This is a genomic window from Pseudomonas sp. GW821-FHT09H03, from assembly GCF_059415945.1.
In genome coordinates, this window is record NZ_JBWKOF010000004.1 from 168,693 (window position 1) to 385,150 (window position 216,458).

Sequence of the window (216,458 nt, forward strand, 5' to 3'; positions counted from 1 at the left end):
GTGAAAGCGGGCGTTCCAATGGCGCCCAGCATGCGTGCGGCCGTGGCATAGCTGCGTGCGGTCATGGCGAGGTAGTTTGCGGCCGGATGTCCCACGTCGCAGCGATCGATGAAGGATTCCAGGGCGGCGATGTCGGCGCTGTGCTCGCGCGGGTGCAGTTCTACAGCGGGCAACTGTGGTTTGCCGGCGCGCCAATGGGCCAGGAATGCCTGCTCGACACCATCGGGCCAGGAAAGGGCGTCGAGCACGCGAATCTTGCGGGCCAAACCTGGCAGAGCGGCATCGAGTTCGCACAGCGGGGCGGCGCTCATGGCGTTCTCCTTGAGAGACTTTGCCATTGCAAAGCTTAGCCCCTGTGCGTCGCAACAGGGCGATGGCGGCCCTTTTTCTCACTGAAAGACAAGACTTCAGGATGAAAAGCCGGATAATGGCGGCCAATTCGCTTAGCTCGTTATTCTGGTAATCCCGCATGGAAATCAAGGTCAACTTTCTCGACAACCTCCGACTTGAAGCCAAGTTCGATGACTTCACGGTGGTGGCCGATCAACCTATTCGCTATAAGGGCGATGGCTCGGCACCGGGTCCGTTCGACTACTTCCTGGCCTCATCGGCTCTGTGCGCGGCTTATTTTGTGAAGTTGTACTGCGACACCCGCAATATCCCAACGGAAAACATCCGCCTGTCGCAGAACAACATTGTCGACCCGGAAAACCGCTACAACCAGATTTTCAAGATTCAGGTCGAGTTGCCGGCGGATATCTCGGCCAAGGACCGCCAGGGCATTCTGCGTTCCATCGACCGTTGCACGGTAAAAAAGGTCGTGCAGACCGGACCGGAGTTTGTGATCGAGGAAGTGGAAAACCTGGACGCCGATGCCCAGGCATTGCTGATGCCGAACCCGGCTTCGGATGCAGGCACGTACATTATGGGCAAGGATCTGCCGCTGGAGCAGACCATCGCCAATATGTCGGGCATTCTGGCCGACCTGGGCATGAAGATCGAAATCGCTTCATGGCGCAATATCGTGCCCAACGTATGGTCGCTGCATATCCGCGATGCGCACTCGCCGATGTGTTTTACCAATGGCAAGGGCGCGACCAAGGAAGGCGCATTGGCCTCGGCCCTGGGCGAGTTCATCGAACGCCTCAATTGCAACTTCTTCTACAACGATCAGTTCTGGGGCGAAGAGATCGCCAACGCGGCGTTTGTGCATTACCCGGACGAGCGCTGGTTCAAGCCAGGCGCTGGCGATGCGCTGCCGGTTGAAATACTCGACCCGTACTGCCTGGACATCTATAACCGCGATGGCGAGCTGCGAGGCTCCCATCTGTACGACACCAACTCAGGCAATACCCAACGCGGCATCTGTTCGCTGCCCTATGTGCGCCAGTCCGACGGCGAGGTGGTGTATTTCCCCTCCAACCTGATCGAAAACCTGTACCTGAGCAACGGCATGAGTGCCGGTAACACCCTGGCTGAAGCGCAGGTGCAATGTCTGTCGGAGATTTTCGAGCGCGCGGTAAAACGCGAAATTCTCGAAGGTGAAATGGCACTGCCTGATGTGCCTCAGGAAGTATTGGCGAAATATCCGGGCATTCTGGCCGGTATCCAGGGGCTGGAAGAGCAGGGCTTCCCGGTGCTGGTCAAGGATGCGTCACTCGGTGGCGAGTTCCCGGTGATGTGCGTGACCTTGATGAACCCGCGCACCGGCGGTGTATTTGCCTCGTTCGGCGCGCACCCAAGCTTTGAGGTGGCGCTGGAGCGCAGTCTGACCGAGTTGCTCCAGGGCCGCAGTTTCGAAGGCCTGAACGATCTGCCTGCGCCAACCTTTGAGGGGCACGCGGTAACCGAGCCGAATAACTTTGTTGAACACTTCATCGATTCCAGCGGTGTCGTGTCGTGGCGCTTCTTCAGTGCGACTTCCGATTATGAATTCGTCGAGTGGGATTTTTCCGGCAAGGGAGAAAACTCCAATGCCGAGGAAGCCGCGACCTTGTTCGGCATTCTCGAAGACATGGGCAAGGAAGTGTACATGGCCGTGTACGAGCACATCGGTGCAACGGCCTGTCGTATTCTGGTTCCCGATTACTCGGAAATTTATCCGATCGACGATCTGATCTGGGACAACACCAACAAGGCACTGTTGTTCCGCGCCGACATTCTCAACCTGCACAGCTTGAGCAAAGTGGGGCTCAGAACACTGGCCAAGCGTCTGGAAGACAGTGAGCTGGACGACTACACCGACATCACCACCTTGATCGGCATCGAATTTGACGACAATACGCCCTGGGGCAAGTTGACGATTCTGGAACTGAAGCTGCTGATCTACGTTGCCTTGCAGAAGTTTGAAAAGGCCAAAGACCTGGTTGAAGCCTTCTTGCAGTACAACGACAACACGGTGGAGCGCGGGTTGTTCTACCAGGCCTTGAACGTGGTGCTGGAAGTGCAACTGGACGACGATCTGGAACTGGACGATTACGAAGTCAATTTCCGCCGGATGTTTGGCAATGAGCGGATGGACGCTGCGATCGGCTCAGTGGACGGCAGCGTGCGTTTCTACGGCTTGACGCCTACGAGCATGAAGCTGGAAGGGCTCGACAGGCACCTGCGGCTGATCGACAGCTATAAAAAACTGCACAAGGCGCGAGCTGCTGTGGTGGCGTCAGCGAAGTGATCGCGCTGACAAAAAAGCACCTCGGGTGCTTTTTTGTTTTGCTGGCCAGATAATCGTCTAGATTCATACCGGTAGGTCGTGGTCTTGATTGCGCAAAACTATTGAAAAAAACTTCTATTAGCTTTAAATGGGAAGAATGAAGGTATTACGCCATCATTCAATAAGTAAGCATCGCCATTTTGGGCTCAGGGAGCGCTGATGAGTTTTCCTCCATTGACCGACTCCCTGCGACAAACGAACTCCAGCGAAGTTATTTCCTCTCAACCCAATGTAAACCCGGATTCTGTCGGCATGGCCTACGCGGGCAACAGCGGCATGATCGAACAATTGCTGGACTCGGCGCGAAACTGGGTCCCTACCACCGCGTGGGCGGTTTACCGCGCGGGTGAGCTAATGAACCTTGTGGGGCAGGGCGACCCGGGTTTGCCGTGGCCGTCAAGCGTTGCCAATGAAGAGTTCGACGCCTTTTGCCAGAGCCGGTGCTTGCACCGCTGGCCAACCGGCAAGGGCGAAAGTGAGCTCGGTTGGCTACTTGCTCCACTCAAGGATGCTGCAGATCCGGCGCTCGCCGAGTTTTCCCGGCAGTTGGGCATTGAAGTCCAGACCAATACCCTTGCCCGTGCGCAGATCACTCAGCGTGTGTTGTACGAAATTACCTATCTGGCCAGCTCGACCCGCGACCGATCGGTGTTCCTGGTGGGGGTTCACCAGTTGCTCGCCAGCCTGATCGATGCCGAGAACTTCTATCTCGCGCTGTACGACCCCCACACCGGCAAGATTGATTACCCGTACTACGTCGACATCATCGACGTTGATGCCGTTGAGTCCCAGCACTATGAATTCCTTGACCCTTCGCACCTGTCATTGACCGGGCAGGTGTTGACCTCTGGCCAGCCGTTGCTCATCGACTCCGCCGGGATTCTCGAGGCTCAGGCCCAGCAGCGCTTCTACTGCGTGGGTGATCGTCCCGAATTCTGGATGGGCGCACCGTTGAAAAACGCCTCCGATGAGGTGTTTGGCATGTTGGCCATGCAGGTCTACGACGTTTCGCGTACCTACAGTGCCGAAGACCGCGCGCTGTTCCTGGTGGTGGCTCGCCACGTGGCCATGGCGCTGGACCGGATTCTGCACCGCGAAGACCTGGAAGCGACAGTGGTACGTCGCACCCTGGAGCTTTCGGCACTCAACTATGCATTGAGGCAGGAAGTGACAGACCGCGAGCGCGCCGAGCATCTGCAGAGCGCGCTGTTCCAGATTGCTGAACTGTCCAGCCAGCCCGGCGACATGGCCGAGCTGTTTCAAACCTTGCATGGCATCGTTGGTGAGCTGCTGTTCGCGCGCAACTTCTATATCGCACTGTTCGATGACGCGAGCGGTGAAGTGACCTTCCCCTATTATGTCGATGAGCGGCAGACGACATGTCCTGCGGCACGGCGTGGCCGCCGGGGGTTGACCGAGTACGTTATCCGTCAGCGGCGTCCCTGCCTGATTGATAGCGCAAAAGCAGAGCGATTGTCAGCAGACAGTGAAATCGAACTGGCCGATGAGTATGTCCGGTCCAATTCCTGGCTGGGCATTCCATTGTTTGATGGCGATGTGGTGCGGGGGGTGCTGGCGGTGCAAAGCTATACCTCGCAGGTGCGTTATACCCTGCGCGACCAGGAGCTGCTGACGTTCGTGTCCCGGCACATTGACACGGCGCTGTCGCGTCGCACCGCCGCCGAAGCGATTCATGCCGCCAACCTAAAGCTCGAAGCCCGGGTGCAGAGCCGCACCCGCGAACTCGATCACGCCAATGCCAAGTTGCAGCACGAAAACTCCCACGATGCGCTGACCGGGCTGCCCAATCGTACTTACCTGCAACAGCGCCTCAATCACGCCTGGTCTCGATTCGGCAGCGAAGGCGGGCACCTGGCGGTGATGTTCATCGACCTCGACCGTTTCAAGATGGTCAACGACAGCCTTGGTCACCATTTTGGCGACCTGCTGCTGATGCAGGCCGCCCACCGTTTACGCGGTTGCTTGCGCGATACCGACATGCTGGCGCGTCTTGGCGGCGATGAGTTTTCGGTGCTCGCTCCCGAAGCGCCGCTGGAGGTGATGATCGAAATCGCCGAGCGGATCCTGGTGGCGTTCGACCTGCCGTTTTTCATCAATGGCTACGAAGTTTTTTCCTCGTGCAGTATCGGTATCGTCAGCGCCGACACACAGTTTCATCAGGAACCGGCCGACTTGCTGCGCGATGCCGACGCGGCCATGTACCGGGTCAAGAGTGCCGGACGCGACAGCTATGCGGTGTTCAACCAGGAGGTGCGCCGGGAAGTCTCGGATCAGGTCGAGCGGGAAGGGGCCTTGCGCAACGCGCTCAAGCGTACGGACGAACTGCTGCCGTATTTCCAGCCGATTGTCAGCGTCGAAACCGGCGAAGTATTGGCCCTGGAGGCACTGATCCGCTGGCATCAGCCGGGTGGCCGGGTAATAGCGCCGGGCGAGTTTTTGCCGGATGTCGAGGGCTTGCGCCTGATCGGTCGACTGGACCTGTACATGCTTGCCAGCATTGCCGCAATTCTCGCTCGACCCGAGCACGCCAACTGGCCGCCTGTGCACGTCAACTGCTCCAGCTACAGCATGACCCGTCCGGATTTCGCCGGTGATGTGCTTTCACTCCTGGCCCAGCACGGGGTCGAGCCGTCGCGGATTTGCCTGGAATTGACCGAAGGTGCGCTGGTGGCGGAGCCGGCCATTGCCCGATTGACCATGCAGCAATTGGCTGACAACGGCATGTCGGTGGTACTCGATGACTTCGGTACCGGGTTTTCATCCCTGAGCTATGTGCATCAGTACCGTTTCAACGGTCTCAAGATCGACAAGTCATTCATCTTCGAACTGACCAGCAGTTCGCGCAGTCGCGCGATCGTCCGGGCGATTGTGCGCATGGCCCAATCCCTGGACCTCAGCGTGGTGGCCGAAGGTGTCGAGGATGAAGCAACCCTGGTATTGCTGCGTGAAATGGGCGCAGAGCAGGCCCAGGGTTATTATTTTGCCAAGCCGATGGGACTGGAGGCTTTGTTGGCGACGACGCTGGACGTCACCAGGCAGCGTTGAGTTTTCGGAAAATATCGACACGCTGCGCTTGAACCGGGCTTTACTGGAATAAAGTGTGCCTATCAGGTCGAACCCCTTGCCCATGTCCCGGTTCTTCCCCGCCATATTGCTCGCACTGCTGCTCGCCGGTTGTGCCACTGCGCGCTTGCCTCACGACTATAGCGAGGCGCTTCCCGCCACCGATTCGTCGTTCGGGCGCTCGATCCAGGCCCAGGCCGCGCCGCATGAGGGGCGGTCGGGTTTTCGCCTGTTGCCCAACAGCAGTGAAGCGTTCCGCGCGCGCGCCGAGTTGATCCGCAATGCGCAGAAAAGCATCGATCTGCAGTACTACATCGTACATAACGGCCTCAGTACCCGGGCACTGGTGCGTGAGTTGCTGCTGGCGGCCGATCGCGGTGTAAGGATCCGCATGCTGCTCGATGACACGGCCAGCGACGGTCAGGAAGAGGTCATCGCGACGCTGGCCGTGCACCCCAACATCCAGGTGCGTGTCTTCAACCCTTTGCATCTGGGGCGCAGCACCATCGCGACCCGAACCATGGGCCGTCTGCTGAACCTCTCCCAGCAGCACCGGCGCATGCACAACAAGCTGTGGCTGGCGGACAACAGCGCAGCCATCATTGGCGGTCGCAACCTGGGAGACGAATACTTCGACGCCAAGCCCGATCGCAACTTCACCGACATGGACCTGCTGTGCATAGGTCCGGTCGCGCAGCAGTTGGGCCACAGCTTCGATCAGTACTGGAACAGCGCCCTGAGCCAGCAGATCAGTGATTTCGTGCTCAACAAGCCAACCGCCGATGACTTGCAACAGAGCCGCCAGCGCCTGGAGCAATCGCTGCAGTCCACGCGTATCGAGAACCAGGCTCTGTATAACCATCTCATGACCTACCGCACAAAACCCCAGCTCGAGAAGTGGCGCAAGGAATTGATCTGGGCCCACGGCAAGGCGATGTGGGATGCCCCTAGCAAGGTACTGGCCGACGGCGAACCGGCCCGTGCGCTGTTGATGGCTACGCAGCTGCGACCGGAGCTTGATCGCGTCAACAAGGACCTGATCCTGATCTCGGCCTATTTCGTCCCGCAACAGCAGGGTTTGCGTTACCTCACCGGTCGTGCCGATGCCGGCGTCGATGTGCGCCTGTTGACCAACTCGCTGGAAGCCACCGATGTTCCGGCGGTGCATGGTGGCTATGCGCCGTATCGCAAGACCTTGCTCGAACATGGCGTGAAGCTCTATGAGTTGCGCCTGCAGCCGGACGACCCCAGCGGAGGTTCTTCCCGTGGCTTCAGTGGTGGTTCAGACTCCAGCCTGCACACCAAGGCCATGATCCTGGACAAGCAGAAGGTGTTTATCGGCTCCTTCAATTTCGACCCGCGTTCGGTACTGTGGAACACCGAAGTCGGCGTGCTGGTCGACAGCCCTGAACTGGCCGGCTACATGCGCGATCTGGCGCTGGAAGGCATGGACCCGTCCGTGAGTTACCAGGCTCGCCTGGAAAACGGCGAAATCGTCTGGATCGCCGAAGACGATGGGCGCCTGCATACCTTGCACAAGGAGCCCGGCGGCAAATGGCGCAGCTTCAAGGCCTGGCTCAGCGACAAGGTCGGCCTGGAGAAAATGCTCTAGATCCAGGCCTGTGCCTGCAGATCATCGGGCAGTCAGCCAGCACAACGGCCCCCGACCTTGCCGGCCTTGTGGGGAGGCCTACATCGTCTATCGTTAAAGCTCACCCCCAGGATGATCGTTTTGGGTTTCGTGCGATTGAACGGGGACATCGAGTGATTGAGTACACTTGAACAGGAGTAAATCATGATGCGCAGCCTTTACATGACTGCACTGGCGACACTGGCCATCACGGCTGGGGTGTACGGGGTATCGCTGCCGGCCTACGCGACCGACCAGGCCGATCAACGGCAGGAATCGCGCGATACCAAGCAGGAAGGGCGCGATGCCGCCAGGGAGGTCAAGGAAGAATGCAAAGAGGGTGATGAAAAGAGCCGAAACGACTGCCGCCAGGACAAGCGCGACACCAAGCAGGACAACCGCGATACGGCTCGGGATATCAAATACTGACAGTCAGTGATCCCCGGTTGCACCTGGCTGCCGGGGCTCAAGCGCTAGCGATGATTGCCAACGGCTTGCTGCCATCCGGACTCTTGCCCAGGGAGAGAAGAGTCCGGATGCGGTCCGCAAGTGACCTCTGGATCATGCATCTCAGGGCAGGGCATACACCCGGAACAGTCTTCTGAGCGGCTCGCTGATTCCTCCCAGATACTTGTCGTAGCCTTGCTCGACGGCGCCGAGGCGATAAGCCTCGCTCAGTGCCGTATCGACCAGCAGGCGAAAGTCTTCGTCATTGCGATCGACGATCATGGCCACCGGCGAGTACTCGAAGATGCGGTCCAGGACCATCAGGTCATCGTTGGTGCCGCCTTTGGCCACCTGGTTCTTCAGCAGTATGCGTTCGGCGAAGAAGGCATCGGCCTTGTGCTCGGCCACCAGCCTTGCACCTTCTTCAACACTGGGCACAGTCACCAGTGAAGCGATGACGTTGAGCAAGCGCATGTGAACGCGAATCCAGTCTTCGGTCACACCACCCTCGATGGAACTGAAGGTCTTGTTGGCCAGCCCGCGATTGACCGTAGCCCGCCAGGTCGGACCGCTGTAGGCCACCTGCCCGTTGAGCACGTTGAGCAACGGTTCGGCGGCGTCCTTGCGCACCAGGACCGAAAGCCCGGCGGTGTACACCGGGATCGAGTAACTGACCGACTTGCGTCGCTCAAGGGTAGGCGCGGTCGGCGTGCAGAGTATGTCGACCTTGCCCAGTTTAACTGCGCTGGTCTCGTCGGCCACCGTGACGGGCAGGTAGTGCACCTGCAGGTCGGGCAGGTCCAGTTCACTCTTGAGTTTGTCGGCGATCTTCAGGCACAGGTCGATGGCATAACCGCTGGCCTTGTCGCCGTCCTGGACACTGAACGGCGCCAGGTCCGGCACGTAGCCAAGGTTAAAGGTATTGCTGGTGCGTATGCGCTCCAGGGTGTTGGCGCCGGCCACCATCGGTAGCGCGGCGAACATCAGGGTTAGCAACAAGCGGGTGGTTTTTGCAAAAGGTGCGTTCATGTCCTGTTTCCCCGTTTACAGATGTCTGTGCAGTCCCGTCTGGCATGCCTAAACATTGCCGGTCCTGGCTTGGCTAGCGTCTGGTGCGTCAACGAAACGCTTGGCGAGGAAGCCATAGAGCAGGTAGCCGAAGGCGAGCACCAGGGTGCCCCCCATCACCGCATCCTTGCCGCAGGCATACAGGGCGTACAGCGAGTAAGTTACCGCAATCAGCAACACCACCACGTTGCGCGTGTACACCCCGGGCGCGACGCCAGCCTTGTGCATGATCACCAGCAAGCCGGTGAGCGCAGTCAGGTAAGGAATGAGGTTGGTCACGGCCGCCAGGCTCACCAGCTTGCTGAATTGCGCCGCCGCGTCAGGCGAGATGGTCGACAGCGCCATGGCGGTCTGCAACACGCCACACACGATCATGCCGACCACGGGCGCGTTCATGGAGTTGACCTTGCTGAACAGCTTGAGGAACAGGTTCTGGTCAGCGGTCATCTTGGCGGTCTGGGCCAGGGTGAACTGCCAGCCCAGCAACGAGCCGACACAGGCCATGACCGCCAGGGCCATCACGATGTTGCCCACCATGGGGCTGAATATCTTGGCGTAGACCAGCGCAAAAGGCGCCGAGGAGTTGGCCAGTTCTTCGTTGGGGATGATGCCCTGGATGACGGTGGTAGACAGGACGTACACCACCGCCGCACCCAGGGTACCGAACAGGCACGCCAGCGGCACGTTGCGTTTTGGGTTTTCCACGGCATCGGTCGCCTGTGCCGCCGACTCCATGCCCAGGAAGGCCCAAAGGGTCAGGGGGATGGCCTTGGAGATGGCTTCGGAGATTGGCAGGCTGTTCGGGTTCCAGGCGGCAGCCAGGACACTGGAGTCAAACCAGAACCAGCCGATGATGCTCAGGCCCGCTACCGGAATGATCACGCCCCACACCGTGAAAGCGCCAATCTTGCCGGTGATGTTGGGACCACCGAAGTTGGCAAAGGTGGTCACCCAGATCAAACCTATTGTGCCAATGCACAGCGGGATGGCGCCGGTGCCCAACCAGGGTACGAACGCGGTCATGTAGCCCACCGCCGAGATGGCCACGGCCACGTTGGCGATGGCCAGCGAGAGAAAGTACAGGTACGAACAGAGGAAGAACCCCGACTTGGCATGAGCTTCTTCCGTGTAGGCAGACAAGCCACCGGAACGCGAACAGAACACGCCGCATTGAGCGAAGCAGTAGGCAATCGCCATGGAGCCGATTGCCGTGAAAATCCACGACAACAGCGAAACCGCACCCAGTTGCGCCATGTTTGTGGGCAACATGATGATGCCTGAGCCCATCATGTTGACCGTTACCAGCGTCGTGAGCCCCATCAGACCCATTTTCTTGCTTGAATCTGCCATCGCAAACTCCTTGCCCTGTTCAGGTTATTGGCCCTCGGCCTGGCGCGTTGCTACTGATCGCCAGGCCGGGGCTAGCCTTGATGCTTGTTCAGATAGACGTTGTACGTTGGCGGCTACTGGTTTTTTGCCTTCCATCTCGACGCCGTGGTTGAAGCGCATGAATCCGGAACAACGATTCTCCTTTGGGCAGGCTAAGGGTCAGGTCTTGAGTACGTATCCGTAGGCACGAATCCGTCCTCCTTGCTCTTTGAGGTACACGCCTTGAAGTTCCGGGGTAAATCCGGGCAAGGCGTTGATGCCTTCTTCCAGTGCCAGGAAATACTTGAGCACCGCGCCACCCCAGATTTCCCCCGGCACCACGCACAAAACGCCGGGCGGATAAGGCAGCGCCCCTTCGGCGGCGATGCGGCCGTCGGCATCGGCCAGCGCCACCAGCTCGACATTGCCGCGGATAAATTCGATCTGTGCTTGCTGCGGGTTCATGGCTTTTTTCGGGAAGTGTTCCTTGCGGAACATGTCCTTCTGCAATTGCTGCACGTTATGGCTGCGGTAGAGGTCGTGCATTTCCTGGCAGAGCTGGCGGATGGTGTAGTCGCGGTAGCGATCCTCGTAGCGCGCATAGATGGCCGGCAACACACGGCTCATGGGGGCGTTGTCGCTGAGGAACTGTTCGAAACGGGCCAGTTGCGCGGCCAGATGGCTCATCTTTGCCCAGTCTTCGGCTGGCGTGAGCAGGAACAGAATCGAATTGAGGTCGCACTTCTCGGGGACTATGCCGTTCTGGCGCAGGAAGTTGGCCAGGATGCCGGCGTGGATGCCGAAGTCGGTGTAGCTGCCATCGATCGGGTCGATGCCGGGGGTGGTAAACAGCAGCTTGCAGGGGTCGATGAAGTATTGCTTGTCGGCATAGCCTGCAAAGGCATGCCAGCGATCCTTGGGGTGGAACTCGAAGAAGCGGATATCGCTGGCGATATCATCGGTCGGGTGGTCCTGCCATAGACGCCCGTCGATGGTTTCCGGCACGAATGGGCGGACCAGGGTGCAGGCTTCGAGAATCAACTTGCGCGCGTTGATGCCGAACTTCACGCAATCTTCCCACAGACGCAAACCACTGCGTCCGGCATGGATGCGTGCATTGACGTCCAGTGAAGCGAACAGCGGATAGAACGGGCTGGTGGAGGCCTGGGCCATGAAGGCGTTGTTCAGCCGTGCGTGATTGCAGTAGCGAGACTGGCCCTTGATGTGGCGATCTTTCTTGTGGACCTGTGAGGCCTGGGAGAAGCCGGCCTGTTGTTTGTGTACCGATTGGGTGACGAAAATTCCGGGATCGTCCGGGCCCAGGTCAAGCAGCATGGGCGAGCAATCCTTCATCATCGGGATGAACTGCTCATAGCCCACCCACGCCGAGTCGAACAGGATGTAGTCACACAGCTTGCCGATGCGGTCCACCACCTGGCGCGCGTTGTAGATCGTGCCGTCATAGGTGCCCAGCTGGATGATGGCCAGGCGGAATGGGCGTGGCAGCTGCGCCTTGTCCGGGGCGACCTCATTGATCAGGTCGCGCAAATAGTCCTCTTCAAAGCAGTGGGCATCGATGCCGCCAATGAACCCGTAGGGGTTGCGCGCGGTTTCCAGATAAACCGGCGTCGCTCCGGCCTGGATCAGTGCGCCCTGGTGGTTGGATTTGTGGTTGTTGCGGTCGAACAGCACAAGGTCGCCAGGGGTCAGCAGGGCGTTGGTCACCACCTTGTTCGAAGCCGATGTCCCATTGAGCACGAAATAGGTCTTGTCGGCATTGAACACCTGGGCGGCATGTTTTTGCGCCAGCAGGGCAGGGCCTTCGTGGATCAGCAAGTCACCGAGTTTGACGTCGGCATTGCACATGTCGGCGCGGAACAGGGTTTCGCCGAAGAAATCGAAAAACTGGCGGCCGGCGGGGTGCTTGCGAAAGAACTGGCCGCCTTGGTGGCCCGGGCAGGCGAAGGTCGCATTGGCGGCCTCGGTGTAGTGCTTGAGGGCATCGAAGAAGGGCGGTAGCAAACACTCTTCATATTGCCTGGCGGCGGTCTCGAGCTGGTTGCCGTAGTACTCGGCGTTATGTTCGTCGAGGTCGAACACGCCATTGACCAGCAGGATCACCTCATGCAGCCGTTTATAGACCTCCAGCGCACGGTTGCCACCATCTCTGGGTATCACCAGAAACAGCGGGATATCGAAGCCTGTGCGTTTGATGGCATCCAGCACGCCCCCCATGACATCGTCCACTGTAAGCACCGCAGCGGCGACATTGGTAAAGTCAGTATGGTCCAGGGCAACGAGAGGGCGGGAAGTATGGAAACAGTCTCGAACGGTTTCACCGGCAGCGATTTTCAAAGCACTCATAACCAGAGTCTCTCCGTCTGTCTTGACGTTGAGTTACGGGGACAAGCGCCTGCAAGGGCGCTAGCTTCACAGTCAGAACTGATTGCCCTTTCGGTATAGTCCATTTTTGAGACGTTGAACTAATTGGTGAGGAATTTTTGTATTATCTTGAAACGATTCTGCAGTCGCTCGCCTTATCGCACTTTAAGTCCATGACCTTGGTTGATTACATCGGACCAGGGCAGTCTCAGATTGACCGCTGGTTTACGCGCGCCATCAGTTGCTCGGCAGTCTCTTTGCGCTCGGAGTAGCGATCTACCAGAAATTCCTGTCGGTCGCGCAGCAGCACGGTGAACTTCACCAGTTCTTCCATCACGTCGACCACACGGTCGTAGTACGCCGACGGCTTCATTCGCCCCGCGTCGTCGAACTCGGTGAAGGCCTTGGGTACCGAGGACTGGTTGGGGATGGTAAACATCCGCATCCAGCGTCCCAGCACACGAAGCTGGTTGACCACATTGAACGACTGCGAGCCGCCACAGACTTGCATCACTGCCAGTGTCTTGCCCTGAGTGGGGCGAACGGCGCCGAGCTCCAGCGGAATCCAGTCGATCTGCGCCTTGAACACCGCCGACATCGCGCCATGCCGTTCCGGCGAGCACCAGACCTGACCTTCTGACCACATGACCAGCTCGCGGAGCTCCTGCACCTTGGGATGGTCTATCGGAGCATCATCGGGCAATGGCAATCCGGACGGATTGAAGATGCGCGTCTGTGCACCAAAGTGCTGCAGCAGACGAGCAGCCTCTTCGACCAGCAGACGACTGAACGAACGCTCGCGAGTCGACCCGTACAGCAGCAGGATGCGCGGTTTTTGGTCATCGGGGTGTTGTGGGACCTGCGTGTCATCGAACAGCGTTGGATCAAGGTTGGGAAGGTGGTCTGACATATGTCCTCTTGCTCAAAGAGAGCCGATTCGATCCAGCTCACGCATCAGTTCGTCGCGGCTGAGGTTTTTGAAGGGCAGGGCGAGAAAGGCTATGCAGCGTTGCTCGATGTGCGCCAGTGTGGCGCGGAAGGCGGCGTCGACCAGCGCATCATCACCCGTCACGTCGGATGGATCCTCCAGCCCCCAATGGGATTTCAGCGCCGGGCCGAAATACACCGGGCAGGATTCGCCCGCTGCCTTGTCGCACACGGTAATGACGATATCCGGGGGATTGTCCTCGAAAGCGTCATTGCCCTTGCTGCTCAAGCCCTGGATGCTGATGCCGGCCTGCTTCAGGGTGGCAAGACTGCGCGGCAGCACCTGGCCTCTGGGAAAACTGCCGGAGCTGACCGCTTCGAATCCTTCGGGCGCCAGGTGATTGAACATGGCTTCTGAAAGGATGCTGCGGCAGCTATTGGCCGTGCACATGAACAGGACTCGCATGGGTTTCTCCTGCCGCTACGGGCGACATCAAAGGCTCAGGCGCAGTGCCAGGGCCGAGAGGGTGATCAACAGAACCGGAAGAGTCAGCAGGATGCCAACCTTGAAGTAGTAACCCCAGGTGATGCGCATGCCCTTGCGCTCCAGTACATGCAGCCAGAGCAGGGTGGCAAGGCTGCCAATGGGGGTGATCTTCGGGCCCAGGTCGCAACCGATGACGTTGGCGTAGATCATGGCCTCGCGGATCAGTCCTTCGGCGCCGCTGGCCTGGATAGACAGTGCTCCGATCAACACGCTGGGCATGTTGTTCATCACCGAAGACAGCAACGCGGACAGCAGTCCGGTACCCATGGCGGTAACCCACAGACCCTGTCCAGCGAGAAAGTCGAGCACCTGGGTGAGCAAGTCCGTCAGCCCGGCGTTCTTCAGGCCGTATACCACCAGGTACATGCCCAGGGAGAAGACCACGACCTGCCAGGGGGCTTCGCGCAACACCCGCCGCGTAGAGATCTTGTGCCCTCTGGCAGCCACCGCGAAAAGGGTTGCCGCACAGGCCGCCGCCACTGCGCTGATCGGAATGCCCAGTGGTTCCAGGGCGAAAAGGCCGACCAGCAGGACGAGCAACGTCCACCAGCCCACCACAAAAGTAGCGCGGTCGTGAATGGCCGCCGCAGGTTCCGGTAGTGCATCGACGCAATAGCGCGGGGGCAAATCTCGCCGGAAATACACAAACAGCACCAGCAAGGTAGCAACGACACTGGCCAGGTTTACCGGCACCATGACGGAGGCGTACTCGGCGAAACCCAGCCCGAAGTAATCGGCCGACACGATGTTCACCAGATTGGACACCACCAGCGGCAGGCTGGCGGTGTCGGCGATAAAGCCAGCGGCCATCACAAAGGCCAAAGTTGCCGCGGGCGAGAATCGCAGGGCCAGCAACATGGACATGACGATGGGCGTGAGAATCAGCGCCGCGCCGTCGTTGGCAAACAACGCCGATACAGCGGCGCCCAGCAGCACGCAAAACGCAAACAATCGGTAGCCGCTGCCATTGGCCCAGCGTGCCACGTGCAGGGCGGCCCATTTGAAGAAGCCGGCTTCATCCAGTAACAGACTGATTATGATAACGGCGATAAAAGTGGCGGTTGCGTTCCAGACAATGGCCCACACAGCGGGAATGTCCTGCAGCGACACCGCACCGACCGCCAGGGCGATGATCGCGCCGATTGTTGCACTCCAGCCTACGCCGAGGCCTTTGGGTTGCCAGATGACCAGAATCAGGGTGAAGACGAAGACTGCAGCAGCGACCAGCATCGAAAGTGCTCTCTATCAGGGATTCAGCAGCAGGCAACATCGCGGACAGGGCGTCCATCCATGTTCTGCAGGCGGGAGGCATCGTTTTTCAGCCATTCGGTATTGGCCTGCAACGTCATCTGAAGGATTTCGTGTACCCAGGCCGGCAAGCCCGGATTGAGCCGGTAGTAAACCCACTGCCCCTGACGACGATCGAGCAGCAAACCGATGCTGCGTAACTGGGCGAGATGACGGCTGATCTTCGGCTGGCTGTCATCGAGGGCACACATCAGCTCGCAGACACAAAGCTCGCCTTGACCTGCAATCAGCAAGGTGGCGCGGGCACGGGTCTCGTCGGCCAGGCTCTTGAAAACTTCGGGTGGGGTCATCATGGGGTGAGTCTTTCACATATGGATAACCTAATATACGGATATCCATATATCTAAGGCAAGCCGCAAAGCGAGCTTCCAACCCAATGCGGCGCCTCGGCAACGCCTGCAAAGCATCGCGGCGACCGAGCGTGGAAGGCGTATCCGGGGTTGCCAGCCTACGCCTGTCAACTCGAACTCGATCGCCTATGGATTTCAGTTCTTCTTCTTTAGTAGTTTGCCCAGGTAGTACTTGAGGCTGAAACGGTCTTTGGGCCGTGGCTTGTAGTGGGTCTTGTTTCTTTGGGTCGGATCGATCGCCATGGTTCCTGCGGTGTAGTAATACAGCGCGATGGACCTGCGGGTGATGTGCTCGGGGGTCGTCAAAGGCTCCGGGTGCCCATGATTGCTATCTTTATCGGTATTGAAAATGACGCAGCGGTTGAAAATCGGCAGGATCTTCTTGACGCAGTTCTTCATGCCGATATCCCAGATCTCCAGGTTGCCGCCATATTCCTCTTGCCAGTTTTCATTCAGATAAATGATGACATTCAGTCTGCGCTCGACATTAAGCTTCTTGTTGAGCCGGAAGTCCGAGTGCACCCCCAGAAAACCACCACTTTTGGTTTCATGCAGACCGCCACCGGTGAAATAGGGGTCAGGTATCAAACCTTCGATGCCGGTGAGCTTTTCAAGAAACTGCAGCATCGGCGCCGAGTTGAATGCGTTAAAAACAGTTTTCAGAAAAGGCGGACATTCGTTGGGGCTGATTTGACGTTTAAGCTGACCCTTATAGCCGCGCTCATAGAGCATTTCGTTGTTTGTTGGCTCGGCCGGGAAGTGTGAGCAGATCGCTGCAATCAGCTCTTCGTGCAAGAAGTTATCGATGACGATGTGCGGAAATGGCTCGGCCTGGACATAGTGACTGGTCAAGGAGTGCCCAAAGTCGCTGGCCGCGTTCTGGTCGAAATCAAGCTCCGCAGACAAGGTGATAGGTAGTGCTTGAGTGATGGGTGCCATTACCGCTCCAATAACTTAATGTAAAAACCTGTGGATGCCTCGCAGCAGGGCTGGCAGCACGGCTCGTGCATGCCTGCTCAGCTTAAGCCTTGCCGGCATCCTTGTTCAGGCGTTTAAGAATGTTGTTGTACATTTTGGTTCGTCTGTGGGTGGTCTCATAGCCGCCCGTCGCTGCGACAGTTCCGGCCTGGATATGATCGAGATAGCTGAATATTTTACGTGGCGATAACATCTCGACAACATAGCCAAGCTCGGTCATGCGGTCCTGGAGGGTATAGCCGGGAACACGATCATCCATCGAGAAATGCATGCCGTGTTGCTTGATGAGCTTGCAGTTCCACAGTGTGCAGAAGCTCTTCAGATAGACTTCTTTATAGGGCTTTGGCTCTCTGGATTTTAGCCCCATGGAAATTTTCAAACGCCTGAAGTGATGCTTGAACAAACGTGAGCTAAACCGCCAGAATGTTCGCACGGTTCCACGATTTAGTTGTTCGACACAGCCGACGGCTACGACGTTGCAGTTCTTGGTGCACTTGTTCAACATCAGCGAAAAGATATTTTTATCAAAAACAAATGTGTCCGTGTGCATCAAAAATAAATAATCAGTTTCAACTCGCTGCAGCACCATGTCCAGTGCCTTGCCATGGGCGATATGACCTGCCTCCGGTTCGGAAACAGAACGCTCTATCAAATTGATCCAGTCGAGTGTCCGCAGGTATTCAGTGCTTTCATCGGCGGAGTAGTTATCCACTACCCATATCGGCACGTTGTCGCTGGACAGATGCTGGTGCAACAGATCCAGGCAGATTTTGGTGATTTCCGCTGTTTTGTAATTAACTATTACAACGCTGAAAGTTTCAGGGCTTTTAGTCGCAAAACTGGTGTTGTTCATCGTTCAGGGCCCTCAGTAATATTATAGTTAGATGTAGAAATGACTGATCCTGTGTCCAGTTTTCGTTTGTATGAATCCATGGGTTTCTTGACAACTATAAAGCCCTGTTTGCAGTTTGCCTCTCATACACTGAATGGCCATGGCTTAGACAGGCCTGATGGCAAGCAATAGACGCGGACTTCATCGTATTAGAGTCCACCCGTCAGGTAAATATCCATGAAGTAATTTTTTCATTTTCAGGCTGATCAGGCAGCGGTGCGGTTGCATGAGATTCAGTTCTGAAGTACGAACCCATCGCAGGAAGAGCCTGCCATTAGCCGATTGCTGCCTGCTGCACAGCGCGCCTTCTTCTGATTTTCCCTGATTGGCTCGGCCGCCTGGCCAATCCTGAAAATGCAACGTTGTGCTTGTCAGTGGCTATCGAGTGGCGCACTCAGGCCTGGCAACGACTGTCTTAAAAGTGAAATAAATAGTCGCTCAGAAATATTACTGAAATATTTCATTCTTATGATCCAGAGAGGTTTTCTAAAGGGTCACCCGTCCATGCGTCGAGCCGTGTTCAATCTGAAAGGGGGTGTTGGCAAGTCAAGCATCGCCTGCAATCTCGCTGCCGTGAGTGCTGCCGAAGGCTACAGGACGCTACTGGTGGATCTCGATCCCCAGGCCAACTCGACCTGCTACCTGACAGGGCTGGCCGGTGATGACATTCCCATGGGGATCGTCGATTTCTTCAAACAAACCCTCTCCAGCGGCCCGGCCAGTAAAAGGAACCGCGTGGCCATCACCCAAACCCGCTACGACAATCTGCAACTGGTCACGGCTCACCGCGAGCTGGCTGACCTGCAGACCAGGCTCGAGTCCCGGTTCAAGATCAATAAGCTTCGTCGTTTGCTGGTAGAACTTTCCGAGGATTACGAACGCATTTACATCGATACGCCGCCGTGCCTGAATTTTTATACGATCAGTGCGCTGATCGCCGCCGAGCGGGTATTGATTCCTTTCGATTGCGACAGCTTTTCCCGGCAGGCGCTCTACAAGGTCATCGCGCAAGTGGCCGAGCTACAGGCCGACCACAATGAGTCCCTGGTTGTGGAGGGCGTGGTGGTCAATCAATTTGTGGCGCGTGCCAACTTGCACCAGATGCTGATCAACGAGTTGGTGGCCGAAGGCTTGCCAGTGTTGCCGGATTATTTGAGCAGCACCGTCAAAATGCGTGAATCCCATGAAACCTCGGTGCCGATGATCCATCTGGCACCACGTCATAAGCTTACGCTGCAATACGTGAGCCTGTTTTCAGCGCTGGAAGGGGCCAGTCATTAGCCGGGCTCAATGTAATTTCTGCCGGTTTGACGCCGGCTATGCAGTTCAGGAAAACAACAGCTAAACTTTCCTGCGCTGGGGTGGAATGTCGCCTTGGGATGTCAATGTCTGGCAAGGGAGCCACCCGCCATGAGTGTCGAACAGAGTCATTACAGTGCGCCGACCCTGCTGGTGGTCGATGACACGCCCGATAACCTGATGCTGATGACTGATCTGCTCAAGGATCACTATCGGGTCAAGGCCGCCAATAGCGGAGAAAAGGCCCTGCGAATACTGCAGGGCGACGCACTGCCGGACTTGATTCTGCTTGACGTGATGATGCCCGGTTTGTCCGGCCATGAAGTGGCAGAACAGATCAAGCGCGATCCACGAACCCGCGACATTCCTATCATCTTTCTGACAGCGCTGGCCGGAACCGAAGATGAGATCCATGGCCTGGAACTGGGGGCTGTCGACTACATCACCAAACCCATCAGGCCTGCGCTGGTTCTGGCGCGGGTCGACACCCAGCTCAAGCTCAAGGCTGCCAAAGACTTCCTGCGCGATCACAACGACTATCTGGAGCAGGAGGTCGAGCGTCGCACGCGCGAGGTGACGGCGATCCAGGACGTAGCCATTCAGGCGATGGCTTCCCTGGCGGAGACTCGCGATAACGAAACGGGCAACCATATCCGCCGGACCCAGCACTACATAAAGGTTCTGGCGCAATACCTGCTTGATCATCCACGATTCAGTCACTTTCTCAACGAGCAGACGATCGAGTCGCTATTCAAGTCGGCACCGCTGCACGATATTGGCAAGGTCGGCATTCCCGACCATATCCTCCTCAAGCCAGGTCGTTACACCGAGCAAGAGTTCGAGATCATGAAAACCCATACGACCCTGGGGCGTGACGCCATCCAGCTTGCCGAGGACCGGCTTGGTTTTCGCGCCGACTTTCTCAACCTGGCCAAGGAGATTGCCTACAGTCACCAGGAAAAATGGGACGGCAGCGGCTATCCCCAAGGGCTGGCTGGCGACGACATTCCCATCAGCGCCCGGTTGATGGCGGTAGCCGATGTCTATGACGCGCTGATCAGCCGACGGGTCTATAAAGCCGGGATGCCCCACGCGCAAGCCGTCGAGATTATTCGTCAGGGGCGTGGTACGCACTTCGATCCGGACGTCTGCGATGCCTTCCTGTCCTGTGTTGAACAGTTCCAGGCCATTGCCGTGCGCTTCGCCGATACCGATCAGGACATGGCCGACAAGCTGGTTGCCCAGGAACGTCTCGGTCAGAAGCCCTGAACCCGCTCCTGCGAGCTCCCTTTGCCAGTGTTTTTTTCAGGTTTACGAGGATAGGTCATGGCTCGATTGCGCACCCTGCTTGAGCGCCTCGCGCTATTGCACAAACTGATCCTGGGGTTTTCGGCGCTGTTGGTGTTGGTGCTGGTGCTTGGCGCACAAAGCCTGCGGACCCAGCAATCGCTCAAGCAGGACATGCAAAACCTCTACCTGCAGGAACTGGTCGGCATGGAGCACGTGCAGGAAGCTCGGGTGCAATTGCCGCATATGATGCAAGCGCTGCAGCGTGCGGTAGGCACCGACAGCGCACAGTTGCGGGTCGAATCGCTGCAGCAGTTGGGGGAATTCCAGGACCGTCTGCAAAAGGCCTTGGCGCGCGCCAAAGTGACGCTCAGGCTCGCGGAGAACCTGGCGCGCCTGGCCGAGTTCGACCTGTTGCTTCAACGGTTGCAAAATTATGGCGAACAGGCGTCCCTGTTGATTAACCAGGGCAAGCAGACCCAGGCGCAGTCGCTGGTCAACAGCAACGAGTTCCAGCAGATTGCCCGGCAAGCCGACACCCTCCTGTACGCCATCGCCCAGATCAAGGAAGCCTCGATCCGTGACACGGCCAAGGATATTGCCGAATACGCCGAACGCAGTACCCGGCTGACCTACGTCCTGTTGTTCGGTGGCTTGTCTCTGGCGCTGCTGCTGTCCTGGCTGGTCAGCCAGTCGATTCGCAATCCGCTCAACCGGGTGCGGGTTGCGGTCGATCAGTTGGCCGCCGGACAACTCGATCAGCCGATTCCCCACACTGATCTGAACAATGAAACCGGCGACCTGGCGCGGGCCATCGCCAAATTGCAGACCGAGTCCCAACAACTGGAGCGTCAGCGCTGGATCAAGGCGCATACGGCCCAATTGCAGGTCGATCTGCAGCAGACCGAAACGCCCGCCGAACTGGCGCAGGTATTCCTGCAACACATGGCCGGCCTGCACGGAGTCTGCCAGGGGGTGCTGTACAGTGCCCAGGAAGACGGCGACCAGTTGCTGCTGATGGGACGCTATGCCACCGATGCCGAGCGACCACCGCAGGAGCAGATTCTCTTCGGCGATGGGCTGTTGGGACAGTGCGCGGTGGACCGTCAGCCGCGACAGTTTCAGGCGCCGCCCGAGTATTACCGGCGTCTGCACACACCGCTTGGCGAGACTGTGGCCAGTTGCATGCTGTTGCAACCGATCGTGCATGGTGCGCGGTTGCTTGGGGTACTGGAGCTTGCCGCACTGGCGCCGTTAGGCGAGCGCGAGATGCAGCTGTTGCATGAAGCCACCCCTCGCCTGGCTGCGGCCATGGCGATCATGGAGCGCAATCAGGCGGTGAAGTCGCTATTGGCAGAAACTCGTCGCCAGGCCAGTGAAGTCGCAGAACAGGCGTTGCAACTCAAGGAGCAGGCAAAGGTACTCGAGTCCCAGCAATCGGCGTTGCGTGCTACCGAGGCACAGCTGCGCGCAGTTCTCGACAGCAGCCCGGTGGCCATGGTGATCAGAGGTGCCGATGGCCGTCCGACCTACTGCAATCCGCAGTTCGAAAGCTTGTTCGGGGTCCGCTTCGCTGAACTTGAAGCGACGGACCCGGGGCAGTTCTGGGTTGACCCGCAGGCACACCAACGTTTCCTCGCCGCGGCAGCCCAGGGTACGGTGCTGAACTTCGAAGGCAGCCTGCAGTGCGCCGCCGGTGAACCCCTGGAAGTACTGGTTTCGGCGGTCACGCTCAAGCTGGGGGAGTTGGGCATCGGGGCCAACTGGTACTTTGACATCACCGAGCGCAAGACCGCCGAGGCCGAGGTGCAACGCGCACGCGAGGCGGCAGAAGAGGCGACTCGGGCCAAGAGCAACTTCCTGGCGACCATGAGCCACGAGATCCGCACACCGATGAATGCCATCATCGGCATGAGCCACTTGGCATTGCGCACCGATCTTGACCCGCGCCAGCGCAACTACATCGAAAAGGTCCATCGCTCGGCAGAGTATTTGTTGGTGATCATCAACGACATCCTCGATTTCTCAAGGATCGAGGCCGGCAAGCTGCATCTGGAGCACATTCCCTTTCACCTGGAGGACGTTCTTGAAGGCTTTGCCAGCATGATTGGCCTCAAAGCCGAGGACAAAGGCCTGGAATTGCTGTTCAGCATCGCTGCCAAACTGCCGACCGCGTTGATCGGCGACCCATTGCGCCTGGGCCAGGTGTTGGTCAACCTGGGCAACAATGCGACGAAATTCACCGAGCAGGGCGAGATCGTTCTCGGCGTAGAGCAGCGCGGCGGTGCAGGGGAGCAGGCGCAGTTACACTTCTGGGTGCGTGACAGCGGCATCGGCATGAGCAGCGAGCAATGCTCACGCCTGTTTCAGCCGTTCAGCCAGGCCGACAGCTCTACCACGCGCAAGTACGGCGGGACCGGGTTGGGCCTGGCCATCTCCCGACATCTGGTGGAGCTGATGGGCGGTAATATTTGGGTCGAGAGCGAGCCGGGTCAAGGCTCCGTTTTTCATTTCGAGGTGAGCCTGGGCGTGCAACGCGAAGGCCAGTTGCGGCGCATGGCGACCGCCGACGAATTGGTCGGCACCCGTGTGTTGGTGGTCGACGACAATGCCAGCGCCCGCGAGATTCTTTCCACCATGGCACGCAGTTTCGGCGTCCAGGTAGACGTCGCACACAGCGGAAAAGTGGCACTGAGCATGCTGCAGGAGGCCCAAACAAAGGCACGGCCCTATGATCTGGTGCTCATGGATTGGCGCATGCCGGGCATGGACGGTGTGGAGACGGTGCGGCAGATGCATGCAGCCAAAATGGTACAAACGCCTCAAGTGATCATGGTCACCGCGTTTGGTAACGAGGAGATGCGCTTAGAGGCCGACCGGCATGACATTCAATTGCCGATGGTGCTGACCAAGCCAGTCACTCCGTCGACTTTGCTTGAGTCGTTGTGCGCGATGCTCGGCAAGATCCCCCTCAGCGATACCCGGGCCAGCGCGCGGCTCGGCCAGAGCGCCAGCGTCATGGCCAGCCTGCGTGGCGCGCGACTGCTGCTGGTGGAGGACAATGACCTGAACCGGGAACTGGCGTGTGAACTGCTCGAGAGCGCCGGAATCGAGCTGTGTCTGGCCGTCCACGGAGCAGAGGCGCTCGAGCAACTGGAGCGAGACGCCGACTTCGACGGGGTGTTGATGGACTGCCAAATGCCGGTGATGGACGGCTACACCGCTACCGCCAGGATACGCGAGCAGCCACGCTGGGCGCAGCTGCCAGTGATCGCCATGACCGCCAATGCCATGGCCGGGGACCGCGAGCGGGCGCTAGCCTGCGGCATGAACGATCACATCTCCAAGCCGTTGAACATCGAAGACATGTTCGCCACTCTGGCCCGGTGGATACATCCGCGGGCGGGCCGTAGTGCACCCGCGACCGAAGTTTCACCGGTCACTGCAGTACCGACCACGGGCTTGCCCGGCAGCCTCCCTGGTATTGATCTGCAGGCGGGTCTTGCCACCTGCATGGGCAAAGTCGAACTGTACCTGCGCCTGCTGCGCAAGTTTCACGCCAGCCAGCAGGATTTCTCCACTGCGTTCCTCGCAGCCCAGGATGAAAGTGATCCTTCGGCAACGGCCAGACTGGCCCATACCTTGCGCGGTACAGCGGGCAACATCGGTGCCCTGGACGTGGCGCAGGCCGCAAGCGCCCTGGAGCAGGCGTGCCAGAGCGCAGCAGACGAGCAGGAACTGGCACAGCGACTGGAGCAAGTCGAACGCTGTCTGACACCGGTGCTGGAAGGATTGTCGGCGCTGAACGAACCGACCTCGTCTCTGGATTCATCTGCCACGCCACCTTTGGACAAAGAATGGCACACGCAATTGGCCCACGTCCGATACCTGCTGGCCGAGAGTGACACCGAGGTGCTGACTGCCTTGCACAAACTGCAGGGGCTGGCGTCAGGCCCTCGGGTGGTCGAGCAGTTGCATCGGGTTGTCCAGCAAGCCGAGAGCTTCGATTTCGATCAGGCACTGGAATTACTGGAAACGCTGTCCTGATCCTCCAGCCGGCGAAACAGGCATATAGCCGGGCTGATTGGCAAGACTGATCTGCCAGCGCTGGTTGGCCAGGTGCTGCAATGTGCATAGCACCTGGCCCGCCGGTTTCAGTTCAACAGGGCCAAGCTCAAGCTTGCGCCACACCCACTTCAGCTGAGGTCGAGGCGTTGCTGCGCACAGCCTGATACAGCAGGCTGGACACCATGAACCCGATAACGGCCAATACACTCATCAGACTGAACACGTAGTTGTAGCCCTGCTGTCCAGGGAAATGGTCGAGTATCGCGCCGTAGATCACGTAAGCGAACATGCCCGGTGCATAGCCGATCAGACAACCGATACCGAACGCCGAGCCAGTGATGTGCTGAGGGATGCCCACTTCACCCATGGGTGCCCAGAACACGCCGCGCATGGAAAAGACAATCAGCGCGAAGGACAGGGTGGCGGCCATGCCCGCGTAGATGAAGCTCGGGCTCTTGGGGATCAGCAGGATCACGCCCATCAGCGGCAGCAAGGCCAGGAACGCCCATTTCAGGTAACGACTGGTGCTCTTGAACTGCTTGTCGGCGATAAAGCCTCCGGCCGGGCCGCCGAGGATCTTGAGGAAATACTGATTGATGATGCCGTAGGCGCCTACCAGTGCCACCGGCAGCCCATACATCTCTTTGAGGTAGGGAATGAAATAGGTCAAGCCGCAGTAGACGATGTAAACCATGAACACGTTGAGGCTGACCAGCCAGATGCCCGGCACCTTGACCGCCTCGAGCAGGTTCGCCAAACCGTTCTTCGGCTTGGCAGCCGACTGTGCGGTGCCGCTCTTGAGCAGGATCCAGGTCAGGATTCCGGCCAGAATGTCGATGACCGAGTAAAACGCAATCGCCGACTTCAGCCCGGCTTCCCCGGAACCCATGGCGACGAAGACACCCAGCGCAGAGAAGGCGACCAGGGTATCAATGACACCACGGCCACCTTCCAATAGACCGAACAGCCGGCCTTGCTCCTTGTCGTCGCCGAGATTGCGGATGGCCTTGAGCAGCGATGGCCAGAAGAGGCAGTCGGCGCAGACCGCCAACAGGCAAAATACAATCAGCAGGCTGTTGAAGGGCGGGAAGGTCGCCAGGTAGAGCCCCAGGCTGCCGGTGCCGAGCAGGCCCAGAGGAATCAGTTTTCGTGTATCGAAACGGTCCGCCAGCATGCCGCCCACGACGAACAGCGCAGTGGCGATGATGGCATTGGCGCTGAGCAGCAAGCCGATTTGCGTGTGGCTCAGGCCCATGAATTCCTGCATGGGCACATAAAAGGCATCCTTGAGGTTTGCCAGCTTGTAGATGGTGCCGCCACCGAGGATGAGAATCAGGAATCTGAGCCATTTGGCCTTGTCACGAGTTGTCATTTTTGTACTCCAGGCGAATTGGTAATCACTGTTGCGTGTCAGGTCAATGCGTCGAAGGGTTGGCCAGGGTCAATTCGGCCAGAGTTCGAAACTCCGCCAGCAGACTTCTTACGTAAGCGACCTGGTTGTTCGCCCAGCGGTGTTCGTCAGCCAGCATTCGCTCCAGCGAGTAACCCGATGGCAGCGGCGTATCACTCATTTCCCGGTAAGCGATAAAAGGGTCGGCAGCTTCATCGGTCTGCCGGAACGCCGGAGCCACGTAGTGATTTTCCTGTTCGAGGATGAACGCGATCACTTGCGGGGTTGTTTCACCGAGCATCAACAGTTCGAACAACATGCGCGCGTTGGGCAGGTCATCTTCGGCGCAACCTTGCTGCACGCCGTAATGGCCGAAGCCATTGAGTTCGGGGACGATGCGCACGCCCTTCAGGTGGGTCTGGCGAATGTGCGGCGCTAGTGTACGAAGGGCCTGCAGGGGCTGCTCGCAGGCATTGATCATGTTGCCGAAGTCGAACAAGGCATGCAGGCGAGGGTGATTGAGACGGTTGAGCAGTTGCGCGATCTCGGCGCTCTTGAGTTCCTCGTGCTGTTCGAAATCGAAGTACAGGTCATGCTCGTCAGCTTGCCGGGCAAGGTAATGCAGGTCGGATTCGATCACGTCCATGACCCGCGACAGCGCACCTTCGTAGCGCGAGTAGACGCGGATGTTGCGGGTGCCCACGGCCTTGGCAATGGCGATCACTTGATCGACGTCCTGTTTGCGCGTGCTGCTGATTTCCAGGTGCACATCCAGTTCGAGCCCGCGGGCCTTGTCGGCAAACGCCTGGAGTTGCCCGGCAGTCATCTGGCTCAAGCTGTTTTCCTCGCCGTCGAGCAAATGCAGGCTCAGACCCTGCAGTTCGTGGCGATAGGCGAAGTCCAACAGGTCGGCCGGCTTGACGCGACCGTGGGTGAGGTTGGTCAGCAGGGGATAGGCATGGGCAAACAGGCGCAGTTGGCCCAGGCGGTCGAGCAGCTGGCGAGCCAGCGCTTGAGTCAGTACTGGCGGTGCGTCGGTCTCGACAACCTTGTGGCTGAGCAAGGCATTGAAACGTTCCTGGATCTTATTGTTCATTCGAGTCGTTCCTGGTTCAGACGCCGGGTCTGCCGGCGCAGCCTTTATCGCGCCAGCCGGGAACTCTCGATAGATCCATTATCAGTTAAATCATAAGACCACTTGCCTTGCTCAAGTGGCCTTTTGCAGATAGCCCATGTTGCTCAAGGCTTGGGCAAGTGCCTCGACTCGCTCCCTGGCCTGATCTTCAGGTGTGCTGGCAAAACCGATCAGCAGCGCGGGCGGCAGGACATGTTCGAGGCAGTAGTCGCTCAAGGCATAGGTGTGAATATTGTGTTGGGCCAGTTCCCTGGCGATGGCGGCGTCATCCAGATGCGCCGGCAGCCAGGCGATCAAGTGCATGCCAGCGTCCACCGCAGTGACCTTGAAGAAACCGTTCAGGCGCTGCTGCAGTTGTTCGACCAAGGCTTGCTGACGAGCCGTATACAGCGCACGCATGCGCCGTATATGGCCGATGAAGTGGCCTTCGTCCATGAAGTCCGCCGTCACGGCCTGCAGCAGTGTGGGAGGGCTGCGATCCATGACCGCACGCAGGGTGCAGAAAGGTTCGATCAGGGCCTGCGGCAGTATCACGTAACCCAGTCGCAGCGAAGGGAAGAGCACTTTGCTGAACGTTCCGACGTAGATCACCCTGGCCCCTTGGTCCATGGCATAGAGCGCAGGCAGGAGACGGCCGTTGTAGCGAAACTCACTGTCGCAGTCGTCCTCGATGATCCAGCTCTGGTTGCGGGCAGCCCAATCGATGAGGGCCTGGCGTCGGGCGGAACTCATGGTGATGCCCAAGGGATGCTGGCGCGAAGGTGTGGTAAACGCCAGGCGGGCTTCGGGACACCGGGCCAGGCCTTGCTCGACATCAATACCCTGATCGTCGATGCGCAACGGTACCACCTGACCACCCTGGGCCTGGAAGGCGATGCGCGCCGCGATATGCCCCGGGTCCTCCATCCACACGCTGTCCTGTGGATTGAGCAGCAGCATGCCCAGCAGGTTAAAGGCTTGCTGGGCGCCGGAGACGATCACCACCTGCCCGGCACTGCAGTCGATGCCACGGGCATCAAAGACGTACTCGGCAATGGCCTGGCGCAGGCTCTGCAAGCCTTGCAGTTCGCCATAGCCAAGCAGGGCCTTGGTCGGTTTATGCAGGTGGCGGTTCATCAGGCGCTTCCACACCGCTTGCGGGAATGCGTCGTAGGCGCTGTGGCTGGGCAGGAACGAGGTCGGTGTCTGCGCAGCCCAGCTTTCATAGGAAACGCCCTGAAAGTGACTGCTGCGCAGAGACAGCATGGAGTGGCTCAGGTCAGACAGCCGAGGAGGCGGGGGCTGCGGCTGATCGTCGGCACTACCGCGGTTCTCCCACTCGTTGCCGACATAGGTGCCGGCCCCGGTACGCGAGGTCAGAAAACCTTCGGCAATCAGTTGATCGAATGCATTGAGAATGGTGATTCGCGAAAGCTTCAGCTCGTTGCTCAAGGTCCGGGTCGATGGCAGGCGCACGCCGCCTTGAATCCTTCCACTGAGAATCTGTTTGCGAATCTGCAAGTAGAGTTGGCGGTACAAGGGAATCGCGCTGGCAGGATCCAGTTCGATACCTGACAACAGCAAACCTGCGGAGGATTTCATGATTCGTACGTCTTGCCGGATTGTGGTTTTGACCTGGAGCATTGTCAGGCAACTGGGTACGAAAGGGTATCGAGAGCCGCTGGATAAGTCATCTACCGCTGGCATTGCCCATCGCACTGTCGATTTCACGGTCTCTCGTTCGACTATCCATCAGGGCGCGCCCCCCTGCTGATCGCTGCGATCCCGGGCGCTGCCGGCGTGCTCATCGCCCGCTATGTGCGCAGCGGTGAGGTGCGCACAGGAAGCGTTGCGGGCTAGCCGGCACCCAGCATTTCGCGCATCCGGTACCACAACATGCCCAGGGCCAGCAGTGGTGAACGCAGTGCCCGGCCGCCGGGGAACGTCATGTGTGGCACGCCGCTGAACACGTCGAAGCCTTTGCTGTGACCGGCGTGGATCGCTTCGCCCAACAGTTTGGCGCACCAATGGGTGACGTTCAGACCGTGGCCGGAGTAGCCCTGGGCGTAGTACACGTTGGGGTGCTGGCTCAAGCGCCCGACCTGGGGGAAACGATTGGCAGAGATACCGATCATGCCGCCCCATTGGTAGTCGATGCGCGCATTCGCCAGTTGCGGGAATACCTTGAGCATCTGCGGGCGCATGTAGGCGGCGATGTCCGCCGGGTCGCGGCCGGAGTAGTGGCAGGCGCCACCGAACAACAAGCGCCGGTCCGCCGAGAGCCGATAGTAATCCAGGCCGACTTTCTGGTCGCACAGCGCAACGTTGTGCGGAATGAGTTGCGCGGCAGACTCCTCGGACAGCGGTTCGGTGGCGATGATGTAGCTGCCGGCCGGCAGCACCTTGCCACTGAGTCTGGGTTCGAGCTCCTCCAGATGGGCGTTGCAGGCCAGGACCAAGCTGCCGGCGCGCACGGTGCCACCGGCACAGCGTACCTGCACCGTGCTGCCATGGACCAACTCCAGCACCGGGCTTTGCTCGAAGATCTGTACACCAAGGGACTGCGCGAGCTTCGCTTCGCCGAGCACCAGGTTCAGCGGGTGCAAGTGCCCCGAACCCATGTCCACCAGGCCACCGGCATACACAGCGGAGTTCACCACCTGCTCGCGGATCTGTCCCGCTTCAACCAGGCGGGTTTCATGGGCGTAGCCTGATTCGAGCAGTTGTGCGTGTTCGGCCTTCAGCCCGGCAAAATGCGCCGGTGTATTGGCCAGCTCGCAAAAACCCCAGCGCAGGTCGCAATCGATCCCGTGTTCGCGGATGCGCTCGCCCACCAGTTGCACCGATTCGATGCCGGCGCGCTCAAGGTAACGCACGCCTTCGGTGCCAACATGCTTGGCAAAACCACTGACGTCATGACCAATGCCGCGAATCAACTGGCCGCCGTTGCGCCCGCTGGCGCCCCAGCCAATTCGCCGGGCTTCCAGCAGCACTACCGAGAGCCCGCGCTGGGCCAGTTCGATGGCGGTGTTGACGCCGGTGAAGCCACCGCCGATCACGCAGACATCTGCCTCAAGGTCCGAGGCCAGGGCAGGGCGTGGTGCCATGCCTTTGGCCGATGCAGCGTAATAGGACTGGGTGTGTTCGTTGGTGTACTGATTCATTTGTTGGACTTCACTTTGCTCCACGAACGGGTCATCAGACGCATGATCGACTGGGGCGGGGTGGTGGAAATGTAGAGCTTGTCGAGGACTTCCTGAGGCGGGTAGACCTCGGGATTATTGACCAGCTCAGGGTCCATGTATTGCTTGGCTGCCGGGTTCGGGTTGGCGTAGCCCACCGCCGCGCTGACCTTGGCAATCACTTGCGGGTCCAGCAGGTAGTTGATGAAGGCGTGCGCTTCTTTCGGATTGCTGGCGTCGGAAGGAACGGCCAGCAGGTCGAACCACAGGTTGGCGCCTTCCTTGGGAATGGAGTAGGCGATGTTCACGCCGTTATTGGCTTCCTTGGCGCGGTTGGCGGCCTGGAACACGTCGCCGGAATAACCGAAGGCCACGCAGATGTCGCCGTTGGCCAGGTCCGACACGTACTTGGATGAGTGGAAGTAGGTGATGTAAGGGCGGATGGTCAGCAGCTTGGCCTCGGCCTTTTTGTAGTCTTCGGGGCTTTCGCTGCGTGGGTCCATGCCCATGTAGTTGAGGATCGCCGGGTAGACTTCGTCCGCCGAGTCCATCATCGAAACGCCACACTGGCTGAGCTTCTTCAGGTTCTCAGGTTCAAACAGCACGGCCCAGGAGTCGATGCGGTCGATGCCCAGTACCTGCTTGACCTTGTCGACGTTGTAGCCGATGCCGTTGGTGCCCCACAGGTACGGCACCGAGTGCTCGTTACCCGGATCGTTTTTCTCCAGCAGGGCCAGCAGTTTCGGGTCGAGGTTCTTGAAGTTCGGCAGTTGCTCGCGATCGAGCTTGAGGAACGCGCCGGCCTTCACCTGACGGGCGAGGAAGTGGTTGGAAGGCACCACTACGTCATAGCCGGTGCGACCGGCGAGCAGTTTGCCTTCCAGGGTTTCGTTGGAGTCGAAGACGTCGTAGATCACCTTGATCCCGGTCTTGGCCTGGAAGTCGGCGAGGGTGGTTTCGCCGATGTAGTCGGTCCAGTTGTAGACGCTGACTGTTGGCTGAGCCTGGGCACCGGCGCTGAACAGCGCGGCCAGTGCGATCGGGAACATGGTTTTCAATAGACGCATATCGACACCTCTTGGAGTTATTGGCTTTTTCAGGTGATTCTTTGGCGTTGGGGCGACCGCCTTCGCGAGCAAGCTCGCTCCCTCAGGGGAATGTATTCCAGATGTGGGAGCGGGCTTGCTCGCGAAGAGGCCAGATCAGTCACCACTTATGTTGAATGGCACACCGCATTCGCGAGCAAGCCCGCTCCCACAGGGGAACGCGGACTCATGGGGAGCATTGTTTTTTAAACGCTCAGCATCAGGAACTCCCGCTCCCACGAACTGATCACCCGCTTGAAGTTCTCGTGCTCGGCGCGCTTGACCGCGACGTAGCCGCGCACGAACTTGTCGCCCAGATAACGGCCGATGGTTTCGCACTCTTCCATGCGGGTCAGGGCGTCTTCGATGGTGATCGGCAAGCGCAGGTTGCGGCGCTCATAGGCACGACCCTGAACGGCTGCGCTTGGCTCGATGCGTTCGACCATGCCCAGGTAACCGCACAACAGACTGGCGGCGATCGCCAGGTACGGGTTGGCGTCGGCCCCCGGCAAACGGTTTTCCACGCGCATGGCATCGGGGCTCGAAGTCGGTACACGCAGGCCGACGGTACGGTTCTCTTCACCCCACTCGACGTTGACCGGTGCCGAGGTGTCCGGCAGGAAACGGCGGAACGAATTGACGTTCGGCGCGAACATCGGCAGCAGTTTCGGGATGTACTTCTGCAAGCCGCCAATGTGGTGCAGGAACAGTTCGCTCATGTTGCCATCGGCATCGGCGAAAATCGGCTTGCCGGTGGCAATCTCGACCACGCTCTGGTGAATGTGCATCGCGCTGCCCGGCTCATCGCCCACCGGCTTGGCCATGAAGGTCGCCGCGACGTTGTGCTTGAGCGCCGCCTCACGCATGGTGCGTTTGAATACGGTGATCTGGTCGGCGAGGTCCAGGGCATCGCCGTGACGGAAGTTGATTTCCATCTGCGCCGGGCCGTCTTCGTGGATCAGCGTGTCGAGGTCCAGGCCCTGCAGTTCGCACCAGTCATAGACGTCTTCGAACAGCGGATCGAATTCGTTGGCGGCATCGATGGAGAACGACTGACGACCGCTTTCCGCACGACCCGAACGACCCAGCGGTGCCTTGAGCGGCAAGTCCGGATCTTCGCAGCGCTGGGTCAGGTAGAACTCCATTTCCGGCGCGACAATCGGCTTCCAGCCTTTGTCGGTGTACAGCTGCAGCACTTTCTTGAGCACGTTGCGCGGCGACAGTTCGATCGGGTTGCCGAACTTGTCGAACGTGTCGTGGATGACGATGGCCGTCGGTTCGATCGCCCATGGCACTACGTAGACGGCGTCGGACACCGGCTTACAGACCATGTCGATGTCAGCCGGATCGAGCAGGTCGTAGTAGATGTCGTCGTCGACAAAGTCCCCGGTTACCGTTTGCAACAACACACTTTCCGGCAGGCGCATGCCTCGCTCATGCAGGAACTTGTTGGTGGGTGCGATTTTGCCGCGTGCAATGCCGGTCAGATCGCTGACGACGCACTCGACTTCGGTAATCTTGTGATCTTTCAGCCATGTGAACAGCTGATCGAAAGGGGCATTCATAAAGACCTCGTTATTGGTTTTATTAACGCCAGGGCAAGCCGATTTCATCTTTCAGGCACTTCCCCTGTAGCGCGTTGACGACTATCTTGGGCGAGCCTTGCCGTTCCATCTATCCACTTTATCCAGCACAAAGCGCACCAAAAGAGTGCGCAGGGTCACCCATGACAACCTGCAACTCGCTACAGGTCCAAGCGTTCAACACCGCCGATGTCGCCGAGCAGATCCGCGCCACGCCGGGTTGGGTGCAGCATTACCAGCAGATGTCGCCGGGGCATTTCGCCGGCCAGATTCGCTATCTGGACCTGCAGGGCGTGGAGATTTACGAAGAGTCCATGAACACCCGGGTCGAACAGAATTTCAGCGCGCCCCAAGGTTCGTTGGCGTTCTGTTTCGACCGCAGCGACAACGCGCTCTACCTGCTCAATGGCGAAAGCCGAAATATATGGATCACCCCGGAGAACTATCAGGAAATTGCCGTGGTGTTCGGCCCGCAGTTCGTGCAACGGCACAGCCTGGACATGGCCAGGCTCGAAGGCTTGTTCCTGGCGCCGCTCAACTCCCGGCAGAATGCCTTGTTCAGTCGCTGGCTCAGCGGCACCCTTACGCGCCTGTCGCAGACCTTCGACCCGCCGAGCCGCGAAGCCCTGACCGAGCAGTTGCTGGAAGACTGCCTGTTCATCCTCGATAACGCCTGCGTGTGTCTCGACCAGGGCGCGTTGCAGCGCCGGGCGGGGGAGCGGGCGATCATGAAACGGGTAGGGGAATGGGCCGCGGATACTCCGGAAGAACACCTTAACCTGCTGGAACTGTCCCAGATTGCCGGGGTTTCACTGCGCCAGTTGCAGCATGCCTTCAAGACCTACACCGGCATGGCCCCGACCCAATGGCTGCGCCTGCGCCGACTGAACAGCGCCCGCCGCGAGTTGCTCAGTTGCACGCCGACGCAAACCACTGTGGCCGAAGTGGCGATGAACTGGTCGTTCTGGCATTTGGGACGGTTTTCCAGCAGCTACCGTGCGTTGTTCAAGGAATTGCCGAGTGACACCCTTAAACGCGCGAGCACCGTGCAAACGAGCAGACGGGGGCGGCGCTAGAAGGCTCGCGGGGTCATCATGCAGATCACTACCGCGTCCACTTCCCGAACCATGAAGAGGACCGCAATCCCCCTGTAGGAGCGAGCCTGCTCGCGAAGATCGTCAACGATGGTGCGTACTTACTGAATGTTAAAGTATATCTGTTCCTGAGAGATCGTTGTCAATAATTGATTGACGCATCGATTTTTTGATCATATCAATGCGCAAGGATGATCAATAATTTCTGGGTAGCTCAGGCAGTGCTACAGACAAAAGTTGATAATTTTGTCTGTAAACCAGTTTCTTTATGTGCTGCCGAATGGTATCCGCACGCTCCTGGTATTTTTTCGCGATATTTATAATATCTGAAGGTGCATCCAGTTGCGTGTCTGGGAGCTTCCCACTAGCAAGTGAGTTTATCGAGCTCATAATATTATTGTAGCCTTTGCCTTTGACGCCAGCTAGCGTGTAGAAACTTCTGACAGCTTTGTTTTGTGATTTAACAGAGTCTTCGAAGATTCGCAAAGACATTGGTAGTTGTTTTGTGTCAAAGCTGTTGTGGGCAATCACGGCGTTCATTGCGCGGGCTTTAAGGTTGGATTCGATTGGATTGTAATTGCGCTCTTTGTCGAGCATGAAGAGTTTGACTAAGTCACGCTCTTTTCGCGATATTCCCCTTTCTGCACGGTTGGTTTTTGCTACCGCTCGTTTCACTATTTTGTTTGGTGTATTCGGATTGACCAGCCAGTTGGAGGTGTGGCCGCACTGGAAAGTTTGTTTTATAATTCCTGTCCTCTTAGAAAATATATATTGTGTCACTGCCCCATTTGGATCAATTCGGTTTATAGGATCTCCCAAGCAGTATGTATACGAATTCAAACCTCCTTCCCCAAACGGACTAATACGATCTGGACTATTAAATCGCATCAACACCGGATTAAAAGCCCGATAGCCATTACCCAACAAATAATGTCCGGTCACCGGATCTGGCCGTTCGCCATTGAATCCCAGCAAACTGAGCAAGCCACTCATAGCAGACGGATACCCATACGGGCAGTAGGTGATGGCTCGTCGTTCGGTGTCTTTGTTGAGCGTTTGCAGCACCGAACGTTGCAGGTCGGTGGCCAACAAGGTGGTGTCGCGCGTGTTGCGGTCGTGCTTTTGCTGCGCCAACAGGAAATTATCGTGCTGGACGATGGAATATCCTGTAGCACCCTGTGTCTCGGTGGCCAGTCGCGTTGAATTGTAAAAACGATGACGTTTCGAGCTGTCTGAATTGAGACTGGCCAGTTTATCCAGCGCGTCGTAGGTGTATTGGATGAGCAGCTCTGGTTTGGTCATTGGGTGCTCCGAACTTTCAGGTCTGGGAGGGACCGAGTATCAACCGGATTGGCAGCGCTGGGTACTAGCAGAACTGATAGTCCAGAATTCCTGTAGGCTCCATCCTAATCGCGAAGCGAGTTAACGATGAAGCGTACTTACTAATAGAAAAATAGATCTGTCACAAGATCCGTCACCTTTTCGGCCTGAATGACCGCGCCAATCCAGCTATTTCAATGGTAGGTTGGTGCAGTAATTTGTTGTTTATTTCATCACCCAGATGAGAAGATCAGCGACCGCTTGGAAGTAAATCCAGCGCAATAGTGTTAAATACATTGATTTCCCGTTGATGTAGCCTGTCGTTGGCATGCCGTATAAAATATAGTCGCGCCTGATATTTTTTCGCAAATCCCAGGATGTCTGAAGTCACCTCCATTGATGTGCCATCTGCCCGTTGCCGAGCAAGACTGTCTATTCTGTCTCCCACAAAAGAGTTATTACGTGCGCCACGAGCTTCAATTAAATTGTAGAAGCGTTTGGCTGTCTGATTTTGCTCAATAACGGAAGTGGCTAACTCTTTTGGAATGTTTGGTTGTTGTGATGCGACATTTACGCTGGTTGCGGGGCGTGGCAGGTCAGGCATCGTCTCGACGAGAAAATTGAAATTCTGGTCCTTGTCATTGCGAAAAATTTTCTCCATCTTGCGTTTGTTTTTCACTATTTCTTTACTTATACGGTTTCCTTTTTTTGTGAACTTTATCGCCCTGCTATTCGAAACGCTCGGCTTTACCTGCCAATTGTAGACGCGTCCATCCGCAAAAGTTTGTTGTAGGACTCGCGATTGTTTCAAAAATAAATAACTCGCCTCACCATTTGGATCAATTCGGTTTATAGGGTCACCCTCGCAATATGCATACGAATTCAATCCACCCTTCCCAAACGGACTGAAACTGTCCGGACTATTAAATCGCATCAACACCGGATTAAACGCCCGATAGCCATTACCCAGCAAATAATGTCCGGTCACCGGGTCTGGCCGTTCGCCATTGAACCCCAGCAAACTGAGCAAGCCACTCATAGCAGACGGATACCCATACGGGCAGTAGGTGATGGCTCGTCGTTCGGTGTCTTTGTTGAGCGTTTGCAGCACCGAACGTTGCAGGTCGGTGGCCAACAAGGTGGTGTCGCGCGTGTTGCGGTCGTGCTTTTGCTGTGCCAACAGGAAGTTATCGTGCTGGACGATGGAATATCCAATAGCACCCTGTGTCTCGGTGGCCAGTCGCGTTGAATTGTAAAAATGATGACGTTTCGAGCTGTCTGAATTGAGACTGGCCAGTTTATCCAGCGCGTCGTAGGTGTATTGGATGAGCAGCTCTGGTTTGGTCATTGGGCGCACCGAACTTTCAGGTCTGGGAGGGATCGAGTATCAGCTGGATTGGCGTGGCTGGGTACTAGCAGAACTGATAGTCCAGAACTCCTGTAGGAGCGAGCCTGCTCGCGATGGACGTCAACGATAACTCGGGTTTCCTGAATACCCGTGGCACCCTCAGGTTTTTCGCGAGCAGGCTCGCTCCTACAGAGAATGTTTTGATCTAAAAGCCCCGGCAGCCCAGGGCAACAGGGCGCTGGTGACCGTGACATTGGCGGCCGCGAGCATATGTACGATGACGGAGCGATTCATGGTCCGCAGGGGGATATACCGCGGCCGATTCTGCGTGGACGCTGGCCTACGCAGGCTTCGATGTGCCAACGCCGTTTCTGGCGTGGCATGTGCCGTAGATCAGTCGAGACCCGCAAACACTGAAATCGCCGAGACTGGTATTGTTGGCGCAAAAGGCCGACCGGAAACCGGATGCCGGTTGAGAGCTGAACTACAATCTGTCCATGTGAACCACGCCCCTCTGGAGGTCATCATGAACAGGCTTTCGCCACTCGGTCTTTGCGTTGCATTGTCGCTTTTCAGTGCCCCGGGTTGGGCTGCGACGGTGGTGCCGTTGAAAGGCCAGAGTTCCCAGCAAACCCAGGCAGACATGAACGAATGCAACAGCATTGCCGCCAGCCAGAGCGCGTCGACTACCTCGTCGACTTCCGGTGGCAGGGTCAAGGGTGCTGCCGTAGGTGCCGCCGCCGGCGCAACTGCAGCACAGGTGCGTGGCAATCAACATGACGATGCCTATGACCGCGTTGACGATGATGTTAAACAGGACTATCGGCAGGACCGCGCCAAGGAAACCGCAGCAGCCGGTGTCGTGGTCGGCGGATCGCGTCAACGCCAGGATCGCCGGGAGCAGGAGAAAACCTCGGCGGCGAACACCACCACGGCCTATAACAGTTGCTTGCAGGGCAAGGGATATCAGATCAATCCTTGAGCCTTTGCCACGGTGGCCTACCAATGCCGCGGCAATACCGACAGGCCACCGGTTAGACCCTTCTACCGCCGCACCCTGAAGAAACTACCTAGAGCACTAGGGCAATCGCCGTATTCGACGGTGATTGCCTCAATAGCCAGCCCCCGGGCTCTGACATAGGCTTCCTATAGAGAACGCCCAACTGCCGGAGTCGCTATGCGTTTGTTTGAATTGATCACGTTTACCGTACGTGTGCGTACGGTTGCCGAGGCACTGGTGCGCATCGAAGCCGCGCTCAAAGGTCCGCAGGTCGGTGGCGTGTTGATGGGCTGCTGGGCCTCGGAGATTGGCCAGTTGAATCAGATCGCTGTGCTGCGCGGTTTTGCCGATGAACAGCAAAGGCAAGCCGAACGCGAGCGCTTCCTGTTGGACGGCGGCGGCTTTGGTGCCAACGAACTCATCACCGATCTGCGTATCGAAAACTACAGCCTGTTTCCCTTCCTCGAGCCCCTGGCTGCTGGCCAGCACGGGCCATTTTACGAAATGCGCGTGTACGACCTGGTCAGCAGCGGCTTGCAGCCCACGCTCGATGGTTGGCGCAGAGCCATTGAAGCGCGAACCGCCGAGCAGTACTCGCCGGTGTACGCAGCTTTCTACGCCACCGACGGTTGCCTGCCGCGCTACCTGCATATCTGGCCGTGGAAGACCCTTGAGCAGCGCCTGCAAGTGCGCACCCAGGCAGTCATCGACGGTGTCTGGCCGCCGGAGAATTCCGGCCCGCAGCTGCGTGACATGCGCTCGACAATTTACCTGCCTGCGACGTTCTCTGCGCTGCAGTGACTTCAGTAGACAGCGCGGGTAGACGGGAGCAGGATGGTCAAAATCCCCAGCAGCGGCAAAAACGAGCAGAGCGTGTACACGTACTCGATGCCGTGGATGTCCGCCAAGTACCCCAGCAGCGCAGCGCCAATGCCGCCGAAGCCGAACATCAGGCCGAAAAATACCCCGGCGATCATGCCGACGTTGCCGGGGACCAGTTCCTGGGCAAAGACCACGATGGCCGAAAAAGCCGAGGCGAGGATGAAGCCGATGATGATGCTCAGTGCGGCGGTCCAGAACAGGTCGACGTAGGGCAGGGCGAGGGTGAAGGGCGCTGCACCGAGTATGGAAAACCAGATGACCTGCTTGCGGCCGATCCGGTCGCCGATCGGGCCACCGAAGAAAGTGCCCGCCGCGACCGCACCGAGAAACAGGAACAGGTACAGCTGCGAGCTGGCGACCGACAGGTCGAACTTCTCGATCAGATAGAAGGTGAAGTAGCTGGTAAAGTTGGCCATGTAGAAGTATTTGGAAAACACCAACATCGCCAGTACCACAAGGGCAAAGGTCACCCGTCTCCTGGACAGGCCATGGGTCGCCTTGGCGCCTTGCTTGAGCTTGAACAGGTCCAGATGTTTACGATACCAGCGGCTCAGTCCGTACAGCACGAGAATGGCGAACACTGCGAACAGACCGAACCAGGCGACGTTGCCCTGGCCGTAGGGAATGATGATCGCCGCGGCCAGCAGCGGGCCCAAGGCACTGCCGGCGTTGCCGCCCACCTGGAAAGTCGACTGTGCCAGACCGTAGCGTCCGCCTGATGCCAGCCGGGCGACTCGCGACGTCTCCGGGTGGAAGGTCGAGGAGCCAATGCCCACCAGCGCTGCCGCCACGAGAATGGCCGCAAAACTGCCGACCAGCGACAACATCACAATACCAATCAGGGTGCACACCATCCCCGCTGGCAGCAACCAAGGCTTGGGATGGCGATCGGTGTAGAAACCGATCCAGGGTTGCAGCAGTGACGCGGTCAGTTGAAAGGTCAGGGTGATCAGGCCAACCTGAGTGAAGGTCAGGCCGTAATTAACCTTGAGCATCGGGTAAATCGACGGTAATACGGCCTGGATCAGGTCATTGATCAGGTGCGCCAGGGCACAGGCGCCGATCACGCGCATGACCAGCGGGCTGGCCTGGCTGGAAACCGAGATGGTGGCGGTGGGAGACGCGGTAAGGCTGGTGGACATGGGCGAGCTTCCAGACAAAAAAGCGCAAATGCGCTGCCGTTTTTTCGGGGTTTGGCGCTATCCTAAGGGCCGAAGCTCTGCCCGTCTCGCGCAATTGAGGCGCTGACTATCGCAAAAAGGGCGAAATTATCATTCCGTTGAATAAACTTCTGGCTGATATCGACCAAGGCGACTGGAGTGTTCGTAGCAGTGCTACCGACTACCCGGAAGACTGGGTGATCCAGCCGCATTGCCATGAAAAACATCAACTGATCTACGCCATCGAGGGTGTGATGGTGGTGCACTCGGCGCTGAGCCAGTGGACGGTACCACCCAGCCGTGGCATCTGGATGCCCAGCGGGCATATTCACTCGATTCGCTGTGTCGGTGCGATCAAGATGCGCAGCGTATTTGTGCGTCCTGACGATTGCCTGGGTCTGCCCGCCGAACCGAAGGCGGTCAGAGTGTCCGCGCTGCTGAGCGAATTGATCAAGGTCTCGGTGGATTTCGCGACATCCTTCGCAGTGGATTCGCGGGAGGACCGGGTGATGCGCTTGATCCTGGACGAGTTGACGATCCTGCCGACCTTGCCACTGAACTTGCCACAGCCCACCGATCCGGCCATCAGAACCATCTGCGACGCGTTGCAGCGTAATCCCGGAGATGGTTCGACCCTGGCGCACTGGAGTTCACGACTCGGTGTCGACGAAAAAACCATCCAGCGCAGATTTCACCGGGAAACCGCCATGACCTTCGGCCAATGGCGCCAGCAGTCGCGCTTGTTGCTGGCCCTGGAGCGCATAGCGGTCGGGGAAAAGATCATCGACGTCGCCGGTGAACTCGGCTACGACAGCCCCAGTGCGTTCACGACGATGTTCAAGAAACAGTTCGGCAAGACACCCAGTGATTTTTTCAGGTAGTCAAAAGCCATTTTTCTGTAATGGAAGTATCGAAACACAAGGCGCGAACGGTTTCACCCGCCGCGCCTGGCGGTCATTTGCTGGCGTCCAGTACCACGCGATAACGCGCCTTGCCGCTGCGCAGATGATCGATGGCTTCGTTCACCCGGCTCATGGGGAACATCTCGACCTGCGGCAAAATCTGATGACGCGCGCAAAACTCGAGCATCTTCGCCGTGTTGGCCGGCGAGCCGACCGGTGAACCGGACAGGCTCTTCTGCCTTGGGATCAGTTCGAACACGCCCACCGGTATGGCGCTGGGCACGATGCCCACGAAGTGCAGGCGACCCTTGCCGCGCAGGGTGGCGAGCATGGCGGACCAGTCGAGGTCGGCGCTGGCAGTCACCAGGAGGAAATCGAGGGTGCCGGCAATGGATTTCAGGGCATTACTGTCGGTCGAGGCGATCACATTGTGCGCGCCCAGACGCCTGGCTTCGTCCTGCTTGTTCAACGACGAGGTGAAGGCGGTGACCTCGCAGCCCCAGGCGTTGAGCAAACGCAGGGCCAGGTGACCAAGCCCGCCGATGCCTACCACGCCGACCCGGTCGGTCGGTTTGACGTCGAACTCCACCAGCGGGTTGAACACCGTGGAACCTGCGCAAAACAGTGGGCCGGCCATGGCTGGATCGAGGCTGGCAGGTATCGGCAGCGCCCAGGCCCAGTGCGAACGCAAGCGATCGGCGAAGCCGCCGTTGCTGCCGATGATCGTCGGCTTGGCAGTGTTGCAAAGCTGATGGGAGCCTTCGATACAGGAGGAACAATGCATGCAGCTGCCCTTGTACCAGCCGATGCCCACCCGCTGGCCCGCCTTGAGGCCGCGTACCTGTGAGCCCGCCCGCACAATAGTGCCGACCACCTCGTGGCCGGGGATAAAGGGATATTTGCTGATGCCCCATTCGTTATCGATCATCGACTGATCGGAGTGGCACACGCCGCAGTATTCCACTGCAACTTCGACCTCTTCGTCGCCCAATGGGCCAGGGTCGTAGCTGTGTCGCTGCAACGGCCCGCCGGCCGCCGTTGCAGCCCAGCCGGTGAAAGTAGTGAGTTCGCAACTGTCGCTCATTGAACACCTCGGAATCAGGAGACAGGGGTTGCCCCCGGACGCTGCAGCGCAGCCTGAGAAGTGTAGCGGCACCGGGCGCTGTCGCCATCGCCATCCACCAGGCAAATAGGCAGGCATCGCCAATGTGCAATGAACTCCTGCCGGGCGCCTGCCTCTGAACATCAAGAGCGCCGATCAGCTTTCAGATTGCCAGCCAACCATCGTACTTGCCGCCGCAGCCGGGAGACGCCCCATGAGCAACTCTGCCACCCTGGAACAATTGCTCGAGCCATTTGCGTCCCGCCCTGTAGCGCGCACAGCAGCGGGTGATCTGCAGCGACTGATGCAGAAACTCATCGTGCACGGATTCAGTCACCTGCCTTTACCCGGCCACGGGCAGACCCTGGAGCGCTGGCGAACATTGGCGGCGGTGGCCGCTTGTGACCTGGCGCTGGCCAAAGTGTTTGAAGGGCATACCGATGCGCTGGCGATCATGGCCGAGCTTGAACCTGATGCAACGCCGGTGCCGGGGAGTTGGGGGATCTGGGCCGCCGAACCGCCATTCGCGCGGGTCAAAATCATTGGCCGCGAGGGCGATCAGCTGTACCTGCAGGGTAAAAAAGCCTGGTGTTCCGGCGCCCCATTGCTCGATCACGCGCTGGTAACCGTCTGGGACGAGCAGCACCAGCCGCAATTGGTCGCCGTTGCCTTGTCGCAACCGGCTATCCGCATGAGCGAAGAAGGCTGGCAGGCGGTCGGCATGGCCAGCAGTGCCAGCCTGGATGTGCATTTCGAACTGGCGCTGGCCCGTGGCGTCGGCATGCCCGGACAGTACCTGGATCGCCCGGGATTCTGGCAAGGCGGTGCCGGCATCGCTGCGTGCTGGTTCGGTGCGGCCTGCGCCCTGGCAGGCTACTTGCGTCAGCATTGCACCAAGCCACACCACGACGTGCATGCCCAGGCGCATCTCGGCACCGTGGATGCGGCGCTGGGTGCGGCGGCCGCTGCGCTGCGGGAAACGGCGCTGTGGATCGATGCCCATCCCCGCGACAGTGCCGAACTGCAGGTTCGACGTGTGCGGGCGCAGGTAGAAGCGGCGGTCAGTGTGGTACTCGAACATGTCGGACGGGCACTGGGGGCCACACCGTACTGCCGGGACAGTCACTTCGCCCGGCTCGCGGCAGACTTGCCTGTCTATTTGCGGCAGAGCCATGCAGAAAAGGATCTCGCCGAGTTGGGCAAACAGGTCGCGGCGCAACCGGTCGGGGAGTGGTTACTGTGAAAGCAGGGCAGTCATTGGCGGAAAATCTGATTCGCGGTCCGGGTACATCACTGGCGCAGTGGCAGTCCAGCCCGGCGCTTGCCCGGGTACCGATGATCAGCCATCGAACACTTGTGCCGCAGGGAAGTCGCCTGGTGGTTGTCGCCCCCCATCCGGACGATGAGATCCTCGGTTGCGCAGCAATTCTGGCCGGCATGCAGGGCCGGGAGGCCGACATCTTGATGATCGCAGTCACCGATGGCGAAGCCAGTCATCCAGGTTCGCGGCAATGGAGCCCGGCGCGCTTGCGTCAGCAGCGTCCGCTGGAAAGTGTCCATGCATTGCAGCGACTGGGCCTCGATACCCAGGCGCTGCACTGGCAGCGTCTGAGTGCGCCAGACAGCGCCGTGCCGGATCATGAAGATCATCTGGGGGCCCTGCTGATGGCACTGCTTGAACCGGGTGACCGGGTTGTCACGACCTGGCGTCACGACGGGCATTGCGACCATGAAGCCACGGGGCGGGCGACTGAGCGTGCCGCCAGGCAAAAGCAGGCCTGTCTGATTGAGGTACCGGTGTGGGCCTGGCATTGGGCACACCCGCAAGATCCGCGAATTCCCTGGGCACGAGCGCACAAGCTGATGCTGGACCCGCCGCTGTTGGCGCGAAAGCGTGAGGCGATTGCCGCCCATGTTTCGCAAGTCAACGCCGATGGCGACAATGGCGCGGTACTGAGCGACGACGCTATCGAACGACTGTTGCAGCCCTTTGAACTGGTATTTACATGAGCCTGTCGCCTGATTACTTCGAGCAGATGTTCCGTGCCAGTGACGACCCCTGGTCCTTTCGCACCCGTTGGTACGAGAAGCGTAAACGCGAGCTGACCCTGGCCAGCCTGCCGCGCCAACGCTACTCGCGGATTTACGAGCCCGCCTGCGCCAACGGCGAACTCAGCGCGTTGCTCGCGATGCGTTGTGAGAGTCTGCTGTGCCAGGAGCTCAACGCCAGGGCCGTGGGACTGGCCCGTGCCCGGTTGAGCGGGTACGCCCATGTCAGGGTCGAGCAGGCGCGCATCCCCGCCGATTGGCCAAACGGGCTGTTCGACCTGATCGTATTGAGTGAAATCGGTTATTTCCTCGACGCCGGCGAATGGACGCAGGTCATTGATAACACCCTGCGCAGTCTGGGCCCGGACGGTGGTGTACTGGCCTGTCACTGGTTGCAGCCGATCGAAGGGTGCTCCCAGGACGGTCGCCAGGTGCATGCACTGCTTGCCGAGCGGCTGCACCTGCATCGACTGATACGCCATGAAGAAGCCGGGTTTGTCCTCGAATACTGGAGCCGGCAGCCGGCCTCGATAGACCTCGACGAAACCTGCGACTGATCACTCGGCCAACGATTGCAGAAAATCGCCGAAGCCTTCGCGACAGCGACAATCCTTGCGCGCGCTGGTGATCACCCGGTTGGTCGCCGTCCACATGATGTTGGCGCCACTGCGCTCCAGGTCGGCAATCAGTTGCACGTCTTCGTGGGTGGGCAGGGCCCTGAAACCGCCAGCATCGAGATAGGCCGTGGAGGAGACGCCAAGGTTCGCGCCGTGAATATGCCGATGACCTTCGACAATCCGGTAATGGGCGTCGTAGCGCTCGCGTACCGCCAGTGGATGTTCCGACCAGTCGATGACCTGGACCAGACCACAGACCGCATCCACATTGAACTTGAGCTGATCGGCCAGCCACGAGCGCGGCACGATGCTGTCGGCGTCGGTGAAGGCCAGCCAGCGTGCGCCCGCGGCCAACAGATGTTCGGCACCATGGGCCCGTGATTGTCCGACGTTGCGATGGTTGCAGGTCAATGTCCTCACGCCGTAAGCCTGGGCAATCTGCAACGAGTTGTCGGTGCAGGCATCGAGCACGAGCAGCACCTGTACCTCTTCATTGCCCAGGCCTTCGTGAAGCGCGGCCACCAGCAGCGATTCGATGCAGTCATCGAGAAACGCTTCTTCGTTGTGCACCGGGACAATGACTCCGATCATTTGCGGCTCCCCATGACCCATGCATCAGTTACATGGCTTTGGGATGTCGACCGGAGCCCTTTCGCATTGGTTGCAACTTTTTGCGCACAGCCCCGGGGCTGACCATTGATCGCTAGTCACAGTGAAAAAAAGGAACCGCCGGTTCAGCACCTTGCCCTTATTCATATGCCAACCCGACTGAGGAGCAATGACCATGCGAGCAATGACCTATCACGGCGCCCATAAAGTCAAAGTCGACACTGTCCCCGATCCGGTCATCGAACAGGCTGACGACATCATCCTGCGCGTCACCGCCACGGCGATCTGCGGTTCGGACCTGCACCTGTATCGCGGCAAGATTCCCACCGTGGAGCACGGCGATATCTTTGGCCATGAGTTCATGGGCATCGTCGAAGAGACCGGCTCGGCGGTGACCCGGGTGCAACGCGGTGATCGTGTGGTCATTCCGTTCGTGATCGCCTGCGGCGAATGCTTCTTCTGCCAGCTGGAGCAGTACGCGGCCTGCGAAACCACCAACGATGGACGCGGTGCCAACCTCAACAAGAAATCCATCCCGTCGGGCGCTGCGCTGTTTGGCTACAGCCGCCTGTATGGCGGCGTACCCGGCGGCCAGGCTGAACTTGTGCGCGTGCCAAAAGCCAATACCGGGCCGTTCAAGGTGCCCGGCATTCTGGCGGACGAGAAAGTATTGTTTCTCTCCGATATTCTGCCGACGGCCTGGCAAGCGGTGCTCAATGCAGGCATTGGCCAGGGTTCCAGCCTGGCAATCTACGGCGCCGGACCGGTAGGCCTGCTTTGCGCGGCTTGTGCGCGGATGCTCGGTGCTGAACGGATTTTCATGGTCGACGATCATGACTATCGACTGGCCTATGCCGAGAAAACCTACGGGGTGATCCCGATCAATTTCGAGGACGATGACGATCCCGCCGATACCATTATTCGCCAGACCACAGGCATGCGCGGGGTCGACGCCGTGATCGACGCGGTGGGATTCGAAGCCAAAGGCAGTACTACCGAGACCGTGCTGGCGACCTTGAAGCTCGAGGGCAGCAGCGGCAAGGCCTTGCGCCAATGCATCGCCACGGTGCGCCGTGGCGGAGTGGTGAGCGTGCCCGGCGTCTACGCTGGCTTCATCCATGGCTTCATGTTCGGCGATGCGTTTGACAAGGGCCTGACATTCAAGATGGGGCAAACCCACGTGCAGCGCTTTCTGCCTGAGCTGCTGGAGCACATCGAGCTCGGCCGGTTGAACCCGGAGGCAATCGTCACGCACCGTCTCTCCCTGGAGCAGGCGGCGGAAGGCTACGAGATCTTCGACAAGTGCCAGCAGGACTGCCGCAAGGTGATCCTGATTCCGGGGGCGACCAATACACTGCTGACCGAACCCATTGAAGACACCGAGACGATCCCGGTGTTTGCCGATCGAGGGGTCACCACCTTGTAGCGACGCTGTAATGTCGAGCGCTACGGGCCCGAGCGTCGCCTGCCAAGTCGATTGAGCGCAAGCAGGGCGCCGCTGACCAACAGCGCGGCGCCGACCACCAGCAGCGCCGAAGGACGAATCGGCGCAGGTCTTGGGGTGTCGGTTTCAAGCTCGAACGTGTCCACGGCATTGCGCACAATTTCATCGGTTGCATAGTAGGGCGGCGATTGCTGCGACTCATACTCCATCAGGTGCAGTTGCAGGCGGGCACCATCGCCCAGGATCAGGGTCAGGTTCTCGATGGTGCCGGCGACCCGCCCCGGATAGACAGGCTCACCGCCAGGGTCCAGTTGGTCATACAGGAACTGCCGGCCTTCGAGCCAGCCGACCGCTGTTTGCAACTCGGGGCCCAGGTAATACTTTCCATCGAGGAAAAAACCGGGGAAATGTGGCGTACGTTCACGGCTTTCAACGCTGTAGCGCTCGCCCGGCCGCATACCGGTTGCCTGGTCGATCATGATGATGTGCTCCTGTCTGATGGTCTGCGATAGAGAACGGCCTGTCTGCAGGGTTCCATCGAGATGAGGAAAGGTAAGCCCGGTGTCCGCAGACAACTATCAGGTAGCGCAGATAAATCGAACTCTGCACGGTCGATCGATTCAACCTTGGACATGACGCCGCCGGGAGATGCAGTTGAACAATCCAGCGATTTTCATCGGATGTGCAGGCTGGCAGCTTGGGCGCGAGCATTCGCCTGCCTTCCCGGTGGCCGGAACTCACTTGCAACGCTATGCAGCGCAGCTTGGCGGCGTGGAGATCAACAGCTCGTTCTATCGCCCGCACCGTCGGCAAACTTACGAACGCTGGGCTGAGTCGGTGCCCCAGGGGTTTCGTTTCTGCGTGAAGGTGCCGAAGTTGATCACTCACGAACGGCGTCTGCAGGGGTGTGCCCGGGAACTTGAAGCGTTTGTCTGGCAGTGTTGCGGATTGAACGATCGACTGGGTTGCCTGCTGGTGCAATTGCCGCCGTCGCTGGTATTCGATCGTGATATCGCTGAAGCTTTTTTCATCGACCTCAGACGATTGCATGACGGCCATGTGGTGCTGGAACCCAGGCATGAATCCTGGCGCGATGCCGAGCCGCTGCTGCAGGAATACCGGGTTGCCCGGGCGGCGGTCGATCCTTCACGCATCGCTGGTGACGCGGCACCGGCGGGCTGGCCGGGATTGCGGTATTGGAGGCTGCATGGCTCCCCGCGAATATACTTCAGCCCCTATGAGGTGCCAGCGCTGCGGATTCTGGCGGATGAACTGCAGACGCCTAGCGGTACTTGCGAAGCGACCTGGTGCATTTTCGACAACACAGCCAGCGGCGCTGCGCTCGGCAATGCCTTGACGCTCTCGCATTTCTGTAGGAGCGAGCACGCTCGCGATGGTCGCCAACGATAACGCTGGAAACCTGACACCCCGCGGCGCACTCAGGCTCATCGCGAGCATGCTCGCTCCTACAGAAAGCAGAGGCGCGCCGCTCGTCTATTGGAACGCACCCCAGGTTTCGACCAGTTTCCAAATGATACGACCCCTACGCCCCTGTAGGAGCGAGCACGCTCGCGATGGTCGCCAACGATAACGCTGGAAACCTGACACCCCGCGGCGCTCTCAGGTTCATCGCGAGCATGCTCGCTCCTACAGTCCGGGTTCCAGTTGCAAAGAGGTGGATATGACCAGCAACTCGCCATACCAGGTGCAAGGCGTCAATGAACCAGACCCGGAGGCTCCGGATCGCTACGACCCACTGACAAAACCCGACGATGAGCGTCCGGACAGTCGGGAAGCGCCGGGCAGGGAAATGCCGGAGGCCGACGAACCCACTCCACTATCGGACGACAGGCGCTGAGACACTTTTGGGAACGCACGGGAGGCCGTCACTCGACCTCCCGCTCGGCCATTATCTAGTTGCCATCGGCAACCTTGCGCTCGATCTCGTCAATTTTTCGCTGCTGCTCTTCTTCGTCCTGTTCCTCTGTTTCAGAAAAAGAGGGCGTAACAGTCTGATCGACTCCCTCGCTATCACGCAGATCCCTTTCGACCATATTGACGGTTGTGCCGGAAGAATCGGTGGGCGGGGTGTTTGAGTCGGTGTTTTTTTTGGTGTCGTCGATATTCATATCACTTTCCTCCATTGTCCTGAGATATGGATATCAAAGGGGCAAAGGAAGTTTGTCCGCCCCGACTGGCGGAAAAAAACGCTTCAGTGCTAATCGTCCAAAACGATCCCCGAACCGCCGGATTCCAACGGGACGTCCTTCAACTTGGGCAACCCGTCCTTGATGCGCAATACGCTCTCTTGATAGTGAACGTGTACGCCTGGGCAATACTCGAGGTCTGGGATGACCGCCGCATACACATCGATCAGCCCCATGCCCGGGTGTTCAGTGAACAGATGCCCGCCACAGTTCTTGCACCACTTGCGGTAACTCTGCACTGTCTTGTTGTAGGTACCAATGTTGTCAGCCCCCCGGGTGACTTGCACTGCTTCGGGTTTCCATAGCGTGAAGGCATTGACCGGCCCTGCTGACCAATGCCTGCACGACGCGCAATGGCAATAACCCATGGCGACCGGCTCGCCGCTGACGGTGAACTCGACGGCGCCGCAAAAACAACTGCCTTTGTAAGACCGTTCAGTACTCATGGTATGACTCCTCGCTCAATTGTCAGGCGCTTGGCATGATTCGCCGCCTTTACGCGTCGACGTAGCGCACTGCCGTCGTCGGCGTGCGTCGCACCTGCAGTTCGAAAATGTCAGGGCGCCCATAGTGCCCGGCAACGTCGAGCGTGCGCCGCGCTGGCGCTACGAGTGCAACGTCGATGTCCGCATACAATATGGCCGCCTCCCGGTGTAAGGGACCGGCCACGATCCGGCCCTGGGGATCGACCACCACCGAGTCGCCGTCGTTGATCCATTCATCCGGATCGGGGAACAGTTGCGCAAGCGCTGGAACGTCCTGGGGAATATAATCTGGAATATACGATTCGGGTAAAACAATCAGCGAGGCACCTGCCGCCGCGGCCTCAGCGACCGATTGCACAGCTCGGGCGATCGTCGCACTGCGATCGAGCAGCACGGGCGGACGTTGAATGATCGCTATCTTGCTCATGGCGTACTCCTGAGCGATTGGCTTTCGAAGGCTTGAGCGTTCGCCGCTACGCGCAGGGCTGCCATCTAGGTTTCGGGATCGTCAGGAGGAGGGCGCATGCCGGCACGAGGGACAGTTGTCCCATCATGCTGCATGCTCCCTGCCGGCCCAAGCACAAGCAATGCCGCAGGCCAGTCAGGGACGTTACATTTTCAACAAGTCGGCACATCTCCTGTGGGCCAACCGCTGCTTCGCTTCCTTTTTTCCGAGCGCGCTTTCCTTGGCTTGAACGCTGGATGGCTCCCGTCAGTTACCAGACCTTGAGCGTGTAGTCGATGTTGACTCGGGTTTCGTTGTCACTTCGGAATGTCGAGGCTGCGCTTTGCTCGTTGCGATAGAACGCATTGCGCAAGCGCAGAGCGAGGCCCTTTGCCGGGCCTGACTGAATGACGTAAGCCAACTCCAGGTCTTTAGATGACTCCGTCAGGTCGCTGCCCCCCAGTTGCGGCAGGTCGATATTGGTACCTCGCAAATAGCGAACCATGCCGGTCAGCCCCGGTAGACCCACCGCGGCGAAGTTGTAGTCGTAGCGCGCCACCCAGGTCCGCTCCTTCGGATTGACGAAGTCTGCACTTAAAGTGCCGTCGCTGAGCACCGCGGGCTCTCCGCCAGCAATGTAAGGTAATGCCGTGTCGCCGGTCTGGTGCATGTAACCCATGCCCAGGGTGTGGGCGCCTAGCTGGTAGCTGAACATGGCGCCGGCGTTAAGGTTGTCTACTTTGCCGGCTTCTGCCCGGCCGTTTTCACGACTGTTGAAGACCCGAACGTCTGTCTTCAGTTTGCCAGGCCCTAGGGGGAGCAGGTGGATGCCCACTGCAAGGTCCTGCGTGTATAAATCCTTCAATTCGGCGTGAAAATAGCGAAGCGTCAATGCGTCGGACCAATGATAGTCGCCACCAATGAAGTCAAACCGCTCGGAGCTCGCGCCCTTCCTGAACCGACCGTTGGGCGACGCCAGTGATATCGGTTGATAGTCAGTAGAGTCCCGCAGGTTCACTCGATCCATGCGCCCGGAGTGCAGCGTCAGGTTGTCAATGTCATCGGAAACGGCATAGGCGCCACGAAAGGATTGCGGCAGTAAACGTGCAGGGCTTGCTGTGATCACCGGCAGGGCAGGGAACTGCGTGCCCACCGAGAGCCGGGTCTTCGATATCTTCGCCTTGAGCGCTACGCCCAACTCTGAATATTCGTCTGCGACTTCACGGGTCTGCGGGTTGAAGGGCAGGAGCTGGGTACCGGTGCGATCGGGCGACGAGTCCAGCTTGAGTCCCAGCATGCCCGTGAGGTCCATGCCGAAACCCACGGTCCCTTCAGTGAAGCCGGAATTGGCCTTGAGGATAAACCCCTGGGCCCATTCACGAGCGGCGGAATAAGGGCTGGTTCCTTTGTAATCCCGGTCCAGGTAGTAATTGCGCGTCGTCAGGTTAACACTGCTGTCGTCCACGAACCCTGCGTATACGGTGGACGAGGCGCAGGCTGTCGCCATGCCCAGGCAATAGAGCCCCGGGCATTTGATTGTGATTTTCATGTTATTTGTCCAGATCTTGTTCTTATGGTTTGCACGGATCAGGCGTTTGACGCAGTACTCAGTTGCACTAGCCGCAGCGGCTTCAACAGCCAGACGACGAGGGCCGCGAAGACGAAAGCCAGGGCAAACAGCAAGTAAAGGTCGGCGGGTTGCCACTGGGCATCGATCAACCGGCCAGCTACCAATGGCGAGAGAATCGCCCCCGCGCGGCCGATACCAATCCCCCAACCCAGGCCGGTGACACGCTGGGTGGCGTTGTAGATGGTCGGGGTCAGGGCATAGAGCCCGGCGACGCAGCCGTTGACAAAGATTCCGATCAACAGGACCAGGGCGAAGGCCAGGTTCGGGATGGTCGTGAACTGCACGAACACAGCCAGCAGTACCGCATTGATCAGCAGGTAGGCCATCAGCACTCGCGACAGGCGAAAACGCGCCGCCAGCAAGCCGATCAGCGACGTGCCGAGAATACCGCCGATGTTGAGCATCACGCCGCCAGTGATTCCCTGTTGGTTCGACAGGCCAGCAGAAACCAGCAGCCTTGGCGTCCAGCTCATTACAAAGTAGAAACCGAACATCACCAGGAAGAAGGCGATCCAGATGAGCAAGGTAGAACGCAGCAGGGCTGGTGAGAAGAGCTCGGCGAACGTCTCTCTCAGCGATTTACGGGCGTCCTGGCGCACCTCGGGCAAACGATCGACCGAAGCGATCGCGACGCGTTGCAGCAGTGTATTGATGCGTTTGAGCGCGTTCCGGGGTTGGCGGGACAGCAGGAATGCCAGGGACTCGGGCAACCAGAGTGCGAGGATCGGCAGGATCAGCAACGTTGTGATGCCACCGTAGAAAAACACCGAACGCCACCCCATGGAAGGGATGATCTGCGCCGCGATGATGCCTCCTATCGTTGCCCCCAGAGCGTAGGCCGTGGATTGCAGGCTGATGGCAAGACCGCGCCACTTCTTGTTTGCATACTCCCCGGCGACCACATAGCTGCTGGCCAGGATGCCACCGATGCCAAGCCCGGTGATCAGCCGCAGCACACCCAGCACCTCGGGGGACGTTGCCCGCGAGGACGCCAGCATGCCGAGCCCCGCGATAGCGACACACAGCAGGATGAGCGGGCGTCGTCCGAAGCGGTCGGCCCAGGGGGCGATAAACAACGAGCCGATCGCCATTCCGACAAGCCCCGCGCTGAGCAGGTAGCCCAGGTGAATGCCACTCAGGCCCCAGTCGGCGGAAATAGACGCGGCGGTGAATGCCATCACCAATACATCGAAGCCATCGAGCATGTTGATCAGAAAGCAGAGCGCAATCACGCCCCACTGGAAGCTGACCATGGGTTTTTCGTCCAGCTGTTGCCCAATCGTTTGGCTCATGTGATCAGGCTCCGAAGCTGTGGGTAGGGGATGAGGGGGCGCGACGGACAGCCGAAGCCGCCCCGCTATGCAGGGGAAACAGTGCGTACATGTAGATACCTTCTTGTTTTTGTTGGTCTGTGGAGCTTGCAAGGTGCCCGGGAGCCGGCGATTCGACTCCGGGGCGGCAGGGTGCTCAGGTCGTGGGGACGTCTGAGTCAGCCGGTAAATTCAGCGTTCAGGCCGCGCTGAAAGTCTTGTGTGGATCAATGACAAATTTTTTCGGCACACCGGCATCGAACTCGCCATAGCCCTGTGGTGCCTGGTCCAGGCTGATCACCTGTACGCCGACCACTTCGGCGATGTTGATGCGGTCCCACATGATGGCTTGCATCAGTTGTCGGTTGTACTTCATCACCGGGGTCTGGCCGGTGTGAAAACTGTGGGACTTGGCCCAGCCCAGGCCGAAGCGAATGCTCAGGCTGCCGATTTTCGCGGCGGCGTCCACGGCACCCGGATCTTCAGTCACATAAAGGCCCGGGATACCGATTTTGCCCGCCACCCGCACTACGCCCATGAGCGAGTTGAGCACGGTGGCCGGCGCTTCATGTTGCACCCCGGCATGGCCGTGACCACGTGCTTCGAAGCCTACGGCGTCGACGGCGCAATCCACTTCAGGCTCGCCGAGCAGTGCGGCGATCTGTTCGTGCAGCGGCGTGTCCAGCGACAGGTCGGCGATTTCGAAGCCCTGGGCCTTGGCGTGAGCCAGGCGCACGGTGTTGACGTCACCGACGATGACTACCGCGGCGCCGAGCAGGCGGGCGGATGCGGCAGCAGCGAGGCCGACCGGGCCGGCCCCGGCGATGTACACCGTGCTGCCTGGACCGACGCCAGCCGTAACGGCGCCGTGGTAACCGGTGGGCAAGATGTCGGAGAGGCAGGTCAGGTCGCGGATTTTCTCCATCGCGCGGTCGCGGTCCGGGAGTTTGAGCAGGTTGAAGTCGGCGTATGGCACCATCGCGTATTCGGCCTGTCCGCCGGTCCAGTCGCCCATGTCGACATAACCATAAGCGCCACCGGGACGTGCCGGGTTAACGCTCAGGCACACACCGGTATGCATTTCCTTGCAGGAGCGGCAGCGCCCGCACGCCACGTTGAACGGCACGGACACCAGGTCGCCGATTTTCAGGTTCTCGACGTCGCTGCCTTTCTCGATGACTTCGCCAGTGATCTCGTGCCCCAGCACCAGGCCGGTTTGTGCGGTGGTACGGCCGCGCACCATGTGTTGGTCGGAGCCGCAGATATTGGTGGAGATAACCTTGAGAATGACCCCATGCTCGATCTTGCGACCACGCGGGTCCTGCATTTTCGGATAGTCGATTTTCTGTACTTCGACCTTGCCCGCGCCCAGATACACCACACCACGATTGCCAGACATACGTATTCCCTCAGTGAAGTTGTTGTGCTCAAACGGTCGATTGGCGAAGTTGTTCAATGATGCGGCGGGCGCGATTGGCACCGACGTCCACGTGGATGTCGATCATCGGGCGCGTGCCGAACCGGCACATGTTCTGGTACTGGGCCTCGATGACTTCCTTGTCTTCATCGAAGGTCAATACAGTTTGCTCAACCACCTTGGCCTTGATGGTTTCGGGATCGCTCTCGGGGTTGGTGGCAATGGTCCAGAAGTAGTGACTGGTGGTTTCGGTTTCTGGTGTTACCCCATGGAATCCGCGCATATGGAAGCCACCACGATCGGGGTCATCGAGAGAATCGGTGCCGGCATCCACCGCACCGGTCCAGATACGCAGATGACTGACGTGAAACTCGATTTCCTGCCAACGGTCGACGGTGCCTTTGAACGGGTAGGCGGCCGTGTAGGTAGGTGGCGGAACCGAGTCCGGCATGTGGCGCACCACCCGTACCACATCGCCTTCACCTTCGACACTCATCCGCGCATTCATGTGGATGCTGGCATTACCACCGATGGTGCGCAGGTGGACATAACCCAGATGACTCAAGTCCATGAGGTTGTCGTGGATTAATTGGTAAGGCGCGTTGTAGTGATAAACGCTACCTTCGAAAAGGTATTTGCCACTGCTGTGAACAGAGTAGGTTGGCGGTTCACAGTCCGGTTCCGGCTGAGCCTGGCTGCCAAACCAGATCCAGACGATTTGATCCTGTTCACGCACGTGATAGGCGGGCACTTTGGCCTTGCTGGGGATCTTGTCCTGGCCCGGGATTTCGACGCACTTGCCACGTTCATCGAACAGCAGGCCGTGGTAGCCACAACGAATGCCGGTTGCTTCGAGTGTGCCGTTAGAAAGTGGCAGTGCTCTATGGCAGCAGCGGTCTTCAAGGGCCGCGACTTCGCCGTTGGTTTTGCGAAACAACACCACAGGCTTGTTGAGTAATGTGCGGCCGACGGGTTTGTCCTTCAACTCCCACCCCAAGGCAGCGACGTACCATTGATTCATGGGGAAGCTGGGCAAGGCGGGCGCTGGAATTTCTTCGGCAAGCGCTTGGAGAGTGGATGTATTCATGGTGTTCTCCTTGACGTTATTGGAGTTCAGAGATCAAGAACCAGGCGTGATGATCTGGCGCGCGAGCAGCAGGGGGTAAAGCGATCGTTTGCGGCTTGTTCCACCGCTGTCAGGAACTGGTCCCGGTGCTCCGGGATGCCCTTGAGCACACGGGTTACGCAGGTGCCGCAGACGCCTTGTTCGCATGACGACTCGATCGCTATGCCGGCCTCGTCGAGCACTTCGAACACGGTGCGTTCGGCAGGAATCTGAAAAACCTGTCCGGTACTTGCCAGCTCGACTTCGAAGGGTGCGTTGGCGCTTTGATCGACGGGGGCAGCGGCGAAAAACTCTTTATGTACGCGGTCCTGCGACCAGCCAGCGTTCTGCGCCGTATCGAGGATGTAGTTCATGAAACCGGTCGGCCCGCAGACATAGAGATGGGTGCCAGCGTCCGGGGCTGCCAGCACGGTCGACGCATCCAGCTTCTGTATTTGAGCGCCACTGTCGTCATGCAACTTAATGCGACCGGCGAATGGGGTTTGCGCAAGCATCGCAACGAACGCCGCCCGTTCGCTTGATCGAAAGCAGTAGTGCAACTCGAAGTCGGCTCCTTGATTTGAAAGCTCATAGGCCATGGCCAGCATGGGCGTGATACCGATACCGCCGCCGAACAGCAGGTGGCGGTTGGCCGAGTGTTCAAGTGGAAAAAGGTTGCGCGGAGTGCTGATGGTGAGCGTTTGCCCCTGCCGTACCTGTTCGTGCATGGCCTTGGAGCCGCCACGGGAAATCGGGTCCTTGAGCACGCTGATCAGGTAGCGATGACGCTCCTCGGGATCGTTGCACAAGGAGTACTGGCGGGTGAGGCCCTCGGCAATATGAATGTCGATGTGGGCACCGGCCTGGAACGCCGGTAGCGCGCTGCCGTCTACAGCGCATAACTCGAAACTGCAGATGCCTTCGGCTTCGTCTGCTTTGCGGGTGACGTTGACTTGAAGCATGACTTGTCCCTCCACACTTAAGTGGCTGCTGAAAAAATGCATGAGTTAGAGCAACAGCTGGGAAGGGGTCAGCCGCTCGCTGGCACGTGGGCGACGATTGTTTGCTTGAGCAAGGAGAAGGGGATGAAGTTGGAAGAGTTCATGACCAGGACCTGATAATTATTTTTATGTGGCAGGGTGACGGCCTATCATGCAGGCAATCAGCCGTGACGTTCGGTAGAGAAATCCTCCGATTATTTAGTTGCGGTGTCAACTAATATTCAAAGACCCGCCGATCCAAGGTGTTTGCTCAATGTCCGTAGAATCTCAGCTGAACCTGTCTCGTTATGTCCCAGCGCTATTGAATTTTCTGTCCAACAAGCTCTCTTCGGGCGCATCGCAGTGCTATCGCAAGCATTTCGGCATAGGTGTGGTCGAGTGGCGAATGCTCTCGATGCTCGCCGTGGAAAATGACATCACCGCCAATCGAATCTGTCAGACGATCGGTCTCGACAAGAGTGCGGTCAGCCGTTCATTGCAGACGCTCGAAGCTGCAGGGCATATCTGCAGCCAGGTCGATTCAAAGGACGCACGACGCTACACCGTCAGCCTGACTGAAAGCGGAAAAGCGCTGCATGGCCGAGTGCTGAAGGTTGCATTGGAACGAGAGCGGCGGCTGCTCAGCGGGCTCTCTGCCAAGGAAGTGGACACCCTGATCGAGTTGCTGGGCCGTATGCATGCCCAGGTGTCCAACGTGAACGACTACGATCCGGTAGACGCTTGAGCCTGCGTTTCAGATATCGCGATTGCCGATAGGTCACATCCCGACAAGCGATTGGTCAGCGCCGCTGTGTCACGGCAACCTGTGCCCGTCGCCCGGTCTTTGCGGCCAAGTGACGCGCATCGGTTCACGCCATTATTGCTGGCCGAAGGTTGCAGGTGACATTGCCTAAAAAACAATAAAAGAAGGCTCGTTCGATGGCTATTCGCTTCATCGTTGCATCCCCGCGTGCGCCTTTCGATCGTACCCCCGCCATTTTCGGAGGTTTGCTCAGCCACCTCAGTGTCGGCGGCAAATTGTTGCTGGGCTTCGGCCTGGTGCTGTTCTGCACGATGGGCATGGCATTCACCGCCTGGTATTCGGTGCAGGTCACCCAGTCGAGCGCCACACAGTTACGCGTACTGGATCGTCAGAAAGCCAACCTTGCCCAAGCGCGAGTTGCAGAGAAGGATTTCGGTTTGCAGCCGTCGCTGGACGCGGCCAGGCAGGTTGAGGACTCTTTGCGTCAGCTTCAGATCGGTTCGCCGCTTGCGCGTCCGGGCGAAGACTTCGCGCGTATGCTTGCAGACTCATCCGATCGGTACCTTAAGGCATTCAAGGCATATGCCGAGGCGCGCCAGCAGGCGTTACAGGCGAGGATGCGCATGCAGTTGCTGGCGGAGACGACGGGGCAGCGTTTCAGTGAAGTGTTCCTCGACCAACTGGACGATATCAATCTGGATGTTGAGCTGCACAAGGTGCCAGAGGCGCAGTCAATGCAGCAGTTGGAAGAGGCGGCCTCATTACGCGAACGCCTGGCCAGCCTGCGCGACAGCGAGCTGTATTTTTCCCTGGATCCGCAAAAGCGTTACCAGGACGACTGGGTCAACCGGGTAAATGAGCTGGGTACTGCGCTAAGCAGCCTGAGTTCACAACTTGATGGGGACCGACGTCGTGCACTGGATGAGGCCAGCGCAGCATTGACCGAATATCGTCAGGCCTTTTTGGCTTATGCCGTCAGCGGTGAACAGGCCATGGCACAACAGGTGAACATGTCGACTTCGGCAGAGAAAGTGACGGGGCTGTTGGAAGACGAGCGCGTCAGGGCTGCGCAATCTTATGAATCACTCCGCCAGCGCCTGGACCTGCAACTTGCCGCAATGGTGCTGCTGGCGGTGGTGCTCAGTATCATTGCGTGCCTTGTGATCCGACGCTCTATTGTCACACCCCTGAAGTTGATGCTGGGTCTGGCGCAACGTGTGGCCGCAGGTGATCTGAAGGACAGCCCCGCGCAGTTCGCTCGCCAAGATGAATTGGGCCAACTGAGCCGCGCTATAGACCTGATGTTGCAGGCGCTGCGCAGTCTTGTGGGGCGAATCGGCAGCGATGTGCAACAGCTTGACTCTGCCGCCGCCACCTTGGGCGCGATGGTACAGCGCACAGGGCAGGGCGTACGTGCACAGCGCGAACAGACCGCTGCGGTGGTTGAGGCAATGCAGCATATGACCCAAGCGGCAGCGCAGGTCAACCAGCAAGCCGCTGGCAGCCAGGCAACGTTGGGCGAAGCCTGCGAACTGATCCATCAGGGGGACGATCTGGTACGACAGGCCAGTCAAAGCCTGCAGCGGCTGTCGCGTGAAATGACCAGCAGCGCAAGTTCCATGGAGCTCTTGCAAACCGAAAGCCAGGCTATCACCCGTGTGCTGGACGTGATCAGCGCCATCGCCGAACAGACGAATCTATTGGCCTTGAATGCCGCTATCGAAGCCGCACGCGCCGGTGAACATGGTCGTGGTTTTGCCGTAGTGGCGGACGAAGTGAGGGCGCTCGCCAGTCGAACGCGTGCCTCGACTGGCGAGATCGACAGCATGATCAGACGTCTCGGCCAGGTGACTGGCGACACTGCCGCCAGTCTGTGCGATAGCCAGCGACTGACCGCCGAAGGCGTTGATCTGACAGTACGCGCGAGCCTGGTTCTGGATGCGATTACCGAGGCCATCTCGCGTGTTGAAGGCACCGGCAAGCGCATCGTCCACGCCGCATCGACCCAACACGACATCGTCTGCCGCGTCGATGCAGCCCTTGGCCAGGTTGATAGGGTGGTAGAGCAGAATGCCGAGGAATGCGCTCGTCTGGACATGGCGAATGGCAATTTGCAGCGCCTGAGCGTCAGCCTTGGAGAAGCGCTTGGAGCGTTTCAAAGCGACCCTGTGGTTTGAGCATCCATCGGTGATGATCAATCATTCCTGTAAACCAGAATGGACACAGCATGCGTTATCGACGTCTTGACCTGAACCTGTTGGTGGCCCTGGATGCCTTGTTGAGCGAGTGCAGCGTCAGCAGGGCCGCCGAACGTTTGTGCCTGGGCCAGTCGGCAACCAGTTCGGCACTCGGGCGTTTACGCGAGCATTTCAATGACCCGTTGCTGGTTCAGGTAGGACGGCGCCTGGAGCCCACGGCATTGGGTTTGGAGCTGCTGCCCAAGGTGCGTCAAGCCCTGGCATTGACGCGGGAGATTGTCGATGCACCGGTCAATTTCGAACCGGCCAATTGCACTCGACACTTCACGTTGGTGGCTTCCGACTACGTGGCTGGGGTGCTGCTGCCGGCGGTCAGTCGTGAATTGGCCCGTATCGCGCCCGGCGTGCGCTTGAGTCTGCGGGATATGCCAGTACCGCGTGACGGTGATGTAGTCAGCGAAGCGCTCGATTATCGTCGCAGTGATTGTGTGATCGTGCCGCAGCGACGGTTGAATCCGGCGTACCCCCATTTACCCTTAATGAGTGATGAGCTCTGTTGCATTGTCTGCGCTCAGCAGTCGCAATTCGCCGATGGTTTGAGCCTGGCCAACTATTGCGACGCAGAGCACGTGGTCCGCGAGTTTGCCGATGGCCGAAATCTGGCGATGGATGCCGTGCACCTGCATGAGCTGGGCGTTCAACGGCGAGTGGCGGTGGCCCTTGAAAGCTTCGTACTGATGCCCGAATTTATCGTCGGTACCGGGCGAATCGCTACCGTATTTCGTCGACAGGCGCAGCGTTTCGCTCAGCATTATCCACTGCGTATCCATCCAGCACCGCTGGCGTTTCCCGAGGCCGTTCAGGTGCTGCAATGGCATCCCTATCAAGACCATGACCCGGCCATGCTGTGGTTTCGCGGCCTCTTGCTGGAACAGGCCGCGTTGCTCGATCAGTTGGGCATCTGATCGCCGTTGTCTGCCAGCAGTCCAACCTGGTCGATAGCCTGTAAAGCGCATCGCTCGTCATTGTCCGAAGTGTCGCCGCTGATACCAATAGCGCCGAGGATCAGGCCCTCGGCATTGCGAATCAGCACACCGCCGGCTACGGGAATCACTTCGCCGCCAGTCAGGCTGTTAATAGCGTCGAAAAATGCAGGCATCGCTTGCGCGCGCCGGGCCAGTTCACGCCCGCCAAAACCCATTCCGAGACAGCCACGGGCCTTGCCGGTGGCTATTTGCGGCCGAAGAAAACTCGCGAGTTCATCGCGCAGGACGGCCAGCGGATGACCTGCGGCATCCAACACGGCAACCGCCAATGGTTTAACCGCCGTTTCCCGGGCGATGCGCATAGCGCTGCTGGCGATGTCGATGGCGGTCATCAGGTCGAGTCGTTGCATGGCGTCAGTCCTCATAGCGCCCACTTGCCCAATTGGGCAACACGGTCGCGGGTGTAAAGATCCGTCCATTTCAGCGAGTTGAAATCAGACACCTGTTTGGGATTGTAAGGACTGCGTTCCATGCGTACGGGCCGGCCGGCCTTGTACACGGCTTTAAGGCGTGAGCGGTCTTGCAGAATGCGGATGTCGTGCAAGGGTGAACCGTCGAGCAGCAGGAAATCTGCTTGCTTGCCCACTTCGAGGGAGCCGATGGTCTCACCGCGCGGCATGCAGCGAGCGCCGACTGCCGTGGCGGCGTACAACGCTTCTGCCGCTGTGAAGCCCAGACGGGTGACCAGCAATTCCAACTCGCGAGCGTGCCATTCGCCATAAGGCGTCACCGCGAAACCGCTGTCGCTACCACAAGCGAAAGGCACCCCGGCGGCCTTGGCACGCTTGAGCACGGCCGAACCCACTTCCAGGGTGCGCGCGCAGTAGCCAGCGTAGCCGGTACTGATGGCCGGATCGTGGGGTTGGCAGAAATCCACGGTGTTTTGAGGGAACGTCATGGTCGGGGCGAGGATGCTACCGGCCTCGAGCAGCGCTTCAATGCACTCATCGTCCATATAAAAGGCGTGAAACACCAGGTCGACACCTGCGCGAGCGGCGTACATCACCGCTTCGCGGCCATAGGCGTGAGTCGCAACCTTGCAGCCCAGACGATGCGCTTCTTCAACCATTTCACGGGTTTCTTCAGCGGTGAAGGCGGCGATGATTTCGCCATTCGGGCGGCGGTGGGTACCGTCCATGGCGATCTTGATCAGATCGACACCGTCCTTGGCCTGTTTGCGAATTTCCGCCAATGCATCGCTGCGGCTGGTGACCAGGCACGCGGTGAAATATTCCGCAGTACCGACGCGGCTCGGGAACCAGTCATTGAGGCTTTGCCGGTTGGTGATGACCCGGCTGCTGGCGGCAATGCGCGGGCCTTCGAACAAACCGGCGGCGATTGCATTGCGCACCGCGATGCTGAGCTGGCCGCTATCGCCCGGGCAGACCATGCTGGTCACACCGGCGGCCAGCACGTGCTGGGCGAAGAACATGCCTCGCAGCGCGCGGAACTCGTCACTGGTCCAGATATCGATGTCTTCTTCGCTCTGGGCGTTGCCGAAGGCCAGATGGGTGTGCACATCCACCAGGCCCGGCATGACAAAGTTATCGCCGGCGTCGAGCAGGGTGTCTCCCGGTTGCGGCTGCGGCGCCAGGGCAGTTGGGCCAACATACGACAGCAGGCCGTTTTCGACGACCAGTGTCTGCTGTTGACGGGTTTGCAGGCCAGTACCGTCGAACAAGGTCTGGCATTTGAGGTGCAGGGCGTTCATGGCGTTTTCACTTTGCTGATTGTTATGCAAAGCGAGGCTAGGGCGAGGCCAGGGTGACCACCAGCAACTTGCATCAATGCCCGTGTATTGATGACATCGATAGCTGCGGTACATCAGCAGCGTCGGGGCCTTTGCGGCATTGCGTGACCCCAAGGGACGAGTATCGCGAGTCGCGATGGCTGGCAGACCAGCTCGTTCCCTGGCACACGTGCGCCCGACTGAATTAACGCAAAACGCCGGAAACCTTTAGGGTTGTCCGGCGTATTTCATGCTGCGCGAAGCCCGTTAAGCGGTGTGTCCACCCAGCGTTTCGGCAATCCAGTCAGCAATGTAATGTCCGGCATTGATGCTGTTATCGAAGCTGGAATGCTGCACGCCACCTTCACGTTCGGTGAAGATCTTCAGCTCGCGTTTTGGACTGTTGACCAGTTGCTCGTAGGTACGCTGCGCCCACTTCAGTGGAATCTGCGAATCCTTTTCACCGTGGGTCACCAGGAAGGGCACTTTGATCCGATCCAGTACGCCATCCAGATGCACGTTTTCGGCGATGGCCATGAATTCATCCATGTCTTTTGCACCCCAAACCCAGCACACGTGCGCCCAGTAATGCGGTACGGGGAAGCTGCCTTCCTTTTCCAGTCGACGCTTTTGAACATCGCGCCAGTCATGGTTTGCACCCCACACCACACCGCAGGCAAACCGTGGTTCAAACGCCACCGCACGCGGGCAGTAATAACCGCCGAGTGAGACGCCTTCCAGGCCGATACGTGCCGCATCCACGTCGCTTCGGGTTTCCAGCCAGTCAACCACGCGGCTGGCCCAATGCTCGCTGTCGAAGCGAGCGATCAGGTTATGCAGGCGCAGCGCTTCACCTGTTCCGGGTTGGTCGATGATCAGCGATGAGATACCGCGCTTTGCCAACCAGGCCGGCAGGCCGACGCGGTACTTCATTTCTTTGGTCGAGTCCAGGCCATTGACCTGCACCAGGATCGGCGCCGGACCGGTCACGCCTTCAGCACGTACCAGCAGGCCGGAGATATGTTTGCCCTCATAGGGGATTTCAACGCGCTCACAGTTCTCCCGTGACAGTTCGATGCCGCGTTTGAATGTCTGCAAAAAGCGCTGGTACAGCTCGGTACGACCAGGGGCGCCGTGGGCTTGAAGGCGTTCGCAGGTGAGGTAATAAGTGGCGGCGCGGCTGTATTTTTCGCCCGCCGACAGCAACCGGCCATGACCCTCGTCTTCTTCAGCCAGGCCACAGAGTTTGTCGGCCATCTTCGCCCAGGTTTCGCGGAATGCCTTGGTTCCTGCGGCGTCGGGCTGCTTGGCTGCCTCCTGCAATGGTGCGCACATCTCTTCGATTTCGCCCATGCGAGCGCCCATCTCGATGGCCAGGTCGACCGAAAGATTCCACACATAATTGGTTGGAAAGTAGCGAAACATGATTGTTGTTGTCCTTGTGGTTGCCTTGAAGGTTACAAGGCACGGTAAGGACGCGCCGACCATTACGCCAATCGTGACTCGGGATGGGAGGTATCGCGGCGGGCGATAGGAGGGTTTTCCAGGTTCTGGATAACTTCGCTGATGCGCTCGCGCAGCCAGCGGTGCATCGGGTCGCCTTCGACGCTGCGATGCCAGAGCATGACTTCACGCATGACTGGAATCTTCACGGGCGGATTGAGGATGCGTAACGGCAGGTGTTCGGCGTACAACCGTGCCAGACGCTGGTGCATGGTGGCGATGCGCTGGGTGCCGACGACCAGTTGCGGCAGGGTGTTGAAGTCGTTGGTGACGACTTCGATACGGCGGTTGAAGCCGTACTGGTTCATGAACCACTCTTCGATGCTCAAGTGCCGGCTTCGACCAAACCCGACTGAAACATGGCCCATGTCCATGTACTGCTCCAGGCTCAGGCTGTCGCCGACCAGAGTATTGCCGTCCCACACCACGCAGACGTGTTCCTCTTCGAACAGCAGCTTGTGGGGGTGGCCGTCGATGATGTAGCGCTCAGGCACGATCATCAGGTCAACTTCGCCGCGAATCAGCAACTCACCGCTATTGTCGCCGGGGCCGAGCATCTCGAAGGTGATGTTGGGCGCTTCCTGATGGATTGTCTGAATCACCTGGGCAAACAGCACGCTGATCAGGTAGTCCGAGGTCACCAGGCGGAAGTGACGCTTGCTGGTGGTGGGGTCGAACACCGGCTTGGCGGTGATCGATGACTTGATCGTCAGCAACACTTCGCGGATCGGTGTGGTGAGCTCCCGGGCATAGGGCGTGGGTTGCATTTTGCGACCGACTTGCACCAGCAACTCGTCTTCGAAATAGGTACGCAAACGTCCCAACACACCGCTGGTGGCAGACTGCGTCATGTGCAAGCGTTCGGCGGCGCGGGTAATGTTCTGTTCCTCGAGCAACACATCGAGGGCTACCAACAGATTCAGATCCAGGTGGTTGAAACGCATCAGGCATGTCCGGTTTTGTATTTATTTTCGCGATACATTCGGATGAATACATCAGCGCGTCAACCCTCTCGCCGTTTCTTTTGCTCTTAGCAAAAAACGCGCCCCCGGAAATTCCTGGTATCGCGATTTCCGATAGGTCACATCCCGACACTCGATTAGTCAGCTGCCAAAGCGCCCGGCAATCTTCACGGCAGTCGGCGTTCTTGCCGACACCACCACCGGACAGCCTGCGTTGCTGATGGGCCTATCGAGCCTGCGGCAGATTCGTCCGGATACTAATTTCAATGGAGTGGTAGCCATGAACATCCTTGGCCTTGATGCCCTGATCTTCGGCGTCGATGACATCCAAGCCTGTACCGATTGCCTGCGTGATTACGGCCTTGCGCCTGTCGCCGTCGACAGCAACGGCGGGCGCTTCGAAGCATTGGACGGCACCGCCGTGATCATTCGGCGGGCGGACGATCCGCGCTTGCCTGCCGCCATTGGTCCGGCACCGTCGATTCGTGAAACCGTCTACGGCGTCGCCAGCGCTGCCGACCTGGATGCCATCGAAGACGAGCTGGCGCGAGATCGCCAGGTCACCCGCGATGATGACGGCGTGCTGCACAGTATCGACGACATGGGGTTTGCAATCGCCTTTCAGGTCACTGTTCGCAAGGCTTACAACGCGCCGGACGACCTGACCAACGCCGCCGGCCATGCGCCACAGCGTCCGCTTAATCAGCCCGGTATCACCCTGGAAATGGAGGCCACGCCGCGCACTTTATCGCACGTGGTGTATTTCGTCCCCGACGCGGCCAAGGCAGAAGCCTTCTACGCCGAGCGTCTGGGCTTCAAAACCACAGACACCTTCATCGGCGCGGGTCCATTCATGCGCCCGGCAGGTTCCGATGACCACCATTGCCTGTTCATGATCCAGACCCCGCCTCACATGAAGGGCTGCGAACACTTCACTTTCCACATGGGCAGCGGCACCGAAGTGCTGCTGGCCGGAACACGCTTCGAGCAAAAAGGCTGGACCAGTTTCTGGGGCCCTGGCCGTCACCTCTTTGGCTCCAACTGGTTCTGGTATTTCAACAGCCCGCTGGGTTGCCACATTGAATACGACGCCGACATGGACAAGCACGATGACGCCTGGGAGGCGCGCCGTGCACCGCTGTCGGCGGATAACTCGCAACTGTTCCTGTTCAACTCCAAAGAAAAATGGGCACCCGGCGGCCCTCCACCCAAAGCGTTGTAGGCGCGAGCCTGTTCCGGGCGGCGTGCCGACGGCGCAGGTCAATGATGTCGCGGGGAGCCTGACGCCCCGCGGTGCTCTCAGGTTTTTCGCGAGCAAGCTCGCTCCTACATAGGTTTGTGTCATGAGCCACAGCGATTTTTACCTGTGCCGGGTGGACGAACTGGTGGAAGGGCAGGCACGCGGATTCGATCCATTGCAGCGCGGCAGAGACAGTGTTTTTGCCTTGGTGCACGAGGGACAGGTGCGGATTTACCGCAACAGTTGCCCACATCTGGACGTACGCCTGGAGTATCGCAAAGACCGGTTTCTCTCGGCGGATGGCCAGTTGATCGTCTGTTACGCCCACGGTGCACAGTTCCTGCCGAGTACCGGTAAATGTATCTACGGCCCCTGTTTGGGCCAAGAACTGGAGGCGTTGCCGTGGCGTATGGAGGAGGGCTGGCTGGTGCTGCAAATCCCCGAGATCGGCAGCGCGCCACCTCAAGTCGAGGTATCGCGTTTGGCGATACATCGCATCCCTACTCGCGATTAGTCAAATCCCTGCTTTGACGGGAAGCTGGACCTAACGACGCAGTGCCTGGCGCTGCAGCGAACCACAAGAATAAAAAGTGAGACAACCATGAGTGCAGTGAACAAAGTTCTGATCGTGGGCGGTGGCATTGGCGGCTTGTGTGCGGCCATCGCACTGCGGCGCAAGGGCATTGAGGTCGACCTGATCGAACTCAAGTCAGAGTGGACGGTTTACGGTGTCGGCATCATCCAGCAGAGCAACGTGGTCCGCGAAATGGCCAAGCTGGGCGTGCTCGACGGTTATCTTGATGCGGCCTATGCCTTTGAAGACGTCGCTATCTATGGGCCGGCCGGTCAGCAGCTGGCGCGCATCCCGGGCCAGCGCCTGGCAGGGCCTGCGTATCCGGCCAACGTCGGTATCTCGCGCCTGGCGCTGCACAAAGTCCTCAGTGAAACGGCGCTGGAGCTCGGCGCCAAAGTGCGCCTGGGTCTGAGCGTTGAATCCCTGAATGACACAGGCGAGAGCGTGGAGGTGCTGTTCACCGATGGCACTTGCGCCGGCTACGACCTGGTGGTGGGTGCTGACGGCCTGTTCTCCAAGGTTCGCAGTTTGCTGTTCGGCGACACCTACACGCCGCGCTTCACCGGCCAATCGGTGTGGCGCTACAACTTCCCGCGCGATCCGCACATCGATCACCTCGCCAACTACCAGAGCGCCGAAGGCAACGCGGGCCTGGTACCGCTGGCCGGTGACCTGATGTACCTGTTCCTTACCTCCCATGAACCTTCCAACCCGTGGATGGACCCGCAGACGCTGGCCGAGCAGATGCGCCAGCGCTTGCAGGGTTTTACCGGCCTCATCGGCGAGCTGCGTGAGCAAATCACCGACAACAGCCAGGTGGTTTACAAGCCGATGGAAGTGGTCTTCGTCAACGAACCCTGGTACCGCGGCCGTGTCCTGCTGATCGGCGACGCTGCCCACGCGACCACGCCACACCTTGGTCAGGGCGCCGGCATGGCAATTGAAGATGCCATCGTGCTCAGCGAAGAACTGACTCGCGACGGCGGCATCGAGCAACAGCTGCAGCGCTTTATGGATCGCCGTTTCGAGCGCTGCAAGTACATCAGCGAAAGCTCTGTGCTGGCCGGTGACAAGGAAATGCAGCACGACCGGGAGTTCGACCGCATCGGTCTGGTCAAGCAGATGCTCGCACGCACCGCCGAGCCCATCTGATTCGACTTCATCCACAGCAGTTACCACTATAAAAACAAGAGGTTAACGCGATGGTTAGTTCCACGACTGCGACGCTTGCGCGCCGCCCGGTCAGCATTTCTGCACCCTTTGGTTTCACCTTGGCCGCGGCTTTGGTTCTGTGTAGCCAGGCGGCCCATGCCTTTCAGGTTGATACCGGCAATCCGGATTTCAAACTGCGCTGGGATAACACGGTGAAGTACAGCGCCGCGTGGCGAGCCCAGGATCCAAGCAGCAAACTGACCCAGGGACAGATTGCGCTCAACCAGGACGACGGTGATCGCGCCTTCAACAAAGGCCTGATCTCCAACCGTTTGGACGTCCTCTCCGAACTGGATATGTCGTTCAAAAGCGTTGGCGCACGCCTCAGTGGTGCCACTTGGTACGACACTGAATACCAGCACGACAACGATAACGATGACCCGACACGCGCCAACGCCCGTTCGGTGGCCTACGACGAATTTACCGATGACACTCGCCACCTGCATGGCGGTGATGGGGAGTTGCTGGATGCGTTTGTGTACTGGAACGGCGACGTAGCCGACCGTGCCACGTCGGTGCGTGCAGGGCGCCACGGGTTGATCTGGGGCGAGAGCCTGTTCTTCGGGGCCAACGGCATTGCCGGTGGCATGGCGCCGGTCGACGTGGTCAAGGCGCAGTCCGTACCCAACACCCAGTTCAAGGAAATCACCCGGCCAGTCAATCAACTGTCCGGGACTTTCCAGCTGACCGACGACGTCTCGCTCGGCGCCTTTTACCAACTGGAATGGGAGGAGACACGTCTGCCGGGCGCAGGTAGTTATTTCTCCACCAGTGACACCATCGGCGAAGGCAATGAACGCCTGATCGTGGGCGCGCCATTCCCTGCGTTCCTCGGCGGCAATCCCGGCAGCCCGGCGGCGTTTTTCCATGGCAATGACAAGGAAGCGAAAAGTTCGGGGCAGGGCGGCCTGCAGTTGAAGTACAGCGCCGAGACGGTCGAGTACGGCCTGTACGCCATTCAGTACCACGACAAAACCCCCAAGCTGTACCTCAAACCTTCCACCGGTGTGCCGAACTTCAGTACCGGCCAGGTCGGCGAGTATTACTGGGTGTACCCGGAGGACATTCGCGCCTTTGGAGCGAGTTTTTCTACCACCGTGGACGAATACAGCTTCGCCGGTGAAGCCTCGATGCGCTGGAACATGCCGCTGGTTTCCAACGGTCAGACCGTCCTGCCTGGCGTTGTCGCTGACAACGATGACGACGCCCTCTACGCCGTCGGCCGTACCGCCCACGTCAACCTCAACGTGCTGGCCTCATTCGGACCGAACTTCCTTGCTAGGGAATCGGGACTGGTCGGCGAGATCGCCTGGAACCGTCTGCTGAGTGTCACTGAGAACCGGGCCGCCCTTGACCCCAATGCCACCGATGACGGTCTGGGTTTCAAGGTGGTCTACACCCCGACCTACCGCCAGTTCTTCTCCGGCATCGATATCAGCATCCCGGTCGGCATCAGCTACTTCCCCCTGGGCAAGTCGGCGGTTGTCAGTTCCTTCGGCCCGGACAACGGTGGCGATATGAACATCGGCATCACCGCGACTTACCTGGATCGCGTTACCGCTGGCCTGACCTACACGCATTACTACGGCGCCGAGGACACTAACCTCAACGCCGCCAACCAATTCAATTTCAAGCAATCGCTGAAAGACCGGGATTACCTGGCTTTCTCCGTCAAGACCACGTTTTAAGAGGACTTGCGCATGACCCACAACAAAAAGACCGGAGCCTTCAAGCTCAAAACCCTTTGCCTTGCACTGCTGGGTAGCCTGGCCATTTGCAGCCAACTGACGCTGGCGGCGACGGCTGAAGACGCGGCCAAGCTGTCGAAAAACCTGACGCCTTTCGGGGCCGAGCGCGCCGGCAATGCCGACGGCACCATCCCGGCCTGGGACGGTGGTTACACCAAGGTCGATCCATCGTTCAAGGAGGGTGGCAAACGTTCCGATCCGTTCGCCGCGGACAAACCACTGTTCAGCATCACCTCGAAAAACCTTGCGCAATACGCCGCAAAGCTCAGCGATGGCACCAAGGAAATGTTCAAGCGTTTCCCCGACACCTATCGCATTGATGTGTACCCGACCCGTCGTACAGCTGCCGCGCCGCAATGGGTGTATGACAACACCCTGAAAAACGCCACTCGCGCCAAACTGGTCGACAGCAGCGCCGGCCCCGTCCCCGAAGGCGCCTTTGGCGGCATCCCGTTCCCGGTCCCGCAAAACGGCGCCGAAGCCATGTGGAACCACGTGCTCAATTGGCGCGGTACCTCCCTGTCGATGCATTTTCGTCACTACCTGATGACCGCCGATGGCAAGCAGGTCATGACCACCGACGGCCAGGCTATCCAGGAGATGCCGTATTACTACCAGGAAGGGACGCCGGAGTCGTTTGCCGGTGACTACTGGATGTTCCGCCTGCTCAACGTCGGGCCACCGTTGCGCGCCGGCGAGCAGATTCTGGGCCGTACCAACATCAACGGCGATCTGTCCCAGGCCCACGTTTACCTGACCGGGCAACGCCGCGTGCGCAAGCTGCCGAATGCTTGCTGCGATACGCCGACACCGGCGACTGCCGGGGTGATGTCGTTCGACGAATTGAGCGTATTCCAGGGCCGCATGGACCGCTTCAACTGGAAACTGGTGGGCAAGCAGGAGATGTACATCCCCTACAACACCAACAAGGTGCAAGCCGCCGCCAAGCCTGAAGACCTGTTCCTCGCTCATCACATGAACCCGGATTACGTGCGTTGGGAATTGCACCGGGTCTGGGTGGTCGAGGCCGACCTGGCACCGGGCAAACGTCACCAATTGCCGAAAGGTCGTTACTACCTGGACGAAGATACCTGGCAAGCCATTCTGGGCGACCGCTGGGACGCCAACGGCCAACTGGCCAAGACCCTGTGGTCGTTGCCGGCAGTACTGCCGGACCTGCCTGCCCAGGCGCAATTGTCTTCGGGCTTCTATGACCTCACCTCTGGCGCCTGGTTTATCCAGAACGTCTACACCGGCCAGGCAGAACAGTACAGCGTGGTGGATCGCTACAAGGCCTCCGAGTTTTCGCCAGCGGCGATGGCGGGTGCCGGGGTTCGTTGATTCAGACCGGATCGCGGCTTGATCAGCGTGGTCCGGTTTCAAACGGTTTTTCGAGGTCGGTAATGAACAGATTCTGTCAGGTGGTTGGTCGGCTGATGTGGCTTATGGCGTTGCCTGTGGCGTTGCCGTTGACTCTGGCCCATGCCGCTGTGGTCGGTGACACCCTCAACACACCGGCGATGCAGGCGCCGCAAGCGAAATCTGCGGTGCTGCTGGACCTGGCCCGTGCGGGGGCACGGTTGGTGGCGGTGGGGGAGCGGGGCATCGTGCTGCTCTCCGATGACAACGGTGTCAACTGGCGGCAAGCAGCGGTACCGGTTTCCGTCAGCCTGACGGCCGTGCAGTTTGTCGACGCCAACAGCGGCTGGGCGGTAGGGCATGGCGGTGTTGTGCTGGCCTCCCGCGATGCAGGTGAACACTGGACCGTACAACTGGACGGCCTGCGAGCGGCACAACTGGAGTTGTCCGCTGCCCGCGAGCAATTGCCTTCTGCCAACGATCAGGATGCCGCCGCCGCGCGTGTGCAAACGGCTGAAAGGCTAGCTGCGGAGGGTGCTGACAAACCGTTTCTCGCCCTGCAGTTCGTGGATGCCCGACACGGTCTGATCGTGGGGGCGTACGGTCTGGCATTTCGCACCGAAGATGGCGGCACCACCTGGCAATCGATCATGGGGCAAATCGATAACCCGATGGGCGCGCACTTGTCTGCCATCGCTCAACAAGGAGAGCTCTGGTTCCTGGCCGGCGAGCAGGGTTATCTGGCTCGTTCGATGGATGCCGGCAAGTCTTTCAGTCAGTTGCAAAGCCCTTACGCGGGGAGTTTCTTCACCCTGCAAATGCGCGATGACGGTGTCTTGTTAGTGGCCGGTTTGAAGGGCAATGCTTTTTCCTCCAGTGACCTTGGCGAGAGCTTCCATCCGGCGCCGGTATCGATGCCGGTGTCTTTCAGCGATGCGATCCGCACCGATGACGGCCAGTTGCTGCTGGTCAATCAGAGCGGCGCCTTGTTTCGCACCCACAACCAGCCTGGCGCATTGCTGCAGCCCTACGGAAAACCGCTGGGCAAGCCCGTTGCCAGTGTCATCCAGGCCGCCGATGGCAGCCTGACGCTGGCTGGTTTCACTGGGTTGACGCGCGTATCGCCGTCAATCGCTACTGCTTCGGAGTGAGGTTATGAAGTCTTTCGACAACGCCACGGCCAGCCTGGCGAATTTCGATCCACGCTCCGGTTCAGTGGTGGAACGCACGCTGTTCAACCACCGCCTGTGGGTGCTGTTGGTGTGTGTGCTGACCACCTTGGTGCTGGGGTATCAAGCCACCCGCATCGAACTCAATGCCAGCTTCGAAAAGATGATCCCCACACAGCAACCCTACATTGCCAACTACCTTGAGCATCAGAAACAGCTCACTGGCCTGGGCAATGCGTTGCGTATTGTGGTCGCCAACCGGCACGGCGACATCTACGATGCCGAGTACCTCAAGACCCTGCAGGCCCTCAGCGACCAACTCTACCTGCTGCCGGGCGTTGACCGGGCGTACATGAAGTCGCTATGGACCCCGGCCACGCGCTGGGTCGCCGTGACCGAAGACGGCCTCGACGGTGGCCCGGTGATCCCGGATGACTACAGCGGCACCGCCGCCAACCTCGATGCGCTGCGCCGCAACGTGCAGCGTTCCAATGAACTCGGGCAGTTGGTGGCTTTCGACCAGACGTCGAGCATCATCTACGTGCCGTTGCTGGCCGCCACTTCTGACGGCAAGCCGCTTGATTACGCAGTGTTGTCCGAGCAACTGGAGACGCTGCGCAGCACATACCAAAGCGCCAATATCGACATTCACATCACCGGTTTCGCGAAAAAGGTCGGCGACCTGATTGACGGTCTGAAACAGATCCTGCTGTTCTTTGCCGTGGCGATCCTGATCACCACCGCCGTGCTGTTCTGGTACACCCGCTGCCTGCGCAGTACCGTGCTGGTGGTGCTGTGCTCGCTGGTGGCGGTGGTCTGGCAGCTCGGTTTGCTGCCATTGCTGGACTACCAACTGGACCCGTATTCGGTGCTGGTGCCTTTCCTGGTGTTTGCCATCGGCATGAGCCACGGCGCGCAGAAAATGAACGGCATCATGCAGGACATCGGCCGAGGCATGCATCGGGTGGTGGCGGCGCGATTCACCTTCCGCCGCCTGTTCCTGGCCGGGTTGACGGCGCTTCTTTGTGATGCCGTAGGTTTTGCGGTGCTGATGCTGATCAAGATCCAGGTCATTCAAGACCTCGCGGTAATCGCCAGCATCGGCGTGGCGGTGTTGATCTTCACCAACCTGATCCTGCTGCCGGTGTTGCTCTCATATGTAGGCGTTTCACCGCGCGCGGCACAACTGAGCCTCAAGAGCGAACAGGCCGAGCAAAACGGTCAGACACGGCATGCCTTCTGGCGTTTTCTGGATCTGTTCACCCATCGCCGCTGGGCCAGCCTGTGCATCGCCATCAGCCTTGCGTTGGCCGCTGTGGGCTTTGTGGTCAGCCTGCAACTGAAAATCGGCGACCTCGACGCCGGTGCGCCGGAGCTGCGCGCCGATTCGCGCTACAACCAGGACGATGCATTTCTGACCCGTCATTACGGCGCCAGCAGCGACCTGTTCGCGGTGATGGTGAAAACGCCGGCCAGCAGCTGTGCACGCTACGACATCCTGGCCAAGGTCGATGCCCTGGACTGGCAACTGCGCGCCTTGCCGGGTGTGGATTCGACCAATTCGCTGGCGTTGCTGAACCGGCGCATGCTGGTCGGCCTCAGTGAAGGCAACCCGAAGTGGTACGAGCTGCAGAACAACCAGGCGATGCTCAACATGATCACCGCCAGTGCGCCGCGTGGCTTGTACAACGAAGACTGCAGCCTGTTGACCCTGTACGCCTACCTCACTGACCACAAGGCCGAGACGCTGACCCGCCTGGTCGAGCACGTGGAAAAATTTGCCGCGGCGAATAACACAGACGAAGTGCAATTCCTCCTGGCCGCCGGTAACGCCGGCATCGAAGCGGCGACCAATATCGTGGTCAAGCAAGCCAACCGCGAGATGCTCGTCTGGGTCTATGGCGCGGTGATTCTGCTTTGCCTGATCACGTTCCGCTCCTGGCGCGCGACGGTGTGTGCGGTGATCCCCTTGATGCTGACGTCCATCCTCTGCGAAGCCTTGATGGTCTGGCTGAACATCGGTGTGAAAGTCGCCACGCTGCCGGTCATCGCCCTGGGCGTCGGCATCGGTGTCGACTATGCGTTGTACGTGATGAGCATTCTGCTGGGTCATCTGCGCCAAGGGGCGAGCCTGTCCGAAGCCTATTACCGCGCACTGGTTTCCACCGGCAAGGTGGTGATGCTGACCGGAATCACCCTGGCCATCGGCGTAGCAACCTGGACCTTTTCACCGATCAAGTTCCAGGCCGACATGGGCGTGCTGCTGGCGTTCATGTTCGTCTGGAACATGGTCGGTGCACTGGTGTTGCTGCCGGCACTGGCGTACTTCCTGTTGCCCGCACGCAGCGAGGCGCAGGGGGACGTTGTGCCGATGACAGTGACTAACGTGGCGGTTTCTGATTCGGCGGTAGTTGCCAACATTCATCACCTGCGCATCAAGGAGCCGTGCCATGGGCGCTAATGTCTTCGTGGAAAATACACACCGACAGGCCGGATGGGCGCAATCGCTGTTGTTGCTGCTAGGCAGCTGTTTACCGGTGCTGGGCGCGGTACTGCTGGCCCCGGTATTGCCGCGGATGCAGGCGCATTTTGCCGATGTGGCCGGCAGCGCCATGCTGGTGCCTGTGGTGTTGACCTTGCCGGCGTTGGTGATTGCGTTGCTGGCTCCGTTCGCCGGGTTGATCGCCGATCGACTCGGGCGCAAGCCATTGCTGTTGGCGAGCATGTTGCTCTACGTGCTCTGCGGCGTGCTGCCGCTCTGGCTCGACTCGCTGCCGGCGATCGTATTGAGTCGAGCAGGCATCGGCTTGGCCGAGGCGGGGATCATGACCTGCTGCACCACGCTGATGGGCGACTACTACAGTGGCGCCAGGCGTGAGCGTCTGTTTGCTTTGCAGATGGTCGCCACGTCGTTGTCCGCTGCGGTGTTTATCGCAGTGGGTGGTTTCCTCGGGGAAAACGACTGGCGCACCCCGTTTGCGCTGTATGCAGTGGGCCTGATTTTCCTGCCGCTGATGGCCTGGAAGCTATGGGAACCCCAGGCCCGCCCGCAGCCTGAACAAACAACGCAGCCGCTACTGGCAGGAAAATTTCCGTGGCGCGCGCTCACGCCCCTGTATGCGCTGTCGCTGTTGGCGGGTTTGAGCCTGTTTATTGTGCCGGTACAGGCCGGTTATCTGCTCAACCTGCTGCACGTGGATGCCCCGCAACAGATCGGCATGACCATGGGTGCCAATCAACTGGGCGTGCTCATCGGTGCGCTGAGCTTCCGCTTGTTCAGCGGGATGCGCGGCCAACACATGCTGTTGATTGCCTATGTGCTGGCGGGCATCGGCGGGCTGTTGATGGCTGGGGCCCTGACCCACGTACAAGTGGTGGTCGCAGTGACGATCAGCGGCCTGGGCATCGGCCTGATGTTGCCGACGCTGATCACCTGGATCATGGCGCAAGTCGATTTCCATCAGCGTGGGCGAGCGGCGGGGTGCTTTACCGCGGCCATTTTCGCTGGCGAGTTCATCAGCCCACTGGTGGTGCTGGGCATGACCTGTGGTGAAGCCTCGGCGCTCCCCCATGCGTTGGCCATTGTGGGTGGGGGGCAACTGTTGGTGGCGGTGTTTTGCCTGGCGGTGCCCCGGCTCGGTGGCCTGTCGCCCCACGCGAATGTTGTTGTCGGTGGCACCACCATCGGCGACGGAAACTGAACGAGGATTGTCCATGCAAGCGCTTCCTGAATTCAAACGAGTGGTCACCGGTCACGATCAGCATGGCCAGGCGATTGTCGCCAGTAACGGGCCGACGCCGAACGTATTCCCGTTGTCGGCGGTACCCGGCACGGTGTTTCATGAACTGTGGAACAGCAGCACCAGCCCGGCCTTGCTCGACAACGCCAGCGATCCAAGCAGCAAACCGTTGCAACTGAGCCCCGGTCCCCTGGGCAGCGTGATTCGGGTGGTGGATATTCCACCGGACAGCGTGCAGAACCAGGTCAGCGCTGAAAGCGCCGCGGCGGTGTTCGCCGAAATTGGCCAATCCCACGCCGGCACCGGCAAAGCCGACTCCCGGCACAAATTGATGCACCGCACCGAGACGCTCGACTACGGCATTGTCACCGAAGGGGAGGTGTGGCTGGTACTGGACGAAGAGGAGGTGCACCTCAAGCGCGGCGACGTCGTGGTGCAACGCGGCACCAACCACGCCTGGAGCAACCGCACCGAAGCAATGGCGCGCATGGTCTTCATTCTTCTCGACGGACGCTTCGCGGCTGAGTTGAACCCTGTCCAAGGAGCATCTGTATGAAACTCGCCACCCTGAAAAACGGCAGTCGTGATGGTCAGCTCGTTGTGGTCTCGCGCAATCTCGCATGGGCGCTGGATGCCAGTTCCGTGGCGCCGACCTTGCAGCAGGCCGTCGAAAACTGGAGCAGCACCGAACCACGCTTGCAGGCACTTTCGCGTCAATTGAATGCAGGCGAGTCGACTGAAGCCTTTGCCTTTGACCCAAGCCAGGCCATGGCGCCTTTGCCACGGGCCTATCAATGGTGCGACGGCTCGGCCTTCCTCAGCCATGGTGCACTGATGCAGAAGGCGTTCAATCTTGATCCCATCGACGGCGTCGAACACACACCGCTGATGTATCAGGGCGCCGGTGACGATTTCATCGGCCCGCGCGACGATATTGCGCTGCCGAGCGAGAGCCAGGGCATCGACTTTGAAGGCGAGTTCGTGGTGCTGGTGGATGACGTGCCGATGGGGTGTGACGCGCAAGAGGCGCTGCAGCACATCAAGTTGATCCTGCAGATCAACGACGTCAGTTTGCGCGCCCTGGCCCCGCGGGAAATGCGCACAGGCTTTGGATTTTTGCAGGCCAAACCCTCGTCCAGTTTCGCTCCGCTGGCCATTACCCCGGATGAACTGGGCGATGCCTGGTGTGACGGGCGGGTGCATTTGCCTTTGCAGGTGCACTGGAACGGCCAATGGTTCGGTCATCCGCACGGCGGGCAGATGAACTTCGGTTTTGGCCAGTTGATCGCCCATGCCGCGCTGACTCGCCGGCTGCGCGCGGGCACGCTGATCGGCTCAGGTACCGTCTCGAATGTCGAACGCAGTGCGGGTTCGGCTTGCATTGCCGAACGTCGCGCCATTGAAATGATCGAGCACGGTGCTGCACAAACCGGCTTCATGCGGTTTGGTGACCGCGTGCACATGGATGTTCTGGATAGCGACGGCCAGTCGTTGTTCGGCGCGATCGATCAACGTGTCGTTCAAGCTCAAGGTTGAGGGGCGCCCTATGCGTGTGTTGATTACCGGCGCCAATGGTTTTGTCGGACGAGAGCTGGTGCGTTGTTTGTTGGCGCGGGGCAGCTTGCGAGGGCAAAAAATTGACTCGCTGTTGGTCCTGGACAGGGACTTGCAGGGCTTGCCGGAGGACGCCCGAGTGCGTCGTCATTTCGGCAGCGTGACGGACCCTGCGTTGATGCGCCGGGTGCTGGCCGACGGCATCGACGTGGTGTTTCACCTGGTCAGTATTCCCGGTGGCACTGCAGAAGATCAGTACGAACTCGGTTACCAGGTCAACCTGCTGGCCAGTCTGGAGTTGCTCAACCAACTGCGCAACAAAAGCCAGCCACCCGTTTTGGTGTATGCCAGTAGCGTCGCGGTGTATGGCGGTCATCTGCCGGAACGAATGAACGAGACTGCCGAACTGCGCCCCGAACTGACCTACGGAACGCACAAGGCCATGGTGGAAAGCGCCGTGAGCGACCTTGCCCGGCGAGGTGATGTGGACGGTCGTGTGTTGCGACTGCCAGGCATCGTCGCCCGGCCCCGTGAGCCCAATGGCTTGCGCTCAGCATTCATGAGCGACCTGATGCGGGCGTTCGCCGAGGGTGAATCCTATCAATGCCCGGTCTCGCCAGAGGCGACGGCCTGGTGGATGTCGGCGCGCTGCTGCGTGAACAACCTGATCCACGCTGCAGAGCTCGATGGCGACTCGTTGGGCGCTCAACGGGTGTGGCAGTTGCCGGTTCTGCATTTGTCCATAGCCCAGGTGATCGACGCTTTGGCCGATCGCTATGGGCAGGAGCGCCGCAAGCTGATCAGTTATGCGCCCGACGCCGGGCTGCAAGCGTTGTTCGGACAGATGCCACCCCTGAAAACCCCGCAAGCGCGTGCCGCCGGTTTCAATCATGACCGCACGGCTGCCGCGCTGGTCCGCAATTCCCTCAACCCCTCGGCCCCCCGACACTTGCCGCTGACCGGAGAGAACTTTCATGTCACTGCCAACCAAGCCTAAACGTCGTCTCGTGGACCTTTCGGTCACCCTCGATAATAACCCCTACACCGATCCGCCGCCGTTGCTGCCGAAGATCGACTACATGGATCACCAGCAGGGCTGGCCGGAAATGGCAGCGATGTTTCCGGGCTTGCAACTCGAGCAAATGCCGGGCAACGAATCATGGGCGGCCGAGCGACTGCACATCACCACCCACAGCGGTACGCATATGGATGCGCCCTGGCATTACGCCTCGACCACCGATGGCGGACAGCCGGCGTTTGGCATCGATGAGTTACCGCTCGATTGGTGCCTGCAACCTGGGGTGAAGCTGGACTTTCGGCACATGGCAGACGGTCATGTGGTAACCGCCGACGAGATCGAAGCCGAACTGGCGCGCATTGGCCATGCCTTGCAGCCGCTGGACATTGTGCTGATCAACACCCGTGCCGGCGCATTGTTTGGTCAGCCGGGCTATCTCGATGCCGGTATCGGAATCGGTCGTGAAGCCACGATGTATCTGCTGGAGCGGGGAGTGCGGGTAGTCGGCACCGATGCCTGGAGCTGGGATGCTCCGTTCAAGTACACCCGTGAGCGTTTCGCAGCCGACGGCGATGCCTCGATCATCTGGGAAGGGCACAAGGCCGGGCGCGATATCGGCTACGGGCAAATGGAAAAGCTCGCCAACCTGGATGTCCTGCCGGCCAATGGATTCGTGGTGTCGTGTTTTCCCTACAAGATCAAGCACGCATCGGCCGGGTTCGTACGCGCGGTGGCGATATTCGACGAGTAAGCCGCGCGAAGAAACGCGGGCCAGTTTCGCCAGATCCAGAGGGTGGAATCGAGTGCAACACGACCTGAGGAAGCCAGGGCGTAAAGCCCTGGCAGACAGCAACTGTCACTTTTTCTTCTTCGCCGGCTTTTCTGCCTTCTCTGACTTGCTGGCCTTTTCTGGCTTGCTGTCAGCCTTTTTTGCAGATTTCTTTGGTTCGACAGCTTTTTTCTTGTCTTTCTTATCGGAAGATTTCGAAAGAGCCGCGGCCGCCGCTGATTTCTTTGCCGGTGATGACTTTTTGTCTTTCAAATCCTTGCTGGCTTTCGAAGCGTCACCTTTGCTTTTCTTCTCGTCTTTAGCCACGTTGACCACCTCTCGGAGTGTGCCGGTATTGGCACATTGCCTGTGGGATTATCCACACGCTGATCATTAGGCGAGCGCGTCGCAAAGCGGTTCAGATTATTTTGATGCGTCGTGACAGGCTTTGGAGGGGGCACCGATATGGACTGAGGTCTGGGCATCCTGAACAGGTAAACCGCTACGCCTCTAAGTGAGTTTTCACACCGTCTGTGCCAAAGCAGCCATTCATATTTCATGAGCGAATGGGACTGGACTCTTCCATCCAGTCCAGCCCCATACGCTTACCCCTTACAAAATGGCTCAGGCCTTCCTGCGCAAGAATCCCTGCTGGGCACCGTTGCGGTTAGGCGCGAAGCCATTGGCCTCCAGGCTTTCTTCAACAGTGTCGTAGAACACGCCGATCTTGCTGATCTCGCGCGCCTGCTGGGCGGTGGCGATCGGGCGACCGAACTCGAGGGAGATGCGCACCAGTTGCTCGATCTGTTCAACGGTGGACATTTTCCCCGTTTGCGCCTGGTTCCAGAGGTTATCCTCGATGCCGCAGCGCACGTGCAGGCCCATCGCAATGCCCATCATGTTGACCGGCAGCACGTTGCGCGTCGAGCTTTCCACGGTCAGCACGGCGCCGTCCGGCACGGCACGCACGATGTTGGCCAGGCTGTAGATGTTAGGCACGTCCATCCCGCCGCCGATCGCCACCCAGTTCATCACCAGCGGGCCCTTGTAGATGCCGCGGCGCATCAGGCGCTCGACCGAGTCGAAGCTATTGATGTTGTAGCACTGGAAAGCACTCTGGATGCCCGCGGCCGTCAGGCGTCGCACGTGCTCTTCCACCCAGCCCGGCTGGGCCGGCACCGTCATTTCCTTGTAGGCGGTGTAGACAGCCGGGTCTTCCATTGAGGTGCCCTTGATGTCGGCGTCATCCCAGTGCTCGACGACGTTCATCTGCGAGGTGTTCACGGTGACCGTTACCTGGTCCGGCTTGGGATCGAGTTCGGCCAGCATATGGCGCGTATCGTCGCTCAGCCACTTGGCAGCAGCGCCCTCTGTTTCCGGCGCAAAACTGATCGAGCCGCCCACTTGAATGATCATCTCCGGCACAGCTTTACGCACACCGGCGATCAGTTCGTTGAACTTCGACAGACGCTTGGAGCCCTTGCCGTCCAGTTCACGCACGTGCAAATGCAGCACCGTAGCCCCGGCGTTGTAACAATCCACGGCCTTCTGGACCTGCTCCTCCATGGTTACCGGGATGTCCTCGGGAAAGTCAGAGGGCTGCCACGACGGTGCATAGGGTGCTGCCGTGATGATCAGGGGCTGCTGGTTCTCAGTAAAGAGGTGGCCGTCAAGGAAGTTCATAGAGGATCTCTAAAATATTTTTTATTGTTAAGCGGAACGCCGAAAAGGCTTGGTGCCGATAGGTCGCGCGTTCCATCTTGCGAAGTCAGGGTAGGTATTGCTCGTTGAACTGTAGGCCGAGGGCCTGATCAGGCGCTTCTCATCGCACGACAATGGCATTTCATTTCATGACACGTGTTGCAAAGAATTGAATTTCTAACGATGGGCGCGAGTGGCAAGAAATGCCCCACCGCACTGCCAATGGGACCCGGAATGTTGAATGGAGGAGGGCACTCGCAGCGTTTGTCAGGACGCGACGAAGTACCCTGGGCGGAGGGGCGGTCGGGTTGAATCTATCGAAATATAGGCATATTATCGAATTTAGATAAACTACCTAATTTGAGTAGAACCCCATGGACGCCATTCGCAATCCTTACGCTCCAGGTGCCGGTACTCGTCCCCCCGAGCTTGCTGGGCGTGACGTTATCCGCGAGAAGCTACGCATCTCCATCGAGCGCCTACGGGTCGGGCGTCCGTCTAAAAGTATCGTTATGGTCGGCTTGCGAGGTGTCGGCAAGACCGTCTTGTTGAATCGAATGCTCATTGATGCAGAGACCGCCGGTATCCATACCGCCTACGCAGAGGCGCCGGAAGGACGATCTCTGCCTTCCTTGCTGGCTCCGCAGCTGCGTTCCGCGTTGCTTCGCATCAGTAGAGTCGAGGCAGCCAAAGATAAGGCTATACGTGCACTCAGAGCACTGACAGGGTTTGCCCGCTCTCTGAAGGTGACCTATCAAGACATTGAAGTCGGCTTCGATTACGAGCCTGAGGCAGGACTGGCCGACAACGGCGATCTCGAAGGCGACCTGACCACCTTGCTGACTCAGGTAGGTGAAGCGGCTCGCGGTGCCGAGACAGCATTAGTCATCTTCATCGACGAACTTCAGTACGTCGTCGAGGAAGAGCTGGCCGCTCTGATTACTGCGCTCCATCGCGTATCGCAATTGAGCCTTCCAGTGACAATTGTGGGTGCGGGTCTACCGCAACTCCGTGGGCGTGCTGGAAACGCAAAGTCGTACGCTGAGCGATTGTTCGACTATCCAGAGATTGGTCCGTTAGAGCCACCTGAAGCCAAAGTAGCGTTCGTAAAGCCATCCGAGGACGAGGGAGTGATTGTCGATCCGGATGCAGCCGATCTGGTGGTCACGATGACACAAGGCTATCCGTACTTCATTCAAGAATGGGGCAAGAGTTCCTGGGATGTAGCGAGCAACGACCACATCACCGTTGAGGACGTCAGGGACGCCTCGCCATTGGCGATAGCGGCTCTGGATGAAAGCTTTTTTCGGGTTCGTTTTGACCGGATGACGGTCGCAGAAAAAATCTTTTTAAGAGCGATGGCCGATCTAGGGGCAGGGCCTCACCGGTCTGGCGATATTGCCGGACGGCTTGGCCGGACCAGTCAGTCGCTTGGGCCAATACGCAGCAGCCTTATTACCAAAGGCATGATCTGGAGCCCAAACCACGGTGATACCGCATTCACCGTACCGATGTTCGATCAGTACATGAAACGAATCATGCCGGGTAACGATTGGCAGCCGCCGCCCGTAGGTGCCGGTACTGCTCGCAAAGCTCCCTGACGCGGTGAGATGCAACGGGTAATTGCACAGAGTGGCCCACCCGATAGCATTCGACCTGGCTAGTGATTTGTATCGGGTTGGGCTGACAGAGAACATTTTTCTCCCGTCTCGTTAAATCGATAGAGCAGGGAAGGGATGAGTTCGTTAACGGGAAAAGTTCGTAGGCCAATTACGGTCAAACACGATTAAATTATAACTCAACTAAATAGATGTTTAGTTTAGTTATAATTTAATCATATATAAAGATGAGCAGGGTGCTACCCCCGTCATTCAAATACTGCCAGCCAGACAGTGTGCCCACCGCACAGCGGGTCTTCCGTCAGTTGCTCGACAACCCTGAAACCATGGCGATTGAGCAAATCGACGTATTCATCGTGGTCCAGGCTGGCGTGGTAAAGCGTCTCACCTTCAAAGGTGCCAAGGGCAATCCCGTGGGCCGTCCCACTGGTGAACATAAGCGCAGCCCCTGGTTGCGCATGGGCCTGGAAGATCGGGAACATTCGGCGCTGATCTTCCGGCGTCAGATGAAAGAAACTGTCCCACGCCAGAATCCCTGCGTAACGTTGACCAAGGTCCATTCGACGCATATCCGCCACACGCCAATCCTGTCCGGGAAAACGCTGCTGACAAAACTCGATCATCGACTCTGAAGAATCTATGCCGCATACGGCGTGACCAGCGTCGATCAAGTAACTGGCCATTGGTTCGGCGCAGCCACAACCAAGATCGAGGACCTGGCCATCAACGTCAGGCATGACCCGACGAAAACGCTCCAGCCATGAATGTTCGGTACCAAGACGAGAGCGAATGCGATCCCAGGTTTGAGCATGTCGTTCGTAGAGGTCGATAATCTTGCTGGCGGCTTCATGCACGGGGAATCGTCCTTTGAGTACGAAGTGGGGTTTGTGCGTTGAAATGTACAGGGGGAATGGCCGGTATGGAATATCCATCATGTCGCATAATGTATATTATGTTAAACGTCAGGTCATGTCATAGATGTTCATGAGCAGCAGATCCCGCAATGGGCTCTTGGACGCAAGGATTGGTTCTTCGCAGGATCGTTACGCAGCGGCGCTTCTGCGCGCGACTATCGCTTCCACGAGATGACATGGGCGTCTGATTATTGTTGCTTTAAACGCCCGTGTAGCCTGAGGACAATTCTTTATTCGGATTTTTGCCAGGCACATACATCGAGGGTCGCACCTTGGGATAATCGTTGTTGCGCCTTGTCGTTAGTGAGCAACAGTGATTGGCCGTGATCGCAGACCAAGATTCGTTCGCCCTGATAAGCGATATCGGTAATGATCTGTCCCCAATGTCGGTACTGCACATCATGACCTTCACCCGGGTACGAGCGGACGGCGCCAATATTCGAATAGTGCTTGCTCCAGAACTTCATATGCTCCGGAGGCACCGCAGCGTCGCCAGTACCGCCATATATAAACACCGGGGCTTTGATTTTTTCTCCAGAGGCCACGGGCTGCTCGCAATACAAACGCCACTCGTGCACCAGGGGTTTCATGTCAAAACCTTGCGAACCTTTCATGAAAAAGGTGCGCATACCATCATCGTAGGCTGCATCTTCCCAACCAGGGATTCGTTCCACTGAATTGCCCGCTGGCATGGCCCACCACTGAGTGGGAACCGTATAGGGCAGCGCGGTTACAGCCAATTGCTCATCGGAGACCTTGCAACGATCCTTAGGTTTACTGACACCCGGTTGCGAATAAGCAGCAGCGTAATGAATCGAGCGCAACTGTGGCGCAAGGTCTGCGGCTATCTGCGCGACGTAAGGCCCACCACCAGAGATCGCCAACAAGGAAAAATGATCAACGCCTAAATGGACAAGCAATTCATGCACGTCTGCACTGTAGCTGGCGTAATCGCCCTTTGGATCAAAGGTGCTTTGACCAAAGCCGTTACGCTCCAATGTGATGAATCGCAGTTTTAATTGATCGCGCGTAGAACGTAGAAAATTAGTGAGTTCCAAGGCCCTTGCACTGGTGCCGTTGCCCGCGACAAAAACAACCGGAATGCCATCTTTCGGACCCTCATCAACATAAAACAGATCTTTACCTTTATTGGACCAATGATGCACCGGGGCGCCCATCGCATCAAAATCACTCTGTACTACAACTTGTTCAGTATCCGCGAGCACAGCGGAGACGGCGAAAGGTAAGGAGAGCAAGGCAAAAAGTTGTTTTCTCAACATGATATCCTCTTGTTTTTATTGCAAAGCCTGATTAAAACTATACGAGCGGATACCACTAAATATCTGACCTATGGCGACACTTAATACAACAACAGCGACTTCATCAAACCGTTTCAGCCGTTCCATCCCCACCGTTTTCGGAACGGCGTCCAGAAAATCAACCGAGTCGAAATCGAGGCGGCACGTTCTCTTTGGGCGTGCCTGATGCAGTTGTGCAATGGGTAGCATCACAAGGACGAGTCATCGACAATCTCACAGGGTAAATACCTTTTCCGGACTGACCTCCTGAATACGACAACCTCGCTCCCCCTCCCCCAGCATCGCCCATATCAAGAGGCGCTATTGAATCTTACCTATGGTTGTTTTCTGAAAGACCTTGCAGCCCTTATTTTGCAAGGGCTCTAGGGGGTTACCAGAATCTCCGTGGGTATAGGCATAACTTATACCCGGTATTCAAATGCCGTATTTCAGGCTAAGTGAACGCTTTTTATAAGATCTGCGCACAACATCACAATAAAAGGGTATTCCAATGCCTCACGAACACACCCCCTCCTCGCCGTCGCGCGACCTATATGAGTCATCGTCTTCATTACGAAACTTCTGGTGGAGGTTAATGGACATCCGCGTAGGTTTCGTACCACTGCCGGTACTGGTGTTGCTTTCAGTCGTTCTGACCCTCACGGCGTCGAGCAGTGAATTGTCTTCGCAACTATCCCCCATGATCGCCCTGCTGGGCATCTGCAGTTGTGTGTGCTTCGAGATTGGCAATCGTATTCCGGTGTTTAGCAGTATCGGCGGGCCGGTGATCATGGCGATGTTCCTGCCGTCTTACCTTGTCTTTGCCAAAATTCTTCCGGAGTCGGTGGTTACGCCCATCGTAACTTTCTGGAAAACCACGAATTTTCTCTATCTTTTCATTCCTTGCATCATCGTCGGCAGCATCCTGAGCATGGATCGAACGATTCTACTGGCTGGATTCTTTCGCCTGTTCGTGCCCTTGGCTGCAGGCTCCATCGCGGCGGGGTTTGTTGGCACGGCTGTCGGTGTCTCCTTGGGGATGGGCGTTTTTCATACCGTTTTTTTTGTTGTTATTCCTGTGATGTCTGGTGGCCTCGGTGAAGGGGTTATCCCTCTCACGGTCGGCTACTCCAGCATTCTTGGTCAACCTCATGGCGATCTGCTTGCTCAAGCGTTGCCCGCTGTAATGATGGGTAATGTTTGCGCAATCGTGTTCTCGGCACTGCTCAATACCGCCGGTAAACGCTGGACGCAATACACTGGTAACGGAACGCTGATGAAAAGTGCAGTCGGCAATTTGGATAATGGCAACACCGAGTCACAGCCTTACAGCTTCGACGTGAAACATGTGGCGGCTGCAGGCATGGTTGCGGTGTGCCTCTATGCTGTTGGCATGTACGCCGATCACACCTTCGGGCTGCCAGGCCCTGTGGTGATGCTGGCATTGGCAGTACTGGGTAAGGTTGCCTTTGTCTTCAGTCCGTCAATTGAGCAGGGGGCGGGTACGGTTTATCGCTTCTTTGCCACTGCCGTCACCTACCCATTACTGTTCGCCATCGGCGTCGTGGTAACTCCATGGCAGAAAGTGGCCGACGCCTTTAACTTTCCAACCATCATGACCATTGTCGCTACCGTTGCGACGCTGATGACCGTGGCCTTTTTCGTAGGTCGTAAAGTCAATATGCACCCTATCGAAGCAGCCATTGTAGTGGGCACCCATAGCGGGATGGGCGGCACTGGCGACGTAGCCATTCTGACGGCCTCCAATCGCATGCAACTGATGCCCTTTGCCCAAATTGCAACACGCATAGGGGGTGCCATTACCATCTCGGGTGCACTACTGGTGATGTCTTGGCTTTACTGATTTCGCCTTACCGTCCGCGTGACTCCATTGAATGTGAACAACAAGGGATCCAGATCCATGGATAACAAACAAATGCCTGCACGTCCGCTGGATGGCATCACGGTGGTCAGCCTGGAGCACGCGATTGCTGCACCATTCTGTAGCCGGCAACTGGCCGATTTGGGCGCCCGTGTCATCAAGATCGAACGGCCAGCTGTTGGCGATTTTGCACGAGCCTATGACTCCCGCACGAATGGTTTGGCTTCACATTTTGTATGGGCAAATCGATCCAAGGAAAGCTTGACCCTGGATGTAAAAAAACCAGAGGGCGATGCGGTTCTTGAGGCTTTGCTATCCAAGGCAGACGTGCTGATCCAAAACCTCGCGCCCGGAGCGGCAGCGCGTATGGGTCTGTCGTTTCAGGCTTTGCATGAGCGTTATCCCCAGTTGATCGTCTGCGATATCTCGGGTTACGGCACAGGTGGGCCGTACGAGCATAAAAAGGCCTATGACCTGCTGATTCAGAGTGAGGGCGGGTTTCTTTCTGTTACCGGAGGGGCTGGCGAGGATGAATTGGCCAAAGCAGGCTGCTCCATTGCCGATATATCTGCCGGCATGTATGCGTACAGCGGCATTCTTTGCGCATTGTTGCTGCGCGGCAAAACCGGACAGGGCAGTCACGTGGAAGTCAGCATGCTGGAAAGCCTCGTAGAATGGATGGGTTACCCTTTGTACTACGCTTATGAAGGTGCCCCACCTCCTCCACGTGCAGGCGCAGCACACTCCACGATCTACCCCTATGGACCCTTCCCGGCCAGTGAGGGTGACGTAGTCATGCTTGGTTTACAGAACGAGCGCGAGTGGGCGCTGTTTTGTAATTGTGTACTGGAGCAACCGCTCTTGCTGGAAGATGAACGCTTCAGTTCCAACGCTCAACGCTCTACCCATCGACAGGCGCTACGGCAAATAATTATTGAAGCCTTCGCCAGGCTAGGGACAGCAGAAGTCATCGCCCGGCTTGATGCCGCGCCTATCGCGAATGCAAAGGTCAATGACATGCAAGCCGTCTGGCGGCATCCGCAACTACAGGCACGCCAGCGCTGGGTACAAGTGGGAAGCCCCAACGGTAACTTACCGGCACTCCTCCCACCCGCTGCGAACAGCGCGTTCACCCCCCGCATGGATCCGATTCCCGGTTTGGGAGAGCACAACGAAACAATACTCACCGAGCTTGGGTATTCGAATTCCGATATCGACGAGCTAAAGGCAACGGGTGTGATATGAAGATGAACGAGCTACCTTCGGTTAAAAGTGCACTGTTTGTTCCTGGTAGCCGTCCCGAGCGCTTTAGTAAAGCCTTCGCGACGGGCGCGGATCGAATCATTGTCGACTTCGAGGACGCCGTGGAAGCAGGACTCAAGCGTCAAGCCAGACACAATCTGCAAGCATGGCTTGAGCTAAATCCGACTGCCCAGCTGATGGTGCGCATCAACGCGTTCGACCATCCTGAGTTTTGCGCAGACGTAGACTTCTGTGACGCGCACCCTGGGGTGGTTGCCGTCATATTGCCCAAGGCCGAGAGCCGCGAGCAGGTTGAGCAGGTGACGACCCATGGCAAGCGCGTCTGGCCGTTGATTGAAAGCGCCAAGGGAATAGAGGCGCTCGCCGAAATCGCCCAGGCCAGGAACGTCGAACGCCTTACCTTTGGCGCGCTGGATATGAGCTTGGATCTGGGCCTGCGCAGCAGCGCCGCTGCGGCAATGCGAATATTGGATCAGGTGCGCTACAAATTGCTGTTGCATACCTCGCTCGCCTCTCTGGCGCGACCGGTGGAAACCGTTTATCCCACCATCGACGACCCCGAGGGACTGGAAGTGTTTGCCAGTAGCGCGCTGCATATGGGCTTTGGGGGCATGCTGTGTATTCATCCAAACCAGGTAGGTATTGCCAATCGTATTTTCAGCCCAACAGATCACGAAATCGAGTGGGCACAAAAAGTACTCGCCGCAGCGCAGGAGAACGGCGGTGCGTTTCGGCTGGATGGGCAAATGGTCGATGCTCCAGTACTGTCGCAAGCACGTAGGTTGCTCAACGCTGTACCCTAGGTGTTTGGATTTTTACGGAAACGTTTTTTATGGACGTGCGCCATCTCAAATACTTCGTCACGATTGTAGAATGCGGGAGCCTATCCAAGGCTGCAGGGCAATTGTTTGTCTCGCAGCCCTCCTTGAGTCAGCATATCTCCAACCTTGAGAGCGAACTCGGCACCGCCTTGCTACTGCGTAGCCCGTTGGGTGTGAGACCGACCGAAGCCGGTACGCTGCTTTACCGGGATGCTCAGCAGATACTGCGACAGATGGACGATCTGCGTCGGCAGGTCACCAAGGGCGTTAGAACCGTTTCCGGATCGGTGACCATCGGTTTGCCCACGACGATCGCCGCTGTGCTGGCAGCCCCCCTGCTCGAACACACTCTCGCCCTTTATCCGGGTATACGTTTGCATATCATCGAGAGCATGAGTGGGTACATTAGCGAGCTGTTGGCCAATAGTCGGGTGGATTTGGCGGTACTGTTTCGCGACACCGAAACCCGCGGTGTGTCAGTGCAGCCATTGTTTGACGAAGACCTCTATGTGATTGGCAGTGCCGGTCTTAAGTTGAGTGCCGAACAGCTTGACTGCCCTCTGTTCGAGCTGGCTGGCGTTCCGCTAGTGACGCCTGGCGGTGGGGTGGGGTTAAGGCTGCTGATCGAACGTACATTCGCCAGAGAAGATGTTGCGTTGAACATTATCGCCGACATCGACTCACTGCCGACCATGATCGAAATAGCGTGTCGTGGCACTGCGTGCACCATCCTGCCGCCCTCCTCTCTGATGACCAAAGCCCGGGACTCGTGGCCGCTAGTGCGTAAAATCAGCAAGCCGGGCATAAGCCGACCAGCTAGCCTTTGCTGGCCCACATCGCTGCCCACAACCGCCGCCAACCTAGCAATCAGACACTTGATTCCCTCGCTGGTAACGCAACTACAGACCAGTGGTGAATGGATCGGTATTACTTTGCGAGAAGCGCCTTGATTCTAGGGAATTTGCGAAACACTCAACCGATCTAAGTTCAGACAGCGTATTGCAGCAGAGGCCTGCATTGAGGCTGCCGGCACGTAGGTGGTCTACCAACGGTGCATATACGTCCTGCTCGGCTGTTCTGGGCTTACGACACGCTGACTCGCTTCCCGGAACTCGTCCCAAAAACAACAGGCATCAGATTCATCCGGTAAAATCAGCCGATACCTACCGAGCGAGCTATACATGCCTTACCTGGAAGCCTATCCAGCGTTTCAGGGCTACTTGATGAGCACATCATGTCGGGATTGCTTCAGCTTATGGCGCAGTTGTTTGACCTCGTTCTGAGTCGACTCCAGAAGCGCCTGCGCACTCTGGGCTCGTGTATCAGCCTGAGTGACGGATTCGCGCAGGGAAGCGGATTCTTCGCGGGAAAGGGATAGCTGCACGAAAAGCTGCTCTTTAGCCCCCTCCTCTCTAGCTGATGCGATGGCCAAGACATTGAGCTTACCCGTGAGTTTCTCAATGGTGTCGTGTTGGGTAGTCAACATCCTGGCCTGCTGGCGGGAGTCGCTGAGCAAGCGCTCGTTGTCTCGATTCAAGCGGCTGAGTTCGTCCTGCTTCACCGAAAGTGTCTGCTGCAACTGACGATGCTCCACCTGGATTTGTTGGAGCTGACCTTCATGACGGCGCTGTTCTTGTTCACGCTGATCTTTCACAGCCGTGCGGTAATGCTCGAGTGCGTCACGAGCATGCAAGTGCTTTTCTTCCAGCGAGCGAATCTGCTGATCTTTCTCATGTATCCGTATTTCCAGGTCAGCGCAGCTCTGGCTCAGGCGAGCGTTGCGAGTGAGCTCGGATTGCAAGCTGCTTTGGCACGTACTCATTTCGCCTGCCTGGATGTCGAGCGCTGCCTGAAGATTATCGTGCTGGCGCTGCAAGTCCGCCAAGGCGGCTTGAGTCTGCGCAAGTTGATCATTGACTGACGCCCGGTGCTTATCGAGCTCAGCCCGCGCCTCGGATACTTCTTGGGCGCCCTCCTCGAGCAAACGATCCAACAACTGGCCAACCAGCCCGGTGAGCTCTTCACTCAAGCGCTCGCGACGTTCTTTCGGGAGCGGTTCTGCTTTCCCGAGTTCGCCTAGATACCGTGCAATGGTCGTCATCGAGCCAGTATTTCCAAGCTCGACACGCACAGCGTTGATGCTCGGATTTACACCTCGAGCGATCAGCGCATCTCGCGCTATCTGGACGATTGCCTTGTTTACCCCGCCGCGTGCCATGCCATCTCCTACTATTTCGTAGTGTAAAACGTATTACGTAATTACATCTTACGTTAACCTCAAAAAACAGGTACAAAATTCTATATACTATGATCAAATAATTGAGCGTTATCGCATCATAAAGATGTATTTGGTATGTTCCATCACCGCAAAGTTACGTTTCGCGTAGAAGGTCAAGATGAACAAGGCTGATCGTTATCTGCAGGCGGCAACCCGGGAAAATACCCGACGTAGCTACCGGGCGGCGGTGGAACACTTCGAAGTGACCTGGGGTGGGTTTCTGCCAGCGACGGGCGATGGCATCGTGCGTTACCTCGCGGAGTACGCGGACAAGCACACCATCAGCACGCTGAAGCAGCGCCTGGCCGCCCTGGCTCAATGGCACATCACTCAGGGATTTCCTGATCCAACGAAAACGCCAAACGTGCGGCAGATGCTCAAGGGCATACGTGCATTGCATCCAGCCCAGGAAAAACAGGCGGCCCCTCTTCTCCTGAACCACCTGGAGATGGCGGTGAGCTGGCTTGAGCGCGAAGCGGATCTTGCGGCGCAGCGCAATGACCTCAGGAGCTTGATGAAATGTCGACGTGATATTGCTTTGGTGTTGATCGGATTCTGGCGGGGGTTTCGCGCAGACGAGTTGGCACGACTCCAGGTCGAGCATACTCAGGCGCAGGCAGGCACCGGCATTACGCTCTATCTGCCTCACACGAAAGGTGACAGACAGTACCAGGGGACGACATTCCACACCCCTGCCCTCAAGAAGCTATGTCCTGTTCAGGCTTACATCAATTGGATTACGGTTGCCGGCATTGCCCATGGCCCCGTCTTCCGGAAGATCGATCGCTGGGGCAACCTTGCTGACTGTGGCATAAACTCCAACAGCTTGATCCCAATGCTTCGTCGCATCTTCACGCAGGCAGGTGTGCCATCGGATATCTACAGTAGCCACTCGATGCGGCGTGGGTTTGCCACTTGGGCTAGCGCTAATGGCTGGGACATCAAGTCGTTGATGAGTTATGTCGGCTGGAAGGACATCAAGTCAGCGCTGAAATACGTTGATGCGGGCTCCTCTTTTGGCGGCCTTGCGATGAGGCCGCCGACGCCCGAAATGGTGCTCCTTTAAAGTCGTCTTAAACTGGATCGATCTGGCTCAAAGGGCCTGGTTCAGCCTGCGTGGCGTAGCGTTATTTGCATTCGTGTGTGATGTCTACCACTGGAATTGGCTCAATCGCCCAGGAGCGAATATTACGGCGCTCGGGGCTTGGTATAGCGCATGCCTTACGTCCCGTGAATTCTCGAGCGAGACGTTCTTCATCAATACGCCAGCCTCGCTGCTCCAGTTCCTGCATGCGTTTTCGGAAAGCAATCTGAAGCGCATCCGACTTCAACGAAACCTCCTGCTGCCATGAGTCCGGGACTCGCTCGGGACGCACGTTTTTGAGTACGCCATGGTCTTGTTCGAAGATACGAATATTACTGGCAACAAACCTTCGATCAAGCAGTCGAGATCGCAGAAATGTTCTTCCCATCATCCACCAGGTTCGAGTGTGGTTGGCGTCGATCGGGACGTGCGCCGAGACGATGTGGATTCTCCAGCCATTAGGCAATTCGAGCTCCAGAGTTGTACAGGGGCCTGACAAATGAAAACCCGGAACAGTCGCCACACTCAAGAACTCGGTTGATGATTTGCGCCTTAGCATGCCTTTGCGCGCAGGCCTGCGCATAACCATCTGTGCACGAGCGCTCCACGAATCGGTTTCTACATCGAATGATTCAATCTCAGGATGATCCGGATCACCGAAGGTCGAGCCATGTACAAATGGGGCGTGCGCGAAGTCGAGGCCATTTTCGATAATCCGATCCCAGCTTGCCTCCCAATCAAAATGGCCGGTTACCACCCGGATGGCTGGATCGTCTATCCAATCGAGCGTTGGTAGAGGGGGACGTTCAGGCTCTGGGAGGTCGCCTAAAAAAGCCCAAATCCAACCGTAACGTTCCAGCGTTGGATACGCGTCGACTCGGGCCTTTGCTGGAATCCTCAGGTCTGGCTGCGCAGGTATCTGGGTGCAGACTCCATCCGCCCCAAACCGCCAACCGTGGTATGGACACTGCACGCCGTCTGCGACCTTGCGGCCGGCGGATAGGGAACCTCCCCGATGCACGCAAACATCAGACAGTAAGTGAGCTACTCCAGCGTTATCACGGAACGCTACAAAAGGTTGTCCAACCAATCGAACTGGCACCAGTCCGTTATTGAGTTGCGATGACGGAAGAACGACATACCAGATATTTTTGAGCATTGCCGTGTGACCAGATGGACTGAGAGTTGTTTGGGGACTCGATGCTTTGAGCTCACCCCATCGAGGGTCGTTCACTTCGATGCCGCACTATCGCCTTGGTCATTCTGCGCGAAAATGTCTCCCCCTCATTGAAATCCCCGGAAGCATCGAAGGGCACTATGGATCTGCGAAACCATCTGTAACGTGGCATCTTCAATCGTTCCTTCATTACGGCACAACACCCAGCCGTTATCCGCAATCGCTTGCTCGAACGCCCGGGTACAAGCGACTTGTTCCTCCAGCTTATACATCACCGTACTGCTCAGCCCACGCCCTCGTGCCGCCGCCCTCGCCCATGAAATTTCAGGGGCGGTGACTACCCCGACATGCAGGCCTGGCACTTGCACATTGCGATCGATGTTCAACTGCAGAATCTCTGCAAACGGGAGTATCCGGCGAAACGCGGCATCCGACGGGTACCAGCGATCGATCAGGATGATGCTGTCTGCTGGCTGCTTAGCCAGCACGTGCCGGGAAATCCAGGCACGGCTATCCGCAAAGCGCTTACAAATCTCCAGCTCCAGATCCCTGGTGGGCTCTCTGACGAACTTGTTGACCAGGGCCATTGTTTCACCCCTAAAAGGATCGCTTTTTTTCTCGCAAAGCCGGATCACCTTTTTGTTGTCGGCCCGCAGTGCTTTCGTAACGGCCTCCAACAATGTGGTTTTGCCGGCGCCCTTGGGCCCATCCAGAGAAACAAACAGCGCTCGATTCATTCTTCACATAACGATTGATAGACGGTTTTTTTTGCCCTGTTCGTTCGCTGGAACCGCTGGGTGCGGCTATGCGAATCGAGTGGGAGGCTCTTCTGAACAGACATTGCCGAACACTCTAACCTTGTTTCTGTCTAACTTCTGCCTCGCGTAGATCCTGCCCCACACTGCGCAAACGCTTCAGGTCCAACAGCGGATTGCCATATAGAAAGCTCGGCGCGATTCCGAGCCTGTGATATCAAACACACTGTCGCGCTCCGCACGCCGATAGCGATATGTCCGCAAACAACCGCAATGCTCAGCCTGGGCAAAGACTAGCACTGCCTCCTGTGTCTGGCGGATCCAGAGTTTCACCAGCGCTACCGCCACCGCCACCAGCGCTTGCCAGGTCGCCGCTTGGTGCGTCACACTTTCCAGCACGAACGGCGACCTTTGGGCAAAGCCGTCGAAGTTCTTCAAAGCGTGAAACACGACGAACAGATCCAGGGTGTCTCCCGCAACAATTTCGACCTGTAGTTCCTCAACCAATGAGTCGATGTTGAACAGCTGTGAGGCGTGGGCGTTTGGCATTGCAGTTTCCTTCTGCAGAATGTAGGACGATACTGTTACTTGCGAGACGGATGACGGCCGCTCTCGGCAATGCCATATATTAACTCGCGCTTATAACTAGCTACGATACATCGGCACCCGATTGTAAGTGAGAACCTTGTACGCCAACGGAGTTGCATTGTAGATTAATCCGACGGAAACCCTACAACCGAATCGCCATATAACACAAAGCCCCACGCACATCAAATACAACTTGAAAGCTAAAAGACTTTATAATAAAATGGATATTAATTGCCATCCTTGGAGAAGCACCATGGAGACAAAAGAGAAAATTCTTCATAAAATTAAAAAAACACAAAAACGAATAATTCTTCGTTGCGAATTCGATGAGCTTGGCGGGCGCACACAAGTGACAGAAGCCTTAAAAAATCTAGTAGCCACCGGATGTTTAGACCGGATTGGCAAAGGTATTTATGAGAAAAAAACTCATACTGGCTCTAGCGCATCCAACGAATACATATTACTTCTGGTTGGCTCGGTATTCAAAGAGCTTGGCGAGCCAATGTACAAAGCTGAAGTTGAGAAGCACAACAACTATAGAGTTTGTATTGTTTACACCAAAAACATGCGGATATCGCGCAAGCTAACACTTCATGGTGTGCCCGTTTGCTACGCCCACAACAAACACCCTGAGAGTCATCACAAACCTGACGAATGGGAATTGCCCGTTGATATTGATGAACTCCCAAAGTCAGATGTCCGCAATTACATAGAGAAATTTGCCGAACACTACAAAATAAAACACCAGAGAACTGGACTCGATGAATTTGCCGAGGCCGTCACGAGAATGGCTGGAGACGACATTAGACTTGACGCAACAGAAAAACTTCTGGTCGCACTAAAGAAGCGCGAGCTGATTAACGCTAAGCAATTCGCCCGACTGCTAAGCAATTATTTAAAGGAACTAAGTAATGTTCGATCCATTCGGGGACTTCGAGACCCACGGCTATCTGCGTAACATTGAGCGCACAAAAGATTTTTCAATATTGAAGCGCCAGGAACATGCTTTTTTTGAATCCAATATTGAACTGGCTTTACGCTATCTTCGTGATGTGAAAGGTCCCATCCGCTATGAAGACTTCCTAAATGTTCACAAGATTCTTTTCGAAGAATTCTATCCATGGGCAGGACACGACAGATATACACTTAATGTAGCACGACTAGTAAGCAAAGGGGGCACCATACAGTTTGAAGTTTCTGAGCTGTGTCGCCGCGCCGTAGAGTGGGGCTTAGAAATGGGCAATGATGCTGCAAACATTCGTGCGCGTCCCGGCCAGGTAATGGGAGCATTCGCTTGGGGGCATCCCTTTCTCGATGGCAACGGTAGAACCATGCTTTTAATTCATAGCGAACTCTGCCGGCGAGCAGGTTTTTCAATCGACTGGGTCAACTCCAACAAGTCTAGATATCTTGCCGCCTTAACACGTGAACTGAACAATCCTGCAGAAAGACATCTCGATAGCTATTTGATTCCACTCATATGTAAAACAGCGTCGCACGATGAACTGCTCAATCAACTTTTAGATATGCCCGGCCTGGACGGACAAGGAAACACCAGCGCGGCGGACATATCTTATAGCTCTGATGATCAAGCCGCTATTATGGCCTATGAAGAGGCTAAGCGTTCGCGCGGAGAGTAGACGAATTAATGCAGCATTTCATCACAGACCGCTATCGACCATTTGGCGCCTGTCAGGATTGCTGAAGCCAAGCCCACAACACCACATAACCCTCAAAGCTCCCTTTAAATGGCAGAATCCCCCTATCTTGACCGTTTCGGAGACCACCATGCTTGGCGCATTTGAACAAAGGCTCGACCCCTTTCCGCCCGACGAGGTTCCACCGCCACCCGCAGGCCTGGCTCGATTCCTTTGGGCGTGCACACGAGGTGCCCGGGGCTATATTCTTGCGTTTGCGCTACTCAGTGCCGGGGTGTCGATCTACGAAGCCTGGCTGTTTTCTTTTCTCGGTCAGGTCGTGGATCTGCTCTCCACCTGGCAGGCCGGTGGTGATGCGGCCATGCAGGAAAGTCGCGTGTTGTGGGGCATGGGCATCGTCATGTTTACCAGCATCGCGCTGGTGGCGTTGCGTACCATGGTGCAGCACCAGATATTGGCGATCAATTTGCCGTTGCGCCTGCGTTGGGACTTTCACCGCCTGATGCTGCGGCAGAGCCTTTCGTTCTTTTCCGATGAGTTCTCCGGACGGGTCACCACCAAGGTGATGCAGACGGCGCTGGCCGTGCGCGACGTGCTGTTCACCCTTATCGAGATCGCACTCGGGATCGGCGTGTATTTCATCGCGATCATTGCATTGGCCGGCGCTTTTTCATTGAAATTGATGCTGCCCTTTGTTGCCTGGATCGTGCTGTTCGGGCTGGCCATGCTCTACTTCGTGCCACGCTTGGGCAAGGTCGGGCAGGAACAGGCCCATGCGCGCTCCTCGATGACCGGACGTATTTCCGACGCCTACACCAACATCACGACGGTGAAACTGTTCTCCCACTCCAATCGTGAAGCGCACTTCGCCCGTGCGGCCATGGAGGATTTCAAGCAGACCGGCTTTCGCCAGATGCGCCTGGTCAGCCAATTCGAGATCGTCAACCAGGCGCTGGTGGTGGCGTTGATCATGGCGGCAGGCGGTTATGCGCTTTGGCTGTGGCACCTGGGCGAAGTCGGTACCGGTGCCGTGGCGGCGATTACCGCCATGGCGTTGCGTATCAACGGCATGTCGCACTGGATCATGTGGCAAATGACCTCGCTGTTCGAGGGCATCGGCACCCTGCAGGATGGCATGGCCACCCTCACCCGCGGCCCCAAGGTGCAGGATGCGCCGGATGCGGGCGTTCTGACGACCACCGGCGGCGCGGTAACCTTCGACAACGTGAGCTTCAACTACAATGGCGAACGCCAGGTGCTCGATGGCCTGAGCCTGAACATTCGTCCCGGTGAAAAAATCGGCCTGGTGGGCCGCTCCGGCGCGGGAAAATCCACACTCATCAACTTGTTGCTGCGCTTCTATGACGTCGACAGCGGGCAGATTCGCATTGACGGGCAAGACATCGCGCACGTGACGCAAGACAGCCTGCGCAGCGCCATCGGCATGGTCACCCAGGATACGTCCCTGCTGCACCGTTCCATTGGCGACAACATCGCCTACGGCCGACCCGATGCAAGCGCCGCGCAAATTCGCCGTGCCGCGGCCAATGCCCAGGCCGATGAGTTCATCAGCCAACTGAGCGATCGGCAGGGCAACACCGGCTACGACACTCTGGTGGGCGAACGCGGCATCAAGCTTTCGGGCGGCCAGCGCCAGCGCGTCGCGATTGCCCGTGTGATGCTCAAGAACGCCCCCATCCTGCTGCTCGACGAGGCTACCAGCGCGCTGGATTCGGAAGTCGAAGTGGCCATTCAGGAAAGCCTCGATGAAATGATGGAGGGCAAAACCGTCATCGCCATCGCCCATCGGCTGTCCACGATTGCGGCGATGGATCGACTTATTGTGATGGACGATGGACGCATCGTTGAACAGGGCACGCACACCGAATTGCTCGCCAGGAACGGCATCTATGCGCGGCTTTGGCACCATCAGAGTGGCGGGTTCCTGGGTGAGGATCAGGGGGTCGCCGAGGCAACGGATCAGGTTTGAGCGGTAACCGGCCGGCGCTGATCTTCAAGTGGCCGGTTGGCGCAGTTGCTAGCCCTCGTAACTGAATTTTTTACAACGACAGGAATCACTATCTGGAGCGATCCGGACGAAAATGTCCGAGAAAGATCACCAACAGTTGAAGGCCAAGCGACAGCTCGTCTGACTGCGGCGGCCTTAACAAGGAATGTAATCCAGAAAGGTGAAGGGTTTGGCTTATCTTGATTGGGTTCAGTGGCCGGCGATGTTCGTCACCGTGCTTGCTGCGTGGCTGATTGGCTCTCAGCAGCCGAAACGGCGAATGATCGGGTTCGTATGTTTCAGTTTAAGCAATGTGCTGTGGGTGATATGGGGGCTGTACGCGCAAGCCTGGGCGCTGATCGTCTTGCAAGTTTGCCTGTTCCTCTTGAACCTTCGCGGGTTTAAAAAGAATTCTGAAGACCAGTAGAACTGATGAGCCAGGCCGAGCTCACTGTCACGCGCGCTTGTTGTTTCGGCCCCGGAAAAGTGACACGCTGCTTTTTGAAAAGCACGCCGACAAGGTAGATCAATGGACAATTACTCGCAGATGTTGGCCTTCATCTGGGCCACCGAGCACGGGAATTTTTCTGCGGCAGCACGCTCAAACGGACTGACACCCTCGGCCATCAGCAAGCTCATCAGTCGCCTTGAGGATCGGCTGCAGACTCGCCTGTTCCAGCGAGGCACCCGCAATCTCACACTCACTGAAGAAGGTGCTGCTTACCTGGTCAGCGCGCGGGAAGTGGTCAACGCGATGGCAGAGGCAGACTCCCTGGCTGAAGCGTTCCCGACGCGTGTTAGCGGAACGCTGCGCATCCATACGATGACAACCTTTGCCAAGCATCAAATTTTACCCTGGCTATCAGAGTTCCTTGCCACATACCCGGCTCTTAGCGTCGACATTCAAGTGGGCCCCCAATACATCGACCAATTTGAACAGGGTCTTGATATTGCCATCCACAGCGGTGTCTTACCCGACTCATCACGGATTGCCAGAAAGGTGGGTGAAAGCGCCTGGGTCATCTGCGCCTCGCCGGAATATATCGAGCGTTGCGGTAGACCCAGTCACCCACTAGACCTTGTGAACCATGACTGTTTTAACTTCAGTTTTAAAAGCGCTTGGAATAACTGGGAATTCGAAATCGACAGCCTCAAGACCTTGATCCCTGTCAGCGCCAAAGCGTCATTTGCCCAGGGTGACCTGCTGCGTCAGATGGCACTGTCGGGGGCCGGTATCGTCAAACTCGCACAATTCCATATCGGGGCGGATATCAGGAATGGCCGCCTGATCCCGTTGCTTGAGGAGTACGCCCTGGATGAGAAAGAGCCCATCTACATGGTGTACTCGGATCGTAAGCACCTGAGTCCAAGAATCAGGGTTTTTAGAGATTTCCTCGAGAACAAAATCGCTGAGCAACCTTGGGCCAGTTAACCATCGCCCAGAAACAGCGCACCCCATCTACCCTGCAGCCTCGCGCGAGAAACGAGGCGGTAAAACCGCCTCCAGACATGAGACACTCTGCTGAACGACTTCTTCATCGTCGCCGCTAATAATCTAACGACTCTCTCCAGCCCGCTCTCAGTAATGGACTGGCGCGGCGCCGAGTATCAAGTCAGCCCCTCGCTCGGCAACAGCCATTACCGCACCCTGGATGTTGCCGGAAATCATTGATGGAATGACCGAGGCGTCGACGACACGAAGACCGCTTAGGCCATGGACCCGCAACTGCGAGTCGACCACGGCCCCCTCGCCCTCACCCATCCTGCAGGTACCGATGGGGTGATAAATCGTCTGGCCATTGTCTCGTGCAAATTCAAGCCAATCTTCGTCACTCCTGGTTTCGGAGCCCGGACTGATTTCTGCATCGACGAATGCTCTCATCGCCGGCTGTTCCATAATTCTTCGCGCGATTTTCATGCCCTCGATCAGACTCCTGCAGTCTTCATCCTCGGTCAGAAAATTCGGACGAATCGCCGGCATGACATCCGGATCCTTTGATTGGATGTGAATGCTGCCCTGAGACTTGGGCCGTAGCTGACTGACTCCAATCGTGAAGCCCGGATGTTTGTCCAGAATTCGCTCAGCGGCATTGGCATAGCTCGCGTGCACGACGAAATATTGCACATCCGGCGTAGGCATTTCAGGCTCGGTCTTCACAAAACCATGAACCAGGCCGGTACCCAGTGTCAGTATCCCCGTGCGCTTGGTGAAGTACTCAGCCACGGCAAGGCCAAGTCTCCATCCGCGTGCCAGCTCGTTGAGAGTCACGGTGTTCTTGAGCCGCCAGTTCATACGGGTGGCAAAGTGATCGATGTAATTTTCCCCTACACCATCAAGACGGTGCTTGAGTGGGATGCCAGCCTTGCCGAGCACGTCAGGTCGACCGATTCCCGACAGCTCCAGGATTTGTGGCGATTGAATGGCTCCGGCGCACAGAATGACATCCTGCCGGGCACTGACTGTGACCTCGCGATCGCCTTGACGGTAGGTGATACCAGTGCATCGTGAGCCTTCAAGTTCGAGGCGCAACACATGTGCATGGGTCTCGATATGCAGGTTGGCGCGCGCTCTTGCCGGCTTGAGATAGCCGTCCACGACGCTCCAGCGCCGTCCCTTGTGCTGGGCAACCTGGTAGTAGCCAAATCCCGTCTGATCGTCACCGTTGTAATCTTTATTGTGCCGGTGTCCATCTTCAATGCTTGCCTTCAGGAAGGCGTCCGACACGGGATAGCGCTCTGTGACTTGCTGAATATGCATCGGGCCTTCATGCCCACGCGAGCCATCGCCTTGCGCGTAAGTCTCGATTTTTTTGAAATAGGGCTTGAGGGTAGCGAAATTCCACTGCTTCGCCCCTGTTGACTCCCAGGCGTCGTAATCCCCTGGCTGCCCACGCACATAGATCATTCCGTTAATGAGGGTAGATCCGCCGAGACCCTTACCGCGGGGTACGGAAATTTCCCTTCCGCGCGTGTTCGCTTCGGCCTGGGTCTTGAATCGCCAATTGTAACGTTTGTCCACTAGCAGCTTGGAGAAGCCAGCAGGAATAGGAATCCAAAAACCGTTCGGTTCTCCCCCCGCTTCCAGCACTAATACTTTGTATTTTCCCGAAGCTGTGAGCCGATTGGCGAGGATACAGCCAGCCGTGCCGCCACCCACAATGACGTAATCAAATTTACTCATGATTTTGCTCATTCTTATTAGTCGCCATCGCCGCAGCCATTAACTCAATCTGACAAAGCAGCATTGGCATTCCATCAAGCACTCGACAACCCTTTTCAGTTGCGGCGGCCAACAGGGGAGTGATCGCGGGTTTCATAATGATTTCTGCGACAATTTGCGATGAGGTGAGCAACGCCACATTCAAGGGCAGAATGTCATCCACAGAGAGCCCAAGGGATGTGCTGTTTACTACCAGATCATGGCCAGATGGATCATCTGAGCCCACGCACAATTCCACCGCAGGGAAGACAGTGGCGAGTCTTTGGATAAGCTCCTCTGCCTTGCATGTGGTGCGATTGAAGATGGTGATTTTTCTGACGCCAGCAGCGGCGAGAGCGAACGCGATGGCCTTTGCTGCGCCCCCGGCACCTGCTACGTAGACCGACATGTCGCTCGGATCTACGTCCCGTTGGCGTAGACCTGCCACGAAACCCGCACCGTCGAGGATGTCGCCATGCAGGCTGCCATCTTCGTTGCGTCTCACCACGTTGACCGCACCTACGAGTCGCGCAGCATCTGACACAGAATCGCATAGCTCAACGATTGCAGATTTGTGCGGCACCGTAACGATGAAGCCATCCAGGCTTTGTATTCCTCGCAGTCCCGCAACAACGCCGTGGAGATCTTCTGTGCTGACATGAAACGGCACCATCACCCGATCATCACCGCGCTCAGTGAACAGGCGGTTCATCGCAGTTGGTGTCTGCACATGATGGATGGGGTCAGCAATAATCGCGTATACCCGTGTGGTACCACTGATCTTGTTTTGAGTTTCCATGAGTTCAGGCCAATGTGTAGGTGGTTTTGACGGAGGTATAAAACTCCTTTGCATACCCGCCTTGCTCGCGAGGCCCGTAGCTTGAGTTTTTGCGACCACCGAAAGGTGCGTGGTAATCCACTCCTGCCGTCGGGACGTTGACCATCACCATGCCGGCGGTAGATCGTTGCTTAAAGTCAGAACTGTGCTTGAGAGAAGTGGTGCAGATTCCGGATGACAAACCGAATTCGGTATCGTTAGCCAGCATGACTGCCTCCTCGTAATCCTTAACGCGGATGACACTCGCCACCGGGCCGAAAACTTCCTCCTGGTTGATACGCATCTGGTTAGTGGTTTCAGTGATCAGCGCCGGAGAAAGGTAGAAACCTGGTGTGCCCCTTGTCAGAAGCTCGCCGCCGCAAGCGAGTATCCCACCCTCTTCCCGGGCGCTCTTGATGTAGTCGCAGTCTTGCTTGAGTTGCGCCTGTGACACGACAGGGCCCATGTCACAGCCTTCAGACAATGCGTGATCAACCTTGAGCGAAGAGAGACGCTTGATCACCGCCTCAACAAATCGATCGTGTATACCGTCCTGTACAATCAATCGGCTGGAGGCAGTGCAGCGTTGGCCTGTAGAGAAGAATGATCCTGAGACAGCGACCTCCACCGCCTGATTGAGATCCGCGTCATCCAGAATAATGAGCGGGTTTTTTCCGCCCATTTCCAGCTGCACTTTGGCACCGCGCTCCATGCAGGTCATACCAATACTGCGGCCTGTGCCAGTGGAACCGGTGAAGGTTAATGCCCGTACTTTTTTAGACTTGGCAAAAACATCACCCACTTTTGAGCCAGGCCCCATGACCAGATTGAACACGCCAGAGGGAAGCGCACCTGCCCGAACAATAATTTCTGCCAGTGCCCACGCACTGCCAGGCACCAGATCAGCGGGTTTGAAAACGACTGCGTTACCGAACGCCAGAGCAGGGGCGATTTTCCAGGCGGGAATGGCGATAGGGAAGTTCCAGGGAGTGATGATGCCGACCACGCCCTCTGGCTCACGCCGCACATCTGCCTCGACGCCAGGGCGAATGGATGCCAGGCGTTCGCCCGAAAGGCGTAATGCTTCGCCCGCAAAAAACTTGAAAACCCTGCCGGCGCGAACCACTTCACCAATACCCTCAGGCAGGGTTTTCCCTTCCTCGCGCGCCAGCAACCGACCCAACTCTTCACGACGCGCCAAAATCTCGGTGCCAATACGGTCGAGCGCGTCACTTCGCACCTCGGCGGTAGATCGCCCCCAGTTCGGAGCCGCTTCAAATGCCGCATCAACTGCCATCGAAGCTTGCGAAGCATCAGCGCGCGCGTACTCACCGACTACATCATTGGTATCGGAAGGGTTGATATTGAGGTTGATATCGGCGCCTTCGAGCCACTCTCCGGCAATAAAATTCTTATTCATGCATTCTCCCAGGCATTAATATTTATGTAAGTGGACTGAAAGGCAGATATGACTTTTCGCCAGCGCAGGTTTATCAACAGGCACGTAACAAGCTGAGCCAGCCACGCCTCGCAATAAACCCAAACTACGTTTTAACTCTAATAAAATGATGCCAATGAATTACATTCAAGCCAGTGAGTTTTCACATTCTGCCCAGGTTGCCGTAATGGCGGTGTTGCAAGAATCTCAAGCACTGAATAAACCTTAAACCCCCTGGCCCATTACTGTCTACGGCCTAGCTGTGCCTGCAGTTCACACCCAGTATGAAGAACAAGAACGAAAGGGTTCAGCCATCTCTGCCATGCAACGAGGGACACCTCGTGCCAAGAAGAACGGAGGAGTCGATGTAACTACTTGGAGGGTCACAACACTGACTAAAATTTAAGCGAGAAACTCCCGGCACGCGCGATCATTGATAAACCAGCAATGAGAAAAAGATTTAACTTGCGACGTTTCAAAGTGCCTTTGCCTGATAAGCGTCTCACAGTCATGATCAATATGAGTCGCCTTGAATAGCCTGTTAAAACTCCGTCGTCCGGCCATCGGTGAGGAGTAGTCACACCGAATATAAATCGGGGCGACCTGATCGCCCTGCAGAATGCGAAGTGCCGTAAGGGCCAGGAACGAAGATTGTCTTCAACGTGAACCAGGCATCCGGGAAAACGTTTATCGAACAGAAAGCTCCGAGCGGAGCTTGAGGGATCAAGCCTGGTGTCTGCACGCTCAGCCAGTTGGCGTGCGTGCAAACGAAGATCCGATAACTCAGGGAAGTAAATCGCTTAGAACGTTGGGGGAGAAACCGCGCTCACCACGATACAAACCTCGTCAAAAGGATTGCGCATGCGATGCGGAAGTCTGCTGTCGAAGTAGTAGGCATCACCCACCGAAAGGATCCGTACCTCATCCCCTACGGTCATTTCGAGCTTGCCCTCGATGATGATTCCGCCCTCCTCGGCTTCGTGGGAATAAAGTTCCTCACCCTCTTGCCCGGTGTCAGCTCCCGGCTCGTACCGCTCGTGGAGGATCATCATGGAGCTGTTAGCCAGGTTCGCGCCCACCTGTCGATAGGAGAGTTTCTTGCCATCAGCAAGCTCCACCAACTCATCGGCCTTATAGAACACTGCTCGATCTACAACTGCCGAATCTGAAAAAAACACACTGAGGGTGACATTCAGAGGGCGCAGCAAGCGCTTCAGAATACTTACGGACGGGCTTGATTTGTCTCGTTCGATGATCGAAAGCGTGGCATGAGGAACGCCGGCCTGCTCAGCCAACCCTCGAATCGAAAGCCCGCGACTTTGTCGCAGTGCTTTGAGTCTCGCACCCACCGACGCAGACTCCTGGATTTGCGAGGGCTCTTCAGACGGATCTTCTGGAGCATGGGGGCTTCGACTAATCGCCGATGGTTCTATCACGGTTAAATCCTCAGATAAACGGCACCCGAGGGGGCCAAACTTCAATTCGCTGCCCACTCTCTTTGCAGCCAACACGAATCATACACACCAATTTGGGTTGTTTCGCACCCTGCAAAGCACCCTGAGGGAAGCAAAGTAACACGATTTCAAGGTCCCTCGCCCAAGGCGGACATTCTTGGCCGGCTAACAAAAAACCCCGGTATTTAGCCACTTTACGCCCAAAACCATAGATTTTAGGCGTTAAAAAACAATCGCTTGCCGTTTATCCGGGCGATTGAGTTTTCTTCGACGTTTTAAAAATAAAACTTGCCTAGGTTATTTTTGGGTGGTAAAAATTTTTACCAACACCACACAACATACCGCGTCGAGGTTTCAAAATGCACAAGCCATGCCACGCTGTAGCAGCACTTGGATTTGCCCTCGTTGGGATTGCAGCTTCATCACAAGCTGCAAACGCCCGTGACCTCACGATTGTTTCCTGGGGAGGAAATTTTCAGGATGCACAACGTGAGATATTTTTCGCGCCATTCGGAAAACAGATCGGCAAGAACGTTCTCGACCAAAGCTGGGACGGTGGCGTCGGTGTGCTGGACGCAAAAGTAAAAGCAGGAACACCTAACTGGGACGTCGTTGAAGTCGAAGCCGAAGATCTGGCTTTGGGATGCGACTCCGGTCTCTATGAAAAAATTGATTGGGCAAAGGTCGGTAACAAATCCGATTTCATCCCCGAAGCCGTGAACGATTGCGGCGTGGGCGCGATCGTGTGGAACACCGGTTTGGCTTGGGACGGCGACAAATTGAAGGCCACTCCAACTTCCTGGGCCGACTTCTTCGACACCAAGAAATTCCCAGGCAAACGTGGTCTGCGTAAGGGCCCAAAATACTCACTTGAATTTGCATTGATTGCAGACGGTGTAAAACCCGCCGAAGTCTACAACGTGCTGCGTACTCCAGAAGGTATCGACCGAGCCTTCAACAAACTCAACGAGATCAAGTCGAGCATTGTCTGGTGGGAAGCCGGCGCGCAACCCCTGCAAATGCTTTCTGCGGGTGACGTTGTCATGAGCTCTGCCTACAACGGCCGCATCACCGGCTTCAACCGTAACGAAGGCAAGCACTTCAAGTTCCTTTGGAATGGCAGCGTTTCGGCCATCGACTCCTGGACTGTTCTCAAAGGCAGCGAGAACAAAGCTGCCGCCATGGATTTCATTGGCTATGCCAGCAAACCTGAAAACCAGGCAAAGCTGCCCAAGTTCATTGCTTACGGCCTGACCAACAAAAACGCCAACGAACTTGTACCGGCAGAATTGAAATCTGACCTGCCAACAACCCCGGAAAACCTTGCTCAATCGGTGCCTCTGGATGTCGAGTTCTGGGTCGAAAACACAGAACCATTGACTGAACGCTTCAACGCCTGGATCGCCCAGTAGTAACAGAACCGCCCAAGTTGCTCCTGCCACCTGTTGCCAGGTGGCAGGTCAACTAACGGCGACACACCTACGACTTGAACAAATAAAGATTGCTTGTCCTTTTTTGAATGAATAGGCGGACGAGTAGCGAAGATTATTTCTGCCTACTCCCGAATGAGGGTTGCCACATGAATCACTTGGTCAGCTTCAAAAACATCCAGAAAACCTACGATGGTTTTCGCCCCGTCGTTAAGGATCTGAACCTTGACATCAAAGAAGGTGAATTCGTGACGCTGCTCGGCCCATCGGGATCGGGTAAAACAACGAGTCTTATGATGCTGGCCGGCTTTGAGACACCTACCCACGGCGAGATTTTTCTGAAAGACAAGCCGCTGCACAACCTGCCACCGCACAAGCGTGATATCGGCATGGTGTTCCAGAATTACGCATTGTTCCCTCACATGACGATCGAGCAAAACCTGGCCTTCCCGCTCTCCGTGCGCAAAATGAATAGCGTCGACAGACGGGAAAAAGTTCGCCGTGCACTGGACATGGTGAAGCTCACAGATTTGGCAAAACGCTACCCCGCTCAAATGTCGGGTGGTCAACAGCAGCGGGTCGCGCTGGCCCGCGCCCTGGTGTTCGAACCCAAACTTGTATTGATGGACGAACCGCTGGGTGCCCTGGACAAACAGTTGCGCGAACACATGCAACTGGAAATAAAACACCTCCACAAGCAACTTGGTCTGACCGTTGTTTACGTGACACACGACCAAAGCGAAGCGCTGACCATGTCCGACCGTGTCGCTGTCTTCAATGACGGCGTGATTCAACAGATCGACAGCCCTGCAGCCATTTATGAAGCACCGACCAAAAGTTTCGTGGCTCAGTTCATTGGTGAAAACAACACCCTGATCGCAACGTTTGTATCCAGAGACGAAAGTCACACCATCGCACGCCTGGCTGACGGCAGCTTGATCCGGGCCATTTCTGTTGTTGGGGCAAAGCCTGGGGATCAGGTTGCGCTTTGCATTCGACCAGAGCGCGTTGTGGTTGGGCCGGCTGGCAGTACGCCTTTGACCGCTCGCATTCAGGAATACATCTACCTGGGCGACCACGTTCGAATGATTACTGAAGTTGCCGGGCAAGCGAATTTCATGATCAAGCTTCCTGCCTCTCAAATGGATAGCAGCTGGACTGTAGGTAGCTCGATTTCCGTTTCCTGGGCGCCAGAGCACATTCGTGCCCTGGACGTGTCCACACACTGAGCCGCCGATCATGAGTCAGTCAGCAGCAATTCTTTCAAATAAGGCGCAAGCGTTAGATCTTAGAGCCAAGCTCAGAAAGTCCGAACGCTCATACAAACTCAAATCGCTAGCGCTTATCGCGCCGCTATTTCTTTTCGTACTCGTATGCTTCGCCTTCCCAATTGGCACCATGCTTACTCGCAGCGTGGACAACCCCGATGTGCACAGCGCCATGCCTGCAACCACGCTGGCGCTCGAATCCTGGGACGGCATCTCGCTTCCGGGTGATGAGACTTACGATGCTTTGGTAAAAGACTTGGCCAGCGCCAAAGAGAGCGGACAGATCGGAGCGCTTTCCAAACGCTTGAGTTACGAAATCCCTGCTTACCGAACCGTTATCACCAAAACGATACGCAAGCTCCCGGACGGCACCGTCACGTCTAAGCGCGAGGCGCTGATTGCCGTGGACAGTGCCTGGGCAGATTTGAATTATTGGAAGGCCCTGAAGCAGGCTTCTTCGAAGCTCACACCTTACTTCTTGCTTGCGGCCCTCGATCATCGAGTTGATTCCGCCACCGGCAGCATTGTCAAAGCAGAGCCGAACCAATCGATATACGTGGATATTTTCACCCGCACCTTCTATATCGGCGGCGTGGTAACCATCCTCTGCCTGTTACTGGGTTTTCCAGTTGCATACTGGTTGGCCACGTTGCCTGAAGGCAAAAGCAATCTGTTGATGATCTGCGTTTTGCTGCCCTTCTGGACATCGCTGATTGTTCGCACAGCGGCGTGGATCGTACTGTTGCAATCAGATGGGCTGATTAACCGCTCGCTCATGTTCCTGGGGATTGTGGACGCACCTGTCCAGCTTGTTTTCAACAGGACTGGAGTCATCATCGCCATGACGCATGTCCTTCTGCCTTTCATGATTTTGCCGCTCTATAGCGTGATGAAAAGCATTCCTTCGAACTATGTTCGAGCCGCCATTTCTCTTGGGGCCCATCCTTTCGTTGCCTTCTGGCGAGTGTATGTCCCCCAGACTTTCGCGGGGCTGGCAGCTGGCGGTTTGCTCACCTTCATTCTGGCGATCGGCTACTACGTGACGCCCGCGCTGGTGGGTGGTGCAGCGGATCAAATGGTCAGTTACTTCGTAGCGTTCTACACCAACAAAACCGTCAACTGGGGCATGGCGTCGGCGCTAGGTAGCTTGCTGCTGATCGCAACCTTGCTGCTCTATGTAGTGTACGGAAAGCTCACCAACCAAACCCAGGCGAGGTAAACGACATGTTGCAGCCTTACGCTTCCTCTGCAGAGAAACTGGCCAGGTTTGGATTGGCTTCCACCTCCATCCTTGTACTGCTGTTTTTGATTGTTCCGATACTGGTGATCATTCCTTTATCGTTCAATTCGTCGTCTTTTCTCACATACCCAATGGATGGTTTCTCTTTCCGTTGGTATGAAGAGCTGATGTCGTCTCAAGAATGGCGCCAAGCATTCAAGAACAGCTTCATCATCGCCCCAGGCGCCACCTTGCTGGCGATGGTGTTCGGGACGATGGCATCCGTTGGCTTGTGCCGGGGCAACTTCCCGTTCAAAAACGTGGTGATGGCCTTCCTCATCTCGCCAATGATCGTGCCTCTGATCATCGTCGCAGTAGGTCTGTACTTCTTCTTCGCCAAACTGCAGTTGCTCAATAGCTACATTGGATTGGTACTGGCGCACGCGATGCTGGGGGTCCCTTTCGTAGTTATCACGGTCAACGCGACCTTGCAGGGCTTCAACACCAATCTGAGCAGAGCCGCTGCCAGTCTGGGCGCCCCGCCGCTCACCGTCTTCTTTAAAATCGTATTGCCTTTGATTGCCCCAGGGGTGATCTCGGGAGGACTGTTCGCGTTTGCCACGTCTTTCGATGAAGTGGTGGTCACCCTCTTCCTGGCCAGCCCGTCGCAAAGAACGCTTCCGCTTAAGATGTTCTCGGGTATCAGGGAGAACATCAGTCCAAACATCGCGGCTGTCGCCACCATCATGGTCATCCTTTCCGTATTGATGTTGCTGACGCTGGAGTTACTCCGCCGTCGCAACGAGAAAATGAAGATAAAACAAGAATAAGCAGGCACGCACAGCCTAACAAGGCTCGTTAAAAGCTACGTAAAACCCCTCTCGGGCCCAATACCCGGGACGGCTAACTACTGTCAAAATTCAGAGGTTTTTATGCCTAATTTAGTGGGTGATGTTTCCAGTGCAGCCCGTATCCTGCCTGACCTGAATGGGGAAAAACTGTTCATTAGCAAAGGCAAAGGCGCATACCTTTGGGATGACAAAGGTCGCAAATACATCGATACCGCGCTGGGCTTTGGTGCGGTATTACTGGGTCACTCCAACGACTCGGTAAATGCCGCCGTTACTGAAGCGCTAGGCGACAGTGCCGCGCCATCCTGGGCTCATGTCCGTGAGCATGGCGCCGCAACCGAACTGGCAAAACATACCGGCGAGCTCTCGAAGGTGATTTTCACCAACTCCGGCAGCGAAGCAGTGCACCTCGCCTGCCGTGCAGCCCGGGCGTACACCGGCCGTGGAAAAATTGCCAAGATGGCTGCCGGTTTCGATGGCTGGTTCGATGATGTCAGCTACGGCAACGTCACCTCCAATGAAGCGACCTTCCTCGATGGCAAGCGTCCGTCCACCGAACGTACCACGCTGATCCGCTACAACGATTTCGCAGACATAGAGCGCCTGTTCGAAGAAGACAATGACATCGCGGCGGTCATCCTTGAGCCCATGCTGGCCAACGCTGGCTGCATCATGCCATTGCCTGGTTACCTCAAACATGTGCAGGCCGTTGCTCATAAACACGGTGCACTCGTGATTTGTGACGAGGTGCTGATGGGTTTCCGGCTGTATGCTGGTCTGGCAGGGCTGCATGAAGGTTTGAGCCCTGATATCGCGAGCGTCGGCAAAGCGATTGGTAACGGTGTGCCAGTTTCCGCGATCGTTGGCAAACCTCACATCCTGGCGGGTTTTGAAGAAGGACGTGTTCTTCGCGGGGGCACCTTCAGTGGCAATCCACTGGCATGCGCAGCCGTGACAAGCACCCTGACTCAACTGGATAACAGCGACTACGAGCAGCTTATCCAGCGCGGCAACGATCTGCGCGTTGCGGTTGAGGCCATTTTCGAGTCCCATGGCGTAATCATTTCAACCAGCGGCTACGGCAGTGTTTTTAGCATTTGGCTGGGGGCCACAACCCCGGTCACGTACGAGCAGGCAGTCGAAATAGCGAACCCTGGCTTCAGCAAGGCATTGCACCTTGCGCTGCGTGAAGCAGGAGTGTTGATCATGCCGTCTCCGTATGGCCGTATTTACATCTCATTTGAGCACAACAGCAGCGTGATCGAAGAAATGAAGGTTGCCTTCAAGAAGGCCGCTGCCCAGTTAAGCTCTGAGTTCGCAAATGCCTGATCGAGAAAGGAGGCCTTCGGGCCTCCTTTTGTTACCTGAAAGCAGACCTTCGCGGGTTTTGAAAAGTTTTGAAGTCCCGTAGAACTGATGAACCAGCCCGAGTTCACTGGCACGCTCATCACGGCCATTACACAAAATCGATGTATTGCAGAGTCGACAGCAGGACCAACCCGCATTAACTGGATTGATCGACAACCTTGATCTGCGTCACCCCTACTCGCTCAGCCTGCTCTAAAACCTCACTGGGCGTCGCGTCGGCATTGGGCATCATCAGGCTGTTCTCTCCATCGCCATAATGCAGCTCAAGCAGGTGCATTGCCGCTTCGTGTAGAGGCAATCGAGTCTGCTTGAGTTCGAAAAGGTGTGAACGAAGCTCACCGTTGAACAGGTATTGCAGGACGAATTTACACATATCGGGTTCCTTCTATGGCCTGCTTGTCGTGTTACCAGCCGCAGTCTCAGCTATTTCATATGTCCTGCTGCCTGGAGCAACAGTCTTGTAATCGCCCCCCTCGATGGCACGTAGATAAGATTGATCCGCCATCACCCGAAGGTCTCGCCATTGCTCCCAACTGACCATGCCCTGGCGATCCATTTCGTCGGCCTGACGAATCAGCTCCTCGTGGTAGGCATCGGGACAATCCATGCGCAGCGAGCGGTTCTCGAGGGTTCGATACCAGCAATCCAGGGCGCAAAGTCTGCGCTCATATTCCGGGGTAAGCAGTTCTCTGAAAGTGCTCATGGCAGACCCGTCCTGGTGATGTTAATGAATGGAGCAAAAGATCTGGTTGCGGGTTCATGGAGGCCGACAGGGGGGATTTTGTCGATGGCCACCCAGTGGACCGGGTCAAAAAATGCGCCTTTCGGCGCTGGCCCTATTGCGGGAGATCGCCTGGCGGCAAGGTTTGCCAGGTGGCAGCGCAGATCGCCGGAATAGACGCTCGCACTGGCGTCGATGCCGGGAACTGGAACACTTCCTGCATCGCCCCCCTTTTACTCGCAACGAACAACATTTCATTGACGGTTGTATGCCGGGAGTAATACCGCGCACCCCGTCGTGAGTCGCAACGTGCCGGCTGAAAATTTCCTCTACGTCGAGACGGCGCCTGGCAGGTGCCTGCTGCCAGTTCGAGCACACTTCGCCTCCTATTTAATTCGGTGTGAACATGACAGATACCCCCTGCGCCAATGGTGCTCACCTGACTTGTGCAATCCAGCCCGTCGATGAGTGCGAAGTGCTGGTCGCGCAGCAGCCTCTTCTGGAAGACGGCGAGCCGCCAGTCGGCGTGGTCATCCATGCCTATGATCCCGATGTACTGCGCGACATTCTGGTCCGCTTGATCAACCTGTATGAACGCCTGCACCTCTACGTGACTTGCGTGGCCAACTGTGAGGCTGCGGTGCGCGCCCAACTGGCGGCCAGCGGGCTGAGTTATTCGCTGTACCGGGTGCCGAACCACGGCAGGGATGTATTGCCATTCCTGCAGGTGCTGCCATTTTTACGTGCCGATAACATTCGCACGCTGGTCAAGCTGCATACCCTGCGCTTGGGGGGCACGAACGCCCTCACCGATGACGTATTCGATGACCTGCTGAACCCCGTGCGCTTTCGCCAATCGATAGAACACCTGGCCGATCCGGCGCGTCATCCACTGCTGGGCACCGAGAAGTACTGGCTGCCGGTCAGCAGAAACCTTGCTGAAAACACCCGCGCACACTTGGTCAGCCTGTCCGAGCGTGCCAGTTTTGACCCACGAGGTATCGACAGTTCGCATTTTTTTGTCGGCAGCATGTTCTTTGTGCGCACCGAAGCCTTGGCCCCCCTGCAACGGATGCAGCTGACGGGCAAGGATTTCGAGCCTGAATGCGGCCAGCTCGAAGGCACCCTGGCTCACGCTGTGGAACGTTTTTTCGGCGTTCTGGCGGATGCCGGCCAACAGCAGCGCAATGTCGACCTGTATCGCAGCTGGCTGGACACCCGCCAACTGTCTGCCGCCGAGTTGGACAATCTGCCGGCGCGGCTGGCGAGCTGGCCGCGGCAGCCGGACGTGTTGCTGGTATTGACCGATACCACCGGTGACATTGCGTTGTTGCGCTCCAGCCTGGAAAGCATCGACCGCCAGCTCTATGGGGCGGCGGCTATCGTCGTGCTGTCCAATGCAGAACCGGTAGGGGTCACGCCGGCCGACAATCTGGTCTGGCTACCGCTGGCTGAATCCTGGCCGAGCCAGCTCAATGAGCTGCTGCAGGGCATTGAGGTCGACTGGTGGTACCTGCTGCGCGGCGGCGACCAACTTGACCCCCACGCCCTGCTCCTGCTGGCCGAAGGCATTGCCCTGAATCCCGGCATCAGCGCCTGCTACAGCGACGAAGACTCGCTGACTGCAACCGGCTGCCAGGACCCGGTCTTCAAGCCGGACCTGAACCTGGATCTGTTGCGCAGTTATCCCTATGTCGGCCGAGCCCTGACCTTCAGTCGCGAGGCCGCGCTGGCTGCCGATGGCTTCGATCCCGCCTTCGCCGAATTGGCGCCCCATGACCTGCTCTACAGGCTGCTTGAAAATCATGGGCTGGGCACCGTCGGGCACATCAGTGATGTGCTGGTGCACCAGGCAATCAATTTCGCCCAATGGCTCGGTGAACCCCAAGTCTCCGCGCACTCCGCGGCTATCGTCCAGGCGCACTTGCAACGCCTGGGCGTGGCTCATGAACTGCGCGCCGGGCCTTTGCCGATGGCCAACCGCGTGGTGTACCAACACGCCGGGCAGCCTTTGGTGTCCATCATCATTCCCACCAAGGACTGCCTGCCGATGCTGCTGCGCTGCATCGAAAGCATCATGGAGAAAACCCGCTACACAAATTACGAACTGATCATTGTCGATAACAACAGTGAAACCGCCGAAGCCCGGGATTGGTTCGGGGGCATGGAAAGCCTGGACGACGCCAAGGTGCGCATCCTGCGTTACCCTCACCCGTTCAACTATGCGGCGATCAACAACTTTGCCGCCGGCCACGCCCGTGGCGAATACCTGGTGCTGCTCAACAATGACACGGCAGTCATTGACGGGGACTGGCTTGACGCCCTGCTCCATCACGCCCAGCGGCCGGAAGTCGGCGTAGTCGGCGCCAAACTGTTGTTCCCCGACGGCACTATTCAGCATGCAGGCGTGGTACTGGGCTTGTGCGGCGTCGCAGACCACCCATTCATCCGCGACCCCATGCAGTCCAACGGCTACCTTCACCGTTTGCAGGTTGACCAGAACTACAGCGCGGTCACCGCCGCCTGCCTGATGATCCACACTGAGCTGTACCACCAGGTGGGCGGTCTGGACGAGGCCGACCTGACGGTTTCCTTTAACGACGTGGATCTGTGCCTGAAAGTCGGCCAGGCCGGGCGCCTGATTGTCTGGACGCCCTATGCGGTGCTGATGCATGAAAACAGTGTGAGCCAGCACACGGTCGACACGACCAGACTGCAAGACAAACGCGAACGCTTCAAGCGCGAACAGTCGACGATGTACCAGCGTTGGCTGCCGCTACTGGCCAACGACCCGGCCTACAACCGCAACCTGACCCTGGAAGGCAGTGGCTTCGCCTCCAATTGCCGCAGCGAAGCCGACTGGCAGCCTCTCGCCAGTCGCGCGCTGCCTTACGCACTGTGCTACCCCGGTGATTTTTCCGGCTGCGGACACTACCGGGTACGCCAGCCCTTCGCGGCCATGAAAGACGCGCATCTGGTCGAGGGTACGGTGAGCTACTGGGCGCTTACGCCCGTAGAGTTGCAGCGACTGGCGCCGGACACGATCATTTTCCAGCGGCAATACACCACGCCCCAGCTGGAATCGATGCAGAACACCAAGGCGTTTTCCAAAGCCTTCAAGATCTACGAGCTCGATGACTACATTCTCGACATGCCCCCCGGCGCAAGCCGCGAACTGCCGCCCAAAGACATTGCCCAGCGCCTGAAAAAAGCCGTGGGTCTGTGCGACCGGCTGGTGGTGTCGACGCAGCCACTGGCCAATGCACTGAAAGGTTTCAACACCGACATTCGCGTAGTAGAGAACCGCCTGCCAAGCCAGTGGTGGAGCGGTCTGAACAGCCTTCGCCAACAAGGACGCAAGCCCAGGGTCGGCTGGGCGGGCGGTTCGGGCCACGGCGAAGACTTGCAAGTCATCGCCGAAGTGGTTCGGGAACTGGCCGGGGAAGTGGAATGGGTGTTTCTGGGCATGTGCCCACCGGCACTGCGTCCCTATGTCCACGAGTTCCATCGCGGCGTGAATATCGAGAAATACCCGGAACGCCTGGCCAGCTTGAACCTGGACCTGGCTCTGGCGCCGCTCAAGGACAATATGTTCAACGCCTGCAAAAGCAATCTGCGGCTATTGGAATACGGCGCCTGTGGCTTCCCGGTAATCTGTTCCGACATCCTCTGCTATCGCGGTGACTTCCCGGTGACCCGGGTCAGGAACAAGGCCAAAGACTGGATTGGCGCCATTCGCGAACATCTCGCCGAGCCCGACGCCAGCGCGAAGGCCGGTGATGCCTTGCGCGGCGTGGTCCTCGATAACTGGATGCTCAGGGACGAACACCTGTTGGCGTGGCGCAATGCCTGGTTGGCGGATTGAATCAGAGGCCAGCGTTTGCGCGCTGGCCTTGTTTCGCTGCAACAGCAAAAGGTGATTCAACTTCCCGAGAACCGATCCCGGCTATTGGTCAAGTGCAGCACCATCGCAGCCCGGGCCGCATCGGGATCTTGCCGCTTGATCGCGTTGAAAATCGCTTCATGCTCCATATTCGCCAACTGACCCAACTGCGAAAAGTCGGCGCCTCCACGTTCGTCGACCTTCACTTGGGTGCGAGGAATCATGGCATTGCCCAAGTGCTGCATGATTTCTGTGAAAAAAGTATTGCCGGTGGCCTCGGCAATGATCTGATGGAAGCGCTTGTCTTCCTCGACGCAACTGTCGTTGTTGGCCAACGAAGCCTGGTAATCACTCAAGGCCTGGCGCATGCGAGCAAGCTGATCGTCAGTTCTGCGAACAGCTGCCAATGCAACAGCCTGCACCTCCAGGCCCAATCTCAGTTCAAGCATGCTCCTGACACTGGCCACCGTATCCACATGCAGGCGTAGCCCTGGCTGAGATTGTTGCGCCAACACAAACGTCCCGATGCCGTGCCGTGTTTCTACCAGACCCGAAGCTTGCAGTTTGGAGATCGCCTCGCGGACAACGGTGCGGCTTACGCCGTGTTCCAGAACGATGGTCGATTCAGAGGGCAGCTTTTCGCCTGGCTTCAATTGCCCGAGCAAAATGCGCTGGGTCAGTGCTTCAACCACACCCTGGGCCAGGTTAGTGGATCGTCTACGGACCGGGATCCCGCGTTCAATTTGCATAGATTTGCGTCCAGAGAATTTCGCTGTAAAGAGCTTAACACCGGCCAAGGAGTCTTCGGTGAAATGACGGCGTACTTCGGTGGGGCGGATCAAGAGTCGCCCCTACTTGTATGACAACATAGCTCATTCATCTTTTAAATAAGCACCGCCGCCGCCAGCTAACTGACGTCACAAGCCGTGCCAGCCGCGCAACAATCACCTATTTATCTCAATGAATGCTGGATTGTACTGTCGAATCAGCGGCTCTCAGGCATTCGCCAGGCAAACAAAACTCAGCCGCCAGCATTGCGAACCGAAAAATAACTTGTATGATGTCTATCAACGCAAGACATCCTAGACACATCAACAAAAACCAGCGATGCAGGCGAATCACATGAATCCTCAAAAGCTCAAATCCTCCTCAGAAGACCTTCTGCCTTTGCCGTTGACCGATTTCAACGCAGCCGGCGATTTCCGTGCACAGACCTGTCTGCTGCCCAATGGGACGCAAGAGCTGGATGCCCTGATCAAGACGCTCGGCGCCCTGTAATTCGACCCCTGCTTCCGACGGCCAAGCCGCCGGCGTCACGCTCAAACCCGCATAAAAATAATCAGTGGGAGATTTGAATTGTGAACAATTCAAGCAACGCATCTGTCGTTCCAGAAGGTGATTCGGTTCTCGCGCGCGCCGTGAGCAAAGTGAAGAGACATGTGCTCCCGCTTTTCGTGATCATGTTCATCCTCAACTATATCGACCGGGTCAATATCGGTTTCGTGCGCACGCACATGGAACATGACCTCGGGATCGGCGCTGCCGCCTACGGCCTGGGTGCAGGCCTGTTCTTCATCGGCTACGCGCTGTTCGAAGTGCCTTCCAACATGCTGCTGCAAAAAGTCGGTGCGCGGATCTGGCTGACCCGCATCATGTTCACCTGGGGCATCGTCGCCACAATGATGGCGTTCATCCAGAATGAAACCCATTTCTACATCCTGCGTTTTCTGCTGGGCATTGCCGAAGCAGGTTTCTTCCCTGGCGTGATCTACTACTTCACCCGCTGGTTGCCGGGCGTCGAACGCGGTAAAGCCATTGCCATTTTCCTCAGTGGCTCAGCCGTAGCCTCGCTGATTTCCGGCCCGCTGTCGGGTGCCCTGCTGCAGATCGAAGGTTTCGGTTTTCACGGCTGGCAATGGATGTTCGCCATCGAAGGCCTGGCCTCGGTATTTTTGGGCTTTTTCGTCTGGTTCTGGCTTGATTCCAAACCTCACGACGCCAACTGGATGACCCGTGAAGAGCAAGATGCGCTGGTCGGTGCCATCGATCAGGAACAACGCGAGCGTGAGGCATTGACCCGCGTCAAACCGACCATTGGCAAGCTCCTCAAAGACCGCCAGATCCTGCTGTTTTGCGCCTTGTACTTCTGTATTCAGCTGACGATTTACGCCGCGACCTTCTGGCTGCCCAGCATCATCAAGAAGATGGGTGACCTGAGTGAGGTACAGGTAGGGTTTTTCAACTCGATTCCCTGGCTGATCTCGATCATCGCCATGTACACCTTTGCCTCGCTGTCGAGCAAGTTCAAGTTTCAGCAGGCCTGGGTCGCAACGGCCCTGTTGATTGCAGCAGCCGGGATGTTCCTGTCCACCACCGGTGGACCGATATTCGCGTTCGTCGCTATCTGTTTCGCGGCCATCGGCTTCAAGTCGGCGTCTTCGCTGTTCTGGCCAATTCCCCAAGGCTACCTGGATGCGCGTATCGCCGCCGCCGTCATCGCGCTGATCAACTCGATCGGCAACCTGGGTGGTTTCGTGGCACCGACGACCTTCGGTTTCCTTGAGCAGACAACCGGGTCGATTCAAGGCGGCCTCTATGGCCTGGCCGGCACCTCGGTGCTTGCCGCGATACTGGTGTTCTTCGCCAAGACCTCGCCCAAAGCATCGTCCCTGCTGACACCGCCGAACGCCGCGCCAACGGTTGCGGCAGTCAGCAAATCTCTCTGAGCCCATTGATCGCTGAATCACCTTATTTTTAGGAACTTGCCATGAACGCTGAACATACTGCCAACATCACCAAGTCGCCTGTCGTCACCAGTTTCCAGGTCGTACCCGTAGCGGGTCACGACAGCATGTTGCTGAACCTTAGCGGTGCCCACGGGCCGTTCTTCACCCGCAACATTGTCATTCTCAAGGATAGTTGCGGTAACACCGGGGTGGGCGAAGTACCAGGTGGCGAACGCATCCGCGAAACGCTCGAAGACGCACGCGCCCTTGTGATCGGCCAGCCCATCGGCCAGTACCAACGCATCCTCAATCAGATGCGCACTACCTTTGCGTCCCGTGACGCGGCAGGTCGCGGCCTGCAAACCTTCGACCTGCGCATCACCATTCATGCGGTGACCGCGATGGAAGCCGCGCTACTCGACCTGCTGGGTCAATTCCTCGAAGTTCCCGTAGCTGCATTGCTCGGCGAAGGGCAGCAGCGCGACGCGGTGAAAATGCTCGGTTACCTGTTCTACATTGGCGACCGCAATGTCACGGATCTGGCTTACCGCAACGAGTCCGACGCTGAAGACGAGTGGTTGCGGATACGTCATGAGAAAGCCATGACCGCGGACGCGGTCGTGCGCCTGGCTGAAGCCGCAAAGGCCAGGTACGGCTTCAACGACTTCAAGCTCAAGGGCGGGGTGCTGCGTGGTGATGAAGAGATCGAGGCGGTCACCGCCCTGGCCGAACGTTTTCCTGACGCCCGAATCACCCTGGACCCCAATGGCGCCTGGTCGCTCAAGGAAGCCATCCGTCTGTGTCGGGACCAGCACCCTGTCCTCGCCTACGCCGAAGACCCATGCGGTGCCGAAAACGGTTATTCAGGTCGCGAAGTCATGGCCGAATTCCGCCGTGCCACGGGCTTGAAGACCGCCACCAACATGATCGCGACCGACTGGCGCGAAATGGGCCACGCCATTCAATTGCAATCGGTCGACATACCGCTCGCCGACCCGCACTTCTGGACAATGCAGGGCTCGGTCCGGGTCGCCCAGATGTGTCACGAGTGGGGTCTGACCTGGGGCTCGCACTCCAACAATCACTTCGATATCTCCCTGGCCATGTTCACTCAAGTAGCCGCCGCCGCACCGGGAGAAATCACCGCGATAGACACACACTGGATCTGGCAGGACGGCCAGCGCCTGACCAGGGAGCCGCTGAAAATCGAAGGTGGCTACGTGAAGGTTCCGTCAAGGCATGGCCTCGGGGTAGACATCGACATGGACGCCGTGGCCAAGGCCCACGAAGTGTATAAAGGCATGGGACTCGGCGCGCGGGATGACAGCGTCGCGATGCAGTTCCTGATTCCTGGCTGGAGCTTTAACAACAAGCAGCCTTGCCTGGTACGCTGATCCAAAGATCAGACGCTGGGTAACCCAAGTAATTTAAAGCTTCAACCTGGCGCTACGGGGGGGGGCACGCAAAGTGCCCCTCCCCTGGCATCGTGGAGATTCAAAGATATGAATCCGACAACACCGGACGGTCGCTACTTCGTGGTCAAAGGGCAGTTGTGGCGTTGCGCCAATCCATCGCTCAATGACGATGTGCGCCAGCGCCTGGTCAACGACCTGATGGCAGCTCGTCGTGAGGTAAAGGCAGCGAAAGCCTCTGGCGATGTCCAGCAGATGAAAGAAGCCAGAGCTGGCGTTCACTCAGCGAAGGTGGCGCTTGGTGAGCGCGGGCCGGTGTGGTGGAACGACGGATCCCCTGACTTCAATCGGTATCAGGTCTCGAATACCCCCTATGCCGATTGGTACCTCAACTTGCGGCACTAACCGCATTCATCTATGGGCGGGCGCAAGCAATCATTGTTCCCTGCCGGCGAATAAGGCGCGGATCGGTTCCACCCTCGGTCAGCCGCACAGGTCGGCCCTCCGATCGCCACGCATGCAAACCCTCACCAGGACAGCAATACCATCGCCTTGGCCAGAAACAGGATGCCAAGCATATGCACCAGCACGCTGAGGTGGATCCGCCGGGATCGTTGCGCAGTCATTTGCCCCGTCCGCATCAGATAAACCACATAGCCGAATTGGCCCAGAATACTCAGGGCCAGGCCGATTTTCAGCGCTAGCAAGGTGCCGAAACTGCCGGTCAAAGGATCGCGCAGCACTGCTCGATACTGCCATGCCAACCCCAGTCCTGCCCCATACAGCGCCAGCACGACCAAATGCATGACACGGCGTGCCCGTGCGCCCAGAGCCTTCGATAACTGCTCGCGAGGCGCCAAATCCAGCTGGCGGGCTGCGGGACTGAGGATCATCACCTCGAAGAACACCCCGCCAATGAAGAAAGCCGCCGCCGTCAAATGAATGAACTTCAACAATAGGTAACTCATACTTTCTCCATCAGCCGGGTTGACCATCAGCGCGAGCACGACAGAGCATGGGTGCATAGCAGCACAGATACTGGACAAATGCGCCGACCCAACAGATAGCCGCCAACCAGATCGCGGGCTGATACCAGACACCGACAGCCAGCACACGGAACAGGCCACCCAGGTTGAGCAGCATGAATGCCAGGGTAAAACCCCGTGGCAGCTGCAACGGTCGTCCGGTATGACCTAGGGAAACCCGCGCCAGCATGGCCAGGATCGAGCCGCCCAAAGCGCCGACCGTAAGGGCGTGCAGCGCCTGACTGATACCGCCGTGAAGTCCGAAATGCCAGAGCGCCATGCTGATGCAGGCAATCACCAGCCAGGCATACGCCAGGTGCAGTGACCACAACAGGGGAACCCGCAGCACGCCGCCATCAAACCAGCGCACCAGGCGAATGCCGTGGCCGACGGCCAAGGCGGAAAAAACCAGACCCAGCCACGCATGCGCCTGCAGAGCAACTCCCAACGCAAACAGAGTCGCCACCAAGGCAGTGACAACCAACAGAGCATTGTCCAGCCACCCCCAGGGCTCGACGGCGCAAGCTCGTCCGAGACCACGCTGGGTGAAAAATGGAATCACCCGTCCGCCAATCAATCCCAGCATCGCCGCGGCGAGCCAGACGGCAGCCCAGGTGCCCTGACGCTGCCAGGCGTCGTTTGCCTGCAGCACCCCAAGCAACGTCAGCGCATCGGCGCCCAGCAACAATGCCAGCACCACCACGATTGGGTAGTTGCGCGTTTGCCGCACGGCCCAAAGCAAATGCGCCATGATCAATGCCACGCTGGCAAAGAACAGCAGGTTGGCCAGCAACAGCAACTGCGGCGAGCCCGACCACCATGCCAGCCGCGCCACCAACCAGATCGCCACCAGTACGCCGAGCGGCTTGCCGCCAAGGCTGGAGCGCCCCGTCCATGCCTGTACCGCAGTCAGCAAAAAACCGGCAATGATCGCGCCGGCAAAACCGAAGATCAGCTCATGCCGATGCCACGCCAGCCAACCACCCAAGGGCGGGCCCCAGAAGTTGTAGCCTTGCATGGCGAAAACCCATAACGCTATCACCAGGGCAGCCAGCGTGCTGCCCAGCAGGAAGAAAGGACGAAAGCCCAGGCGTAGCAATGGCCACGTACCCACCGCCTTGCGATTGTCGAGAATCTGCATGGTCTCTCCAACAGGCTGGCCTTCGCGGGTGCGAAAGTCGCTTCAGTCTTACAGTATTGTTGATAGCCGATATGACACACATCAAAACTCGGCCTTATGCGTCCGCAATCCAGCAATGAACCATTTTGCTGTCGACCATCGGCAAGTTTTCAACTCTTTTGAATTTTCGTAATACCGGGCCTCTCTGACTTACATACCGAGAAAAGTCAGCAGGCCTGCCATGACGTCCTTACAGATTCATTCCGAGCATTCATCCAAGACGCCAATAGCCTTGGGCGCCCATTTTTCGCTGTATACCCGGCTGATCCGGACACCGGGTGAAGTCGAGGAGGAGACTGTGCGTCGCTACCTGCAGGATCAATTGCAGGCTGCGAGGTGTCTCACTGCCAACCTGCCAATCGGTCTGGCAGATCTGCCCGGCTGGGTTGCACACAACAGCCAGGCCGTCGCCGAGCGTTACCGCACCTACCTGGAAGGTCGACGCGCTGGGGAAGGCAGGAAATTCTTCACCAACAAAGCTCATGCGTTGTATTTCTTGCAACATGTGGCACCGAGCAAACTGGTGGACGGGGCGTGGCTATATGGCACTACCCAGCACGTCGATGACTGGAGATACAGCGGTCTGATCCGCACCTATCTCGAGGAACTGGGCGACGGCGAACCCGCTCTCAATCACGTCCTGCTTTTTCGTAACCTGCTCACTGAGCACGACTGTGCGCCGCACGCCCCGCTCGATGACGCGTTCTATCTACAAGGGGCGATACAACTGGCACTGGGAAGGCTGTCAGATGATTTCCTGCCAGAAATGCTTGGCTACAACCTTGGCTACGAACAACTGCCCTTGCATCTTCTGATCACGGCTTTCGAACTCAACGAACTGGGTATCGACCCTTACTACTTTACGCTGCATGTCACCATCGACAATGCCAGCTCCGGGCATGCACTCAAGGCCGTGGAAGCGGTTTTGAATTTCTTGCCCAACGACGAAACGAAGGCTGTATTTCTGGAACGCCTGCGCGCCGGCTATCTGCTCAATGATCTCGGAAAAAACTCCACGGACGTCATTCACTCGTTTGAGCTTGAGCAGGAACTGGTCGCCATGCTCGAGACCAAGAGCACCTTTGGCCAGCACATGCATTCAGATTACTGTCGCCTCGAAGGCCGCACCATCAACCAGTGGCTGGCCACCCCTGGCCAAAGCCGGCAGTTGCTTGCAGCTTTGGAAAACAGGGGCTGGATCAAGCGCCATCAAGACCCTCGGGACAGCCGCTTCTGGCAGCTTGTCGAGGGTCCGGGCGCCGCCATGTTCGGTGTGTTCAATGGCTACGAGAAACAGCTGTTGAATGACTGGATTGCAGGTGACTGGCAAGGCGAAGCAGCCAATCCGTTTCGCAACCGCTTTCCTCGGCGCGATAGCAGAGTTTCGCCGAGCGCGTCGTCACCCGCTTTGCTGTTGGCGTCTGTTGAAGAGCTTATTGCGCTGATGGGTCCCGACTCGCACCCGACACCCGAAGGTCTGGCCGCTACCAGAATCTACTCTCAACGTCTTTCTCAAGGGTCACTGACATCATGAATCGATCCGACCTTTGCGACTCGAGCGCGAACACGGCTGTATCGGAACACCACAGTCAAGACCTGGCCTTGCTGCATCTGGGGCAACGTCTACAGCAACAGCAATATCGGTTCGTGACGGTGACGCCATTGACTCACCTGCGGGTCAATGGACGAGAGGAAAACCGCACGGCGCACAATCTGAGAGATATCTTCGGCTGGAGTCGCCCGTTCGAGGCCGGTTTGCTTGGGGCGCAAGAGCATCAGGCGCTATTTCAAAGTGGCTTCCTGCACCCCCAGGCTGACATGTGGGTGAGTGGCGTACGCTGGTCGAGCCTCGACGATTTGCTCCTGGTTCATTCCAGTTTTCCTACCCAGGCTCACGACTCGGTTTTTTTCGGCCCCGACACCTATCGTTTCGCTCAGGCAGTGGAGGGCTTCCTGCAATCTTCCGTGCATCCGATCCAGACGGCAGTGGACATTGGTTGCGGTAGCGGGGTCGGTGCCATTCTGATCGCCAGGGCACGACCGGACGCTCAGGTCACGGCACTGGATATCAATCCCCTGGCCCTGAGATTCACCGCCGTCAATGCTTCGCTTGCAGGGGTCGATAATGTTTGCGCGTGCCACAGCGATATCCTTGCAGGAACAACAGGCTGTTTTGACCTGATCGTCGCCAACCCACCATACATGCAAGACACTCAACGTCGCGCCTACCGACATGGCGGGGAGCATTTGGGTTCGGAGTTATCGGTGCGTATTTTGACCCAGGCGATCGAGCGCCTGACGCCGGGAGGCAGCGTGATTCTGTATACCGGCGCGCCTTGTGTAGAGGGCGTGGATTTGTTTCTTGAGCAGGCGCTGCCGCTGGTTGACCGCCCGGGACTGGCCTGGAGCTATCGGGAGATGGATCCCGACGTCTTTGGAGAGGAACTGGAGTCGGATATCTACAGGGAAGTCGAGAGAATTGCGGCGGTCGTGCTTATCGTAACCAAAAGACAGTAGGTCTTGCAGGTATGGCATCTCCCCTTCTTGGTCCTCCCACTGGCTTTTATGAGTGTTGAAGGGGAGCGCACAGCCCCCCTTGAAAGAGTCGCCTTCGGATTATTTTATGTTATATAATAACATTATATTGACTGCCGGCCGTTAACTGGCAGCGCTATCCCCCCCTTGCCTGCGGCTTTCAATGACAACCCTTTATCAAACCCCACCCGCCACCCGCGCCAGTCAACGCCTGATGTCCATCGATGCCCTCAGGGGTTTGGTGATCCTGTTCATGCTGCTGGATCACGTACGCGAGACGTTCTTTCTGCACCGCCAGGTGGCTGACCCGATGGCCATCGACACCACCGAGCCGACGTTGTTTTTCAGCCGCACCCTCGCCCATTTATGTGCGCCGGTGTTCGTGCTGCTCACCGGACTGTCCGCTTACCTGTACGGCGAAAAGCACCAGGGCCGGAACGCGGTGTCGATGTTCCTCTTCAAGCGTGGCCTGTTCCTGGTTCTGCTGGAGTTCACGCTGGTGAATTTCGCCTGGACCTTCCAGTTCCCGCCCCATGTGATTTACCTGCAGGTGATCTGGGCGATTGGCGTGAGCATGCTTGCCCTTGCTGCGCTGGTCTGGCTGCCGCGGCCGATTCTGTGGGTTGTGGGTGCGGTCATCGTCGCCGGGCACAACCTGCTCGATCCGCTGCACTTCCCGGTCGGATCAGCCATGCACCTGCCGTGGGCCATTTTGCATGATCGCGGCTGGATCGAGTTCTCTGACGGCCTGCGCCTGCGCAGCTCCTACCCTGTGCTGCCGTGGATCGGTGTCATCGCCCTGGGTTATTGCATCGGCCCCTGGTTCGCGCATTCAGCCTCTGCCCGCCTGCGTCAACGCCATCTGTTGCTGGGGGGTGCCGGCGCGCTTTTGGGCTTTGTCGCACTGCGCCTGGTCAACGGGTATGGCGAGGCGCAATGGAGGGTGCATGAAACCACCACACAGACCCTCATGAGCTTCTTCAACATCACTAAGTACCCACCTTCTCTGCTGTTCCTTGCGCTGACACTCGGGGTGGGCCTGTTGCTGCTTCTTGGCTTCGAGCGGGCTCGGCAACGCCAGTGGATCAGCGCTTTGGCGGTGTTTGGTGCGGCGCCGATGTTCTTCTACCTGCTGCACCTTTATGTGCTGAAGGTGCTCTATCTGACCAGCGTCGCGTTGTTCGGTCTGAACCAGAGCGACTACTTCGGTTTCGATAGCATTTTTTCGGTGTGGCTGACGGCGGTGCTGCTGGCCGCCGCGCTGTATCTGCCTGTGCGCTGGTTTGCCGCCGTGAAGGCCCGCCGTCGTGATATCGGCTGGCTCAAATACTTCTGATCCAGAGAGGGTTCGCCTCGGGCGGCATGATCGACTAACATGCCGCCGCCGGTTTCCAAATGGGATTAATAGGGAATCCGTGATGCGTGCAACGCATCAAACGGAACTGCCCCCGCAACTGTAGGTGCTGAGCGTGCTCCTGAACTGCCACTGGGATTGAACCCCGGGAAGGCTGGAGCATGCGATGACGCATCAGTCAGGAGACCTGCCGGCCAAGTAACAATCACTGACCGGCGGGGTGTCCGGGAAGGACATCCTTGCGCGCGCGTCACTCAGGTGATCGCCCTGCCCTGCTTTTTGGCAGCGTTCGATGATGTGTTTCCAGACCGTGCACCCTTGCTCCGTGTACGGTTCAAATGTAGATGCATCATGCTGTTGCCCCGCTTTGTCACCCTATTCGCTGGCCTGGGTCTTTGCTCGCTGGTCTGTGCCGCGCCTACTGAATATCCGCTGACGGTCGAGAACTGCGGTGCCACGCTGACCTTCCCACACGCACCGGCTCGAACCGTCACGATCGGCCAGGCCGGCACCGAAATGCTCTTTGCCCTCGGGCTGGGTGACAAACTGGCCGGCACTTCTCTGTGGTTCAACGATGTGCTGGATAAGTACAAGGGGCAAAACGACAAGATCGAACGCCTGGCGGATAACGAGCCGAGTTTCGAGTCGGTGATCGGCAAACGACCGGAACTGGTCGCTGTCGAGCTGGAGTGGATGGTCGGCCCGCAAGGCGCAGTCGCTACCCGCGAGCAGTTTCACGAACTGGGAATCGCCACTTACCTCATGCCCTCGGATTGCGAATCCAAGGACAACCTGGTCGGTGCCGACGGCACTCGCCTGGCGCCGTTTCGTGTGCAAAGCATCTACAAAAGCATCACTGAGCTGGCCAGGATTTTCGATGTTCAGGCCCGTGGCCAACAGTTGAACGCGCAACTCAAGGCCAGTCTGGCCAGGTCCGTTGCCGCAGTGCAAGACAAGAACCACACCAGTGCACTGGTGTGGTTTTCCAGTGCCAGTCTGGATATCGACCCCTATGTCGCCGGTCACAAAGGCATTCCAGACTTCATGCTCAAAACGCTGGGTGTGCGCAATGTGGTGCAGTCCGACGAAGAGTGGCCAACGGTCGGTTGGGAAACCATCGCAAAAGCCAACCCGACTTTCCTGGTCATCGCCCGCATGGATCGCCGTCGTTTCCCCGCTGACGACTACCAAAAGAAGCTGGCATTCCTGCACAGCGATCCGGTAACCCGCAACATGGACGCGGTAAAAAACAACCGCATCATCATCCTCGACGCCATGGCCATGCAGGCCAGCCTGAGAATGTTCGATGGGCTGCAAGCCCTGGCAACGGCCATCAACAGCTACGACCTGCCAAAATGACTGCAGCGCTGATTCGTACCCTGCTGGCGTTGGTGGCCCTGCTTTTAAGCGTGGTTGCCGGTGTCGCTATCGGTGAAACAAGCATCGAACCCGGCGTGGTACTCCAGGTGCTGGCCAACAAACTGTGGAATGCCGGCTATGTTCTCGACCCCATCGACGAAGGCATCGTCTGGAACTACCGCCTGACCCGCGCGTTGGTCGCAGGAGCTTGCGGTGCGGGCCTGGCGACCTGCGGGGTGATCCTGCAATCGCTGTTGCGCAACCCGTTGGCCGATCCCTATCTGCTCGGCATTTCCGCGGGCGCTTCGACGGGGGCCGTTCTGGTGGCGTTACTCGGTATCGGTGCCGGAGCCATTTCGATGTCGGTCGGGGCGTTTGCCGGAGCCGTTGCTGCCTTTGCTGTCGTGGTTTTACTGGGGCGCGCCAGCGGTGTCCCTGGCAGTACCGGTCAGATCATCCTGGCGGGGATTGCCGGTTCGCAGCTGTTCAATGCGCTGACTGCATTTTTGATCACCAAGTCGGCCAGCTCCGAACAGGCACGCGGCATCATGTTCTGGTTGCTGGGCAACCTCAGTGGTGTGCGCTGGCCTTCGGTGTGGCTGGCCGTTCCCGCTGCCATGGCCGGTCTGGCCGTTTGCCTGTGGCACCGTCGCGCGCTGGATGCCTTCACCTTTGGTACCGACTCCGCCGCCTCGCTCGGCATTGCCGTACGTCGCGTGCAATTTCTGCTGATCAGTTGCGCCGCACTGGTGACGGCGGTGATGGTGTCGATTGTCGGCTCCATAGGTTTCGTCGGTCTGGTCATTCCCCACGCCGCAAGGCTGTTGCTGGGTACCGGGCATACACGCCTGCTACCGGCCAGCGCGCTGGGTGGTGCCGTGTTTCTGATTGCCGCCGATGTGCTCTCCCGCACCCTCATAAAAGGCCAGGTTATCCCGGTCGGCGTGATTACTGCATTGGTCGGAGCGCCGGTGTTCGCCCTGATCCTGATCGGCCGAAGGAATGCCCGATGAATGCTGCCATGCCCTTTATCGACCAGCCTGTATTGAGCTGTTCCGGCCTCGGATTGCAAATTCGCGACATTGAATTACTGGACGAGATCCACCTGGACATCCGCCACGGCGAGACCCTGGGCCTTATCGGGCCCAACGGTTCGGGAAAATCCACACTGCTCAAGCTGCTGGCCGGCGTGCGCATGCCAAGCCGGGGAAGCATCCATCTCGACGGCCAATGCCTCAAGGCACAGTCAAGACGAACCATAGCGCGAACCCTGGCGCTGGTTGAGCAACAGGCCGATACCCTGGATGCCATCAGTGTATTTGATGCCGTGGCCCTGGGCCGAACACCCTGGCTGTCTGCCTTGAGCTCGTGGTCGGCCAAGGACACCGAGATCGTTCATCAAGCGCTGCGCAACGTGGATGCGGCGCATCTGACCACGCGAACCTGGCGCAGCCTGTCTGGCGGAGAGCGTCAACGTGTGCATATCGCTCGTTCCCTGGCTCAGTGCCCGCGCATCCTGCTGCTGGACGAGCCAACCAATCACCTGGATATCCAGCACCAGATAGGGATTTTGAATCTGGTTCACGCATTGCCCGTGACAACGGTGATCGCCCTGCATGACCTCAACCAGGCCCTCACCTGCGATCGTCTGGCCGTGCTGGAACGTGGACGCCTCGTTGCCTTGGGCAAACCGCTTGAAGTGCTGACCCCGCACCGCCTTTTGCAGACGTTCGGAGTCCACGCGCACTATCTCGTTGACCCGTTTGACGGAGCGAAAATCCTGCGATTTCGCTCTTGGTGACTGGGTGCCGCGCCTCAGGGTGATGACCCGCGAAAGCCCTTCAGCGCAAATAGCTGGCGGCCAGCCATCAGCTACAATCACAACCGCACGCCCACACCGCCATCACTCTCGAGATGGCCAGCCTGAAAACGGAGTGACGGATGCTGTATTTTCAGCAAATGCTGGGCACCGCGGTATTCGCCATTACCGGGGTACTGGCTATTCACAAGGTGGGGGTCGATGTATTCGGCGCCGTGGTACTGGGCATCATTACTGCCATTGGTGGCGGCACCATTCGCGATCTACTTCTCGATCAACCGATTTTCTGGATAGCAGACTTCAACTACATCTGGGTCGGCGGCGGTGCCGCATTGCTGGCTTTTTTCCTCACCAAGAGATTCCAGCAACGTTATCGCCTGTTGTTGTACCTCGATGGATTCGCGGCCGCTCTGTTTGGATTAGTGGCTACCGAGAAAGTGCTGGGACTACAACTTGCTGCGCCTTTTGCCGTGATGATGGGTGTACTGACCAGTATCGGAGGAGGCATCGCTCGCGATGTGCTGGCCGGCAGAACCTCGTTGTTGATGTCACGTGAGATCTATGCCACACCGATCCTGCTGGGGTGCATTTTGTATGTCTTGTTACGCGATGTATTCGGGTCAATCCAGATCGCCGGTTGGCTGGCCCTGATATTCACCTCTTCCTTGAGGTTTCTTGCCATTTACAAAGAACTGCAAATGCCGGCTATTTTATCCACCAGCCAAGGCTAGGCCCGCCAAACATCGTCAGCCATCCATCCATCACGATAATTTCACATTCACCGGCGTAGGGTTAACCCAACTCCTTTGTGATTCCTGGCCCGCCCCCCCCATCGCGGGTCTTTTTTTGCCTGCAATAAAGCCCCAGGGCTGCAAGTCGCCTTCATCCTGCCTATGTTCGCCAGCGAACAGACGAACACCCCTGCCAATCGTCAAACTCAAGGTACAAAAGGTACGTCCAGCACGTGCTGCCCGGTGCGCACGCAATGGACTGGCGCACCTGCCGCAACACGCGCATTTGTATTCAGGCATTCCAGGATCAGGACCTTATGAACAGCATATGGACACGCATGCAAAAGGTGTTTCCCCGTTCGTCCGGATTTTGGCGAACCGGTCATTTGTCCCGCCCCCGATTCGAATACGAGCCGATATTACGCTCGGAGCTGATTAACGCCGATCAGATGGCCAGCCACGGTATCGCCCTGGCCGGACAGCATCGCCTGAGCGCGTTGTCCGCAAAGGACGCCATGCTGCGTCGACTCGATGACAACGAACAACTGCTCAAACGCAGCTGCTCGGCGCTGACCCACGCGCAAATGTCCAGCCGACGGGTAACGCCGGCAGCAGAGTGGCTGCTGGACAATAACTTTCTGATCGAAGACCACATCCGCACCGCCCGCACGCACCTGCCCAAAGGCTACAGCCGTGAGTTGCCACGCCTGATCAACGGCCCGTCCGCCGGGCTGCCGAGGGTCTATGACATCGCGCTGGAGACCATTTCCCATGGCGACGGCCGAGTCGATGAGCAAACCCTCAGTCGCTTCATCGATGCCTACCAGACGGTGATGCCTCTGGCACTGGGAGAGCTGTGGGCGATCCCGATCATGTTGCGCCTGGCGTTGATCGAAAACCTGCGTCGCGTGGCGTCGCGGGTCATGGCCAACGCCGACGATCGAAACCTCGCCGATGACTGGGCCGAGCGCCTGATCGAAACCTCGGAACGGGATATCAAGAGCGTGGTGCTGACCGTTGCCGATATGGCCCGCTCCACACCGCCGATGACCCCGGCTTTTGTCGCCGAACTGACCCGCAGCCTGCAGGGTCAGAGCGCAGCCCTGGCCCTGCCGCTGAGCTGGATCGAGCAGATGCTCAGCGAGACCGGTTCGAGCATCGAACGCCAGGTGCAGCTCGATGCGCAGCAACAGGCCGCGGATCAGGTGTCCATCGGCAACAGCATCGGCAGCTTGCGCCTGCTGTCCGCCACCGACTGGCGCGAGTTCGTCGAATCGATGAGTCATGTCGAACAGATTCTCGCGCAAGACCCGGCGGCGATTTACCCGACCATGGATTTCGCTACCCGTGACAGCTACCGGCATGTCATTGAACGCCTGGCCCGAAGCAGCCCCCAATTATCGGAAATCCAGGTCGCCCGCGCCGCGATCGATCTCGCCACAGCCGGGACCGCCACGGTCCCCTGCCCGTTGCTGGCCCGCCACGTCGGCTATTACCTGATCAGCGCCGGGCTGCCAACCCTGGAGCGCCGCATCGACGCCCGGGTGCCGCTGCATAAGCGCTGGAACCGGTTGTTGCAGCAATCCCCGCTGATTTTTTATCTGGCCCCGGTGGCATTGCTGACGCTGCTGTTTGCCTGGCCGCTGCTGGCCTCGGCGCGACGCGACGGATTGCCTGACGTAGCGCTCCTGCTGCTGGCCATTCCATGCCTGATCATGACCAGCCGACTGGCCGTCAGCCTGATCAACTGGCTGGTGACCTTCAGTCTGTTGCCGGCGGTTCTGCCGAAAATGGATTACGCCAACGGCATTCCCGACGAGGCGCGAAGCCTGGTAGTAATCCCGACGCTGATCGCCAGCCTGGCCGATGTCGATGAGTTGGTCGAAGGCCTGGAGGTACGTTTTCTCGCCAACCGCGACGACAACCTGTATTTCGCCTTGCTCAGCGATTTTCTCGATGCCAATGAAGAATCCCTGCCGCAGGACGCCGATTTGCTCAACCACGCCTCCCGTGCAATCACCCTGCTCAACCAGAAGTACGCGGACGGACTCAACGACCGATTCTTTCTGCTGCATCGGCCACGGCGCTGGAACGCCAGTGAACGCGTGTGGATGGGCCACGAGCGTAAACGCGGCAAGCTGATCGAGCTCAACGCCCTGTTGCGCGGCAACGGACAGGAACGTTTCGACACGATCGTCGGCGATATCACGCCATTGCACCAGGTTCGCTACGTCATCACCCTGGACACCGACACCCTGCTGCCGCGCGACGTCGCCCGTCAATGCGTGGCGGCCATGATGCACCCGTTGAATCGTCCGTTGTTCGACAGTGCCGGCGAGCAGATCATTTGCGGCTACGCCGTGTTGCAACCGCGGGTCGGTATCAGCCTGACCAGCGCCACGCGCTCGAGCTATGCCCGGCTGTTCGGCAGCGATGCCGGGGTAGATCCCTATACCCGGGCGGTTTCGGACGTTTACCAGGATCTGTTCCAGCAGGGCTCGTTCATCGGCAAGGGCATCTACGACGTGGATGCTTTCACCTGTGCCCTGGAAGGTTGTCTGCCGGATAACCAGATTCTCAGCCACGACCTGATCGAAGGCTGTTATGCCCGATCCGGCCTGCTCAGCGATGTGCAGGTCTACGAGCAATACCCCTCGCACTTTGCCGCCGATGTAAAACGCCGGCATCGCTGGATACGCGGCGACTGGCAACTGCTGCCGTGGACCTTGCCCTGGGCGCGCAACGCCGATGGAAAACGGGTGCGCAACCGGCTGAGCGTCATGGCGCGCTGGAAGATTCTCGACAATCTGCGCCGCAGCCTGGAACCGCTGGCGCTGTTGCTGATGTTTGCATGGGCCTGGCTGGCCAGCAGCGAACCGCTGGGCTGGACCGTCGCAGTCATCGGTTTGCTGGTGATTCAACCCTTGCTGCGAGCGGCGAGCGATCTGCTCCGAGCCCCCGCCGACGTCCCCTACAGACAATATCTGGGGGCGCTGCTGGGCGATCTCGGGCAGGACCTGGCCCGGGCGTGTCTGGCGCTCGCCTGGCTGCCTTTCGAAATGCTCTACAGCGTCGATGCTGTACTGCGCTCGCTCTGGCGGATCGGCTTCAGCCGGCGTCGCCTGCTGCAATGGCAACCCTCGCGCGAGGTGGAACGCACCACCGATAACCGGTTGTCCGGCCTCTACCGGCAGATGTGGATCGGGCCCGTGTCATCCCTTGCCTCTTTGGCCCTGCTGGTGGACAACCCGCAGACGCTGGCCATCGCCAGCCCGCTGCTGTTGTCGTGGCTGGTTGGCCCCTGGGTCGCCTGGCGACTCAGCTCACCCCCCGGGCAGTCGGTGTTCGCGCCGTCGGCGCAGGAGTTACGCTTCCTGCGGGTACTGGCGCGCAAGACCTGGGCATTTTTTGATCAATACGTCGGGCCTGAAGACAATTGGCTGCCCCCAGACAACGTGCAGGAACAACCCAGGCCGGCCATTGCCCATCGCACCTCCCCGACCAACATGGGCATGTCCTTGCTCGCCCACCTGGCCGCTCACGACTTCGGCTATTTGAGCACTGAGCGCCTGCTGAACCGGCTTGGGGCGTCACTGGACAGCATGGACGGCCTGGAGCGTCATCGGCAGCACTTCTACAACTGGTACGACACCCAGACCCTGGAGCCGCTGCGACCGCATTACGTCTCAACCGTCGACAGTGGTAACCTGGCGGGCCTGCTGCTGACCTTGAGCACCGGTCTGACGCAACTTGCAGACTCGCCGCTGTTCGGCCCTGCACTGATCAAGGGCCTGCGCGACAGCCTCGACATCCTTGTCGTGTGCCAGGGTGGCGCAAGTGCGGATCAACCCGCCTTGAATCAACTGGGCAAGCGCCTTGATCTTGTCTCGCCAGAGGCGACGCCAGGCATGCTGGTCGATTTGCTGCACACGGCACGCCTCGCGGTCGCAAACATGCAAGCGGACAGCAACGAGGAAAGCCTTTACTGGCGCGAGGCGTTTAGGCTTCAGTGCAATGACTGGACAGAAGAACTGCTGCGTTACCAGCTCCCTGCCCCGCTAACCGCTACCGCGTCGACGACCTTGCGTCAGCTGGCAGCGTTGAACCCCGCCGACTGGGCAGCCGAACACCACCCGCAAATAGAGCGGGTGCGCAGTGTCGCCGGATCGCGTCTGGCGACACTGGAGCGTCTGGCTGTATTGGCGACCGGGTTGGCACAGATGGACTACTCGCTGCTTTACGATCAACAGCGCGACCTGTTCGTCATCGGTTACAACGCCGAAGAGCTCCGGCTGGACAGCGGTTACTACGACCTGCTGGCGTCCGAGGTGCGACTGCCCATTTTCGTCGCCATCGCTCAAGGACAGATCCCCCAGCGCGCCTGGTTCACCCTGGGCAGGCTGCTGGGTGAAAACGCCGGGGTACCGACCTTGTTGTCCTGGTCGGGCTCGATGTTCGAATACCTGATGCCCATGCTGGTGATGCCTAACTACGAGGGCAGCCTGCTCGACCAGACCTGCCGGGCCGCCGTGGCGGTGCAGATCGAACATGGCAACACGCTGGGCATCCCCTGGGGCGTTTCGGAGTCCGGTTACTACACCGTCGACGCGCACTTCAATTATCAGTATCGCGCCTTCGGCGTTCAGGCCCTGGGGCTAAAGCGCGGGCTCAGCGATGACGTGGTGATTGCGCCCTATGCCAGCGTTCTGGCGTTGATGGTCGACGCCGAGGCTGCCTGCAAGAACCTGCAGCGCCTTGCCGGGCAAGGTTCTGCAGGCCGATTCGGACTGTATGAAGCGGTGGACTACACCGAGGCCCGCGTGCCCCGCGGTCAGACCCTCGCCGTGGTCCGCTCGTTCATGGCTCACCACCAGGGCATGAGCCTGCTGGCGTTGACCAGCCGACTGCTCGATCAACCCATGCAACGGCGATTCGAGGCCAACCCGGCGTTGCAATCAGCCCTGTTGCTGTTGCAGGAACGGGTGCCCAAGTCTGCTGCGCCGTACCTGCAGACCGCGCAATCACCGGCGCCCGTCAATGCCGGCGAGGGCCAGAGCGAGGAAAACGGCCTGAGGGTGTTCTTCGATCCGGGACGCAAACGTCCGGCCGTGCAATTGCTCTCCAATGGTCGCTACCACGTCATGCTGACCAGTGGCGGCGGAGGCTACAGCCGACGCCACGACATGGCCGTCACCCGTTGGCAGGAGGACATCTCACAGGACAACTGGGGGACGTTCTGTTACCTGCGCGACGTCCAGACCAATACGCTTTGGTCCGCGGCTTATCAACCAACCTTGCAGCAAACCGAAAGCCACGAGGCGATCTTCAGTGATTCGCGCGCCGAATTTCGCGCGCGCAATCTGGATTTCGACACCCACCTGGAAATTGTTGTCTCGCCTGAAGACGACATGGAACTGCGGCGCCTGCATGTGACCAATCGCGCGTCAGTGGCCAAGACGCTGGAGGTCACTACCTATGCCGAAGTCGTGCTGACGCCCCCGGGCAACGACGCGATGCACCCGGCATTCAGCAAGCTGTTCGTGCAAACCGAACTGCTGCCTGAGCTTCAAGCCATTATCTGCAGTCGCCGCCCCCGGGCCAGCGATGAAGCGACGCCGTGGATGTGCCATTTGCTGGCCGCACACGGGGTGGATATCGATGCGATCTCCTACGAAACCGATCGTGCCCGATTCATCGGCCGTGGACGCAGCCTGGTATCGCCCGCAGCCCTCGATGGCGATTGCCAGATGTTGTCAGGCAGTGCTGGCCCGGTGCTGGATCCGATAGTCGCGATTCGCTGCAGGATTACCCTGCAACCTGGCCAACAGGCCACCATTGACCTGGTCACCGGTGTCGCCGACAGCCGTGATGGTTGCCTTTATTTGATCAACAAATACCGCGACCGCCACCTCGCCGACCGGGTGTTCGACCTGTCCTGGACCCATAGCCAGGTGCTGCTGCGTCAGCTCAACGCTTCGTTATCCGACGCCCGCCTATTCGAACAGATGGCTTCGTCCCTGCTATATGCCAACGCCTCGATGCGCACCGACAACACGGTGCTGATGAGCAATCGGCGCAATCAGACAGGGCTCTGGGGCCAGGCCATCTCCGGCGACTTGCCCATCGTGTTGCTGCGGATCCACAGCCTGGACAACATCGCCCTGGCGCAGCAGATGATTCAGGCCCACGCCTACTGGCGACAAAAAGGCCTGGTGGTCGATCTGCTGATCTGGAACGAAGATCAGGCCGGCTATCGCCAGCAACTGCAGGACGCGATCATGGGCCTGATCACCTCCGGCAGTGAAGCCACCCTGCTGGACCGTCCGGGTGGCATTTTTGTGCGGCCGGTGCAACAGATTTCGAATGAGGATCGCGTGCTGGTGCTCTCGGTCGCAAGGCTAGTGCTCAGCGAAGGTTCGGGCAGCCTCGCCGAACAGGTTCACAGGCGCAATGTGTCGCCGGTGCACGCGCCGTTTGTGGCGACCCGGCCGTATAAAGCCGGGCCGCTTTCACCACAGCCCAAGCCTTCGGCGCTGCTGCTGGAAAATACCTATGGCGGCTTCAGCGCTGATGGCAATGAATACATCATCAGCGGGCTGGCCGACCACCCGCCACCGGCGCCCTGGGTCAACGTGATCGCCAATGCCCATCTCGGTACTGTGGTATCGGAGGCCGGCAGTGCCTACACCTGGGCGGAAAACGCCCATGAGTTTCGCCTGAGCCCCTGGCACAACGACCCGGTCACCGATCGCAGCGGCGAAGCCATTTACCTGCGGGATGAAGAGACCGGGCATTTCTGGTCGGCGGCACCCCAGCCCTGCCCCGGAAAAGGCCCGTACCAGACTCGTCACGGTTTCGGCTACAGCGTGTTCGAACATGAAGAAGACGGCATTTACAGCGAGCTGTGGATCTACGTGGCGCTGGATGCGCCGATCAAATTCTCGCGGTTGTTGTTAAGCAACCGCTCGGGGCGCAGCCGCAAGCTGTCGGTGACCGGGTATGTGGAATGGGTGCTGGGCGATCTGCGCGGCAAGTCGGCCATGCATGTGGTCACCCAATCGGATCCGGTCAGCGGCGCCCTCTTCGCCCGCAACGCCTACTCGGTGGAGTTTTGCGAGCGGGTCGCGTTCTTCGACACCGACACGGTGAATCACGGCGTCAGCGCCGACCGTACCGAATTCATTGGCCGCGGCGGCACCCTGGCCGCGCCGGCGGCGATGCGGCACGCCGGGTTGTCCGGGCGTATGGGCGGTGGGCTGGACCCCTGTGCCGCCCTGCAGGTGGCGGTCGACCTCGTCGATGGCGCCAGCCAGGAAGTTATCCTGCGCCTGGGCGCGGCCGACTCCGGCAACGCCGCCACCCAACGGGTGCAGCGCTATCGGGGCAGCCTGGCGGCCGCCACGGAGTTGCAGAAAGTTCGCGACCACTGGCGCTCGCTGCTTGGCGTCATTCGTATCGAATCGGCAGCGCCCGCGGTCGACGTCATGGTCAACGGCTGGTTGATGTATCAGGTCATCGCCTGCCGCTTCCAGGCCCGCAGCGGCTACTACCAATCGGGCGGTGCCATTGGTTTTCGCGACCAGTTACAAGACAGCATGGCAATGATCCACGCCGATCCGGCTGCCGTGCGCGCGCATCTGTTGCTGTGCGCCGGTCATCAGTATGCCGAAGGTGACGTGCAGCACTGGTGGCACCCGCCAATGAATCGAGGGGTACGCACTGGCTGTTCCGATGACTTCCTGTGGCTGGTGGCCGCCACCAATCGCTACGTGGAAGTGACCGCAGACGTGGCCGTGCTGGACGAGTCCGTCGGCTACCTGGAAGGACGCCTGCTGGCTGCTGCTGAAGAATCCTACTATGACCTTCCGGGCACCTCGCCGCTGCACGAGTCCCTGTATCGACACTGCGTGCGGGCCATCGAACACGGCTTGCGTCGCGGCAAGCACGGCTTGCCGCTGATGGGCTCCGGTGACTGGAACGATGGCATGAATCGCGTCGGCCATCTGGGTGCCGGGGAAAGTGTCTGGCTGGGCTTTTTCAGCTATCAGGTGCTGGAACAGTTTGCCGTGACTGCCCGTTTGCACGGGGATGACGACTTTGCCAAACGCTGCAGCGAGAGCGCGCGCACCCTGCAAAGCAACCTCGAGCAAAGCGCCTGGGACGGCGCCTGGTATCGCCGGGCCTGGTTCGATGACGGCCAATTGCTCGGCTCGGCCAGCAATGAAGAGTGTCGCATCGACTCGATTGCGCAAAGCTGGTCGGTGCTGTCAGGGGCCGGTGCTGCGCATCGCCAGATCCAGGCCATGCAGTCACTGGATGAGCATCTGATCAAGCGCGACATCCGCGCCGTGCTGCTGCTCGATCCGCCGTTCGACAAGGGCACTCTGGACCCTGGTTATATCAAGGGCTACGTGCCCGGCGTGCGCGAGAATGGCGGGCAGTACACCCACGCTGCCGTGTGGGCGGGCATGGCGTATGCGCAACTGGGTGAAGCGGGCAAGGCCTGGGAGCTGCTGAACCTGATCAACCCCGCAGTTCCTGCCAACAACGTTCGAATCGACACCTACAAGGTCGAACCCTACGTGATGGCCGCCGATGTCTACGGCACCGCGCCCCATGCCGGGCGCGGTGGCTGGACCTGGTACACCGGCTCCGCCGGCTGGATGTACCGGTTGATTGTCGAGTCATTGCTGGGCGTACAGCGCAGCGGCCGAACACTGAAAATCGAACCGCTGATACCGGCGGACTGGCCGGGTTTCATGCTGCACTACCGCTATGGCAAGGCCCTCTACCACTTTGATGTGCGTCAGGGCAGTGCAACCGTCACCACCATGACCATCGACGGCCAGCCAGTCGGCGGCAACGCGCTGACCCTGGATGACGACGGCCTGGAGCATTGGCTGCGGGTAGACTGCCGCGCTCGCTCCCCCCAGCCCCTGGCGCTGGCCTACGAGCAAGCCGTCGATCAGTAGACATCGATCACCAGCCCGGGCGCGCATGGGAGTACCCTGAGTCGGTACGTCCCCTACCGCCACGGTGCTTTGCCATGTATGCCTCACCCCAGCCAAACCACAATCATCTGCTTGCGGCGCTCCCGGCCTTCGACCTCAAGCGCCTGATGCCGCACCTGGAGCAAGTCAGCCTGGTGCTGGGCGATGTGCTGTATGAACCGGGGGATACCTTGCGCCATGTTTACTTCCCGACCGACGCTATCGTTTCCCTGCTGCACGTCACGGAAAACGGCTCGTCAGCGGAAATCGCCGTGGTCGGCAACGAGGGCTTGATCGGCATCGCCCTGTTCATGGGCGGCGAAAGCACCTCCAGCCGGGCGGTGGTGCAAAGTGCCGGCAGCGCATTTCGCCTGCCCGGGCAAAAACTCAAGAAAGAGTTCAACCGCCATGGCGATCTGCTCCTGCTGATGCTGCGCTACACCCAGGCGCTGATCACGCAGATGTCCCAGACCGCCCTGTGCAATCGCCATCACTCGATCGACCAGCAATTGTGCCGATGGCTGCTGTTGTCCCTGGATCGTCTGCCCGGCAATCGCCTGAACATGACCCAGGAGCTGATTGCCAACATGCTCGGCGTGCGTCGCGAAGGCGTTACCGAAGCGGCTGGCAAACTGCAGCGCCAAGGCGTCATCGAGTACAGCCGCGGGCAGATCACCGTACTGGACAGAGTGCGCCTGGAGCGGCTCAGCTGCGAGTGCTACCTGGTGGTCAAGACCGAAACCGATCGTTTGTTGCATTACACCCGGCGGCAGGACGAATGATGATGCTGGTGTCCGGCCGCACCATTGGCCAAGTACCGAGTTTAAAGATAGGCTCTGGCCGACCTCCCTATCGAACATTCAGACCATGACCGGCCCAGACTTTTCCCCTGACGTCCACGCCATCCGCAGCATTGATGCCGTGCCCGTCATCTTGAGCATGGTCAAGCATCTGACCGGGATGCGTTTTGCCGCTGTCGCCAGGGTTACCGACAGAAGCTGGGTCGCCTGCGCCGTCGATGATTCAATCGATTTCGGTTTGAAGCCTGGCGGCGAACTGGTCCTCGAATCGACCATCTGCCATGAAATCCGCCAGCACAGAAAACCGGTCATCTTCGGTCACGCCAGTGCACACCCGGTTTTTTCGCTGCATCACACCCCGAGAACCTACGGTTTGGAGAGCTATATCTCCATCCCTATCATCAGGGCCAATGGCGATTTTTTCGGGACCTTGTGTGCCATCGATTCGGTACCGGCCAATCTCGACGAGCCTGCCATTGCCAAGACACTGACACTTTTCGCCCAACTGATCGCCATGAGTCTTGATACGCAAAGCCGTCTGGAGACAACCAAAGCCGCGCTGGTCGATGCCACTGAACATGGACGGCTGCGTGAGCAGTTCATCGCCGTATTGGGGCATGACCTGCGCACGCCCTTGAGCGCGATTCGGCTGAGCGCCGACCTGCTGGAAACGAAAACTACCGAGGTGCGATCACTGAACCTGATCGCTGCGATCCGCAATAGCTCGACGCGAATGGGTGTCTTGATAGAAAACGTGCTGGATTTTGCCCGGGGAAGAATGGGGGGCGGGATCCCGGTCAGGCGCCAGTTGACCGATGATCTGGGGCGCACGCTGAAACTGACCCTGGATGAAATACAGGCTTCACACCCCCAGGCGACCCTGATCCACTCTCTGGACATACCGCCCGGCATTTACTGCGACTCGTTGCGTTTGAGCCAGTTGCTTTCCAATCTCCTGGGCAATGCGGTCACCCATGGCTCACCGACCGCGCCCATCAACGTGCGAGCCTATGCCGAAGGTGATGAAATCGTCGTATCGGTGACCAATCAGGGCGCTCCGATTCCAGCACCGCTGATGCCGCTGCTGTTCGAACCCTTTACCCGCTCCGAAGCGGGTCAGCGCGGTGAAGGTCTGGGATTGGGGCTTTATATCGCTTCACAGATTGCCACGGCGCACAACGGCAGCTTGAATGTCTCCTCGACGCGGGAGACAGGAACTTGTTTCGTCGCAAGATTCCCGGCTGCGTTCAAATGGATCAGATGAGTGTCTGCCCTGTACACTCAGCGGAAAAAAATAGCGGGAAGCCGGTTCAGACTTCCCGCTAATCCTGCTACCCCTTACGAAGTACCCAAACCTCTGGACAGATCGGCTGGACCATTGCTGGCTTCGGCTTGAGCCTGTTGCGGCTTGTTCTGTGCATCCGGGTGATCAGTCGTTTTGGTAACGGTATCGCGCACCGCCTCAAACCCCTCCCGTGCCTGCTGTTTGACCTTGTCGGCCAAGCCGGCGCTGGTCTTGCCCATGTAGCGTTGCTCCGTCGCCGTCGACGGTAATGCCGCGCCGAGCATGGCGCCCAGTGCAATACCCGCAGCGGCGACCATCAGCGGTTGTTCCTTGAGCAAACGGCCCAACTGATCACCCACTACCTGCGTGCTGTGCACCAAACGGTCGCTGGCGTCGTGCATGGCGTGGCTGATGTTGTCGCTGGCCGCGCCGAGGTTGTCTCCCAGGTTCGCCGCCTTGTCTTTCACGCTCTGATAACCCTCCTTGAGCGTGTCGGCAGTCTGGTGCAAATGGTCTCGCGCACTGTCGATACCCTCCGCCAAGCCATCGGCCCACTCTCCGGCCTTGTTCTTATCCGGCGTCACGGGGTAAGTCAGGCGCGGCGTCGGCGCACGGTTCTGGCTCATCATCAGCCACAGCAAACCAACCGATGTGAGCACGGCTGGAACGGGATTATTGCGCACGCTGGTGCCCAGGTTGCTCAGGAAAGTCGTCCCGTTGTTCTGCATAAAAGACAACGCCTGATCGAAGGCCTGGCCCGGGGTGAACTTGCTTTCCAGTGCGTCGACAATGTTGCCGATGCTTTCCCGCTGCGCATCGATATCGCGCTCGATGGCCTCTGGACTTTTCTGCGACTCGTATTCGAATTCACTGTTCATGAGACTCTCCTGCGCAGCGCTTCCTGGTCTTTGTTCAAGGCGTCCAGCGTCCGGTCAGGTTTTAAATGGGACGGCTCGAACTGTTTTTTTCCAGCCTGGAGCATGGCGAAGCCGACGATCATCACCACGACGCCAACAATCAGCGCAGCCAGCCACGGCGCCATCACGATGCTCAGCCCATAGACGGCGGACATCAACAGGATGATGAAGCCTGCCAGCAGCACAATCGCACCGCTCGCGACCCCGGCAATGCCTGCCTTGAGCGTTGTCAGGCTGGTCTGTAGCTCGGCTTTGGCCAACGCCAGTTCCTTGGTGAACAGCGCGGGCACTTCGCGGGCCAACTGCCGTAGCAGGCCGACGACCGAAACGTCAGGATCAGGTACGGGCATCGGTCTTGCGCCAGGGAAATCCGGATCTTCTCTGTTCATCACAGTGCTCCATTGAAGTTTGTCGAACCAGGGGTCGGGCGAGTAGCAAAGTCCGAAGTGTGGTCATGCTCGTTGGGCGCGGCCGGCGTAATGCCAGTGGCCAGGCCAGGGCCTTGACCCGCGTGTGATGGTAGGGGCGATTCGTAGGGCCGCTGCGCTCCAAAACCACCTGACGCAGGCATTGAATGGCCTGCGGCCGGATCCCTGGAATCGGCAAATGTCGCCGCGGGGGCGGCACCGGCCTTGAGAAAGCGCGACAGGCCAAAGCCCAGGGCAATGCTGCCGGCAATGAACAACGCAGGGTTGTTGCGGGCCAGGTCGGCGCCGTCATGGAGCAACTGTTCGGCACTTTTGCCTCGCAGATTGCCGGCCAGCCCGCTCATGGATTCGGCCATGTCCGCGAGGTAGTCGGACATGCCAAGGGCATCCTTGTCCTCCAGTTCCGAAACGAAAGACTTCGCCCCTTGGGCCAGCGCCTCGATCTGGTCGGCGGCGGTATCGCGATATTGGCCGAACTGCGCATCCGCCTGCTGCCGGGCGCCGCCCAATGCCTCTGTGACGTTTTCCTTCAAGTGTTCAAAGCCTTGCTCTGGCCCTCCTGAATCAGGTTTATCTGGCTGGCTGTCGGTGCTGCTGTCAGTAGTGTTCATGTCGCCCCTCGCCTTCTGAATGAAAAAAAGCGTTATCAGGGATCGCCACGAAACAGCCGCAGCCCCCCCTCAATGCAGATGACGGAACGGCGTTATGGGGAGTTCCAATGGAATGATGAGTGCACTTTTAAAGATCGCAGCCTTCAGCAGCTCCGACACGTTTAGGCGACTCCCTGCGGGAGGCGGCGATCTTTTAAGTCATTGACGGAGGACGCTGGACACCAGATTCAACAGCCGCAAGTCGGTCCTGACTATGCCGATGACACTTTTGAGGTAAAACGCCTGGGCTTGTGACCGGATAATCGAAAGCTTACTAACGGAATGCCGGGGTCCACCATGACGAATGCAGCTACCGAACAAGTCAGTGCAAAAACGCTGAGGAAAGTGATTGTGGCTGCCGGCATCGGCAATTTTGTCGAGTGGTTCGACTTCGCCGTCTATGGTTTTCTGGCCACGACCATCGCCCAGCAATTTTTCCCCAGCGGCGATGCCAGCGCCGCCTTGCTCAAGACCTTCGCGGTGTTTGCCGTGGCCTTTGCGTTTCGGCCCCTTGGCGGGATTTTCTTCGGCATGCTGGGCGACCGGATCGGCCGCAAGCGCACCCTGGCCATCACGATACTGCTGATGGCCGCGGCGACGACCTTGATCGGTCTTCTGCCCACCTACGCCGCGATCGGGGTCATGGCGCCGGTGCTGCTATCGCTGATCCGTTGTGCCCAGGGCTTTTCCGCAGGCGGGGAATACGCCGGTGCCTGTGCCTACCTCATGGAACATGCACCAAGTGATAAACGCGCCTGGTACGGCAGCTTCATCCCTGTGTCGACATTTTCCGCGTTTGCCGCAGCAGCGGTGGTGGCCTACGCACTCGAGGCGTCACTGTCGGCCGAAGCGATGGGCAGCTGGGGCTGGCGCCTGCCGTTCCTGGTTGCCGCGCCGCTGGGCCTGGTTGGACTCTACCTGCGCTGGAAACTCGATGAGACCCCGGCATTCCAGGCGGTGACCCAGGACCATGCGGTCGCACACTCCCCGCTCAAGGAAACCCTGCGCAACCATGGCGCGGCGATCTGCTGCCTGGGCGCCTTCGTGTCATTGACGGCCCTGTCGTTCTATATGTTCACCACCTACTTCGCGACCTACCTGCAAGTCGCCGGTGGCCTCACTCGTGCAACGGCGTTGCTGGTGTCACTGATTGCGTTGCTGTTCGCCGCGGCGATCTGCCCCCTCGCCGGGTTGTATTCGGACCGGGTCGGTCGGCGAATGACAGTGGTGACCGCTTGCGTCCTGCTGATCGTGGTGGTGTATCCATCGTTCCTGATGGCCAGTTCCGGCTCGTTCGCCGCGTCCATCGTCGGCGTCATGCTCCTGGCGATTGGCGCGGTGTTATGTGGCGTGGTCACTGCGGCCTTGCTTTCGGAAACCTTCCCGACCCGAACCCGATACACCGCCTCGGCAATTACCTACAACATGGCCTACACCCTCTTCGGCGGTACCGCCCCGCTGGTGGCGACGTGGCTGATCAGCACCACCGGCAGCAACCTGTCACCGGCGTTCTATCTGATCGCGGTGGCATTGCTGGCGCTGGCGGGTGGCTTGGCGCTACCCGAGACTTCGCGGATTTCCCTGCATGACATTGCGCCCCGGAACAACGGAGCAGGCGTCAGCGCCACGGCCTGAAAGGCGCCAAAAAGGGGACGGCACTGACCCTGCCCCTTTGCCACCAACCCCTCATCAGATAGCAGCGATCAGCCCGGGTGAATCCGGGCTCGATCCATGTTCAAAGCAGCGCTTACCCTGACAGGCTCTGGAGGTGAACTGTTTTCTGATTGGGTCCTGTCACTGGTTCAGCAGTGCCAATTACTGGACGGTCGCCTCGGGGTACATCGCCGGCGCGGCGCGAAGTATTCGCATACCGAGCAGCACGACCACAACCAATACGACCCCCGCGACAATACCAACACCGAACCCTGCCCGCGCGCCGTAGACGTCGATGACCAGGCCCGCAAGTACCCCACCGAGCGCTACGCCGGTGCTTATACCTGTCGTCATCCAGGTCAGCCCTTCGGTGATCCTGGACGATGGAACGATGATCGAACCAAGATTCATGACAATGACCATAGTGGGTGCGAACGAACTGCCTGCTACAAAAAGCATCCCGGCAAGGATGTAGACATCCGCAGAGAAAATCGGCAGCACGCCCGTTACCGCTGTTACCAACACTCCTGCAAGGAACTGCTTTTCAATCGACAGGGTGAGCCTCAACATGCCGAATGTCAGGCCAGTGATCAATGAGCCGAGGGCATAGGCCGCGAGGATGAAACTGGCAGACGCGGGCCAACCTTGTTCGTTGGCGAAAGCAACCACAGCCACATCGATTGATCCGCCAATCACCCCCATCACCAGAAGCGCCACCACGATGGTGCGAACACCAGGGATAAACAAGGTCGAACCTGTGCTCTTGCTGCTGGATACGACGACCTTCGGCTCGGTCTGACGCTGCAGCAGAAAAGCCGTGACGCCGATAATCAGCAGCACCACCGCGGCAAGGGGGCCGGCTTCGGCGAAGAAACTCGTACTCAAGCCAATGGCGATGGGTGGGCCGATAATAAAGGCGAGTTCAGTCAGTACCGTGTCCAGCGAGAAGGCCGTGTGTAGTTGCGGCTTGCCACGGAAAAGCTGTGTCCAGCGCGCCCTTATCATGGCGGGCATGCTGGGCATCATGCCCGCCAATGCCGCAAGAATAAAAAGCAGTACGACCGGAGCACTCAGATACACAGCCAGTATCAGCGCCAGCAACATGCCAACGCTGAAGGCCGTCACCAGGGGCAGGACTCGACTCTGACCGCGCTGATCAACGAGTTTCGACACTCGTGGGCCGATCAAGGCATTGGCCAGGGTAAAAGTACCTGCGACAGCACCGGCCAGCCAATACAACCCGGTATGCTGCACCAACATGGTAATGATGCCGATGCCGATCATGGCGTGCGGTAGACGGGCAATGGAACTCGCGATGACTAACCCCATTACCCCGGGGGTTGTCAGAAGCTCGCGATAGGGATTAGCCATGATTTCTCCACTTTTATGATTTGACGCGGAGAAATACCCCGCTACAGGCGGTTTGAACTATGGGCAGGGAAGTCAAGGCGCCAACACTTTATTCCACCATACTTCTTGCCAGTTACTACGAGCCGCCAGCAGAGAATCAGCGAAAAAGGAAGCATCCTACTTGGCTATCGGAAAGAGCTGACAATGCGAGCAATGTGTTCAGAGTTCACGCAAAAAAATCATACGCGATTGATTGCAAAGACCCTGTCGCAGCCATCAAAACAGTGAATACTGTTTATATGTAATCTTGCGTTCAGCGATAAAAATCGCCTGACGCAATAAGCATTTTATTCAATTAAATATCTATCGCCCCGCAGATTGCGCGTGGTCCTGATCACTCGACAGCGGTGGACGGGATCAATGACAAGATCAAAAGCCAACGCGTCAGTTTTCACTGGACGATTGACACCGGGCACTCTGCCGGCAGTCAGATGTCCTTCGGCTCCTGCGCAGGCGCGGTAAACCACTTGTCCCTCGGCACCCACTTCTCTGCCTGCGGGTCGCCCAGATAGTGCGGCGACATGATTTGCACGCCGTACTCGTTGAACACATCCTGGATATTGGCGTGCAGCATGCTCAGCAACACCGCGCGCGGCCGGGGCTCGCTCGGAATGGCCTGGGCCACCAGGCGGTATTCGGGATAAAAGTCCGACAATGCCGTCTGGAATACCTGCGCCGGTGGTTTCTCCAGAATGCCGGGAGTGCGCCGGGCCGCTTCCAGCAACATCCCTTCGACCTGCCGCCACGGCGTGTCGTAGCCGATGGTCACCACCGTATCGACCACATAACCGGGGCCCTGAACGACCCGCGAATAGTTCTTGGTGACTGCACTGGTGATCATTGAGTTGGGCAATGTCAGAACCTCGCCCAGACCTGTGCGGATGCTGGTGGTGAACATGCCCAGTTCTGTGACGGTACCTTCGTGATCGCCAATACGCACGAACTCGCCCGGGCGCAGGGTACGGGTGTAGGTCAGGATCAATCCGGCGGCCGCCTGGCCCACCACACTGGACGCCCCCAGGGAAATCATCAGACCAATCAACACCGACAGGCCCTTGAAGGCATCGGTGCCGGCACCCGGCAGGTAGGGATAGGCCATGGCCAGGGCAAACAGCCAGATCGCCAGGGACGTCAGGCGTTGGGTCGGTTGCAGGGTTTCATGGTTCAGCCAACTGACAGTGCCGGGGCCGGACATGCGCCGCAGAACCCTGTGAGAGAAGGCGCTTACACCGCGGGCGATGAAAAAGATCGCCAGAGCCACGCCAATCCCGGGGATGGCCCCGAGGATCCCTTCCAGCAGATAGTCGGCGACATTCAGCAGATAGTTATTGAGGCTTTCCCCCCATGGCCGGGTGTAGGGAAACCGCGACAGGACAAAACCCAGCCACTCGTAGGTGAGCAGCAATACCAGGGCCCAGCGCAGCAACTCCAGCAGGCGGCTGACCACTGGATACAGGTAATTGGCGTCAATCAGCGGTACTTGCCCGACCTTCAGCGCCTGGGTATGTCGACGCATCAGCCCGGGTAGTTTGGCCAGTAGTTTGCGGCGCACAAACACCATGCCAAGAAGCAGGCCGAGATAGATACCCGTGGCGAGCAAGGCAGCCCCCACTGCCCAGATTATCAAGCGCAGGCTGCGAGACTCATGGACTTCCGCCACCACCTGGCTGAGTTTTGCGGCCGCGGCTTCGGCGGCCTGCTGCGCCGAGTCGAATTCAGTGGGGTCGAAATCCTTTGGCGTCACGATAAACGCGCGCCTGCTGCCCAGCAGCACCATGTAGCTGTTGAGCACCGGGTCTAGGGTGACATTAAGGTCCTGCGCCTCATCCAGCGCTTCAATAATCACCGTCTTCGCCCGCTTGACCCGAGAAACCGGGGTTTCGCCCAGCATGGTCGCGCGAAACACCATGATGCTGCGGTTGGCCACTTTCAATTCAGCGGGAGCGTCAACCACCTGCGGTGCATCCTCGGCCCAGAGCAACACTGACCAGAACAGCCCGAAGACAGTAAACAATACCGCGAGCAGCCTGCTGCGCATGGCTTGGTTCCTTTCATCACAAAGATTCAGGACAAGGGTTTCTAACGCAGCCTAGTTCAGCGGTGAATGGATGTCAGATTTGCCGGAAGTGCCCGCCTGCTAATTCAGTGCACGACACCAATCCCCTGCAGGAGCTGGCTTGCCAGCGATAGCGGCGTGTCAGGCGCCAAAGATGGTGGATGTGAGGGCCTCATCGCTGGCAGGCCAGCGCCCACAGGTTTCCATGGTGAATTCAACATTTGCGCACGACACAAATCCCTTGTGGGAGCTGGCCTGCCAGCGATGGCGGCGTGTCAGGCGCACCTGTGAAGAGCGATCTGACCGTTCAAGCCTGATCGAAGATGACCTATGATCTTCATCAATTATTCCTTCGGGTTCTCCCTCAATGATAAAGCGCTGCACTTTGCTCGACCATGATGATTGGCTGCCCCTGCGTGTTGCTCTATGGCCTGATTCCGCCCCGGACAATGACCATGACACAAACAACGTACTGAGCGCGCCAGAGCGCTATCTGGTACTGCTCTTCATCAATGAACAAGGCAATGCTCTAGGGTTTGCCGAGGCTTCGCTCCGAGCGGACTATGTCAACGGTACCCATTCATCGCCCGTGGCCTTTCTCGAAGGTCTGTACGTCCGGCCCACCAGTCGAGGCCAAGGCATCGCGCGACAACTCGTTGCGGGTATCCAGCAGTGGGCCGAAGAAATGGGATGCACCGAGTTGGCTTCGGATGCACTGCTGGATAACCAGGGAAGTCACGCCATGCATGAGGCTCTGGGTTTCACAGAGACCGAACGGGTGGTTTATTTCTTGAAGTCTTTAGGGGCCAACAAGGCGTAGTAGTGCGCAAGTCCACGTCGGTCTAAACCAAGGTACGTTCGCCGAACAAAGACGACGGGGGAGCAAGTAGAGGCGCTTGATCTCCAGGAATCTATTGAGCTCACCTGCTGTGGCGAGGAAGCTGGCTCCCTCACCACCTGGTTCAATGTTTATTCCAGCGGGGCGACGTTATCCGGTTGACGGCCGGGTCCGCCAGCATGATGACCTGCAACCCGGTTAACACGCGTAATCGTTCACGACCTTCGCGAGCAGGCTCGCTCCTACAGTGAGTCTGCAGCGGACACAAAATTTGCGTACGGCCACATTCCCCTGTGGGGGCTGGCTTGCCAGCGATGGCGGCGTGTCAGGCGCCAGTGATGTTGGATGAGCCGGCCTCATCGCGAGCAGGCTCGCTCCTACAGTGAGTCTGCAGCGGACACAAAATCTGCGTACGGCCACATTCCTCTGTGGGAGCTGGCTTGCCAGCGATGGCGGCGTGTCAGGCGCCAGTGATGTTGGATGGGCCGGCCTCATCGCGAGCAGGCTCGCTCCAACAGGGTTTTTGGTGTACCGGGTTTTTGCGGAAAATGGCGGAAGGCAGCCGGAGTCGAACCTGCCCGGGAACGGATGCCGTCCCCAACCGGGTTTGAAGCCCGGCCGCGCCACCGGGCGCGATTGCCTTCCTTGAAATCTTGCCCTTGAATCAGTCTCCTGTGCCCAGGGCCAGTGCGTTGTCCCGGCGGATCTGGCGTCGGTCGCCCATGCGCCGGGTCAGGCCAATGCGGTCGAAGTATTCAAGAATCTGGATGCTGCGCTTGCGCCCCAGGCCCACCGCGTCACGAAACGCCGCCACCTGGATCACCGGGTCGGCGTCCGCCAGTTGCACAAGCATAACCGCCAATCGGCGAATCACGCTATCGGGGTAGAACAGATCACGGACCACTTGATGGACCAGTCCCAGGCGCGCCATTTTGCGCAGCAGTGCGCGCACGGTCGCCTCGTCATGCCCCAGGTTGCGCACCCATGGCGGATCAAACCCGGCAGTTTCGAACAAGGGTTGAAGCTTTTGCCAAAGGGCTTCGTCCGCTTCGCTCAAGCGCACCTGATGCCCGGGCAGATGCAGCCATGGCCCGTTGCTGGCAATGGCGCCGCTGGCCATCATCTCGTCGAGCAAACTGAGGAATGTCGGTCGCTCCAGGGCACTGGCGCTAAAGCGGCGCAGGCGATCCCGATCCGGGCCCATCTGGTCCGGCTCCAGTTCATGGAAGCGTGCGAGGTGTTCCAGCAGTGGCGTTTTCAAGGCTTCCCAGCGAGGGGTGCTGAACAGCAAGGGGCCCTGGCGGGTATCGATCAGGCGTACGTCATCGGGTAAAACCCAGGTGCTGCGTGGCCGGTTGAACTGACGCTCCAGAAGACGCGGATCGAGCCCGCTGTCGCTGTGGGCCAGCAATGCCGGCAGCACGTCCTCCAGCCGAGAACTGCTGACCAGCGCCTGCAACTGCGCCAGGCGCTCGGGGCTGCGGCGTTGTCGGGTCGGGGCAAAGGGATCGAGCACGCGACCACCACCAAGGGTGCGCTGGGCGCTCTGATCACGCAGGATCAACCGATCGCCTTTGACCGCCTGAACCGGTGTATTGAGCAGCAACTGCGCGAACATCCGCCCGCCCGGTGCCAGGCTGGCCCCCTGCAGCAACGCCACGCGCCCGGTCACGTCCTGGGTACCCACATGCACATGCACCGGCTGGAAGTGTTCGAACGCCCGCGCCTCGGCGGGCAGCAATTGCATGTCGATATCCAGGCGCAAAGTCGGCGCGTACAACGTATCAGCCAGCAACCAATGGCCCCGATGAATCTGCTCCAGTGCCAAGCGTTCGGCGCTCAGGTTCAAGGCCACGCGCTGACCGGCAAACGCACCATCCGCAGGCTGGTTCTGCGCATGCAAACCGCGAATGCGCACGGGTTTGCCCTGGGGGCCCAGCAGCAAGGTATCACCCACTGCGACCCGCCCGGACAATGCCGTGCCAGTGACCACGATCCCGGCGCCGGCGACGCTGAATGTGCGGTCGATCGCCAGTCGAAAACCGCCCTCAGTACTGCGTTGCCGCACATTGCGCTGCGCCTGTAGCAACAGTTCACGCAGGGGCTCGACACCGTCGCCCGTCACACTCGATAACGCCGTTATTGGCGCATCGGCATAAGGCCCGGGAGCCAGCAGCGCCTGGATCTGCTCGCGAACCTCAGCGACCCTGGCCGCGTCAACCCGGTCACACTTGCTGATCGCCACCAGCGCCCGGGGAATGCCCAGCAGCTCGACGATCGCCAGATGCTCGCGGGTCTGCGGCATCACGCCGTCATCGGCCGCCACCACCAGCAGTACCAGATCAATGCCTTGGGCGCCAGCGAGCATGTTATGGGTGAAGCGCTCATGGCCGGGCACGTCGATGAAACCGGTCAGGGCGGCGCCCGGCTCCAGCGCGGCGTAAAGGTAACCGAGGTCGATGGTCATGCCGCGCTCACGCTCTTCCCGGCGGCGGTCACCGGCCTGGCCGGTCAGGGCCTGGAGCAGTGCAGTCTTGCCGTGGTCGATGTGTCCTGCGGTGCCAACAATCACCCTGCCCGGCCCTCCACCTGCAACTGATCGAGCTGTGCCAGCCACGCCGGTTCATCGTCCAGTTGCCGCAGGTCCAACCACAGGGCGTCGTCATCAAGGCGCCCGAGCACCGGTACCGGCAAGCCGCGCAAGGCCGCCTCAAGATTGAGTAGGCTGCGTCCGCGCAGGCGTTTCGATACCAGCGGACGAAGGCACAGCGCCGCACTGGGAAGCCGCGCCACCGGTTGGCTGCCGCTGCCGATCATGCCCTGCGCCTTCTGCGCGTTCACAGCCCAGGTGTCGCCTAATGCTTGAGCCAGTGAAGGTTGCAAGCGCTCGGCCTGGGCAAGGATGTCGGCCTGGGGCCGGGTCAGCAAACGCAGGCTGGGCAAGCGTTCGGCCAGTCGATCCGGGTTGCGGTACAAGCCCAGTACGGCTTCGAGGGCTGCGAGGGTCAGCTTGTCGACCCGTAACGCGCGTTTCAGCGGGTTCTTCTTGATTCTGGCGATCAGGTCCTTGCGCCCGACGATCAACCCGGCCTGGGGACCGCCAAGAAGTTTGTCGCCACTGAAGGTGACGATGTCCGCGCCATCGTGCAGCGCCTGGCGCACGGTCGGTTCGGCGGGCAGGCCCCAGCGGGTCAGATCCAGCAGACTGCCGCTGCCGAGGTCCTCGAGCAGCGGCAGGCCATGTTGATGTGCCAGCGCGGCGAGCTGCGCTGTCGGCACGCTGGTGGTGAAACCCTGGATGCTGTAGTTGCTTGCGTGCACACGCATGATCAAGCCGCTGCGCGGGCCGATGGCCGCTTCGTAATCGCGGGCATGGGTGCGGTTGGTGGTGCCAACTTCATGCAGCTTCACTCCGGCCCGGGCCATGATGTCGGGAATGCGGAAGGCGCCGCCGATTTCGATCAGTTCGCCCCGGGAAATGATGCCTTCCTTGCGCGCGCCCAGGCTGTTGAGGGCCAGCAGCACTGCGGCGGCGTTGTTGTTGACCACGGTCACCGCTTCGGCACCGGTCAGCTCGCGGATCAGCCCTTCGATCAAGTCGTCGCGATCGCCGCGCTTGCCAGTGTGCAGGTCGAACTCCAGATTGAGCGGATAGCGCGCGGCAATCTGCACCGCATCTATGGCCTCCTGCGGCAACAATGCCCGCCCGAGGTTGGTGTGCAGCACCGTGCCAGTGAGATTGAATACCCGACGCACATGGCTGCGATGTTGTGCCTGTAAACGTTCGCCAGCCCTGCCCGCCAGCACTTCAGGGCTGATCTCAACCGCTTCGAGCAACCCTTGCTGCACCCCTTCGCGCAGTTCATCGAGCAGTTGGCGCAAGGTGGCCAGCAAGGCATCGCGCCCATAGCGCCCGGCCAGTGGCTGGCATGCCGGGTGACGCAGCAGGCTATCGATAGAAGGCAGACGCAGGGGTTGGCTGCTACCGCGTGCGGACATCGGGTGCTCCTGAAAACCAATAACCGTCGCGCCAGAGTGTAGTCACTGTGGTCATTCGTCTCCCGGTGCCAGCATCAGATTCGGTGCCAGGCGCTGATAACCGTCCTGGGCCAGGCGCATGTCCAGCAGCAGGCTGGACAGGTCCGCCGACAGCGGCTCGGCATCGGCGTCGTTTTCCAGGTAGAGCAACTTCAGATAGCTGTTGCAGCCCGGGCACATCTCGGCGCGCAGCGGCGCCTGATTGGCGGCGTGGCGTTCGTCTTCAAGACTGAGATACTCAAGCCCCTTGCTCTGTTCGCAATACACGCATTTGACCCGCACCACATGCCACTCGCAGGCACACAGGGAACAGGCCAGATAGCGCAAGCCGTTGTGCTTGCCGCGATGGCGGATCACCCCGGCCATGGCCGGTGAGCCGCAGGCCGGGCATTGGCTGAGGCTGTCACCCGGCGTCAATTTCAAGTCCGGCGTACTCAGCAGCCAGTGGCTCCAGGCCGTCTGCAGGGCCGCGCCCAGAAATGGCACCAGCGCCGCTGGCACCAGGGAAAATTGCCCGCTGACCAGCGCGACTGCCCAGGCGCGACGTTGGCCGGGGCTGGCCTCGCGCAAGGTCGTCACCGCGTCGACCACGGCCGGTTGCTCTGGCACGGCATAATGTTGCAGGAAGGCATCGAGGTACAGCTGCCAGTCGTCCTCCCGCGCCAGGCTGTCTGCGGCAAAGGGCGGCAAGCCGTGTTGCTGGCACAAGTCGATGCGCTGGCGGTCCAGCGGCTCGCTCAAGGGCGGATCGTCGAGCACCCGCTGCTGCGTCCGACAGACGCCGGCGATAAGAAGCAGGTAATCGGCCAACGCATGTCCCTCGGCCAGATGCTCCAGGCGCACCGCACGCAGGCTGAACAGGTTGTGGGGTGGCAGGTAGAGAAACGGCGGCGAACTGGCCGCCGCTTCGATTTGTCCGGGTTCGAGAATGGTTGCCAAAGGCTCAGCCCTTTTTCCTGATCGGTGGTTGCGGCGCCTCGTCGCGAGTCACCTCGCGGTACCAGAGTTCATGGTGCTTCTTCGCCCAAGCGCGGCTGACCCGGCCATGCATCATCGCGCTGACCGAGCCTTTGATCCAGATCCCGGCGTAGATGTGCACAATGATGCAGAGGATCAGCACAAACCCCGCCAACGCATGCAACAGCATCGCCCAGCGAATCGTGGTGATACCAAAGTAGTCGCTGAAATACGCGCGCCAGATCACCAGGCCAGTCAACAGCAAACCCAGCATGCACAGCAGTAAAGTCCAGAACAGCAACTTCTGCCCGGGGTTGTACTTGCCGATGGCGGGCACGCCCTCCTCTTCGTTACGCATCACCCGGTCAATGCGCCTGAGCCACAAGCGGTCATTGGCAATGAAATAGTTGGCGCGCCAAAAACGAAACACCAGGCCGAGGAACAGCACGAACATCACTACACCCATGAACGGATGCAGGATGCGCGTCCAGGGCCCTCCACCGAACAGGTTGCTCAGCCAGAACAGCGCCGGGTGGAACAACGCCAGCCCGGACAAACCGGCCATGAAGAACACAATCGCCACCAGCCAGTGGTTGGTGCGCTGGTTGCTGGTGTAGCGCAGGATGGTTTTACGACTCATGGCCGGTCCTCCCCACGGGGATCGAAGGTGTGCACCGAGGGATCGACCTGGTGCACGGAAGTATCCGCAAGGTCAGGTTGTTCATCCTCTTCGACCCGCTGCGGTCCAACCCTCACATAGTGGAAGAACCCGGCCAGCACCGCCGCGCCCATGGCCAGCAGCGCCAAGGGTTTGCTGATGCCTTTCCACAGGCCTACCAAGGGGCTGATGACCGGGGCGCTGGGCAGCCCGGCGTAGAGCGTTGGCGTGTCGGCGTGATGCAGCACGTACATCACATGGGTGCCACCAACGCCTTCGGGGTCGTACAGGCCAGCGTGTTCGAAGCCGCGACTCTTGAGGTCGACGATGCGCTCGGCGGCGTGCTCCTTCATGTCGACCTTGGTGCCGAACACGATGGCCCCGGTCGGGCAGGTTTTCACGCAGGCCGGCTCCAGGCCTACCGCCACCCGGTCCGAGCACAAAGTGCACTTGTAGGCCTTGTGGTCCTTTTGCGAAATACGCGGAATGTTGAACGGACAACCGGTGATGCAGTAACCACAGCCGATGCAATGATCCTGGTTGAAGTCGACGATGCCGTTGGCGTGCTTGATGATCGCCCCGGGGCTGGGGCACGCCGCCAGGCAACCGGGTTCGGCGCAGTGCATACAGCCGTCCTTGCGGATCAGCCATTCAAGATTGCCGGCGTCGGTTTCGTGCTCGGTAAAGCGCATCAACGTCCAGGTCTCGGCCGTGAGGTCCTGGGGGTTGTCGTAGGTGCCGTGATTGTGCCCGACCTCGTCACGCAGCTCGTTCCATTCCGAACAAGCCACCTGGCAGGCCTTGCAACCTATGCACTTGGTGGTGTCGATCAGCTTGGCGACTTCCTCCAGGTTGCGCACCGAAGGCGGCACGGTGGTGGTGGCCGAACGGGCGATGATGTCTTGGCTGGCCATTTAGACTTTCTCCACGTTGACCAGGAATGACTTGGATTCCGGGGTCTGGGTGTTGCCATCGCCGAGGAACGGCACCAGGGTGTTGGTCAGGTAACCGTGGCGCGTGAGCCCGGTAAAGCCCCAATGCAACGGAATGCCGATCTGGTGCACCACTTGATTGTTGACCTGCAGTGGACGAATCCGCTTGGTCACCACCGCCACTGCTTCGATAAAGCCGCGCTTGCTGCTGACCCGCACCCGGTCACCGGCGGCTATGCCTTTCTCCTTGGCCAGCACTTCGCCGATTTCGACGAATTGCTCCGGCTGGGCGATCGCGTTGAGCTTGCAGTGCTTGCTCCAGAAGTGAAAATGCTCGGTCAGGCGATAGCTGGTGGCGGCGTATGGGTAGTCCTTGGCCACGCCAAGGGTGTCCCACACCGAGTCGAAGATCCGCGCCGCCGGGTTGCTGGTGGCCTGCTTGTTTTGCGGGTGCAGCGGATTGATGCCGATGGGCGTCTCGAACGGCTCGTAGTGTTCGGGGAATGGCCCTTCGTTCATCTTGTCGACGGCAAAGAATCGCGCCACGCCTTCAGGGTTCATGATGAACGGATTCATACCCGCTTCCGGTGCCACGTCAGCCTTGAAGTCCGGCACATCGGTGCCGGTCCAGAGTTTGCCGTTCCACCACACCAGGCGCTTTTTCGCATCCCAGGGTTTGCCTTGCACGTCAGCCGAGGCGCGGTTGTAGAGAATCCGCCGGTTGGCCGGCCAGGCCCAGGCCCAGCCCTGATGCTGGTGCATGCCATAGGGATCGTTGTTGTCGCGCCGGGCCATCTGGTTGCCCAGTTCGGTCCAGCTGCCGCAGAAGATCCAGCAACCGGAGGCGGTGCTGCCGTCGTCCTTGAGCTGGCCGAACCCGGCCAGTTGCGCATTGGCCTTGACCGCAACGCCGGTGGCGTCGGTGAAGTCGGTAGTGGCGTAGCCGTTGATCTCCTTGGCCACTTCCTCCGGTGATGGTTCCTCGGGGATTTTGTACTGCCATGACAGTTTCAGCATCGGGTCGGGGTATACCCCGCCATCAGCCTGATAGCGCTGACGCAGGCGCAGGAACAGCTCGCTCATGATCCGTATGTCGGTGTGCGCTTCACCCGGACCGTCGGCGCCTTTCCAGTGCCATTGCAGCCAGCGGCTGCTATTGACCAGCGAGCCATCCTCCTCGGCGAAACAGGTGGTGGGCAGCCGAATGACTTCGGTCTGGATGTCGGCGCTCTTAACATCGTTGTAAGGCCCGACATTGCGCCAGAACTCAGAGGTTTCGGTGGCCAGCGGGTCCATCACCACCAGCCATTTGAGTTTTGCCAGCGCCGCCATCACCCGGTTCTTGTCGGGCAACGCGGCGATCGGGTTGAAACCCTGGCACATGTAGCCGTTGACCTTGCCCTGGCCCATCAGGTCGAACACCTTGAGGATGTCGTAGTTGGGAATGTCGAGTTTGGGCAGGTAGTCGTAGGCCCAATTGTTTTCCGCCGTGGCGTTGGCGCCGTACCAGGCCTTCATCAGGCTGACGTGGAACTTGCCGTAGTTCTGCCAATAGGACAACTGCCCCGGGCGCAACGGTTTCTGGGTGCGCTTGATAATGTAGGCGTTGTAATCCTGCTCGGCATCCACCGGCAACGTCAGGTAGCCGGGCAGCGAGTTGGACAACAGGCCGAGGTCGGTCAGGCCCTGGATATTGGAGTGCCCGCGCAAGGCATTGACCCCGCCACCGGGCATACCGACGTTGCCCAGCAGCAGTTGCACCATGGCCGCGCTGCGGATGATCTGCGCGCCGATCGAATGCTGGGTCCAGCCCAGGGCGTAGAGGATGGTCATGGTCTTGCCCGGTTGCGAGCAAGTGGCGATCTCCTCCCAGATTTTCTGCATGGCATCGACCGGCATCCCGCAGATCTGGCTGGCCAGGTCGATGTTGTAGCGGCTGTAGTGCTGCTTCATCAGTTGATAGACGCAGCGCGGGTCCTGCAGGGTCGGGTCGACCTTGGCAAAACCGTCTTCCCCGAGCTCATAACCCCAGCCGGATTTATCCGTATATACGCGCTTGGCCGCATCGTAGCCGCTGAAGATTCCGTCCTCGAAGCCATAGCCGGCTTTGACGATGAACGAGACGTCGGTGTAGTTGCGCACGTACTCGTGCTGGATCTTGTCCTCGGTCAGCAGGTAATTGATCAGCCCGCCCATGAAGGCGATGTCGGTACCGGTGCGGATGGGGGCGTAATAGTCGGCCACGGATGCTGTGCGGGTAAACCGCGGGTCGACCACGATCAGCCGCGCCTTGTTGTGCGCCTTGGCTTCGGTCACCCATTTGAAGCCGCACGGATGCGCTTCTGCTGCGTTGCCACCCATCACCAGAACCAGATTCGCGTTGGCGATATCGGTCCAGTGGTTGGTCATGGCACCACGGCCGTACGTCGGGGCAAGACTTGCCACCGTCGGGCCGTGTCAGACACGCGCCTGGTTATCGAACCCCAGCATGCCAAGACTGCGAATGACCTTGTGGGTGATGTAACCCGCTTCGTTGGACGCCGCCGAGGCAGCGAGGAAACCGGTGGTCAGCCAGCGGTTCACCGTCTGGCCTGCCGCGTTCTTCTCGATAAAGTTGGCGTCGCGGTCGGCCTTCATCAGGTTGGCGACACGATCGAGTGCTTCATCCCAGGACATGCGCGTCCATTCGCTGCTGCCGGGCTTGCGCACCTGCGGGTACTGCAGGCGGCCGGGGCTGTGAATGAAGTCGAGCAGGCCGGCGCCTTTTGGGCACAGGGTGCCGCGGTTGACCGGATGGTCGGCGTCACCTTCGATGTGAATGATATTTTGCGCGACATTCTTGGAGGCATCGCCCTGGCTGTACATGATCAAGCCGCAACCGACCGAGCAATAAGGGCAGGTGTTGCGGGTTTCATGGGTGTGGGCAAGCTTGAAGTGACGCACCTGTTCGGCAAACGCAGGCGTCGGGGCCATACCCAACGCACCCAGGCTAGAGCCTGCAAGGCCGATACCGGCGACCTTGAAGAATTGACGACGGCTGAGATCCATCGTGCACTCCTGATCAGGTGGAACCCGGTGCATGGCCGGGCCTTTTTGAACAACCACGGTGCCAGCAGCCTGGCTGCCGACATTTGACACTTTAGTCAAGGTATTGGCGCACGGTGTGAAAACCGACCGTCGGCCAGATTTGGTGCACACACAAAACCCTGTGGGAGCCGGTGGGTGGCCCAAATCATCATGGCGAGCAGGCTCGCCCACAAAGCGCCATGGGCTTATCATGGCGACCCTGCACAACCCGCCTTTACGAGACCTTCCATGACTTACGATTTTGATCAGGTGTTCGACCGCCACGGCACTGGCAGCACCAAATGGAGCCGCTACCCGGCTGACGTGTTGCCAATGTGGGTGGCCGACATGGATTTCGCCGCGCCGCCGGTAATCATCCAGGCCCTGCAAAAGCGTCTGGAGCACCCGATGGTCGGCTACAGCGTGGCCCAGCAAGACCTGCGCGAGGCTATCGTCGCCGACCTCTGGAACAAATACGCCTGGCGCGTCGAACCCCAGGCACTGATTTTCCTGCCGGGTGTCGAGTCAGGCGTCAACATGGCACTCAAGGCACTGGTGCAGGCGCAACAGAACGTTGTCGTGCAAGTCCCCAACTATCCGCCGCTGCGCCACGCGCCTGGCCATTGGGGGCTGAACAAGGTCGAACTGAATTTTGACACCCGTGCGGACGGCACCTATGCCACGCCGCTCGATACCTTGAGCCAGTCGTTGCAAGGCGGTGGTGCGCTGCTGTTGAGCAACCCGCACAACCCGCTGGGCAAGGCGTTCCCCCGGGAAGAACTGCAAGCGATTGCCGACATCTGCCTGGAGCAGGACGCCTGGATCATTAGCGACGAAATCCACGCCGAGCTGTGTTTCGACGGCCGCCAGCACACTCCGATAGCGACCCTGAGCCCGCAGGTTGCCCAGCGCACCATCACGCTGATGTCGGCGAGCAAGGCGTATAATATCGCCGGCATGAAAACCTCGTTCATGATCATTCAGGACAGCCACCTGCGCGAGCGGGTCAACCAGGCCCGCTGCGGCATGGTCGACAGCGTCAACCCGCTGGGCATGGAGGCCACCCGCGTTGCCTACAGCGAAGCGGCGCCCTGGCTGGCACAGCTCAAGGACTACCTGCAGGGCAACCGCGACTATCTGGTCGATGCCGTGCGCAGCCGTTTGCCGGGCATCAGCATGCACGTGCCGCAAAGTACCTACCTGGCGTGGCTCGATTGCTCGGCACTGGGCCTGGACAACCCGCAGCAGTTCTTCCTCGACGAGGCCCGGGTCGGCCTGAGCGCCGGGCTGGACTTCGGCGATGAGTGCCAACAGTTCGTGCGCCTGAACTTCGGCTGCCCACGGTCGCTGCTCGAAGAAGGCATCGCGCGCATGGAGCGCAGTTTGCGTAACCGGCAGGGTTCCTGAAGGCACAGCTATTCCCTGTGTGGCGAGGGGGCTTGCCCCCGCTGGGCTGCGAAGCAGACCCAAAACTATTGGGACTACTGCGTAGTCCAGCGGGGGCAAGCCCCCTCGCCACAAAGAGCCTGAGTGCGCTGCTCATCCGAAATCCAACCGAACTCAAGACAAAACGCCAGAGTCCACCGTTTGACTCCTTAACCTTGAGACCGGAGATTGACGATGAACGACTACCCACGCCCCCCCTTCCCCAAGCAGCCACAACCGGTCCCCGGCTCTCAACGTAAAATGGACCCCTACCCCGACTGCGGCGAGCAAAGCTACAAAGGCTCTGGTCGCCTTGCGGGCAAGATTGCCCTGATCACCGGTGGCGACAGCGGCATTGGCCGGGCGGTGGCGATTGCCTATGCCCGTGAAGGCGCCGATGTGGTCATCGCTTACCTCAACGAGCACGAAGACGCCCGGGAGACCGCGCGCTGGGTCGAGCAGGCCGGCCGCCAGTGCCTGCTGCTGTCCGGGGACCTGGCACAGCGGGCGCACTGCCTGGAACTGGTGGAAAAAACCGTCGAACGCTTCGGCCGCATCGACGTACTGGTCAACAACGCCGCCTTCCAGATGACACACGACAGTCTCGAAGACATCGCTGATGAAGAATGGGTGATGACTTTCGACGTCAACATCACGGCGATTTTCCGGGTTTGCCAGGCTGCGCTCAAGTACATGAAGCCGGGTAGCTCGATCATCAACAGCAGTTCCGTCAATTCCGACATGCCCAACCCCACCCTGCTGGCCTATGCCACGACCAAGGGCGCGATTGCCAACTTCACCGCCGGGCTTGGGCAAATGCTCGGGCCGAAGAATATCCGGGTCAACAGCGTGGCACCTGGGCCGATCTGGACGCCACTGATCGTCTCGACCATGCCCGATGAGAGCGTGCAGGATTTCGGCGCCAACACGCCCCTTGGCCGCCCCGGTCAACCGGTCGAGGTCGCGCCGATCTACGTGCTGCTGGCTTCGGATGAAGCCAGCTACATTACCGGCCAGCGATTTGGCGTCACGGGCGGCAAACCGATTTTATGAATGTGCCGAAAAAAATGAACCCGATGCCGTCTCCAGCGCTCAACACCGTATAGCCACTGTTATGGCGGTTGTTCCAAGCCTGGAGGTCGTCATGTCCGCACCTATCGTCAAGCTGTTCACCCAACCCAACTTCGCGTGGACGGATATTCGCAAGGAAGAGGAAGCCCACCCACGTCACTATCTCCCTCACCTGCTGCTGCTCGCCTTGATTCCGGCCGTGTGCCTGTTTATCGGGACCACCTACGTAGGCTGGAGCCTGGCGGAGAACGAAACGGTTCGACTCAGTACCCAGAGCGCCCTGCAACTGTGCGCCATGCTGTATGTGGCCATTCTGATCGGCATAGCGGTGATGGGCCTGTTCATCCGCTGGATGTCCCGCGCCTTCGAGGCCCGGCCGACGATCAATCAGTGCATAGGCTTTGCCGCGTATACCGCCACGCCTTTTTTCCTCGCCGGCATTGCCGGTCTGTACCCCAGTCGCTGGCTGGCGATTGTGGTGTTGGGGGCGGCTTCAGCCTACTCGACCTTCCTGCTGTTCGTCGGTTTGCCGACCTTCATGCATGAGCGCAAGGAACAAGGCTTGCTCAACTCGGCATGCGTCTGGGGTGTCGGGCTGCTGGTACTGGTGACAATCCTGGTGTCGATGATTCTGTTGTGGTTCAACGTGCTCACCCCTGAGTACCTGCGCGCTACTGTCGGTTAATGGGCTTTATCGCCTGGGTGGCAGTGTTTGGCGCGGTGCTGCTCACCCTGGCACTGACTTCGTCCTACCTGCGCTGGCTGCCGGTGACCACTTCGGCGGTGTGTCTGGTTCTGGGCATGGCCATCGGCCCGGCCGGCTTTGCCTGGTTGAATCTGGCGACCCAGGACATCTCCGGCTGGATGGAACACCTCACGGAAGTGGCCTTGTTGTTCTCGCTGTTCGTTTGTGGCTTGAAGTTGCGCTTGCCGTTGAAGGATCGAAACTGGCGTGTCGCAGTCTGCCTGGCCGGGCCGGTAATGCTCCTGACCATTGGCGGCGTGTGCCTGCTGTTGCACTACGTGATTGGCTTGTCGTGGGGCATTTCAGTCCTGATCGGCTCGATTCTCGCGCCGACCGACCCGGTGCTCGCCTCTCTGGTACAGGTCAACAACGCAGGCGATGTCGACAGCGTCCGGTTCGGCCTGTCCGGCGAAGCCGGCCTGAATGACGGGGTCGCCTTCCCTTTCGTGATCCTCGGCTTGCTGATGGTGCAGCATGACAGCTACCCCGGCTGGCTCGCTGACTGGGCCCTGAGCAATCTGCTATGGGCGATCCCTGCCGGCTTGCTGGTGGGCTACTCGATGGGACGTGGCATTGGCCGGCTGACATTGCTGCTGCGCACCCGCTATGGCGACAGCACCCTTTCCCATAATGACTTCCTTACCCTGGCGTTGATCGCGCTGGCCTATGTCGGCGCCGAAGCCATCCATGGCTTCGGGTTCCTGTCGGTGTTCGCCGCCGGCCTCGGTTTGCGCCAGGAAGAGGTCAAATCCATGGGCAGTCACCAGACACCGGCCGAACATGTGGTGCAAGCGGTCGTCGGCCACCAGAACGTCGAACCACAGCACGCCGTGCATGGTGATACCGATAGCCTGGAGGATAGCCAGGTCGCCGCCGGCATCATGATGGGAGACATGCTCGCCTTCGGCAGCCTGGTGGAACGGGCCATGGAAGTGTTTCTGGTGACGCTGCTCGGGGTGGTGCTCAGTGCCCATTGGGACTGGCGGGCAATACTCCTGGGCGGCGTACTGTTTTGCCTGATTCGCCCCCTCAGCGTCGTCCTCGTACCCTGGGCATCCCTGCTTGATGTACGCCAACGGCTGTTGATCGGCTGGTTTGGTATTCGCGGTATCGGCAGCCTGTACTATCTGTTCTACGCCGTGAACCACGGACTCGATCCGTCCGTGGCGGCGCTGTGCACCAATCTCACCCTGTCGGTGGTCGCGCTGAGCATCCTGGTGCACGGGATCAGCACCCAGCCGATCCTCGCTCGCTATGAACAGCGCAAGTCACTCACTTCATCGCCTGGGCAATGACCTGCACCAGATTGAGTTGGGTAAAGGGTTTGGACAGCCGCGGCAGGTGCGCGGCAAAGCCTTCCAGTCTCTCGGCGTAACCGGTGGCCAGAATGATCGGCACGCCCGGTTTCTGGATGCGGATAGCGTGGGCCAGTTGTGCGCCACTCATATGCGGCATGGCCATGTCCGTGATGATCAGGTCAATATCCGACTCGCTGGCGAACAGTTCAAGGCCCCTCGCACCCGATGTCGCGCCGATGACCCGATGCCCCAGGTCTTCGAGCAGCAGGCAGGTGCTCGTCAATACCAGGCTGTCATCGTCCACCACCAGAACGCACAAGCGTGGCACCTCGGCGATCATCCTCTGGGCCAGCGGCTGGACGACCGCCCCACCCCTGGCCACAGGCAACCACAGTTCCGCCGTCGTGCCCTGACCCTGTTCGCTCTTGAGGATGAAGCGCCCGCCCAGTTGTTCTATAAAACCATGGACCATCGATAGCCCAAGGCCGGTGCCTTTGCCGACACCCTTGGTAGTAAAAAACGGATCCATCGCCAACGCCAGGGTGGCCTGATCCATGCCCTCCCCGGAATCAGCCACCGTCAGACAGACATATCGCCCCAGCGCCAGGGCAGATTGCTGGCTGTCGACAACCTCCTCGGTGTGGGCACTGAAGACGATTTTTCCGCCGTTGGGCATGGCATCACGGGCATTGGTTGCCAGATTAAGGACTGCCAGTTCCAGTTGATTGGAATCGGCCAGAACCGATTCCAGATCGGCTGGAAAACAGGTCTCGATCTTCACCGAGGGCCCCAGGGAGCTGCGCAACAACCCGGAGATTCCGGTGACCAGGGCCGGAATAGCCACCGGCTCGGACTTCAGCTCTTGACGTCGGGCAAAGGCCAGCATGCGCTGGGTCAGGGAAACCCCGCGCAAGGCGCCCTGGGTCGCGTTGTCGATCAAGCGGATGACTTTCGGATCGTCCGCAACCCGTTTGCGGACGATTTCCAGATTGCCGAGGATCACCGTCAGCAAATTATTGAAGTCGTGGGCAATGCCGCCGCTGAGCTGGCCGATAGCCTGCATTTTTTGCGCCTGGAACAGCGCTTCGCGGGTTTGCTCCAGTGCCTGCTGGGCCTGGGTGACCTCGGTAATGTCGCGGGTGATCTTGGCAAAACCGAGCAGAGTACCGGTGTCGCCCCAGATCGGATCGACAACCACATGGGCGAGGAAGCGCGTACCGTCCTTGCGTACCCGCCAGCCTTTGTTTTCGAAGCGGCCTTCGGTGCGGGCAATTTCCAGTGTCCGCTGCGGTTCGCCGGCTTCGCGGTCTTCGGGTGTGTAGAACAAAGAGAAGTGCTGGCCGATGACTTCCTCGGGCAAATAGCCCTTGATGCGCTGTGCGCCAGGATTCCAGTTGGTCAGGCGTCCATCGGGGGCGAGCATATAGATCGCATAGTCCGTCACGCTTTGCACCAGCAGACGGAATTGCTGTTCGCTTTGCTTGAGGACTTCCTCGGCCATCTTGCGGTCGGTCAGGTCACGGGTGATCTTGGCGAACCCCAGCAGGGTGCCGGCTGAATCGCGAATCGGATCGATCACCACGTGGCACCAGAAATGCGTGCCGTCCTTGCGCACCCGCCAGCCTTCGCCTTCGAAACGCCCCTCGTGAATGGCCGTGTCCAGCGCCCGTTGCGGCAAGCCGGCACGGCGATCGGCATCGGTGTAGAACCGGGAAAAATGCTGACCGAGAATCTCGGCTTCTTCGTAGCCCTTGAAGCGCTTGGCGCCGGTGTTCCAGCTGGTAATGATGCCATCGGGGTCAATCATGTAGATCGCGTAGTCAATCACCGCATCAATCAGCAGCCGGAAACGACTGTTGTCGATGGCGCTGGTTTTGCTTCGATCTTCGCTCATTGAACACACCGAATTATTATTTCAATGGAGTATGCGACAAACCGCCAATTTGAAAAGGCACAAAAAATCGCGCTGAGCGCCAGATCACGAAGAGGCGTTTAGAACCAGCGGTGCAATGGCCCACCAGCGAGGCAGTAACTGTTTGACCTTGCTCTCGCCAAAACGGTCATCAATCAACATCACTACACCCCGATCCTGCTGGGTGCGAATCACCCGTCCGGCGGCCTGCACCACTTTTTGCACCCCTGGGTACAGGTAGGTGTAGTCGTAACCGGCGCCAAAGATGGCCGCCATGCGTCGTTTCAGCTGTTCATTGACCGGGTTGAGTTGCGCCAGCCCCAGGGTGGCGATGAACGCGCCAATCAGACGCGCCCCGGGCAAATCGATGCCTTCACCAAAGGCACCACCCAATACTGCGAAACCGATACCGCAACTGTCGGCGCGAAATTGCTCGAGAAAGGCCTGGCGCTGCTGCTCGCCCATGCCTCGGGACTGCGACCACAGGTTGATGTGCGGATGCTTTTGCGCCAGCAACTGCGCCACCTGCTGCAAATAATCGAAGCTGCTGAAAAAGGCCAGGTAGTTGCCCGGACGCTCGCTGAACTGGTTGGCGATCAGGTCCACAATCGGCTCCAGGGATGCCTGCCGATGGACGTACCGCGTGGAAATTCGGCTGACGATGTGTACTTTCAGCTGGTCGGCGTGGAACGGCGATTCAACGTCAATGCACACCGTGTCAGCCGGTGTTCCCAACAAGTCGGCGTAGTAGTGCCGGGGGCTCAAGGTTGCGGAAAACAGGACAGTGCTGCGTGCAGCGGTCAGGCGTGGGCGAATGAAACCGGCAGGCACCACATTGCGCAGGCACAGCTGGGACAGGCTGCGTTTGCGCTCGAGGTCGCGCTTGCTGATGTCGAACAGATACTGCTCATCGAAGAGTTCCGCCACCCGACAAAACTGCAACAGGTCGAAGTAAAAGCTCTGCAATGCGCTGTCCAGCCCCTGGGGGTGATCATTGAGGTAATCGCCGATGCTCGCGCTGCAGGACGACAGCGCCAGCAACAGCTTTTGCGGCGCACGGTCGTAAGCCTGATAGGCGCCCGTTTGCAGGTTGTGCAGGGCATTCCATTCGCGGTTGACTCGCTGTAGCGGCTTTTTCAGTACCTCGGGAGCGGTTTTACGCAAACCGCCGAGCGCCGCTTGATCGAGGGAGGCGCTGTACATCTGGCGGCCACGCTCCACCAGGTTGTGGGCTTCGTCGACCAGTACCGCGACTTTCCAGTTATTGGCCTGGGCCAGGCCGAACAGCAACGCGCTGAAATCGAAGTAGTAGTTGTAGTCGGCAACCACGACGTCCGCCCACCGTGCCATTTCCTGGCTCAGGTAATACGGGCATATTTGATGGCCCAGGGCGACCTCGCGCAAGGCGCTCTGGTCGAGCAGGCTCAGTTGGCTGGCGGCCTGACGCGCAGCGGGCAGGCGATCATAAAACCCCCGGGCCAACGGGCAGGACTCCCCATGACAGGCCTTGTCCGGATGTTCGCAGGCCTTGTCCCGGGCGACCATCTCCAGCACCCGCAGCGGCGGCGCATCGGTGCGTTGAAGCAGCACTTGGGCGGCGTCCAGGGCCAGTTTGCGCCCCGGGGTTTTCGCCGTGAGGAAGAACACCTTGTCCAGCTGCTGCGCCTGCATGGCCTTGAGCATCGGGAACAGCGTGCCCAGGGTCTTGCCGATACCGGTCGGTGCCTGGGCCATCAGGCAGCGTCCGGTGCTGACGGCCTTGAACACCGATTCGGCCAGATGGCGCTGCCCCGGTCGAAAGTCGGCATGGGGAAACGCCAGGCGCTGGGTCGCCAGGTTGCGTCGTTGCCGGTGGGCCATTTCCAGCTCGGCCCAGTGCAGGAAGCGTGCGCAGTGCAGCTCGAAGAACGCTTGCAGTTCGCTGGCGCTGCAAGCCTCGACCAGACAGGTTTCCTTTTCACTGACGATATCGAAGTACACCAGTGCCACGTTGATCTGCGGCAGATTCAGTCTATGGCACATCAACCAGCCATAGATCTTCGCCTGTGCCCAATGCAACGCACGGTGGTTGGCCGGTTGTTTGCTCAGGTCGCCGCGATAGGTCTTGACCTCCTCCAGGCAGTTTTGCCCGGGATCGTAGCCGTCCGCCCTGCCCTTGACTGTCAATGCCTGGTAGACGCCTTCAAGTGCCACTTCGCTCTGATAACCCTCGCTGCGTCGCGACGCCACGGTGCGGTGCCCGACAATGCCCTCAAGCGCCGTCGGCGACGGCGTGAAACGCAGATCCAGATCACCGCTCTTGGCGGTGAACTCACACAACGCCCGTACCGCAATGCTGTAGCTCAAGCGCTCTGCTCCGCCCACTGCACATAACAAACGGCAATTGGCATGCGGTGTTCATGGCAGAACTCCAGCCAGCGAAGCTGGTTGTCCTGCAGGCGATCGCCCGGGCCCTTGACCTCGATCATGCGGTAGGTCTTTTGCTGCGGCCAGAACTGGATCAGGTCGGGCATGCCGGCGCGATTGGCCTTGATGTCCAGCAACAGACGATTGAACCAGTGCTTGAGATGCTCCGCCGGAAGGCAATCCAGTGCCTGGTCGAGCAGTTCCTCGCTGAGTACGCCCCAAAACACGAACGGCGACTGCACGCCCCATTTGCTGGCATAACGCTCACGGATCGTCTGCACATAGCGCCCGTCGTCGAGCTCGGCCAGGCACTTCCGGAAAAGCTCGGCCCGGCGATCATGGAAATCTTCGCTGAGCAGATCCACCGGACCGCGCTGGAACGGGTGGAAGAATGCCCCCGGCAATGGCGCGAAAATCGCCGGCCAGCAGAGCAGCCCGAACAGCGAGTTGATCAGGCTGTTCTCGACGTAGTGCACCGGCGCTGTCTGTTCCGACAAATGCGCCTGGACGTAATACTCCACCGACAAGGCCGGGTCGGTTCTGGGCAGTTGCAGGTCCAGGCGTTGCATTTGCCGGGCAGAGGCACGTTTGATCGGCGGGCCACCGAGTTTGCGCCGCAATCTGGGCATCACCCGCAGCAGTTGCTGTTGTTCGGCGGCGCTTTGCGGGGCCAGTTCGGCCTGACTGGCGAGGTCCATGGCCAGTTGGTACTCGGCGCAGCGTTCCAGCACACGGATCAGGCGCAGGCGCGCACCGGGATAAGCGCAATCGCGGTACAGGCCCAAGGCTGTGGAGAAATCCGCGATGCGCTCGCAATGCTGCGCGATCTGGAACAGCAACTTGTCCCGGCGTCTATGCAGCCAGGGATTGCCCAGAACCAGATCCCTGATTCGCTCGATAACGCTTTGCAGTGCTTCGCCGGCTTCGAACTGTTGCTGGCATTCATGCAGGAAAAGGCAGGCGTCCACGTCCTCGCGGCTGCGCAGCCCACGGGAGTCGGCGCAGAATTCGACTTTTTCGTAGGTATGGATGCCCAGGTCGGCCAGCACGAATTCTGACCAGTCCTGATAAAGGTTGCCGAAAAACATCAAGCGCAGGCGATCGCACAGGCCCATGATGGTCAGGCTGAACAAGCGCTCATCCAGTGACGGACACCAGTCGTTGAAACTGTTCATTTGCGGGAAATGCATGCTCAGCGCCGCCAGCCATTGACTCTTCTTACCCTTCGGCTGATCGATGACCGAAGCAAAACACTGGAGGATTTCTGCCTTGAGCAACACCTCGAACAATGTCTCGACCGGCACCGGCATGCGTTCATCGACCCAACCCAGTTCAAGCAAAGGGCCGACAGCGGCCCGGACGTCACCGATCTCGGTGTAGACCAGCTTGCTCGCGCGAAAGTGAATGCCCTTGCGCATCACCATCCTGACCAGCAACGCCCTCGATTCACGGGGCAGGACCTTGAAGGTGGCAATGAAGCGTTGCTCATCGACGCTCAGTACATCGGCATAGCGAAGCTCAAGCCACTCAAGCACTTGCATGAAGTTGTTCAAGTAATAGAACGGGTCATCGAGGGGGTTTGCGGTCACGGGAAAATGCGCCATGGCGATCGAGTACTGGTTATGCGTACAGATAACAGTTACGCCCCGCCCGGCGCAAACGGAAAAAGATAAGTGGCGGATAACTCCGCTATATTTTCAAGGTAGTAGAACTTTTTATCGATCCAAGGCACCAACCGCGGTAGCGGCGTGGTTGTTCACGATAATCGCGCTGTTTTTTTAGCGATGAGAGGTAGTTATGAACATCAAGACCCTGGGTTGGCCCCTGGCATTAACTGCCTTGCTGGTCTTGGCCGGATGCGCGACGCCAACGGTTGTCACCCTGCAAAACGGCACCCAGTATCTGACCAAGGACATGCCGGACACCAGGACGGAAGACGGCTTCTTCGAGTTCGAGGATATTTCCGGTGCCAAAGTGAGGGTGCGGTCTGACGAAGTAGCGACGATTCGCGTCGAAGACTGAGGGTCGGCAATCCCAACTGCTCCTTTTCCTCTTGGTGTGGCAGGTTCCGGGCACTGCCTTACACTGCGATAGACCTCATGGGATGGATCGCGCTTCCACGCAGGCATCACGTCATGATTCAGGTGAAACCGAAATGAATAGGGTCACGCGACTTCTGGTCTCTCTGGCCGCCGCCAGTGCGTGTGCGGCAACGAGCCTGTGTGCGGTTGCCGCGAAGCCTGCGCCGGTGTTCAAAACCAGCTTCGATTGCACCGGCACCCGGGCATCTGTCGAAAAGCTGATCTGCCGCGACTCGCAACTGGCGCAGATGGATCTGGAGTTGCAGCGACTCTATCTGCTGGCGCTGACGGATGACCATTCGCAGCCGCCCCCACGCAAAGTCGAGACCGATCAACTGTTCTGGATCGATGCCCGCAATCAGTGTGGCTCCGGGCCCGAGCCCAAGGTGTGCACGCTCCAGCGTTATGCCGAGCGCGCCTACCAGTTGCGCAAGGGTTCGGCCATTGCCAGAACCCGGGATCCGAGCCGACTCACCGATGGCCCCGCAGCCTTTCGCTGCGCAGGCCTCAACTCACCGATTGAGGCCACTTACTTTCATGTGCAACCGGGTATCGTGTTCCTGAAGTGGGCAAACACCTCAGCCTCACTCAGCCAGGTGCCGACCGGCTCAGGAAACCTGTATACGAGCAAGGATGCCCGAGCGAACTACCGCTTCTGGCAAGACGGCAACGATGCGACTTTCCAGATGCCAGGCTCAGGGCAGTTGAGCTGTACAGGCGAACCGGCCATCTGATTGGCCAGGTTGATGGCAACGGGACGTTCTGTCCCGCTGACCTGAGCCGTGTTCTCAACTGCCGGTACGAATCTTGTTCCAGACCCGGGTACGAACCCGGTCGATGTTCAACGGCATGGCTTCCAGGGCGAACAACTTACCCATCATTTCCGGGCTCGGATAGACTTTGGTATCGTTCTTGATCGCCGGATCGATCAGGCTGTCGGCCTGTTCGTTGCCATTGGCGTAATGCACGTAGTTGCTGACGCCGGCCATGACGTCCGGGCGCAACAGGTAATCCATGAAAGCATAACCGGCCTTTTCATCCGGAGCGTCGACGGGCATCGCGACCATGTCGAACCAGATCGCCGCGCCTTCCCTCGGGATTGAATAACCGATGTCGATGCCGTTGTTAGCTTCTTTGGCACGGTTTTCCGCTTGCAGGATGTCGCCAGAGAAACCGACTGCTACGCAGATATCCCCGTTAGCCAGGTCACTGGTGTATTTGGACGAATGGAAATAGCTGACATACGGCCGCACTTTCAGCAGTAGAGCTTCGGCCTTTTTATAATCTTCCGGGTTTTTGCTGTGATGGGGCAGGCCCAGGTAATTCAGCGCAGCCGGGAGCAATTCCGGGCCGTTGTCGAGGATGGCTACCCCGCACTTCTGCAGCTTCTGCATATTCTCGGGCTTGAAGATCAGGTCCCAGGAATCCACTGGCGCGTTATCCCCCAACACCGCCTTGACCTTGGCAATGTTGTAGCCGATGCCGGTGCTGCCCCACAGGTACGGGAAGCCATGCTCGTTACCCGGATCGTTGCTCTGCAAGGCCTTGAGTAGCACCGGGTTGAGGTTCTTCCAGTTCGGCAACTGGCTCTTGTCGAGTTTCTTCAGGGCCCCGCCTTCGATCTGCCGTGCCATGAAGTGATTGGACGGGAACACCACATCGTATCCGGATTTGCCGGTCATCAACTTGCCGTCGAGGGTCTCGTTGCTGTCATAGACGTCGTAGGTGAACGCGATGCCAGTTTCCTTCTGGAAGTTTTTCGTGGTGTCCGGGGCGATGTAGTCCGACCAGTTATAGATCTTGACGGTGTCCGCCGCCTGGCTGAATGACGCAACGAGCATCAACGGGGCAAGGGTCAGTGTCTTTCGCAGCATGGGTCGATTCCTGTAGGGGTGTTGTTTTTATTGGCGAGCTGGCAGGCAATCAAGGGATCAAAAAATCAAGACGTAGGTCTTGCGCACGGTTTCCTGGATATCCCAGATGCCGAGGCTGTTGGCCGGCAACATCAATGCGTCACCGGCTTCGATGTGCAGGGTTTCGCCGTCGTCCGGGGTGAAGGTGCAGCGGCCCTGGATGAAGTGACAGAACTCCTGGGCGACGATCTGCCGCCGCCAGCGCCCCGGGGTGCATTCCCAGACACCGGTTTCGACGCCATCGCTGCGTTCGACGCTGGTGGTCGAGGCCACTGCGACCAGTGTGCCCAATGGCACGGCGACCGGGTTGGACTCTTCAAGCTGGAGGGTTGCGGTGTTCTTGAATTGAGTGATGCTCATGGGAGTACCTTGTCGATGAAGCCTGTAGATGAGGTGCACGCCGTTCAGTGCATGAAGCCTTCCATGAACCCCGCGACCCCGCTGGCGAGTTTGCGCCGCCAGGGCGCTGTGGACGGGTTGGCCAGGGTCTGGTCTTCATGGACGAAGCTGCGGATGATTGCGTTGTAGCCGAGCCAGCGGATGGGCTCTGGCTCCCAGGCCCTGAGTGCGTCGAGGCCGCGTTGGGGCATGACCCATGGCTGGCGAACCAGCTCGGTGTCTTGCTCGAGGATCAGGTCCGCCAGGGTTCTTCCACCCAGGTTGCTGGCGCCGACACCCTCCCCGCCGTATCCGCCGGACAAGGCGATACCACTGGCCCGGTCGCACAGCATGTGAGGTCTGAAGCGCCGGGACATGCCCAGATTGCCGCCCCAGGAGTGGGTGATCTGCACGTTCTTCAGTTGCGGGAACAATTCGCCGAACAGGTAGCGCCGCAACTCTACTTCGCTGCGGGTCAAGTCAAAGTCGTGACGCAGTTTGCCGGCGAAGCGGTAACCGCCCCGGGCCCCGAAAATCAAGCGGTTGTCTGCAGTCCGCTGACCATAGGTGACCTGGCGGCTGGCTTCGCTGAACGCCTGGCCACGGCTCAGGCCGATTTCGTCCCAGGTGGCAGCGGACAGCGGCTCGGTCGCGACGATCAGGCTCTGCACCGGCAACTGATAACGCCCCAATGGCGGCAAGGTCACCGAGTACCCTTCTACCGCCGGCACCACCCAGCGGCTGCGCACCGAGGCTTTCGCCGTGCGCAGGCTGCCCGACTGCCAATGGGTGACCGGGCTGTTTTCGTAGATTTTCACGCCCATGCGCTCCACCGTGCGCGCCAGCCCCCTGACCAGTCTGGCCGGGTGAATGGTCGCAACGTGAGGCGCATAGATGCCGCCATAGGGCTTGGCGACTCTGATCTGTTGGGCCAATTGCTGCGCAGTTAACCAGTGGTAGTCGTGCTCGGTCAGGCCCTGGCGGTAGAGGTCATCCAGATACTGGCGCAGACTGCTTTCCTGTTCCGGATAGCGAGCAGCGCAATATAACACTCCGCCCTTGCGGTAATCGCAGTCGATACCTTCACGTTCGATGACGATCTCCACCTCATCCGGAATGCTGTGCAGAAGATCATAGGAGGCCCGACGGTCCTCGGTAGACAAGCCGGCAAGCAAGCGATCTTCGCCGAGCAGGTTGCCCATCAACCAGCCGCCATTGCGCCCCGACGCACCAAATCCGGCGGTTTGCGCTTCGACAATGGCGATGCTCAGGCCGGGGGCCTGGCGCTTGAGGTAATAGGCAGTCCAGAGCCCGGTATATCCCGCGCCGATGATGGCGACGTCGACATCCAGATCCTGTTCCAGGGACGGACGCGCCAACAGGGGCTCTTCGAGCTGGTCCATCCACAAACTGATAGTGCGCCACGCCGTCATGCAAGACTCCGCCACTCAAACTTCGATGGCGTCGATCCTAGTGCGTGGGCTCAGCGACTGTCTTGCGCGCGTGCACGCAAAGAAATTTGTTTAACGTAAGCCTTGGGCGACTGGCCCGTGTGCTGACGGAAACAGCTGTAGAACGCCGACAGCGAATTGAACCCGGCGGCGAAGGCCAGCTCGTCAATGCGCAGTGGCGGCGTGGCGGTGTCCAGTGCCGCCAGCAAATGCTGCAAGCGCGCCTGATTGACGTAGCGGTAGAAGCTTTGACCGAGCACCTGATTAAGCAGGTAGGAAATCTGATTGCGGCTGTATCCGCACTCCTTCGCCACCCGTTGCAGATCGAGCTCCGGGTCCAGATACGGCTGCTGGCCCTGGAAGTACTGCCGCAAGTCATCGGCCATGAAACTCAGTTGACGTGGCGACAGCCCCAGGCGGCTGACTGCCGGGCGCTGGTTGCCGGACGCCTTGCTCGGCGGCCGCTCGTGCACCAGAGAGGCGTATTCATTGACCCGCCAGATCAACCCGTCCTTGACGGTAATCGCCTCACTGGCACGGAACGACACCAGCCCTTCACCGCCGTTCAGGGTGATGCGGTACTGGATGAATGCGGTGCTGCCGTCCAGACGGATCCGGTCGGTGTGTTCCAGCGCCTCGTCGGGGTCACGCGGCATGCTGCTTTGCACGTACTCGCGCAGATCGGCCAGGCCCATCACCCGATTCTGGAAAAAATCGTTGTACTGGACATCCGGGTGATACAGCGCCATGACCCCATCCAGATCCCGGTGTTTCCAGCGCAAGTGATAGCGCATGACCGCCTCGCCGGTAGCCTCGGTTTGCAGCGGGCCATCATCATCGGCGTGCATAAAGTTCTCGTCGCGAAAAAGCCGAGCTTGCCCAACTTCTGCAAGCGCTTCAACGACTAAGCCGACGCCGGCATTTTGCCATCCACCCTGCAACCTGTGATCTGAATCAAAAAGATTCGCATCAATCGCCAAACGGCCTGAAAAATCCGCTTACTTTTCACACACCGATGCTACTTTAAGAGACTGTCACCGGTCGAACCAATGAAGGTTCTTCCCTCCTACCATGAGCTAAAGGAAGCGCTCGTTAATGAAGGCGGGCAACATATGAATAAAGGATTTAGCAAGGTCACTTTTCCAAACGCCTGCCAGCTGATGCGCTGGCATTTTCATCCCATGGGTTTCGAGGCGAGCATGGACGCACCGGGCAGCATGATTGCCCGTCTGTTTGACCGCGTGACAGGCGAGACCATGATCGCCATTGCCGGGATACCTTGCGCGACAGTGATGAATGCTGCCGATGTCGAACGAATTATCGAAGCGGTAGAGGATGAGCTGGAAGCGTTCGTACCACCGCAGATCCTCAGGAGTTATGCCTGAAGGCTGAGGACTGAAAAGCCCACGTTTTGTGGGCTTTTTCATGGCTGCTGTTCAGTGCACGGCAACCCGAATCACGCCGGTGTCTTGCCTTTACGGTGATCGGCAAAAAACGCCTTGCCCTTGCCGATCCGGTCGGAAGCCTTGGGCATATTCGCCGCCTGGGTGTCTTGCCCATCGACGTACCAATAGCAATGGCTCACAGCTCGGGTGATACCCACGTAGGCCAGGCGCAGGATCTCGTCCTTTTGCGCGCTGTCATACGGTTCGCTGTCTCCAGCCTTGCCCAGGCCCGCCATCCGGTAGACCTGGTTCTTGTAGGGTGAACTGGTCAGGTGCTGGCAATCCCCGAGCAGAAACACCGCGTCAGCCTGCAAGCCCTTGGCGCTGTGGTAGGTCAGTTGCTTCAGTCGCCGGGATTCATAGGGCAAGCTAGAATCAACATTAACTACCGACTGAATATGCTGCTCTATCAACGACTTATCGCTACTTTTTCGATAAAGCATCAAGATTGTATCGCCCTTTCTGTAATGCTCCATCAATTGCGTGGCCATGCCTTGATCATCACGATCGAGCACGTTTACCGGCAACAGCGCCCTGGGCTCACCGCTCGCCTTGGCCTTCTTGCCCGCAATCGCCGGTGCCGCCCGTACGATATGCTCGGCGGCGTCGATGATGTGCTGGTGACTGCGATAGTTATCACTGAGCATGACTCTGGTAGTGCCCGGCGACGGGAATTCCTTGTTGAACTCCATGAAGTACGTCGGTGAACTGCCGCGCCAGCCGTAAATGGACTGCCAGTCATCCCCCACACAGAGCAACGAAGAGCGCTGGGCACCGCGCCCGACGTGCATGGCCGGCCCACGACTGCGGATTTCCGTCAGGCTGGCGCGAATCCAGGAGACAATTTGCGGCGAAACGTCCTGAAATTCGTCGATCATCAAGTGTGACAAGGGCCGTAGCAGATCATCGCCGAGCAATTTGAGGTTTTCCGGCGAATGCTCACTGAACAAGGCGAACATGCGGTTGTAGGTCATCACCGGCGGTTTCTGATCGAGCAGATGATCTTCCAGCGCACGCCAGTACAGGCCCAGGGCCTCAAAGAAGTACCGGTCCGGGTCATCCTTGGCGAAACTCATCTGGCCGACAGCAGCGGGCACGTCCAGGCCGAGGTTTTCGATAAACCCGGCGGCGGCGGCGAAACAGTCCAGCAGCGGCGCGCTGGCCAGCTCACCCTTGACCTTGTAATCGAAGCCCGGCCCCGCGCTGGCATCACCAGCCAGAGAGGCCAGCACCCGCTTGGATGATTCGTAACTATCTAGCCAAATCAATGGCTTACGACAAAAAGCTTGAAACAATGTGCGCTTTACAGCCCACTCCGCGCGCACGCTCAACTTGGCATTCGGGCGGCTCATCTGCGGATTTTCCCGCGGATCAAAGCCCAATACCACCCAGGCGTCCAGGGACGGAATGTAGCCGTGGCTATGAAACTTCGCGCCGTTGATGTCGAACGCCTGCCGACTGGGCTCAATACCCTTGATCGGCCAGGCGCCGGCGCGAAACCACAGGTCTTCGAGGGTGTCACAGAGTTCTTCATCGCGTTTGGCGGCGAGTTCGGTGACCGCCACACGTTTTTGCACGTCCGGGTGGTCGCGCTCCAGCTCCTTGAGCTGCAAGGCATGGCGGGACAGTGGCCTGATCAGCTCGCGAAAGCGCTCATCGCTGCTATGCAGGCGGTGATAACAGGCGTTGAGCTGCTGGCGCTGGGCGTCGTTGATGCGCAAGTCGAACGGATTGCTGTCGACCTCGTCATCGCCACTCTGCGCCCGATGGCTGAGGTTTTCGAAAGCCTGCAGGCGCTCGAAACCGGGCAAGCTGCGAACCATCGGCAGAATCCGCGAGTGGAAGGTGCGCACCAGATCCCGCGCTTGCTTGAGGCTGATGGCCCGGCCCCAGAGCGCAAAGAGTTCGATCAGTTTGTTGATGAAGTCCTTGCGCGACTCGCGGGTGAAGGTCACCACCGTCATTGAGTCGAGTTCGAATCCCAGGTAATGGCTCAGCAACAGAATGCGCAACACCAGGGTCGTCGACTTCCCTGCCCCGGCCCCTGCGATGACCGACGTGGACGGCGTATCGCTGAAGATCATTTTCCACTGGGCGGCGCTGGGCTGGGCATGGGCCGGCAGCAGTCGGGCAACATCGGCCTTCATGCGTTTTTTCAGTTCGGCGCTCAAGGGCAAGCGCCAATCGTCAAACAACATCTCGTCGACATTGGGTGGCCGGTGTTCGGTGCAGCGCGTATCCCGTATGAGCAGGACTTGCCGGCCTTCCTCCAGCCCTTCTGCCTTGCCTTCCTTGAAGCCGTAATCGACGCCGGCACTGTGCCCGCTACGAAATCCATCAGCCTGGCCATGCAACCAGGATGCACGGTGTTGTGCATGCAGACGGGTCAGGCTGTAGCCGAAGAACCGTGCGAGCAGGCGCTTGACCAGCGGCATCTCGGCCAGGGGACGAAGTTCAGGAGGAAGATCGGGGGTGTGTTGCGGCACGCGGACTGTCTCCAGGGTGTGAGGCTGTTGACGGCTATGGTGTCTGCATTTGCCGTGGAGTTCTAGTGAAATGCTTATGACTCATTGGCTTATGCGCTGATTTGAAGGTTGCACGAGAAAGTTTCGAACCTCATTCATATCAATAGTTTCGATAGGAATACTGCAATTTTTACGCTTTTTATCGATTGTTACCTGATGGATTATGGCCAGCATCAACCACCGGTCTCGCTTCGTGGCTTAGGCGCTGCGCCCCATGACGAACCTTTTCAGGAGACGATCATGCTTGAACTCAGACCTTTCAACTCCCTCGGTGGCGCCCACCACGGCTGGCTGGATGCCCATCACCATTTTTCGTTCGCCGAGTACTACGATCCCAAGCGCATGAACTGGGGCAACCTGCGGGTATGGAACGACGACGTGATAGCCCCGGGCACCGGCTTTCCACAGCACCCGCACCGGGACATGGAAATCATCACTTACGTGCGTGAAGGTGCGATCACCCACCAGGACAATCTGGGTAACAAGGGCCGTACCGAAGCGGGTGATGTCCAGGTCATGAGCGCCGGCACCGGGATCGCCCACAGCGAGTACAACCTGGAGGCGACCGAGACGCGGATTTTCCAGATCTGGATCATTCCCAATGAATCCGGCCTGGCACCGTCATGGGGCGCCAAGCCGTTTCCAAAGGGCGAGCGTGAAGGTTTCGTGACCCTGGCCAGCGGCAAGGACGGCGACGACCAGAGCCTACGGATCCGCGCCGACGCCAGGCTGGTGGCCGCCAACCTCAAGGCTGGCGAGTCTGCCGAGTACCGTCTGGACAATGGCCGTCGTGCTTATCTGGTTCCGGCGACGGGAGTCATTGAAGTCAATGGCTTGCGCGCACAAGCTCGAGACGGCGTTGCCGTGGCCGAAGAGCAGGTGTTGCGGGTGACGGCAATCGAGGATAGCGAGATTGTGTTGGTGGATCTGGCTTGATTCACTGAACCCTTGGCAAAAAAAATGGGGCGACCGTTATGGTCGCCCCTTTTTTTGTTCAATTGTGGCGTGGCGAAGGGCTTTTGTGGCGAGGGGGCTTGCCCCCGTTGGGTGGCGAAGCCACCCCCATTACAACCACCCGGGCCTTACAGATAAACCGTGCGATCTGTTTTTAGGGCGGCTGCGCAGCGCATCGGGGGCAAGCCCCCTCGCCACAGGGACGCCGGCTCACCACAAAAACGCTGCTTCGCCCCAGTAACATCGATTATTTCGCGCTAATCGCGCCATCCACCAGGGTCTGCGCCTCGGCCACCAACTGCTTGAGGTGGTCGTCGCTGACAAAACTTTCGGCGTAGATCTTGTAGATGTCTTCAGTGCCCGACGGCCGCGCTGCGAACCAGCCGTTTTCGGTCATGACCTTCAAGCCGCCGATGGCCTGGTCGTTGCCCGGAGCATGACTGAGGATGCTCTGAATTGCTTCGCCCGCCAGCTCGGTCGAGGTGACCTGCTGCGGTGACAGTTTGCTCAGCAGGGCCTTTTGCTCCGGGTTGGCCTTGGCATCCACGCGCACCGAGAACGGCTCGCCCAGTTCGTCGGTCAGGGCACGGTAGGCCTGGCTCGGGTCACGGCCGGTGCGGGCCGTCATTTCAGCCGCCAGCAGTGCCGGGATCAGTCCGTCCTTGTCGGTGCTCCAGACGCCGCCGTCCTTGCGCAGGAACGATGCCCCGGCGCTTTCTTCACCGCCAAAGCCCAGCGATCCGTCGAACAGGCCATCGGCAAACCATTTGAAACCGACCGGCACTTCATACAGGCGACGTCCCAGGCGTTTTGCCACGCGATCGATCAAGCCGCTGCTGACCACGGTTTTACCTACCGCCGCATCGGCGCGCCATTGCGGACGGTTCTGGAACAGGTAGTCGATAGACACCGCCAGGTAGTTGTTCGGTGCCAGCAAACCACCGGACGGGGTCACGATGCCATGGCGGTCGTGATCCGGATCACAGGCAAAGGCCACGTCGTAACGCTCTTTCAGACCGATCAGGCCTTGCATGGCGTGACTGGAGGATGGGTCCATGCGGATCTGCCCGTCCCAGTCGACCGTCATGAAGCGGAACGTCGAATCGACCTCCTTGTTCACCACGTCCAGGTCCAGGCGGTAGTGCTCGGCAATCGCCGACCAGTAGCGCACCCCTGCTCCACCCAGCGGGTCGACGCCCAGGCGAAGCTTGGCGTCGCGGATGGCGTCGAAGTCGATCACGTTGATCAGATCCGCGACGTAGGTATTGAGGTAGTCGTGACGATGGGTGGTGCCGGCCTTGAGCGCCTGCTCGTAGCTGATGCGTTTGACCCCGGCGAGCTTGTTGCTTAGCAGCTCGTTGGCCTTGGCTTCGATCCACTTGGTGATGTGGGTGTCGGCCGGGCCGCCGTTGGTTGGGTTGTACTTGTAGCCACCGCTTTGCGGCGGGTTGTGCGACGGCGTGATGACAATGCCGTCCGCCAGGCCCGAGGTGCGCCCACGGTTGTAGCAGAGGATTGCGTGGGAAACGGCCGGCGTCGGGGTGTACTCGTCGCCTTCGGCAATCATCACGGTCACACCGTTGGCCGCGAGCACTTCGAGGGCGCTGGCCCCGGCCGGGGTGGACAGTGCATGGGTGTCAATGCCGACGAACAGTGGACCATCGATGCCCTGCGCCTGGCGATACAGGCAGATTGCCTGGCTGATCGCCAGGACGTGCCATTCGTTGAAACTCAAGTCGAACGAGCTGCCTCGATGCCCGGACGTGCCGAAAGCCACGCGCTGGGTCGAAATGGCCGCATCAGGCTGGCCGGTGTAATAGGCCGTAACCAGTCGCGGGATGTCGACCAACAATTCTGCCGGTGCCGGTTTGCCCGCAAAAGGACTGAGTGTCATGCAAAACCTCTGGAAAAGAGTGGCTCGATAATAGGTCGCAGTTTACTGGCAGTTTGACCGCAACGCGACGGGATCGATTCAGGCTTTGGCAGAAGTTTTTTAACGTTGTGCTCAGTCGATTGATTCCAGGCGTAGCGCATCCCCCAGTAAACCCAAGGCCGTAGCGAGGTCGTGATCGCCGCCAAAGGTATGACTCAAGCGCAAATGCTGGGTGTACAAACCCTGCAGACTGAACAGTTCACCCGGCGCTATCACCACTTGATGAGCGACCAGACGCTGGAACACCCGGCGCAGGTTCACCTTGCGCAGCGAGTGCGCCCAGATCGTCGCCCCACCCTGTGGCTCGATCAATTGCAGGGCGTCGCCCAGGCGCTCGTGCAATAACTGGATCATGTGCCCCTTGCGCTCCTTGAGCAGGCGCCGCAATACCAGCAGGTGCTGATCGATACGTCCGTTGCTGTACAGACGTGCAATGGCTTTCTGGCGAATCGGTGACAAGCGGAATGAGCGCAAGAGAAAATGCCGCTGCAACTCGGTGTTCAAATGCCGCGAAAGCAGATAGCCGTAGGGCGCTTCCGGGCCGATGAATTTTTCGAAGGTGGAAAACACCATCAATCGCTCGGGCGCCAGCAGATCGCGAAAGCGCATGGTGTCGGCTTCGAAGCCAAGTTCGCCGTGACAGTCATTCTCCAGCACCCAGCTGTCGTAGCGCTCCAGCAAGCGAGCGATGGCCCGGCGGTTAGCGTCCGGCGCCAGGCTGCCATGGGGCATGTTCAACCCCGACGAAACCATCACCAGCCGCACAGGTTCAGTGTCCAGCAGCTCCTTGAGTCGATCAGGATCCAGGCTGCCATCAGTCTGCAATGGCAGCTCGATCACCCGCACGCAAGACGCCTGAAACAAACGCAGTATGGTCCAGTCGCACGGGGATTCGACCACCACGGTGGCATCCTTGAGACTGAGCACTGTGATCAGTATTTCCAGCACGCCGCGAAGGTCTGCGCCGATATAGACATTATCGGCGTGCCAGCAGCGCACCGGCGAAGTGGTATAGCGCGCGGCCAGCGCCGTACGCAGTTCCAGCTCGCCACAAGGTTGCGCGCAGGGCTGCGGGTGGCGCGGGTATTGGCGCAGCAACTCTCTTTCCATGAGCAGCAAGGGGCTGTCGAGCGGCTGTAACAACGCCGGCTCATCGGCGCTCAAAACCAGCATGCCCGGACGCCTGGTACTGACATAAACGGTTTCGAGCAGATCGTTGCCGCTGTGCAGCAGGTTGATCGACGACACCGGCAATGCGTAATAACCGGATTTTGCCACCGAATAGACGCGCCCTTCTTTCTCCAGCAATGAATAGGCATATTGAATGGTCGAGATCGACACATTCAGGCGATCCGCCAGGCTGCGCAGCGACGGCAAACGCGCGCCAGAGTCGCCCACCGATTCGTTGATCAGACTGGTCAGGTATCGGTACACCGCCTGATAGGCAAAATCGGTTTCTCTCAGGTTTTTCATGGGCGCAGGCCGAACACAAAATCAGTCAGTCGACGCACGCTCAATGACCCGCTGACCATTCATCCACCACCGCGGCACCAGCATCATCATCGGCATGACCCGAGCCCTTGGTGCTCTGCACCGCGTCCGCCAGCCGAAACACCGGGCCCATGCGATAAAGCCTGGCAATCATACTGAGGGGTAAACCGCTGACATCGACCATCCATTGCGTGATCTGTTCGGCGACCGGTTCCCCCTGCAGGGCCCGATGCAGATCAGGCATGGCCACCAGCATGCCCGGATGGCATTGACGCAGAAAACGCTCAAGTCCCGCAGCGTTGTTGGCAAAAGGTGCAAATAGCAGGCACACCAGCTGCGCCTCACTCAGGCCAAAGTTCAGCTGTACCTGCGCGGCGATCCGCCCGCGCTGCTCAGCCAACTGCACCGGGCTGCCAAATGCCGCCATGGCCTGCTGGCACAAACGCTCCGGTAGCCGCTTGCGGCGAATCATCACCAGGACGCGTTGCAAATACTCGGCGACCCCGAGCGCATAACTGCGGCCTTGAACGTATTGCGCGTGCAACCCATGCAGGTGCACCGAAATCGCCAGGCTGACGTGCTCGCTGTCACGCAGTTGTGCCTCCAGTTCGTCGACCTGACAGCCAAGAAACTCTGTCATCAGCGGCCAGCGTTCTTCCAGGTTGCTGACCAGGATGTCGTGAATATCAACGCAAGTCGTGCGACGACACATTTCAAACTTATCACCCGGTCGCCACATCGCCTGGCCTTGCTCGCCGTAGAAAGCCTGAAAACAGTCGCTGCCCAGCTCATCGAGCAGCGTGAACAAGCCTTCGTAGTCGGCTGCGCCAGGTTCAGACGTGGTAATCCCGGCCCTGGCGGCAGCACGTCTGAGGCCCTCGATAAAATACTTCTGCTGACGTGGTGTATCGCCACTGATCAGGGAGTCGACACCGCCCTCCCATCGCGAGATCTGCCCGTAGAACTCGGCTGTGGCCAGATACCCCCCATCCCACAGGTCAAGCGGCTCGTCCCAGGCCCGGCGATGCCCGACCAACAGCAGATTCAAGCGATTGGATTCGCGTCCGGCATCAGACATGGGGGTCAGGTGACAGAAAGGTAAAACCTCGCGGTCATCCACCATCAGCACCTCCACTCGCGGGTCGTCATAGATAAACAGTGCGCTGTGGGTGCGATGCATGTTGTCCACCGTCGCCGGGGTCACTCCATTCAAGCGCAAGGAAGCGATGCGCAACTTGAACGTTGCTGGCGACCGGGTGGCGATAGCCAGTTGCGCGGCGCGCAGCAACGCCAGTCGGTAGCAACTGTCCCGGGACCCCGTCTGAATCGCCAGTACCTTGAAGTCGCCGATGTGCCGCATGCCCCCCGCCGCTACCCCCAGACGCTGTATCAACAATTGCAATGCCGTACGTTCGGCTCGGGAGAAAAAACCCAGCAATCGTTGCAACACTTGTTGGTAGACGTAGTTCATCGCTTGATCATGAATGCTGCTCATCTTTATTTACCTGGTACTCGTGAATTCGATATCGCGCAAACAGCGACAGGCAAACGGAGCCTGTACGGTCTGGGTCATGGACATTATTACCAAATGCTAACACTTGAATTTTCTGGCAATCATTCCAGACGTGCGAAGTTCGCCCGCCCTCTAGCCTCCGGTAAAAGCCCGAAGTGCCAGAAGGACAGGCCCTGCAGCGGTTTTATTGAAGGTCCTAGGAAATGTCCGACAGCGTCCCACAGACATTTAGCACATGAAATAAAGAAAGAAGCCGTGGTTGTCTTTGCGGTTATTACGTAACAACGCACTACTTCTGAAACATGCACCCATAATGCAAATTGATAAGCATCAGCCTGACAAACAGACATGACTCGTTCCTTGAGATGAAAGTAATCATTCAATTATCAGGGCTTAATGGCTGATTAGAAGCTACAGATTGAGAGCAAAAACCAGTTCAGTTGCTGAATCGGTCCAGCCGCAGGGCTGTGGGGGCGTTGTTGGCGGGGGTAAAGCGGCTGTACTTGCAGGAGCGAGCATGCTCGCTCCTGCAGATGACGGCATCCGTGCGGGATTACGCCGGTTCGACCTCAAGGGCGACCCGTTCGCGGCATGGGCATTCGTCCATGTAGCGGTGTGCTTCGACAAACTGGGCAAAGGGGAAGACCCGAGTCTTGAGCGGCAGCAGAACGCGATCGGCGGTCATCTGGTTGATGTCGCGCAACGCACGCTGCAGTGCCGCCTGATCCTGGACGATGCCCAGTTCAGGTTTGCCGGTGAAGTTGCCGATGCAGTGCACGAAGAACTGAATGTTCTTCTGGAACGCTGCACAGGCCGGGAATGGCGTCTGGTTGCCACCTTGCAAGCCGTACAGCACCAGGCTGCCGCGTGGTGCCAGCACATCACCGAGCAAGGACATCTGCGGGCCGCCCAGGCCATCGAACACCACGTCCACACCACGGTTGTCGGTGATTTTGTTGACCCGCATCAGCAGATCTTCTTCCTCGGTAACGATGACTTTCTCGGCACCCAGCGCCAGCAGGTTTTCCCGCTCGTCCGCGCTTTTGGTGGCGGCAATCACGCGAATACCCATTGCCTTGCCCAGCTGTACAAAAGAAGGTCCGGCGCAGTGACTGGCATCAGTGACCAGGGCAAATTGCCCGGGTTTGACCCGAGCCAGATCGGTATAAGCGAAATAGGCGATCAACAGCGGCGTGTAATGCACGCTCGCTTCGATCGGGCTCAGGATGTCCGGGTAGCGGGTCAGTGCCGAACGCGGCAAGACAATCTGCTCGCCATAGACAGGATAATCATTGGGGCTTTCGGCCGGGAAGCTGGCGACCTTGTCACCCACTGCCAGGTCATCGACGCCGTCACCGACCGCGGTCACGATACCGGCCATTTCCTGGCCAAGGCCGGAAGGCAGGCGTGCGTGGGACGGGGCCAGATTCTGCCGCCAGAGGGTGTCGTACCAACTGATGCCAATGGCTTCGACGCGCACCTGCACTTCACCCGGTGCAGGCTGAGCGGCCGCATGCTCTTCGCATTTGAGCACCTCGGCTGGACCAAACTTGTGAAAACGGATCGTGCGGGACATCGCAAACCTCGCCAATTGAACCTCTAATGCCATGAACTCTAGCCGGGCTTTTACCCCAACACTATCTGTGGCTATTGATAGTCGACATGCCTGTCATTGATTCCGCAACCGCAGCGACATCACCCTGAACCGCAGCCGACCTGCACGGCCTGTGCAGGAAATCTGAATTACCCGTGCAGAGTACCAGCCTTTGCCCGTAATATTCCTGCTGGCCATTGTTCTCATATGGCCGCTCACGTCAAGTTTGCTGACTCTGCCAGGACTCCAGATGAATCGTAATGACCTGCGTCGTGTCGACCTGAACCTGTTGATCGTATTCGAAACCTTGATGCACGAACGCAGCGTGACCCGCGCTGCGGAAAAACTGTTCCTCGGCCAGCCAGCCATCAGTGCGGCGCTTTCGCGCTTGCGCGGTCTGTTCGACGATCCGTTGTTCGTGCGCACCGGTCGCAGCATGGAGCCGTCTGCCCGGGCGATCGAGATCTTCGCCCTGCTCTCTCCGGCACTGGACTCGATTTCCACGGCGGTGAGCCGCGCCGCCGAATTCGATCCGGCCACCAGCACCGCGGTGTTCCGCATCGGCCTGTCGGACGACGTCGAATTCGCCTTGTTGCCCATGCTGCTCAAACGCCTGCGCGCCGAATCACCGGGGATTGTCCTGGTGGTACGGCGGGTCAACTACATCCTGATGCCGGGATTGCTCGCCTCCGGGGAGATTTCCATCGGCGTCAGCTACACCACCGACCTGCCGGCGAACGCCAAGCGCAAAGTGCTGCGCCGCAGCCAGCCCAAGCTGTTGCGCGCTGACACCGTGCCGGGGCCGTTGAGCCTGGATGATTACTGCGCACGACCTCATGCGCTGGTTTCCTTCGCCGGCGACCTCAGCGGCTTTATCGATGAAGAGCTGGAAAAGCTGGGGCGCAAGCGGCACGTGGTGTTGGCGGTGCCGCAGTTCAATGGGTTGAGCACCCTGCTTGCCGGTACTGACATTGTCGCTACCGTGCCTGATTACACCGCGGATGCGCTGACGGCCGCAGGCGGTGTGCGGGCGGAAGATCCGCCGTTGCCAGTGCGCAGTTTTGAATTGCACATGGCCTGGCGTGGCTCTCAGGATAACGATCCGGGGGAGCGTTGGTTGAGGTCGCGGATTCAGATGTTTTTCGGGGATCCGGACAGTCTGGCCTGATCCAGATATTTTGTTGAGGCCGATGGCGTCTTCGCGGGCAAGCCCGCTCCCACATTTGATTTGTGTGCCCCCTGTGGGAGCGGGCTTGCTTTCGAAGAAAGCAATTCACTCCAGAGCCGAAACATTGCATATATGCAAACCCACAATTGCCATCAAACAGGTTGATTTCCTGCTGACACAAGGCGCAGCCTAGAGAGCTAAGCAGCCCTCTCCTATCATTCCGAATGATAGTTACCTTCGCCCCATTCGATTCGTCCGATACAACACCGCCGCGCATCATTCGCCAATCTCAACACATTGGCGGATTCATCCATGGAACAGTCACTCAAACATTTGCGCATCCCGTTGGCTCTGTTGGCCATAGCGGTGCTGAGCGCCTGCGGCAAGGCTCCGGAGTCCGCCGCTACACCGCCTGCAGCCAAGGTCAGCGTAGCCAGGGTGCTGGAGCAACCGGTCAACGAGTGGGACGAGTTCACCGGACGCCTTGAAGCTCCGGAAACCGTCGAGATTCGTCCACGGGTCTCCGGGCAGATCGATGAAGTGGGGTTCACCGAAGGCGCCCTGGTCAAGAAAGGCGACTTGCTGTTCCAGATCGACCCGCGTCCGTTCCAGGCCGAGGTCCGCCGCCTCGAAGCCCTGGTCGCGCAGTCCCGTGCCAATGCCACCCGCAGCGAAAACGAAGCCCAGCGTGGCGAACGCCTGCGCACCAGCAACGCCATCTCCGCTGAACTCGCCGACTCGCGCACCAGCGCCGCACAGGAAGCCCGTGCCGCCGTCGGCGCCCTGCAAGCGCAGCTGGACCTGGCGAAATTGAACCTGAGCTTTACCCGCGTCACTGCGCCTATCAGCGGTCGTGTCAGCCGCGCTGAAATCACCGCCGGCAACCTGGTGACCGCCGACACCACCCCGCTGACCAGCGTGGTCTCCACCGACAAGGTCTACGCCTACTTCGATGCCGACGAGCGCGTGTTCCTCAAGTACACCCAGCTCGCCCGCCAGGGCAAACGCGGCGCCACCACCCCGGTGTACATGGGCCTGTCCAATGAAGACGGCAATCCGCACCTGGGCCAGATGAACTTCATCGACAATCAGGTCAACCCGAAAACCGGCACCATCCGCGGTCGCGCCGTGTTCGACAACAGCGACGGCAGCTACACCCCGGGCCTGTATGCGCGCCTGAAGCTGGTCGGCAGCGGCACCTACTCCGCGGTGCTGATCAACGACGAAGCGGTCGGTACCGACCTGGGCAAGAAGTTCGTGCTGGTGATGGATGCCGACAACAAGACCGCCTACCGCGCGGTGGAACTGGGTCCGAAAATCGAAGGCTTGCGCATCGTGCGCAGCGGCCTGAACAAGGACGACACGGTCATCGTCAAGGGCTTGCAGCGGGTGCGTCCGGGTTCACCGGTCAGCCCTGAAGTGATTCCGATGGCCAGCGAACAGACCCTCGCGGCCCTCGCACAACAACGACAAGCGCTGGAAGCCAGCAACCTGCCCCAAGTAGCGCCTGCCAGGGTTGCGCCGGGTACGGCTGTGAAACTGGCCGCCACGACCCCACGCGGTTAAGGGAACTTGACGATGAATTTTTCCCAATTCTTCATTTCTCGGCCGATCTTCGCAGCGGTACTGTCGCTGCTGATCCTGATCGCCGGTGCCATCTCGCTGTTCCAGTTGCCGATCAGCGAATACCCCGAAGTGGTACCGCCGACCGTGGTGGTGCGCGCGAACTTCCCGGGTGCCAACCCGAAAGTCATCGGTGAAACCGTGGCCGCGCCACTGGAGCAAGCCATCACCGGCGTCGAGAACATGCTGTACATGTCCTCGCAGTCGACCGCCGACGGCAAGATCACCCTGACCATCACCTTTGCCCTGGGCACCGACCTGGACAACGCGCAGGTGCAGGTGCAGAACCGCGTGACCCGCACCGAGCCGAAACTTCCCGAGGAAGTGACGCGCATCGGTATCACTGTGGACAAGGCGTCGCCCGACCTGACCATGGTGGTGCACTTGACCTCGCCGGACAAACGCTACGACATGCTGTACCTGTCCAACTACGCCTTGCTCAACATCAAGGATGAGCTGGCGCGGCTGGGCGGTGTCGGTGATGTACAGCTATTCGGCATGGGTGACTACTCGCTGCGGGTCTGGCTCGATCCGAACAAGACCGCTTCACGCAATCTGACCGCCACCGATGTGGTCACCGCGATTCGCGAACAGAACCGTCAGGTGGCGGCCGGCGCCTTGGGTGCGCCTCCTGCACCGAATGCCACGGCCTTCCAGTTGTCGGTCAACACCCAGGGTCGCCTGGTGTCCGAGGAAGAGTTCGAGAACATCATCATTCGTTCTGGCGACAACGGTGAAATCACTCGCCTCAAAGACATTGCCCGGGTCGAACTGGGCTCCAGCCAATATGCCCTGCGTTCGTTGCTGAACAACCAGCCGGCGGTGGCGATCCCGATCTTCCAGCGCCCGGGTTCCAACGCCATCGATATCTCCAATGAAGTCCGGGCAAAAATGGCCGAACTGAAGAAGAGCTTTCCCGAAGGCATGGACTTCAGCATCGTCTATGACCCGACGATCTTCGTGCGCGGCTCCATCGAGGCGGTGGTTCACACCCTGTTCGAAGCGCTGATCCTCGTGGTGCTGGTGGTGATCCTGTTCCTGCAGACCTGGCGCGCCTCGATCATCCCGTTGGTGGCGGTGCCGGTTTCGCTGATCGGTACGTTCGCGGTGATGCACCTGTTCGGCTTCTCACTTAACGCCTTGTCCCTGTTCGGCCTCGTGTTGGCCATCGGTATCGTGGTGGACGACGCCATCGTGGTGGTGGAGAACGTCGAACGCAACATCGAGCTGGGGCTGACCCCGGTGGAAGCCACCAAGCGTGCCATGCGCGAGGTGACCGGCCCCATCATCGCCACGGCGCTGGTGCTCTGCGCGGTATTCGTACCTGCGGCCTTCATCTCGGGCCTGACAGGTCAGTTCTACAAGCAATTTGCCCTGACCATTGCCATCTCGACGGTGATCTCGGCCTTCAACTCCCTGACCCTGTCGCCAGCGCTGGCCGCCGTGTTGCTCAAGGGCCATGACGCGCCCAAGGATCGTTTCTCCAGGGTCCTGGACAAGCTCTTCGGTGGCTGGTTGTTCCGTCCGTTCAACCGTTTCTTTGAAAAGGCCAGCCATGGTTATGTCGGCACCGTTGCCCGTGTGATCCGCTCAAGCGGCATCGCCCTGCTGCTGTACGCAGGCCTCATGGTCCTGACCTTCTTCGGCTTCTCCAGCACCCCGACCGGTTTCGTACCCGGCCAGGACAAGCAATACCTGGTGGCCTTCGCGCAATTGCCGGACGCCTCGAGCCTGGATCGTACCGAAGACGTGATCAAGCGCATGTCCGAGCTGGCTCTGAAACAGCCTGGCGTGGAAAGTGCGGTGGCCTTCCCCGGCCTGTCGATCAACGGCTTCACCAACAGCCCGAACGCCGGCATCGTGTTCGTAACGCTCAAACCGTTCGACGAGCGTAAAGACCCGAGCATGTCCGCCGGGGCGATTGCCGGTGCGTTGAACGGCCAGTACGGCGAGATTCAGGAAGCCTACATGGCGATCTTCCCGCCCCCGCCGGTACAAGGCCTGGGCACCATCGGTGGTTTCCGCCTGCAGATCGAGGACCGGGGCAACCTGGGCTACGAAGAGCTGTACAAGGAAACCATGAACATCATCAACAAGAGCCACAACGTGCCGGAACTGGCCGGTCTGTTCACCAGCTACACCGTGAACGTGCCCCAGGTCGATGCCGCTATCGACCGGGAAAAAGCCAAGACCCACGGCGTCGCCGTCAGCGACATCTTCGACACCCTGCAGATCTACCTGGGTTCGCTGTATGCCAACGACTTCAACCGCTTCGGGCGCACCTATCAGGTCAACGTGCAGGCCGAGCAGCAATTCCGTCTTGAATCCGACCAGATCGGTCAGCTCAAGGTGCGCAACAACAAAGGCGAGATGATCCCGCTGGCGACCTTCATCAAGGTCAGCGACACCTCGGGCCCGGACCGCGTGATGCACTACAACGGCTTCATCACCGCCGAAATCAACGGTGCGGCCGCCCCGGGCTACAGCTCCGGCCAGGCCGAGAAAGCCATCGAGAAACTGCTCAAGGAAGAACTGCCCAACGGCATGACCTACGAATGGACCGACCTGACCTACCAGCAGATCCTGTCCGGCAACACTGCGCTGTTCGTGTTCCCGCTCTGTGTGCTGCTGGCGTTCCTGGTGCTGGCGGCCCAGTACGAAAGCTGGAGCCTGCCGCTGGCGGTGATCCTGATCGTACCGATGACATTGCTGTCGGCGATTACCGGGGTGATTGCCTCCGGTGGCGACAACAACATCTTCACCCAGATCGGCCTGATCGTATTGGTAGGGCTTGCCTGCAAGAACGCGATCCTGATCGTCGAGTTTGCCAAGGACAAACAGCTGGAAGGCATGAACCCGCTGGCGGCGGTCCTGGAAGCGTGCCGCCTGCGTCTGCGGCCGATCCTGATGACCTCCTTCGCCTTCATCATGGGTGTGGTGCCCCTGGTGTTCTCCAGCGGTGCCGGTGCCGAAATGCGTCACGCCATGGGTGTGGCGGTGTTCTCCGGGATGCTCGGGGTGACCTTCTTCGGCCTGTTGCTGACGCCGGTGTTCTACGTGTTGATTCGTAACTTTGTCGAGCGGGGTCAAGCGCGCAAGGCAGCCAGGGCCACTTTGAAGCTGGAGTCGCGACAATGACGTTGAAAGCCTTCCTGCCGAGCCTGCTGGTGCTGGCCCTGAGTGCCTGCACCGTCGGCCCGGACTATAAGACCCCGACCACCGAGGCGGCGCATATCACGTCCGCCACCGATGGCGCCGCCGGCCAGAAGAACTTCGACCGCTCGCGTTTCGAAGGCATCTGGTGGCAGCAGTTCGAAGACCCGACCCTCAACCAGCTGGTGACGCAATCGCTGGCCGGCAACCGAGATTTGCGCGTGGCCTTCGCGCGCTGGAAAGCGGCACGGGCGATTCGTGATGACGTCAGCAATGACGCCATGCCGACCATCACCAGCCGCGCCAGCAGTGATTTGGGCAAAGCACAGATTCCCGGGGAAACCACCGATCGGGTGAATATCGAGCGCTATGACCTGGGCCTGGACATGGCCTGGGAAATCGATCTGTTTGGCCGGATCCAGCGCAACCTGGAATCGGCCAACGCCGAGCAGCAAGCCATCGAAGCGGACCTGTACCAACTGCAAGTCAGCATGATTGCCGAGCTGGTGGACTCCTACGGTCAACTGCGCGGTGCACAACTGCGGGAAAAAATAGCCCTGGCCAACCTGCAGAATCAGCAGGAGTCGCGCAAGATCACCATCAACCTGCGTGACGCAGGCGTCGGCGATCAGCTTGATGTCGAGCGCGCCGATGCGCGTCTGGCCTCGGTCGAAGCCAGCGTGCCGCAATTGCAGGCCGAGCAGGTGCGCCAGAAAAATCGCATCGCCACCCTGCTGGGCGAACGCCCGGACAAGCTCAGCGTCGACCTGAGTCCGAAAGACTTGCCGGCAATTGCCAAAACCCTGCCGATCGGCGACCCGGGCGAACTGCTGCAACGGCGTCCGGACATCCTCAGCGCCGAACGTAAACTGGCCTCGGCCACGGCGCGCATCGGGGTAGCCAAGGCCGATCTCTTCCCGCGGGTCAGCCTCAGCGGCTTCCTTGGCTTTACTGCCGGGCGCGGTTCGCAGATCGGCTCCTCGGCGGCCAACGCCTGGGCGCTGGGCCCGAGCATTACCTGGGCGGCGTTTGACCTGGGCAGCGTGAAGGCCCGTTTGCGCGGTGCCGACGCCGATGCCGAAGGCGCCCTGGCGACCTACGAGCAGCAAGTGCTGCTGGCCCTGGAAGAATCGGAGAACGCCTTCAGCGACTACGGCAAACGCCAACAGCGGCTGATTTCGCTGATTCGCCAGAGTGAGTCCAGCCGATCGGCGGCGAATCTGGCGGAGATTCGCTACCGCGAAGGCACAGCGGACTTCCTCGTGCTGCTCGACGCCCAGCGTGAACGCCTGGCCGCCGAAGACACCCAGGCCCAGGCCGAAGTCGACCTGTATCGCGGCATCGTCGCGATCTACAAGGCCCTCGGTGGTGGCTGGCAGCCGGAGACAGTCGCCAGCAGGTGATACGGTTTTTAAAGCGCTCCTTTGGTTGGCCGCAACCAACCATTTTCCTTGCCCCGCGTCTCATTCGGTCGCGGGGCGTTTTTTTGCCTGCGTATTTTCAGTCCTACCACAATTTTCCTTGTGCACACCGGACCTGTGGCGAGGGGGCTTGCCCCCGCTGGGCTGCAAAGCAGCCCCAGGATTTCTGCACCACCAACGATTTTGTGAGTGCTGCGCACTCAATCGGGGGCAAGCCCCCTCGCCACAGAAAGCCCCCCTCACCGCAGCAAGCCCCCTCACCACAGCAAGCCCCCCTCACCGCAGCAAGCCCGCTCGCCAAAAGGCTCGCTTCTACAGGGAGGGTCAGGGGTGATCTTGGGGTTTGCGGTTTTCCAGGACCGTTACAGTGGCCGTCGTCCCGGCCCGCAACTTGTCCTTGCCGGCGTAATCGGCGTCGATCTGTATCCGCACAGGCACCCGTTGCGCCAGTTTGACCCAGGTGTAGCTGGGATTGATGCTGGCCAACAGGCGTCCACCGGGCAGGTTTTCCCGGTCAGCGATGGCGAAGGCGATGCTTTGCACCGTGCCGCCGAAGGTCTCACCGCTCATCAATTCGATTTTGACCCGGTCGCCCTCTTCGATCCGCGGCAGCTTGGTTTCTTCAAAATAACCACTGACATAAAACGAGGCGCTGTCCACCAGCGCCAGCAAGGGACTACCTGCCGTGGCGTAATCGCCCTGACGGGTCAGCAGGTTGGTGACAAAACCACTGACCGGGGATACGACCCGGGTACGCTGCAAATTGAGTTCAGTCTGGGTCAATGCCGCGACGGCCAGTTGCACATTGGCCTGGGCCAGAATCAGGTTGGCCTGGTTGCGCAACAAATCGGCCTGGGCGACCGTCACGTCGGTGTGGGCTTTTTCCCATTCTTCCCCGGAAATCGCCGAACGATCCTTGAGGGTGCGTCGTCGTTGCTCCTCGCTCTGGCGTTGCCTGAGCAGCGCTTCACTGGCGGCAATGTTCGCCTCGGCCTGCCCCAGCGAGGCTTTCGCTACTTCCACGGAGCGCTTGGCATGCTCCACGGCCAGCGTGTAGCGCGCCGGGTCAATCTCCAGCAAAACCTGGCCTTTTTCTACATGCTGGTTGTCCTGCACGCTCAGGCTGACGATGCGCCCCGTGACATCAGCGGACAAGGTCACCACATCGGCACGCACCCGCGCATCACGGGTCCAGGGCGCGCGGGTGTAATGCTCCCAGGCGAACCAGCCAAGGACCAACGCCAGCACCACCACGGCCACCGTCGAGAATCGGGAAAGGATATTCTTCAAGGCCTCAGGCTCCCATCAGCAGAATCAACGAGGCGCAGACGCAGACGTACAACGCGCCTTCGAACAGCGCCTCATGCCAGACGAACTGCAGTACACCGAAACGCCGCAAGACCCAGTCCAGCAGCAGGAAAACCGGCAAGCCCAGCAACAATGCCTGGGCAATCGGCGGGAGATAGACGCCTCCAATCTCCAGGTCAATGGGCAAGGGCAGTCACTCCTTCAACAGATCCGGGCTCAAAGAAGCCACGATAGCGCTCCACGAACGACACCACGATCAACAACGCGACGCGCATGCGAAATACTGACCATAGATGTTCGTGAACGCTGGCATGCAGACCATCGAGCTCGTCGCCCAACGTGCGCAGATTTTCCAGCACCTGGCCCGGCTCGACGCCCGGTCGGCCGGCGACCAGCCTCCCGGTCTCGCGGACCGTTGCGAACAGGCGGGTTTTGACTTGTGCACTCAACAGATCGTTGTTCTGTCCCTGTTGTCGCAGCTGATTCAAGGCAATGCCCAGGGCCATGCACCCAAGGCTCACCTGAAACAAATCCCGGGACTGCGAATCCTGAGTGGCCGGCAACAAACCCAACATCATGGTCAGGCGATCAACCATGCGACTCTCGAAGGCAAACTGCTGCTGGTCGGTGGGCGGTACTTTCAACAAGGCGTAAACCTGCTCGCAGTTCTCCTTGTACAGCCGGCGTATCCGCAACACGGGCCTGAACGGGAAGATCAGTGCATAGACGCTCAACGCCAGCACGGTAGCGCAAGTATAGGCCCCGGCGAATTCGAACCACTGGACAGCGCTGTTCTGTCCTACCCCTGCGTTCACCGGACCGAGCATTAGAAAAGTGGTCAGGCCCAGACCAATCCCGGTGCCTGTGGTTGCCGGGTTGGCCAGACCCACCGCGACGGCGTAGAGCAGCGGCATCAGCAGCAAGGCGAGCATCTCGAAGTTACTGATCATTGGCACGAACATGAACTGCAACAGCGCCGACGCCACCAGCGCCAGCCCGAACCCCCTGGCATAACTTTGAACCGCCAGCAGCGGCCGTGGAAAAGTCGACATCAGCGAGCACAGAATCCCCACCAGGACCATGCCGCCCCGCGCGCCGTCCCAGCCGGTTTCGATCCAGATCAGCCCGGCCACCAACAAGGCGGTGAATGCGCGGATGGCATTCATGGTGGCCAGGGTAAAGTCCAGGTGCAGCGGGTTTTCCTGGCCTGCAAACATACTGCTGGCTGGCCGCCCGCTCTGGATCGCGTCACTGAGTTCCAGTATCTGTTCAAGCTGCTGCAACAGGCGCGCCTGCTCCCAGCGCAGTGACCAGGCCAGCGAGCGCAGGGTGGCCGGCATGGTCTCGGTCAATTGTTCAGCCTTGTAGGCCAGCTCATCGAAACGCTGTTGCAGCGAGGTGAAATGGTGACGCTTGTCGCCGGGCAGCGAACGTCCGTGCAGTGCCAACTGATCGAGAAAGGCCAGTTCTTCGGCGCGCAGACGCTGGATTTCTTCGGGCAATTCCCCTTCCCAGCGCTCCGTCAGCAGCAGTCGCTGGTGACGCAGGGCGGTGAGTCTCGCCGTCAGCAGCACCAACTGATTACCCAACAATTGCACCAGAGCGTTGGCGCTGCGCAGGCGCGGCGCATCAAAGTACAGGTGCCGACGCACGCCCTCCAGCGCACTGATCTGGCCCAGCAACTGCATTTGCCGGCGTTGAAAATCCTCCTCGCTTTCTTCAGTACGGATCACGGCACTGGCATGGGTCGCCAGCAACCTGGTGATCTGATCGATTTTGGCGAAGTAGTCCCGGGCCACCGCTTCCGGCCGCGCCGTCAGCAGGCTGACCACGCACACACAGGCCACGGCCAACAAGGTCTCGGTCACACGGGTCACCGCCAGCAAAAACGTGGCGTCCTGATCGGGTATCGCCAGTAGCGCGATGACCACGGCGGTGTAGCCACTGAGCACGAACGCCTGGGAACTGGTGTAGCGCAAAAGCGTGCCACCGGCGGTGCACAGTGCCAGCCACAGGGCCAGGGTGGTGATGAAAGGCAACGGCGCCTGGGGAAAAATCGCCATGATCGCCACCGCCACCACCGCGCCCAGGGTGGTACCGATGACCTGGCCAAAACTGCGTGCCAGCACCATGCCGCCCAGCGGCTGGCTGATAATCACCACGGCCATGATCGACCACTTGGGTTGGTCGAGGTCAAACACAAACGCCAGATACAAGGTCAACAACCCCGCGGCGATTGTTCTCAAGGCAAACAGCAGTACCCCGCGGTCGGGGAAGAGCATCGCCTTGAAGTACTGCAGCAGTGCTTGCATGAAGTTGCCTGTCGAGTGATCTTAAGCAAGCGTAGTCACTGCTTCGGGCTCTCGACAGCTTTCGGGGCGAAGCGCCCTGATGGTGGGTTACACGGGTGTTCTACGACGTCAACGTTTGACTCACAGCCTGACCTGACCGAAGCTGGCGCCTCTGCAAAAGCTTGCCAGTTCCGGATTCCTGCATGCCCAAGTCCCGTCGCTACCTGCTCATCAGCCTCTGCGCCCTTTTTGTCATCGGCCTTGCGTGGTTGTCCCTGCGCAGCACCACACCGGTGGTTCCCGATGCGATCAAGCACGGCTACAGCGAAGCGCTGGCGGCAGCCCGGGCGGGTCAGCCGGGTGCCGCGCGGGTGCTTTATCAGCAACTGGCCCGCCCTGACCTGTCGCCCAAGCGGCGGGTGTGGCTGCATGCGGAGTTGCCCAACTACCCAAGCTCGGTGGCCTTGAAACTGGCCGATGCGGACTTGCAGAACGAATCGCCCGAGGTGCGTATCGCGGCGATCAAAAGCATCAACGCCCTGGTGCCCACCGGCCAGCGCAGCCTGCTGCTGGGCCCCTTGCTCGATGACCACGAGCAAAGTGTCCGGCTGGCCGCCGTCAATGCCCTGCTGGGTTTGTCACCGGATGATCTGGGGTTGTATTTCGGGCCTTTGGAGCAGGCTATAGATGCCTGGGAACAGGTGCTTAAAAGCGAGCCGCAAAGCGCCGACAACCAATATCAGCTGGCCCGACTGCACTTGCACAACGCCGAGCTCAAAGAAGCGCAACAGGCTCTGGACAATACCCTGCGCCTGGCACCGGGCAACCTGCCGGCGCTGGTCATGCAGATCGAAGTACTCGACAAGCAGGGCCAGAGCGACGCCGCCCGGCAGCTATTGGCCAGGCAACTGCAGGCGCAACCCAACTCCGCCTATCTGCAACATGCCCTGGGCATGTGGTTGCTGCATCACGATCAAAGTGAATTCGCCCTGCTTGGCCTGTCCAAAGCCGTCGAGCTGGAGCCTGATAACAAGGATTACCGCTACGACCTGGCCGTTACCCTGCATGACGAACAGGAGCTTGAAGCGGCCCAGAAACAGTTGCAGGAAATCGTTCAGCGCCACCCGAATGACCGCAAGGCGCGGGTCATGTTGATCAATTACTGGAAAGAAAGCGGCCAGCTGCAAAATGTGCAGATCCTGCTGGCGCAACTCGAACAGCTCAATCCTGATGACCCGGCCCTGCAGCAAGGGCTCTGAGGTGAGCGAAAAAATTCGTTGAACGGTCGTGGCGACAAAAGGTCAAGTGATAAGGCAGCCACGGCGATTTGCACTGACCTGCCCCGCATCCCCTTGGACAAGAGAGGACGTTTTTTGTCTACATCCAACGAATTCAACCAACTCAAAGCCGCGACCGGCATCGAAGGCCTGGACGATATCCTCGCCGGCGGATTGTCTCGCGGCCATGTGTTCCTGCTCGAAGGTGAACCGGGCACCGGCAAGACCACGGTGGCCTTGCACTTCTTGATGGCCGGCGCGGCAGCCGGCGAGCGCTCGCTGTATATCACCCTCTCCGAAACCGAACGCGAGCTGCGCCAGGGAGCGCTGTCCCACGGCTGGGAACTGGGTGAAAACATCCATATTTTCGAACTGACCCCACCGGAAAGCCTGCTCAATGCCGAGCAACAGCAGACATTGCTGTATTCCTCCGACCTTGAGCTGGGTGAAGCGACCCGACAGATCTTTGAAGTGGTGGAACGCTTCAAGCCGACCCGCGTCATACTCGACAGCCTGTCCGAGATTCGCCTGTTGGCCCAGAGCTCACTGCGTTATCGTCGTCAGATCCTGGCCATCAAGCACTACTTTGTGCGTTATAACGCCACGGTGTTGTTGCTCGATGACCTGACCACCGAGTCACTGGACAAAACCGTGCACAGTGTCGCCCATGGCGTGATTCGCCTTGAAGAATTGACGCCCAGCTACGGTGCCGAACGACGACGCATACGGGTGGTTAAATACCGGGGTCAGAAATACCGTGGCGGCTTTCATGACTTCACCATCATGGCCGACGGCGTGCATGTTTTCCCGCGCCTGGTGGCCGCCGAACATCGCGGTACCTACATCCGCCAGCAATTGACCAGCGGCATACGGGAAATGGACGCCCTGCTCGGAGGCGGTATCGAGACCGGTTCCAGCACCCTGATTCTCGGCCCGGCCGGTACCGGCAAATCACTGATCTCGATGATCTTTGCCGCCTCTGCGGTTGCCAGGGGCGAAAAAGCTGCGCTGTTCATCTTCGACGAAGAATTGGGATTGCTGTTCGAGCGCATGAAGAACATCGGCATCGATCTGCAAGTGCTGCAAGACAGCGGTAACTTGCTGATCGAGCAAGTGGATGCCGCCGAACTGTCCCCCGGCGAGTTCTCCCACCGGGTCAGACGTTGCGTCGATGAACGCAATATCAAGACCGTGGTCATCGACAGCATCAACGGCTACCAGGCGGCGATGCCGGAAGAAAATGCCCTGGTGCTGCACATGCACGAGCTGTTGCTGTACCTCAATCGCCAGGGTGCCGCGACCTTCATGACCGTTGCCCAGCACGGGCTGGTCGGCGACATGCAGGCTCCGGTGGACATCACCTATCTGGCCGACACGGTCATTCTGCTGCGCTATTTCGAGGCCCTGGGCAAGGTGCGCCGGGCCATCTCCATCATCAAGAAGCGCACCGGCAGCCATGAATCGACCATCCGTGAATATCGCATCAGTGCCCAAGGCATGACCATCGGCGAACCGCTCGATGCATTCCAGGGCGTATTGCGTGGCGTGCCCACGTATCTGGGCGCCAGTAGCCCGCTACTTGAGGAAGACCACCGGTGACGGTGGTGAGAGCGACTTCCGAGCGTGCGATCATCCTCGCGCCACTGGGACGCGACAGCCAGATTGCCTTGATGTTGCTCAATGAAGCCGGTTTCGACGGGGTCATCAGCCGTGATCTGGCCGCCTTGTGCGGGGAGCTGGAGCAAGGCGCGGGACTGCTGCTGATCTCCTCCGAGGCCCTCATGGGCAGTGATCCCGAGCCGCTGCTGCGCTTGCTCGAGCAACAACCGGCGTGGTCCGACCTGCCGATCGTATTGCTCACTCACCATGGCGGCCCGGAACACAATCCCGCGTCACGCATTGGCCCGCAGCTGGGCAATGTGACGTTCCTCGAGCGACCTTTTCACCCGGTCACCTTGATCAGCCTGGTGACCACCGCCCTGCGGGGACGGCGACGCCAGTATGAAGCCAGGGACCGGCTGATCGACCTCAGCCAAAGCGAACTGCGCCTGCAAAACACCCTCGAAACCCTGGAACAGCAGGTCGAGGAACGCACCGCCCAGTTGCGCCACAACGAAGAGGCCCTGCGCCAGTCGCAGAAAATGGAAGCGGTCGGCCAACTCACCGGCGGCATCGCCCATGACTTCAACAACATGCTCACCGGCATCATCGGCAGTCTCGAGTTGCTGCGCCGCCGGCTGGCCCGGGGGCGCACCGAAGATCTGGACAGCCTGATCGATCTGGGAGTGACCTCGGCCAACCGCGCGGCGGGCCTGACCCATCGCCTGCTGGCGTTCTCCCGGCGCCAGTCACTGGATTCAAAACCGGTGGAAATGAACACCCTGGTAGTCTCCATGGGTGAACTGCTGCAACGCAGCATCAACGAAAGCATTCGCCTGGACATACAGTTGAGCGACAACCTTTGGGTTGCCGAAGCCGACCCCAATCAGCTGGAAAGCGCCCTGCTCAACCTGGTGATCAATGCCCGTGATGCCATGCCCGACGGCGGGAAATTGGTGGTCAGCACTTGCAATCAGCATCTGGATGAAGACTTCACCCGGGCCCACGGCAACCTCGGTGTCGGCGATTACGTGGTATTGAGTGTCACCGATACCGGCTGCGGCATGTCGCAAAGCATCATCGACCGAGCCTTTGATCCGTTTTTCACCACCAAGCCCATTGGCCAGGGCACTGGTCTTGGCCTCTCGATGATCTATGGCTTCAGCAAACAATCGCGCGGTCATGCCAGCATCCAGAGTGAACCTGGCCAAGGCACCACCGTCAGCCTCTACCTGCCGCGCTTCGGCGGCGACCTGCCCCAGGACCAGCCGGCCGACCGGCAGTACGATTCGTTCGCGTATCACGGCGAGACGGTACTGATCGTCGAGGATGATCCGGCTGTGCGCGTGCTCGTCTGTACGGTACTGAGCGATCTGGGCTATGCCTTTGTCGAGGCCGCTGATGCCGACAGCGCGGTGCCGATTCTCGACTCACCGCAGCGCATCGATCTGTTGATCAGTGACGTCGGTCTGCCAGGCATGAATGGCCGGCAGCTGGCGGAAATCGGTCGGCAGCTGCGCCCTGATCTCAAGGTGTTGTTCATCACCGGCTACGCCGAACATGCCGCCGTGCGCGGCGGCTTCCTTGACCCGGGGATGCAGATGATCACCAAGCCGTTCACCTTCGACCTGTTGACGGCGAAGGTGCAGGAGATGATCCGAATCTGAAACAAGCGCAAAACCTGTGGGAGCCAGACTGCTGGCTCCCACAGGGTCCATCGGTTCAGGCAGACATGTTTACGACAACATGTCCTGCATCAACTCCTGCAACCTGTCCAGATCAAACGGCTTGTCCAGAATCGGTGCGGTGCGCGTGATCGGGCTGTCCGTCTCGCGGATTTCCTGGGCATAGCCGCTGATGAAGATCACCTTGAGCTCCGGTCGCAGCTTCACTGCCGGCTCGGCGATCTGCACGCCGGAGATACCACCGGGCAGGCGGAAGTCAGTGATCATCATGTCCAGGTGCGGTTTGCTGGCGAGGATTTCGAAGGCCTGCTCACCGTTTTCGGCTTGCAGCACCCGGTAACCCTCCCCCGACAGATAAGCGACCAGCACCATCAGTATGGAGGGATCGTCTTCGACGACCAGTACAACATCTTGCGCATCTTCACTCATGGGAAGCCTTTGTTCGGTCAATTGCTGCTGATACGACCATAGGGCCGATCAGAGGTTGCGTTTATCCGGCTGTTTTCCTACAGCGGCAGACAAACGCGAAACAGGGCGCCTTCGCCAATCCGGCTCTCGACGGTAATGGTACCGCCATGGGCGGTGACAATCTGCTCCGAAATGAACAATCCCAGGCCGAGGCCGGCAACGGCATGATTGGCCGATACCCGCTCGAACTGCTGAAAAATCCGCTGCTGGTTCTCCTCACTGATGCCAATCCCTTGATCACGCACTTCGACTATTGCCTGCGGCCCGTCACTGTACACCTTCACGCTGACCGGACTCTTGGCGCCATAACGCAGGGCGTTGGTCAGCAAGTTGGAAATGACCTGTTCGATGCGAAACTCATCCCAACTGCCGATGACCGGTTGTCCGGCATCCAGTGTCACCGAGGACTCGGCGGCCTCGACCTGAGGGGCGAAACTCTCCAGCAAGCCACGTACCAATTCCGCCAGATCAAAACTTCTGGCCTGGATTGACAGTTTACCGGTACGAATCCGCGACACATCGAGCATGTCTTCGATCAGGCGAATCAGGCTTTTGATCTGCCGTTCGTCGCGCTCGACCATGGCCTGCATTTTGTCCAGGGTGAACGCGGCGGCGTTGTCCCGCGCCAGATGCATCTTGCGCAACTGGGTTTCAAGAATCAGACCGTTGAGCGGCGTACGCACTTCGTGGGCGACGATGGACATGAAGTCATCGCGCATGCGCACCGCCTGCTCCAGTTCCAGCTGGGTGTTTTGCAAGCGATTGAGCAACGCCTCCTGCTCGCGGCGACTCTCCTGCAGGGCCAGCACCTGCTCTTTCATCGCCTTGCTCTGGCGGTACAGGTCGACGAAGACATTGACCTTGCTCTTGACCGCATGGATATCCAGCGGCTTGTGCAGGAAATCCACGGCGCCGCTTTCGTAGCCCTTGAATGCGTAGTTCAGTTCACGGCCGGCGGCACTGACGAACACGATCGGAATGTTCCTGGTCTTTTCCGTGCCGCGCATCAGTTCGGCCAGTTCAAAGCCATTCATGCCAGGCATCTGCACGTCGAGAATGGCCATGGCAAACTCGTGTTGCAGCAACAGCGACAAGGCCTCGTCAGCGGACAATGCCTTGTACACCGTACGGTCCTCCCGCTTGATCAGCGCTTCAAGCGCCAGCAGATTCTCCGGCAGATCGTCGACGATCAGCAGTTTGGCCTGGATAGTACTTAGCATGCGATTCGTTCCAGCTCGACAAGCAGACGGCCGATGCCGCGTGTGGTGAGAATATGGTCTGGCTGGTGCAAATCCAGCGCAGCCTGAGGCATGGTGGCCACCTGGGCCTCAAGGGGGTCCTGCACGACGGTCAGGCCGCCGCGCTGTTTAACCTGAGCCAGGCCCAGCGCGCCGTCACGGTTGGCGCCGGTCAGCAACACCGCCAGCAGATTGGCTCCGTATGCATCGGAGGCCGATTCGAACAGGTAATCGATCGCCGGACGCGAATGGTGCACCCGGGGCTCCAGGCTCAGGGAAAAGCTGCGGTCCTGCTCTACCGACAAGTGATAACCGGGTGTGGCGAAATACAGGGTGCCGGCTTCCACCAGCGTCTTGTCCCCCGCCTCCAGGACCGGCAGCGCGACCCTGCGCGAGAACACCTCGGCCAACTGGCTATGGCGCTGGTCCGGCAGGTGCAGCACGACGATGATCGGCAAGGCGAAGCCCGCCGGCAGCGGTTCGAGTATATGCAGCAATGCTTCGACGCCTCCGGCAGAGGCACCGATCACTATTGCTTCGATGGCGGGCTGGCCCGCTGCGCTGTTCATGATTTACGGTAGATCCGTTCCTGTTTGACCATAGCCTGGAAGTGATCGCCAAAGGCCGAAAAATCCGGGGTTTCCTTGCTGCCCAACACCAGGAATCCTCGATGGCAAAGGGATTCATGAAACAATCCAAATGCTCGATCCTGAAGTTTTTTATTAAAATAAATCAATACGTTACGGCACGATATTAATTGAGTTTCTGAGAATACGCTGTCCGTCGCCAGGCTGTGATCGGCGAAGGTCACGTTCTCGCGCAGGGTCTTGTCGAAAATGGCGTAGTCGTACGCCGCCGTATAGTAGTCGGCAAACGAACACTGGCCACCTGCCTGCTGGTAATTGGCAGTGTAGGCACGGACATTCTCCAGCGAGAAAATCCCTTGCTTGGCTTTTTCCAGTGAGTGCGGGTTGATGTCGGTGGCATAGATAATGGTGCGATCGAGCAAACCCTCCTCGCGCAGCAGAATCGCCATCGAATACACCTCTTCGCCCGTGCTGCACCCGGCAATCCAGATTTTGATCGAGGGCCAGGTCCGGAGCAAAGGCACCACTTCCTTGCGAATGGCCAGGAAGTGCGAAGGGTCGCGGAACATTTCACTGACCGGTATCGTCAGCAATTGCAGCAGTTGCATGAACACCGCGGGATCGTGCAGGACCTTGTCCTGCAGCGCCGAAATGGTATTGCATTCGAACTGGCTCAACGCATGATTGACCCGACGCTTGATCGACGCGCCGGAGTAATCGCGAAAGTCATAGCTGTATTTGAGGTAGATCGCCTCGATCAACAAGCGCAATTCGATTTCGCTATTTCGCTCCACTAGAAACGTTCCATCTTCGGTAACCACACTCTGATCAGTGAAAACAGGCGATCGAGGTCGATGGGCTTGGCCAGGTAATCGTTGGCGCCCGCCTGCAGGCAGCGCTCCTGATCGTCCTTCATGGCCTTGGCCGTCACCGCGATGATCGGCAGCTTGCGCCAGCGCGGGTCCTTGCGGATCTCGATGGTGGCTTCAAAGCCATCCATCTGCGGCATCATCACGTCCATCAACACCAGATCGACGTCGTCGACTTCATTCAATTTATCGATCGCTTCCTGGCCATTGCGGCCGATGACCACAACGGCGCCCTTTTGCTCCAGCGCACTGGTGAGGGCGAAGATGTTGCGGACATCGTCATCCACCAGCAGCACCTTGCGCCCCTCGAAGACTTTGTCTCGACTGCGCGCCACCTTGAGCATCTTCTGCCGTTCCTGAGACAGCCGCGATTCGACTTTGTGCAGAAAAAGTGTCACCTCATCGAGCAAACGCTCGGGCGAGCGTGCGCCCTTGATGATGATCGAGCGCGAATACTTGCGCAGTTCCGCCTCTTCGTCCCGGGTCAGGTTGCGACCGGTATAAACAATCACCGGCGGAAACGAGCAGATGTCCTCGGTAGACATGCGCTTGAGCAGGTCGTTACCGAGCATGTCCGGCAATTTGAGGTCGATGATCATGCAATCGAAGACCGAGCAGCGCAGCTGGTCCAGCGCCTCCTGGGCCAGGCCCACGGCGGTGATTTCGATATCGTCGTCTCCGATCAGCCGGGCAATGCTGTCACGTTGCAGATCGTCATCTTCGACCAGCAGCACGCGTTTGACCTTCTGGGTCAGCTTGGCTTCCAGGCGGGCGAACACATCCTTGAGTTCTTCACGGGTAGTCGGCTTCACGGCGTAGCCGACGGCGCCCAGATGCATGGCCGCTTCCACCCGGTCTTCGACGGAAATCACATGCACCGGAATATGCCGGGTTTGCGCATGCTCCTTCAGACGTTGCAGTACCGTCAGGCCGGAATGATCCGGCAGGCGCATGTCCAGCAGAATGGCGTCGGGAATGAACGCTGTGGCCAGGTCATAGCCTTCATCGGCGCCATGGGCCACCAGGCACTGATAACCCAGCTCATGGGCGAGGTCGTAAAGAATATTGGCAAAGTTCGGTTCGTCCTCGACCACCAGGATGCAACGGCTGGTGAAAGGGCCCCGATGGCGATCGTCGTCGAAACGCGCAATGGCGACGTCGGCAATCTGCGGCGCAAGGATCGGTGCAGCAACGTCCGGCTTCATCGGCACCGCTGCCATTCTCATGGGTTCGGGGGTTTCCTCCCCTGGCTCAATGTAATGTTGCGGCAGCACCAGGGTGAATACACTGCCCTGCCCCGCAGTGCTGGAAACGCTGATGGAACCGCCGAGCAGCGCGGCCAGGTCCCGGGAAATCGACAGCCCCAGCCCGGTGCCACCGTAGCGGCGATTGGTGGTGCCGTCGGCCTGGCGGAAGGCTTCGAAAATGCTTTCCTGCTGATCCGCTGCAATACCAATCCCGGAATCGCGGACAATGAATGCAATGCCGTCATTTGGCGTTGCAGCAACAGTCAGGCTGACACTGCCGTTTTCAGTGAATTTCACCGCGTTGGACAACAGGTTCTTGAGCACCTGCTCCAGGCGCTGCCGATCGGTGAACATCATCAACGGGGCACCGGCCTGCAGTTCCACGCGAAAGTCCAGTTGCTTGTCTGCCGCCAACGGCTGGAACATGCCGCGCAAACCGTCGACCAGACGCTCGACGTTGGCGTTCTCCGGACGGATTTCCAGCTTGCCGGCCTCGACCTTGGAAATGTCGAGGATATCGTTGATCAAATTCAGCAAATCGTTGCCGGCCGAATAGATCGATTCGGCGAACTTGACCTGCTCGGCGCTAAGATTTTCCTGAGGGTTTTCCGCGAGCAGCTTGGCCAGGATCAACGAACTGTTGAGCGGTGTGCGCAGCTCATGGGACATGTTGGCGAGGAATTCCGACTTGTACTTGCTGGAACGCTGCAACTCCTGGGCGCGGTCTTCAAGCTGGCTTTGCACCTGATTGAGCTCGGTGTTCTTGCGGTCCATGGCATCGCGCTGGTCGGCAAGGATCTGCGCCTGCTCGGCAAGTTGCTCATTGGTTTGTTCAAGCTCGACCTGCTGGGTTTCCAGGTGCGCCTGGGACTCCTTGAGAATTCGCGACTGTTCTTCAAGTTCTTCGTTGGCAGTCTTGAGCTCCTCCTGCTGCACTTGCAGTTCTTCGTTGAGTTGCTGGGATTGCGCCAGTACCTCCTGCAAGCGCTGGCGATAGCGAGCAGCTTCAACCGAGGTGCCAATGTTCCCGGCAATCAGCTCCAGCAGTTCCACGTCACGATCGTTAAGCGGACGCAGGAAGCCCAATTCGATGACACCATTGACCCGGTCGTCGTCGCTGGTTGGCACCACCAGCACACTGCGCGGCAAACCTTCACCAAGGCCGGAGCTGACTTTGAAATAGTCCTGCGGCACCTCGTCGAGACGAATCAGGCGAGCCTGACTGGCCACCTGGCCGATAATGCCCTCGCCCGCGTCAATCTGCTGGTCCAATGCTTCCTGCTCCCGAGAGAAGCCATAGGAAGCGATGCGTTTGAGGCTGCCTTGCTCCTCGCGGACATAAATGGCCGCCACAGCTGAACCAAGATACTGCGCGCAAAACTGCAGAATGTTGCGTCCCAGCATGTTCAGGCTCAACTGGCCCAGCACCTGCTCGGCCAGTTCCGTTTGGCCATTGCGCAACCAGGCTTGCTGTTCCAGGCGATGGGCGCTGGCCTGTTGCGCGGCGAGATTGACGCTGTAGCTTTGCGACAGGCCCAGCAGATCACGCCGGCCGATGTAGGACAACACTGCGCTGACAGCGGCAATGAACAAGATATAAAGGCTGATGCTCCAGATCGTGGTGCGGCGGACCTCTTCGTTGCGCGTGGTACGCAGCTGTTGTTCGGTACTGATCACTTCATCATATTGCTTGCGAATTTCATCAGTCAGGCGTTTGCCCCGCCCGGTCCTGACCGCGCTGCGGTAATCGCCGCTGGTACGCTGCAAGTCGATCATCGATTGCGCGTAAGCCGTCCATTCCGCATGCAACGCCTGCAACCGGCGCAGGCGGTCGGTCTGCACCGGGTTGTCGGCGGTCAGTTCAAGCAAGGTGTCCACGGCGACAGCGATCCGCGGTTTGGCGGTTTCGTAAGGGTCGAGGAAATGCTCGTCGCCACTGAGCAGATAGCCGCGCATCCCGGTTTCCAGGTCGACCGTCAGCTTGACCGCTTCGTTGGCGTTATTGATCACCCGGTCGGTGTGCTCCACCCACTGGATCGTCGATAACAAATAGGTGATCAGCGAAACGAAAAACACCGCGCTGATGACACCCAGCCCCAACGGCAGGCTGACGTTGCGGCTAAGTAGTTTACGAAATCGTTGCTCATCAACCGAGGACGCGGAGGTCATGGGGCAGGCCTTGTGATGCTGTCGGAATGCTAGGAGTTTGCCGCAAAAATGCCACTGGGATCCAATTTTCTGACATCTTTGTTCCTAACTTCCTACATTCCGCTGCGCACGCTCACGGGCACGGGTTATTCTTGGCGCAGGTGGGCACCTGTTCTTTTTCCATACCGCCGGGAACTTGTCGGGAGCCGCCGCTTACTGATGCATGAGACCGGTGATTTCGCTCGACCGGTTACTGCTAATTATCTTCGGGAAATACATTATGTCCGCCGTCAGTGCCTCCACCATTCTTGTCGTCGAAGACGATGCCATCGTGCGCATGCTGATCGTCGATGTGCTCGAAGAGCTGGAGTACAAAGTGATCGAGGCTGATGGCAGCGAACAGGCTTTGGCGTTTCTCGACGATCGCCAGTTGCACATCGACCTGATGATGACCGATGTCGGCTTACCGGGTATGGATGGTCGCGAATTGGCCACTCGGGCCAGGACGTTACGCCCTCTGCTCCCCATCCTCTTTGCCAGCGGCTACGCCGAAAGCATTGAAGTGCCCGCAGGCATGCACGTGATTGGCAAGCCGTTCTCGATAGACCAGTTGCGTGACAAGGTCAAAGGCATCCTGGGTTGAAGCAATGCCGTAACAGGCACGCACGAGCGACTTCAGTTTCACTATCGGCTCGCGGACCGCAGCGCATTGCAGCCCGGCTGCTGATCCGTGGCGCCACCAAGGGAGCGACTATGGTTTAATTGCCACCCTCGACACTCCCTCGCTTCCCGCCCGTTTCAAGGAAATTTCCGTTCATGAGTCAGCCCCGCGCAACCAAAGTCCTGGTCATTGGTTACGTCTGGCCCGAGCCCCGCTCTTCCGCGGCCGGCGGGCACATGATGCAGATACTCGAAGCCTTCCTGCAGCGTGGCTGGGACATCACCTTCAGTAGCCCCGCCAGTTCCGGGGAACACCGGGCTGACCTGACGGCGCTGGGTATTGGCGAGGTGCCGATCGAGCTGAACAACAGCAGTTTTGATGAGTTCATTCGTGAGCTTGCCCCGGATGTGGTGCTGTTCGATCGCTTCATGATGGAAGAGCAATTCGGCTGGCGCGTTGAAAAACACTGCCCCGATGCCATGCGGGTGCTTGAGACGTCAGATCTGCAGAGTTTGCGCGACGCCCGGCATCAACGCCTCAAGGAGCGTTTGAAAGCCTGTGACGATAACGATGATTTCAGCGAACTGTTCGCGCCTGCCTTGCGCGAAGAGTTCGAGCTCATGGCCAATACCGACGTGGCCAAACGCGAAATCGCCGCCATCTATCGGTGCGACCTGAGCCTGATGATTTCCCCCGTGGAAATCGAGCTGCTGGTCTCGCAGTTCCAGGTGCCGCGCAGCTTGCTGCATTGGTGTCCGTTGATGGTCGATCCACCGTCGACCCCGCCCGTCCCATTCGAAGACCGCGCGCACTTCCTGCACATCGGTAACTTTCGCCATGCGCCAAACTGGGATGCCGTGCTTTGGCTGAAAACCGCGATCTGGCCGATGATTCGCGCCCAGATGCCTGGCGCGCAGCTACATATCTACGGCGCCTACACCCCGCCCAAGGCTACCGCCCTGCATAACCCCGCCCAAGGCTTTCATGTAATGAACTGGGCCGAAGACGCCCTGCAGGTCATGTCGGCAGCGCGGGTATGCATGGCGCCCTTGCGTTTCGGCGCGGGCATCAAAGGCAAAATCGTCGATGCAATGCTCTGTGGGACGCCTAACGTCACCACTCCCGTAGGCGCCGAAGCCATGCACGATGAACAACCCTGGCCCGGCGCCGTGACCCGCACGGCTCGAGAGTTCGCCGACAGCGCCGTACGGCTGCACAACGACAAGGCCCTTTGGCTGAACGCCCAGACCCAGGCGCATGCCTTGCTGGCCAGTCGTTACCAACAGGTTGTTCACGGACCGGCCTTGACTGAAAAGCTGCTCGATTGCCAGGCTCGCCTGCACCAGATCAGAAGAGATAACTTCACCGGCGGCATGCTGCGCCATCATCAGCACAAAAGTACTCAGTACATGGCGCAATGGATCGAAGCGAAAAACCGGATTCCACAGTGACCCTTTGAAGAGTGAACAACTATGTATCTGGTGTGTGGTGAAGCGCTGTTCGATTTCTTCAGTGAGAACGACGGGAACGGTGCAGCTTCAAAAGCGAACTTCCAGGCCATTGCCGGCGGCTCGCCGTTCAACGTTGCGGTAGGTTTGCGCCGCCTGGGCGTGGAAGCGGCGCTATTGGCCGGGTTATCCACCGACTACCTGGGTCGGCGCCTGCTACAGGTGTTGCAGGATGAAGGGGTGTGCCAGGACTTCCTTCATGACTTTGCCGCACCGACCACCCTGGCAATGGTCGCGGTAGGGGCCAACGGTTCGCCGCAGTACAGTTTCCGTGGTGAAGGTTGCGCTGATCGCCAACTGCAAGCGCATCACTTGCCAGAACTGGGATCGCAGGTGCGCGGCCTGCACGTCGGCTCGTATTCGCTGGTGGTTCAGCCAATTGCCGACACCCTGCTGGCGCTGGTGCGTCGCGAATGCGGCCAGCGCCTGATCAGTCTCGACCCGAACGTGCGGCTCAATCCCGAACCCGATATCCAGCTGTGGCGTTCGCGGATCGCAACGCTGGTGGAACTGGCGGACCTGATCAAAGTCAGCGACGAGGACTTGCACCTGCTGTATCCCGGACAAGAGCCGGCACAGGTGATCGACGACTGGTTGCAGCACCGCTGCCAGTTAGTGTTCCTGACCCGTGGCAGTAACGGAGCAACGGTTTTCAGTCGGGCGCACGGCTCGTGGTCGTTGCCCGCCCGCGAGGTGGAAATCGCTGACACCGTTGGTGCCGGCGACACCTTCCAGGCAGCGTTGATCGCTTGGCTGACCGAGCGACAACTCGATTGTGTGCAAGGCGTGGCGCAATTGGGCCGCGAGCAGATCAATGAAATGCTCGCGTTTGCGATGCAGGCGGCGGCATTGACGTGCAGCAAGACCGGGCCGGACTTACCGTACCGCCACCAACTGGGGTGAACAGATCAATCATCAAGGCGACAGGTGGCATTTTGCCGGGTTAACCTTCGCTTAACCCTGCGGTCCATACTTTACTGGACCGCACGCCCTCAGAAAATTCTGACGCCTGGTGCGGCAGGCTCGACGGTTGTCACGTCGAGCAGACTTTCCGTCCGCATCGGAGATCGTTCATGAATACTTGCACATTGCTGGTTGGCACAGCCTTCGCTTGTGCCGCATTTTCCGGCCTGTCCCAGGCCAATGAGACTACAACTTCACAAGCGGTACCCTATCACTACGGCATGCCGTTGCACGTTAGCAAGGTGATATCGCTGACCGAACCCGACACCCTGGAGTGCAAAGTGGTGCAGGCTGACATGAAGTACATCGACGAAACCGGAAAACCGGCGCAAATCTCCTACCGTAAACTTTCCGACGCCTGCGAGAACCAGGGCTGACGGTAAAGTCCCATTGGCGCCGGGCCTGGCGTTTGTCCAGACCTGGCGCTTGTCGGGGGCATTCGAAAACGCAGGCTAAAGAGCCTTGCTCATTCTCGCCTGGGGCTGGAAATCCATTGGATGCGGCTGATGCTGCCGTGTGCGCAGTTGAGCAACCAGCTCATTGATTTCCCGACAACCATTGAGCCCCGAGGCATCAATACCGGTCACGAATAGATCAAGGTTATCAGTTTGACTGTCGGCATAGACTTTCACCGTCATTGATAACTCGGGTGACAGCGTGCATTGGCAGCGTTTAGGCAGAAAACTGCTTTCAATGATGTTGCGAAGTTCCAAGGCAGAAAGAAACATGGCGACCCTCCATTTTGAGACAGCCTATCAATGCTGGCTCATAGGTAATCGCGGCCAGCTTCTCAACAGCTACAGCACAAAACATGCCTGGCTCTGCAATGAGCAGTTCATCCGCAAATCAGGAACTTAGGCCGTTCATCCAGTTATGGCTTCATGCAAATTGCAATAACTCACTTTTTTAACCCTGCAATTTACCCGCTGCCGGAGACGGATTTGCATTCGCCGCCTATGGCAGCAAGAATGCTCCAAACCATTTTACGCCAGGAGGCATCATGCGCCCATTGAAACTCAATACAACCTTCGGCTTGATTGCAGCCGCCTTTTGCAGCCTGGCGCAAGCCGGTAAACTTGAAGAAGTGGCCCCCTTTCCGAAAGCTGAAAGCGGCTTTACCCGCCAGGTCATTCACCTCACCCCGCAGAGCCGGGAAGGCGACTTCCAGGTGGAAATCCTCGCCGGCAAGACCCTGACCGTGGACTGCAACCAGCAACGCCTGGGCGGCATGCTCGAGGAGAAAAACCTCGAAGGCTGGGGCTACCCGTTTTATCGTCTGGAAACAGTCATCGGCCCCATGAGTACGCTGATGGCCTGCCCCGACGGCAAGCGCAAACAGGAGTTCGTCCCGGTGGTCGGCGACGGCTTCATGCTGCGCTACAACAGCAAACTGCCAATCGTTGTGTACGTCCCCAAGGACGTCGAAGTGCACTACCGAATCTGGTCGGCATCGAGCAAGGTCGAAAAAGCCGTTCAGGAATAACCTGACCTGAGCCGCAGTTAAGTGAGGGCTACTTCAAGCCAACCTTGTACAGCCCTCCGTCAGCCTCATCGGTCAACACGTACAAATACCCGTCCGGCCCCTGTCGCACGTCGCGAATGCGCTTGTTCAGCTCTCCGAGCAAGCGCTCTTCATGCACCACCTTGTCACCCTCGAACTGCAAACGGATCAACTCCTGACTCACCAGCGCGCCGATAAACACGTTGTGCTGCCAAGCCTTGAAACGATCGGCATCGTAAAACGCCATGCCGCTCAATCCCGGGGATTTTTCCCACACATGGTGCGGTGCAACCGTGCCTTCGGCGATTTCGCCCGTGGCTTCCGGAATCGGCTGACCGGAATAGTTGATGCCATGGGTCGCCAGCGGCCAGCCGTAATTCTTGCCTCGCTCAATGACGTTGATCTCGTCGCCGCCCCGGGGGCCGTGTTCATTTTCCCAGAGCGTGCCAGTCCACGGATTGAGCGCAGCACCTTGCGGGTTGCGCTGGCCGTAAGACCAGATTTCCGGGCGCACGCTGGCCTGACCGACAAAGGGGTTGTCTTTCGGCACCTTGCCGTCCGGATAGATGCGCACCACTTTGCCTTGCAGCTTGTCGAGGTCCTGGGCGGTCGGGCGGTCGTTGTTCTCCCCAAGGGTGACAAACAGATAGCCGTCACGATCGAACACCAGTCGCGAGCCAAAGTGGTTGCCTACCGATAGTTTGGGTTCCTGGCGCAGGATCACATGGAAATCCTTGATGGCTGTCAGGTCCTCCGACAGCCGCCCGCGCCCGACCGCGGTGCCGGCCTTGTCGCCCTGGCCACCGCCCTCGGCGTAGGACAAATAAACCATCCGGTCCTGCTTGAAGTCAGGTGACAGCGCTACATCGAGCAAGCCGCCCTGCCCCTTGGCCCAGACCTGGGGCACTCCGCTGAGCGGTGCCGACAGCTTGCCGTCGGCCGTCACCAGGCGCAGGTTGCCGGGCCGCTCCGTCACCAGGATGCCTGTACGATCGGGCAAGAACGCCAAGGCCCAGGGATGCTCCAGTCCGGTCACGATCGCAGTGACCTCAACAGTGCCCTGTTCGCTTTTCATTTCCTGCATCGGCGCCGCAGATGCCGTCGTCGTGGTGCTGATCAATGCGCTGGCACAGAGGGTGGCGAGAAGGGTTTTACGCAACATGCACAATTCCTTTTTTCGTCAGAATGGCCGGCGGGCCGCAGCCTGCCGTTCAACGGTTGCCGGTGCCGGCATCCCGAGAGGGTGGATTGGGGATGAATACCGGCGGGCTCGCCGGGGCTGTCTGCTGCGGATAACGATTGCCGATACCACCGTTATCCAGTGTCGGCGGGCGTGGCACCGGTACCGTGTTGGGGCCACGGATTGCCGGGGCACCGGGTTGAGTACCCTGCATGCTGTTGGGATTGGCCCGGCGGATCGGGCTGTTGTACGGATTGTTGCGGGTACTGCCCGGCAGGTTTTGCGCCACCTGCAAAGAAGGCAGCAGAGGAAAAGAGGTATCCGCCACGGCCAGTGGGCTAAGGGCTGCGCTCAGGGCCAGGGCTATTGCGCCAATCACGTATCGATTCATGGGGAGCCTCTGTGCGTCAGCGTGGATAAGGTCTTCGATACCACGCTACGCCCGGGGTTCGGATTTATTAATCAAAACCTCCCCGCCAAGATGTAACACGACGTTGATCCGAGACCGCAGCGGGGCGCAAAAGCCATCGAAACTTTTGCCCGCGGCCACAGGTCACCTGAACATCACTTTCAGGAAGACGACCATGGCACGGGCAATCTGGAAAGGCGCAATCAGTTTCGGCCTGGTGCATATCCCCGTGGCACTCGTTTCGGCCACGTCTTCGCAAGGAGTGGACTTCGACTGGCTCGACAGCCGCAGCATGGACCCGGTGGGCTACAAACGCGTCAACAAGATCACTGGCAAGGAAGTCACCAAGGAGCACATCGTCAAAGGTGTGCAATATGAAAAGGGCCAATACGTGGTGTTGAGCGAGGAGGAAATTCGCTCCGCTCACCCCCTCTCAACCCAGACCATCGACATTTTTGCTTTTGTCGACAGCGATCAGATTCCTTTGCAGAACATAGATACGCCCTACTACCTGGCACCGGACAAACGCGGCGGCAAGGTCTATGCGTTGCTGCGCGAAACCCTGACCAAAACCAACAAGGTGGCGCTCGCCCGCGTGGTGTTGCACACCCGTCAGTACCTGGCGGCATTGATGCCAATGGAGTCGGCCATGGTGCTGGTAAAACTGCGTTGGCCGGCGGAGGTACGCAGCCTGGACGAGCTGGCACTGGGGGCCGATGTCACCAAAGCCGAGCTGGCCAAAGGTGAACTGGACATGGCCAAACGTCTGGTGCAAGACATGAGCGCCGACTGGTCACCGGAGGATTACCGCGACAGTTTCGAAGAAAAAATCATGGCCCTGGTGGACAAGAAAGCCCATGAAGGCAAGATCGAAAACGTTGAAACCGCCACGGGCGAAGAAGAGCGTAAAACGGCAGATGTCATTGATCTGACTGAACTGCTCAAACGCAGCCTCGGGGGCAAAAGCGCCAGTAAGGCTCCAGCCAAACCGAAGGCGAGCACCAAACCGGCAGCGAGGAAAAAAGTCAGTAAGTGACCGATTGGATGCACCGGCCTCAAACCATGAATCAGATCAGAACAAAAACCGCCAGCAATCCGGCAAAGATCGACCATTTCTGCAGGTAATAGAGCTTTCGGTTACGCTTTTTCAGTTCCTTGCCGCGCAGGCGGAACTTATAGACTTTACCGAACAGACGGTTGATTCCGCCGACCTTGTCGCCAGCATCATTCGGTGCCCCTGCCGCAGACATCACATTGCGGCTGAACCAGCTATTGAACGCGGCCGCCCAGCGATACTTCATCGGGCGCTCGACATCGCAGAACAGTATGATGCGGTTGCTCTGCGTGGTGTTTTCGGCGTGGTGAATATAGGTCTCGTCGAACATCACGGCTTCGCCATCGCGCCAGTGATAGTTCTCGCCATCGACATTGATATAGCAACCGGGGTCATTGGGCGTTTCCAGGCCCAGGTGATAACGGTAGGAACCGGCATAGGGATCGCGGTGACGCACCAGCTTGGAGCCCGGTGGCAACTCGGCGAACATCGCGGCCTTGATCGAGCCGATACTTTGAACCAGTTCGGTGGTGCGCGGGCAGAGCTTCATCGCTGACGGATGGCTTTCGCCGTACCACTTCAGGTAAAAGCGTTTCCATCCAGTCTTGAAAAACGAATTGAAGCCGACGTCGTCGTATTGGTTCGAACGCTTGATTTCACCGGCCCGAAGCAAGTTCTGGCCTTCGGCGCGAATTTCTTCCCAATGGGCCTGCAAGGGGCTCAGATCCGGAAAATCAGCAGGATTGAGGTAAGGCTTGTTGGGAATTTTCGAGCACAAGTAAAGGAAGCAATTGATCGGCGCCAGAAACGTCGAGTGATCGCTCAGTTGGCGCCCCAGCTTATGGCGCACTCGACCACGCAGATGGACATACGCAATCGATACCAGATAGATAACGGCAATGATGAGTTTCACAAATATCGTCACAGGTCAGAAGTAAACAGACTGCGCCTCTTGCCGGCCAGGCAGACCTTGAGTCTCAGGTAGCATCCGGTTACGAACCGGCGGCCTCGTAGCACATCGTTGAGCCCTGCCGACGATCGGCATCAGGCTGACAGGTGGCATTTTAGCCACAGTTTGTAACCAATAGTTAACCTGAAACTGTGAAAATCTGTCCTGCCAGGCTGTCAAAGCGTCACAGGATCCTCAACGCCCTATCGTTTAAAGAGCCAGACCAGTACAATCGCCGCCAAACTTTACGCGCTCCTCGTTGATCACGGGCAACCATCCCGGCTCAGCGCACTTTGACTCGGGTCAAGCGCGGTACAGGCGCAACCCTGGCCACTCTGAATGCTTCGCAGGAAAAACCTTTGATTTCTACAGCTAACATCACGATGCAGTTCGGCGCCAAGCCGCTTTTCGAAAACGTTTCGGTCAAATTCAACGGTGGCAACCGTTACGGTCTGATCGGCGCCAACGGTTGCGGCAAGTCGACCTTCATGAAAATTCTCGGCGATGACCTCGAGCCTTCCGGCGGCCAGGTCATGCTGGAGCCGAACGTGCGTCTGGGTAAATTGCGCCAGGACCAGTTCGCCTACGAAGAATTCACCGTGATCGACACCGTGATCATGGGCCATGAAGAGCTATGGAAGGTCAAGGCCGAGCGCGACCGTATCTACTCGCTGCCGGAAATGAGCGAAGAAGACGGCATGGCCGTGGCTGAACTGGAAACCGAGTTCGCCGAAATGGACGGTTACACCGCCGAATCCCGTGCCGGTGAACTGCTGCTGGGCCTGGGTATTCCCCTGGAACAGCATTTCGGCCCGATGTCCGAAGTGGCTCCAGGCTGGAAACTGCGGGTATTGCTGGCCCAGGCGCTGTTCTCCGATCCGGAAGTGCTGCTGCTCGACGAACCGACCAACCACCTGGACATCAACACCATTCGCTGGCTGGAAACGATTCTCAAGGCGCGTAACAGCACCATGATCATCATTTCCCACGACCGTCACTTCCTCAACAGCGTCTGCACCCACATGGCTGACCTGGACTACGGTGAGTTGCGCCTGTTCCCGGGCAACTATGACGAGTACATGACGGCGGCCACCCAGTCCCGCGAGCAGTTGCTGTCGGACAACGCCAAGAAGAAAGCCCAGATCTCCGAACTGCAGACGTTCGTCAGCCGCTTCTCGGCCAACGCCTCGAAAGCCAAGCAGGCCACTTCCCGCGCCAAGCAGATCGACAAGATCCAGCTGGCCGAGGTCAAGCCATCGAGCCGCGTGAGCCCGTTCATCCGTTTCGAACAGACCAAGAAGCTGCACCGCCAGGCCGTGACCATCGAGCAGATGTCCAAGGGCTTCGACGGCAAGACCCTGTTCAAGAACTTCAGCTTCACCGTCGAAGCCGGCGAGCGCCTGGCGATCATCGGCCCGAACGGTATCGGCAAGACCACCCTGCTGCGCACCCTGATGGGCGAGCTGACCCCGGACGCCGGCTCCGTGAAGTGGACCGAAAGCGCGGAGCTGGGCTACTACGCCCAGGACCACGCCCACGACTTCGAAGACGATGTCAGCCTGTTCGACTGGATGGGCCAGTGGACGCAGGGCGAGCAGGTCATTCGCGGCACCCTGGGCCGGATGCTGTTCTCCAACGACGAGATCCTCAAGTCGGTCAAAGTCATTTCCGGTGGTGAGCAAGGCCGCATGCTGTTCGGCAAGCTGATCCTGCAAAAGCCGAACGTACTGGTGATGGACGAACCGACCAACCACCTGGACATGGAATCGATCGAGGCGCTGAACCTGGCGCTGGAAAACTACCCGGGCACGCTGATCTTCGTCAGCCACGACCGTGAGTTCGTATCGTCCCTGGCCACCCGCATCATCGAGCTGAGCCCGAATGGCGTGACCGACTTCAGCGGCACCTACGACGACTACCTGCGTAGCCAGGGTGTGGTGTTTTAAAGGCCACACGGGATCGCGGCACCTGTAGGAGCGAGCCTGCTCGCGATGGACTAAAGAGCGCCGCGTAAAACCGGCAATCATGCGTAATCTGCTGCGCGACCTCAAGTCGAACCTTCTGGACAATGCCACGTTCCGTCAGGAACTGGAGCGCATCCTCATGGACGA

At 58.8% G+C, this 216,458-nt stretch carries 173 protein-coding genes, 1 tRNA gene, 4 pseudogenes and 1 riboswitch (1 of these 179 only partly in view); of the genes and pseudogenes, 91 read left to right on the forward strand and 87 right to left on the reverse strand.

The annotated features are described in order from the left end of the window. A protein-coding gene (locus tag AC07OG_RS07415; protein ID WP_218423089.1) for a peptidase MATCAP family protein crosses the window boundary here: on the reverse strand, positions 1–311 show its beginning. The gene continues 964 nt to the left of window position 1, outside the view; only the first 311 of its 1,275 coding nucleotides appear in the window; it begins with the start codon at positions 309–311; the stop codon falls past the left edge of the window. Between the two features lie 158 nt (positions 312–469). On the opposite strand from AC07OG_RS07415, the gene AC07OG_RS07420 reads away from it, so the two are divergent. From AC07OG_RS07420 to AC07OG_RS07435, 4 genes are all read left to right on the forward strand, one after another. After that, positions 470–2,674 (forward strand): OsmC domain/YcaO domain-containing protein, encoded by a 2,205-nt coding sequence (locus AC07OG_RS07420; RefSeq protein WP_495066609.1) that lies wholly within the window; start codon positions 470–472, stop codon positions 2,672–2,674. A 198-nt stretch (positions 2,675–2,872) separates the two neighbouring features. Then, positions 2,873–5,779, forward strand: coding sequence for a sensor domain-containing phosphodiesterase (locus AC07OG_RS07425; protein ID WP_495066610.1), 2,907 nt, complete (start codon positions 2,873–2,875; stop codon positions 5,777–5,779). Positions 5,780–5,861: 82 nt separating this feature from the next. Continuing rightward, positions 5,862–7,409 (forward strand): phospholipase D family protein, encoded by a 1,548-nt coding sequence (locus AC07OG_RS07430; RefSeq protein ID WP_495066714.1) that lies wholly within the window; start codon positions 5,862–5,864, stop codon positions 7,407–7,409. A 183-nt stretch (positions 7,410–7,592) separates the two neighbouring features. Then, positions 7,593–7,856, forward strand: a complete 264-nt coding sequence (locus AC07OG_RS07435; protein ID WP_060542161.1) for a hypothetical protein — start codon at positions 7,593–7,595, stop codon at positions 7,854–7,856. A 141-nt stretch (positions 7,857–7,997) separates the two neighbouring features. Here the strand turns inward: AC07OG_RS07435 and AC07OG_RS07440 are convergent, their stop codons facing one another. The 9 genes from AC07OG_RS07440 to AC07OG_RS07480 all read right to left on the reverse strand — a co-directional run bounded on the left by AC07OG_RS07440 (position 7,998) and on the right by AC07OG_RS07480 (position 17,655). Then, positions 7,998–8,903 carry an amino acid ABC transporter substrate-binding protein gene (locus AC07OG_RS07440; RefSeq protein WP_495066611.1) on the reverse strand — a complete coding sequence of 302 codons (906 nt, stop codon included), beginning with the start codon at positions 8,901–8,903 and terminating at the stop codon, positions 7,998–8,000. 48 nt (positions 8,904–8,951) lie between these two features. After that, complete coding sequence (gene potE / locus AC07OG_RS07445; protein ID WP_060542159.1) at positions 8,952–10,292, reverse strand: putrescine-ornithine antiporter; 1,341 nt, start codon at positions 10,290–10,292, stop codon at positions 8,952–8,954. A 198-nt stretch (positions 10,293–10,490) separates the two neighbouring features. Next, the gene (gene speF, locus AC07OG_RS07450) at positions 10,491–12,674 is read right to left on the reverse strand and encodes an ornithine decarboxylase SpeF (protein WP_495066612.1); all 2,184 of its coding nucleotides are present in this window, start codon (positions 12,672–12,674) and stop codon (positions 10,491–10,493) included. Between the two features lie 226 nt (positions 12,675–12,900). Continuing rightward, a complete protein-coding gene (arsH, locus tag AC07OG_RS07455) occupies positions 12,901–13,602 on the reverse strand; it encodes an arsenical resistance protein ArsH (RefSeq protein WP_060542157.1) in 702 nt (233 codons plus the stop codon). A gap of 12 nt (positions 13,603–13,614) precedes the next feature. Then, on the reverse strand, positions 13,615–14,085 hold the full coding sequence (locus AC07OG_RS07460; RefSeq protein WP_060542156.1) for an arsenate reductase ArsC: 471 nt from the start codon (positions 14,083–14,085) through the stop codon (positions 13,615–13,617). Positions 14,086–14,112: 27 nt separating this feature from the next. Beyond that, entirely contained in the window at positions 14,113–15,396 is a 1,284-nt protein-coding gene (locus tag AC07OG_RS07465; protein ID WP_495066613.1) for an arsenic transporter, read from the reverse strand. Between the two features lie 23 nt (positions 15,397–15,419). Continuing rightward, positions 15,420–15,767, reverse strand: coding sequence for a metalloregulator ArsR/SmtB family transcription factor (locus AC07OG_RS07470; protein ID WP_060542154.1), 348 nt, complete (start codon positions 15,765–15,767; stop codon positions 15,420–15,422). Positions 15,768–15,959: 192 nt separating this feature from the next. Next, the gene (locus tag AC07OG_RS07475; RefSeq protein WP_060542153.1) at positions 15,960–16,763 is read right to left on the reverse strand and encodes a 2OG-Fe(II) oxygenase; all 804 of its coding nucleotides are present in this window, start codon (positions 16,761–16,763) and stop codon (positions 15,960–15,962) included. An 82-nt stretch (positions 16,764–16,845) separates the two neighbouring features. Continuing rightward, complete coding sequence (locus tag AC07OG_RS07480) at positions 16,846–17,655, reverse strand: glycosyltransferase family 2 protein (protein ID WP_495066614.1); 810 nt, start codon at positions 17,653–17,655, stop codon at positions 16,846–16,848. A 543-nt stretch (positions 17,656–18,198) separates the two neighbouring features. On the opposite strand from AC07OG_RS07480, the gene AC07OG_RS07485 reads away from it, so the two are divergent. The 3 genes from AC07OG_RS07485 to AC07OG_RS07495 all read left to right on the forward strand — a co-directional run bounded on the left by AC07OG_RS07485 (position 18,199) and on the right by AC07OG_RS07495 (position 24,327). Further along, on the forward strand, positions 18,199–18,975 hold the full coding sequence (locus tag AC07OG_RS07485) for a ParA family protein (protein WP_495066615.1): 777 nt from the start codon (positions 18,199–18,201) through the stop codon (positions 18,973–18,975). A 129-nt stretch (positions 18,976–19,104) separates the two neighbouring features. Continuing rightward, the gene (locus AC07OG_RS07490) at positions 19,105–20,262 is read left to right on the forward strand and encodes a response regulator (protein WP_495066616.1); all 1,158 of its coding nucleotides are present in this window, start codon (positions 19,105–19,107) and stop codon (positions 20,260–20,262) included. A 57-nt stretch (positions 20,263–20,319) separates the two neighbouring features. Beyond that, entirely contained in the window at positions 20,320–24,327 is a 4,008-nt protein-coding gene (locus AC07OG_RS07495; RefSeq protein ID WP_495066617.1) for a response regulator, read from the forward strand. 127 nt (positions 24,328–24,454) lie between these two features. Here the strand turns inward: AC07OG_RS07495 and AC07OG_RS07500 are convergent, their stop codons facing one another. The 6 genes from AC07OG_RS07500 to AC07OG_RS07525 all read right to left on the reverse strand — a co-directional run bounded on the left by AC07OG_RS07500 (position 24,455) and on the right by AC07OG_RS07525 (position 32,684). Next, positions 24,455–25,720 carry an MFS transporter gene (locus AC07OG_RS07500; protein WP_218423079.1) on the reverse strand — a complete coding sequence of 422 codons (1,266 nt, stop codon included), beginning with the start codon at positions 25,718–25,720 and terminating at the stop codon, positions 24,455–24,457. Positions 25,721–25,763: 43 nt separating this feature from the next. Further along, positions 25,764–26,834: a sugar phosphate isomerase/epimerase family protein gene (locus tag AC07OG_RS07505; RefSeq protein WP_218423078.1), complete on the reverse strand. Its 1,071-nt coding sequence runs from the start codon at positions 26,832–26,834 to the stop codon at positions 25,764–25,766. A gap of 111 nt (positions 26,835–26,945) precedes the next feature. Then, on the reverse strand, positions 26,946–28,454 hold the full coding sequence (gene pdxR / locus AC07OG_RS07510; protein WP_495066618.1) for a MocR-like pyridoxine biosynthesis transcription factor PdxR: 1,509 nt from the start codon (positions 28,452–28,454) through the stop codon (positions 26,946–26,948). A gap of 254 nt (positions 28,455–28,708) precedes the next feature. After that, entirely contained in the window at positions 28,709–30,016 is a 1,308-nt protein-coding gene (locus AC07OG_RS07515; protein ID WP_495066619.1) for an NAD(P)/FAD-dependent oxidoreductase, read from the reverse strand. Beyond that, positions 30,013–31,101, reverse strand: coding sequence for a polyamine ABC transporter substrate-binding protein (locus tag AC07OG_RS07520; protein ID WP_060542144.1), 1,089 nt, complete (start codon positions 31,099–31,101; stop codon positions 30,013–30,015). The genes AC07OG_RS07515 and AC07OG_RS07520 overlap by 4 nt, the downstream gene beginning before the upstream one ends. A 224-nt stretch (positions 31,102–31,325) precedes the next feature. Beyond that, complete coding sequence (locus AC07OG_RS07525) at positions 31,326–32,684, reverse strand: glutamine synthetase family protein (RefSeq protein ID WP_495066620.1); 1,359 nt, start codon at positions 32,682–32,684, stop codon at positions 31,326–31,328. 161 nt (positions 32,685–32,845) lie between these two features. Between AC07OG_RS07525 and AC07OG_RS07530 the strand changes: the two genes are divergently transcribed. Further along, complete coding sequence (locus AC07OG_RS07530; RefSeq protein WP_495066621.1) at positions 32,846–33,778, forward strand: helix-turn-helix domain-containing protein; 933 nt, start codon at positions 32,846–32,848, stop codon at positions 33,776–33,778. Between the two features lie 213 nt (positions 33,779–33,991). Here the strand turns inward: AC07OG_RS07530 and AC07OG_RS07535 are convergent, their stop codons facing one another. Beyond that, positions 33,992–35,098 carry an RHS repeat-associated core domain-containing protein gene (locus AC07OG_RS07535; RefSeq protein ID WP_495066622.1) on the reverse strand — a complete coding sequence of 369 codons (1,107 nt, stop codon included), beginning with the start codon at positions 35,096–35,098 and terminating at the stop codon, positions 33,992–33,994. A gap of 268 nt (positions 35,099–35,366) precedes the next feature. Next, positions 35,367–36,464: an RHS repeat-associated core domain-containing protein gene (locus AC07OG_RS07540; protein ID WP_495066623.1), complete on the reverse strand. Its 1,098-nt coding sequence runs from the start codon at positions 36,462–36,464 to the stop codon at positions 35,367–35,369. A gap of 226 nt (positions 36,465–36,690) precedes the next feature. Between AC07OG_RS07540 and AC07OG_RS07545 the strand changes: the two are divergent. From AC07OG_RS07545 to AC07OG_RS07555, 3 genes and pseudogenes are all read left to right on the forward strand, one after another. Next, positions 36,691–36,853 (forward strand): annotated as a pseudogene (locus AC07OG_RS07545) (NAD(P)H-dependent oxidoreductase); the annotation flags it as partial. Positions 36,854–36,990: 137 nt separating this feature from the next. Next, on the forward strand, positions 36,991–37,446 hold the full coding sequence (locus AC07OG_RS07550; RefSeq protein WP_218423073.1) for a YMGG-like glycine zipper-containing protein: 456 nt from the start codon (positions 36,991–36,993) through the stop codon (positions 37,444–37,446). A gap of 195 nt (positions 37,447–37,641) precedes the next feature. Further along, complete coding sequence (locus AC07OG_RS07555) at positions 37,642–38,265, forward strand: NIPSNAP family protein (protein WP_495066624.1); 624 nt, start codon at positions 37,642–37,644, stop codon at positions 38,263–38,265. A gap of 2 nt (positions 38,266–38,267) precedes the next feature. Here the strand turns inward: AC07OG_RS07555 and AC07OG_RS07560 are convergent, their stop codons facing one another. Beyond that, positions 38,268–39,488 (reverse strand): MFS transporter, encoded by a 1,221-nt coding sequence (locus AC07OG_RS07560; protein ID WP_495066625.1) that lies wholly within the window; start codon positions 39,486–39,488, stop codon positions 38,268–38,270. 125 nt (positions 39,489–39,613) lie between these two features. On the opposite strand from AC07OG_RS07560, the gene AC07OG_RS07565 reads away from it, so the two are divergent. Beyond that, positions 39,614–40,387: an AraC family transcriptional regulator gene (locus tag AC07OG_RS07565; protein WP_495066715.1), complete on the forward strand. Its 774-nt coding sequence runs from the start codon at positions 39,614–39,616 to the stop codon at positions 40,385–40,387. Positions 40,388–40,460: 73 nt separating this feature from the next. Here the strand turns inward: AC07OG_RS07565 and ahr are convergent, their stop codons facing one another. Further along, entirely contained in the window at positions 40,461–41,492 is a 1,032-nt protein-coding gene (ahr, locus tag AC07OG_RS07570; protein ID WP_218423070.1) for an NADPH-dependent aldehyde reductase Ahr, read from the reverse strand. 232 nt (positions 41,493–41,724) lie between these two features. On the opposite strand from ahr, the gene AC07OG_RS07575 reads away from it, so the two are divergent. Genes AC07OG_RS07575 through AC07OG_RS07585 form a run of 3 tightly spaced genes read left to right on the forward strand, consistent with a single transcriptional unit; the run spans position 41,725 to position 44,116 of the window. After that, positions 41,725–42,753 carry an acyl-CoA dehydrogenase family protein gene (locus AC07OG_RS07575; protein WP_495066626.1) on the forward strand — a complete coding sequence of 343 codons (1,029 nt, stop codon included), beginning with the start codon at positions 41,725–41,727 and terminating at the stop codon, positions 42,751–42,753. A 14-nt stretch (positions 42,754–42,767) separates the two neighbouring features. After that, a complete protein-coding gene (locus AC07OG_RS07580) occupies positions 42,768–43,520 on the forward strand; it encodes a PIG-L deacetylase family protein (protein WP_495066716.1) in 753 nt (250 codons plus the stop codon). Beyond that, complete coding sequence (locus tag AC07OG_RS07585; protein ID WP_218423068.1) at positions 43,517–44,116, forward strand: SAM-dependent methyltransferase; 600 nt, start codon at positions 43,517–43,519, stop codon at positions 44,114–44,116. The genes AC07OG_RS07580 and AC07OG_RS07585 overlap by 4 nt, the downstream gene beginning before the upstream one ends. On the opposite strand, the gene AC07OG_RS07590 is transcribed toward AC07OG_RS07585, so the two are convergent. After that, complete coding sequence (locus tag AC07OG_RS07590) at positions 44,117–44,767, reverse strand: glycosyltransferase family 2 protein (protein WP_060542134.1); 651 nt, start codon at positions 44,765–44,767, stop codon at positions 44,117–44,119. It abuts the gene before it with no gap. 193 nt (positions 44,768–44,960) lie between these two features. Between AC07OG_RS07590 and AC07OG_RS07595 the strand changes: the two genes are divergently transcribed. After that, positions 44,961–46,211, forward strand: a complete 1,251-nt coding sequence (locus AC07OG_RS07595) for a zinc-dependent alcohol dehydrogenase (protein ID WP_495066627.1) — start codon at positions 44,961–44,963, stop codon at positions 46,209–46,211. A gap of 20 nt (positions 46,212–46,231) precedes the next feature. Here the strand turns inward: AC07OG_RS07595 and AC07OG_RS07600 are convergent, their stop codons facing one another. After that, complete coding sequence (locus AC07OG_RS07600) at positions 46,232–46,708, reverse strand: short chain dehydrogenase (protein ID WP_495066628.1); 477 nt, start codon at positions 46,706–46,708, stop codon at positions 46,232–46,234. 175 nt (positions 46,709–46,883) lie between these two features. On the opposite strand from AC07OG_RS07600, the gene AC07OG_RS07605 reads away from it, so the two are divergent. The 3 genes and pseudogenes from AC07OG_RS07605 to AC07OG_RS07615 all read left to right on the forward strand — a co-directional run bounded on the left by AC07OG_RS07605 (position 46,884) and on the right by AC07OG_RS07615 (position 48,087). Beyond that, entirely contained in the window at positions 46,884–47,639 is a 756-nt protein-coding gene (locus tag AC07OG_RS07605) for a DUF72 domain-containing protein (RefSeq protein ID WP_495066629.1), read from the forward strand. A 164-nt stretch (positions 47,640–47,803) separates the two neighbouring features. Continuing rightward, a pseudogene (locus tag AC07OG_RS07610) lies at positions 47,804–47,884 on the forward strand (outer membrane lipoprotein carrier protein LolA); the annotation flags it as partial. 26 nt (positions 47,885–47,910) lie between these two features. Beyond that, complete coding sequence (locus AC07OG_RS07615; RefSeq protein WP_177336975.1) at positions 47,911–48,087, forward strand: hypothetical protein; 177 nt, start codon at positions 47,911–47,913, stop codon at positions 48,085–48,087. Between the two features lie 55 nt (positions 48,088–48,142). Here the strand turns inward: AC07OG_RS07615 and AC07OG_RS07620 are convergent, their stop codons facing one another. The 8 genes from AC07OG_RS07620 to AC07OG_RS07655 all read right to left on the reverse strand — a co-directional run bounded on the left by AC07OG_RS07620 (position 48,143) and on the right by AC07OG_RS07655 (position 55,790). Beyond that, positions 48,143–48,358: a hypothetical protein gene (locus tag AC07OG_RS07620; RefSeq protein WP_495066630.1), complete on the reverse strand. Its 216-nt coding sequence runs from the start codon at positions 48,356–48,358 to the stop codon at positions 48,143–48,145. 89 nt (positions 48,359–48,447) lie between these two features. Next, positions 48,448–48,882, reverse strand: a complete 435-nt coding sequence (locus AC07OG_RS07625; protein ID WP_495066631.1) for a GFA family protein — start codon at positions 48,880–48,882, stop codon at positions 48,448–48,450. Between the two features lie 49 nt (positions 48,883–48,931). Next, positions 48,932–49,348 carry a nitrilase-related carbon-nitrogen hydrolase gene (locus tag AC07OG_RS07630; protein ID WP_495066632.1) on the reverse strand — a complete coding sequence of 139 codons (417 nt, stop codon included), beginning with the start codon at positions 49,346–49,348 and terminating at the stop codon, positions 48,932–48,934. 289 nt (positions 49,349–49,637) lie between these two features. Continuing rightward, positions 49,638–50,915 (reverse strand): OprD family porin, encoded by a 1,278-nt coding sequence (locus AC07OG_RS07635; protein WP_495066633.1) that lies wholly within the window; start codon positions 50,913–50,915, stop codon positions 49,638–49,640. A gap of 38 nt (positions 50,916–50,953) precedes the next feature. Next, positions 50,954–52,288 carry an MFS transporter gene (locus AC07OG_RS07640; RefSeq protein WP_060542126.1) on the reverse strand — a complete coding sequence of 445 codons (1,335 nt, stop codon included), beginning with the start codon at positions 52,286–52,288 and terminating at the stop codon, positions 50,954–50,956. Positions 52,289–52,505: 217 nt separating this feature from the next. Continuing rightward, a complete protein-coding gene (gene fdhA, locus AC07OG_RS07645; RefSeq protein WP_060542125.1) occupies positions 52,506–53,705 on the reverse strand; it encodes a formaldehyde dehydrogenase, glutathione-independent in 1,200 nt (399 codons plus the stop codon). A gap of 28 nt (positions 53,706–53,733) precedes the next feature. Continuing rightward, positions 53,734–54,810 carry a Rieske 2Fe-2S domain-containing protein gene (locus AC07OG_RS07650; RefSeq protein WP_495066634.1) on the reverse strand — a complete coding sequence of 359 codons (1,077 nt, stop codon included), beginning with the start codon at positions 54,808–54,810 and terminating at the stop codon, positions 53,734–53,736. A gap of 26 nt (positions 54,811–54,836) precedes the next feature. Continuing rightward, the gene (locus AC07OG_RS07655; RefSeq protein ID WP_060542123.1) at positions 54,837–55,790 is read right to left on the reverse strand and encodes a PDR/VanB family oxidoreductase; all 954 of its coding nucleotides are present in this window, start codon (positions 55,788–55,790) and stop codon (positions 54,837–54,839) included. A gap of 292 nt (positions 55,791–56,082) precedes the next feature. Here AC07OG_RS07655 and AC07OG_RS07660 point away from each other — a divergent pair, with 292 nt between their 5' ends. From AC07OG_RS07660 to AC07OG_RS07670, 3 genes are all read left to right on the forward strand, one after another. Next, positions 56,083–56,553: a MarR family winged helix-turn-helix transcriptional regulator gene (locus tag AC07OG_RS07660; RefSeq protein ID WP_218423056.1), complete on the forward strand. Its 471-nt coding sequence runs from the start codon at positions 56,083–56,085 to the stop codon at positions 56,551–56,553. Positions 56,554–56,747: 194 nt separating this feature from the next. Continuing rightward, positions 56,748–58,748: a methyl-accepting chemotaxis protein gene (locus tag AC07OG_RS07665; protein ID WP_495066635.1), complete on the forward strand. Its 2,001-nt coding sequence runs from the start codon at positions 56,748–56,750 to the stop codon at positions 58,746–58,748. Positions 58,749–58,798: 50 nt separating this feature from the next. Then, a complete protein-coding gene (locus AC07OG_RS07670) occupies positions 58,799–59,734 on the forward strand; it encodes a LysR family transcriptional regulator (protein ID WP_495066636.1) in 936 nt (311 codons plus the stop codon). Here AC07OG_RS07670 and AC07OG_RS07675 read toward each other — a convergent pair. From AC07OG_RS07675 to AC07OG_RS07690, 4 genes are all read right to left on the reverse strand, one after another. After that, positions 59,719–60,165 carry a GlcG/HbpS family heme-binding protein gene (locus tag AC07OG_RS07675; protein WP_060542120.1) on the reverse strand — a complete coding sequence of 149 codons (447 nt, stop codon included), beginning with the start codon at positions 60,163–60,165 and terminating at the stop codon, positions 59,719–59,721. The genes AC07OG_RS07670 and AC07OG_RS07675 overlap by 16 nt on opposite strands. Positions 60,166–60,176: 11 nt before the next feature. After that, positions 60,177–61,526, reverse strand: a complete 1,350-nt coding sequence (locus AC07OG_RS07680; protein WP_218423054.1) for a metal-dependent hydrolase family protein — start codon at positions 61,524–61,526, stop codon at positions 60,177–60,179. 285 nt (positions 61,527–61,811) lie between these two features. After that, on the reverse strand, positions 61,812–62,969 hold the full coding sequence (locus tag AC07OG_RS07685; RefSeq protein WP_495066637.1) for an alpha/beta hydrolase family protein: 1,158 nt from the start codon (positions 62,967–62,969) through the stop codon (positions 61,812–61,814). A 62-nt stretch (positions 62,970–63,031) separates the two neighbouring features. Then, positions 63,032–63,991 (reverse strand): LysR family transcriptional regulator, encoded by a 960-nt coding sequence (locus AC07OG_RS07690; RefSeq protein ID WP_060542117.1) that lies wholly within the window; start codon positions 63,989–63,991, stop codon positions 63,032–63,034. Positions 63,992–64,289: 298 nt separating this feature from the next. On the opposite strand from AC07OG_RS07690, the gene AC07OG_RS07695 reads away from it, so the two are divergent. The 13 genes and pseudogenes from AC07OG_RS07695 (at position 64,290) to AC07OG_RS07755 (ending at position 78,374) form a co-directional block, all read left to right on the forward strand. Further along, the gene (locus AC07OG_RS07695) at positions 64,290–65,231 is read left to right on the forward strand and encodes a VOC family protein (protein ID WP_218423052.1); all 942 of its coding nucleotides are present in this window, start codon (positions 64,290–64,292) and stop codon (positions 65,229–65,231) included. Between the two features lie 22 nt (positions 65,232–65,253). Next, a pseudogene (locus AC07OG_RS07700) lies at positions 65,254–65,340 on the forward strand (outer membrane lipoprotein carrier protein LolA); the annotation flags it as partial. Between the two features lie 12 nt (positions 65,341–65,352). Next, positions 65,353–65,763, forward strand: coding sequence for a Rieske (2Fe-2S) protein (locus AC07OG_RS07705; protein ID WP_060542115.1), 411 nt, complete (start codon positions 65,353–65,355; stop codon positions 65,761–65,763). An 87-nt stretch (positions 65,764–65,850) separates the two neighbouring features. Next, entirely contained in the window at positions 65,851–66,975 is a 1,125-nt protein-coding gene (locus AC07OG_RS07710; protein WP_495066638.1) for an FAD-dependent oxidoreductase, read from the forward strand. 50 nt (positions 66,976–67,025) lie between these two features. After that, a complete protein-coding gene (locus AC07OG_RS07715; RefSeq protein WP_495066639.1) occupies positions 67,026–68,723 on the forward strand; it encodes a DUF1302 domain-containing protein in 1,698 nt (565 codons plus the stop codon). A 12-nt stretch (positions 68,724–68,735) separates the two neighbouring features. Continuing rightward, positions 68,736–70,124 (forward strand): DUF1329 domain-containing protein, encoded by a 1,389-nt coding sequence (locus AC07OG_RS07720; RefSeq protein ID WP_060542112.1) that lies wholly within the window; start codon positions 68,736–68,738, stop codon positions 70,122–70,124. Positions 70,125–70,186: 62 nt separating this feature from the next. Further along, entirely contained in the window at positions 70,187–71,293 is a 1,107-nt protein-coding gene (locus AC07OG_RS07725; protein ID WP_495066640.1) for a WD40/YVTN/BNR-like repeat-containing protein, read from the forward strand. Between the two features lie 4 nt (positions 71,294–71,297). Beyond that, entirely contained in the window at positions 71,298–73,772 is a 2,475-nt protein-coding gene (locus AC07OG_RS07730) for an efflux RND transporter permease subunit (protein WP_060542110.1), read from the forward strand. Continuing rightward, the gene (locus AC07OG_RS07735) at positions 73,762–75,012 is read left to right on the forward strand and encodes an MFS transporter (protein ID WP_495066641.1); all 1,251 of its coding nucleotides are present in this window, start codon (positions 73,762–73,764) and stop codon (positions 75,010–75,012) included. Before AC07OG_RS07730 ends, AC07OG_RS07735 begins: the two co-directional genes overlap by 11 nt. Positions 75,013–75,025: 13 nt before the next feature. Further along, a complete protein-coding gene (locus AC07OG_RS07740) occupies positions 75,026–75,607 on the forward strand; it encodes a cupin domain-containing protein (RefSeq protein ID WP_495066642.1) in 582 nt (193 codons plus the stop codon). After that, a complete protein-coding gene (locus tag AC07OG_RS07745; RefSeq protein WP_495066643.1) occupies positions 75,604–76,587 on the forward strand; it encodes a fumarylacetoacetate hydrolase family protein in 984 nt (327 codons plus the stop codon). The genes AC07OG_RS07740 and AC07OG_RS07745 overlap by 4 nt, the downstream gene beginning before the upstream one ends. Before the next feature lie 10 nt (positions 76,588–76,597). Next, on the forward strand, positions 76,598–77,602 hold the full coding sequence (locus AC07OG_RS07750; RefSeq protein WP_495066644.1) for an NAD-dependent epimerase/dehydratase family protein: 1,005 nt from the start codon (positions 76,598–76,600) through the stop codon (positions 77,600–77,602). Further along, positions 77,580–78,374: a cyclase family protein gene (locus AC07OG_RS07755; protein WP_495066645.1), complete on the forward strand. Its 795-nt coding sequence runs from the start codon at positions 77,580–77,582 to the stop codon at positions 78,372–78,374. Before AC07OG_RS07750 ends, AC07OG_RS07755 begins: the two co-directional genes overlap by 23 nt. A 105-nt stretch (positions 78,375–78,479) precedes the next feature. Here the strand turns inward: AC07OG_RS07755 and AC07OG_RS07760 are convergent, their stop codons facing one another. Both AC07OG_RS07760 and AC07OG_RS07765 read right to left on the reverse strand, forming a co-directional pair. After that, positions 78,480–78,728, reverse strand: coding sequence for a hypothetical protein (locus tag AC07OG_RS07760; RefSeq protein WP_495066646.1), 249 nt, complete (start codon positions 78,726–78,728; stop codon positions 78,480–78,482). A gap of 288 nt (positions 78,729–79,016) precedes the next feature. Further along, a complete protein-coding gene (locus AC07OG_RS07765; RefSeq protein ID WP_495066647.1) occupies positions 79,017–80,075 on the reverse strand; it encodes a beta-keto acid cleavage family enzyme in 1,059 nt (352 codons plus the stop codon). Between the two features lie 392 nt (positions 80,076–80,467). On the opposite strand from AC07OG_RS07765, the gene AC07OG_RS07770 reads away from it, so the two are divergent. Beyond that, positions 80,468–81,694, forward strand: coding sequence for an ATP-binding protein (locus tag AC07OG_RS07770; RefSeq protein WP_060542102.1), 1,227 nt, complete (start codon positions 80,468–80,470; stop codon positions 81,692–81,694). Positions 81,695–81,960: 266 nt separating this feature from the next. Here the strand turns inward: AC07OG_RS07770 and AC07OG_RS07775 are convergent, their stop codons facing one another. Next, on the reverse strand, positions 81,961–82,566 hold the full coding sequence (locus AC07OG_RS07775; RefSeq protein ID WP_495066648.1) for a class I SAM-dependent DNA methyltransferase: 606 nt from the start codon (positions 82,564–82,566) through the stop codon (positions 81,961–81,963). Between the two features lie 290 nt (positions 82,567–82,856). After that, positions 82,857–83,906 carry an alpha/beta fold hydrolase gene (locus AC07OG_RS07780; RefSeq protein WP_495066649.1) on the reverse strand — a complete coding sequence of 350 codons (1,050 nt, stop codon included), beginning with the start codon at positions 83,904–83,906 and terminating at the stop codon, positions 82,857–82,859. Positions 83,907–84,519: 613 nt separating this feature from the next. On the opposite strand from AC07OG_RS07780, the gene AC07OG_RS07785 reads away from it, so the two are divergent. From AC07OG_RS07785 to AC07OG_RS07800, 4 genes are read left to right on the forward strand one after another with little or no spacing between them, the layout of a single operon-like run. Further along, positions 84,520–85,788, forward strand: a complete 1,269-nt coding sequence (locus tag AC07OG_RS07785) for a 2-hydroxycarboxylate transporter family protein (protein WP_495066650.1) — start codon at positions 84,520–84,522, stop codon at positions 85,786–85,788. 57 nt (positions 85,789–85,845) lie between these two features. Continuing rightward, complete coding sequence (locus AC07OG_RS07790; RefSeq protein WP_495066651.1) at positions 85,846–87,051, forward strand: CaiB/BaiF CoA transferase family protein; 1,206 nt, start codon at positions 85,846–85,848, stop codon at positions 87,049–87,051. Further along, the gene (locus tag AC07OG_RS07795; RefSeq protein ID WP_495066652.1) at positions 87,048–87,872 is read left to right on the forward strand and encodes an HpcH/HpaI aldolase/citrate lyase family protein; all 825 of its coding nucleotides are present in this window, start codon (positions 87,048–87,050) and stop codon (positions 87,870–87,872) included. Before AC07OG_RS07790 ends, AC07OG_RS07795 begins: the two co-directional genes overlap by 4 nt. A gap of 29 nt (positions 87,873–87,901) precedes the next feature. Then, entirely contained in the window at positions 87,902–88,840 is a 939-nt protein-coding gene (locus tag AC07OG_RS07800; protein ID WP_495066653.1) for a LysR substrate-binding domain-containing protein, read from the forward strand. A gap of 266 nt (positions 88,841–89,106) precedes the next feature. Here the strand turns inward: AC07OG_RS07800 and AC07OG_RS07805 are convergent, their stop codons facing one another. After that, positions 89,107–90,108, reverse strand: a complete 1,002-nt coding sequence (locus tag AC07OG_RS07805) for a DNA-binding protein (RefSeq protein ID WP_495066654.1) — start codon at positions 90,106–90,108, stop codon at positions 89,107–89,109. A gap of 178 nt (positions 90,109–90,286) precedes the next feature. On the opposite strand from AC07OG_RS07805, the gene AC07OG_RS07810 reads away from it, so the two are divergent. Beyond that, the gene (locus AC07OG_RS07810) at positions 90,287–91,234 is read left to right on the forward strand and encodes a site-specific integrase (RefSeq protein ID WP_495066655.1); all 948 of its coding nucleotides are present in this window, start codon (positions 90,287–90,289) and stop codon (positions 91,232–91,234) included. A gap of 61 nt (positions 91,235–91,295) precedes the next feature. On the opposite strand, the gene AC07OG_RS07815 is transcribed toward AC07OG_RS07810, so the two are convergent. The 3 genes from AC07OG_RS07815 to AC07OG_RS07825 all read right to left on the reverse strand — a co-directional run bounded on the left by AC07OG_RS07815 (position 91,296) and on the right by AC07OG_RS07825 (position 93,733). Beyond that, complete coding sequence (locus AC07OG_RS07815; RefSeq protein ID WP_495066656.1) at positions 91,296–92,411, reverse strand: aromatic ring-hydroxylating dioxygenase subunit alpha; 1,116 nt, start codon at positions 92,409–92,411, stop codon at positions 91,296–91,298. A 125-nt stretch (positions 92,412–92,536) separates the two neighbouring features. After that, complete coding sequence (locus AC07OG_RS07820; protein ID WP_495066657.1) at positions 92,537–93,166, reverse strand: dTMP kinase; 630 nt, start codon at positions 93,164–93,166, stop codon at positions 92,537–92,539. A gap of 177 nt (positions 93,167–93,343) precedes the next feature. Further along, positions 93,344–93,733 (reverse strand): hypothetical protein, encoded by a 390-nt coding sequence (locus AC07OG_RS07825; protein ID WP_495066658.1) that lies wholly within the window; start codon positions 93,731–93,733, stop codon positions 93,344–93,346. A 292-nt stretch (positions 93,734–94,025) separates the two neighbouring features. Between AC07OG_RS07825 and AC07OG_RS07830 the strand changes: the two genes are divergently transcribed. The 5 genes from AC07OG_RS07830 (at position 94,026) to AC07OG_RS07850 (ending at position 98,870) form a co-directional block, all read left to right on the forward strand. Then, on the forward strand, positions 94,026–94,730 hold the full coding sequence (locus AC07OG_RS07830) for a hypothetical protein (protein WP_495066659.1): 705 nt from the start codon (positions 94,026–94,028) through the stop codon (positions 94,728–94,730). Continuing rightward, entirely contained in the window at positions 94,684–95,412 is a 729-nt protein-coding gene (locus tag AC07OG_RS07835) for a Fic/DOC family protein (protein ID WP_495066660.1), read from the forward strand. Before AC07OG_RS07830 ends, AC07OG_RS07835 begins: the two co-directional genes overlap by 47 nt. 148 nt (positions 95,413–95,560) lie before the next feature. Continuing rightward, on the forward strand, positions 95,561–97,420 hold the full coding sequence (locus AC07OG_RS07840; RefSeq protein ID WP_495066661.1) for an ABC transporter ATP-binding protein: 1,860 nt from the start codon (positions 95,561–95,563) through the stop codon (positions 97,418–97,420). A 208-nt stretch (positions 97,421–97,628) separates the two neighbouring features. Then, a complete protein-coding gene (locus tag AC07OG_RS07845; protein ID WP_495066662.1) occupies positions 97,629–97,865 on the forward strand; it encodes a hypothetical protein in 237 nt (78 codons plus the stop codon). Between the two features lie 102 nt (positions 97,866–97,967). Continuing rightward, a complete protein-coding gene (locus AC07OG_RS07850; RefSeq protein ID WP_218423016.1) occupies positions 97,968–98,870 on the forward strand; it encodes a LysR family transcriptional regulator in 903 nt (300 codons plus the stop codon). A gap of 147 nt (positions 98,871–99,017) precedes the next feature. Here the strand turns inward: AC07OG_RS07850 and AC07OG_RS07855 are convergent, their stop codons facing one another. The 4 genes from AC07OG_RS07855 to AC07OG_RS07870 all read right to left on the reverse strand — a co-directional run bounded on the left by AC07OG_RS07855 (position 99,018) and on the right by AC07OG_RS07870 (position 104,328). Next, the gene (locus AC07OG_RS07855; protein WP_495066663.1) at positions 99,018–100,619 is read right to left on the reverse strand and encodes a GMC family oxidoreductase; all 1,602 of its coding nucleotides are present in this window, start codon (positions 100,617–100,619) and stop codon (positions 99,018–99,020) included. Next, positions 100,612–101,436, reverse strand: coding sequence for a shikimate dehydrogenase family protein (locus AC07OG_RS07860; protein WP_218423015.1), 825 nt, complete (start codon positions 101,434–101,436; stop codon positions 100,612–100,614). Before AC07OG_RS07860 ends, AC07OG_RS07855 begins: the two co-directional genes overlap by 8 nt. A 4-nt stretch (positions 101,437–101,440) precedes the next feature. Beyond that, positions 101,441–102,874 (reverse strand): aldehyde dehydrogenase family protein, encoded by a 1,434-nt coding sequence (locus tag AC07OG_RS07865; protein ID WP_495066664.1) that lies wholly within the window; start codon positions 102,872–102,874, stop codon positions 101,441–101,443. Positions 102,875–103,692: 818 nt separating this feature from the next. Further along, complete coding sequence (locus AC07OG_RS07870) at positions 103,693–104,328, reverse strand: cupin domain-containing protein (RefSeq protein ID WP_218423013.1); 636 nt, start codon at positions 104,326–104,328, stop codon at positions 103,693–103,695. 377 nt (positions 104,329–104,705) lie between these two features. Between AC07OG_RS07870 and AC07OG_RS07875 the strand changes: the two genes are divergently transcribed. The 5 genes from AC07OG_RS07875 (at position 104,706) to AC07OG_RS07895 (ending at position 110,443) form a co-directional block, all read left to right on the forward strand. Next, on the forward strand, positions 104,706–105,758 hold the full coding sequence (locus tag AC07OG_RS07875; protein WP_218423012.1) for an ABC transporter substrate-binding protein: 1,053 nt from the start codon (positions 104,706–104,708) through the stop codon (positions 105,756–105,758). Between the two features lie 167 nt (positions 105,759–105,925). Continuing rightward, positions 105,926–107,005: an ABC transporter ATP-binding protein gene (locus AC07OG_RS07880; RefSeq protein ID WP_218423011.1), complete on the forward strand. Its 1,080-nt coding sequence runs from the start codon at positions 105,926–105,928 to the stop codon at positions 107,003–107,005. Positions 107,006–107,015: 10 nt separating this feature from the next. Beyond that, on the forward strand, positions 107,016–108,263 hold the full coding sequence (locus tag AC07OG_RS07885) for an ABC transporter permease (RefSeq protein ID WP_218423010.1): 1,248 nt from the start codon (positions 107,016–107,018) through the stop codon (positions 108,261–108,263). Positions 108,264–108,268: 5 nt separating this feature from the next. Continuing rightward, the gene (locus AC07OG_RS07890) at positions 108,269–109,093 is read left to right on the forward strand and encodes an ABC transporter permease (protein WP_218423009.1); all 825 of its coding nucleotides are present in this window, start codon (positions 108,269–108,271) and stop codon (positions 109,091–109,093) included. A 102-nt stretch (positions 109,094–109,195) separates the two neighbouring features. Beyond that, positions 109,196–110,443, forward strand: coding sequence for an aspartate aminotransferase family protein (locus tag AC07OG_RS07895; RefSeq protein WP_218423008.1), 1,248 nt, complete (start codon positions 109,196–109,198; stop codon positions 110,441–110,443). A 175-nt stretch (positions 110,444–110,618) separates the two neighbouring features. On the opposite strand, the gene AC07OG_RS07900 is transcribed toward AC07OG_RS07895, so the two are convergent. Continuing rightward, the gene (locus AC07OG_RS07900) at positions 110,619–110,855 is read right to left on the reverse strand and encodes a hypothetical protein (RefSeq protein ID WP_495066665.1); all 237 of its coding nucleotides are present in this window, start codon (positions 110,853–110,855) and stop codon (positions 110,619–110,621) included. Positions 110,856–110,867: 12 nt separating this feature from the next. After that, the gene (locus AC07OG_RS07905) at positions 110,868–111,185 is read right to left on the reverse strand and encodes a hypothetical protein (protein WP_495066666.1); all 318 of its coding nucleotides are present in this window, start codon (positions 111,183–111,185) and stop codon (positions 110,868–110,870) included. A gap of 424 nt (positions 111,186–111,609) precedes the next feature. Here AC07OG_RS07905 and AC07OG_RS07910 point away from each other — a divergent pair, with 424 nt between their 5' ends. Further along, entirely contained in the window at positions 111,610–115,068 is a 3,459-nt protein-coding gene (locus tag AC07OG_RS07910) for a glycosyltransferase (RefSeq protein WP_495066667.1), read from the forward strand. Positions 115,069–115,124: 56 nt separating this feature from the next. Here the strand turns inward: AC07OG_RS07910 and AC07OG_RS07915 are convergent, their stop codons facing one another. After that, a complete protein-coding gene (locus tag AC07OG_RS07915; RefSeq protein WP_495066717.1) occupies positions 115,125–115,835 on the reverse strand; it encodes a FadR/GntR family transcriptional regulator in 711 nt (236 codons plus the stop codon). Positions 115,836–116,208: 373 nt separating this feature from the next. On the opposite strand from AC07OG_RS07915, the gene AC07OG_RS07920 reads away from it, so the two are divergent. The 4 genes from AC07OG_RS07920 to AC07OG_RS07935 all read left to right on the forward strand — a co-directional run bounded on the left by AC07OG_RS07920 (position 116,209) and on the right by AC07OG_RS07935 (position 119,629). Beyond that, positions 116,209–116,364: a hypothetical protein gene (locus AC07OG_RS07920; protein ID WP_177336974.1), complete on the forward strand. Its 156-nt coding sequence runs from the start codon at positions 116,209–116,211 to the stop codon at positions 116,362–116,364. An 80-nt stretch (positions 116,365–116,444) separates the two neighbouring features. After that, positions 116,445–117,812, forward strand: a complete 1,368-nt coding sequence (locus AC07OG_RS07925; RefSeq protein WP_495066668.1) for an MFS transporter — start codon at positions 116,445–116,447, stop codon at positions 117,810–117,812. A gap of 41 nt (positions 117,813–117,853) precedes the next feature. Then, entirely contained in the window at positions 117,854–119,206 is a 1,353-nt protein-coding gene (gene gudD, locus AC07OG_RS07930; protein ID WP_495066669.1) for a glucarate dehydratase, read from the forward strand. 108 nt (positions 119,207–119,314) lie between these two features. Then, a complete protein-coding gene (locus tag AC07OG_RS07935; protein WP_495066670.1) occupies positions 119,315–119,629 on the forward strand; it encodes a hypothetical protein in 315 nt (104 codons plus the stop codon). A gap of 122 nt (positions 119,630–119,751) precedes the next feature. Here AC07OG_RS07935 and AC07OG_RS07940 read toward each other — a convergent pair whose 3' ends face one another. Both AC07OG_RS07940 and AC07OG_RS07945 read right to left on the reverse strand, forming a co-directional pair. Continuing rightward, on the reverse strand, positions 119,752–120,192 hold the full coding sequence (locus tag AC07OG_RS07940; protein WP_218423004.1) for a CopD family copper resistance protein: 441 nt from the start codon (positions 120,190–120,192) through the stop codon (positions 119,752–119,754). A gap of 10 nt (positions 120,193–120,202) precedes the next feature. Further along, positions 120,203–121,390: an NnrS family protein gene (locus AC07OG_RS07945; protein ID WP_495066671.1), complete on the reverse strand. Its 1,188-nt coding sequence runs from the start codon at positions 121,388–121,390 to the stop codon at positions 120,203–120,205. Positions 121,391–121,610: 220 nt separating this feature from the next. Between AC07OG_RS07945 and AC07OG_RS07950 the strand changes: the two genes are divergently transcribed. The 10 genes from AC07OG_RS07950 (at position 121,611) to AC07OG_RS07995 (ending at position 140,281) form a co-directional block, all read left to right on the forward strand. After that, positions 121,611–122,963: an iron-containing redox enzyme family protein gene (locus AC07OG_RS07950; protein ID WP_495066672.1), complete on the forward strand. Its 1,353-nt coding sequence runs from the start codon at positions 121,611–121,613 to the stop codon at positions 122,961–122,963. Then, positions 122,960–123,946 (forward strand): methyltransferase, encoded by a 987-nt coding sequence (locus tag AC07OG_RS07955; protein ID WP_495066673.1) that lies wholly within the window; start codon positions 122,960–122,962, stop codon positions 123,944–123,946. Before AC07OG_RS07950 ends, AC07OG_RS07955 begins: the two co-directional genes overlap by 4 nt. Positions 123,947–124,127: 181 nt before the next feature. Then, the gene (locus AC07OG_RS07960) at positions 124,128–125,300 is read left to right on the forward strand and encodes an acetyltransferase domain-containing protein (protein ID WP_495066674.1); all 1,173 of its coding nucleotides are present in this window, start codon (positions 124,128–124,130) and stop codon (positions 125,298–125,300) included. 32 nt (positions 125,301–125,332) lie between these two features. Next, a riboswitch (cobalamin riboswitch) is annotated at positions 125,333–125,527 on the forward strand. A 142-nt stretch (positions 125,528–125,669) separates the two neighbouring features. Next, positions 125,670–126,677, forward strand: coding sequence for an ABC transporter substrate-binding protein (locus AC07OG_RS07965; protein WP_495066675.1), 1,008 nt, complete (start codon positions 125,670–125,672; stop codon positions 126,675–126,677). Between the two features lie 8 nt (positions 126,678–126,685). Continuing rightward, the gene (locus AC07OG_RS07970; RefSeq protein WP_177336978.1) at positions 126,686–127,690 is read left to right on the forward strand and encodes a FecCD family ABC transporter permease; all 1,005 of its coding nucleotides are present in this window, start codon (positions 126,686–126,688) and stop codon (positions 127,688–127,690) included. Continuing rightward, positions 127,687–128,478, forward strand: coding sequence for an ABC transporter ATP-binding protein (locus AC07OG_RS07975; protein ID WP_495066676.1), 792 nt, complete (start codon positions 127,687–127,689; stop codon positions 128,476–128,478). Before AC07OG_RS07970 ends, AC07OG_RS07975 begins: the two co-directional genes overlap by 4 nt. 140 nt (positions 128,479–128,618) lie before the next feature. Beyond that, positions 128,619–129,227, forward strand: coding sequence for a trimeric intracellular cation channel family protein (locus AC07OG_RS07980; RefSeq protein WP_060542075.1), 609 nt, complete (start codon positions 128,619–128,621; stop codon positions 129,225–129,227). A gap of 317 nt (positions 129,228–129,544) precedes the next feature. After that, positions 129,545–138,199, forward strand: coding sequence for a glycoside hydrolase family 94 protein (locus AC07OG_RS07985; RefSeq protein WP_495066677.1), 8,655 nt, complete (start codon positions 129,545–129,547; stop codon positions 138,197–138,199). Positions 138,200–138,273: 74 nt separating this feature from the next. Next, positions 138,274–138,999, forward strand: a complete 726-nt coding sequence (locus AC07OG_RS07990; RefSeq protein WP_060542073.1) for a Crp/Fnr family transcriptional regulator — start codon at positions 138,274–138,276, stop codon at positions 138,997–138,999. An 85-nt stretch (positions 139,000–139,084) separates the two neighbouring features. Continuing rightward, positions 139,085–140,281 carry a GAF domain-containing sensor histidine kinase gene (locus AC07OG_RS07995; protein WP_495066678.1) on the forward strand — a complete coding sequence of 399 codons (1,197 nt, stop codon included), beginning with the start codon at positions 139,085–139,087 and terminating at the stop codon, positions 140,279–140,281. A gap of 74 nt (positions 140,282–140,355) precedes the next feature. On the opposite strand, the gene AC07OG_RS08000 is transcribed toward AC07OG_RS07995, so the two are convergent. Genes AC07OG_RS08000 through AC07OG_RS08010 form a run of 3 tightly spaced genes read right to left on the reverse strand, consistent with a single transcriptional unit; the run spans position 140,356 to position 142,258 of the window. Further along, complete coding sequence (locus AC07OG_RS08000) at positions 140,356–141,180, reverse strand: DUF3618 domain-containing protein (RefSeq protein ID WP_495066679.1); 825 nt, start codon at positions 141,178–141,180, stop codon at positions 140,356–140,358. Then, positions 141,177–141,608, reverse strand: coding sequence for a phage holin family protein (locus AC07OG_RS08005; protein WP_060542070.1), 432 nt, complete (start codon positions 141,606–141,608; stop codon positions 141,177–141,179). Before AC07OG_RS08005 ends, AC07OG_RS08000 begins: the two co-directional genes overlap by 4 nt. Continuing rightward, the gene (locus AC07OG_RS08010; RefSeq protein WP_495066680.1) at positions 141,608–142,258 is read right to left on the reverse strand and encodes a hypothetical protein; all 651 of its coding nucleotides are present in this window, start codon (positions 142,256–142,258) and stop codon (positions 141,608–141,610) included. The genes AC07OG_RS08005 and AC07OG_RS08010 overlap by 1 nt, the downstream gene beginning before the upstream one ends. Before the next feature lie 336 nt (positions 142,259–142,594). Between AC07OG_RS08010 and AC07OG_RS08015 the strand changes: the two genes are divergently transcribed. Then, the gene (locus AC07OG_RS08015; RefSeq protein WP_495066681.1) at positions 142,595–143,932 is read left to right on the forward strand and encodes an MFS transporter; all 1,338 of its coding nucleotides are present in this window, start codon (positions 142,595–142,597) and stop codon (positions 143,930–143,932) included. 180 nt (positions 143,933–144,112) lie between these two features. On the opposite strand, the gene AC07OG_RS08020 is transcribed toward AC07OG_RS08015, so the two are convergent. Both AC07OG_RS08020 and AC07OG_RS08025 read right to left on the reverse strand, forming a co-directional pair. Continuing rightward, positions 144,113–145,321 carry an MFS transporter gene (locus tag AC07OG_RS08020; protein ID WP_060542067.1) on the reverse strand — a complete coding sequence of 403 codons (1,209 nt, stop codon included), beginning with the start codon at positions 145,319–145,321 and terminating at the stop codon, positions 144,113–144,115. Between the two features lie 466 nt (positions 145,322–145,787). Then, complete coding sequence (locus tag AC07OG_RS08025) at positions 145,788–147,398, reverse strand: mechanosensitive ion channel family protein (RefSeq protein ID WP_495066682.1); 1,611 nt, start codon at positions 147,396–147,398, stop codon at positions 145,788–145,790. 385 nt (positions 147,399–147,783) lie between these two features. On the opposite strand from AC07OG_RS08025, the gene aac(6') reads away from it, so the two are divergent. Further along, positions 147,784–148,236, forward strand: coding sequence for an aminoglycoside 6'-N-acetyltransferase (gene aac(6') / locus AC07OG_RS08030; RefSeq protein ID WP_495066683.1), 453 nt, complete (start codon positions 147,784–147,786; stop codon positions 148,234–148,236). A 567-nt stretch (positions 148,237–148,803) separates the two neighbouring features. Here aac(6') and AC07OG_RS08035 read toward each other — a convergent pair. The 7 genes from AC07OG_RS08035 to fdnG all read right to left on the reverse strand — a co-directional run bounded on the left by AC07OG_RS08035 (position 148,804) and on the right by fdnG (position 157,887). Beyond that, positions 148,804–148,899 (reverse strand) — tRNA-Sec (locus tag AC07OG_RS08035). A 19-nt stretch (positions 148,900–148,918) separates the two neighbouring features. Continuing rightward, positions 148,919–150,826, reverse strand: coding sequence for a selenocysteine-specific translation elongation factor (gene selB / locus AC07OG_RS08040; protein ID WP_495066684.1), 1,908 nt, complete (start codon positions 150,824–150,826; stop codon positions 148,919–148,921). Continuing rightward, positions 150,823–152,253, reverse strand: coding sequence for an L-seryl-tRNA(Sec) selenium transferase (gene selA / locus AC07OG_RS08045; protein ID WP_495066685.1), 1,431 nt, complete (start codon positions 152,251–152,253; stop codon positions 150,823–150,825). The genes selB and selA overlap by 4 nt, the downstream gene beginning before the upstream one ends. Positions 152,254–152,304: 51 nt before the next feature. After that, complete coding sequence (gene fdhE / locus AC07OG_RS08050; protein ID WP_495066686.1) at positions 152,305–153,231, reverse strand: formate dehydrogenase accessory protein FdhE; 927 nt, start codon at positions 153,229–153,231, stop codon at positions 152,305–152,307. Positions 153,232–153,235: 4 nt separating this feature from the next. Continuing rightward, positions 153,236–153,889 carry a formate dehydrogenase subunit gamma gene (locus AC07OG_RS08055; RefSeq protein ID WP_060542061.1) on the reverse strand — a complete coding sequence of 218 codons (654 nt, stop codon included), beginning with the start codon at positions 153,887–153,889 and terminating at the stop codon, positions 153,236–153,238. After that, positions 153,886–154,821, reverse strand: coding sequence for a formate dehydrogenase subunit beta (fdxH, locus tag AC07OG_RS08060; RefSeq protein WP_495066687.1), 936 nt, complete (start codon positions 154,819–154,821; stop codon positions 153,886–153,888). Before fdxH ends, AC07OG_RS08055 begins: the two co-directional genes overlap by 4 nt. Then, positions 154,822–157,887 (reverse strand): formate dehydrogenase-N subunit alpha, encoded by a 3,066-nt coding sequence (gene fdnG / locus AC07OG_RS08065; RefSeq protein ID WP_218422988.1) that lies wholly within the window; start codon positions 157,885–157,887, stop codon positions 154,822–154,824. A 267-nt stretch (positions 157,888–158,154) separates the two neighbouring features. Here fdnG and AC07OG_RS08070 point away from each other — a divergent pair, with 267 nt between their 5' ends. The 4 genes from AC07OG_RS08070 (at position 158,155) to AC07OG_RS08085 (ending at position 162,441) form a co-directional block, all read left to right on the forward strand. Next, positions 158,155–159,312 carry a MalY/PatB family protein gene (locus AC07OG_RS08070; protein ID WP_495066688.1) on the forward strand — a complete coding sequence of 386 codons (1,158 nt, stop codon included), beginning with the start codon at positions 158,155–158,157 and terminating at the stop codon, positions 159,310–159,312. 213 nt (positions 159,313–159,525) lie between these two features. Beyond that, complete coding sequence (locus tag AC07OG_RS08075; protein ID WP_218422986.1) at positions 159,526–160,383, forward strand: glucose 1-dehydrogenase; 858 nt, start codon at positions 159,526–159,528, stop codon at positions 160,381–160,383. A gap of 91 nt (positions 160,384–160,474) precedes the next feature. Then, positions 160,475–161,086 carry a Yip1 family protein gene (locus tag AC07OG_RS08080; protein ID WP_060542055.1) on the forward strand — a complete coding sequence of 204 codons (612 nt, stop codon included), beginning with the start codon at positions 160,475–160,477 and terminating at the stop codon, positions 161,084–161,086. Continuing rightward, entirely contained in the window at positions 161,086–162,441 is a 1,356-nt protein-coding gene (locus tag AC07OG_RS08085; RefSeq protein ID WP_495066689.1) for a cation:proton antiporter, read from the forward strand. The genes AC07OG_RS08080 and AC07OG_RS08085 overlap by 1 nt, the downstream gene beginning before the upstream one ends. Here the strand turns inward: AC07OG_RS08085 and AC07OG_RS08090 are convergent. The 3 genes from AC07OG_RS08090 to AC07OG_RS08100 form a co-directional block, all read right to left on the reverse strand. Continuing rightward, positions 162,419–164,338: a hybrid sensor histidine kinase/response regulator gene (locus AC07OG_RS08090; RefSeq protein ID WP_495066690.1), complete on the reverse strand. Its 1,920-nt coding sequence runs from the start codon at positions 164,336–164,338 to the stop codon at positions 162,419–162,421. The two genes, AC07OG_RS08085 and AC07OG_RS08090, sit on opposite strands and share 23 nt — an antisense overlap. 84 nt (positions 164,339–164,422) lie before the next feature. Beyond that, the gene (locus AC07OG_RS08095) at positions 164,423–166,702 is read right to left on the reverse strand and encodes an ATP-dependent DNA helicase (protein WP_495066691.1); all 2,280 of its coding nucleotides are present in this window, start codon (positions 166,700–166,702) and stop codon (positions 164,423–164,425) included. Further along, positions 166,699–168,366 (reverse strand): VRR-NUC domain-containing protein, encoded by a 1,668-nt coding sequence (locus AC07OG_RS08100; RefSeq protein ID WP_495066692.1) that lies wholly within the window; start codon positions 168,364–168,366, stop codon positions 166,699–166,701. The genes AC07OG_RS08095 and AC07OG_RS08100 overlap by 4 nt, the downstream gene beginning before the upstream one ends. A 193-nt stretch (positions 168,367–168,559) precedes the next feature. Between AC07OG_RS08100 and AC07OG_RS08105 the strand changes: the two genes are divergently transcribed. Together AC07OG_RS08105 and AC07OG_RS08110 are read left to right on the forward strand one after the other, a co-directional pair. Then, on the forward strand, positions 168,560–168,784 hold the full coding sequence (locus tag AC07OG_RS08105; protein ID WP_060542050.1) for a YgdI/YgdR family lipoprotein: 225 nt from the start codon (positions 168,560–168,562) through the stop codon (positions 168,782–168,784). A gap of 133 nt (positions 168,785–168,917) precedes the next feature. After that, complete coding sequence (locus tag AC07OG_RS08110) at positions 168,918–169,577, forward strand: MliC family protein (RefSeq protein ID WP_060542049.1); 660 nt, start codon at positions 168,918–168,920, stop codon at positions 169,575–169,577. Positions 169,578–169,631: 54 nt separating this feature from the next. Here the strand turns inward: AC07OG_RS08110 and AC07OG_RS08115 are convergent, their stop codons facing one another. From AC07OG_RS08115 to AC07OG_RS08130, 4 genes are read right to left on the reverse strand one after another with little or no spacing between them, the layout of a single operon-like run. Then, positions 169,632–170,717 (reverse strand): polyamine ABC transporter substrate-binding protein, encoded by a 1,086-nt coding sequence (locus tag AC07OG_RS08115; RefSeq protein ID WP_495066693.1) that lies wholly within the window; start codon positions 170,715–170,717, stop codon positions 169,632–169,634. Between the two features lie 57 nt (positions 170,718–170,774). Then, complete coding sequence (locus AC07OG_RS08120) at positions 170,775–171,116, reverse strand: cupin domain-containing protein (RefSeq protein WP_060542047.1); 342 nt, start codon at positions 171,114–171,116, stop codon at positions 170,775–170,777. Positions 171,117–171,160: 44 nt separating this feature from the next. Beyond that, a complete protein-coding gene (locus AC07OG_RS08125; protein WP_495066694.1) occupies positions 171,161–172,567 on the reverse strand; it encodes an NAD(P)/FAD-dependent oxidoreductase in 1,407 nt (468 codons plus the stop codon). Between the two features lie 50 nt (positions 172,568–172,617). Continuing rightward, positions 172,618–173,433 carry a helix-turn-helix transcriptional regulator gene (locus tag AC07OG_RS08130; RefSeq protein WP_218422979.1) on the reverse strand — a complete coding sequence of 272 codons (816 nt, stop codon included), beginning with the start codon at positions 173,431–173,433 and terminating at the stop codon, positions 172,618–172,620. Positions 173,434–173,697: 264 nt separating this feature from the next. On the opposite strand from AC07OG_RS08130, the gene AC07OG_RS08135 reads away from it, so the two are divergent. Then, the gene (locus tag AC07OG_RS08135) at positions 173,698–173,970 is read left to right on the forward strand and encodes a DUF1652 domain-containing protein (RefSeq protein WP_060542044.1); all 273 of its coding nucleotides are present in this window, start codon (positions 173,698–173,700) and stop codon (positions 173,968–173,970) included. Between the two features lie 71 nt (positions 173,971–174,041). Here the strand turns inward: AC07OG_RS08135 and AC07OG_RS08140 are convergent, their stop codons facing one another. After that, on the reverse strand, positions 174,042–176,516 hold the full coding sequence (locus AC07OG_RS08140; protein ID WP_495066695.1) for a UvrD-helicase domain-containing protein: 2,475 nt from the start codon (positions 176,514–176,516) through the stop codon (positions 174,042–174,044). A 279-nt stretch (positions 176,517–176,795) separates the two neighbouring features. Between AC07OG_RS08140 and AC07OG_RS08145 the strand changes: the two genes are divergently transcribed. Then, positions 176,796–177,491, forward strand: coding sequence for a pirin family protein (locus tag AC07OG_RS08145; RefSeq protein WP_060542042.1), 696 nt, complete (start codon positions 176,796–176,798; stop codon positions 177,489–177,491). Positions 177,492–177,756: 265 nt separating this feature from the next. Here AC07OG_RS08145 and pgm read toward each other — a convergent pair whose 3' ends face one another. The 4 genes from pgm to AC07OG_RS08165 all read right to left on the reverse strand — a co-directional run bounded on the left by pgm (position 177,757) and on the right by AC07OG_RS08165 (position 184,022). Beyond that, entirely contained in the window at positions 177,757–179,403 is a 1,647-nt protein-coding gene (gene pgm, locus AC07OG_RS08150) for a phosphoglucomutase (alpha-D-glucose-1,6-bisphosphate-dependent) (protein WP_060542041.1), read from the reverse strand. Positions 179,404–179,514: 111 nt separating this feature from the next. Further along, positions 179,515–180,915 (reverse strand): aminotransferase-like domain-containing protein, encoded by a 1,401-nt coding sequence (locus tag AC07OG_RS08155; RefSeq protein WP_495066696.1) that lies wholly within the window; start codon positions 180,913–180,915, stop codon positions 179,515–179,517. Positions 180,916–180,955: 40 nt separating this feature from the next. Further along, entirely contained in the window at positions 180,956–182,428 is a 1,473-nt protein-coding gene (locus tag AC07OG_RS08160) for a hypothetical protein (protein ID WP_495066697.1), read from the reverse strand. A gap of 571 nt (positions 182,429–182,999) precedes the next feature. Further along, entirely contained in the window at positions 183,000–184,022 is a 1,023-nt protein-coding gene (locus AC07OG_RS08165) for a zinc-dependent alcohol dehydrogenase family protein (RefSeq protein WP_060542038.1), read from the reverse strand. 268 nt (positions 184,023–184,290) lie between these two features. Between AC07OG_RS08165 and AC07OG_RS08170 the strand changes: the two genes are divergently transcribed. From AC07OG_RS08170 to AC07OG_RS08185, 4 genes are all read left to right on the forward strand, one after another. Next, positions 184,291–185,208: a LysR family transcriptional regulator gene (locus tag AC07OG_RS08170; protein WP_060542037.1), complete on the forward strand. Its 918-nt coding sequence runs from the start codon at positions 184,291–184,293 to the stop codon at positions 185,206–185,208. Positions 185,209–185,520: 312 nt separating this feature from the next. Next, positions 185,521–186,774, forward strand: coding sequence for a multidrug efflux RND transporter periplasmic adaptor subunit MexE (gene mexE / locus AC07OG_RS08175; RefSeq protein ID WP_218422975.1), 1,254 nt, complete (start codon positions 185,521–185,523; stop codon positions 186,772–186,774). Positions 186,775–186,786: 12 nt separating this feature from the next. Then, entirely contained in the window at positions 186,787–189,969 is a 3,183-nt protein-coding gene (locus AC07OG_RS08180) for an efflux RND transporter permease subunit (RefSeq protein WP_495066698.1), read from the forward strand. Further along, positions 189,966–191,387, forward strand: coding sequence for an efflux transporter outer membrane subunit (locus AC07OG_RS08185; protein ID WP_495066699.1), 1,422 nt, complete (start codon positions 189,966–189,968; stop codon positions 191,385–191,387). The genes AC07OG_RS08180 and AC07OG_RS08185 overlap by 4 nt, the downstream gene beginning before the upstream one ends. A gap of 342 nt (positions 191,388–191,729) precedes the next feature. Here the strand turns inward: AC07OG_RS08185 and AC07OG_RS08190 are convergent, their stop codons facing one another. From AC07OG_RS08190 to AC07OG_RS08200, 3 genes are read right to left on the reverse strand one after another with little or no spacing between them, the layout of a single operon-like run. After that, complete coding sequence (locus AC07OG_RS08190; RefSeq protein WP_495066700.1) at positions 191,730–192,695, reverse strand: HlyD family secretion protein; 966 nt, start codon at positions 192,693–192,695, stop codon at positions 191,730–191,732. A gap of 4 nt (positions 192,696–192,699) precedes the next feature. Next, positions 192,700–192,900 (reverse strand): DUF1656 domain-containing protein, encoded by a 201-nt coding sequence (locus tag AC07OG_RS08195; RefSeq protein WP_060542032.1) that lies wholly within the window; start codon positions 192,898–192,900, stop codon positions 192,700–192,702. After that, positions 192,890–195,025 carry an FUSC family protein gene (locus tag AC07OG_RS08200; protein WP_495066701.1) on the reverse strand — a complete coding sequence of 712 codons (2,136 nt, stop codon included), beginning with the start codon at positions 195,023–195,025 and terminating at the stop codon, positions 192,890–192,892. The genes AC07OG_RS08195 and AC07OG_RS08200 overlap by 11 nt, the downstream gene beginning before the upstream one ends. 182 nt (positions 195,026–195,207) lie before the next feature. Here AC07OG_RS08200 and AC07OG_RS08205 point away from each other — a divergent pair, with 182 nt between their 5' ends. The 3 genes from AC07OG_RS08205 (at position 195,208) to AC07OG_RS08215 (ending at position 199,547) form a co-directional block, all read left to right on the forward strand. Beyond that, positions 195,208–196,263, forward strand: coding sequence for a tetratricopeptide repeat protein (locus AC07OG_RS08205; RefSeq protein ID WP_495066702.1), 1,056 nt, complete (start codon positions 195,208–195,210; stop codon positions 196,261–196,263). A 114-nt stretch (positions 196,264–196,377) separates the two neighbouring features. Beyond that, positions 196,378–197,880 carry an ATPase domain-containing protein gene (locus tag AC07OG_RS08210; protein ID WP_218425924.1) on the forward strand — a complete coding sequence of 501 codons (1,503 nt, stop codon included), beginning with the start codon at positions 196,378–196,380 and terminating at the stop codon, positions 197,878–197,880. Further along, positions 197,877–199,547: an ATP-binding protein gene (locus AC07OG_RS08215; protein WP_495066703.1), complete on the forward strand. Its 1,671-nt coding sequence runs from the start codon at positions 197,877–197,879 to the stop codon at positions 199,545–199,547. The genes AC07OG_RS08210 and AC07OG_RS08215 overlap by 4 nt, the downstream gene beginning before the upstream one ends. A gap of 69 nt (positions 199,548–199,616) precedes the next feature. On the opposite strand, the gene AC07OG_RS08220 is transcribed toward AC07OG_RS08215, so the two are convergent. From AC07OG_RS08220 to AC07OG_RS08240, 5 genes are all read right to left on the reverse strand, one after another. After that, on the reverse strand, positions 199,617–199,994 hold the full coding sequence (locus AC07OG_RS08220) for a response regulator (protein WP_060542027.1): 378 nt from the start codon (positions 199,992–199,994) through the stop codon (positions 199,617–199,619). A gap of 77 nt (positions 199,995–200,071) precedes the next feature. Further along, positions 200,072–201,253 carry a hybrid sensor histidine kinase/response regulator gene (locus AC07OG_RS08225; protein ID WP_495066704.1) on the reverse strand — a complete coding sequence of 394 codons (1,182 nt, stop codon included), beginning with the start codon at positions 201,251–201,253 and terminating at the stop codon, positions 200,072–200,074. After that, positions 201,247–201,840 carry a chemotaxis protein CheB gene (locus AC07OG_RS08230; RefSeq protein ID WP_495066705.1) on the reverse strand — a complete coding sequence of 198 codons (594 nt, stop codon included), beginning with the start codon at positions 201,838–201,840 and terminating at the stop codon, positions 201,247–201,249. Before AC07OG_RS08230 ends, AC07OG_RS08225 begins: the two co-directional genes overlap by 7 nt. Next, positions 201,837–202,652 (reverse strand): CheR family methyltransferase, encoded by an 816-nt coding sequence (locus tag AC07OG_RS08235; protein ID WP_495066706.1) that lies wholly within the window; start codon positions 202,650–202,652, stop codon positions 201,837–201,839. Before AC07OG_RS08235 ends, AC07OG_RS08230 begins: the two co-directional genes overlap by 4 nt. Then, positions 202,652–206,143, reverse strand: a complete 3,492-nt coding sequence (locus AC07OG_RS08240) for a response regulator (RefSeq protein WP_495066707.1) — start codon at positions 206,141–206,143, stop codon at positions 202,652–202,654. The genes AC07OG_RS08235 and AC07OG_RS08240 overlap by 1 nt, the downstream gene beginning before the upstream one ends. Positions 206,144–206,402: 259 nt before the next feature. Between AC07OG_RS08240 and AC07OG_RS08245 the strand changes: the two genes are divergently transcribed. The 4 genes from AC07OG_RS08245 to AC07OG_RS08260 all read left to right on the forward strand — a co-directional run bounded on the left by AC07OG_RS08245 (position 206,403) and on the right by AC07OG_RS08260 (position 209,631). Continuing rightward, positions 206,403–206,765, forward strand: coding sequence for a response regulator (locus AC07OG_RS08245; RefSeq protein WP_060542022.1), 363 nt, complete (start codon positions 206,403–206,405; stop codon positions 206,763–206,765). Between the two features lie 173 nt (positions 206,766–206,938). Continuing rightward, a complete protein-coding gene (locus tag AC07OG_RS08250; protein WP_495066708.1) occupies positions 206,939–208,234 on the forward strand; it encodes a glycosyltransferase in 1,296 nt (431 codons plus the stop codon). A gap of 21 nt (positions 208,235–208,255) precedes the next feature. After that, positions 208,256–209,194, forward strand: coding sequence for a carbohydrate kinase family protein (locus AC07OG_RS08255; protein WP_495066709.1), 939 nt, complete (start codon positions 208,256–208,258; stop codon positions 209,192–209,194). Between the two features lie 170 nt (positions 209,195–209,364). Beyond that, positions 209,365–209,631 (forward strand): DUF2790 domain-containing protein, encoded by a 267-nt coding sequence (locus tag AC07OG_RS08260; RefSeq protein WP_060542019.1) that lies wholly within the window; start codon positions 209,365–209,367, stop codon positions 209,629–209,631. 75 nt (positions 209,632–209,706) lie between these two features. Here AC07OG_RS08260 and AC07OG_RS08265 read toward each other — a convergent pair whose 3' ends face one another. Further along, positions 209,707–209,982 carry a DUF1652 domain-containing protein gene (locus tag AC07OG_RS08265; RefSeq protein WP_495066710.1) on the reverse strand — a complete coding sequence of 92 codons (276 nt, stop codon included), beginning with the start codon at positions 209,980–209,982 and terminating at the stop codon, positions 209,707–209,709. A gap of 272 nt (positions 209,983–210,254) precedes the next feature. On the opposite strand from AC07OG_RS08265, the gene eco reads away from it, so the two are divergent. Next, positions 210,255–210,737 (forward strand): serine protease inhibitor ecotin, encoded by a 483-nt coding sequence (eco, locus tag AC07OG_RS08270; RefSeq protein ID WP_495066711.1) that lies wholly within the window; start codon positions 210,255–210,257, stop codon positions 210,735–210,737. A 28-nt stretch (positions 210,738–210,765) separates the two neighbouring features. On the opposite strand, the gene AC07OG_RS08275 is transcribed toward eco, so the two are convergent. After that, positions 210,766–211,917: a PQQ-dependent sugar dehydrogenase gene (locus AC07OG_RS08275; RefSeq protein WP_495066712.1), complete on the reverse strand. Its 1,152-nt coding sequence runs from the start codon at positions 211,915–211,917 to the stop codon at positions 210,766–210,768. A gap of 49 nt (positions 211,918–211,966) precedes the next feature. Beyond that, positions 211,967–212,326, reverse strand: coding sequence for a hypothetical protein (locus AC07OG_RS08280; protein ID WP_495066713.1), 360 nt, complete (start codon positions 212,324–212,326; stop codon positions 211,967–211,969). Positions 212,327–212,519: 193 nt separating this feature from the next. Between AC07OG_RS08280 and ku the strand changes: the two genes are divergently transcribed. Then, the gene (gene ku / locus AC07OG_RS08285) at positions 212,520–213,380 is read left to right on the forward strand and encodes a non-homologous end joining protein Ku (RefSeq protein WP_060542014.1); all 861 of its coding nucleotides are present in this window, start codon (positions 212,520–212,522) and stop codon (positions 213,378–213,380) included. 31 nt (positions 213,381–213,411) lie between these two features. Here ku and lpxO read toward each other — a convergent pair whose 3' ends face one another. Continuing rightward, entirely contained in the window at positions 213,412–214,311 is a 900-nt protein-coding gene (lpxO, locus tag AC07OG_RS08290) for a lipid A hydroxylase LpxO (RefSeq protein ID WP_060542013.1), read from the reverse strand. A 395-nt stretch (positions 214,312–214,706) separates the two neighbouring features. On the opposite strand from lpxO, the gene AC07OG_RS08295 reads away from it, so the two are divergent. Next, complete coding sequence (locus AC07OG_RS08295; RefSeq protein WP_060542012.1) at positions 214,707–216,293, forward strand: ABC-F family ATPase; 1,587 nt, start codon at positions 214,707–214,709, stop codon at positions 216,291–216,293. Between the two features lie 79 nt (positions 216,294–216,372). Next, positions 216,373–216,458, forward strand: a pseudogene (locus tag AC07OG_RS08300) (type VI secretion system contractile sheath small subunit); the annotation flags it as partial.

Coding starts and splice junctions, on each gene's coding strand:
- AC07OG_RS07420 (WP_495066609.1), top strand. CDS start 470: ATGGAAATCAAGGTCAACTTTCTCGACAACCTCCGACTTGAAGCCAAG.
- AC07OG_RS07425 (WP_495066610.1), top strand. CDS start 2,873: ATGAGTTTTCCTCCATTGACCGACTCCCTGCGACAAACGAACTCCAGC.
- AC07OG_RS07430 (WP_495066714.1), top strand. CDS start 5,862: ATGTCCCGGTTCTTCCCCGCCATATTGCTCGCACTGCTGCTCGCCGGT.
- AC07OG_RS07435 (WP_060542161.1), top strand. CDS start 7,593: ATGATGCGCAGCCTTTACATGACTGCACTGGCGACACTGGCCATCACG.
- AC07OG_RS07440 (WP_495066611.1), bottom strand. CDS start 8,903: ATGAACGCACCTTTTGCAAAAACCACCCGCTTGTTGCTAACCCTGATG.
- potE (WP_060542159.1), bottom strand. CDS start 10,292: ATGGCAGATTCAAGCAAGAAAATGGGTCTGATGGGGCTCACGACGCTG.
- speF (WP_495066612.1), bottom strand. CDS start 12,674: ATGAGTGCTTTGAAAATCGCTGCCGGTGAAACCGTTCGAGACTGTTTC.
- arsH (WP_060542157.1), bottom strand. CDS start 13,602: ATGTCAGACCACCTTCCCAACCTTGATCCAACGCTGTTCGATGACACG.
- AC07OG_RS07460 (WP_060542156.1), bottom strand. CDS start 14,085: ATGCGAGTCCTGTTCATGTGCACGGCCAATAGCTGCCGCAGCATCCTT.
- AC07OG_RS07465 (WP_495066613.1), bottom strand. CDS start 15,396: ATGCTGGTCGCTGCTGCAGTCTTCGTCTTCACCCTGATTCTGGTCATC.
- AC07OG_RS07470 (WP_060542154.1), bottom strand. CDS start 15,767: ATGATGACCCCACCCGAAGTTTTCAAGAGCCTGGCCGACGAGACCCGT.
- AC07OG_RS07475 (WP_060542153.1), bottom strand. CDS start 16,763: ATGGCACCCATCACTCAAGCACTACCTATCACCTTGTCTGCGGAGCTT.
- AC07OG_RS07480 (WP_495066614.1), bottom strand. CDS start 17,655: ATGAACAACACCAGTTTTGCGACTAAAAGCCCTGAAACTTTCAGCGTT.
- AC07OG_RS07485 (WP_495066615.1), top strand. CDS start 18,199: ATGCGTCGAGCCGTGTTCAATCTGAAAGGGGGTGTTGGCAAGTCAAGC.
- AC07OG_RS07490 (WP_495066616.1), top strand. CDS start 19,105: ATGAGTGTCGAACAGAGTCATTACAGTGCGCCGACCCTGCTGGTGGTC.
- AC07OG_RS07495 (WP_495066617.1), top strand. CDS start 20,320: ATGGCTCGATTGCGCACCCTGCTTGAGCGCCTCGCGCTATTGCACAAA.
- AC07OG_RS07500 (WP_218423079.1), bottom strand. CDS start 25,720: ATGACAACTCGTGACAAGGCCAAATGGCTCAGATTCCTGATTCTCATC.
- AC07OG_RS07505 (WP_218423078.1), bottom strand. CDS start 26,834: ATGAACAATAAGATCCAGGAACGTTTCAATGCCTTGCTCAGCCACAAG.
- pdxR (WP_495066618.1), bottom strand. CDS start 28,454: ATGAAATCCTCCGCAGGTTTGCTGTTGTCAGGTATCGAACTGGATCCT.
- AC07OG_RS07515 (WP_495066619.1), bottom strand. CDS start 30,016: ATGAATCAGTACACCAACGAACACACCCAGTCCTATTACGCTGCATCG.
- AC07OG_RS07520 (WP_060542144.1), bottom strand. CDS start 31,101: ATGCGTCTATTGAAAACCATGTTCCCGATCGCACTGGCCGCGCTGTTC.
- AC07OG_RS07525 (WP_495066620.1), bottom strand. CDS start 32,684: ATGAATGCCCCTTTCGATCAGCTGTTCACATGGCTGAAAGATCACAAG.
- AC07OG_RS07530 (WP_495066621.1), top strand. CDS start 32,846: ATGACAACCTGCAACTCGCTACAGGTCCAAGCGTTCAACACCGCCGAT.
- AC07OG_RS07535 (WP_495066622.1), bottom strand. CDS start 35,098: ATGACCAAACCAGAGCTGCTCATCCAATACACCTACGACGCGCTGGAT.
- AC07OG_RS07540 (WP_495066623.1), bottom strand. CDS start 36,464: ATGACCAAACCAGAGCTGCTCATCCAATACACCTACGACGCGCTGGAT.
- AC07OG_RS07550 (WP_218423073.1), top strand. CDS start 36,991: ATGAACAGGCTTTCGCCACTCGGTCTTTGCGTTGCATTGTCGCTTTTC.
- AC07OG_RS07555 (WP_495066624.1), top strand. CDS start 37,642: ATGCGTTTGTTTGAATTGATCACGTTTACCGTACGTGTGCGTACGGTT.
- AC07OG_RS07560 (WP_495066625.1), bottom strand. CDS start 39,488: ATGTCCACCAGCCTTACCGCGTCTCCCACCGCCACCATCTCGGTTTCC.
- ahr (WP_218423070.1), bottom strand. CDS start 41,492: ATGAGCGACAGTTGCGAACTCACTACTTTCACCGGCTGGGCTGCAACG.
- AC07OG_RS07575 (WP_495066626.1), top strand. CDS start 41,725: ATGAGCAACTCTGCCACCCTGGAACAATTGCTCGAGCCATTTGCGTCC.
- AC07OG_RS07585 (WP_218423068.1), top strand. CDS start 43,517: ATGAGCCTGTCGCCTGATTACTTCGAGCAGATGTTCCGTGCCAGTGAC.
- AC07OG_RS07590 (WP_060542134.1), bottom strand. CDS start 44,767: ATGATCGGAGTCATTGTCCCGGTGCACAACGAAGAAGCGTTTCTCGAT.
- AC07OG_RS07595 (WP_495066627.1), top strand. CDS start 44,961: ATGCGAGCAATGACCTATCACGGCGCCCATAAAGTCAAAGTCGACACT.
- AC07OG_RS07600 (WP_495066628.1), bottom strand. CDS start 46,708: ATGATCGACCAGGCAACCGGTATGCGGCCGGGCGAGCGCTACAGCGTT.
- AC07OG_RS07615 (WP_177336975.1), top strand. CDS start 47,911: ATGACCAGCAACTCGCCATACCAGGTGCAAGGCGTCAATGAACCAGAC.
- AC07OG_RS07620 (WP_495066630.1), bottom strand. CDS start 48,358: ATGAATATCGACGACACCAAAAAAAACACCGACTCAAACACCCCGCCC.
- AC07OG_RS07625 (WP_495066631.1), bottom strand. CDS start 48,882: ATGAGTACTGAACGGTCTTACAAAGGCAGTTGTTTTTGCGGCGCCGTC.
- AC07OG_RS07630 (WP_495066632.1), bottom strand. CDS start 49,348: ATGAGCAAGATAGCGATCATTCAACGTCCGCCCGTGCTGCTCGATCGC.
- AC07OG_RS07635 (WP_495066633.1), bottom strand. CDS start 50,915: ATGAAAATCACAATCAAATGCCCGGGGCTCTATTGCCTGGGCATGGCG.
- AC07OG_RS07640 (WP_060542126.1), bottom strand. CDS start 52,288: ATGAGCCAAACGATTGGGCAACAGCTGGACGAAAAACCCATGGTCAGC.
- fdhA (WP_060542125.1), bottom strand. CDS start 53,705: ATGTCTGGCAATCGTGGTGTGGTGTATCTGGGCGCGGGCAAGGTCGAA.
- AC07OG_RS07650 (WP_495066634.1), bottom strand. CDS start 54,810: ATGAATACATCCACTCTCCAAGCGCTTGCCGAAGAAATTCCAGCGCCC.
- AC07OG_RS07655 (WP_060542123.1), bottom strand. CDS start 55,790: ATGCTTCAAGTCAACGTCACCCGCAAAGCAGACGAAGCCGAAGGCATC.
- AC07OG_RS07660 (WP_218423056.1), top strand. CDS start 56,083: ATGTCCGTAGAATCTCAGCTGAACCTGTCTCGTTATGTCCCAGCGCTA.
- AC07OG_RS07665 (WP_495066635.1), top strand. CDS start 56,748: ATGGCTATTCGCTTCATCGTTGCATCCCCGCGTGCGCCTTTCGATCGT.
- AC07OG_RS07670 (WP_495066636.1), top strand. CDS start 58,799: ATGCGTTATCGACGTCTTGACCTGAACCTGTTGGTGGCCCTGGATGCC.
- AC07OG_RS07675 (WP_060542120.1), bottom strand. CDS start 60,165: ATGCAACGACTCGACCTGATGACCGCCATCGACATCGCCAGCAGCGCT.
- AC07OG_RS07680 (WP_218423054.1), bottom strand. CDS start 61,526: ATGAACGCCCTGCACCTCAAATGCCAGACCTTGTTCGACGGTACTGGC.
- AC07OG_RS07685 (WP_495066637.1), bottom strand. CDS start 62,969: ATGTTTCGCTACTTTCCAACCAATTATGTGTGGAATCTTTCGGTCGAC.
- AC07OG_RS07690 (WP_060542117.1), bottom strand. CDS start 63,991: ATGCGTTTCAACCACCTGGATCTGAATCTGTTGGTAGCCCTCGATGTG.
- AC07OG_RS07695 (WP_218423052.1), top strand. CDS start 64,290: ATGAACATCCTTGGCCTTGATGCCCTGATCTTCGGCGTCGATGACATC.
- AC07OG_RS07705 (WP_060542115.1), top strand. CDS start 65,353: ATGAGCCACAGCGATTTTTACCTGTGCCGGGTGGACGAACTGGTGGAA.
- AC07OG_RS07710 (WP_495066638.1), top strand. CDS start 65,851: ATGAGTGCAGTGAACAAAGTTCTGATCGTGGGCGGTGGCATTGGCGGC.
- AC07OG_RS07715 (WP_495066639.1), top strand. CDS start 67,026: ATGGTTAGTTCCACGACTGCGACGCTTGCGCGCCGCCCGGTCAGCATT.
- AC07OG_RS07720 (WP_060542112.1), top strand. CDS start 68,736: ATGACCCACAACAAAAAGACCGGAGCCTTCAAGCTCAAAACCCTTTGC.
- AC07OG_RS07725 (WP_495066640.1), top strand. CDS start 70,187: ATGAACAGATTCTGTCAGGTGGTTGGTCGGCTGATGTGGCTTATGGCG.
- AC07OG_RS07730 (WP_060542110.1), top strand. CDS start 71,298: ATGAAGTCTTTCGACAACGCCACGGCCAGCCTGGCGAATTTCGATCCA.
- AC07OG_RS07735 (WP_495066641.1), top strand. CDS start 73,762: ATGGGCGCTAATGTCTTCGTGGAAAATACACACCGACAGGCCGGATGG.
- AC07OG_RS07740 (WP_495066642.1), top strand. CDS start 75,026: ATGCAAGCGCTTCCTGAATTCAAACGAGTGGTCACCGGTCACGATCAG.
- AC07OG_RS07745 (WP_495066643.1), top strand. CDS start 75,604: ATGAAACTCGCCACCCTGAAAAACGGCAGTCGTGATGGTCAGCTCGTT.
- AC07OG_RS07750 (WP_495066644.1), top strand. CDS start 76,598: ATGCGTGTGTTGATTACCGGCGCCAATGGTTTTGTCGGACGAGAGCTG.
- AC07OG_RS07755 (WP_495066645.1), top strand. CDS start 77,580: ATGTCACTGCCAACCAAGCCTAAACGTCGTCTCGTGGACCTTTCGGTC.
- AC07OG_RS07765 (WP_495066647.1), bottom strand. CDS start 80,075: ATGAACTTCCTTGACGGCCACCTCTTTACTGAGAACCAGCAGCCCCTG.
- AC07OG_RS07770 (WP_060542102.1), top strand. CDS start 80,468: ATGGACGCCATTCGCAATCCTTACGCTCCAGGTGCCGGTACTCGTCCC.
- AC07OG_RS07780 (WP_495066649.1), bottom strand. CDS start 83,906: ATGTTGAGAAAACAACTTTTTGCCTTGCTCTCCTTACCTTTCGCCGTC.
- AC07OG_RS07785 (WP_495066650.1), top strand. CDS start 84,520: ATGGACATCCGCGTAGGTTTCGTACCACTGCCGGTACTGGTGTTGCTT.
- AC07OG_RS07790 (WP_495066651.1), top strand. CDS start 85,846: ATGGATAACAAACAAATGCCTGCACGTCCGCTGGATGGCATCACGGTG.
- AC07OG_RS07795 (WP_495066652.1), top strand. CDS start 87,048: ATGAAGATGAACGAGCTACCTTCGGTTAAAAGTGCACTGTTTGTTCCT.
- AC07OG_RS07800 (WP_495066653.1), top strand. CDS start 87,902: ATGGACGTGCGCCATCTCAAATACTTCGTCACGATTGTAGAATGCGGG.
- AC07OG_RS07805 (WP_495066654.1), bottom strand. CDS start 90,108: ATGGCACGCGGCGGGGTAAACAAGGCAATCGTCCAGATAGCGCGAGAT.
- AC07OG_RS07810 (WP_495066655.1), top strand. CDS start 90,287: ATGAACAAGGCTGATCGTTATCTGCAGGCGGCAACCCGGGAAAATACC.
- AC07OG_RS07815 (WP_495066656.1), bottom strand. CDS start 92,411: ATGCTCAAAAATATCTGGTATGTCGTTCTTCCGTCATCGCAACTCAAT.
- AC07OG_RS07820 (WP_495066657.1), bottom strand. CDS start 93,166: ATGAATCGAGCGCTGTTTGTTTCTCTGGATGGGCCCAAGGGCGCCGGC.
- AC07OG_RS07825 (WP_495066658.1), bottom strand. CDS start 93,733: ATGCCAAACGCCCACGCCTCACAGCTGTTCAACATCGACTCATTGGTT.
- AC07OG_RS07830 (WP_495066659.1), top strand. CDS start 94,026: ATGGAGACAAAAGAGAAAATTCTTCATAAAATTAAAAAAACACAAAAA.
- AC07OG_RS07835 (WP_495066660.1), top strand. CDS start 94,684: ATGTTCGATCCATTCGGGGACTTCGAGACCCACGGCTATCTGCGTAAC.
- AC07OG_RS07840 (WP_495066661.1), top strand. CDS start 95,561: ATGCTTGGCGCATTTGAACAAAGGCTCGACCCCTTTCCGCCCGACGAG.
- AC07OG_RS07850 (WP_218423016.1), top strand. CDS start 97,968: ATGGACAATTACTCGCAGATGTTGGCCTTCATCTGGGCCACCGAGCAC.
- AC07OG_RS07855 (WP_495066663.1), bottom strand. CDS start 100,619: ATGAGTAAATTTGATTACGTCATTGTGGGTGGCGGCACGGCTGGCTGT.
- AC07OG_RS07860 (WP_218423015.1), bottom strand. CDS start 101,436: ATGGAAACTCAAAACAAGATCAGTGGTACCACACGGGTATACGCGATT.
- AC07OG_RS07865 (WP_495066664.1), bottom strand. CDS start 102,874: ATGAATAAGAATTTTATTGCCGGAGAGTGGCTCGAAGGCGCCGATATC.
- AC07OG_RS07875 (WP_218423012.1), top strand. CDS start 104,706: ATGCACAAGCCATGCCACGCTGTAGCAGCACTTGGATTTGCCCTCGTT.
- AC07OG_RS07880 (WP_218423011.1), top strand. CDS start 105,926: ATGAATCACTTGGTCAGCTTCAAAAACATCCAGAAAACCTACGATGGT.
- AC07OG_RS07885 (WP_218423010.1), top strand. CDS start 107,016: ATGAGTCAGTCAGCAGCAATTCTTTCAAATAAGGCGCAAGCGTTAGAT.
- AC07OG_RS07890 (WP_218423009.1), top strand. CDS start 108,269: ATGTTGCAGCCTTACGCTTCCTCTGCAGAGAAACTGGCCAGGTTTGGA.
- AC07OG_RS07895 (WP_218423008.1), top strand. CDS start 109,196: ATGCCTAATTTAGTGGGTGATGTTTCCAGTGCAGCCCGTATCCTGCCT.
- AC07OG_RS07900 (WP_495066665.1), bottom strand. CDS start 110,855: ATGTGTAAATTCGTCCTGCAATACCTGTTCAACGGTGAGCTTCGTTCA.
- AC07OG_RS07905 (WP_495066666.1), bottom strand. CDS start 111,185: ATGAGCACTTTCAGAGAACTGCTTACCCCGGAATATGAGCGCAGACTT.
- AC07OG_RS07910 (WP_495066667.1), top strand. CDS start 111,610: ATGACAGATACCCCCTGCGCCAATGGTGCTCACCTGACTTGTGCAATC.
- AC07OG_RS07915 (WP_495066717.1), bottom strand. CDS start 115,835: ATGCAAATTGAACGCGGGATCCCGGTCCGTAGACGATCCACTAACCTG.
- AC07OG_RS07920 (WP_177336974.1), top strand. CDS start 116,209: ATGAATCCTCAAAAGCTCAAATCCTCCTCAGAAGACCTTCTGCCTTTG.
- gudD (WP_495066669.1), top strand. CDS start 117,854: ATGAACGCTGAACATACTGCCAACATCACCAAGTCGCCTGTCGTCACC.
- AC07OG_RS07935 (WP_495066670.1), top strand. CDS start 119,315: ATGAATCCGACAACACCGGACGGTCGCTACTTCGTGGTCAAAGGGCAG.
- AC07OG_RS07940 (WP_218423004.1), bottom strand. CDS start 120,192: ATGAGTTACCTATTGTTGAAGTTCATTCATTTGACGGCGGCGGCTTTC.
- AC07OG_RS07945 (WP_495066671.1), bottom strand. CDS start 121,390: ATGCAGATTCTCGACAATCGCAAGGCGGTGGGTACGTGGCCATTGCTA.
- AC07OG_RS07950 (WP_495066672.1), top strand. CDS start 121,611: ATGACGTCCTTACAGATTCATTCCGAGCATTCATCCAAGACGCCAATA.
- AC07OG_RS07955 (WP_495066673.1), top strand. CDS start 122,960: ATGAATCGATCCGACCTTTGCGACTCGAGCGCGAACACGGCTGTATCG.
- AC07OG_RS07960 (WP_495066674.1), top strand. CDS start 124,128: ATGACAACCCTTTATCAAACCCCACCCGCCACCCGCGCCAGTCAACGC.
- AC07OG_RS07965 (WP_495066675.1), top strand. CDS start 125,670: ATGCTGTTGCCCCGCTTTGTCACCCTATTCGCTGGCCTGGGTCTTTGC.
- AC07OG_RS07975 (WP_495066676.1), top strand. CDS start 127,687: ATGAATGCTGCCATGCCCTTTATCGACCAGCCTGTATTGAGCTGTTCC.
- AC07OG_RS07980 (WP_060542075.1), top strand. CDS start 128,619: ATGCTGTATTTTCAGCAAATGCTGGGCACCGCGGTATTCGCCATTACC.
- AC07OG_RS07985 (WP_495066677.1), top strand. CDS start 129,545: ATGAACAGCATATGGACACGCATGCAAAAGGTGTTTCCCCGTTCGTCC.
- AC07OG_RS07990 (WP_060542073.1), top strand. CDS start 138,274: ATGTATGCCTCACCCCAGCCAAACCACAATCATCTGCTTGCGGCGCTC.
- AC07OG_RS07995 (WP_495066678.1), top strand. CDS start 139,085: ATGACCGGCCCAGACTTTTCCCCTGACGTCCACGCCATCCGCAGCATT.
- AC07OG_RS08000 (WP_495066679.1), bottom strand. CDS start 141,180: ATGAACAGTGAATTCGAATACGAGTCGCAGAAAAGTCCAGAGGCCATC.
- AC07OG_RS08005 (WP_060542070.1), bottom strand. CDS start 141,608: ATGAACAGAGAAGATCCGGATTTCCCTGGCGCAAGACCGATGCCCGTA.
- AC07OG_RS08010 (WP_495066680.1), bottom strand. CDS start 142,258: ATGAACACTACTGACAGCAGCACCGACAGCCAGCCAGATAAACCTGAT.
- AC07OG_RS08015 (WP_495066681.1), top strand. CDS start 142,595: ATGACGAATGCAGCTACCGAACAAGTCAGTGCAAAAACGCTGAGGAAA.
- AC07OG_RS08020 (WP_060542067.1), bottom strand. CDS start 145,321: ATGGCTAATCCCTATCGCGAGCTTCTGACAACCCCCGGGGTAATGGGG.
- AC07OG_RS08025 (WP_495066682.1), bottom strand. CDS start 147,398: ATGCGCAGCAGGCTGCTCGCGGTATTGTTTACTGTCTTCGGGCTGTTC.
- selA (WP_495066685.1), bottom strand. CDS start 152,253: ATGTCCGCACGCGGTAGCAGCCAACCCCTGCGTCTGCCTTCTATCGAT.
- AC07OG_RS08055 (WP_060542061.1), bottom strand. CDS start 153,889: ATGAGTCGTAAAACCATCCTGCGCTACACCAGCAACCAGCGCACCAAC.
- fdxH (WP_495066687.1), bottom strand. CDS start 154,821: ATGGCCAGCCAAGACATCATCGCCCGTTCGGCCACCACCACCGTGCCG.
- AC07OG_RS08070 (WP_495066688.1), top strand. CDS start 158,155: ATGACTTACGATTTTGATCAGGTGTTCGACCGCCACGGCACTGGCAGC.
- AC07OG_RS08075 (WP_218422986.1), top strand. CDS start 159,526: ATGAACGACTACCCACGCCCCCCCTTCCCCAAGCAGCCACAACCGGTC.
- AC07OG_RS08080 (WP_060542055.1), top strand. CDS start 160,475: ATGTCCGCACCTATCGTCAAGCTGTTCACCCAACCCAACTTCGCGTGG.
- AC07OG_RS08085 (WP_495066689.1), top strand. CDS start 161,086: ATGGGCTTTATCGCCTGGGTGGCAGTGTTTGGCGCGGTGCTGCTCACC.
- AC07OG_RS08090 (WP_495066690.1), bottom strand. CDS start 164,338: ATGAGCGAAGATCGAAGCAAAACCAGCGCCATCGACAACAGTCGTTTC.
- AC07OG_RS08100 (WP_495066692.1), bottom strand. CDS start 168,366: ATGGCGCATTTTCCCGTGACCGCAAACCCCCTCGATGACCCGTTCTAT.
- AC07OG_RS08105 (WP_060542050.1), top strand. CDS start 168,560: ATGAACATCAAGACCCTGGGTTGGCCCCTGGCATTAACTGCCTTGCTG.
- AC07OG_RS08110 (WP_060542049.1), top strand. CDS start 168,918: ATGAATAGGGTCACGCGACTTCTGGTCTCTCTGGCCGCCGCCAGTGCG.
- AC07OG_RS08115 (WP_495066693.1), bottom strand. CDS start 170,717: ATGCTGCGAAAGACACTGACCCTTGCCCCGTTGATGCTCGTTGCGTCA.
- AC07OG_RS08120 (WP_060542047.1), bottom strand. CDS start 171,116: ATGAGCATCACTCAATTCAAGAACACCGCAACCCTCCAGCTTGAAGAG.
- AC07OG_RS08125 (WP_495066694.1), bottom strand. CDS start 172,567: ATGACGGCGTGGCGCACTATCAGTTTGTGGATGGACCAGCTCGAAGAG.
- AC07OG_RS08130 (WP_218422979.1), bottom strand. CDS start 173,433: ATGCACGCCGATGATGATGGCCCGCTGCAAACCGAGGCTACCGGCGAG.
- AC07OG_RS08135 (WP_060542044.1), top strand. CDS start 173,698: ATGAATAAAGGATTTAGCAAGGTCACTTTTCCAAACGCCTGCCAGCTG.
- AC07OG_RS08145 (WP_060542042.1), top strand. CDS start 176,796: ATGCTTGAACTCAGACCTTTCAACTCCCTCGGTGGCGCCCACCACGGC.
- pgm (WP_060542041.1), bottom strand. CDS start 179,403: ATGACACTCAGTCCTTTTGCGGGCAAACCGGCACCGGCAGAATTGTTG.
- AC07OG_RS08155 (WP_495066696.1), bottom strand. CDS start 180,915: ATGAAAAACCTGAGAGAAACCGATTTTGCCTATCAGGCGGTGTACCGA.
- AC07OG_RS08160 (WP_495066697.1), bottom strand. CDS start 182,428: ATGAGCAGCATTCATGATCAAGCGATGAACTACGTCTACCAACAAGTG.
- AC07OG_RS08165 (WP_060542038.1), bottom strand. CDS start 184,022: ATGTCCCGCACGATCCGTTTTCACAAGTTTGGTCCAGCCGAGGTGCTC.
- AC07OG_RS08170 (WP_060542037.1), top strand. CDS start 184,291: ATGAATCGTAATGACCTGCGTCGTGTCGACCTGAACCTGTTGATCGTA.
- mexE (WP_218422975.1), top strand. CDS start 185,521: ATGGAACAGTCACTCAAACATTTGCGCATCCCGTTGGCTCTGTTGGCC.
- AC07OG_RS08180 (WP_495066698.1), top strand. CDS start 186,787: ATGAATTTTTCCCAATTCTTCATTTCTCGGCCGATCTTCGCAGCGGTA.
- AC07OG_RS08185 (WP_495066699.1), top strand. CDS start 189,966: ATGACGTTGAAAGCCTTCCTGCCGAGCCTGCTGGTGCTGGCCCTGAGT.
- AC07OG_RS08200 (WP_495066701.1), bottom strand. CDS start 195,025: ATGCAAGCACTGCTGCAGTACTTCAAGGCGATGCTCTTCCCCGACCGC.
- AC07OG_RS08205 (WP_495066702.1), top strand. CDS start 195,208: ATGCCCAAGTCCCGTCGCTACCTGCTCATCAGCCTCTGCGCCCTTTTT.
- AC07OG_RS08220 (WP_060542027.1), bottom strand. CDS start 199,994: ATGAGTGAAGATGCGCAAGATGTTGTACTGGTCGTCGAAGACGATCCC.
- AC07OG_RS08225 (WP_495066704.1), bottom strand. CDS start 201,253: ATGCTAAGTACTATCCAGGCCAAACTGCTGATCGTCGACGATCTGCCG.
- AC07OG_RS08230 (WP_495066705.1), bottom strand. CDS start 201,840: ATGAACAGCGCAGCGGGCCAGCCCGCCATCGAAGCAATAGTGATCGGT.
- AC07OG_RS08240 (WP_495066707.1), bottom strand. CDS start 206,143: ATGACCTCCGCGTCCTCGGTTGATGAGCAACGATTTCGTAAACTACTT.
- AC07OG_RS08245 (WP_060542022.1), top strand. CDS start 206,403: ATGTCCGCCGTCAGTGCCTCCACCATTCTTGTCGTCGAAGACGATGCC.
- AC07OG_RS08250 (WP_495066708.1), top strand. CDS start 206,939: ATGAGTCAGCCCCGCGCAACCAAAGTCCTGGTCATTGGTTACGTCTGG.
- AC07OG_RS08255 (WP_495066709.1), top strand. CDS start 208,256: ATGTATCTGGTGTGTGGTGAAGCGCTGTTCGATTTCTTCAGTGAGAAC.
- AC07OG_RS08260 (WP_060542019.1), top strand. CDS start 209,365: ATGAATACTTGCACATTGCTGGTTGGCACAGCCTTCGCTTGTGCCGCA.
- AC07OG_RS08265 (WP_495066710.1), bottom strand. CDS start 209,982: ATGTTTCTTTCTGCCTTGGAACTTCGCAACATCATTGAAAGCAGTTTT.
- eco (WP_495066711.1), top strand. CDS start 210,255: ATGCGCCCATTGAAACTCAATACAACCTTCGGCTTGATTGCAGCCGCC.
- AC07OG_RS08275 (WP_495066712.1), bottom strand. CDS start 211,917: ATGTTGCGTAAAACCCTTCTCGCCACCCTCTGTGCCAGCGCATTGATC.
- AC07OG_RS08280 (WP_495066713.1), bottom strand. CDS start 212,326: ATGAATCGATACGTGATTGGCGCAATAGCCCTGGCCCTGAGCGCAGCC.
- ku (WP_060542014.1), top strand. CDS start 212,520: ATGGCACGGGCAATCTGGAAAGGCGCAATCAGTTTCGGCCTGGTGCAT.